Origin of the sequence: Paenibacillus sp. FSL K6-1330 (assembly GCF_037976825.1) — a bacterium.
Lineage (GTDB): Bacteria > Bacillota > Bacilli > Paenibacillales > Paenibacillaceae > Paenibacillus_AQ.
On sequence record NZ_CP150269.1, the window covers coordinates 1,731,887 to 1,962,572 of the forward strand.

Consider the following 230,686-nt stretch of genomic DNA (forward strand, 5'->3'; position numbering starts at 1 on the left):
CGCGAGATGAACACGCTTGATATTTTTAAAGAGCTGGGCCGCTGGGGCGAGCTGGATGATATCGATATGGAAGATCCCGATTTCGAAGATGTGATTCATAAGGTGTACTGAACTAAGTCGCGCAGGCTCCACCGCATATTTAAACGAAACTTAAACTTCAAGTTATCTAAATGCTCTTTTCGTTAAGTATGATGAGCTTGAGGTGATTGATATGAATAATTCAAGAATGAAAAAAGCCGGGTATACGGCTTGCATAGCCGCTGTTCTGTATGGCCTCCCCCATTATTGGTGGGGACTTGGCATCGGGTTTGCATTCCCGGGGGATTTCCAGGAAGCGCCTGATGAATTTTGGACGCACGTGATCGGTTACTGGGGAATGGGTACCCTGGCCTTATTGGCAGCCGTATTCGCGCTTGCTTTCGCCAGACCGTGGGGGTTACGCTTACCGAAATGGTTGCTAATTATACCTGCTGCCATCGGTTCTGTTTTGTTGTCATTATGGGGATTTACTTACTTCGTCATGCAGTATTTGTTAGCGGTCGGCCGAGTTCAGTCGGCCTCCATGTATGCCACTCAAGATGCAAGCCCCATGGCGGTGTGGGGATACTTCTGGTACGCACTCTTTCTGATCTGGGGAATTTCATTGGGTGCAGCAGCATACTATGCTGGAAAAGTCCGTAAGCAGAATAAAGCAAATCATTTCACTAAATAACGCATGTATTCCTTTTGATTGGACATTTTTGGTAACCTCGTACAATATAATAGGATACACACCTAAAGAGGAGCCTGCAGGGTTCCTCTTTAATTTGGGTGCAAATGGACATAGAGGAAGTATAATATAGAGATGAGAGGAAGGAGTCCTCTGCTCTAATTATACGAGCCCAAGAATAACATCTACATACAAAGGATGAGCCACCATGAAGTTGATGAAGCGGATCTGGTTCCGTATCGGTAACCATTACAGGAAGAAGCGGGATTTTGAACAAGCCCTTAAATATATGAGAAAAGGCGAAAGTGCCATTACCAGTTTCAATGATAAGCTGCACTATGCGGAACTGCTGCACAACAGCGGCCATTCGGAAGAGGCCGTAGCTTATTTGGGGCGCGTGATCGATACGAGCGGAAGCCATCGCGCTTATGAGCGGCGAGCTCATATTTTGCGTGAGCTGAGCCGGGAGCGCGAGGCCATTGAGGATCTAAATGAAGCGATTCGATTGAATGCCGACAATTATATGAATTGGTATACCCGGGGGATTGCCCACAAGGATTTGAACCAGTATGATGAGGCGATCCGGGATCTGAAGGAAAGCATCAAGAGAGAGGACGACAGCACGGTTATTTCGACTTACTATGAGCTGGGCATGACCTTTTACGAGAGCGGCAACCCGGCGGAGGCGGCGCACTATTTTCGCTTAAGCATCGAGAAGCCGGAACGCGCCATCCCGATGTATTATTACATGCTGTCCGTATCCCTGGATCTGATGGATCATGTACAGGAAGCCGTGGGTGTGCTGCAGGAGGGGATCCAGCTGGCTGATCGGTATGAGGCGGAAGCAGATGGCGGATATGCGTTGTTCGCAGACAGCACCAATTACAGCTATGGCGCATTTCAGACGTTTCAGCGGCAAGTGCGGGAGGCGTATTCCTTTCGGAAGCCCATGGCAGACCTGTACGTGCAGCTTGGGGACATGGGACAGGCCGAACACTATTTATCGGAGGCCATCGAGCGGTATCCGAATTCATACGAGCTTTACTTAAATAGAGCGGAGGTCTTCAACCGGTCTGATAACAAAAATGCAGCCAAAGCGGATTTGGAGTGGGCCATTGAAGCGGAGCCGGACGATTACCGTGCGTATTTCGACTTGGCTCGGATCTATCGCGAGGATGGCCTGGAAGAGCAAGCCTACGAGCTGATTTCGAAACTGTATGCAAGACAGCCGGACTCCCCGCTGGCCTGTTATTGGATGGCCGATTGTTACTACCGGCTGGGTCGTCAGGAGGAGGCGCTGGCGATCAATGACAAGCTGCTTAAGCTTGAAAATGATGATGCACCCAACTATGTGCAGCGCGCCGATATTTACATGGAGATGAATGATCTGCCATCTGCGGAGCAGGCGCTGAAGGAAGCAGCCGCTCTTCAGGATGGGACTGAAATCCGCAACAAGCTGAGTTATGTGCTCTATCTTCAAGGACGCAACGAGGAAGCGCTGCTTGAGCTGCAGGAAGCGGTTAAGCAGGAGGAGTCCTTCTCCGAGCATCCGACTTATCTGGCGGCCAGTGGTCATATATATAAGGAGATGGGTATGTGGGACCTCGCTATCGACGCATATTCCCAGGCGATTCAGGCGCATCCGTCGAATCCGAGATTTTACGAATTTCGTGCCGTTTGCTTTGTGGAGACCGGACAGCTGGAACGGGGATTAGCGGACTGCGCTCAAGGGCTCAGCTTGAACCCGGGGCAAGGCAGCCTGTACAGCCTGCGAAGTGGAATCTATTATACGATGGCGGATTATGCACAGGCGAAGGAAGATACGCTGCAAGTGCTGGAGCTTTCGCCGGGTCATCCGGGCGCTTATTTCAGACTGGGACAGATCTATTACAAGGATCAGGATGAGGATGCGGCATTGGCTGCTTTTGACGAGGTCCTGAAGCTGGTTCCCGAGCATGCCGACAGTTATCTGTACAAAGCACATATCTATTACGGCCAGTTCGAGCATGAGGATGCCGTACAGGCCATCGTGAACTGGAGCTTGCATCTTCAGAAGGAGATGTCACCAGCGGATAAAATCCAAGCCATCGAAGGCTTGGAGGGCTTTGAGGAGAGTTTGCTGAATAAGGCGGTAGAACGGTTAACGGGCATGTATGGGCATCAGCTTTATTTGTCCTGAGAACTTGCACTTTCTGGCAGCGAATAAGTGGTGTCACATTTTGTCCAAAATTGTGGTATGATTCAATAGTTGTTGCAGCATAACATGCTCGCAGGCTGTATAGCCAAGCGGGCTTTCTTCATGTGCAAGGAGGGGGATTATGATGATCTCACTGCAAGAGGTCAGTAAAAGCTTTGGCAATGGCAGTGACCGTTATCAGGCGATAGACACTGTCTCTCTTCATATTGAGGAGGGAAGCATACACGGCATCATCGGCACGAGCGGAGCCGGGAAATCGACGCTGCTGCGCCTCATGAATGTACTGGAGCGACCGGATTCCGGCCGAGTCGTAGTGAATGGTCAGGAGCTGACTTCGCTTGGCGGCAGGGAGCTTCGGGAGGCAAGAAGATCGATTGGCATGATCTTTCAGCTATTCCAGCTGGTCAGCAACCGGACGGTATGGGGCAATGTGTCGATGCCGCTTGAGCTGGCGAAGGTACCGAAGGCCCAGCGGGCGAAGCGTGTCCAGGAGGTCCTGCGTTTTGTTGGGCTTGAGGACAAAGCGAAGTCGTATCCCGCTCAGCTAAGCGGCGGGCAGAAGCAGCGGGTAGCGATTGCCAGAGCGTTAGCCAATTCGCCGACCGTCCTGTTGTGTGATGAGCCGACCTCATCCCTGGATCCGCAGACAACTGCGGACATTCTGGAGGTGCTCCGGCATATCAACCGAACGCTGGGGGTAACCATCGTGATCGTTTCCCACGAGATGGACGTGGTGAACGGCATTTGCGACCATGTATCCGTAATGGAGAACGGGCGTCTGAGCAGAACGTACCGTAATCAGCTAAGCGATGGAGAGGCTTCTCGGGGTTCAGAATCTTCAACGGACGGTGCAGGGAAAGTGGGGGATTGTTAGTTCCATGAATGACATCATTTCATATTTGAGTGATTATTTTGCCTACGTTCTGCAATATCAGAATGAAATATGGCGGGCGATTGGCGAGACGTTCATCATGGTGGGCATATCGATTGCTGCCGCCATAATACTGGGTCTTCCGGTCGGAACACTTCTATTTTTGTGCCGAAAAGGCCAGCAGTATGAGAATCGCCTGTTATTCTCCATTCTGAATGCCCTGGTTAACGTCATACGCTCCTTCCCGTTCCTGCTTCTGGTTGTCATTATGATTCCGGTCACGAGGTGGATTGTCGGCACTTCCCTCGGGACGCTTGCCGCTGCGGTGCCTTTATCCGTCGTTGCGGTGGCTTACTATTCAAGACTGGTCGAGCAATCCTTGCTGGAGGTGCCGAAGGAAGTGATGGAGGCTGCCGCTTCCATGGGGGCATCCACACTTCAGATGATATACAAATTCCTGTATGTGGAGGCCCGATCGGGCCTTGTACTCGGGCTGACAACATCCACGATCAGCTTTATCTCGTACTCCACGGTGATGGGAATCGTGGGCGGGGGCGGCGTCGGGGATTTCGCGATCCGCTACGGGTACCAGCGATTTGAGGGAGAGCTTATGTCCTTTACGATCATCATTATGATCATTCTGGTACAGTCGATTCAGTTCGGCGGGAACCTGGCATCCAGATTGCTGGATAAGAGAAAAGTTTAATTATGTTTTTGAACGCATGTACACCAATTATTTTTTACCTGGAGGTAACCTACGATGAATAAGAAATTAATGCTGCTGATGCTGACCCTCTTGCTGGTGCTGGCAGGTTGCGGACAGCAATCTGCCAAGGACGAAACCCCGGAGAACGCGGCGCCCGAAGCGAAAGAAGAAGTGACGCTAAAAGTCGCAACGCTCATTCCACCTATGACGGAGGTGCTTGACCTGGTGAAGCCGATGCTGAAGGAAGAAGGCATCAATCTGGATATCCGGATCCTGTCCGATAATGTGCAGCCGAACAATGCGCTGGCTCATAAAGAGGTAGATGCGAACTTCTTCCAGCATGTGCCGTACATGGAAGAATACAATGCGAACAACGGCTCGGAATTGGTTCCGGTCACGCCGATCTATAATGCCGTGTTTGGGGCTTACTCCAAAAAATATAAGACCATCGAAGAGCTTCCGGACGGTGCGACGATCGCGATTGCTAACGACCCTTCCAACATCGGCCGATCTCTGGTGATGTTCGAGAAGAACGGCCTGATTAAACTGAAGGAAGGCGTTGGCATTAAAGCGACGCAGGCGGATATTGTGGAGAATCCGCACCAATACAAGTTCACCGAGGTGGATCTGCTCATGCTGGCCCGTACGCTCGACGACGTCGATATGGTTGCCATGACGCCAGCATACGCGAAACCGCTGGGGCTTACCCCTAAGAAAGATGCTCTCGTAACCGAAGGCAACGACTCCGATTTCACCATTACGCTGGTGGCTCGTAAAGATAATGTGGATTCCGAGCCGATCCAGAAGCTTGCCAAGGCGATGACCAGCCCGGAAGTGAAGAAGTTCTTCGAGGATAACTATTCCGAGAGTGTGTTGCCGGCTTTTGAATAAAGCGCGAATTTTAGGGTTCGCATTAACCGTTCTTCGAGGTTTTGGGGAACGGTTATTTTTTTGCTCGCGGCCAAATATGGTATACTCTTGATGGATTTGAGAGGTGCATCTTACATACCCATACGTATTGGAGTTGAGAATTTATGAAAAAAGAAGTAATCGACAGACTCATTACCTATGCACAAGTGGATACGCAGTCAGACGAGAACAGCAATACCTGCCCTTCGACACCGGGACAACTGACGCTGGGTCAGCTGCTGGTGGACGAGCTGAAGGAAATTGGCATGCAGGACGTAACGATGGATGAGAATGGTTATGTGATGGCTACACTTCCGGCAAACTCGGATAAACCAATCCCGACCATCGGCTTTTTGGCACATATCGATACGGCTACCGATTTTACGGGTGCCGGTGTCAAGCCGCAGATCGTCGAACAATATGACGGACAAGACATCATTCTGAACAGGGCGCAGAATGTGGTGCTCTCCCCGCGGGATTTTCCGGAGCTGAATGGCTACAAGGGGCATACACTCATAACAACGGATGGCACCACCTTGCTTGGAGCTGACGATAAAGCGGGAATTGCCGAGATTATGACGGCGATGGCGTATTTGATTCAACACCCGGAACTGAAGCATGGTAAAATCCGGGTTGCTTTTACGCCGGACGAGGAGATCGGGAGAGGACCGCACAAATTCGACGTGGAGGCCTTTGGGGCCAAGTATGCGTATACGATGGATGGCGGACCGCTCGGGGAGCTTCAATACGAAAGCTTTAATGCGGCAGCGGCGCTTGTCACCTGCAAAGGGAAGAATGTCCATCCCGGAACGGCCAAAGGTAAAATGGTCAACGCGGCGAAAATCGCCATGGAGCTGAACAGCTTGCTCCCTGCGGAAGAAGCGCCTGAGCATACGGAAGGGTATGAAGGCTTCTATCATCTCTCCTCCATTGAGGGCGATGTGGAGCTGACCGAGCTCCGTTATATTATCCGCGATCATGATCGGGAGCTGTTCGAAGGAAGAAAGGCAAAGCTGGCCTCCATCGTAGAAGAGCTTCAAAACAAGTATGGAGCCGAGCGGATCATCCTTCAGATGAAAGATCAATATTACAATATGCGCGAAAAAATCGAGCCGGTCAAAGAAGTGGTTGACATCGCCCAGACAGCCATGGAGAAGCTGGGAATCACGCCGATTATCGAGCCGATTCGTGGGGGCACCGACGGTTCTCAACTGTCGTACATGGGCCTGCCGACACCCAATATTTTCACGGGCGGGGAGAACTACCACGGGCGGTATGAGTATGTATCCGCCGACAATATGGTATTGGCCGTTCAAACAATTATTGAGATCGTGCAGCTATATGAGGCGCGGGCTTAAGTTAAATCGTTTCAAAAAGAGCTGCCGGCAGGAGTGCCGGCGGCTTTTTCGTCTGCTCTTGTTCGACCCACACTACGTCCTTGCCCGTATATAAATCATGCTTTATTAGAGTTTTTCTCCAGACTGTATTTAAACTCGCTTGGGGTCATGCCTGTCCATTTGCGGAACTGCTTGGAGAAATAGAGTGCATCATTGAAACCGACAGAGGAGGCAATCTCATGAATGGAGAAGGAGGATTTCATGAGCGACTTGGCTTTTTCGATACGTACCTTCATGAGATACTGCATGGGTGACAGGCCAGTATGCTGTTTGAACATTTTGGACAGATGTGCCCGGTGATAACCAAGTGTCTTGGCCATCTGATCAATGGACAGCTGTTGGTGATACTGGGTCGAGATCCAGCGCTCGGTCTGCCTTACGCCTCGCTCGATATCCGGCACGTCATTGGAGTTCGACGGAAGATGCTCACGGTTTAACATCGCCAGCTTATGGAGCAGCAATCGGAGCCATCCGGAAGCCTGGAGATCCTCAAGCCAAGGGTGATCCGATCGGTTAAAGCCCAGACGGAGATGACGGTACATCTCGACCAGGGAGCTTAACTCAGCTTCATCCGTACAGTGGATAATTGGTTTAGCCGGCGTAACACCCATGTCGGCCAGCAGCATCTTGGTGCCTTTTTCTTGTAAAGCTACCCAGTTATAGTGCCAGGGATTCCGATCATCAGCTTCATAGCTGAAAAGAACACCGGGAAGGATCACGAAGGTATCACCTGCCTGGCAATGATGTACGATGCCGGCACATTCAAATATGCCTTGGCCTGTCAAGACGGTATGAATGAGGCAGTAATCATGAATGATTGGACCGATTTTGTGGCGCGGTACGGGAGTCCCCTCACCGCTGAACAGGATGTTCAGATCATGACCGCCCGGCGAAGGATTCATACCAATCGTGTACAGTGTATGGTCCGGCAAAATGGACATGCGTTAGCCCTCCTTAAACATGTGCGATATCAATCGATGAAATGGATGCTGTGTTAGGGTTAGCTTACCTAATGATACAACAAATGTCCATATCGCCCTTGTTTTGCTCCATATTAAAAAAAGGCCGATTATCATATAGTTAGTCTTGTGAAAGCGTATTAATTCATGGAGTTTAGGGAGGGAATTTATTGATGTCTAAGATTACATTTATCGGAGCAGGAAGTACCGTATTTGCCAAGAACGTTCTGGGGGATTGCATGCAGACACCGGCTTTGCAGGGATTTGAACTTGCTTTGTATGATATTGACCCGATCCGTTTGAAAGACTCGGAGAACATGCTAAATAATATTAAGAAAACCAGCGGCAGCACCTGTGTCGTCAAATCATACAGTGATCGCAAGGAAGCCCTTCGCGGAGCAAAATATGTTATCAATGCCATCCAGGTCGGAGGATACGATCCGTGTACGATTACGGACTTTGAAATTCCGAAGAAGTATGGACTCAGACAGACGATTGCCGATACCGTGGGGATTGGGGGAATTTTCCGCAATCTCCGTACCATCCCGGCCATGCTGGATTTTGCGGCCGATATGCGGGAAGTTTGCCCACAGGCGCTGTTCTTGAATTATACGAACCCGATGGCGGTGCTGACCAATGCCATGAACACGCTGGGCGGTGTGCAAACAGTAGGTCTGTGCCACAGCGTACAGGCTTGCATTCCGCATCTGTTCGATAATCTGGGGATGGATAAGGAAGGCGTGCAGGCTAAAATCGCTGGCATCAACCATATGGCATGGCTGCTTGAAGTAACGAAGGATGGCGTGGACCTGTATCCGGAAATTAAGAAGCGCGCGGCCGAGAAGCAGAAGGAGAAACATCATGATATGGTTCGTCTCGAGATGATGCTGAACTTCGGTTACTACATCACGGAGTCATCCGAGCATAACGCTGAATACCATCCGTATTTCATTAAGCGCAACTATCCGGAGCTGATCGAGCGCTTTAACATCCCGCTGGATGAATATCCACGTCGCTGTGTGAACCAAATCGAGGGATGGAAAGCGATGCGCGAGGATCTAGTCAACAACCAGGATCTGATACACAACCGTTCCCATGAATATGCCTCCTACATTTTAGAAGCGATTGAGACCAATGTGCCGTTCAAAATCGGGGGCAACGTAATGAATACGGGGCTGATTACGAATCTTCCGAAGGAAGCCTGCGTTGAGGTTCCGTGTCTGGTCGATGCCAGCGGCGTAACCCCGACCTATGTCGGCGATCTGCCTCCGCAATGTGCCGCACTGAACCGCACCAATATCAATACCCAACTGCTGACGCTGGAAGCGGCGGCAACCGGCAAGAAGGAGCATATCTATCATGCAGCGATGCTCGACCCGCATACGGCTGCGGAGTTGTCCATCGATGACATCAAGAGCCTGTGCGACGACCTGATCGAGGCGCATGGAGACTGGCTCCCTAAATACCAATAAGGCTGATACAGCTTAAGCAAAAATAACAGAAGTTTTGCAGCAAAAGAAATTGTATAACTGCAAGCACAATAAAAGAGAGAGACGCTCTGGTAACAACAGAGGCGTCTCTCTTTTTCGTTAACGGACTTCGTGCGTCATCGCCTACGGATTCAGATTCGCACGCGGGAGCGTGATGAGAAACACCGTCCCTGATCGTGGCGAGCTCCGTACCGAGACACTCCCATTCATGGCGCGAATGGCTTGATAGGAGAAGGTGAGCCCAAGTCCGGTGCCGCTCATTTTGGTGGAATAGTAGATCGAACCGAGACGGCTTAACTGCTCGGGGGTCATGCCGACCCCGTTGTCCTTGATTTCCACGGCCACCTGGTCCGTTTCTTCATAGACGGTAATGTTGACCATGCCGTTGTCGACGTCTTTGCACGCCTCGATCGCATTCTTAATAAAGTTAACCAGCAGCTGCTTAAGCTCTGCGGGACTCCCCGAAATGTAGAGGTTAGACTTAAGAGAGTCTGTGCTGAGGGTGACGTTGCTCATATTGGCATATGAAGTCATAAGCTCAACGACTGACTGGATGTGGGCGGTAAGCTCGATTCGCTGCTGAAACGGCAAGTGAGGCTTGCTGATCGAGAGATATTCGGACAATATCTGTTCGGTTCGGCGAATTTCCTCCATGCTGATTTCTAGGAATCGTTCGGTCTTTTCCTGAGGAAACGTACCGCTTTTGATCAATTGCAGGAACCCCAGCACGGTGGTCAGCGGATTGCGGACCTCATGGGCAAGGGATGCGGCGACATGATTCACGGCTTCAGCTTTTTCATTTTGGATATATCGCAGGTAAAGCTCCTTGTCGGATACGGATTTGTTAAACAGGGTAACAAGCAGCCATATGCCAAGCGAGTTAGTAACGGGAATAGCTAATATATTAAAAAGAAAGTAATTCATGATGTAGTCTGGTTTTGTTATATAGAGCACCGTGAGCGGGATGAACGAGAAGCTGATGCCGGCTACGAAAATGATCCAAAGCTTGTGTTTGCTCCGATGGTACAGAAATGACAGCAAAACGAACAACGGGTACGTGAAGATCAAAATAATGACAGCGTCGATCATGCCGACTCCGCCGATGTACAGCCGATAGATTAGAAATTCCACAAGCAGGATTGCCCCCGTCGCGAACCCTCCGAACAGCATGCCGAAGAACATAATGACATACCGCACGTCAAAGATCAGCCCGCTTTGGACGGACGAAGCAAAGGTCATAGACAACAGCATGCACAGCGAACAAATGATAATGATGAAATTGCGGGAATAGTTGACTGTCAGTTTTCTGTAATAGATGTTGTATGCGACAAAAGGCATCAACGCAAACAATAGCTGCAGCAAAACATCTTTAATCACAGGCAGTAGGCCCACCCCTTTGAAGGATATCGAATCGTCCGCTAGATTAACCATGTCCATTCAAGTTCGACGTCCATTTGGAAAAATCCTTGAACGTTGAATAAAAATATCAAAAATTATTCGTACTCAGATTGAAACGAGAAACATATAAATCCATCAGGAAAGCGCTTGCAGGAAATCGAAGCACACATGACCCAGACACTCAGCATTTAAGAAACGAACACATTCCATGAATGGAGGGTTCACAAGTGAAGCTGAAAACCGTTCTGAGGCCCATATTCATTCTTTTGTTGGTGGCGTCTTTTTTTGCTGCCGGATGCCAAAGTGTAACGCCACCGACAGCATCAGATCCACCGCCACCCAAAGATGAGGTAAAGACACCCGGAGGCAGTGATGAGCCGGCACCGCAGGGCGACGCGAAAGCGACGCCGAGAAACGAAACGCTTTATGTGAACGGTTTGCAATGGGGGGCACCTACGAATTTTAATCTGCTCAGCGGCAACCCGGCATTTCCGATTAACTACGGAAACTCTAGAGAACTCGTCTATGAAACCTTGTTTATGGTCAATCAACTGACAGGCGAGTTAGAGCCGCTGCTGGGTACCAAGTATGAATGGACCGACGATCTGACCCTGAAGATTGAACTGAACAAGGATGCTAAATGGAGTGACGGCAAGCCGTTTACTTCCGATGATGTCGTCTATACCTATCAGCTCGGCAAAAAGTATGACATTAATTGGAGCAGCTTCTGGACCTATATTGAGGACGTAACGGCAGACGGCCCGCAAACGGTGAACATTAAGCTGAATAAAGACAATCCGAACAAATTGACGGTGCTCGACAGCATCGAGGTTATGCCGATGCTGCCCAAACATGTATGGGAAGAGGTCGAGAAGAAAGCCAATAACGATCTTGCCACCATTCGTAAAGAAGTCAATGAGGACCCGATCGGAACAGGGCCTTACAAAATGTATTTTTACAATGATCAGAAGATCACAATTGTACGGGACGATAACTATTGGGGTCAGGTACTCTTTGGCAAGCTGCCGGCTCCCAAATATATCACCCATGTTATTTATAAAGACAATGCAGCGGGTGATCTGGCATTTAAGAGCGGTCAGGTAGACGTATCGCAGCAGTTTATTCCGCAGGTATGGAAAATGTGGGAGGGCGGGGCTCCGGTTAAAACCTACATCAAAGACGCTCCGTATTATGTGCCAGGCTCCATGCCATCGATCTTCTTCAATTTGTCGAAGGAAGGACTCAACAATGCAGATGTCCGAAGAGCGATCGCCATGGCGATTGATTACGGCAAAATTTCGGAGCTGGCCATCAGCGGCTACTCGGCTCCAATGGAGCCGTCGCTGACGCTGAATACGGAGGCCGAAGCGAAATATGTAGACCAGGCGGCTATCAAACCGCTCCAATGGACAACAGATGTGGATGCGGCCAATGCACTCCTCGATTCCATCGGCGCCGCGAAGGGGAAAGACGGAATCCGCGTCCTGAACGGAACCCGCCTCGGCCCGTTTGAAATCGAATGTCCATACGGCTGGTCAGATTGGAATGCAGCGCTTGAGATTGTTGCCCAGAACGCGAAGGCAATCGGTATCGAGATTCGAACCAAATTCCCGGAAGCACCGGTATGGACCAATGATTTACAGACCGGCAAGTTCGATATCATCATGAACACGCCTGCCGGCGGGGTCAGCCCGAGCCAGCCGTGGAACCGTGCCATGACAATCATGTACTCCAAGGGTGTTGCGCCAATGGGCGAAATGGCATTCTACAATTGGGGCCGGTATAAGAACGATCAAGCGGATGCCATCATCGAGAAGATTCCAACCATCACGGACGAGACTGAATTGAAAGCACTCTACACCGAATTGACCCAAATCTGGTTGAAGGAGATCCCGTCGATTCCGCTCATGTATCGTCCATGGGTATTCGACACCGTCAATGAATCGGTATGGAAAGGGTTCCCGACCGAAGGGGACGGCAGCAACATTCCGCCTCAAATTTCGATGGATGGAGCCGGCATCAAGTCGCTGTATCAGATTCATAACTGATGGATATAACTCAATGAACCAAGACCTATATTGGCGGATTTGCACCCCTGATATAGGTCTCTTTTCACCAAATTCAGGGTGTGATCCATGGGGGTGAGCTGCTTGAGCGTTTACGGAAAATATATCGTCAAGAAGTTCTTCTGGTACTTTCTGACGCTGGTGATTGCGGTCACGCTGAATTTCCTGTTGCCCCGGATGATTGAGGGAAATCCGGTGAGCATGATTGTGTCGGAGATGACGCAGGGGATGACCGACAGCGATACGATCAAACGGGTCTATGAGACGTTTCTCGTTGAGTTCGGAATCGACAAGCCTTTATGGGAACAGTTCATCATCTATCTGAAAAATTTGGCGACCGGTAACCTGGGCACTTCATTCGGGCTCTATCCGAAACCGGTAACGGAGATTCTGGCCTCAGCAGTTCCCTGGACGATCGGGCTCCAGCTTCCGGCCATCCTGGTTGGCTGGATCATCGGCAATGTGCTGGGCGCCGTGGCGGCCTACCGCAAAGGCGTGTTCGATAAAGTGATATTCCCGGTGGCCTTGTTCGTGAATTCCATTCCGTTCTTTACCCTAGCCATTATTATGCTGTATGTGTTCGCCCTGTCCCTGAACTGGTTTCCGCTGCATGGGGGCTACGATTATCAGATGGTGCCGTCACTCAGCTTTGAATTCTTCGCTTCCGTACTTCGGCATCACACGCTTCCGTTTCTATCGATCGTGCTGGTTACGATTGGCGGCCAAGCCATTGGCATGCGGGAGATGTCCATCTATGAGCTGAATTCTGATTATGTGCTGTACAGCAAGCTTCTCGGAATACGGGATTCCAAAATCGCGAGGTATGTATTCCGGAATGCGATGCTGCCCCAGATCACGGGATTGGCGTTATCCATCGGTACGATGGTGGGCGGTTCGCTGATTTGTGAGATCGTATTCAGTTATCCGGGAATCGGAACCTGGATGTTCACGGCGATTCGTCAGCTGGATTATCCGTTAATTTCGGGCTGTACCCTCTTGATCGCCCTGGCTGTGCTGCTGGCCAACTTTACGATTGACCTAATCTACGGCTGGATTGATCCAAGAATCAAGGCCGCTCAGATGGAGGATCAATGATATGAACAGTTCCTTTCGCATATTGATCAAATCGCCAAAGTTTATGTTCGGAGCCTGCATGCTGTTGGCTATGATCGGCGTGGTGCTGATCTACCCGCTCTTTAACCGCAATGACCCGCTGGAGATGATCGCCCTGGCGTACCAGCCGCCGGATTCGAAGCTGCTGCTGGGGTCGGATAACTTCGGCAGGGATTTATTTCTGGAACTGATCTACGGCATTCGGACCTCTTTGCAGGTGGGCCTCATTGCCGGCGTATTTGCTACTGTGATCGGTCTTGTGATCGGTTTAGCCTCAGGCTACATCGGAGGCATGATCGATAATCTGTTGACCGCGATCACCAATATCTTCATCGTGATTCCTTCCTTTGTCATCCTCATTCTGATCTCGGTAAGCATCGATTCGCGCAGCTCATTTGTCACGGCGGTCATCATCGGCATTACCAGCTGGCCCTGGACGGCCAGGGCCGTGCGTGCGCAGACATCCTCGCTCCGCAACCGGGATCACGTGAATATCGCGAAAATATCCGGGTACAGCACGCCGCGCATTATCATCTCGGAGATTTTGCCGTACATCGCTTCCTATGTTGTCATGGCCTTCGTGCTGCAGACGGCATCGGGCATTCTGTCCGAGGCTTCCATCTCGATGCTGGGGCTGGGACCGTATAACACGATCTCCCTTGGCATCATCATGAACTGGGCGCTCGTATTTGAAGCACCGGTTGCCGGCGCTTGGTGGGCCTTCATTCCGGCGGCGATCTCCATCGCCATCATCACCTTCTCCTTGTACATGATGAACACCGGCATGGATGAAATATTCAATCCGAAGATTAGGAGCTGATGGGGCCTTGAGCACAAATATACTGGAAGTTAACGAATTGAAAACCTATTACCGTACCCGGTTAAAGGAGCATGTCTATGCCGTAGACGGCGTGAGCTTCTCGCTCGAGAAGGGGAAGACGCTTGGTATTGCTGGTGAATCCGGCTGCGGCAAATCGACCCTTGCGCTCAGCCTGATGGGATTTTATTTTCCACCACTGCATTTTGGCAGCGGCTCGATTGTCGTAAGCGGTACGGACATCATGAAGCTTGGCAAGGAACAGCTCCGTTCCCAGGTGTCCGGAAGAGAGATATCATATATTCCGCAAGCAGCCATGAATGCCCTGAATCCTACGCTCAAAATCATTCATTTCGTCGAGGATATTATGAAGGAGCATCGCCCTGAGCTGAACAAGAAGCAGGTGTGGGAGATGGCGGCGGAACGGTTCGAAACCTTGAATTTGTCAACCAAGGTGCTGAACTCTTATCCAAACGAGCTGTCAGGCGGCATGAAGCAGCGGACGGTTATCGCGATCTCAACCATTCTGAATCCCAAAGTGCTGATTGCGGACGAACCGACCTCGGCGCTGGACGTAACCTCGCAGAAAGCGGTGATCAAACTGCTGAAGAGTTTGCTGGATCGGGGCTATATTCAGTCTCTGGTATTCATCACGCACGAGCTGCCGCTGCTTTATCACGTAACGGATGACATCATCGTCATGTATGCAGGGGAGATCGTGGAGCGCGGTACCGCAGAGCAAATGATTTTTGACCCGATACACCCGTATACGAAAAAGCTGATGGGTTCCATCATTGTGCCCGAGGAAGGTATGAAAGGCCATAAGCTGGCCGCCATCCCGGGGACCCCGCCTAATTTGAAGAACGTGCCGGAGGGCTGCCGGTTCGCGGATCGCTGTTCCTATGTGCAAGACGCCTGCCGAAAGGGAAAGATTGTGAGCCAGACCGTGGAGGATCGGATGTATCGCTGCATCGTAGAACCGGGTGTGCTTAAGGAGTGGTATGCGAATGAAGAAGAATGATGTCCTGATTCGGGGAGAGCATCTTACCAAGGTATTCGGTTACGGAAAGCAGAAGACAACCGCCGTGGAGGATGTTAGCTTTACCTTCCATGAAGGCGAAATCATATCGATTGTCGGCGAGAGCGGAAGCGGCAAAACGACACTGGCCAAAATGATCATGGGCCTGCTGAAGGAGAGCAGCGGTACGATTGAGTATATGGGCAAGCCAAGACAACTGAAGCGGCACAGAGACCGCAAGCGCTATTGGAAAAACATCCAGGCGATCTTCCAGGACCCGTTCTCTTCGTTCAATCTGTTCTACAAAGTCGAGAAACTGCTGCTCGACTGCATCAAGCTGCAGGGTGATAAACTGACGAAGGAGGAGCAATTCCGCAAAATGAAGGAAGCGTGCTCCTTCGTCAATCTGAAATTTGAAGAGCTGCACAATAAATACCCGTTCGAACTGTCCGGCGGGCAAATGCAGCGCCTGATGATTGCCCGGATCTTCATGCTTCATCCGAAGCTGCTGATTGCGGATGAACCGACCTCCATGGTTGACGCATGCTCACGATCCACGATACTGGATATGCTCTTGAAGCTGCGGGATGAGAACAACATGACAATTATTTTCATTACCCATGACGTAGGGCTTGCTTATTATGTAAGCGATACGCTGTATATTATGGAGCAGGGGAAAGTTGTGGAGCGGGGACCAGCGGAAGAGGTGATCTTGAATCCGCAGCATCCTTATACCCAGCAGTTAATTTCAGATGTGCCCAAGATCCACTCCGAGTGGGATTTGGCATGAGCGATGTGTACGATGGAAATGTCATAATGGAAATGCCCGAAGCGAAACGCCGCTTTGGGCTTTATTTTGTTTAGAGCCCCTTTTGCTTCGTTTATTTTCGTGGATATGACACTCCGAATCGTTACGCACAATTTCTTTGTACTTGATCTTCGCATTTGTGAAGGATCTGCCGATAAATGATATGGCTGCCATTTGCTTCATCCCGCAGTTCGCATTCGGTATACCGCAAAGCATCTGACGTGACTGCGTGTATGCTTCATAAGGAGACCATCAAACATCATGTGTATTTACTTCTTAGGGGCAACCATCTTGGTATTAGTCGCCCTCACCATCACATTCTGGATTTTCTTGTTCAAAAGCGCATATCAGCGAAAGTTAAGCCATCAGGCCTTGGATATGGCCAAAGGCAGATTCCGACTGCTTGATGATATGCTGCTTACGCTTGATGTTGGCATTTGGTCATACGATTTCGGCACAAGGAGTATCCAAAATACTTCTTTGGCTTTTCATAAAATTACAGGTTATTCACATCGTGATTTCACGGACGGTCTTTCCTGGGAAGAGCTGATCCATCCAGAGGATATGACGTTGTTTCGATCATTGGTCGACAGAACTCGACAAGGTGAGACCGTTCATACTGAATTCCGGATTATTCATGCAGAGGGCGATGTTCGCTGGGTCCAAGTGAAGATGATTCCGATGATGAATGAATCCGGGCAAATGATCCGTACAGATGGTATTGCCGTTGATATTAGCACACGTTTCCGCATGGAGGAGGCGCTGTATGATATTACGGAATGCAAGAAGATGGAGCAAGCGCTCAAGGAAAGCATGAACCGGTATCGCAGGCTGGTAGAGCTATCTCCTATTGCCATTGCCGTTTGTAAGGACCGCAAGCTGATGTATGTAAATCCCGCTGGACTTCGGATCATTGGAGCGGCTGGGCCTGAGAATATCCTGGGTACCGATCCTTGGGACTGGGTGCTGGATCCCTACGAGGAGTGGGAACGCAAACGGCTCATGCAGCTTATTCGATCAGGGCAGGTCGTTCCCGAGGAATTATCCATAAAGCGGGTTGACGGAGAGCGGGTCGATGTCGTGACAACGGCCTTGTATGATGCGGAATCTGACGCGATTGAGATTTTCTTCGAGGATATCACCGCCCGCAAATCCGCGGAACGGGCCCTTATGGAAAGCGACCGAATCAACCGCCATATCCTGGATATCGCTCCTGTTGCGATGTTCCTGCACTCCGATTTTTCTTATGTTTATGCGAATCCGGCGGGCCTTTCCTTATTGGGTATAGCGGATATCGTACAATTAGCGGGAACTTCACTCCAGGACGTAATCCCCTCGGATCAGGTCGAGTTCGTGATTGCGGAGGTTGAGCATGTGTACGAAAGCGGGAATACCTCGGAGCTCACCGGGAACAAACTGGTCCAACTGGATGGAACGATCATCGATATAGAGGCAATTACGACACCTATTCCTTATATAGGTCATAACACGGCGCTTACCATTATTCGCGATGTTACGCAGCAGAAGCAGGCTGAACGGGAGCGCATTGCGGCAGAAAGGCTAGTTCGGGAGAGCGAGGACCGTTATTTTAGGCTGCAAATGAGCCTGGATCAATTCTCTTCCGACCTTTTTGGGATGGTGAAGATCAGTGAATTGAACGCCCGTATCGTGAGGGAAATTAAGAAGGTGCTGGTGACGGATCGGGTGAGCCTCATCCAGATCAACCACCACAGCCTGCATATCAAAATCCAAGGGGGCCATAAAGTTCTGCCGCAAGGTGTGCTTCATGCGATCCATACATGCGGTCCCGAGCATATTCCATTCTGTAAACTGTTTGAGATGTCCGACGGATATTTTGTCAAGATTGGAGAAATGAACGGGGATAGCAGCATTGTCTGCATTGGCGGAGAGGTTCCCTTGCTAATGATTCAGGCCAAAAAAATATGGCTGGAGACCATTACGCGCTATGCAAGTGTCCTGTACGATAACTTCCGCGTCATTGAGGATTTGACGAGGGAGCTGGAGAAGCTGGATTCATCCCAGCAGATCATGCCCTTGTGGCTGCTGCGACTGATGTTGCATTTATCTGAAAATGAGCGGAAGCGATTGTCCCAAGATCTTCACGATGCTGCGCTCCAGGAACAGATTATATGGTACAGGAAATTAAATCAGATTACATCGGATCATGAGCTGCCGGAGCAACTTCGCCCACAGCTGGAGGAAATCGAGCAGGGGCTTCTGGATGTCATATATCAGATTCGAATTACGTGCAACGAGCTTCGCCCCCCGCTGCTCAAGGAGGAGGGTTTGGAACGTTCGCTGGAGGCATTGTTTGAATTTACCCAGCTCCGCACCAATTATTCTATACAGTTCGACTGCTCGAACTTCGATGATGATATAAGTGACGATCACTTGATCGGACTGTACAGAATTGTCCAGGAGCTGCTGGCCAATGCCACGAAGCATTCCAACGCGACCGAGGTAAAGCTCCGTTTGTCCACTCAGTGTGATGAGGTCAATCTTAGCTATGAAGATAACGGGATTGGGATCGATTTGAACCAGAAACCGGATCAATTCAATCATATGGGGATCGGCGGCATGAAGGAAAGGGTGAGAAGCATGAACGGTAAAATCCAGTTCGACTCATCGAAGAGCGGGGGGACGGCTGTCTATATATCCATAACAGCAAAGTAAACATTCCACCGGCAGTGAAGTAATCAAGATACCAGATTGAAGGAGCCATGAGTGAACATGATCGAAATTTTATTAGTGGATGACCATCCCTCGGTGATGGAGGGAACCAAGGTGCTGCTTGAGCAGGAAAAGGATATGTTCGTGAAGCTTGCGAATACGCCGGAGCAGGCGCTGGAGCTGGTGAGAACGTTGCATTTTGACGTAATGCTGATTGATATGCATATGCCGGGCATGAGCGGAATTGATTTGGCCAAGCAGATCCTCCAAATCGTTCCGAACGCGGTGATGCTGGTTTATACGGGTTTTGAAGTCAGCAATCATTTTAATTTGATTATGGAGGCCGGACTGGCTGGTTTTGTCTCGAAAACGTCGGGCAAAGAGCAGTTGGTAACGGCTGTTCGATGTGCGCTGCGAGGGGAAGTAGTTCTGCCGTTAACACTTGTGAAGCAGCTCCGGCGTGTTACCGCAAATGGTCCGGAACGGACAGCAGGGGCGCCGGCAGCCCAGTCTATAACCGATAAAGAATATAGTATTCTCAAGGAAATCGCTCGCGGAAAGAGTAACAAGGAGATTGCGGGAATGGTGATCATGAGCCAGCGTTCACTGGAGTACTGCTTAACCAATCTGTTTCAAAAGTTGAATGTGAAGTCACGCATAGAAGCTGCACTGAAGGCAAAGCAGATGGGAATCCTCTCGGATTCGGATTTTGTTCAGCTGGGCTGACCGGCTAGCTCTCTTTAACGTTTCAGATCATAAAGTATGTTTACCTCGACATGACACGAGAAAGATTCGCCGTTATTCGACAATATCCGCAAGACAATCCGCAAAATTCTTGCGTGAGCACGCAAGAGAATTTCGGTTACGAACGGTAAGTAAGTGTATATGCTTATGTTACTGGATGGATGTAGTCTGTAAGTAGGAAGGGTGGTAACCTGCGGCATGACAAAGGACCTATTTGAATATGGTGTCGATGACCTCTTGTCACCGGAAGAGATTGAGGAAGTTTTGGCGCAGCTTGAAGAAGAGTGGAATGAATTTAACAGCCGGAAGAAGCGAGGGTGACTCATAATGAAACGATTGAAGTCTTTGAAATCTCTGTTTGCAATGAAACTCCAGAGTCGTATGCTGTTTATTATTTTGGGGTCGATTACGATTTTTCTAGCTGGCATGATGACGTATATCAGTATGACTACAACGGAGGAAGCTCTGGATTCGGCCAAGACGCTTGCGGTGACAACGAGTGAGAAGATTGGCACGCTGGTACAAGCAGAGCTTGACGATGTCATGAGCTCCGCACGTACATTAGCTGTAAGCTTTGTTGGAATGAAAGGGACCGATACCACGAATCGCGCAGCCGTTAATGAAATACTGAGAAGAAATCTGGAAGACAATCCGTCCTGGAAAGGGATCTGGACCTTATGGGAGCCGGATGCCTTTGATGGCCGGGACAACGAATACAGAAACAAACAGGGCAGTGATCAAACGGGGCGATTGATGTCCTACTGGGCAAGAACGGAATCCGGCCTGGAACGCTCCGTAATCGAGGATTACGAGCACGAAGGGGAAGGTGACTTCTATCTCCTGGCGAAGAACAGCGGAAAAGAAATCATTATGGATCCGTACGTCTTCAAAGTAGGCAACGAAGATGTCATGATGACATCGCTCGTTGTTCCGATTATCGATAACGGAAAGACTGTCGGCGTGGTTGGCGTCGATATTTCCCTGGCACATTTGCAAAGCGTAATGGAGCAATTCCGATTGTTCGACACGGGGTATGCGCATATTTTTTCGAATACCGGCGTGATCGTAACGTCGCCGGAGGACGGGGTGATGGGGCAGACGTTGGAGGAGGCCTATCCTGGCAAGACGGTTCCCCTTATCCTTGATGCGATTCGGGAAGGAGATGTCTATACTGAGGAAGATTCCGAGCTGTACAAGCTGTATACCCCGATTAAGACCGGATTGACCGAAACGCCATGGTCTGCTGCTATCATTATCCCGATGGATGAGATTACGGCAAATTCGGATGCGTTGATTATCTCCATTATCGTTGCCGGACTGACCACTCTGGTGGCCATGGCGGCTGTCGTGGTCCTGTTAACGAGATCCATCGTGAAACCATTGGGCATTTCCGTTTCCATCGGAGAGTTCATGTCGAAGGGAGACTTCACGCAGGAGGTGCCTGCGGCTTATCTCCGCAGAGCCGATGAAATCGGCACGTTGTCCAGAGTATTCGCGCAGCTGCTGGAGAGCATGCGGGAGATGATCGGCAAAGTGAACCTGAACGCATCATCGGTAGCCGCCGCTTCACAGCAGCTATCGGCTGGTGCCGAGGAACTTGCGGTTGGAAGCAGCAGTCAGGCTGAATCCGTGCAAACGGTCAGTGAATTGTTCCATGAATGGTCAAATGCCATCAATTCTGTTGCGAGCGATGCATCAGCAGCATCCGAGCTTGTAAACCAGACCTCCGGCATTGCAACGGAAGGCAGCGGTATCGTCCAGCAGTCGGTGGAAGGCATGAATCGGGTACGAGAGCAGGTTGCCAAACTCGAAGCTGATTCCCAGCGGATTGGCGAGATTATCGAGGTGATTGACGATATCGCCAAGCAGACCAATCTGCTTGCCCTTAATGCCACGATCGAGGCTGCCCGCGCCGGCGATCAAGGAAGAGGCTTCGCTGTGGTGGCGGATGAAGTGCGCAAGCTAGCCGAACGTAGCGGAGGAGCGACGAAGCAGATCGCCGATATCATCAAGGGCATGCAGAAGAATACGGCTGATAGCGTGGAGGCGGTGAATCTAGGCGTCATCCACACGGAAAAAGCCGGTGAAGCCTTTGCCTACATTACAAGTATGGTGAATGAGTCTGCCGGTAAAGTAATGGATATTGCAGCTGCCAGCGAGGAGCAGGCAGCCCAGGCTGCCGAGGTGGCGACCGCAATTGAAACCATATCTTCGTCGACGGAGGAAACGGCGGCTACAAGCGAGGAATCGGCTGCAACGGCACAATCGCTTGCCGAGCTTGCTGAAGAGTTAAACCATACCGTATCGGCCTTCAAAATCTCGTAGCACCACTGGCATATTGATGATAAGCTTGGCCTAAGGGCCAGGCTTTTTTTATATATAAAGTTACGATTTATGTACGCTGTGAGATTTTAATACACCTATAACTACTCTTAAACGCGGTCTGTCTTCTGTGAAGTACGTCGATAGAAGTTTTTGTCCATAAATCATGCTGCACTGCTCGGACGAAGGGAGGAACACGTGTTGTGAATGGCAGCTTGTTTCAGCAGATGTTAGAAGAGGGGGATTATGTCCCGCGCTTTTACGCCTATTACTATAAGCAGTGGATGGATTATGAAATGCCATACCATCAGCATGACTCAACCGAGATTATGTATATGATCCAAGGGGTGTGCCGGATTGACGTAAAGGTAGGCGATACGGAAAAGAGTGTCACGCTCAAAAAAGGGGAGTTTATGGTGCTGGATGCCGATATTCCGCATCGGTTAATCGTTGAGCAGGCGGTCTCCTGCCGAATGCTGAATGTGGAATTCGGGTTTATGGAAAATGAAGGGAGGACGCTTTCTCTCAGGCAGATTGCAGGTGAGGAGCAAGAGGTGTCTTTTCTCCTGAATCGGCCGTTTCCCTACTTGGTGCTAGCGGATCAGGAGGAGGTATATCCGGTGCTGCGGAGCCTCGTGCTTGAACTCGATCAGAGAGGGACGGAGGGGAGAATGATGACGCATATGCTGTTTATTCAGTTGCTTGTCTGTATCGCCCGTCTGTATGAAGAAAGGGAACGCAGCGAAGTGCAGCAGAGCGAGTTCTATATTAAACGAAGCGTCGATTTCTTGCATCAGAACTATGATCGCCATATTCAGGTAAAGGACGTTGCCGCTGAAGTGAATCTGCATCCCGGCTACTTGCATCGGGTATTCCGCAGAGGGACGGGCAGGACAATAACGGAGTATCTGACCATGATTCGAATGGAAAAGGCCAAAATGCTGCTGGAGCAGACGGATATCCCCATAGATGAAATATCGGACTATGTGGGTGTTGGCAGCAGGCAATATTTTCATATGTTGTTCAAGAAGAATACGGGAACCACGCCAGTGGAATATCGGCTGCGGAAGGATCGGAATGCCTGGAAATACGGTGATCAGGATGCCAGATCAGATAAGAAGTGAGGATTTTTGACTCGGAAGAGTCCAAGAGGTCATGATTTTGATAACGCTTTCTACCACTCGATTGCTACAATAACTACAATCTAATTTGCAGCTGGGGAGTGGATAGAATGTCATTTAAGGTTGCTTTTATCGGCGCGGGCAGCATCGGCTTTACCCGGGGAATTCTGCGTGACTTGTTGACTGTACCGGAATTTAGGGATATCGAGGTCTCTTTCACCGATATCAGTCAGCATAACCTGGATATGGTCACGGAATTGTGTCAGCGGGACATTACCGAGAACGGACTGTCGATTGCGATCCAGTCCACCACGGATCGAAGACAAGCCCTGCAGGGTGCAAAATATGTCATCTGCACCATTCGCGTGGGCGGACTGGAGGCATTCCGTACGGATGTGGACATTCCGCTGAAATATGGCATCGATCAATGCGTGGGCGACACGCTCTGTGCAGGCGGCATTATGTATGGCCAGCGGGGAATCCCTGAGATGCTGAACATTTGCCAGGATATTCGCGAGGTGTGCGCACCAGATGTACTGCTGCTGAACTACTCGAATCCCATGGCTATGCTGACATGGGCATGCAATCAGTATGGCGGCGTGCGGACGATTGGATTATGCCATGGCGTACAGCATGGGCATCACCAAATCGCCGAGGTTTATGGCTTGCAGAAACAGGAAGTCGATATTGTCTGTGCCGGCATTAATCATCAAACCTGGTATATTCAAGCCTCACATAAAGGCAAGGACTTGACGGCTGGACTGCTGGAAGCGTTCGAACGGCATCCGGAGTATAGCAGGACAGAGAAGGTTCGCATCGATATGCTGCGGCGTTTCGGATACTACAGCACCGAATCCAACGGCCATCTAAGCGAATATGTTCCTTGGTACCGTAAACGGGCGGAGGAAATTACGGAGTGGATTGACCTCAGCAGTTGGATAAACGGAGAGACAGGCGGATATTTGCGAGTCTGTACCGAGGGACGCAACTGGTTCGAGACGGATTTCCCGAACTGGATGCAAGATCCGGCTATGGAGTACACGCCGGAGCACCGGGGAGAGGAGCATGGCTCCTACATTATTGAAGGCTTGGAAACCGGCCGGGTATACCGGGGGCATTTTAATGTAATGAATGAGGGCATTATCGCTAATCTGCCGAATGATGCAATCATTGAGGCGCCGGGTTACGTAGACCGCAACGGCATTTCCATGCCGCATGTAGGGAATTTGCCGTTAGGGCCGGCTGCGGTGTGTGGCGTAAGCATATCCGTTCAACGGCTGGCGGTCGAAGCGGCGGTTCATGGAGATGACAAGCTGCTTCGTCAGGCATTTATGATGGATCCGCTGGTTGGAGCGGTATGTAATCCGAAGGAAATCTGGCAGCTGGTCGATGAAATGCTGGTAGCCGGTGAAGCGTGGCTTCCTCAGTATGCGGTTTCGATCACTGAAGCGAAAGCACGTCTAATATCCGACAATCTGATCCCCACCCGTTCGTATGAAGGAGCAGCCAGACTCAAGGTGAAGACGGTGGAGGAGATGCAGCTCGATCGGGAGAAGGCGAACAAAAACGCAGGTGAATCCGACAAAGGGAAGGATCGCGAAAAAGTTTAAGCTGGTTGCACAATAACGAAGGGATATAACAACAGAAGTACTTAGAGTTTTCATGAATGCGCATGATTGAAACACTTTGGCGAGGACGGTATAACGGACAAAAATCCGTTATAATCCCTCTGCCAGAAGTGTTTTTTTCTGCATGCAGTTCATCTTTTATCTGCATATACTACGGATACATAGAGATAAATTCGGATGGACAATCCCTGACCTTAGACAGGTACACAGTTTGGGTAAAAATGGTTACAATTCAATTAGATAGGCAAAATTCACTATTAAGGAGGCATGGGGATGATAATTGGGGTTCCCAAAGAAATCAAAAATAACGAAAGTCGTGTAGGCATGACGCCGGGTACGGTCGTCAGTTTTAGAAATGCCGGACACGAAGTGCTTGTACAATCCGGGGCTGGTCTTGGGATCGGTTTTACGGATGAAGCTTACAGAGCGGCTGGAGCCAAAGTGGTTGCATCGGCTGCAGAAGCGTGGAAAGCCGAGATGGTTGTGAAGGTAAAGGAACCCCTGCAGGAGGAATATGAATACTTTCAAGAGGATATGATCCTATACACTTATCTGCACCTGGCCCCCGAGCCGGAACTGACCAAGGCGCTGGTTGACCGTAAGGTGAGTGCCGTTGCTTATGAAACGATACAATTGACGGATGGCAGCCTGCCGCTGTTGACACCGATGAGTGAAGTGGCAGGAAGAATGTCCATCCAAATCGGAGCGCATTTCCTGGAAAAAGCGCATGGCGGCAAGGGAGTTCTTCTAAGTGGCGTACCCGGGGTCGCACCAGGTAAGGTTGCCGTTATCGGCGGCGGCATCGTTGGCACTAATGCGGCAAGAATCGCGCTGGGTCTCGGTGCGGACGTCAGCATCCTCGATATTAATCCCGGCCGGCTTCGTCAACTGGATGATCTGTTCCAAGGGCGGGTCAAAACGATTATGTCCGATCCGTATCATATTGCGGAAACGGTGAAGGCCGCCGACCTTGTCGTGGGCGCAGTATTGATCCCCGGTGCGCGGGCCCCGCGCCTCGTAACGGAAGAGATGGTAAAAGAGATGAGTCCGGGATCCGTCATCGTGGATGTGGCGATTGATCAAGGGGGCTCCATCGAGACGATTGACCGGATCACCACGCATGACAACCCGACCTACGAAAAGCATGGTGTTATTCATTATGCTGTAGCCAACATGCCGGGCGCCGTAGCCAGAACCTCCACCATGGCATTGACCAATGTAACGGCACCCTATGGACTGAGAATAGCAAGTAAAGGACTTCGGTCTGCCGCACGTCATGATCAAGCACTTGCCAAGGGCATTAATGTCATCGACGGCAAGGTAACCTACGAAGCGGTTGCGGCGGCCCATGGGTATGCTTATACCAGCATTGACGATTATTTGCTGGCATAGAAATAATATGTTTTAAGCATGTAGAGCCATTTTTCAAATTTGACACGATACCGGGGTTTATGAAGTAAACCTTAGGAGTGGCTTTCCTTGGCCGGCGTGGACAAAGTTGAAAAATGGCTTTTGTATGTTGCCTTACTGTTCCTACCACGAGTTCGCCTTCGCCTAGTTCAACATGAACAGGAGGTTATGTAGTTCGGCTTCCTGCAAATGCCTCCATTTCCCCCGTTCCAGTTGATCCAGTGTAATATTCATAATCCGGATACGCTCCAGCTTCAGCACTCTGTACCCCAAGGCTTTACACATTCTGCGGATTTGCAGATTAAGGCCCTGTGTCAAAATAATGCGAAATACATCTTCGCTTTGCCTATAGACCTTGCATGGTTTGGTTATGACGTCCAGGATTTCAACACCTTGAGACATCGCTTGCATAAATTCGTCCGTAACGGGTTTGTCCACAGTCACCACATATTCTTTCTCATGATGATGTTCTGAACGCATCATTTTGTTCACAATATCTCCGTCGTTCGTAAGTAAAATCAAACCTTCAGAGGCCTTATCCAGCCTTCCAATGGCAAAAATGCGCGATGGATAGTTAACAAACTGAATAATGTTTCCCGCGACATGTTCTGCTGCCGTACAGACAATACCGATAGGTTTATTGAGAGCCAGGTAAACCGCTTCCCTATCCTGATGAGGAATTTCCTTCCCATCTATTAACACAATATCGTACAGTTCAACGTCCGCCCCTTTTTCACACACCTTGCCATTGATCGTGATGCGTCCGGCTGCAATCAATCGGTTGGTTTCTCTGCGCGAGAAAACTCCCGTTTCGCTTATATATTTGTTAATTCGCATGCTCCACCGCTTCTCATGTGTAATATTGCCACAGGTTCATTTGTTAGTTGATATTCTCTTTTCCTTGATTTTTGCGGAATGTTGCATAAAATGATTAATTTCGATAATCCATCAGAGAGGCAGACTTATGTCGAAAATATTTCCTTTAAACTGACGTCTCTTTCAGGTTCTTCACATTGCTCCTCTGGCGGTTCTAGCTGGGGAGATTCGCCAGCAGGGAACTCTTCTGGCGGATCGAAGTGGTAACCGGGGAGCAGCAAGCCTAGTAAAAATCCTGCGACATGTTCTCTTCGTCTGCAACAGCCTGTATCTCCTCCGATCCGATGCTGATGAAGCGGTAACCGTCCGCTGTCTGCTTCTTCAGCGCGCGTTCTTTGATGAACTTGGGGCTGGCTTCGCCGCCATCTTCGTCATACACTAGCAGAATGCCATCGGTCTTGCGGAGTAACAGATCGTCTCTGGCCGTAAATTGCCACGGCCCCTGATAGGGGCTCTTGCTGACAGGCGCATAGAAGTCTACCCCCTTCATCAATTCCTGAAAATAAGCTTTTTTATCGTCTTTCCATTGCGCCTCGGGATTCTGATAGGCGGTCAGAATAGAGCATCTCAGGTGAGGGTATCGGGACTTTAGTTCTATAGCTGCTTCAACGGCCCACAGGTCCACGCCATACTGACCGGGCGTGATAACCCACTGAAGACCTTCCTCGAGCAGCGGAATCAAGCGGTTGGCAATCGCTTGACGTATATAAGGAATGCCTTGGTGTTTGTTGTTGTAAATACCGAGTTCATGAGCTCGATATCCGGTAACAAGAATGTTTTCCAATTGTGCACACTCCCTGACAAAGAATAGGTCTAGTGTACCGTTTTCTGAAAAATTGATCAATATTTGTCGCAGATCGTATAGAATGGGATGAGTAATCTTGGAATACATATTTTAGGAGGAAATTCGATTGAAGAAGTGGACAGCAGTATTACTAGGGGCAATTTTGGTAATGAGCATGACAGCATGCGGAAAGGACAACAAAGCAGCAGACGACGCTGCAACACCGCCAGCAGCGGAACAAGGGACGAGCGAGACGCCGCCTGCTAAAGAAGAACCGAAGAAGGATGCTCTTCCAACTGCTGACGAGCTTCTTCAGAAGGCGGCTGAAGCTTCTAAGAATTTGAAGAGTTTTGCGATGAAAGCCGATGTTAAACAGCATATCGTAGTTGAAGGCGAAGAGAAGCAGGAGCAAGATGTTAATATGGCGCTTGATTCGGAACTTACGCTCGAGCCGGTGGAGATGATGCAGAACATCGTGATGGATTCTCCGGAAGGCAAGATCGAGATGAAGCAGTATATAACGGAAGACGGTATCTACATGCTTATGGATGGTCAATGGATGCAGGTTCCGAAGGAATCGGAGCAGGAGATCCGCGACAGCCTGGATCCGAGCAGTGCAAGTCCGGAGCAGCAGTTAGAGCAGTTCAAGACTCTCGCTAAGGACTTCAAAGTAACGGAGGACGGAGACTCATACGTTCTGACGGCGGATGTCTCCGGCGACAATCTGAAGGAGCTTGCCAAGTCCATGATGAGCCAAGCGGGCAACGATCCGCAGATGGAAGCCATGATGGATCAAATGGATATCAAGAGCATCCATATTGTTTATGGCGTACAGAAGGAATCTTACCTGCCTGTAACAACCGATTTGGACATGGTAATGGCAATGGAAGCCGAAGGTCAGAAGGTATCCTTGGATATGAAAATGAAGAGTACTTACTCCAAGCATAACGAAATCAGCAAGATTGAAGTGCCGAAGGAAGCATTGAACGCGGAATAATGCTATTTGACTGATGAAATAAGCGGAATATGAAATTTATGATATTCCACAATGAACAGGCTGCCCCGGTTCTGTAGATGCCTACAGACCGGGGCAGCCTTATTTGATGAACTTCAGTCTCGGATAGAAGTTCTGATAGGTTAGGGTAGTGAAAGCTTAGTCCTGATGTTTATCGACTTCCACAATGACGCTGCCAAACAGCTGACCGTTAATGGAGACCATAATACGCCATAGTCCTGGCGAAGGCAGCGACATGGAGGTTGGTACCGCTGCATCAGCACCGTTTATCGAGGAAGGCCGTAACCCGGCAACCTCAAAGACATCGATGATCTCGGAGGTGTTTCTTTTTACTGCCGTAATGCGCAAGTCACCCGTTAATTCCTCGTCACGGCCCCAGAAATGCCACATGTATTTGTTTGGTTTATCTGCAATCAAAGGAGGATGAATAAAACCTAAACGACCTTCCACACCAGTCATGGCATAATTGCCGGATCTAAAGCTCGGACTTGGCTCCCAGTTGCTGTCCGGCACATCGATCACGATATCGCCGTATTTCTCCTGATCCACCATCACGTCGAAACGCCATAAACCTGCCAGTGGTATGCCAAAGCGGGAAGAGACTCGGGTGAAGTTATCATAAGCCATATCGGAGGTGATCTCCGTCTCGGCAAGCTCCTCAAGCGTAGTTCCCGTATCCCGGTGTACGGCGGTTATGTGGATCGTTTTCCCTTCAAGCTCTTGGACCGGGGTTAGCAGATTCCACCAGGCACCGGCCGGAGAGCCCGCGGCATAATCCCCACCCGGAAATGCCTGAAGTTTATCCACCCCTTCCTCCGTGTATACGCTGCGGGGAGTCCACTTGGCAGCATATCCCAAGCCCTGGATCGGGATCATCCGTTGAAGCGCAGGGGACTCGCGCCATCCCCATACCGCCGCTATTAGAAGAATCATGAATGCACTTGCGGTTATACGCAGACGAGTTGGAGATTTCCGCTTTTTTCGACCCTTCTTTACAGAGCCGTTAGCAGCGCTGTTCATTACACTGGATTTCATCTTCTCGGTGAACATCGGCTCGTTGAATGGAGAAGAAGCGAGTTCCTGTATCCAATCGGGCGGCAGCTCTTGTTCGGTCTTCACTGGACATCCTCTCCTTTCAACAGCTTCTCCATTCGGGCGCGAGCCCGGTGCAGTCTGGATTTGATCGTTCCTTCGGATATGCCGAGCAGCTCCGCCATTTCTTTTCGCGGCAGCTGGTAATGGGATTCAAGGATGAGCACCTCTCGGTATTTGGGTGGCAGCTCCATCACGTATTTCCAAATCTGCGATACGGCAGCAGCATCCATAAACTCTTTTTCCGCAGAGGGTTCAGTCTGCTTGGAGGTTACCCAGCCGGTTAAAGACACCCTCGTCATAAAGGAAGATTTGAGATAGTTCAGGGAAAGGTTGCGGGTGATGGTTAACAGCCATGTTTTTACAGAACTTCGGCCCTGAAACTCATTCCAGTGCTTAAATGCACTCAAGAATACGTCCTGGCTGATATCATCAGCCGCATCTTTGCGTTTTGTTAGGAAGAACGCATAGTTCCACACGTCCTGGCCGAAGGACTCCATTAAATCGCTCAGCACCGTGCTTGCTTCATTTACGGCCACCATTTGTTTCAGGTACTCCAATCACATCACCTCAAATATTAGACAATTGAACATAGGATTGGTTCCCAGATTCCCCCCAAAAAATTGAAACAATTTAACGTGCAAATCGTTGTAATGAGTAACAGGTATGCAAGGAATCGAGGAAGGGGGAAGGCGTATGCATTTATATTTTAAGGATAACTTTTTTAGCTCGGGTATAACAGATATTATGGATAGGGAAGGCAGTGTAATAGGAAGTCTGGATTTGAAGAGTGCTTTCGGTTCCTCGCTGGACGTGTATAACGCTACGGGAGATCCGGTATGCAGCGGCTCGTTTCGTTTCTTCTCCAACAAGTGGCATATCGTGAGCGGCAGCGGGGAAGAGCTGGGCGTGCTGCGTATGCGTATGAGCTTTTTTACGAAAAAATTTGAATACAACGCGGGATCGCGGGGCGTATATGAGATCACTTCGCCTGCTTTTTCCAATGAATATGAAATAATGGATGGTACCGGAAGGGGAATCGCCCATTTTTCCCGTATTAGCGGCTGGCTTCAGGCCGGAGCCTATCTGCTGGAGAATGAGAGCGACGTCCTTGGAGATTGGGAACTCGTGACCGTGGTGATGGGCATTCACCAAATACGCAAACGCAACAACAGCGCTGCCGCATCGAGCTCTCATTAAGTTTTAGGTTAACCCAGAATAAGACGATGATAGGAGGAGTCAGAATGAACGAAGTCAGCGATCATCTCGATTATGGATTGACTGTTGTTTTTATCGGATTTAATCCTAGTTTACGATCGGGGGAGGTCGGACATCATTATGCCAACCCCCGCAACAATTTTTGGAGGATTCTGCATAAATCCGGGTTGACCCCTCGCTTATATGATGCCTCGGAGGATGGGGAATTGCTTAAACTGGGGTATGGGTTTACCAATATTGTGGCCAGGCCTACACGGGGGGCCGAAGACATTACCCGCGAAGAGTACAAACTCGGAAGAGAAACGCTGCGGGAGAAGCTGGCGGAGTACAGACCGGAGGTTGCTTGCTTTGTCGGCAAGGGCGTGTACACCGAATTTAGCGGTAAAGCAAAAGCGGATTGGGGAATTCAGCAGGACTCCGTCGTGGACGGCGTTCATGAGTTTGTTGCTCCTTCTTCCAGTGGACTGGTACGAATGCCCATGGATGAGATTATCGAAATTTATCGACGATTGCATGATTTTATATCGAGGCATGAGTTCTGAACAGAGGAGTTGGACAAGAACGATTCATAAGGATCATGAAAAAGAGGAGCGTCCAGGAGACCCGATTTGTCGGACTCCTGGTGCTCCTCTTTGAACATAGAATACATAAGCTTTCAGCGGAAGCTAAATCTTCTGATTACCGCAAGAAAATTCTATTTGTAGTTTTTCTTCTATTGGAAGTACATCTATTGAGAATATACTTTAGGGTTAGGTCGCCATATTATGGACGCTTCAACAGTGCAGGATCGATCCGCGGCACAAGCCCTTCATCGGCTGCGCGGTTCAGCAGGGCGGAAATTGCTGCATAGCCGTCTTCGCCCAGCTCTGCGGTAAATGGATTGACATACAAGTCGATGTGGGCATCGGCGACATCCGGGTCCATTTCCTGAGCGTGTTGGAGGACATACGCCCGAGAGTCCTCAGGATGTTCCCAGGCATATTCGACAGAAGAGCGGATCCAGTTCGAAATGCTTGCCAGATCCAGCGACCTCCGGGCCACAATCGCCCCCAGAGGAATAGGCAGATTTGTATCGGATTCCCACCAGCTGCCCAGATCCGTCATCAGCTTCAATCCGTAGGATGGGTACGTGAATCGCGCTTCGTGAATGACAAGCCCGGCATCGATCGCTCCATCCCGGACAGCCGGCATAATCTGATCGAACGGCATCACCACGATTTCGCCGAGTCCCCCGGGTACGTTCTGTGCGGCCCACAGACGGAACAACAGATAAGCTGTGGAGCGCTCACTTGGAACGGCTACCCGCCGGCCGGACAAATCTGCAGGGCTGGCTGGTGTTTTTCCGTCCGTGAGCTTGTCCGCCGTCAGAACGAGAGGCCCGCAACCGCGGCCGAGCGCTCCCCCGCAGGGCAGCAGGGCGTATTCATCCAGCACCCAGGGCAGCGCGGCATAGGATATTTTCAAGATGTCATGTTCCCGATCCTCGGCCGCCCAATGATTGGTGATATCGATATCCGCATAGGATACATCAAGCTCGGGAGCACCGGGAATAAGACCATGAACCCAGGCATGAAAGACAAATGTGTCGTTGGGGCAAGGGGAAAAAGCGATTTTCATCGTAACACCTCCGGTAGTAATGAACTTGCTGTCTCAAGCGCCTGCAGCGCCTCCTTGATCTTCCATGCGCCGCGGTCCCGCGGACCGACCTGATTGGATATGGAACGGATTTCAAGCACGGGCACACCGGCTGCATCGGCAGCGGTCGCCACGCCGAATCCCTCCATCGCCTCGGCTGCGGCGTCCGGCACCCGATGGAGGAGGCGTGCGGCCGTAGCTGCTGTTCCTGTCGTGGTGGAGACCGTCAGGACGGGCCCGAGGGTTACGGCTGCGCCAGCAATCTTTAAGGCCTCCGCAAGTTTGCGGGCAGAAGCTGGATCTGCCTGCACCCGATCCATTCCGAAGCCAAGCTCTTGGACGCTGCTGAAGCCGTCTTCGGTTTCAGAACCGAGATCAGCGGCAATGATGGTGTCCGCAATGACGATGGAGCTAACCTCAGCCTGGCCGGCAAATCCTCCGGCGATACCTGCGCTGACAACGAAATCATAGGTGCCTTGAATCAGCTGGCGGGCAGTCGCAGCAGCGGTAGCCGCGGGACCGACTCCACCCGCGATGACATCAAATCCATGTGCGCGCTTAAGCCCGCGTTGCACGGCTTCTTTTTCGGCATCGACTGCCGTAACAATAAGCACGCGCTTGGAAGACGGGGCTGGCAAGTTATGTGACTCGGTCATATCCACCGAGTTGGATTGGGTATGTTTCTGCATGTTATTAATCTCCTTATTGGCTGTAACGATAAACATCGTTATCCTTTTACGTTATAACGTTCTTGATGCGATGTAAAGTCTCGTGCATGTTAAGACTGGACTTTATGTGTAGCAGTAACTTTCCGATATAGAGTATAATGAACGGTAACTTACATACATCATGATTAGATTCGGAGGTTGGATAGCTTTGCGTAAGAAGGGTGCGAACGGACAAGAAAGCCGGGCTAGACTACTGATTGTCGCTGCCAATGAATTTGCAAAGTCAGGATACCATCAGACCAAGATCAGCACCATCGTTTCCCGGGCTGGATTGACGCAGCCGTCATTCTATTTGTATTTTGAAAGCAAAGAAGCCGTTTTCAAGGAGTTGGTGGAGAAATTTCGCTCTGAGCTCAAGATCCTGCTCGAGGGGAGCAGATTGGAAAGCGGAATTGATGAGGAGCATGTAACCGGTCGTTTGCAGAGCGTGCTGACGGGGTTGTTCGCGTTTCTTGGCAAAGATTCGGACCTGACACAAATTGGTTTTTTCATTGGGGATGACGCTGTCATCGTAAAGTCTGAAATGGTAGCCATGATTGAGCAAAATCTGAAAGCTGAGCAGCGGGACGGGTACTTTGACGGAGATTTAGATATGCACATCGTTGCGGAGTGCTTGGTTGGCGTCATTGAAAGACTAACCTCACAGCAGCTTCTGACAGGCAAGCGGACTCCTGAGGATCTTGCGCGTCACGTGGTAAGTTTATTTATGCACGGCATCAGCATTTATCCGGCTAAGCGGGCTACATAAGGCAATGAAATTTAATGTATAAAAATAAAGATAATTAAAATATCAGAAGCAGGCAGTGATATGGTTAGGGTTAACCGTGGACGGCCTGTTTTTTGCTGTTGACCAGAGCCGAATTCCAGCAAGGGTTTGATCTTTTTCAAAGAATTGCAGTATATTCATTATACGTTATGTAACCGATTGCAACTGGGAATGGCGAACGAAGGATCAAGGAATCGGGGGTTTTAATCATGAAGAAGATGATGCTGGTGTACGGTGCGCTTCTATTGGCTTTTCTTACCTATGTGTTCATGTACAGACTGGAGGACAAGCGTTCTTCTGCTTGGGAGGAAGGCGGCCTGCACGGCAGCATTGGGGAGAATTATGTCATGGTGACTTTTCAATCTGGCATGGAATATTGGAAAAATATTTTAAAGGGCTTCGAGGATGGAGGGGATGCTCTGGGCGTAACTGTCGATTACCGAGGCTCTACACAATATGACGTGGAGGAACAGATCACCGTTCTGGAACAAGTGATTGCCAAAAAACCTGCCGGTATCGCCTTGTCGGCCATCGATTCCAAAGCGCTGACGTCGACAATTAATAAAGCCGTGGAAGCTGGAATACCCGTCGTGCTGTTCGATGCGGATGCACCTGACAGTAAGGCCTATTCTTTCCTGGCGACCAATAATTACAACGCTGGCGTTGCGGCCGCGGACAAAATGGCGCAGCTTCTCGGCCGGGAAGGGGAGATCGGGATTGTTACCCAGCCCGGGCAGCAGAATCATGATGACCGTTCCGAAGGCTTCAGGGACACTTTAGCACAGCGATATCCGGGCATGTCCGTGGTGGAGATCAGGGAAGGTAAAGGGGATACCCTCGTTGCCAAAGAGGCTGCTGCAGACATGCTGGACAAGCACCCGGATCTCAAAGGGATCTTCGTAACGGAGGCCAGCGGCGGAATGGGCGTGGCGGATGCTGTTATCGGCGCGAATAAAGCGGATCGGATTACCATCATCGGATTCGATACAAATAAAGGGACGCTGGACCGGATTTCCGATGGAACCATCGCGGCAACGATCGCTCAGGGGACGTGGAACATGGGCTATTGGTCGCTGCAGTATTTATTTCATCTGCATCATGGTCTTACCGTACCGGCCCCGACGCTCGGCAATGACGTGTCTCCACTTCCGACAAGGGTGGACACCGGGATCTCGATTGTGACCCGAGAGAATGTGAATGATTATTATGCAAAATAGAATCAGAGCGGAATCCTGGCGCGAAGGCATCTCGCGGTGGCTGCGGTTTGGGGATATACCGCTGAGATACAAGTTGGTCATCTTGTTCCTTATGGTTGGCATCCTGCCCTCAATCGCGCTGGGCGTCCTCGTCAATTGGACGGTTAACCGCATTGTGGATCAGCAGGTAACCTCGAACACCATTCAATTGATCGGAAAGGTCAATCAGACCTTGGACAATGATATGGAGAATCTCCAGAACATTACGTATTTGATCGGATTTGACCCGCGCACGGAGCGATTTCTGCAAGGGGAAATCCAAGGGGATAAGCCGGCCGCAGGAACCGAAGATACGGGTAATTCCGGCCTGCAGTCGTTCTCGGTGAAGCAGGACAATGAGGAAAATTATGAGATTAAGCGGTATCTTCAAGGCTTCACGACGCTGTACCCGGAAATCGCCTCCATTCTTCTGGTCAATCGCGACGGGGAATACATCAGTAACGAAATGTATGCGCGCGGTCCCGCCAGCTTGACGGAGGAAGCTTGGTACCTTGAGGCTGCTTCAAATGAAGGAATCTTTACAGTGCTCGGGCATCCGGCAGATCGTAACGTCACCACCCATGTTCATTATGGCAACGAGGAGCTGGTGTCGGTCGTTCGCTCGTTTGTGAATCCGGATACGAGGGAAGTAACCGGAGCGGTATTGATCGATTTGAAGCTGCGGGCGGTTGCGAGAGCGGTCCGGGATGTCACGCTTGGAAAAAGCGGATATTTGATGGTGGCCGAACCCGGCGGCTCCAGCATCTATAAGCCGGAGGATTCCATCATTCCGTCCATACCGCCTTCGTGGTTTCCGGAAGAGGACAGCGGTGCTTTCATCCGTGAGTCGAACGGAGAGCGGCTGCAATTGATATACGGCACCTCCTCCTTTACCGGCTGGCGGACGATCGGCGTATTTCCAACCAGCGAATCGGTGTATGAGGTCCGAGAGATTCGATTTTATATGATTTGTTTCTTGTTTGTGGTGTGCTTGTTTGGCATAGCTGCATCCTACACGCTTTCACAGTCGATATCCAGACCGATCTGGCAACTCATGTCCTTCATGCAAAAAGCAGAATCCGGGGATTTGACGACCCGTTACTGGGGAAACCGTCAGGATGAGGTGGGCATGCTTGGACGCAGCTTTAACCGCATGCTTCTGCAGATCCGCAAGTTGATGAAGCTGAGCGAGCTCCGGGAGAAGCAGAAGCGCGAAGCGGAGCTGCGCAGCCTACAGGCCCACATTAAGCCGCATTTTCTGTACAACACACTGGATACGATCCATTGGATGGCCCGTAAGAAAGGGGCGGACGATGTATCGGATCTGGTGGAATCCTTGTCGAGGCTGTTTCGGATCGGACTCAGCAAAGGGGATGATATCATCTCCATGTCCGACGAATGGATGCATATCAGCAGCTACTTGCAGATACAGAAGACGCGCTACCGCGACAGGCTGCAGGTTGAGATGGAGCTTTCGCCTGAGGCTGAGAAATTATACGTGCTGAAGCTCCTTCTGCAGCCGGTGGTGGAAAACGCGATATACCACGGCATTAAGGCCCGGAGAGGATCGGGGCGAATCTGGATCAAAGCTGATGTCGAGGGGAATGTGCTGGTACTTGCCGTACAAGACGACGGGGCAGGTATGTCCAAGGAGCAGCTGGAGACGCTTCGCAATCAGCTTGCCGATCCGGTAACGGCCATGGAGACGACTCCGGGAGAAAGGGTAGGCGAAAGTCGCAGCTATGGCATGCTGAATGTGCAGGCACGCATCAAGCTAACGTTCGGCGATGAGTACGGAATTGCAATTGACAGTATAGAGAACGAGGGAACGACGGTAATGATTACGCATCCGCTGCTGCATACCGCCCCTTCGTCCTCCAATCATGATGGGAGAGACAGGCTATGAACAAAGCGTATCAAGTCCTGATTGCTGACGATGAGCCGATTATCCGTGAAGGAATTCGGGATGCGGTGGATTGGGAGGCTCTTGGCATGGAGGTGGCTGCTGAAGCGGAGGATGGCGAGGAAGCGCTGGAGCTTGCGCTCAGCCGGCCGATCGACATTATGCTGGTCGATATGAATATGCCGTTCCTGGACGGCATCGGGCTTATGAAGCGGATGAAGGAAGAACGTCCCGAATGCCGGTTCGTCATTATTACTGGCCATGACGAATTTGCGTATGCGCAGGAAGCGATCCGGCTCGGGGTTAAGGATTATATATTAAAGCCGGTGAATGCGGATCACCTGATTCGAGTGCTTGGAAGCGTAAGGGATGAACTGAATGACCGGCAAATCCAGGAGAGTTATCTGAAGAAGGCCTCCGAGCAAATCGAGAAGAATATTCCGCTGCTGCGGGAACGATTCTGCTTGGAATGGATGCATGGCCTGCTGGATGAGGAGGAGGCGCTGGAGCAGCTGGAGTTTCTCGGGCTTCCTCCTAGTAATCCTACTCAGGTCGGCATCGCCAGGTGGCCGGAGATGACGGCTCCGCAGCCTTTGATGAAGGAAAGCGACCGGCAGCTGTATCTGTTCGCGATGGAGAATATCATTTCCGAGCTGATCCATCCTGCTCCTTGTGTTTTGTTCCGTGATCATACAGGATGGATTGGCATCTGTTTATGGGGTGAGACGGATGTGGAAATCGCAGCCGATGCCGAGCAATCCATTCAGAAGTACTTGAAGCTGACTGTCAACGTTCATATGGAGTTTGTATCGGAAGGAGCGGGGGCGGTTGCTGCAGCCTATGAGGCCTGCCGGGATGGGGTGTTTAAGGATGCGCAGCTGTCTCCGTTAGTACGGCGGGCCCGGCAGCTCATCCAGGAGCAGTATGCCGTTCGGGAGCTGACGCTGGAATCGTTTGCCCAGGAGCTGCAGGTTTCGCCAGTCTATCTGAGCCGAACGCTAAAGAAAGAACTGGGCACGTCCTTTATTACGCTTATGACCCAGACGCGGATTCAAAAGGCGATTCAGCTGCTTAATTCCACCGATCTGAGTATCCTGGACATCGCGGAGCGGGTGGGATATGACAGCCAGCATTATTTCAGCACGGCTTTTAAAAAAGTAATGGGGGTATCACCGAACCGGTACCGCAAAGGGGCGACGGTTCAGGAAGAGTAGGCGGTGTGCGAGGATCATGAAGGGGACATTCCGAACCTATGCCATTTCCTGCTGAGTCTCATATTTTTGCAAACGCGGGAGCAGATCTTTGCGGAGTGAGTGTATCGCTTTTTTCAGTGGTTTGTCCTTGGGCCGGGATTGCAGTTTCGCCTCCAATTGCTGTACAGGTCTGGACCTTCTCCTGGGCATAACTGAAGCGCGCTCGTGAAGACCTTCTACAGTACGTCTTTTATACGCTCGGAACGAAAGCGATTAGTGGTGCGAAAATCCGGATGCTGTCTCCCGGCAATCCACATGAACATGACATTCTCGCGGACGGCATTGGCGATATCTGACGAGAAGAGTAGATCCGTTGTGTGTAAGCGTAGACGTTGGCTTTGGTGAGCAACTTGGGATGGTAGCTGTCTAGACTGCCGCCGGGGTTGCCCCATGGTATATTGAATGTACAAAAGAAACCGTTCCTTTCGTAAATGGTTTGGGTAGCACCTCCATTTTACCGAAGAACGGTTTCTTTGCGTCTAAAAAAGTAGGCAGTCCGCACGGCGTAACGGAGAGGACGAATCGATTCCGGACAAGCGACAGCGATGGTAGGAACGATTCGTACATGGAGCGTCTTCTAACAGGAAGAAGGGGGGCTCCCGCAAGATCTAAGATCTTTTGGGACTCCCCCTTTTGGATGCCGGCAACCGCTTGGGGCATGGTGTGACTAAGCCGGAAAGTTACGCAGCCAATGTACACTCGCGTAAAACCCAAACAACAAAAGTATGAAAATTATAAAAAAGGTTGTTTTCGTGGAAAGACCCCTACACCCGATGGGATGTATCCTTTTTAGTACAGAGAGGCTTTTCGAACCTTCGGTTGTAAGCGCTCTCGATTCCATTTTTCGGAAAGGGGAACTACCGATGAAGAGAGGATTGCCAGGATTGCTGATCGCGGTGCTGCTCTTGGCCCTGACGGCCTGCAACCTCGCCGAAAGCAAAACCGGCGATGCTGATAAGGGGTATGTCGGCCTTGCGATGCCAACCAAATCATCCGAGCGCTGGGTGGCTGACGGGAAGAACATGGAGCGGCTGTTTCAGGAAAAAGGATATAAAACCGACCTTCAATTTGCTGAGGACGTGATTGAAAACCAGATTTCGCAAATCGAGAACATGATTACGAAAGGGGTCGACGTCATCGTCATCGCTTCAATTGATGGAAATACGCTAACCGACGTGATCAAGAAGGCTCATGATCAGGGAATTAAGGTTATTGCCTACGATCGGTTGATCCGTAATACCGAGCATTTGAGTTATTATGCTACGTTCGACAACTTTCAGGTCGGCGTTCAACAAGCCTCTTATATTGAAGAGAAGCTCGGCTTGAAGGAAGGGAAGGGGCCGTTCAATATCGAGCTGTTCGGTGGATCGCCGGACGATAACAATGCTTACTTTTTCTATGACGGCGCGATGTCCGTTCTGAAGCCTTACATGGATTCGGGCAAGCTTGTGGTTCGGAGCAAGCAGACCACGATGGCCCAGATTGCGACCCTGCGCTGGGACGGGGCCTTGGCCCAGTCGCGGATGGATAACCTGATCAGCGCCAACTATTCCAGCGAAAATCTGGATGCGGTACTGTCTCCCTACGACGGGATCAGTATCGGCATTATCTCCTCACTCAAGGGTGTGGGTTATGGGACGGCAGGTAAGCCCCTGCCGATCATTACTGGTCAGGATGCGGAGCTTGCCTCCATTAAATCAATCGTAGCCGGTGAGCAAACCCAGACGGTGTTCAAGGATACACGCCAGCTCGCCGAACAGGCAGTCAAGATGGCGGAGAGCGTGCTGAAGGGAGAAGAAGCCGAGGTTAACGATACCGAATCGTACGATAACGGCATCAAGGTCGTGCCTGCCTATCTGCTCCCTCCTGTATCCGTAGATGCTTCCAACGTGGAGAAAGAGGTTGTGAAGACGGGCTATTACTCCAAGGAAGAAATCGGATTGAAATAGTCTTAAGGCAGCGAACATGAAACGATAGGAAGGTGAAGCCAGATGTCAGAGTACATTCTCGAAATGCGGAACATTACGAAAGCGTTTCCCGGGGTGAAGGCGCTGGATAACGTGAATTTGAAAGTTCGCGAAGGTGAAATCCATTCCTTGTGCGGGGAGAACGGAGCGGGCAAATCCACGTTGATGAAAGTGCTGAGCGGCGTGTATCCACACGGCTCCTATGAGGGAGATATTTTGTTCAAAGGCAGCGTCTGCGAATTTAAAAATATCAAGCAAAGCGAAGATCTGGGCATCGTCATCATCCATCAGGAGCTTGCGTTGATCCCTTATCTGTCGATTGCCGAGAACATTTACTTGGGGAACGAGCGTGCCGAGAAGGGCATTATGAACTGGAATGAGACGATGATGGGTGCCAAAGCGCTGCTGGATAAGGTGGGACTCAGCGAGAATCCGAACACACAGGTCGTCAGCATCGGCGTCGGCAAGCAGCAGCTGGTCGAAATTGCAAAGGCCTTATCCAAGAAGGTGAAGCTGCTTATTTTGGACGAACCGACGGCGGCGCTCAATGAGGACGATAGCGAGAATTTGCTGGAGCTTATGCTGGAATTCAAGAAACAGGGAATCTCCTGCATCCTAATCTCCCATAAATTGAACGAGGTCTCGAAGGTATCGGATTCCATTACGATTCTTCGTGACGGTCAAACCATCGAAACGCTGGATATGAGAGGCGGCGAGGTGAACGAGGACCGGATCATCCGCGGCATGGTCGGCCGGGATTTGACGAACCGCTATCCGGAGCGGACACCGAAGATCGGGGAAGTCATTCTGGAGATTAAGGATTGGACGGTATATCACGAACTGCAAGCAGGCCGCAAAGTGATTGACAACGTGAGCATGGATATACGCCGGGGGGAAGTCGTGGGCATTGCCGGGCTGATGGGTTCCGGCCGGACTGAGCTTGCGATGAGTATTTTCGGTAAGGCTTACGGCCGGAATATTACCGGAACGCTGCGCAAAGACGGGAAGGAAATCCGGAATCAATCCATTACCGAAGCCATTGATAACGGCTTAGCTTACGTGACCGAGGACCGTAAGGAATACGGGTTGATCCTCATGGACGATATCAAGCGCAACATCTCGCTTACCGGACTGTCCAAGCTTGCGAGGAACATGGTCATTGATGATAAGGAAGAAATACTCGTGGCGGAGGACATGCGGAAGAAGCTCAAGATCAAAACGCCGAACATTCTCCAGAAGGCGGGAAACCTCAGCGGGGGGAATCAGCAGAAGGTCGTCCTAAGTAAATGGATTTATGCCGAGCCGGACATTCTGATCCTGGATGAGCCGACGCGGGGGATTGACGTTGGGGCCAAGTACGAGATATACGCGATCATTAACCAGCTGGCGGATGAGGGGAAGGGCGTGCTTGTCATTTCCTCGGAGCTGCCGGAGATTTTAGGGATCTGCGACCGGATTTATGTCATGAGCGCGGGGCGGATAACCGGTGAGGTTAGCAGAGAGCAGGCTTCGCAGGAAACCCTGATGAGATACATGACCAAGAACGGAGGGGCTTAAGCATGGAAACACTCAAAAAAATGTTCAAAAACAACATCCGCCAATACGGGATGATCATCGCCCTTGTTGTCATTATGATATTTTTCCAGATCATTACGGGCGGGCTGCTGCTGGAGCCGATCAACATCACAAACCTGATTCTCCAGAACAGCTACATCCTCGTACTTGCTATCGGCATGGTGCTTGTCATTATTACGGGCCATATTGATTTGTCGGTCGGTTCGGTAGCTGCTTTCGTCGGTGCAGTGGCCGCGATTATGATGGTGGATATGCAGCTGCATCCGGTCATTGCGGTGATCGTGTCTCTGATCGTCGGGGGCCTGATCGGTGCTTGGCAGGGGTTCTGGGTGGCTTATGTAAGGATACCGGCCTTTATCGTAACGCTTGCGGGAATGCTGTTGTTCCGTGGTCTAACCATGATTGTGCTGGAAGGTCAATCGATTGCGCCTTTTCCTTCAGGCTTCCAGAAACTGAGCTCCGGCTTTATTCCGGATTTCGGTAACACCGGCACCAATCTAATCGCGATTCTGGCTGGGATCGTCTTTACGGTTATTTTCCTGATCAATGAGCTTCGCGAGCGAAAATCGCATAAAAAATACAACTTCGAAGTATTGCCAAACGGCTTGTTCCTTTTGAAGCTTATACTTATCGCGGCGGTGATCAATGCCTTTACGTTCATGCTGGCCAGTTATGCCGGCCTGCCGAACATTCTGATTCTGCTATTGGTGTTGATCATCATCTATTCCTTCGTGATGAACAAAACCGTGATGGGCCGTCATATTTATGCGCTTGGCGGCAACGAGAAAGCGGCGGCTCTGTCCGGCGTGAAAACCAAGAAGGTCACCTTCTGGGTATTCGTCAACATGGGTGTGATGGCAGCGATCTCCGGGTTGATCTTTGCCGCCCGCTTGAACGCGGCGACGCCAAGAGCTGGCACGAACTTTGAGCTGGATGCCATCGCGGCGAGCTTCATTGGCGGCGCTTCGGCTACCGGCGGGATCGGTACGGTCTTTGGTGCCATCATCGGCGGTCTCGTCATGGGCGTGCTCAATAACGGGATGTCGCTTGTAGGTCTTGGCATCGACTGGCAGCAAGGAATCAAAGGTCTGGTTCTGCTCGCAGCGGTAGCCTTCGATATTTACAATAAAAAGAAGAGCAGTGCTGCTTAATTTAAAACGATGTAAATGATAAATGGCTGACTCCGGGGTAGATCTGTTGCTCCCCTTGGATCAGCCATTTATTTTGCGTATATATTACATTTTAATCGTAACTCTTCGGGTTATCAGTCGAATCAGAATAAGTATAATCAGAATGACGGCCACGGACCCTGCAAGAGAAACCGGCAGCGAGACGGAAAAGGCTGTCGTGACTGGCAGCCACTGTTCCCATATGGAAGCCAGCTCAAATTGCCACAATGCATCCATGAAGCCGATTAACACGAGGGCTACGGCGATCCACCCCAAGCCGCGAATCCAGCCAAACCGGTAAAATCCGGATCCGATCATCCACCCCATCAGATAATAGATAAAGATTTGGATGCCGTAGGAGGCAAGCATCAGCAGCCAGCTGTTATCAAACTCCTGCATCAGCGGGGTGCTGCCTGCATCATGGGATGTAACCATCCCGATGATCCAATTGCCTAGACCCACCACGACTGGGAAGGCCAATGACAGATAGACGGCAGCCACAGCGGCTCCATTGAAGAAATCCTTACGGGTTACTCCATGTCTTACATAGTAGCTAAGGAAGCCATAAGCAGAAATAATACCGATTACCAGCATGAAGCCCTTGGTTGAGCGGTAAGTGATAGAGAAGAAGTCCTCCTCTGCGATTCCTTCGCGAACATTGACACCAACGCTGGTACCGATGCCGACTCCAATATAGATCAGCAGCACAATAAATAGAAATCCTAAGGCCCAGCTGCCTTGCTGAATAAACATGTCTGTCGATACTCTGGTTACGGCTGATGACGTTTTTTTCATGCGGAATATTCCTCCCCCGTCAGATGGATAAACAAGTCCTGGAGCGAGATCGGCCCGATCTCAAGTCCTGCCCGATGTGCGGCTAGCTGGGATGCCTCGTTTAATTCCCCATAGACCATGACGGCCTTGGTAGAACCGAGCTGCTGCACGTTGAGCACCTTCAAGCCCTGGATGAATTCATCTACCTTTGCCGCCGGGCCCGTAATGGAAACGCCCCGGGACGTGAGGCTTTCATAATCGTCTTGCAGCACGAACTGGCCTTTGTGAATGATAATGACTTCTTCAAACAGATAATCCATCTCCGAAACCAGGTGGGTGGAGAGAATGAATGTACGGGGATGGCGCTCCTGGTCTTTCAGCAGTTCCCGGTAAAAAATTTCGCGTGACGGTGCATCCATGCCGAGATAAACTTCATCCAGTATGGTAACTGGCGAGCGGCTGGCGAGTCCGATGCATACGTTAAAAGCGGATTGCATCCCTTTGGAAAGCTGCTTCAGCTGTTTATCCAAGGGCAAATTGAATTTGCGTGCGAGCTCAAGGGCGTACATGGTATCAAAATGGGGCCGGTGTCTGGCTATGGAATCAATCGCTACCTTGACCTTGTCCGTCTCGTCTTTGTAGTCTACATCATAGAAGAAGGAGACTTCCCTCATGATCTTCGCATTTTCGAACGGCTGCTCGCCGCCAATCGTAACCGATCCCGATGAGGGTTCGCGAAATGAAGCAAGAACAGACAGTAGTGAGGTTTTGCCTGCTCCGTTGCGCCCCAGGAGACCATAAATTTTGCCTGCTGGGAGATGAAGCGAAACATTTCGGACGGCTTCGAGGTCACCGTATACCACCGATACGCGGTCAAACTGAACATCAAGATTCATGGAGGTCACTTCCTTTTAATTGGGTTATGATTTGAAAAAGTTCATCCATGGACAAGCCGAGTTTGTCTGCTTCCTGTACCATTGGCATCACATAATGTTCCGCAAATGCACTCTTTCGGGTCTGGAGCAGCATTTCCTTGGCCCCTTCTGCAACAAACATGCCGACACCTCGCTTTTTATAGATGAGTCCGGAATCAACCAGAAGGTTGATGCCCTTTAATACCGTGATGTGATTGATTTTGTAAAATTGGGAGAGCTGCGTCGTGGAAGGAACCTGTTCACCTTCAAGCAGTAGATCATTCACGATCTGGTCCTCGATCTTCTCCTTGATCTGGATGAACAGGGGCTTATTATCTGGATGCACGGTACCGCTCAATAAGAATCACCGCCTTACCTTCATGTCCTGTTAAGGTTATATACTCATATATATGACTATATAACCAAAAGGTGAATCGATTGTCAAGCATTTAGTTGGATGTCGCAAATCCATTAACACGCATTTCCAAAAAACAACGTCAAAAAGGCCGACCAGAAGGATCTGGTCGACCTTGATCTAAACGCTGATGCGTAAGTCATTATCTTGCGTATAACTAAAGTATGCGAACCTCGATGCTCAATAAAAGATGATGCGTAATACCAAAATTCCAGTAATTCTTACGGACTCAGAATACGTTATTTCGTTAAAAACAGACTCTCTTCTCACCGTAACAGACAGGGGAGCTCTTATTTACGGTTAAAAGCGGAGGTAAACTATATTTACAAATTGCTATAGCCGTTCACTTTGCTTCCAAAGTCTCGGAAGCGTCCATGGGAGGGAGTTTTCCACGTTTCAAATCACGGATCGTCAGTCCGAAATCGATCTGTAGATGCGGATAATCCGGGAAGTTGGCCCAATCACCGCCCCACTGGAAGCCTAAATCTTTGGCAATTTCCACAACTTCCATCCAGTCGGCCTTGCCGTTTCCGTTCCCGTCATATTCCATATCCCAGATGATGCTTCCATCCTTTAGTCTTAGCGCAAAATCAATCGCAAGTCCATAGTTGTGAAGGGATTCTCCTGCCTTGGCATTCGTCACGATGTCGCCCTCGGTGCTGCGGCCCTGATTGTAGATGCGGGTCTGCTCTTCATGACTGCGGTAACCGTCCGTTATGATGATCGCGATTCCTTTTTTCTTGGTGAGACGGACAAGCTCGTTCTTTTGCTGCAATACATACGGGTGGAGCTGTGAGACTTTAGGGTCTTCTTTACTATTAAAATCAAGATCGTTGATGAATCCCGGTATGGAGGTTTGCAGCTGCATATAAAATATGGCGAGTAATAAGGCAGCAATTAAGAAAAGTGTCGTTTTTTTGCGTTTGATCATGCGAACTCTTTAATCTACCTACTTTCATATAATGGCTTACTCTATTATATCGGCATCCCGCCTCGGATTCCAACAGAGGGGACTTCCTGACCAGATATCGACATGAATAGCAATCCATGGTTTATCGCATCCTATTCATTAAAATGGTCGCTATCCGAAAAAAAGGGGGGATTGCAATGAGCAATATTCAAAATATGTCGATGAGGCTCAACCAGCTATCAAGCGAATTGACTACGGCAGCGCAAAACGGGGGAATGAACGAAGTCGGGATGATCGTGAGCCAGCTCAGCCAGATCCAAGCTGAACTTCAAAGCGCCCAGGCTGCAGTTTCGCCTGAAACTTCTGCTGCTGTCCGTCAGGAACTGGTGAATTGCCGGATGGTTTTGCATGGGATGATGAATACGGTGCAGGATATCCGAACCGCTACGGCGGAGCAGTACCGCCAAGTGCTGGGCGAGAACAAAACGGCATTCGAGCAAATGGACGAGACTGCGCAGCAGAGCGAGTACGCCGAAGCCTATCAACATCGTCAGCTGTTCCAGCAGATGGACCATGTCAGCCAGCAGCTTCATCAGCTGGATGGTTCGATGCTGGATGCAGGTTATCAGATGGAGCGGGGACAGGTGACCGGCGACAGTCTGAATGGAGCGGTAACGATTGAGGGGCTGACTTCAGGTACAGACGAAACCGGAAGCATGATGTAAGACTGCTCGATCGGAGGATCGAAACAGGATAACAGTTAACTACAATAATCGAAGCTGCAGATCCGATTCACAGGATGCTGACAGCTTCTTTTTTTAAGAGATATGAACGTATAAATACTAGTGCTTACCTTCCTTACCTAGCACGAAAACCTTCTGCTAGTATGAAGTCTGTCCTTAGAGAAACTGCGTCAATATCCGTTTTTTTAGTGATTGAAAGAAAACTCCTTTTTAATATATAATTAAGGAGAAAATATTCTTTTTGCGCCTGTTAGAGGAAACGAGGGATGTGGAATGGCAAGAGTTGGCCCAAGACTGAATCAATCCAACACGCTGCTGATGATATCGAGCATTTATTCTTCCCTGACCAAGACGGAGAAAAAAGTGGCTGATTACGTGAAAAGCTACCCTGAGGAAACCGTGCTCGCTACCGTAACGGATTTGTCTGAGAGGGCAGGGGTCGGCGAGACATCCGTCATTCGATTCTGCCGCAAGCTGGGGTTTCGGGGATTTCATGAATTCAAGCTGTCTGTTGCACAGGATTTGGTGGATCGTCCTCCATCCGTAATGGATACCGCTATCGATGAGCAGGATGACATGATGACGGTGGCCCGCAAGCTGACGATGCAGCATGAAATTTTACTTAAGAATACGCTGGATCTGGTTAACGCCGACAATCTAAAGATGGCGGTGGATAAGCTGCTGACCGCAAACAAAGTGTATGTCTATGGCGTGGGTTCTTCAGGCATAACCGCACTGGATTTGCATTATCAGCTGATGAGACTGGGGCTTAATGTGGAAGCGCACCGGGATTCGCATATTATTGCCATGTCCGCTTCCTTGGTCAAGAAGGGCGATCTCGTATTCGCCATTTCCACTTCCGGCAGCACGCGTGACCTGGTGGATCCGGTGAAGGAAGCGAAGCAGAATGGAGCGGACGTCATCTGTTTGACCGGACATCTCCGTTCCCCGATTGTTACATACGCGGATACGGTTCTCCCTGTATCTTCCAGGGAAATGCCGACAGAGGGCGGAGCCCTGGCAACAAAGTTCATGCAGACGTATATGTTGAACATTCTTACAACGCTCTTAACGATGAAAAAAGAGGATGCCTCGAAGTCGTTGGAGAAAACCGCGAGGTCCGTTGTGGATAAGCTGTATTAGTGAATCGATCCTTGGGAATCGATACACTTCTGTTCATCTTCGGGCGGGGGCACGGGATGAATCGATCTTCCATTTTATTGATTACGAAGGGAGTGTTTACATACTATGAGTTACGCGATCGGTGTTGATATTGGGGGGACGAAAGTCCAGTTTGCAGTCATTGATCGAGAAGGAAAGATCATAAACCGGCATCTGATGCCTACCGAGGCGAACAAAGGGCCGGAGCAGCTTATGAACAAAGTCCTGCTTGGCATCGACATGATGATGGAATCCGCCGGTTCAGAGGAAGCGGTGCAAGGTATCGGTATCGGCAGCGCAGGCCAAATTGATTTTCGGGAAGGGACCGTTCTATACGCGGGAGATACGTTGCCAGGTTGGACGGGGATGGAGATTAAACGAAAGGTATCTGAACGTTACGATACCCGGGTGCATGTTGACAATGATGTTAATGTTATAGCCATTGCCGAGAAAATGTACGGCGTTGGCAAGGATTGTGATAACTTTGTGTGCCTTGCTCTTGGTACGGGGATTGGCGGTGCCGTTATCGAATCGGGGCGTCTTCTTCGAGGGGTCTTTGGCGGGGCAGCGGAGCTTGGCCATGTCAGTATTGACATCAACGGTCCTCGCTGCAGCTGCGGAAATAACGGCTGTATTGAGCTGTATGCTTCAGGCAGCGGCATTGCCAGATTAGGGCTTGAGATGCAGAAGAGTGAAAGCGCTTCATATGATTGGGAACCTAATGCTCGGGATATTGTTAAGGCCTGGCACCGGGATGATCCGTCGGCCACGGAGGTGATGCGGGTTGTTATCCGAGCACTGGGAGCGGCTGTTGCCGGTTATATTCATGCATTTAATCCGGAGGTAGTGGTAATTGGCGGGGGAGTGGCGGAATCGGGTCCTCGTTTTTTGCAGGCGCTCGATCAGGAGGTCGATGTCCGGACTTCTTCGTATATGAGAAGCTGCTGCAGGATTATGCCTGCTAACTTTGGCAGTGATGCAGGTGTCATAGGCGCAGCTGCTCAAGTGTGGCATTACGGTAAGATGGATTCTATGTTGTAAGTAATATAGGAGAATTATTCCTTCAAAAATCAGGTAGAGGATTAGTGGTGTCTTGTCAGGCTTATGAGGGTGAACGAGGGTGTCAACTAAGGCAGTTTTGCATCGTCTTAAAAAAGCAATAAAAGGAGCCGCGCGTTTAGCCCGGCTCCTTTTATTAATTGAGTTTGTTACTTATGCTTTCCGCCATTCCTCGATCGCTTTATGTAGGCGAGACAACGCCTCCTGAACGGTGGCGCGTGTGCAGGCCAGGTTCATGCGCATGAAACCTTCGCCTTCCTTGCCGAAGGCTGCTCCGCTGTTTAAACCAAGCTTCGCCTCATGAACCAGGAAGCGGTTTAACTCCTCGTGGGACATGCCCATCCCGCGGAAATCAATCCACAGCAGGTAAGTAGCTTCCGGGATAACCACCTTAAGCTCGGGCAGATGCTCCTGGGCGAAATTCGAAACCAGCTCCATGTTCTCGCGGATATAAACCAGAAGTTCATCCAGCCATGGTCCGCCTTCACGGTAAGCGGCCTCGGTGGCGGCGGCACCCATCGGTGTAATGGAGCCAATGGCGTAACGGTTCAGTATTTTGCGGAACTTGCTGCGCAGCTGCGCATTCGAGATGATGATGTTCGCCGTATTCAGACCGGCGATATTAAACGTCTTGCTTGGTGCGGTGCAGATGATGGAACGCTCGGCAGCATCCTCGGACAGAGCGGCGAATGGCGTATGCGCACCAGATTCAAACACCAGATCTGCATGGATTTCATCGGATACAACAAGCACATCGTATTGCTGACAGAGGGAGGCCAGACGATCCAATTCCGTTCTGGTCCACACCCGGCCTACCGGGTTGTGCGGACTGCACAGAATGATCATTTTGACGTTGCCGGTAGAAAAACTCTTCTCCAAGTCCTCGAAATCCATCGAGTAATCTCCGTCCTCACTTCGAAGCAGCGGATTATGCACGAGCTCACGACCATGGTCCTGAACGACGCTATAGAATGGCGGATAGACCGGCGTCTGGATGACAACTTGATCTCCCGGCTCGGTGAACGCATCCACGATAAGGCTGAGTGCCGGAACGACACCCGGACAGAATTGAATCCACTCCTGCTGAATACTCCAGTTGTGGCGTTTCTTCATCCAGTCGCAAATCGCTTCACGGTAAGAGTCGGACGGGAACGTATATCCGAATACACCATGCTCCACCCGTTGATGGAGCGCCTTTACAACGGCGGGTGGAGCGGCAAAATCCATGTCAGCCACCCACATCGGAAGCGCGTCGGGCACGCCGAAGATGGTGGGAACATTGTCCCACTTCTGACAGTCGGTACAGGTTCGGTCTATCGCAAGATCAAAATTCATATGTAAATTCCTCCTAGTAGAGATGAGTTAGCGCTAAGCTACAAATTTAGCTAATGTGATTAAGCCGGTAATCGTAATTACGTTTAGTATGGTCGATATAAGGACAGTTTGTGCAGCAAAATCCGGCTCATTCTGATATTCTTCCGCCAAGATGGATGAATTTACGCCAACCGGCATGCCTGAAGCAATGATGAGTGCTTGAGCCGGGATGCCCTTTAAGCCGAGCAGCAGCACGATCAGAATGCCGATGGCCGGCGCGACCAGGAGACGCAGCAGCACGCTGAGGTAGACATCGAGCCGGCGCAGGCGGAGCGGATATTTGATGATCTGTGCGCCGAGCGTCAGCAGGGCGATCGCCACCATGGACTGATCCGCATACATCAGCGGCTGTGAGATAAAGACCGGAAGCGGCAACGCCAGGGCATGCAGCACTATGCCGATGACGAGGGCATAGGGAACGGGCATTTTCAGGAATCCGATGATGGCCTGTTTGTATAATCCTTCTGTCTTGGCCCCTTGAATGGAAATAACTCCGTACGTGAACGTAAGGAGGCTCTGAAAAGACATGATGAGCGCTTGCACCGAGCCGGCCATCGGATCACCCTTGAAGGCGAGATCATTGATCGGAAGGCCGTAGTTTCCCGAATTATCGAGCAGAAGGCTGTTGGTAAAAGCTGCTCTCATCCCCCGATTGAACTTGCGCTGCTTGGCAACCAGCATGCTGATCAGGTAGAGGACGCCGATATAGAGCGCATAGAATAAGGCCACCATGCCCAGCAGCTGCGGTGACATTTTGGACTCGTACATACTCATAAATACGGCTGCAGGCGTAATGTAGTAAAAGTTAATTTTAGCGAGTGTGTACAAATCGAGTTTAAAGGCATATTGCATAATAATGCCAAAGCCTATCAGGACAAAGATGGGAAGTACCACTTCAAGTAAAATGTCGGCGATCATGCTGTTGTCATCTTCTTTCCATGAGTGTAGCTTAAGGTAAATATCTGGCTGTCGTATGACGCCATGTCATTATATCATGACAAAGGATAGTTGACACTTGATTCCGTATGGAAAAAAGAACAATTGTCGCTGGTCAAAACCAATCGCTTTACACCTGGGCTGCACGCAAAAAGGGTGTTCCCTTGGCCGACGCCCAGGGAACACCCTTGGATGGTTATAGCAATAGTAGCGTCTGTTGACGCATCATTATTGCGGGTTGGTTGTCCAAATTCCGGCGGTTTTGACAAATACACGCTGCGGCAGCTTCAGTGCAGCGAGCACAAGCTCAGCTACGTCTTCCGGCTGCAGCATCCGGTCCTCGTCCCCGATCTTCAGGCCGGCATTGACGGCAAGATCCGTGTTAACGGTGCTTGGGGTCAGAGCGGTTACGCGAATGTTGTGTTTGCGAACCTCCTGCAGCACGGCTTCGGTCAGTCCCATAACGGCAAATTTTGAAGCGTTATAGGCAGAGCCTGTGGCGAATCCACGCTCTCCGGCCGTAGAAGAGATGTTGATGATATCACCCTTGTTATGCTCGATCATGCCCGGCAGTGCCGCGCGCGTCATGTAGTACGTTCCCATCAGGTTCACGTCGACGATACGTTTCCAGGCTTCAGGTTCCATCTCCAGCAGATTGCCGAATTGGGCAATGCCCGCATTGTTGATTAGAATGTCCACCGAGCCCAGCTCCATGTTTACCGCTGCAAAAGCAGCCTCTGCCTCGCTCTGTACGGAAACGTCGGCAACTGCGGCCACGGCTCTGACGCCATATTGTTCAGCAACCAGGGCGCTCAGCGGTTCCAGATCAGCTGCCGTACGGGCGACAAGCCCGACGTGCACACCTTCCTTGGCAAGCGCGATCGCCAGGGCGCGTCCAATCCCTTTACCTGCACCCGTGATGAGGGCTGTTTTATTTTTCAGGCTCATGTACACTCACTCCTTCACATCAATAAAAAAATATGGTTTCGTTGACCAGTATACCCTGTAGCATCGGCTATTACCAAATGCTTGCGATCCATCGACAGGAATTTGTTATAATCGTAGCAGCGAAAAAACATAACCGTGTTCATTATTATTTCAGGAAGTGGAGGAACAACCTATGCTGCACGCGCTGGACATCATAACCGCTTTTCGGCAGGGGGATGAAGCGGCTGCCAAGAGGCATCCATGGTTAATGAAACTGGTATCGGCCGAAGAACGAATCGTGAATCTGGAACGAATTACGTCCATCGGCCAATTATCCCATGCCAACCCCGTGCTGGATTATGTAGAACGCACCTTGAAGATACTGGATTCGCTCCCTGTCTCCTATTGGATCAAAGAATTGCTGGAAGAAGTACTGGTATGGGCGGAAACGGCCAAGGGCGGAACCATGCGGGAACGCCTCCGCTGGCAGCAGTCGGGTATCAACTTGTTCCTTCATAATATCGGGTCCGCCCAGCTATACGAGAGACATATTCGGGACGGTAATGGGACCCTGCCTCCGCATGAAGAGATGGTACACACACTCATACTTACCCATGGACTGCTTGGGCAACACATTCGGGGGGAAGTCGCTTTCGAGGAAAATTTGCCGCTGCATAAGCTTACGGAGGAAGGACGGCTGACCGCAGATGAGTTGATCCGGCTGCTAATCCCCTTGAATCACTGCATCATCGGTGGTGTATCGGAAGAGCTTTGGCATTCCGTTCAGGAAGAAATAACGCAGCTTATTCGCAATCTTGCCGAAGGGACCGTACCGGATCGATGGACTTATGAGGAGAGGCTGCACCGTCTCCGGTCCGTTTCGATTGCCCGGGGAGAAGACTTCGATAAGCAGCTTCAAGGGATTCGTGAGCAGTGTGATCTGTCAGCTGCCCTGCATGGATTTCAGGATATGACGCTCTGGTATGTGGAGGCTGCCCTGCAGGATTTCTCGTTGGAGGAGTTCATGAAGGTTCTTTTGCTTGCTCTCCATTCGGAGAAGCAGAGCCCGGCTCAGCAAGTTGCGGAGGGACAGCGAGATCAGCTGCTACCGGATTCGGTGAGTCACTTAAGCTTTGAGCCGCTGATGAATGATATGTATTACGATTATAAAGGCGTCAAGAAGCTGAACGTATATAAGAAGAGAATGATTGAGCAATATTTGCGCCAAACGGATTGGACGGCTTGCCTTCACGGGCCGGTGATGGCCAACCCGCATCTGAGCCATCGAATCGAACGGAAGCCGGAGCTTCCGGATACGGTATTCTTTACCTTCGAATTCTCGCAAGCGGCCGAGAAATTAATTGAATTTTGCATCGAAGCGGAGAAGTCGCCGCTCTATGAGAAAGCGGTTCTGCTCCTGTTCGACCTGTTTGGTCTGCGCCGGGACGCCTACGACAGGTTTCATAACGAAGAGAGTTATTTGAGCGATATGAACAGCACGGGAGATTACAAAAAAGTGATTCTGGATTATATTACGGGAACGGCGGTGCTGGATATCGGTCCCGGGGGCGGCGTGCTGCTTGACCTGATCGAGGAACGGCTGCCGCATGTGCGTCCGGTTGGGATTGATATCTCCTCGAACGTGATTGAAGCGCTGGAGAAACGCAAACGTTTGGAGCACAAAGCATGGGAAGTGATGAAGGGGGACGCGCTGAATCTCAGGGACTACGTGGAGCCGGGAAGTATCGATACGGTCATCTTCTCCTCGATCTTGCATGAGTTGTATTCTTATATTGAGATGGACGGAACCCGCTTCAATATGGCCACTGTAGAGGCCGCGCTGACAAGTGCCTACGAAGTACTCGCACCCGGTGGCCGCATCATTATCCGTGACGGGATTATGACCGAGCCCGGGGACATCTGGAGAAGGATTCGCTTCCTGGAAGCGGATGGGCTGGAATGGCTGACCCGGTATGCCTCCGATTTCAAGGGCCGGGTCATAACATATGAGCAGCTGTCCGAGACGGAAGTGCGCATGACTATAAACGATGCAATGGAGTTCCTGTATACCTATACTTGGGGCGCCGAGGCCTATGTGCATGAGGTGCAGGAGCAGTTTGGCTACTTTACGCCTACGCAGTATGCGGAATGTATACGCAGGACGCTAGGTCCCGAGGCGATCATAAGCGTGCAGCAGCATTATTTGCAGGAAGGATATGCCGAGGCATTGTCGGATCGCATCGAATTCATGGATGAAGATGGGAAGCCGGTGACGCTGCCTGACAGCACTTGCTTGTACGTCATCGAGAAGCAGGCCCATAGCTAGAAGAGACAATGACAGGCTGTACTGAAAAAAGAGGACCCGTACGCTCGTTTAGCGTACGGGTCCTTGTTCGTTAGTTGTCGCTTAATCTGCCATGGTCACTGTGTACACAAGTGGTCCGCAATGTGTTCCATTGCTAGAATTCGCGACGTAGTCCTAATCTGAAGAGATGCTATTCCTGCTTCTTGGGGTCCGGATAATCCTTGCCGAGCGTATCAACCGTCACTTTCTTCATGACGGGCACCTCAAGCGGCTTGTCCATCTGATCCCGCTCCAAGCCCACGATCTCCTCAGCCGTTTCCATCCCCTCAATCACCTTACCGAAGGATGCGTACTGTGCATCCAGGGAAGGAGCATCCGCAACCATGATAAAGAATTGCGATCCGGCGGAGTTTGGATCCTGTGCCCGGGCCATCGATAATACGCCAGTCGTATGCTTCAGGTCATTCTGAAAGCCGTTGGACGTAAATTCGCCGGGAATAGCGTAGCCCGGTCCCCCCGTTCCGTTACCGTCAGGGTCGCCTCCCTGAATCATGAAGCCGGGGATAACGCGGTGAAAGCCTGTCCCGTCGTAGAATCCTTGTTCCACCAGGGAGATGAAATTGTTCACCGTATTCGGCGCAACCTCAGGATAAAGCTCAAGCTTTATCGTTTTGCCGTTTTCCATCTCAATCGTGACAATAGGATGGCTGGCGTTCGGGTCCGGCACATTCTGCTTAACCTCGGGCTCCTTCGGGGGTTCCGCTTCGGGTGCTGTTGCCCCGTTTGTCGAACCTGTTCCGCCGCCTGAGCCGCTTTCGGATCCCTTGTCATTCTGACCGCATGCCGTCATCACAAGCAGCAGCCCAAGGATGACGAATAGTGCGGGCATCCAGCGTGTTCTGCGTTTCAACATCATTGATTCCTCCTGTGTTATTCCTTATCAAGCCTTAAGTATTTAATCTGTATCATATTTTATCACAGGTTGGACAAGTACTGAAAATCGAAAAAGATGAGTATACATATCTAAAGCTTCCATCGAAGAAATCTCACAGAAGATAGACCGCGTATAGAGGAAGTTTTCCTTGCGATGATCGAGTCGGTTCAGTTTCTCGTTCTATTTTCAATAAATAAGCCTCCGGACTTGTAGCAAGTCTGGAAGCTTAAGGGAAGGAAAACTTTGAACTGTCTCTACTTCGCCGGAAATATGCCCTCCACTTTGTTTAGAGGGAGCAGAATCCGGGAACGGTTCTTATCCTTGGCAAGCAATTCAATAAAATCGGCTCCGATTCTGACCAGACGGATCCGGTTAAAGGCACCGCGGGTAGGGAAGGTGGTCCGCACACCTACCAGCATCGTTTTGCCCGGCGGCTTGACATCAAATACCCGAACCGAGTTGAGACTGGACGGTATAAAGAGCTCGCCATGTACCTTGATGAAATTTTTCGGAAATACCCGCTGTAAACGTCCGGGTTCTAAACCGGTGTTCGGTGCGTTGACTTCAACCAGATGACCGGTTAAAGAGGCCAGTCGCTGCTGGAGCGTGATTTTATGTCCGCAGGGATGGAGCGGCAATCCTTTCATATTCAGCATCATCCTTCCAGGGTCGTATAGTGTAGTGTATGTTGGAAGGTATGACATGGGTGAACGTAGAGGTTCACATTTCCGGCGTGAAGGATCAGGAAGATGAAGAGTTTCCGCGGTTGCTCGTTTCACTGCCATCCGGCTTCTCGTGTTTAATGCTGCCTTGGTATCGGGATACTGTCCGGATATGAATCCTCGACAAACAGACCAAAATCCTTATCAATATCGCGTTCGGTCACTAAACGTTGATTCTCGTCAGAATGCTTCTTCATCGGCGGTTCCTCCTAGTGAATCTAGTCTTTGAAATGGTTGGCTAGTATAAGAACTGATAGCTCGACCCATACTGTTTTACTATAAAGATGTTGTATGGGAGGCATAGGCATGGAAAGAAAGGGAAACATATTAACAGCACTCATATGGGGTACCTTGATCGGCATCTTGCTGTGGATGTCATTTCTCGGCTGGCTGGATATCATATTCGGAAAATAGACGATCGTACCCATACTAGTATAAGACCCGCCTTCCTATTGGAGAGGCGGGTTTTGCAGGTTTAGTCGTCTCCGCCATGGCTGCCGTTTAGTAGATCGATACCGTGCATCTGCTCCGTCGGCGGGGCAGCGGGGTCCACCGGGCTATTGGCCGCAATAGCGTCCGCATCCGGTACATCCTCCAGCGGCTGGTACTCATCTTCTCCGGACGGGTAATCTTTAAAAATGTCCTGGTTTAAAAACGCAGTCCCGCTGCCGGTTAATGATGCGTCTGCTGCAAGCCGCCGCTCCGTATCGCCGGAGTATTGGCCGATAATTTCGTCTCCGGGACGAGAAGGGGGTTCGCCTTCGACGGCCCGCCATTCCCGATCCGTTACATCATCTGCGACATCGCGAATGTAGGTTTCATCGACTGGTCGATCCCCCTCTATCCGGTCTGCTTCTGCCTGCTCTGAGGGTGAAGAGGAAAAGGTTCTCTCGTCGGCAATGGTCCACTGCTCGGGATCAGCACCGGTAGCTTCCCATGCATCGCTGGCGCTGTAATCCGGGTCCATACGCTCCTCCGGTTTTGCATCCGCAGGTGCCGCTTCATTCAGATCATACGCGATATGGTCCGCATCTTCGCTGCTTAGGCTTTGCTCCGTGTAGGTGTTGACGTCTCTCAGATCATCTTGCGGAATCATCTCCGTATCCTCAACTCTCCGCTTAGCCTCGAATTCCAAATATGTCAAGTCTGCCAGCGTATTCCGATTGTTTTCGTCGCGCATATTGACCATCTCCTTCTATGATTTCAAATACATTTCAAAATATAACAGGTTTCTATACTTCGACTTTACCCGCTGAAGCAAGAATGAATCCCGGGTACGTTCAGGCGATGATGAACCATACAAGTTCTATCTTTCCCTGTCATTTGCAGCATTATGAAAATTTTAAAACAGGAAAAATGGACGAAATTCAAAACAAACGGGAGAAAATGTATGATTTCGTGGAATAGGTCCGCTAAATAGATAATGAAATTTTGAAATGATCCCGTTATAATCGAAAAAGTGACTATCGGACCGGGACAATCCTGAGAGTGGATTGTCAATAAACTACAATAGGACAGGAAGTGATTAGGACTTTGTTTCAATGGATTAAACAAGGCTTCTTTGGCAATTCACGCAGAGATATTTTGTCAGGATTGACGGTAGCGTTCGCTCTCATACCGGAAGCGATCGCATTCTCTATCATGGCGGGTGTCGATCCCATGGTCGGACTCTATGCTTCTTTTGTGATTGCTGTCAGTATTTCATTTTTCGGCGGACGTCCCGGTATGATCTCCGCAGCGACAGGGGCCATGGCATCATTAATGGGACCGCTCGTGGCGATGCACGGGATTGAGTATTTGTATGCGGCAACGATTCTTACAGGAATCTTGCAATTGTTGATGGGGGCGCTCAAATTCGGACGGTTTATTACGTTTGTCCCCCAGCCGGTCATCACCGGATTCGTGAACTCGCTAGCCATCATTATTTTTCTGGCCCAGCTTCCGAATTTCAAGGGTGAATCGTGGCCGATGTACTTGATGGTCATCGGAACGCTGCTCATCATCTATTTGCTGCCGCTGGTTACCAAAGCGATTCCCTCGGCGCTTGTTGCCATCATCGTAATGACGATCATAGCGGTGTGGTTCAAGGCTCCTGTGCAAACAGTGGGGGACACGGGCAACATTACGCAGGCTCTTCCGTTCTTCCACATTCCGAATGTAACGATCAGTTTGGATATGATCATGACGATATTGCCTATTTCTCTAGCTCTTGCTGTCGTGGGGATGACGGAATCGCTGCTGACGGCGTCGCTAGTCGATGAGCTGACGGATACCGGCAGCGACAAGAATCGCGAAATCCGCGGTCAGGGTGTTTCCAACGTGATCACAGGATTCTTCGGCGGCATGGCCGGTTGCGCTATGATCGGACAGACGGTGATTAATGTGAAATCAGGCGGTCGCACCCGGTTATCAACCCTGGTGTCTGGTGTGTTCCTGCTGTTTCTCATCATCGTGCTCGGCGACGTCGTGAAACAAATTCCGATGGCAGCGCTTGTCGGGGTCATGTTTATGGTTTCCATCGGTACGTTTGAATGGGGATACCTTCGCACACTTCACTGTGTTCCGCTGGGTGATGCCATTGTCATGCTGGCAACGGTGATCATCGTGGTGGCAACGCATAATCTGGCCATCGGGGTCATGACCGGTATTATGTTAAGCGCGTTGAATTTCGGCTGGAAAATGGCAAAAATCCAGGCCATACCGCATGTGCAGCCAAACGGTATGAAGGTATATGAAATCCGGGGGCCGTTATTTTTCGGTACAATGATGTATTTTATAAACCTGTTTGACGTGAATGAGGACCCTGAGCATGTCGTGATTGATTTTTCCAAATCCCATGTATGGGATCAGTCAGCCACGAATGCCATTTCCAAGGTATTGAATAAGTACAAGGAAGCGGGTAAAGCCATTACGCTCGTGGGGTTGAACGATGAAAGTCAGCGGATGGTTGATAAAGTCGGCCTTGCTTCAAGCTCCACACACTAGAAACGAAAAGGGATTGCTTTTTAGCCTTAGGGTTAAGAGCGATCCCTTTTTATTTTGCCTTTTATGTAATAAAAATTTTACAAACGGAACAGACGTTTCATGTTATATTGATTGTAAATGAACACGAAGTTTGTCGAATCAGCCGGACGGTGAAGATGCGGACTTTTATTGACTATAGACGGTTAGAGGTGCTGACTAGATGAAGGATATGCCCAAATACATATTCCTGCTTCTGCTGGTAGTGCCGCTGCTGCTGCTTATATCGATCATATCACCGGGAAAATCGGAAGCAAAGAATGCTCAAACCGTGATACCCGATTGGCAGTTTATGTGGGATGACGAACAACAGGATGTTGTTTCGCCAGTCAACCTGCAGGGAAGAAGTTGGTTGGCGGGAATACCAGACAAGACGGGACCCCCAAAGTCAGATGGGGTGTATTCAGCATGGAATCGTTTTACTTTGCCCGCTCTCCCTTGGAAGCATTCGGCCATCATGATTGACCGCATTAAGGGACAGGATGTTTTGGCTTTTTTGGATAATGAACAGGTGTATGAAGCCAAGCGAGACTATATGTATACGAGTCATTCTCTTCTGCTTCCGATCCATCCGGATGATGCTGGCAAGACCGTTTATATATGGACAAACGGCGTCAGGGATATGACGTTAGGCATCGATGGCGATATTATACTTGGCGAATATGAGCATCTGCGTGGAAGCTTTATCAAGAATGACCTGGAAGATTTCATATTGGGCAGCTCGTTTCTGTTTATTGCGGTGGTCATGTTTTTCTGCTGCTTGTTCCTTCCGAAGCATACGGTATCCAGTTGGCTTTCGCTTAGTGTGATTATTCTGGCAAGCGGGGCTATGCTTATTACGTATTCGCCGTTCCTATACACCTTCTATGGAGACCTGGGCAACGTGTGGGTCGCGGTGTTTGATATCTCACTCTTTGCCGTGCTGCCGGCGCTGTATTACTATTTTGAGAAAATATATGGTTCCGGGCCCTATCGAGTCATTCGCTACTGCCGAAGATTTCAAATAGCCTACTCCATAATGTGCCTGATATTTCTAGTTGCCCAGGTGGTCAGCGATCATTCATTTCACGAGATTTACTATCTTGTTTCGGTGAAGATCTTGGGCATTCTGATTATCCTGCAGATGCTGCTGCTTGTCGGTACCACCATTCTGTATGCTTCCAAGCGGAATAAGGACGCTTATATCTTTTCCGTTGGTTTCGGGATGATGGCGTTAGCAGCGCTCGGAGATCTGCTGGCCTTTTATTACCATGACGGACAATATCATTTCTTTCTATGGAAATGGGGCATCATCGGACTGATTGTCTCTCTGATCGTCATGCTGGGGCGTAAATTCGTCCGCAGCCATGAGCAAGTGCTGCAGTATTCCAGGAAGCTAGAGATGTTTAATAATGAACTTCAGCGATCGGAGAAAATGGAGATTATCAGCGAGCTGGCCGCCTCGGTTGCACACGAGGTTCGCAATCCGCTGCAAGTGACGCGCGGCTTCATGCAGCTTCTGGCACAGAACTCCAAGCAGGCGGAGAAGGAGTATTTTGGACTGGCGCTGAAGGAGCTGGACCGGGCTTCGGGGATCATCACGGATTTCCTCACGTTTGCTAAGCCTGAATTGGAGAATGAGGTCAAGCTGAATGTGTATGAGGAGCTGAAGCATGTGAAAGGCATCCTACTGCCGCTGGCCAATCTTAGCGGGGGCACGATCGAGCTGGATGTCGCGAAGGAATTATACATGACCGGTAATTCTTCCAAACTTAAACAAGCAATGATTAATATCGTCAAGAACAGTATAGAGGCACTGGATGGAGAAGGGGTTATTCGCATATGGGCCTATGCCAAGGGTGAAGAAGTGGTCATTCACATCAAAGATGACGGCATCGGAATGGATGCTGCGGATCTTGAGAGACTGGGTGAGGCGTACTTCTCCAATAAGTCCAAAGGGACGGGGCTCGGCTTGATGGTCACCTTTCGAATCATCGAAGCGATGCATGGCACCATTCATTTTGTTAGTGAAAAAGGAAGCGGGACAGAGGCTATTATCCGCTTTCCGGCCGTACCTGCTTTGCAGGAGGGGGAAGTATAAATTTAAGAGGGATGCCGTAACGGTATCTCTCTTTGTTATATCTTTAATAGAAAATTTTATCATTTTTCCGAATATTAGAAGGTGGAAGGTTTTGTTGCATCGAATAACACAGTAAGAGTTTCACTCATTATAATGTTTGAGGTGCGTCAATGAGGTCTGGATGGATAATCGCTGTGTTCCTGATCATCGTTTTTACTTTAAGCCAGGGGTTTCCCAGGCTTGTCTTTGCCACCGAAGAAACGGCAGCTCGTGCAGCGATTAAGGAGTGGAGAATCCTCTGGTCGGAATCCCGAGGGATTCCCGAGAGCGTGCCCGTCCACATCAATGACTGGATGGAAACTTCGGTCGGTGATTCGAAGCCTTTTAAGCCGCATACCAAGGCATCCGCGTGGATTTATATGAGGATTCCCGAGATCGCCTCTACATCCCCTGGCATTTTGATTGATAAGCTCCACGGGCAGAAGGTTGCGGTTTATGCGGACCATGAGAAGATTTACGAATCTACCCGAACGTACAATTATGAGCTTAATTACATTTTGCTTCCTCTGCATCAGGATATGCTCGGCAAGGATCTTCACATCTGGCTGGAGACCGCTAGGGATCATGTGACAATTGAAGGGAAAGTCCTCGTCGGCGATTATCAAGACATGTTTAATCGGTTTGTTAAGTCGAATTTGATGGACATCATTCTCGGGAGCGCCTTCATATTTATCGCATTGGTGATGTTGATCTGCGCTATTTTTCTGAACAGAAAATATTTGATCGCTGTATTATCCTTATCTTTAATTATTTTATCTGTAGGCATCCTGGTGTTTACATACTCCCCGTTTCTTTATACGATTTTTAATCAATATGGCAATATGTACACTCACTTATATGACATCTCATTATTTATCTTACTTCCTTCGTTCAGTCTCTTTTTTGAAAAAATCTTCGGGCCCGGCTGGAAGGGTTCGCTGCGTAAACTCCGCAAGTTCCAGATCGTCTACTCGCTGTTTTGCGGGCTGTTTCTGATTGCTAATCAATGGGGTTCAAATCAATGGTTCGACCTGTATTATTTCTTCTCCGTTCATGTCATGGGTGTTGTGATGATCGTTCAATTTGTATTGCTGGTCGGAAGCTCCATGTATTATGCCGTTAAGGGAAATAAGGACGCTGTTATTTTTAATGCAGGCTTTGCGGTATTCGCTGTTGTGGGCTTAAGTGAGCTGCTGCAATTTTTCCTCACTCGGGGCAGCTATAATCTCTTCCTTTGGAAATGGGGGATTGTCAGCTTTATTATCGCCCTGATTGTCATTCTCGGACGGCATTTTGCCAAAAATCACGAACGGATTCTTCAATACTCCAAGGAGCTTGAGATGTTCAACAATGAACTGCAGCGTTCGGAGAAAATGGAGATTATCAGTGAGCTAGCAGCATCGGTTGCGCACGAGGTTCGTAACCCGCTGCAAGTAACGCGGGGTTTCCTGCAGCTTCTCACCGGAAAAGCCCAAGCTGCTGAACGCGAATATTTAGATTTGGCTCTGGTGGAGCTGGACCGTGCTTCCGGCATTATTACGGATTTCTTAACCTTTGCCAAACCGGAATTCGGCAAAGACACCGTGCTTCGAGTTTCGGAGGAGTTTAAGCATATTGAAGGCATACTAGGCCCGCTTGCACACCTCCAAGGAGGCAAGATTACCGTAGATATTCCGGAGGATATTACGATTCGGGGGAATTCCTCGAAATTCAAGCAGGCCTTTATCAACATTGTTAAGAATAGCATCGAGGCGCTGGGCGAAGAGGGATTGGTCCATATCCGCTGCTATCGCCAGCAAGACCAGGTATATATTCATGTTGTGGATAATGGCGAAGGGATGGGGCCCGATGTGTTGGCACGGCTGGGAGAGCCTTATTTCTCCAACAAAACGAAGGGGACGGGGCTTGGCCTGATGGTGACCTTCCGCATTATCGAGGCGATGGATGGAGACATTTATTTTACGAGTAAAAAAGGAGTGGGGACGGATGCCGTTATTACGCTTCCCGCAGCTGGCGAATAATTCGCTAAGCTGCGGCAGCGATGACGGTTATCGTCCCCACTCGTTGTACCGATTACTTCTATTTATGAAATGTCCACGCTGTTATGTAGTCTTTACCAGATGGCTCTTTCTTTGGCTTCTGACTTGATCACGCCTGATGGATTCGGAGGAATGACCAGATAGAGCTCGTTAGGGTTCTCTTCAAGCGTTCGAATCTCGATGTGGTCGGGAATCCGTACCCCAAGAACTTCCTTGATGGCGGATTTCGGATCGCTGAGCAATTTTGCCTTAAAGCTAGGATCCTCCCAAGCTTTCTGAATCAATTGTGTTTGAAAGATGGCTTCTGTCGTCATAAGAATCACCCTTTCAAATAAATTGGTTATTTTTTACTCTTAAAGAATACCATGGAACAAATATAAAATCTATTATTTTTTGCTTAGAATAGACAAATAATAGTTTAACCCGCCATAAGAAAGCGTTTCTTTGCTGTTTTCGATATGATTCGCTTCGGTTTGAAGCTCATCCACCAACGTTTGATGAAAGGAGATGAGATGGGGGGCATCTATATCTATCGATAAGAGATGAGTATGGGTCGCTGCGGCAATGTCTGCATAGGGCTTCATCATGTTGTTGATATAGATGGCTTCTTGAACTTCGGGCAGCGTCAGAATCTCGCCATGTGGTCGTCCCAATTCCGATTTAATGAGAGACAGCAGGCAGTTGTAGCTGCCATCCGCAAGATCCTGCTTCCAATCGGTCCAATCGTCCATCATCTGCAAGGTCAGCAGAACCTGGTTCATCACATCATTCGTTCGTGGAATGAGGCTTGCTTGATCAGATAACAGCAGTGCGGCAGTGCTTCCCAGCTTTACGGGAGCTGCTTTTTTTGCAATCATGGCCCTGTTGTGCTTAAAGTAATCGTCCCGGGTTTCGTGGAGGACGCCTTCAGACCATTCATGCGTGTAGTTTTTGAAATAAGACCAGAAGTCGGAATTCGCTGGAAAGTAGGGCTGATAGGATGTGAGAAACTCGTAATACAGCAGGTTGGCAAGTGCGAGATGGTGTTTAGGATCTATGGGAGACTGACTGTCATAGGGCGAGTCCATGATGTCGTCTTGAATGAAGTAGTACAACATGCCGATAATGTTGGCCGCTGAGAGGTGACGGTATACATCGGCGGGGAGTGAGGTCAGTTCTTTCATCCAGAAGGGAAGCAGATAACATATGTAATTTTTGGAACTGTCCTGCTCGAACACGTCAAACTTTCTCAAGTATGAAAGACCGATTTCATTCAAGGGAGCAGGGAGCTCGGAAAGCCTTGCTTCGCAGGCTGAGAATGCGGCAGCAAGATCGTCCTCGAATGGCTTGAACCAGTTCATGGAATCACCAACCTATTCTATTTATAAGGAACCAAGTGCTTACTTGCTATATTAACATGGATCATCATAAAGTTAAATATTACCAGCTGCATTGAATGGGGTATTATGGGATTTTTGATGCTGTGGCGGGTACTTTTGCAGGCGGTACATTGGTTTTCTTGTTTGATTATGGCGACTGACGTTTAAGTTAGGGGTGTACAGCGATAAACCGAAAATGACCACGAGGAGGAATTCATATGACTCAGAAAATTGTAGGAGCTTTTCGGACGGAGCAGGAAGCAACCCGGGCCATTGAGGAACTAAAGCAGCAAGGTTTCAGAGCCGATGAAATCTCGGTTATTGCCAAGGATCGCGGTGAATCTTCTCATATTCAGGACGAGACCGGCACCAAGGCACCTGAGGGCTTGGCATCCGGAGCGGCCACAGGCGGTGTGTTAGGCGGTGTAACCGGATTGTTGGCCGGTTTAGGTGCATTGGCCATTCCGGGCATTGGTCCGATCATCGCGGCAGGTCCGATTGCGGCAACACTTACAGGAGCAGCCGTAGGCGCTGGGGCGGGCGGATTGGTAGGTGGTTTGATCGGCCTCGGAATTCCGGAAGAGCAAGCAGAGGAATATGGGGGCTATGTGGATGAAGGCCATATTCTGGTCATGGTGGATGCAGATGAAACGAATGGTGGCCGGGTATATGATATATTCCGCAGCAATAGCGCCATTAATGAACATCATTACCGTGAAGAAGGCACTTATAGCGGTACCGGTGCGCCGATAGACTCACGCTCTGAAGCAGCGGCTGCTACCGAGGATGCAGTTCCAGACCCTAACCTATATCAAGGTTATGGTGATGGTAATGGCGGTGCCATAAGTCCGGATCGGAATGAAATTTCGAAGAGACGATAAAGGTTATTGTTAAAATATGAATTTTCAATAATAAACCGCCCGGGATGAATCCGGGCGGTTTGTTCATGCGCGTTAATGTGTGTTTACCGCTTATTGCGCTGTCTCTGTACTCCCCTCGAACCGGGACCGCCAGGTCCGTGCCCGTGTCCAGGACCACCAGGACCCCCGGGATACCACGAACCCGGACCGTGTCCCGGTCTGCCAGGGTGCCACGGGCCATGCCCGTGTCCAGGAAATCCGTGGCCACCGGGGTATCCCGGATAAAACGGAGGGTACGGATAGAACGGGTAGTAAGGTGGAGGATAGTAAGGATAAGGATAGAATGGGTATCCGGGATAGAGACCCGGAATACCAAGGCCTCTTTTAGGATGTTGTCTCAAGCCATGCACCTCTTTCCATCTGATAGGTTATCTCATCCTATGTAGAAGCGGAGAAGAAGGGCACATATCCTGTCAAAAATAGGCGGACGGCCATAGTTGGTTATGAATAACAGCGCTGTGCAGCCTGGTAGAACGATTCAGATATAAAACCTAGCACATAAAAAGGTGCAAATGACCTCTCCGCTAAGGGGAGGGATCAAATGCACCTTCAGTGTCCACCTAAAGTCAAATATACTGAAGACCTGCTGTGTACGGGAGAGGAATAGGATCAAAGGTTACGCTTCCGTTTGCCCGATAAGATGATTCCGGATCAAACAGGAGCGAGAGCAACCCCTCATCATCCAGTTCCAATACTTCATTGTTCAGGGTTATACGGTAAGGACCATGTTCGCCATCTGCCTGAATCAGCCCCTCAGGCAGCAAAGGAGCCAACTGGCGAAGCAGTTCTGGGCCGCTAACCAAATAAACGGTCCCCTCATTCTGAATATATTCAGGCATGACGCCGGTAGATTGGATTAATGCTGCCAGCTCTTTATCCTGCCAAGGCAGCGGAACCGTTAGCTCTGAAAGGTTGAAGGACGAGATTGCCTCGGCTATGACCAGTGCCGCCGCTTCAGGGCTTCCCCCCCATTCTACAAGGGTAGACTCTCTCGAAGGAGTCATCACAACTCCGGGTACCGCGATGATGGCAAATGCGGTCAGCACGCCGTCTTCTTCGGCGACAAGCACCTGCTGCTCAAGGCGGATCACGTTGGAGTAGGCGCTTGCATCTAGCAGCTTGTTAAGCTCCGAAGCCGTGGTGACATAACCGGCTTCCCGCTGCTCCATTAGCCTTTGAAGGTGGAATAGATCCCGCGGCTGCATCCCCCGAATGCGCACTTGTTTTCCCGTCACCGTCCGCAAGGGCTCGATGGCGCCCTGGTCAAGTTGGAACCGGAATGCACGGCCGAACAAACGGCTGCCTGCCCGGGTGTACAGGGATCTGCCGCCGGAAATGAGGATTAAGGATGCCCCGGAAGCTTCCCCATGACGGATACACTGTTCCAGGAGACTGCCTGCGAGTCGCTGACCCCGGTAATCCGGATCCGTACAGACGGAGCCGATGGAATAGACATTTAACCTTGCACCGCGAGTTTGAATGGTAAATGGTACGAATCCCATGAATGAGACGAGTTTGTCTTGATCCCAGGCGCCGTAGGAATGGCTGATTCCCGGTGAGAATATTGGAGGAAAGGATACCCCCATAGAAGGCTGTTCCGGCTGCTTCAGAAAAATACGGTTGGACAGCTCAACAGCTTGATGCAGTTGATCGCTTTTCATAATAGAAATGTTCACTCGATTTACGCCTCCCCTATGTATGTCGCTTGTTACCAGTATAAAGTCATTGGGTGTGGAATTTCCAGTAAACGTTTGCAACTTCTTTGTTTGTCCGGCTTCGTTGTACTCCGTTCTTGAAGAAGCACTTGTTGTGTGCGAGGAAGGGTTAGTTTTCGGGTAATATAACTTACGAATCTGACACCGGAGGGATGAGCTTGCCAAGTTTTGTTGATTCCATGATTTTATTATGCGGCGCTTTGCTTCTGACAGGCGTACTCACCACCAAGTTTTCTTCTCGCTTCGGCATGCCCGCCCTGGTACTGTTTATCGCCATCGGGATGATTCTCAGCCGCTTCATTTATTACGATAATGCGGAGCTCACCCAGCTGGTCGGGATATTTGCGCTGATTGTTATATTGTTTCAAGGCGGGATGCAGACCGATTTCAAAGAAATCAAGCCGGTTTTGGGGACGGCCATTTCACTTGCCACGATTGGTGTCTTGTTGACAACGGTTGTCGTCGGAATCTGCGCCGCATTCATTCTGGATATTTCGTTACAAGAGGGGCTGTTAATTGGTGCGATTGTTGGTTCGACGGACGCGGCAGCCGTTTTCTCGGTTCTCGGCGGAACGAATCTGAAGAAACGGATTCGAATGACGCTGGAGGCTGAATCCGGAAGCAATGATCCGATGGCTGTGTTTCTAACCGTGTCCTTAATCGAATGGATCGAACACCCGAAATTACATTTGATCGGTCTTATTTTTTCCTTCGTGAAGGAGATGGGATTGGGCCTGGTTGTCGGTGTTCTTATTGGAATGCTGGCTGTATATGTGATCAATCGCATCAATTTCGATTCCTCGGGTTTATATCCCGTGACGGCATTGGGATTCGCCGTACTGACTTATGCCGCTGCCGCATGGCTTGGTGCCAGCGGTTTGCTGGCCGTATACGTTATGGCTTTGCTGCTCGGCAACACCGAGCTGACGTACCGCAAGACAATTCAAGCATTTAACCAAGGTTTTGCATGGATGATGCAGATCGTCATGTTTGTGCTGCTCGGGCTCCTTGTTTTCCCGAACGAGCTGTCGGAGGTCGTATGGCAAGGACTGTTATTGTCTTTGATTCTCATATTAATTGCCAGGCCGATCGGCGTGTTCAGCAGCCTGTTGTTCACCAAATTTGCCATGCGGGAGAAAATATTAATTTCATGGGCGGGCCTTCGCGGGGCCGTTCCGATCGTCCTGGCTACATATCCCGTTCTGGCGGGCATCAGGCATGGAGAATTGTTTTTTAATGTCGTGTTCTTTGTTGTGTTGACCTCAGCGGTGATCCAAGGCACTACGATCTCTCCGCTTACGCAAAAGCTTTCGCTGGTGGAGAAGGATAAAGCCAAAGCACCGACTTTATTAGAGTTAATGGCTCTTGGACAAGCGGATTCCGAGATCAACCATGTTCTGGTGGATGGAGATTTGCCCATTGTCGGCAAAGAGATTCAGCAACTGAATCTGCCAGATGATATCCTCTTTACGGCTATTATTCGGGAGAAGCGTATCATTACGCCTAAGGGGAGTACGGTCATTGAGGCAGGGGACACTTTATATGTGATGAATCCAAAGCAAAAGCGGAAGGAAATGAAAACGATCCTGGGCTTGTCCTAGGGTTCTTCACGGCAGAGAGATATGATGCCTGTCATTGCAGTTGATCTTAAAAATAAACTAGGATAGGTATAAATAGGAGGTAATTTCTTCATCCTATCTTCATCTGATGAGTTTCGATTTCCTTTGCAAAAGAGACAAGAATCTGTTATGATTAATACAAGGATTTAGAATAAGTCTAAATGCAATATTAAAGGAGACGATATAAATGAGTAACTTAACCCAACAAGCACAAGGAACAACAACCAATGAACTTCTACAAATTTTGAACACGCAGGTAGCCAACTGGAGTTTGCTTGGTGTGAAGCTTCACCACTATCACTGGTATGTACAAGGTCATCAGTTCTACGTGCTGCACGAGAAATTCGAGGAACTGTACAATACAGCAGCGAGTTATGTGGATGAACTGGCAGAGCGGATGCTGGCCATTGGCGGTAAACCGGCAGCCAGCATGGCGGAATATTTGAAGCTGTCCACGCTGCAGGAGGTTTCCGATGAGAATACGGCTGAACAGATGGTCGGACAGCTGGTTTCGGATTTCGAGCAGCTTGCCAACGAACTGAAGGCGGGCATCGAAGCCGCGGATCAAGAAGGGGACGACGCTACATCCGATCTGTTGACTGGCATGGTCAGCAATGTACAGAAGCATTCCTGGATGCTGAATGCCTTCTTGGGAAAATAAATCTCACATCTGTATGCTTGCCGTCTCATGACAGATTGTGGAAATAAAAGAGAGAGATCGACCTCATGGGGGTTGATCTCTTTTTTATTAACCTTATGAGTGATGTTATAAGATAAAATTTGAAAATTATTGCGTCTTTCTTCCATGCCCTGCGTATACAGTTTATAGTTATTTTTTAATTGCGGATAGGAGTAATGAGGATGACCGAGATGGAATCACGACAACAACTGGAGTCACAGCTTCAAGAGATTTTGAAATGGGAGAAAGAGCAGAAGGACGTCATGTTCTGGGAGAAGCTCGGAAGAATTCCTTTTATGCTGCTGGATCGCCTCACGCCCAAGGCTGTACAAGAGAAAATCGGAAGTGCCTTGAATGAGGTAGGCGGATTTATTCAGAGCGGCGGGAAACATCTGGTTCGCGAGAAGTCGGTTATGAAGGTTCTGGCGCAAACAGCGGGATTGGACGGTCCAAACCCGGTTTCCGGCCCTTCCGTCAAGTCCGCTCAGGAGGAATACATGGAAGATGAGAATGGAGAGGAGGAGGCTGCTTCCGGGCTTACCTTGGCATTTGCCGCGAAGCTACCGCTCCAAGTCATGGATAGCGCAGCGGATACGCTAACCGTAAAACGCGTCAAATTCGCCGCAGCGCAAGGAGCAGCAACGGGAATCGGGGGCATATTTACGATTGCGGCCGATCTGCCGATGGTGCTCGGTCAATCGCTTAAAGTGCTGCAGGAGATGGCGCTTTGTTACGGGTATGATCCGAACGATCCCCGGGAGCGGGTGTTTATCGTGAAGTGCTTGCAGTTTGCATCCGCCGATATCGTGGGGAAAAAAGCGGTGCTTGAGGAGCTCGCCAGTTTTGATGATGAACAAGTGACGGAGCAGGTATTCTCACAGCTGCAGGGCTGGCGTGAAGTCGTTCAGTCGTATACCGATAACTTCGGGATGAAGAAGTTGTTTCAGCTGATTCCGATTGCTGGGATTGTATTCGGTTCAATCAGCAACAAGGGGACGATTAGCGATGTGGCTGAGGCAGGGAAAATGCTCTACAAGAAGCGTCGTCTGAATTACCGGCTTAGGAATATGGAATACCCTATGTAATCGTTTATTCCTCTTGTTGAAATGATAAAAAGGGTTATCCGCCATGCGGGCAACCCTTTTTATCATCATTACGGTAATTAGAACTGACGTATTTCACGCAAAAGGCTTCCTATCGGTTGTCCACCTTTTCCGGATACAGGTCATGGTTCATCAGACGGTTCGCGGCGATCTCCTCGTATTTGGTTCCAGGACGACCGTAATTGCAGTACGGATCGATGGAAATGCCGCCCCGCGGGGTAAATTTGCCCCATACCTCGATATATCTCGGATCCATCAGTTTGATGAGGTCATTCATGATGATATTGACGCAGTCCTCATGAAAATCCCCATGATTACGGAAGCTGAACAGGTACAGCTTCAAGGATTTGCTCTCCACCATCTTAATATCCGGAATATAGCTGATGTAGATGGTCGCAAAGTCCGGCTGGCCTGTAATCGGACACAAGCTTGTAAATTCGGGACAGTTGAATTTGACGAAGTAATCCCGGTAGGGATGCTTGTTGTCAAAGCTCTCCAGAATGCCGGGATCATATTCAAACGTGTATTTCGTGCCTTGGTTGCCAAGCAGGGTGACGTCTTCCATTTCTTCTTTTTGTCTTCCAGCCATATAGTGTAGCTCCTTTATAAATATATTAATAAATGCTCAATCAGGTGTAGCGTATTTTTAGGACAACCGTCACACTCCGCGTTTATTGCCCCAGACCAGCGTGTGCAATTGCGGCAAGACACGCACATCGTTCAACCGATCGGATCGCATGACGGCATCGACAAGCAACTCGTACCGATCCAGCAAATGGGAGACCAGCGAAGTGGTATCACCCGTACCTACATCGGGATTACCGGTCTGCAAGTAAAACGGCACATTCGGGTATCGTTCATGGACTGTTTCCGCATAGCTCAAGTCCTTATCGTCAAACACGACAACCTTAAGGCTGAAGGATCTGCCGGGTGCCCGAGCGGACAGCCGGGAGACGATATCATCGAGCTTGCCCCAGTCCGTATCCATACCTGAGCTTGGTGGCTTGGGGGAGATGGTGACTTCATCGATATCATTCAGCCAATCCTGCCAGCGTGAACCTTGGGTCTCCACGGCAACGGTAATTCCGTGTCGGTGCAGCTCATCCACCAGCGTGCCGAGCTGGGAGAGAAGAGCGGGATTGCCGCCGGACAGGGTAACATGATCGAAGCGTTCTCCGCCCAGCCGGTACAGTTCTTGCCAAATCTCATCTGCACTCATGCGCGAAATGGTGTCCTTGGCGGACCCGTCCCACGTAAATGCGGAATCGCACCAGGAGCAGCGATAGTCGCAGCCCGCCGTACGAACGAACATCGTCTTGCGGCCAACGACCATGCCTTCACCTTGAACGGTAGGACCAAAAATCTCCATCACGGGAATCGGACGGTCCACCGCGATGACAGGGGAGGAGGCACTTGAATCGTTCTCATGCTTTACATGCACATTATTCATCGATCATCCACTCCCGTCTGACCTCAGCGTAGCTGGTCGGCGTCTCGAACAGGCGAACGAATTCGGTTCGTGTGCCTTGTCGCTCGTGCGACTCTTTGCTGCGGAGGGCTTCCTCCATTTTTTCAAACAGCCAGACCACCATGTTTTCCGCTGTTGTGTTCATTGGCGGCAGGGTCTCGTTTAAGTAACGGTGATCCAGATAAGGTTCGATTTCCGTTTTCCAGCAATCTTTAATGTCGCCAAAATCCACGGTAATGCCGATTTCATTGGGAATACCGCTGATACCAAAGACCACTTTGTACGTGTGGCCGTGGAGGTTCTTGCATTTTCCCTCATAGCAATGCAGATGATGGGCAGCATCAAAGGTAAACTCTTTGGAGACAAGTACCCGTTTCCGGTGGTAACGCAGGCTTCCGGCATCGATGTCTTCGCCAAGCTTCTGCAGTTGCTCTACAATGCGGAAAGCACCGGGCTCGCGGCTCATACCAGGCGCCCCCCTTCGGCTACACGGTTACGTCGCTGCATATAGTTGTCGAGCCCCGCTTTTCTCAGCTTGCATGCAGGACATTCCCCGCAGCCGTCTCCCTTGATGCCGTTGTAGCAGGTTAACGTATGGTCGCGAACGTATTCGAGTGCATTCATCTGGTCGGCGAGCTCCCAGGTTTCCGACTTGTCGAGCCACATGAGCGGTGTGTGAATGACAAACGGGTAATCCATGGCCAGATTCAGCGTAACGTTGAGCGATTTGATGAAGCTGTCCCGGCAATCGGGATAACCGCTGAAATCCGTTTCGCATACGCCCGTGATCAGATGTTTTGCGCCGATGCCCTTGGCCAGTACAGCAGCAAAGCTGAGGAACAGCAGGTTTCGTCCCTCCACAAACGTAGTAGGCAAACCGTCGCCTTCGGCAATTTCGATATCGCTGCGCGTTAACGCATTCGGTGCCAGCTGATTAAGCAGGCTCATATCAAGCACTGTTTGCTTCACGCCTTGTTCCTTGGCGATTTGTGCCGCGCATTCTATTTCAAGCTTATGGCGTTGGCCATAATCGAAGGTGACGGTTTCGACTTCGGCGAAGCGTTCCTTCGCCCAGAACAGGCAGGTGGTACTGTCTTGACCACCGCTGAAAACAACGACCGCTTTTTCATTTTTAAGCATAAAAAAACCTCTCATCCTTCATAATTTAAGAACAGCCGGAAGGGCTGAACCTCTAGAAGAAAGAGAAGTTCATTGAACTGAATCCGTAAAAAAACAAGCCTTATTCTTAGGGTGTAACACCGAATAAGACACGATAGTTTTTTATAGAGGGAGTTCACGAACCTCTCCCACACACCGCGACAGGCGTATGGATTGTCTTCTGTTTGTCCTTGTGACCGCAGTGGGTGTTATATCCAGCATACAGTCTGATTACGCCCTCCATTATAACACGGCCCGATTATTTGATAAACACTCCGCCAAAGGGAATTGCTTCCCGCAGAAAACGCTTGATGATGCCCTCGTCATTTAATTCGTCCACGAGCCGCTGATTCTGGCGTCCTGCTTGAAACAACACATAACCGTCACCGGTCAGCTTCCAGTGATAGTTCATATGCTGGCTGGCGAGATGATTGCCATATACGGTCAGGTCCAGCTTGGCCGCTTCGGGATAGGCGATGATGCTCCCGGCGTCCACATACAATGGCTCGGTAGGATGCAGCTTGACTTTGCATACCGGACCCTGGGTCAAAATGCCGATACTGCCGTTTCCCGAAAACTTCATCTTAATGGCGTCTCGCGTGACCAGCATGTTTTTGATCTTAAGGATTCGTGTCTGCATCGTAACATGTTTAGTATAAAAGAAAACATGCCGAAAATCATAGAGCATGTCCTGTTCGCCTTCCAACTGAATTTCATGCATATTGAAGCCTGGGGGGAGCGCAGCCGTAAATTGACTAGGCCCTGTAATATCGGCACGAATCAGTTTTTTCTTGCGGTATATGCCTTTTACGTTCATGAGACGGTCGCTGCGTCCGGAGGAGGGACCCCGATAGGCAACGATTTGCTCAGGATGAAGGACGTGGGCTGTGTCGTCCTCAGTCAGGGAGAACGTGACCGCTTGTCCTGCTCCGCTGCCGGCTGCATCTTCCATTCGAATAATCATGGCCGCGCCTCCTTTTGCCTGGGTTGAATGGTGGGGATTTGGATCAGAGCTTGTCCTATTTAGATCGGTTCGTTCGGCGCATGCCGAATCGCAGGAAGCGAATGATCACAAAATAACCGGCAGCCAATGCCACGGCGGTGATCGCCACGGTCTTTAAACGTTCCGCCCCGCGATTTCGTGCGGCTTCAGCCTCCTGAAGCTGGCTTACCATTTGGGTTAATTGCTGGTTCTGCTCCGCAAGATTGGAGTTCTGTTCCGCCAGGGTTAGATTTTGCTGCTGCAGCCGTTCGGAAGCGATCATGGCTTTATCAAGTTCCTGTAGGGCTTGGTTATAGTTGTTCTTGAGCTGGTTTATTTCATCGGGCAGTCCGGAGAACTGCTGGATATCATCATACATATTGTTAAAGTAATTGGCGTTGGCGGTCCGTCCACCGGCCGGCAGCGCCATCCCCGCCACCAGCAAGATGAGAGAAAGTTGAATTAGCTTGGATTTTGTCGGCTTATGCAAGAGGATCACCACCATTCGATTATTTATAGTAAATACGAATTAGATTCCGACAGGTTTCTATTAATATATATTACCCACATTTGCGGTGGAAGTGAATCTATTAGCAGGCCAAGTTGTTTAACTTGCTCATGTAAAGGGTAATGTATGTAAGTAAGCGCCTATCAAGCCATCCCCTACGAATTATCATAAATGAACAGTAGATAAAAGGAGATTTTGATCATGATGAAAGATAACAACGTGAAGAAAATTATGATTACAGTGAATGGAAAACCCGTGGGCAACGGATTATTAATTGATAAAGTAACGTACGCTCCCATTCAAGGCATACCAAGACATATGGGGAATACTAAGCCCGTTTCGGCAGCAGAAATAGGTTAATAGACTTTTATATGAAAACACAGCCACTAAAATCCGGAGAACGCCTCCGGTTTTTTTTGTGTTAAAAAACAGAGAATTCGTCTGAATAAATATGACGATTCATGGAAGATTTCATTACAAATTCATACAATTTTCCTTTATACTAGGTTGTAACATGAACCAATATACATAAACCATAATATGTGAGAAGGGGTTTTGAAGAAATGGCATTTTGTACACATTGCGGCAAGAAATTAACGGAAAACGTCGCACATCAATGCGTTGACGACATCGCAGCGAATTCTATGAAATACACGGCGTCAGCGGCAGAGCCGGGACCAGAGCGTACAGCGTCCTCATCATTTGGAGCTTTAGATGCCAAGACTGCCTCAACCATTCAAGTCGATGGGCAGGTCCTGAAGAACTTATTGAAAAATCCGATGAGTGCTTTGAACATGCGGGGAGATCAGACTGGTTTAATCTACGGTCTCATCGGGATGGCTTCCAGTATCATCGGCTTTTGGTTGTTCGGCCTTGGCTTTAAGCAGCTTATCTATTCCGGCTTGGGCATGATGTCGGCCGTGTTAAGTAATTTCGGCATGGGGAGCAGGGCGCTTTTAATGGGGTTGTTCTCAACCGTTATTTTATTGGGTTCCTTCTGGTTTACGGGCAATATGGTTACGAAGCAGAAGCTTGACATAAAGGAATTCATTGCGAAGATCGGCTCTTTTCAGCTGCCATTCGGAGCGGCGCTTATCGTAAGTGGATTGATCAGTTTCATGTCGTTAAAGCTGGCATCCCTCATCCTTGTATTTGCTTTAATGACGGGATTGGCAGCGAACTGCGCAGCTGTTATCGAATTGTACCGCATTGGATCAAGCCAATGGATTAAATTTATAGGGATTGCTTTAGGCATTTATGTTTTAATCCTTGCGATTGTACAGACCGTTTTATTGTAGGAATAAGTCAATTTCAAGGTAGTAAAAGGCTTCCTTAGCCGACATCTGACAAAAATCTGCATATCTAAAAGACCGCAGCTGCTAGGGCTGTGGTCTTTTTTTGTCGAATTCATAATAGGAACATACGTTCCATGACAGTAAGATGTCCATCTGTATTGGTACATTAATAGAAGAAGAGGAAAGAGGTGGATGTATTGCAGTCTGGCTTGTTTTCGGATTTTACATGGAGCCACAGCCATGTATTCGCTGGGGGCACTAGTCAGGTCTTTCTGCTGATCGAGTGGAGGGCTGGTGTGTTAAAGCAAAAAACGCAGTTCCATGGCTTTAATCAGTGCATGGCTGAAGATGTCCAGCTACACCTACAATTAGGGGAACGCGTTCAAGTGGAGCGTATGTATGGATGCCAAGGTGAGATATTGAATGATCGTAACATTTCGTTGTCTTTAGGCTCTTTGTCGGAAGGGAGATCCAAACAGTTGGTTCTTGAGCTAAGTGTCGGAGCTAGGCAATCGGGGGTGTATCCCATTATTACCGCTCTATGGACATATATGGATGTACAGAAGCGGAAGGTGGTTTTGCAGCCGTCCCGAACGATTCCACTTCAATTCAGCAACCATACGGCATTGAAATACCGAAGGGCAGATTATCGTGTGGAGAAGGTGCTCAAATTATACCAGAATGCTTCCATTCTGGAGCAGGCTATAGGAAAGCTGGAACGGGGAAAGCTGGCTCAAGGGGAAGAAATGATTCGTAGACAGGCAGATGAGATGCTTTTATACGCAATTCGATTTCGAGACGCGGATTATTTGAAGGAGGCAGAGACCCTTTATCAACTAATTGGTTTGTATCTGGATACATATCGGCAATTATCTTCTGAAAATGCGAATAGGAAGAGGGACTTTAGACTTAAAAATTAACTAGGAATGAAGAATCTGTATATAAAAAAGGAAAAATGATTTCAGGGTCGAATGTACTATTTAGCAGTCAAACAAAATATGTCTAATTTACTAGAAAGATAGGGAGAATGCCATATGACAGACCGACTGATCCGACTAATGAGAATCATTACCCTTGTACAAGCAAGACCAGGTATACTGGCTCGCGAGCTTGCCGAACGTTGTGGAACCAGCGAAAGAACCATTTATCGGGATATGGATGCCCTCAGCGCCATGCATATTCCCATCACACACCAAGGCCGAGGCCGAGGCTACACATTTATCGGGCATTTTGCAATGTACCCGCTTGGTTTAACGGAAGAGGAGGTACAGGCGCTATTTAAACTGTTGACCATATTGGAACAAATCAAGCCGATGCTGCCCGATGAATTTGAAAGCGCTTATGAGAAGGTATTGGCTGCTGTATATAAGCAAAGCGCGGAAAAAGCTGAAATTCAGGCCGGGGACCGGGATGAATCCTCCACCGGTTTATAACGGTTCCACTACATGTAACAATTAAACCTCGAACGAAAGGACACATGTTCATGTGACTATCGTCGAGGTTTTTATCAGTTTATGAGGAATTAACCACGGTCATGTGGAGATGCGAATGTAGTAGTGAATTAGAATCAGGATAGGAATATTATACCAAAATAGATGATTATATGATAATATAACTATAATTTCTCTCATCCATCCAAAAATGTAATTGATGTGTAATTATGAGAGACGGCGGTAGATGTCCCTAAGCAAGGGCGTAGGAAGGAGATATGGAGCAATGGCATAGGTTTTATTCCACAACTTGTATAGGAGGATATTCATGAAGAAGATCTCGATCAGTGTATTTACGGCATTGTCCCTGTTTGTCGGAAGCTTCTATCTGAACACGGTGGAGGCAGCGCAAGAGAGCAACGCAGACAAAATGGCGGAGTCTCGTGAGACGAAGACGAGCCATTTTACGGATATTCAAGGCCACTGGGCCCAGACGGCTATTCAAGATGCAATACAACGAGGTTATGTCGATGGTTATCCGGATAAAAGATTCCTGCCTAACAAACAGGTAACTCGAGCGGAATTTATGAAAATGGCGGTTTCAGCTTTGGATATTGAGGTGGCTTCCTTAAGTTCAGGTTCCTGGTATGCTCCTTACGTGGCTGCCGCAGAATCGGCAGGAATTTATAAGGCCGGCGATTTCGGAAACAGTAACTTGACGGAACGACTGACGCGTGAAGAGATGGCTAAGCTAGCGGTAAAAGCGCTGGGATATAAGAATGTGGAAGACAAGCAGTGGATGTATCTTGCATCCAACGATGGCATCATATCGGGGACCGCGCCTGGCGTAATATCTCCTACGGGCACTACGACAAGGGCTCAAGCCATTGCGGTTATAGAGCGTTTGCTTCAGGTAAAAAGCGGCAAGGAACTCCCCGTTGATAAATATGCGGTAGCTGCGGCTGAAGTGTATTGGCATAAGACAAATATTTTCTCGGTGGCACCAGAGATTTTTAATGGGCCGGATAATCATAATAAAAATTTCGGGATTGATTCATGGAAAATGTCTAAGTTACGATTTGGAGCACAGGATGGGTCCGTTGTAGCGCAAGTAGATGAACTAATAGCTATTGATTGGAACGACCCAAAAGATCCAAATCGTAAACTTCTTCCGAGTAAAGAGAAGCTGGTTTGGAAGTTTGGTTCGAAAGAAAATGTATTCAGCAATGATCTCCAAGCCTATGTTATTGTATTGAAGTCACATTTGCCGGTAAATAAAAAACCTAAGTCCTACCCAATTAATCAATTAAATCTAGCGATCTTGGGATATAACGGTCAACCAACTGGAGAGCTATTGAATATGGCTTCTCTTGTTGAATCCAAAGATCCAAAAAGATATGTTAATGGCCTAGTCATCCCGAAAACTGGATTTAGCACAGATGGAAACATAAGAGTCTTGGTAGAAACAATCTCGGCGGGAGCTCCAATCTATCAGAGTACTCTATCTAAGTCAAAGCTTATTCGATAGGTAATTCAACATGATTAAGAATAACTCTATCAATAAAATAACGGTTTTTTTTCTTTTGTTGTCTATTGTGTCTATCCACATTCCTCCAATTGAATCTGTGGATGCTGCTGAAACTACTCAGAATATCACGTATGATTTTGTAACAAATTCTGACGATTATGAATATAGCGGACTTTTATTTTCATCAAAGAAGGAGTTAGAGACAACAAGAATTAGTGTAAACGCACCTGCAGGAAAAATAATAAAAAAACTAGAGTGGATAAATAAAAGTACAAATAACCCGATCAGATCAGTCAAGGGATTCACAGCTGGTTCTACGACATGGGCTGGGAAGGATTCTCTTAGTGGAACAAGATTAAAGGTTTCATCCTTAGATAATACCAATTATGGTGGCGTATATTACTGGGATAGATGGTCAGTAACAGATGCAGGTCATGATTTTGGTCAGTTATGGAAGGCATCAAGTACCAATGGTACTATCATGGATAATAAAAACTGTAATGGATTTGTAGAAAAAGAAACAATTCAAGGGCATCAACTTCCCAAATACCCTGGCTGTACCGATAATAAATTATCTTTACCTATCAATCGCACCACTGCTTTTTTGATCAGTGAAACCGGGCATACTCTGGAAGGAACGTGGATAAAACATAACGCTATTTCTACAAATGATATCAGTTCCTCAAATACTAAAATTGACAACACATCACGTGTCCCTGACGTTCATGGATCTACCGGGACAACTGATCCAAGCACCTTAGTAGGTCAAATAGCAGATGTTACTTCAATTGATAGTATAAGGATGTATTATACTCAAACCTTTAACAATGACACTTATAATAAATACTGGGCAAATCCGGGAGCTAAGCAAGTATGGTACTTTGCTAAGTTTTGGGTGTCATTTGATTCTTACACTTATATGTACAAAGACAAACTCCTTCGAGCCACCTTTGCAGATGGAACATCAGGCTTAGAAATCACAGGCGCGACGTGCGTGCCACCGTCCGGTACCATTCAGCTCACAGCGAAATTAACGAAGGTAGACGGAAGTACATACAATCTGCAAAGACACGACAAGTTGACCTGGCGGAGCTCGGATAGCAGTGTCATGACTATCAATGCTTCAGGTGTAGTGACAGCCGTAGCAACGACAGGGCAAGCGACGATTACGGCTCATTTTAAGGATACGGCCCAGGCACTGGATGAAACCGACGATACCTCGATTCAGGTTGGGACAGGCTCGTCTTGCGGGAATACCGGTGGAGGAGATCCGGGTGGCTTACCCAATACATGCGGAATCCAAATTGGTGCTGCGAGAAAGGGAACTGTTTCATCACATACGGTTATGGACCCCGTGGCAACGGGCGTAATTAAGGCGGACGATCGAGACTCTGAAAAGTTTGATGTTCTGGACGGGATACCGACTTCGGAATCCCTGTACGTCAATGTGTTTGGACTCAATTATCTGTACAAGAACCAATGGGCGAACATGTTGGGGGACATCACCTACACCGTCCCCGTCAAAAAGACGTACATTCTCACCTGGACGATACCGGGTGAACCAAGCTCGGGTCCGGATGATCCCGGCACGCCAGATGAACCTATGGAAGAAGAGGTTCAGGTAGAAGAACAAGTTACGATAACGAGGCCGTATTCCTACTGGCAAATCGATAACCTGGAGGTTTATAAGTTAGCCAAAACAACCGTTAGCAATTATGCATTACCTGGCGGTTCGGTGAGCCTTACTCCAACCGGTTACACCCCTCCTGTCCTTACATCCGATCATAGCGCGAATGTTGACGATCATGTGGAGCCTGCATCATGCGAAGAAGTGGATTTAGGGACGGAAACCGTTTCAGGCGGTTCGAGCAGGCCAGCAGTACCGACAACGGATTTTACATCCGTAGCGGAGTCGGCTGTAGGTCAAAACCAAGTGAAAAACGATAGAGTCCTGTTTAACGGATCTACCGTAATGAGTGACAGCTGGGCGCAAGGGACGGCACCAACACCAGGGATCATTCCTCCGGCTGCGACGATTCAAAGAGACGTCCTATACGGCAGAAACTATCTCATTAGCAATACGTTATTGAATAAAGCGAATACGACGAGCACAGGAACGATTGAATATGATCTCATACCCGGCAACATTAATGGCGGGTCTAATCAATCATTTCCGGTCAATGCCATTAACACCGTCACCGTCCATACGCCGGTAGTCAATTATTCCTCGGTGACGGATGATCAGGCCCACAACCAGAAGACGACCCCGAACCCAAACCGGTCTGCATTCATCTTGGATCGGCCGTTTACGGTGCGTATTCCTACCTCGGGTCAGCATCGGAATATCCAGGGATACGGAGATCGAGACTATGCGAAATATGTAAGATCGAAGCAGGTCTATTTTCCGTTCGATGTCTACAGCAGCGACAGGAGCACCTTTTATCCCAAAGACACCTGGATCACAATCCCGACGGCTCAGCTGGACACGGAGTTTTTCCTGCCGGTATGGGTGGATGAGGGCGATTATCAGGTATACTTCCGTACGATTGCGGAGAACGCTCCTTCCGACTTTACGACACAGCCCAGCGCGAATCAGGATTTGGCTCACCATGTGGCTACGGATATAGAACCGGTTGAAGTGATCGGGCGCGTATATGATTTCCATATCACGGATATTGCCGATTATAACTGGGAGACGGTCTTCCGCAAACAAAAAGGGAATGCAACACCAAGTGGTGCGTCCTATTGGACAGGACTTCGGGATATTGACGGTGGAGCACGCGGGAACTCGCTTCCGTACACACTTCCCATCGCACCGGGCAAACATCCGGCACAGGGGTATAAGAATGCGGCCGTAAAGACAGGCTACCACTTCAAATTCGATTTAAAGACGAAGGGCAATATGTTTGGTGTACAAGACGGCATTTCAATTACACCGAGTTTTTATTTCGTTAATCCAGACGGCAGCGGACGGCAGCCCGTTGATCTGTATTACCACAGCGGAAACCGGAAGTTCATTCGGATCGGTTCCCCGCAGGACACGGAGAAGCGTTATGTCATTCTGAATGACAGGCTGCGCAATGTTCCGCAAGGCGAGCTGCAGGATACCGCATCGTATTTGTATAAACGCGGCGGAGCCCCGGCGGGAATGTCCGCGGCAGCCTACATGAAGCAGTACTTGGAGAAGATCAGCAAGGGCAAGACCTGGGTAGGGCGGCTCGACTGGATGCTGCTACCATTCGAAATACGCACACTGATCGGCCCGAAGTCAGGATTGCCTGCCTCCGTTGATACGGAGCGGGCCAACGCGGCTGTACAGCGCTGGTATGGTGAATACAGTCTTCCTGCCGATGTGTACGTGGTGAAGAAAGGAACCGACCTGGCCGCTTATGGACGGACGAACCGACTGGACGAGAAATCCCCGATTTTTCTCAAAAAAGGGTATATCGTGGTCAATTTCAACATCGAGACGATCCGAGAGGGCAATACGGCCAAACCCCATCTGCAATACATTCATGCCCCACTCATGAATCAATGGCAGCTTGAAGGGTACAGCCGCACGTATAACGATCCGTATGGTAAGCGGTTTTCTCTGCTGGACGGGGATATCGTATTTTATCATGCTGATAAATCCAGTAAAGGAGATTTTAAATCCCAGGTGCCTCATTAAAATCGTGAAAAACCAGCTTCTCCCTGATCTTTAGGGAGAAGCTGGTTTTTGTCATTCAATAATGAGGCCAGACACCGTTATCATACAGATAACGGGCAAAGGCCATTGGATTGTGGTATGAGCATTTCCATGCATCAGCCATACCAGCCTCCAAAAAACCATAACGTTGATCGCAGCCATTGCATTCAATGAAATAGAGCTTTCCATCCTCTGTAATGCCAATATCCATTCCAAAATCAGCGGCAAACGGAATAAACAAGGACAGCGTCTTGGCGATGTGGAGGGAAAACTCAGCGATTCGTTCTATGGTTGGCCCGACAGCTACACCAGGCATACAGCGGGATAGTATGTCCGGTACCCGATAGGCTGAGCCGCCTTGAGCAATGTTGGAGACAAACGTTCGTGGGGCCGATGTTTTTGCAAACATGCCGGCGACCTCCCAGCGCCCGCTTCCCCCGCGCTGAACGGTAACTCTGATATCAAAGGGGCGGTCATCATATTCGGCAAGCGGAATGCGCTGCTGTACAAGGAATGGAGCTTTCCTGATCCGCTGATAGATCAGGGGATGGAGCTTTCCGGGCGGCAGGGTAACCGTTCTCCACCCCTTGGCCGATGGTAATGAGCGGGAGTAAGTGAATTGACTGCGTAGGGAGTTACCTTTCAATCGCATAATACCAACCCCGATGCTTCCATTGCATGGCTTTAAAACGAGATCCCCGTGCTGACTAAGCATGGAGTGAATCGAGGCGGGGGTAGCTTTAACCGTATGAGGCAGGGATGGTGATATCCCCTGGTCCTGCTCCAACATATGATGTATGACGTTTTTACCGTAGCGTGTACGCCCGTTATAAATAAATATCCCGCGATTGATTAGTTGATCAATCAGCGCCAGCTCCTGTTTTTTATGATAAATAGCTCGCATATGAACAACGCGCGGGAGGGGGATATGCACTCGTGAATATCCAACTGGAGCCGGAATATAACCAGTCACCTTTCCAGTCTCTAGTGAAATATGATGAATGGTAAAAAAACAAGGAATCAACCCGTTCACGGCAGCAGCTTCTTCATAATTGGTTAGTGATTCAGTGCCGGTTTCCCCGCTGGAAATTCTGCGATACGTATTGTTGTTGAGTAGAATGCCGACATATTCCAGATGCATGGTCATCCTCCTTGTTACCACAGATCATGTAGTCTTTGTACCACATCGTATGCATGCAGGAGATTGTCCCGGATGGACGGGTGTCGCCCGTGGTTGGCCTATTCTTTACTGGATAATAGTCACCAATAGACCCTGATCCGGTATATGTTAAGGTATGAGACCATACAAATGACAGGTATGCGTTTATTTTGAATAAGGCAACGAAACGCTACTGGTACAAGGGGATTGATACCTTTGATATATCAGCAGGTGTTTTTCATATAGATATGATGTGAGAAGGATGTGGAGTTATGGGTTTGCGGAAGGTGGCGGTTGTGACGCCGGGATCGTTTGTTATTCCATCGGGGAGGAGCAGCTCCGTCGAGCGGGTAGTCGAGCAGACCATTCCATTGGCACAGGATACCATGGATGTGCGCATATTCGGAGTGCTGGGAAAAGGGCTCCCTTCAAAAGACGCGATTAACGGCGTTCCGTGCTACCGCCTGCCATCTGGTACGAATTATTATCCTTCCTTGCTGCGGAGACTCCAGAAATGGAGACCGGATATTATTGAAGTTCACAATCGGCCGCTGCTGGCCCAGCGCCTCAAAATGCATCTGCCGCATGTGAAAGTCGTACTTAATCTTCATTCCAATACATTTATTATGCCACCATATATGAGCGAGCAGCGCTTTGGGAACATTGCCCGCTGGATGGACGGCATTGTAGTAAACAGCCGTTTTCTGCTGGAGGATATTACTTCAAGACATGCTTGGCTTTTGGAGAAGATCACGATTAATCATCTTGGTGTTAGTCTTGATCATTTTACTCCGGCATTCAGCCCTGCTGCCAAGGCCCTAAAAGAGGCAAAGCTTGCTCAATACGGATGGAGTGGACGTCGTATCATCCTGTTTGCGGGACGGCTTATCCCTGACAAAGGGGTTCACCATCTGATTGACGTAATGCCACATATTATTGACAAGCACCCAGAGGTTTTATTGCTTATTATCGGAAGTGCAGCTTACGGATCCGATCGGGAAACCGCCTATGTCCGGGAACTGAAAAAAGCTGCCGGACCTTATTTGCATTGGGTATACTTTCGACCCTTTGTCCCTTATCCAGCGATTGCAGACTGGTACTCGCTTGCTGATATTGTGGCTGTCCCCTCAGCGCCGAGGGAGGCCTTTGGACTCGTAAATGTTGAAGCAATGGCAGCTGGGGTTCCTGTCATCGCTGCGAACGCAGGCGGTATCCCGGAGATCGTGGAGAACGGTGTGACGGGTTATCTGGTTCAAAGAGATGATTTTCCTGGCGGACTCGCTGAACGGATTAACGGATTGCTTCAAGACGAGAATCTGCGTACACAAATCGGAATGGCCGGTCGTGAAACGGTACGTCAACGTTTCAGGTGGGATCATACAGCAGAACGATGGGCTAACCTGATGCAAACCATCTAACCGGCAGTGGCAGTAGCCCTATCTCTTGAATAGGATGAATGTAACGATTAGAAGCAGAGGAGAGAGCCGACAGTGAACAAAGCCAGAAGGATCACCAGGATAAGAAGGGGAAGGCCCTTTCGGCGGTACGATGGCTATTATAAGAAGATGGCCATCAGAGGAACTTCCGCCAACTGGTCAGATTTAGAGAAGGGTATGATGGATCACGCGTTGACCGATGATGTAATCGGTGCTTCCCATCTGCAGCATCGTAGTGTAAGAAGTGAGGCGATTGAGGATTATGCCATACACAGTATTCATTTGTCATCCGAATCCATCATATCTTCCAAACTAGCACTTGAGTCGGTTCAACCGAGTCATCTTTCATTTAATCCGGTTCATGGGATACCTGACATCCCTTTACTTCAGCAGTTTGGATCCATCCCCTTTACCTTTACTGATGAACATGAAACGATCGAGATTACAGTACCGCTTCAGACCTCTTATCAAGATGAACATTACGTAGTGGTGGCATCGTGCAGTGATCCGGTGTTTCAAGCTGGCATTCGAAAACGGCAGCATGAGGAGGTGGCCATCGGAATTACACGACCAGCAGGTACATTGATCTCAGAAGGCTGGTTGTACTGGATTTCAATAGGCCGGATGGAAACATAAGGGAGTAGAAGGATGGGGGAAGCGAGATTCCACCCATCCTTTTTAGTAAGCAGGAAGGATCAAAATCGTAAACATGCTGAAGATGCCATCCCGGAGATTCAAGTGCCAATCATCCGCGGAAGTGATTTTTAAGGAGTTCCCCGTATTACTCTCAGTATTCGCGTAATGCTGCTCCAATCAAGTTGTATACATAATTACAGATTATGATGTGTCTAGAGGATAGAATGGTCCCTGCGGATGCCGTCACGGAGCGAGAAAGTCAACATACAATAGAAATGAATTGCCAAAAGATTATTCGGTCCTCATGCAGTGATGAGAAACGGGAGGCGGAATTTATATGAAGGACTTTTTACGATGAGGAGACGAGGCGCTCGCTTACGGACATCTTTATCGGCGACTCTTCCCAAAGCTGATCCGGTTGAAGGACGGAAGGATGGATTTATCGTTGGCTATTCTTATGGCGTTCAACACGGACAAAATAACGGAGATTGCTCATTTGACGGCATCAGCATCATTATCCCCATTCATGATTCAAATGAAGATGCCATTGGCAAGATCAGAAGAATCGAAGCCTTAACGCCGCATCCATATGAGCTGCTCATCGCTGATGCCGGATCCTCGGAAGGAACAAGGCAATATGTACGCGGCCGTATCGGAGCGGTACGACACATTGTCGGGAGAAGTGATCAAGGCATAGGGGTTGTTCTTAATAAGGCACTTCGTGCTGCACACGGGAAGAAGTTAGTTATTCTATATGGCTGTACACCTGTTATGGATAACTGGATTGGCGGTCTGACGGATGAGCTGGAACATGCCCCCGCTATCAAAACGGTTTGTGTGAGTTTTGCACAGTCAGGAACCCCCATACTGCCTAGGGATGAAGTGGATACTCATAATCGGTTAAATGCGTGCTGTGCTCTGTTCCGCCCGGAGCTGTTATCGGATGTTGGAGGACTAGATGAAGGGAGTCCATCATTACAGGAAAGCATAAGCGAATGGTTAGGACGTGTTCCACAGCAATATAGAACGATGCTGCAGGCTAAGGATCTATTCACCTGATTCGAAAGACGGCATTATTCATGGCACCAGAAAGCTTGTCGAAGCATATGTTGAAAAATATGATGAGCGAAGGAGAGTTATGTCGTGGAGAAAAAAATTGATGATATGGTCGAACACCTTTCGCACTCCCAGCGGCAGTTAGCGCGCATTCTAGAAGCTCAGCGTCATGCAGCAGTCCGCATGGCTCAAATTATACATTCATTACCCAATCATGAAATCCAAACCTCCGAAGAACCAAATTCACGAGAAGGACCATCGTTAGGGGGACAATTATTAGGAAGCCGATCGTCAGGATCCCAGGTGGAACAAGTCAATAGCAGCATTACTGCTTATTTGAACGCCATGGCCGACCTACAACAAACATCGGCAGACAGTTTGGAAATCGTAATGAAAGAGCTTAAAGCGACCGAGCAAGGTGAAGAATAATGGGATCCGACTTCGTTGGTTAAGGGGGAATGTATGTGAGTAAAGAGGAATCGTTCATGCGGATTCTCGATGCATCCGTTACTATTCAATATAATACCTATCTCATTCTTCAAGGGAAAGCGGTAGAAGCCGAAAAGGTTTGTCAATGGGTCCTGACTCAATATCCTCGTTCCAAGGGAGAGTTGAAGGATTCGTTATCCATTCACGAGCAAATTGTTGAGCAAATCGAGGGCTTGACGAAAATAGGCTCCGGTCTGTGCCGGAATCTGCGAATTATCCTCGGAACGGAAGCTGAACAAGATGACGCCATGGGATTTGATGCATTCGATTTCGGAGACACGGACTCATGATCGCGCGCATACAGCGGGAACATGAAGCCAAGATTGCTATGGTATCATCCATTGCTAGAAGTCAGCAAGCGCTGGCAAGTATTTTGGAAAGTATCGCAGAGGTTACGGCACATTCTGAAACAACCGCGCGCACTCTCGCGGAGAATATTCGGCTGCTTGTCGGCTATCAATCCGTGATGGCTGAAATGTTGACAGGCATTCCGTTAAATCGGTACAAATTAGGCAGTCCGGCATCGCCCTGGATAACATCCGAGTGCCAGCTATCTTACAACGAGGCCGGGTTAGAAGCTACGAACTGAACCTTGCAGGAGGATTCGGCATGAACATGGCATTATCCGTTAGGAATCATCGAAAGACTTCAGAAATGGCTCGGAAGAAATCATTCGCAAAGGGGCTGCGTGGCCTGAAGTCATCAGGCAGTAAACGCCGTCATGGCAAGAAAGGCAAGCGCCATCGAGCCGGTGGCCGTTACAGCTCCAGGCCTGGGGTCGGCAGATCCCGGCCTTTATCTCAAGTCCATGACCATGGGTATGATCATTCCTACATGGAAGACTTTAAAGCTGGATTTGCGAAAGGTTATGAGGATGGCAGACAGGCGGATGCCTCTCCATAACGACTCTGGTGGCATTTTATGTAACTTGAGCTGAAGAACGCTCCATCTTATATAGAATCAAAATTATTAAAGAATCTACCGTGGCCAATTGGAGAACGAGCACAGCACACCTCCGTTTGTTAGGCAAATGAATGGATGCGCATCTCTATGTTCGACATACAATGGTTTAAAAGCGAAAAATGGAGTGAGGACTAATGAGTCCAACCAGCAGAATAGACAAGCGATTCATTCGAAAAACATGGCGTAAGATGGAGTTTTCCAAATCATTCAAGTTCTTTAGCACCGAAGTGAGATTAGATGATCAAACAATGGAATGTTTAAAAGACTCATACAAAAGCAGTATATGGAAACTTGAAATCAAACATGAACAAAAGCGCATTCCCATCATTCTTAAAATTTCGAAACCGCTCGAAAAAGACCGACCGGAAAGCACGGTTGAGAAAAATATATACCGTAAAGGAAGAAAAGTACTTCAGCCGTTCATGCCACTAGTTTATAAAACCAAAAGAAATGTAAACGGACGCGATTTGTGGGTGTTCATGGAATACATCGAACCTCTTAAAGGGCGGGTGCAGTATAATCCGGATCACTTTGACAAAATCATTCCTACGTTAGCGAAGCTCCACTCCTCTACGATGAATGAACGCTTTAAACAACATGAGCGACTATTCGGTGATTGGCTGCCTCAATTTAGCTCTAATGTTATGAGAAAAGAAAGAAAAAGCATAAATAAGTTAACCTTGTATTATTTAGATGAAGCGATGAAAAACAACCATTTAAAAGAAATGATAAATCCATATTACTCGCTCGTGAAGGGTCTGCTGCAGAGAGGGCCAGATTATTTCCCGGAGGTCGTTCATGAAGGCTGCAGCATTATCCACGGAGATCTTCACACTGCAAACATAGCGGCCTACAATGTTAAGGAGAAATCGTGGAAAATCAAGTTTATTGATTGGGAAGGCGCAAAATATGCCCCGTGCTGGTTTGATCTCGTCAATTTGATCGGGGTTTTCTTGGCATACCGCCGAGAGTGGGAAGATCAGGAGGAGCTTATAACCCGCCGTTGTGTTCAGTTATATTCGAATGAGATGAGAAGGCATGGAGTTATCTTTAAAACCGATCCATTCAAACTGTATCAGATGGCATTCCTAAAACGAATACTTGAGAAGGGGCTGTATCTGCAGCTGAATTGGGCTGTTACCGGTAAAAAAGAGGCGAAGCTACTGCCGGTGTATTTAGAAAAAATCAAAGTTTTAGGAAAAAAATTGGAACTTTATTAGTACTTATTCGATCCAATGGATATTAAGTTGAGTACTACTCGGATAACCCGCGTGTTCAGCGGGTTGTTTTGCGTTGTTTTTGATGAATCTATCTCACAATCGCAGCAGAAATTCTTGGCTAATCGTTATCCAATTATTCGAGGAATGTTAAATCATGTGTGTGGAATGTTAAATCGCATTTTTTTAATGTCATGTCGGAGGTCCTCCACATAGGATATAAAAGGAATACGGAGTGGAGGAACGCGGATATGACAAAAATGGGTAGTTCGGAAGGATTCGAGCAAGGTCGTACGGATGGATTTAGAAAGGGAAAAGAAGATGGATATAATAAAGGGCTTGAGGATGCACAAGCCTTATTGGTGAACCCGCCTCTTAACGATATCAGTCTGAAATGGCGAGAGCTTCGATGTGCTGACCAGATGGCAAGCCATTTCGGATCTTCTGTTGTTTTAAACGACAGAAATATGGAATGTTTGAAAGAAACATTCAAGAGTGCAATCTGGAAACTCGAAATTACGGCAAACGGACAAAATTATCCGATGATTTTAAAGATATTCAAAGCACCTGTGAACGAACAGAAATTAATCGAGTTAAACATGTACCGGAAAGCAACCAGTATTCTACCGGATTTGATACCTACCATATATTTGATCGTGGAAGGTATGAATGGTGAGGATGTATGGGTATTCATGGAGTTCGTCCCTCAAGTAAAGGGTCAGGTTATCTTTACACCCGATTATTTCGACCGGATTATCCCTTCGTTGGCGAAGCTTCATGCACTAACCTATAACGACAATTTTTATAATCATTGGGAAACATTCGAGGAATGGCTTCCGCTTTACGACTCCGAAACCACAACGCAAGAACGCCGGAAGAACCATCAAAAAACGATGGAATATCTGGATAAGGCAATGGAACGTCCTGAATTAAAGCAGAGACTGGAGTCTAGCTACGCTAATGTCCGTACCATGTTACAAAAGGGACCTATTTATTTTCCCGAACTTCTTCAGGCTGGTAAAAGTATCATTCACAATGATCTTCAAACTCCGAATATCGGCTGCCACAATGTAGCTGAAGAGACCTGGAATATTAAATTTATCGATTGGGAAGGAGCACGTTTCTCACCATGCTGGTTCGATATGTTTAATTTAATGGGTGTGTTTTTTGCATACCGAAAGGACTGGAGAGGTGACGAAAATGCCGTGATTGAGCGCTGTGCGCCTTTGTATGCCGCAGAAATGCTCAAATATGGAATCCGGTTCGATACGGACCCGGTTACGTTATACAAAATGGCTTATTTGCAGCGCGTTTTGGAACGCAGCTTGCTCCAGCAGCTTATTTGGGGAGTGGAAGATCTGAAGTCGGTTTATTTATTGGATCATTATTTAGATAGAATCAATGTGTGGGGCAAGGAGCTCGGGTTATATTAATGCCAATGACTTTAGCGGGATAGGATCTAGGAGTATCAGAATCATTGGAAGAATGGGCAGGTCAATGCTCTAACAACAGGAGGGAGGTATAGGAATGAATCATGTGTTAACCTATCTAGATTTAGCGGATTCTCTGCTGTGCTCCCTTCCCTCCAGGGCTCGGATTGCAGGAAGCCCTAAGCTCCCATGCAATCGAACCTTCCGAATACGAGTCGACAGAACGATGCCCTTTGAGTTTGTTGCCAATTTGATGCCTCCGTTTTGCGGATTATGGGAGGCTGATGTCTGTTTTGATTACTCTGATTATGATAGCGCTCTGTCCGATATTGGAGGGGAAACTCAGGCGGATGTATATATCATCTGGTTAGATTGGCGGATCTACGCCAGCTCAATGAGCGCACAGGAAGCTGCACATTGGCTGAATGAACGGATCGTTAAACTGCGTATGGTAACGGATAAACCAATCTGGATAAATAACTGGCCGGAGTCCTTGGAAGATGCCGATAGGGTGCTCAGCTTCCGTGCCAGTGACCGTGGATGGTTCCGGAAGTTAAATTCGTATTTGTTGGAGTCCGTTGAGAACAACACAGGATGTGTTCTGATCGATTTAGCTGAATTGGCCCATGAAGGTACCGAGTCCTTCTATGATTATCGGAACGAGGAAATCAGCAGCTATCCATTTTCCAATCAGGCAACGATAATTATCTCCCGTCACCTTGGTGTACATCTCTTACCCGCTTCCTGTGTTCCGAGACTTAAAGCGATTGCTCTTGATCTTGATGATACGCTTTATCACGGGGTATTGGGAGAGGAAGGGGCTGAAGGGGTAGCTTTAACGGAAGGTCATCATCGGTTGCAAAGGCTGCTGCTCAAACTTAAACAATCGGGAGTGCTGCTCACGTTATGCAGCCGTAATGAAGAAGAAGATGTTAAGGCTCTGTTTGACACTCGGAGCGATTTCCCGCTGAGATGGGACGATTTTGCCGCTGTCTGCGCGAATTGGCAGACAAAAGCAGAAAATCTGAATCGCTTGGCGCGAATACTGAATATTGACCCGTCTGCTTTCGTGTTTGTGGATGACAATCCGGCAGAGTTGGTGAAGATGGCCGCTGTACTGCCAGAGGTTCGTCTTTTACGAGCAAAGCAAAACGGTGAAGAAACGATGTTTGGATTATGTCATTTTCCCGGATTATATCAACTTCACCAGGATAACATGGCCGTATCCAGAACAACCGATATTCAGGCCAATCAGACAAGGGAGAAGATTAGACAATCAGCATCGGATTATCGTTCCTATTTAGACAGCTTGAACATGGTTGTAACCATCTATGAGAATGAAGCTTCCCATGTCACGCGGCTGCATGAATTAAGTCATAAAACGAATCAGTTTAACCTGGCATTAAGGCGGATGACAGAAGTGGAGGCGAATGACGTTATGAATGCCTCGAAATATGCTACGATTACGATTCGCCTCTCCGATATACTGTCAGACAGTGGAATTATCGGCGCTTTTATATGCCGGTTGGATGGTGAGCAAGCGCATTTAATCGAAACGCTTTTTAGCTGCAGGGCGCTTGGCCGTGAGATTGAAACGGTAGCCTTTGCCTGGATCTTGGAGAAATTAATGGATCGAGGGGTGCAGCGTATCAATATCGAAATGGCTCAGGGGCCGCGAAATGCTCCTGCCTTGGACTGGATAAAGCGTTTTGTTACAGGCTCGCCTGAACAACTGGCGCTTAAAGATCTCTATGCACGTGTAAAAGCAGCTTGCGGAAGTCATCCTGCTAGAGTGGAGGTAAATCGATGACTACAGAATTACGCAAACAAATCGGGTCGATCTTATCCGAGGTATTAAACACTGCATTACCGCCTCATGATAATCCAAAGCGGGAAGAGCTGGCGAATTGGGATTCTTTAAAACATATGGAACTCATTCTTCGTCTTGAAGAACAATTTGATGTTCGCTTCTCCATTAGGGAAGTAGCGGGAATTCAAAGCTTGGATGACATCGCCAAGATCATTGAGGTGAAGTCGTGAAGCACAACATCAAAGTTGAACGCTTTGGGATTCGATTAAGACCCATTACGATGGACGACGCTGATTTTATTTTCAAACTAAGAAGATCCCCTGATTTATCCAGGTATATTGGAGAAATCGATTCTCGTTATTCTACTCATGAATCATGGTTGAAACAATATTTTCACAGAGAAGGCGACTATTACTTCTGCATTGAGCTTCTCTCGGGCGTACCTATCGGAACCATAGCGATCTATGATATTGATGGTCAAGCCGGGAATTGGGGAAGATGGATTATTTCCGATTCGATCCCTGCCGCTCCTGCCAGCGTATGGCTTATTTTTCACGTTGCGTTTGATATTCTGGGTTTGTCCAGTGTGTTCTCCAACACGGTTATTGATAATGCGAGTGTCGTTTCTTTTCATGATAACTGCGGTTTGCCCCGGACCGGAATTGAACGTAATGGCCTTACCATTAGAGGCGTATCCTATGACATGGTTATTCATACGGCTACGAAGGAGAACTGGCCTATGATTCAACAAAGATTAGAGAAGCCTGCAATATTGGCGGAGCGTCTGCTGAGGGAGAATCCGGAAGAATAATTAACATACTTTACGGAATGTAAGAAAATATGACTTGTTTACTGACGACAGCGAAACCGTTCGCTGTCTTTTCTGTATGTACCGGACGAAAAGGAATGACATGGGTAATATGTCTGGTGAATTCGCCGTTGCTTCTCTCAGGTGTATTTCATATTTTATCAGGAGAAGGAAATTCATGATCGCCCGGTAATTTCATCATGGGTGTTTTTTGAACAAGGACTTACTCTTCAAGAAAGGATGGACAACCAGGATGAGCGAAATCTTGCATAAAATAGAAACCAAGACGGCAACGGTGGCCGTGATCGGTCTTGGTTACGTCGGACTATCTGTGGCAGTGGAGGCGGCAAGAGCCAATTACAGGGTGTACGGAATTGACATCGATAAGAATAAAACGGAACAGTTACAACGCGGAAAATCGTATGTTACGGATATAAAGGATGAAGATATCGATTCTTTGATCCATCAGCGCCTGTATGCCGTTCATGAGTTTTCAGTGCTGGCTGAAGCAGATATCATCGTTATTTGCTTGCCCACTCCGCTTAACATCAACAGAGATCCTGACGTTTCCATGATTCGGTCAGCGGTTGATTCCATCATCCGGTATGCTTCGAGAGATACGCTCATTATTTTGGAAAGCACCACCTATCCCGGAACGACCGAAGAATTAATTAAGAATGTGATTGAAGCCAATACGCAATGGGAAGCGGGTAAGGATGTTTTTGTATGTTATTCTCCGGAAAGAGTGGACCCTGGAAACCGTAAATTCAATGTAAAAAACACACCTAAAATCTTAGGTGGAATCACGGAGGAATGTACCCATCTTGGCCTTCAATTTTACCGTTCTTTTTTGGATAACGTGATACCAGTAAGCTCAACGGCCGCGGCCGAAATGGTTAAGTTGCTCGAGAACACGTTTCGAAGTGTTAACATAGCGCTTGTGAACGAGCTGACGCTCATGTGTGATCGAATGGGGATTAACATCTGGGAAGTGATCGACGCTGCTTCGACCAAGCCGTTTGGTTACATCCCCTTTTTCCCAGGGCCGGGGATCGGTGGCCACTGCATCCCGATCGATCCGACCTATCTGTCATGGAGAGCTAAAAAGTTCGGCTTCTATAACAAATTTATTGAATTGACCAGCGATATCAACAGCAATATGCCCCGATATGTCATATCGCAGATTACCGACATACTCAATGACAATGAAAAGCCGCTAAAAAACTCAAATATTATATGCATTGGAATGGCTTATAAAAAGGATGTCAACGATATGCGAGAATCGCCTGCACTCGAAGTGTTCAGGCTTCTACAGCAGAAGGGGGCTGCTGTAACCTATTATGACCCGCTCATTCCATGGTTTATAGACAATGGCCACAGGATATCCTCCATAGAACTTTTGCCGGATCTGATTGCCTCCGCCGACCTGGTCGTTATTACTACCGATCATAGTACGATCGATTACCAGTTTATTGCTGAGCATGCCGCTTTGCTGTATGACACGAAAAATGTGACTCGGTCGATTAAAGGAAACATTGTATTGCTCGGCGGACATAAGCGATTGGAGAAAAGTTTATCCCCGGTTGTGTCGATCAAAGATAGCGGGGAAGGGAGGGAAGGGATTGATTGATGTTGTCATTTGTGTGCATAACGGTTTGAATGCGGTAAAACAATGTTTGAACTCCATTCAAAATAATACGACACAAAAAATTAATGTAATTATCATAGATGATGGAAGCGATCAAACCACAAAGCGATATCTGGAACAGTACACACGACAATTTCACTATACATTAATTCGACACGATAAACCGCAAGGCTATACGGCTTCTGCGAATCAAGGATTAAAACAGTCAACATCGCGATACTGCGTCCTTCTCAACAGCGACACGATCGTAACCAGTCAGTGGTTGGAAAGGCTGACGGAAACCATGGAATCCGATCGCAGGATCGGTATCGTCGGTCCGCTGTCTAATGCAGCCAGCTGGCAATCCATTCCCCATCGGGACTGGAACCGTAATGGATTGGAGCCCAACTTGACGATCGAACAAATGGCCGAGCTTGTCTATCAATCCTCCGATAAGAATTTTCCGAGAGTCATGTTTTTGAACGGCTTCTGTTTAATGATCAAGAAGGAAGTCATAGACAAAATCGGGTATTTCGATGAAAAGAACTTTCCGATAGGTTACGGGGAAGAAGATGATTATTGTCTTCGTGCCCGCGCTGCCAACTTTAAATTAAAGGTTGCCACTCATTGTTATATTTATCATCAAAAGTCGGCAAGCTTTGGAAAGGATAGAAGGAAGCGATTAGCACAGAATGGGAAAGCTGCCCTCATTCGCAAACACGGCGTGGAAAGGATTAAGCAATCGATACAAAAAATGGTCGATCATCGATTGCTCAAAGAAACAAGGGCAAAATTAAAATGGCTATTAGCTTGCAGACGACAAATCATCACAAGTAATCAACGAAAAAACGTAATATACACAGCGATAACCGGTAATTACGATAAGCTACAGGATCCTTTACAAATGAGCAAGCATTGTGATTACTATTGTTTCACGGATAATCCGAAATTAAAGTCCGGAACCTGGAAAATGATTAAGTTAGATAAAATATTCGCTGATACGGCCCGTCAAGCTAGATGGGTAAAAGTTATGCCACACTTATTATTCCCGACCTACAAACACAGTGTTTGGGTTGACGGGAATATCCGAATTGTCGGAGATATCGATCGGTTTATTGAAAAATATAGCGCCTCACCGCTCGTGTTCTACAAACATTCACATCGGAATTGTATTTATAAAGAAGCTGAAGCTTGTATTGCCTTGGGGAAGGATAAGAAAGAAGTCATATTAAAACAAGTAGCCTTGTATAAGAATGCGGGATATCCGAGGGATAACGGACTAATTGAGTCCGGCGTGATCCTAAGACGCCATAATGATCCTATCGTTACGGGGGCAATGACCACATGGTGGAGACAAATCATAAGTTATAGTAAAAGAGACCAAATCAGCTTTAATTACGTTGCCTGGAAGAATAACGTTCCATTTACCGCGATCAATGGCAATATCCGTAATAATGAATTTTTTAATTGGAGCAAGCATCACAATAAGCCAGTTATGAAAAGATTGAAACGCTAATATGTATCTTAGGGGCTGTTGTCGTACAACGGCCCCTTCGTTATGCCTTTATGAAATGGCGGTTGTTAGTGTGGTGGAAGGAAAAATGTTTTATTTAACGCCACCCAAATGCCTGCTTACGATATCATCCTTCTTCAGTTCGTCTAATACAACCTCCTGTACCCGGGAACTCTTCAGGGGCAGTTTCCTTTGCCTGATCGATCCGCCGAGGTAGTAGTAGAGGCTGTAAGGAAAAATCGCGTCTATATAGTAGAGTTCTTCAAAAGACTTCCCCTCAGGGAATTTCGCAAAATACTCTTTATAATATGAAGACAACACAATCCTCGGTAATAAATAACGGATATCCTTGATGGGAGAGTCAATTCTTGAATGCTCCAGGTCAATAATCCATATATCTCCTGATGTTGTTTTTATTGCGTTTAAATGGGTTAGATCCCCATGTACGACCCATCTTCTTTTGCTCACGGATTTGAGATGGTCAGCGAGGAGGGGCGCTCTCCGGGAAGAAACTCTTATACATTTCTCAGCTAATTGTATACATGGTTGAATATACTTCAAGGAGTACTGGTCTTTCCATTTCATCAATTCTTTTAATTTGAATTGATACTCAGATATCCACCTGTTTATTCCGACCTTCAAGTCGTCCGGATTATGTTTGGGTGTGAGTGAACTTGGGTACCTGGCGTGTTGATGAAAATCTCCGATTACCCTTACGCGGTCAATTATCGATGCAGGACCGCCAGAGATATATCTAGACAAATAATAACGATGCTTTCCTTGTTTCGTACATAGTTTCCGTTGATTCGTGGCGATAACATCAGGCACCTTTAACCCTTGTTGGGATAGCGCGTATTGTAGAGTGATTGAAGGGGTGAACGTTTTACTTGATCTATAGTCCGATTTAAGGATATAGGTTTCGTTGTTATTGATTACCTTCCACACCGCTTTATCCGGCTCGTTCTGAATCCATTCGATTTTCGGCTTTTTGATATCATAATACTGGTTAAGAACCAACGTTGCATCTTGAATTGTAGGCATGCCATCACCTCTCCATCGAGATCATAGGACAAGATCATCATCTAATCTATTACAGGTTCTATGGTACGTCGAGCAGGCCTTGAAACAGAGCCCTCCAATTTTCTGCACACTGCTTGACCGTAAAGTTCTTGGCCACGGCCTTTGCGGCCTTTTGTGAAATTTTTTTCCGAAGTTTGGGATTTTCGATCAATTCTTTAATCCCGGCGTACCAACCTTGCTCTGTTTGAGGAACAAAATAACCCGTTTTTTTGTGGAATACCCAATCACGGTATATGGGGGATAATGAATAAATGCCGGGAATGCGGCAGGATGCGTAGTCGCGGAATTTCACATTACTTTTGCAGTGGTAGAACAGATCATCATCCATGGGTGCAAGACCGATATCCCAATTGGCCCGATACAACCGCTGCATGAACTGGCTGTAATTTTCATTATGTTTACAATGCGAGACATTAGGATGACCCTTCAATTCTTCAGGACAGTACCCATAGAACTCCAGTCTGACAAAATCTCCGTATTCCTTAAGTATACGCTTCAATGCGGGAATAACGGGTCGGAAAGAACTCTCTTTTTTTGCACCTTCGTATCCGATCACGAGTCGATCTTCCTTTTTCGGACCTCTGGACAATTTTGTAAATGAAAGATCGATACTCCCTGGAAAATAGATCACTTTAGGAGTGAATTGCTTCTTAATCACTTCGCGAAAGACGGGTGATTCTACTTTGACCATGTGTACATTTCTTAGAAAGTAAGTATAGGTTTTTTTATAAGCGGGTTTTGCGTATATCTGGCCAAGACGAGTGGTTTGAGGGATCGCGAGAAAATGGTCGTCAATGACGTATACGGTCTTCTTTCCCTCACGGTGTGCCCATTCTAAACATTGGAGCGCTGCTGGCTCAATGCTTCTTAGAAACAAAATAATATCGTATGAAGAAATGATAGATCGGGTTACCTGTTTATGAGGAAGGATCTTAAAACTGCAGTATCCTTGTCCTTCCAGATAACGGAGAGGTGGGAGAAGAATGATTTGGTACGATGCGGTTCCCTCTGAGCCGACCACAAGAATTCTTCTCATTTAGTGACCCCCAATCAACAATGATTACTGGATGCCCTTGCGGGTAACGCAGTTGAAAAATAGTGCTTGCCCTCACGAGGAGAGCAAGCGTAAAAGCCATACGTGAAACAAGGAATTTAGAACAAGTTATTATCTGTACCTGTTACGGAGATTTGAGTTGGAGTGTTACCGGTGAACCGATTTCCGAATGCGGTGTTTTCATCGCCAGAAATGAGGAGTCCAAAATTCTTATTGAGCTCCATCTCGTTGAATTCCACACTGTTAAAATCCGTGGCAATTGCGATACCGGTTTGAGTGTTACCATCGGAATCGTTGGCTCCAAGATATCCGTTATCCCCGGTTGTGATCGAAACGCCGATCCCTGTATTATTTTCCACGTTGTTGCGTATCAGTACGTTGTTTGCTGCTGCAACGGTGATTCCGCTTGTTCCGTTTTGCGAGACCGTGTTGCCGAATAACAGATTGTTCGCTGCGGTGCTCGAGATGCCGATCGTGCCGTTTTGAGAGACAGTATTACCGATAGCCGCATTATTGGCGCCGGCCAACAAAATACCCACACTTGTATTGCTGAAGGATACATTCTGTACGATCCAGCTGTCGGTGCTTACTACGTTGATTCCAGCAGCGCCGCCTGCGTCTTGAACACTGTTTCTCCACGCTACATGACCGGTACCGGCAGCTAAATCAATGCCAATACCAAGCGTGTTGTTAATGGTATTGCCAATAATGCGGTGATTGGTACCAGCGGTAACATCAATCGCATCGGCCGTGTAGTTTTGAATCTTAAATCCGTTAATTTCAACCCCCGTAGCTGCCGTGACAATGAACGCACTTGCCGCAGCGTTGAGTCCTTGGCGTATCGCCGAACCTTCATTTTTAGCTATAACTTTTACGTTGGAAGTCGCTACAGTCACCGCCGGCTCTGGATACGTTCCATCATTAACCAATACGACATCACCAGCGACAGCTGAAGCTACCGCAGTTGCAATTGGCGTCCCTGTAGGTGAAGGGAAGACCGAAATAATGGCCATCACGTCTACCTCCTTATATAGAATTGATTAAGGTTTTGTATTCTTAATCTAGTAACAGTTAATGCAATGGAAGAAAGTTATGTTAAGGCAGATGAATGAGATAAAATGCACATTTTTGAGAGGTTGAAAGAACAGATAGGGTTAAAGCCTACGTTCCTACTGCCAAGACGTGGATCGTTCTCGAACGAATTGCTGATATCCATGCGAATTTATCATGGGGAACCAATGGGGCTCTAACTTTAGGCTAAAGAGTCAAAGTTGTTCCATATGATGATGTGCTTCTATCGCCGGATCTGGCCGCGAATTTCCCCATCCCGATTTTGGATGGTATGCACGTTGGCATAGGCATTACCGCGTTCGAATTCACGGATCAGGTCGCGAATCGTTCTGCCTTGCAGAGGACCGATCAAATCTTGGTTTGTCAGGACACCCCGAATAACTCCACGTCTTACGGATATGCCGAACTTTGAAGGGCCAAACAAGAAGGCGACAATGGGACCGTTTTGTCCGACTCTTCCGAGATGAATATGAGCTTGGGTAACACGGTTAATATTATTGACCACAAGTCTGAATCGCAGTTGGGTACCCGTTCTGTTTACCCGAAAAACCGCATTTCCAAAGGCTATCGTTCTTACAGGTGGTACCTCGTTTCGGCCTAGTAATAATGCTCTGAAAGTTCTGATAAGTCTTCACTTCCTTTCTTTTTAATGCTCTAGTTTATTCAATGTAGATAGAGTTGGTATGTTTATTGGTCCATACGCTCAACCCAATTTATTTCACCTCAGGTACGAATGCCGTTACAGTAAAAAAACCTATACATAAAATGAGGGGGAAGTCTTCTTAATCCAAACTTGGCAGGTGAGAAACATGAAGAAACGAAGTCCTTCGAGTCCCGTTAACAGAACAAAGAGGAGAAGATCCCTGTCCTCAATCAAAAATGCGGAGCTTCCGAAGGTATCCGTCATCATTCCTGCTATGAACGAATCGAAGACCATCGCGGCAGTCATTCGGCAAGCCTATCAAGTGCACCCCGACACGGAGGTTATCGTTGTTGCCAATGGTTCAACGGACGGTACAGCCGAAATTGCTCAAAGCATCGGAGCGAGGGTGATTCACATGCCCTTTCCGCTCGGTCATGATGTGGGACGAAGTATCGGCGCTGCAGCGGCTAGAGGAGACATCTTGCTGTTTACCGATGCAGACATTGTTATTCAAGCAAGTGATTTGACGCCTTTGACGAAAGCTGTGGAAGAAGGTGTGGATGTAGCTTTGAACAAGTATTTGGGTCCAACCGACAAGCATCACGTTCACAGCGTGATCCTCGCCAAGCATACGTTAAACATTTTGGTTTCCAATCCCGAATTGAAAGGAGCTTCGTTAACAACGATTCCACATGCAATGAGCCGTAAAGCCATAAATCTGATTGGCATCGACAATTTGGCTGTCCCCCCGAAAGCTCAAGCAATGGCCATTTATAATGGTTTGAAGGTACGAGGGGTCCATTACGTGGATGTGGGAAGAAGAAACCCCAGAAGGGGTAGAACCAGAGGAAATGATCCCCTTGAAACCTTGATCGTTGGGGATCATTTGGAGGCGATAGATTGGTTAATCTCTAAATCCGGCATGCGGGGAAATCGGTCGGATCTCACACGAAAAAGAGAAAGCGTGTGGTGATGGGATGGTGCGAAGAAAGCAGAGACGAGTTATGATGCCAGCCTCATATTCTTTTAGAAGAGCAATGAAGCCAATAAGTAAAAGAAAAAGTGCCAAGAACAAACGCAGCCGCCATAAATTAGGGGCTCGGATGTTCAAGAATCGTCTGAGTTCAAACGGAGTTATCGACTATTGGAAAGAGAAAGCATACACTGTCGGTTATCAACAAGCAGTCCATGAAGATATTGAGCGTGAAGATACTGACCCCCATATCAAATTGAATGAGAGTTGGAACCGCTGGTACCATTCAGTTAGGCCGCTACCATGGGAGATTTACCATGCGGCGGCGTCTAAATTTGTGGAAGGACACCGTAAGCATTCTGGAATCTATCTAGGAAATGCAGTACTCCTGCCAACGGACAAAAGAGTAGCGGCAATTGTCTTGGTGATGAACGAGAAAGATACGATTTTACAATTGCTGGAACAGCTTCATCGGCTGCCACTACATGAGATCATTTTTGTGGTGAACGGATCAACCGATGAAAGCTTTGAAATGATCCGTAACCAATCGAAAGCGATTATTGTGCACTATAAACAAGCTTTGGGACACGATGTTGGCAGAGCAGTTGGGGCGAAGTTGGCCGATTCTGAAATTCTGCTGTTCCTTGATGGAGATGTTCCGATATTAGCCGAGCATCTCGTACCGTTCATCGATGCCATTGAACAAGGTAGCGATATTGCCTTAAATGATATTTCTCCATGGATCGGGATGTTTTCCAAAAGAGACTACGTAACCATAGTTAAGGAGTTTATTAACCGATCCATGGGCAGGGCGGACCTCGAAGCGAATTCGCTTACGGCGGTGCCTCACGCGATCAAGAAAGAAGCAGCGCAGATCATTGGGTACGCCAATTTATCCGTCCCACCGAAAGCGCAAGTCATCGCCCTTGAAAAGGGTTTAAAAATAAATGCACCGGCCAGTGTAGACGTTATTTCAAAAAATCGACTCCGGGCTCGAAATGTCGGACTACAGAATGCTGTTTCCGATTTGATCATTGGAGATCATATCGAAGCTCTAAAAACAGCATTCGATTTAAAGGGATCACGGCTATCTTTTTCGGATCAGATTAGACAAAGGCAGCTAACCAAGGTTTAGAAGGTGGAAGCTATGCAAAAAACAAGTATCATTATTCCAACTTTCAATGGAAAGGATCTGCTAAAGGATTGTATTTATTCCATTAAACTTCATACGAAAGAGCCCTATGAGATCATTGTTGTCGATAATGGTTCCTCCGACGGTACCGTTGATATTTGCCGTCAGGAGGGGATTACCTTCATTTCATTGGCAAGTAACGTTGGCTTTCCGGCAGCATGCAACAAGGGATTAAAAATCGCAACCGGCGATACGATACTTCTGCTGAATAATGATGTCATTGTCACCCGCAACTGGTTACAGAATATGTTGAATTGTTTGAACAGCGAAACGAATATCGGTATCGTCGGACCACTTACCAACTATGCGAGCGGCAAGCAACAGATCGATATGCCTTATACCAGTTTGGAAGAGATGTCGAGCCAGCTGAATGAGCCGGATGCGAAAAAGTGGCTACAGGTGGAACGAATCGTCGGAATGTGCTTCCTGTTTAAACGGGAGTTAATGGACCGCATCGGACTGCTGGACGAACGTTATTCCCCGGGTCATTATGAGGACGATGATTATTGTCACCGGGCCAGGAATGCGGGATATACGTTCAGGATAGCTGGGGATGTCTTTGTTTTTCATCATGGGAGTGCCAGCTTTGCCAAGCAGGACATGAGTAAAGTGAAGCATCTTGTTGATATAAACAGACAGAAGTTTATTGATAAATGGGGCGTCGATCCAACGATCTATGTATAATTATATAGTTTGCGAAAGGAAGGGTTATATGAAAGGCGTCATTCTGGCAGGAGGTACGGGCACCCGTCTTTATCCATTGACCAAAGTCATAAATAAACATCTGCTGCCTGTCGGGAAAGTTCCGATGATATGTCACGGAATAGAGAAATTCAAAAAAGCGGGTATTGAAGATATTCTCATTGTGATCGGCAAGCAATCTGCGGGTTTATATATAGACCTGATCGGCAGTGGAAAAGAGTGGGGAGTAAATGCCACGTTTAAAATCCAGGAAGAAGCCGGGGGGATTGCCCAAGCTTTATACCTTGCCGAACCGTTCGTAACACCAGGCGAAAAGTTCGTGGTACTTCTTGGGGATAATCTGTTTGAAGATCATCTAACCACTTATGTTCAAGATTTTGAAAAACAAGCCGATGGGGCGCGTGTACTTCTGAAGAAAGTTCATGATCCAAAGCGATACGGAGTTCCAGTCTTGGAGAAAGACAACATCGTAATGATTGAAGAAAAACCGGAGGAACCCCAATCTGATTATTGTGTAACCGGTATTTATATGTATGATTCGACTGTGTTTGAAACGATCCGAGCCATTAAACCATCGGCACGAGGTGAATTGGAAATAACAGACGTTAACAATGTGTACGCGTCGAAGGGGAAACTTGCCTATGACATTTTAGAGGGATGGTGGACGGATGCAGGAACCTTCCAGTCCTTATACCAAGCCAGTGGCCGATTGTAGAGAACTCAATATTTGGAATGAATAAGTCCGGAGGCATGACTGCATGAGAATAATGAATGATCATTTGTTGCTTCAGGGAGAGGAACAATCGGCTCACATGGAAGGATACAGAAACGGTTTTACAGAGGGGCGGAGAGAGGGGTACCGGATTGGTTTTTCCGATGCAGTTATACGATCTTTACCCAAGGAAGAGGAGCCGATCCGGGATCTCCGAATTCTCTATGTCACCACAGGCATTGGCGTTCCGTATCCTGCGCTTGATCAAGCGGTGACTGAAGCTTTAAAGGTACTGGTTCGAAGTCTTTCGGTTGCAAATCCTTCAGATGATATCGTTCTTTTGGCTAAGAAATTTCAGCCGGATCTAGTACTAGCGTTAAACGGAGTTGTTTTGGAAGCTGATACGCTCAAGGAGCTGCGGGATAGCGGATTTAAAACGGCCATTTGGTTTACTGACGACCCGTACTATACGGACTGGACGGTATCGATCGCTCCCCGTTACGATTACATTTTTACGCTTGAATCAAACTGCGTATCTTTTTATCGAGATTTAGGTTGTGAACACGTCTATCATTTGCCTTTTGCAGTCAATCCTAATGTATTTTACCCGAAGCATGTACCCACCTCATATCAAACCGATATCTGTTTTATTGGAACAGCGTATTGGAACAGAGTGGAGTTAATGGATCATCTAGCCCCGATTCTGAAAAATAAAAAAGTGGTTATCTCTGGATGGTGGTGGGACCGGATGCAGCATTACGCCCAGCTGTCTGACAAGATCAAACTCGGAGATTGGATGACGCCAGAGGATACGGCCACCTATTATAATGGTGCCAAAATTGTGATCAACCAGCACCGTTCATCAGATGATGATACGATCAATGCCAACAGTAGAAAAGTACAGGCGCTTTCCGTTAATCCCCGCACATTTGAAATATCCGGCTGTGGCACACTTCAGTTATCGGATATCCGCCATGATATGAGCCAGTTATATTCCCCAGGATCGGAGATAGAGACCTATGGTTCTTATGGTGAATTGATGGATAAAATCGACTATTATTTGCGTCATGAGGAAGAGAGACAGCGAATTGCGTTGAACGGCTTTATGAGAACAAGAAAGGATCATACCTATCATAAACGTTTAGGTTTGATGCTTCGTACTATTTTCCCCTAGTTGTCGGGTCAAAATGGATTGTTATACCCGTTTCCTAATGAATTCTAAAGAATATATTGTGCGTAAGACGGGGTGATCATCATACGGCAGCACTTGGAAAAAAAAAGAAAAAGGTTGGTAAAGAGGCGACCTAAGCGGAAGTTAACTCTTCAAAGAACAAGATCCCATGCACCAAACGAGTGCACCCAGAAATTGTTGGAGCAAGCTGCAGCTTCTTTTAATGAAGGTTTTGATACCGGCTATGACGAGGCCATGATGAGGTCGCAGCAGCATTCCGTACCCGAAACGAAGGTCAAACCAAGCTCGGGAGAGGGGTACGCGAAGGGATACTATGATGGAGGAGAAGGTATTGTGGACTCGATTCTACCGGAGCTCGAGGTTCTCCCTGAAATTTCAATTCGCCATATTATTGAAGAAGGTATGAAGCAACTGAGTTCTCAGTATTATCGTCTTATGAGCGCGGCGGAAGTTGCGGGAAGGATTAAAGAAGCTTTAGACTCAAGTTCCCCGTTGTCTGTTATCCGTTTAGGGGATGGAGAATTGCTTACGCTTGCGCAGGAAATGGTTTTGAACGAGGATGAGGTGCGGAAAGAAGGACATTTTTTAAGCTACGCCGGTGTTAGTTTACCCGATCTAATAGCAAGGGATCTGCTGGCAGCCTCTGTGAGAAATGCAGATATCGTTGGAATTCCCAAATTAAGATTGCCAAACTTCCAACCTCTGTGCTTTTCCGTGTTTAAAGCTCACGGCATTGATTATCGAAAGTTACAGCTAACCTTATCGACAGTCAACTATGCATTACATTTGGAAGGTTTGTTGCCTGGGATCCTTGCAGGACGTCGAGTTCTCGTTGTGGGCAATTCTGCTCCTGGTCTTTCACGGGTGTTGTCAGATCGCGGAATCAAGGTGACCGGCACGGTTGCTCCCGTGGAAGGAATGTACGATATTCCAAGAACAATGAATGAAATTCGAGGTCATCCATTCGACATCGCACTTGTGGGTGCCGGCATTCCGGCTGTTATCATTACAGAGCGCATAGCCTCAGAGCTCGGGAAAGTCGCCATTGATTTCGGGCATTTGGCTGATTCATTAACCAATGGAGAGTCAACCTTATGAATCAGATGAGCAATCATAAAAGAAATGGTTACAACGACGGATTTAACAAAGGATTCAATTCCGGCTACAAGGATGGATATTCCCGTGGGCGGCATGTGGGAATAACCCAATTCACAAATGTCTTCCAAGGTACAAGTATCATTGTGCCGACCTATAATCAGCTTGACTATTTAAAAGAATGCATTGAAAGTATCCTCCACTATACTGATGCGCCGTATGAACTCATTATTATTGATAATGCATCTGATGACGGTACAGCAGAATTTCTCAAATCCTCCCAAGGACTCCGCTTTCAAATTAATGAAGAAAATTTAGGCTTTGCAGGTGCTGTCAATCAGGGACTTATGATGGCAAAAGGAACAACGTTGATGATCTTAAATAATGATTCCGTAGTAACGACCAACTGGCTCTCGAATTTGCTCAACTGTTTGCAAAGCGACTCACGGTTCGGAATTGTCGGACCGGTGACAAATTATATCAGCGGAGATCAACTGATCCATGTTAGCTACCAAGATATAGCTGAGATGCAGCAATTCTCCAAATCATACAATCAATCTAATGCGAACAGCTGGATCGCGACAGAACGATTGACGGGTTTTTGCATGTTGATTCGGCGAGATGACTTTAACCGATTGGGTTTTTTTGACGAAGGTTTTGAGATTGGAAACTGTGAAGACGACGATTATGGGCTGCGTGCCCGGCTTCTTGGCATGCAGCTAGTTATAGCAAAGGATACGTTTATTCATCATTACGGCAGCGTCAGTATGAAGACGTTAAATTCCAAATTCGAACAAGTGTATGCAAATAATCTTACGTTCTACTCCAGTAAATGGGGAGATCCCCATGATATGTTGTCCCTGAAGTGGCAGCAAAACATGAACAGCACGATAAAGCTGCGTACCATTGATTTGTATCCGACATGTATCTTCGTGAGAGGCGCCAGTTCGAAAACGTATTGGATAGAGAACGGGATCAGGTATCCGGTTCATGGTGCCAGCGGAATTCAGCCAGTCCGAGTTTCACAGGTTGATCTGCGTTGCTGGCCGCTTGGGGATGGTATTTCTGCGGAGGACGCCATTGGGCGTGTGAAGACTGTATATTTCTCATCGGATTCATGGGAGCAAGAAGGCAGGCTGATCAAACTTAAGAATGACAGTGTATATCAGTACAAGGGGAAGAGACTGCACCGATTCATGAATCGGCTCGCAGTGGCTGCTTGGCACCTTGATTCTTACGAGCCATTGCTAGTGAACGAGCAAGAGGTTCAGAAATATGAGGAGGAAGCTCCGATCATTTCTCCTCCGGTAATTAAGGCAGATAACATTTAATAAAGAGCAGAGGGTGAGATGGATGAAAGCACGGAGAAAAAATGGCGGTGTATCGCTCAGATTGAAAAGAAAAGGTATCCGTGGAAGAGGTTTAAGAGGTAAGGGGATAAATAGAGCTTCTGGAGGAAAGAGAAGGAGGGGGCCGGGAAGAATAGCTCCGGTTCAAAATGCAGTCGACTATAACCAATCCTATGATGCGGGGTTTGACAAAGCGTATAACGAAGGATTTAACGTTGGTTATGCGGAGGGTATGGAGGCCGGTCATCAAGAAGCTTATAAAGGAGAAGGATAAGATGGCTTTAAGAAAAAAAACAAGGCCTCGAAAGCGAGTTGGAAAAGGAAAACGCCGACCTGTTCGTCTTAGCGCATATCAAATAGGGAGTATGGATGGTTTTCAGCGAGGAAAAGAGGAAGGTTTTGCACAAGGGCGTGCGGAAGCCCAGAAAAGGTCTCATAACGCTGTGGCCGTTATCGAGTCGGAGCTGCCAAAGATGGATGTTCTCGTTATCGCGGCAGGCATGATACCTTCGCTTGAAATCGGCGTTATTCAGCCCCTTAGTGCACTGAAAAAACAAGAGAATCTGCAATTCGACGTGAAATTGGAAACCGATGTGACCCATGAAATGGTTGCTGCCGCAAACACGATCGTATTTGTTCGTAATGTTGAGCCAGCTGCTTATGCATTACTGGAGATGGCCCATCAGCTGAAAAAAAGGACGGTATATGTTATTGATGATAATTTCTTGGAGATTCAGCCGACGACTTCAGTCGGGGAATATTATAACGATCCGATCCGAAGAGAGACGTTTATTAAGTTTTTGAAAAACACGCAAATCATTAAAGTAGATGCGCCTGATCTCGGCACCTATATTCATGAGCGATACAATAGACATGTCATTTATTTTCCTGCCAGCATTGATTTTGAGTGGCTGGATCAGAACGACAGGGGAGATAAGAGTCAGGAGCAAGTTGTCATCGGTTATGCAGGAGGGGACAAAGAGGAAGATTTCGTTCCCGTCATTTCCGCTCTGAACAAAATTCTGGATTACTACGGGGGATTTGTGAGACTGGAATTTTTTGGCTACCTTCCGCCTTCATTGGCGGAACATCCAAGCGTTAAGTATGAAGGCGGGGGGATGGAATACAAGGAATTCATGAAGAAATTAAATCAAAGCAACTGGAACATCGGAATTGCGCCCCTCGCTAACAATTCATTTAACAAAGGCAAAACGAATACGAAATTCCGTGAATACGGCGCCTGCGGTATTCCGGGTATATACTCGAAGTCTCCTGTTTATATGCATTGGGTCGAGCAAGGGGAAACAGGCTACCTAGTTGAGCATAACGAGGAGCATTGGTATGAGGGAATCAAGGCCATGATCGAAGATCCAGAGATGCGGCAGCGAATCAAGGAGAATGCGCAAAGGGCAGCTCGGCAGCATTTTGCACTTCAGACATGCATCGATAACTGGAAGAAATTCATATTCAAAACGTAAAATCGGGGGAGAGAGCGGGAACATGGGGAAAAGAGGGGATATAAACGTTCTCATCATCGGATCGGATAAAATCGCTTCCTATAAAATCGGCATTGAGCAGCCGCTTCGCCATCTGCAGAAGATGGGAGTCTGCGAATTTGACGTCAGATCCGATAATGAGATGGACAGATCAAGGCTAGCTGATGCGGATATCGTGCTCTTCTTCCGAACGGTTCAGCCTGAAGCATATAAGTTTCTGGAAATGGCCCGGGAGATGGGAAAAAAAACGGTGTACGTGATCGACGACCATTTTATTGCGATGTCTCCGGGGTCGGATATGGGAAGATATTATCATGATTCCTCACGAAGAAAGACGTATGTTAAATTTCTGAAAAACGCCCAAATCGTAAAGGTTGCTTCCGGTTTTTTTGCCAAACATCTTGATACGCATTTTAGTCCCCAGAAAATCGTCTATTTTCCGGGAAGCGTTGATTTCGCTGCTATCTCCGGGTTAAGAAAGAACCGCAAGGAAGAAGGTAAAGTTGTGATCGGGTATGAAGGCGGAAAAAAACAGGCGGCTTTTGAACCGGTTACCAGTGCATTGATTAAAATCATCGGGAAATATGGGGATAAAATCAGAATGGAGTTCTGCGGGTATGTTCCTGATGAACTCAGAGAGAAGCCACAGGTCTATACGGAATCTTATGACGAGAACTATAAAAAATTTCTGAAACGCCTCTATCAGTCAAACTGGGATATCGGGTTGGCTCCGTTGGAACGAACGCTGCTGCATGATTGCAAAAGCAACAATAAATTCCGAGAATATTCCGCCTGTAGGATTCCGGGAATTTATACTTCCTCTCCAGCTTACGAAGAATGGGTAACCGGAAAGGAAAACGGTCTGATTGTTTCCAGTACTGGTGATGATTGGTATGAAGCTATGGTCCAACTGATAGAGCAACCGGAACTGCGCCAGAGCATTGCAGAACATGCCGAACAAGTAGCATGGGCGAATTTTTCAGTGGAAGCTTGCGCCGAACGATGGCGTTCACAAATTCTAATGTCGGAATGACGAGGGATTATGAAAGGAGAGGTTCACTTGGACCATAAGCTGATACCCGTTCTTCAACCGAGTATAGGTCAAGAGGAGATCGACGCTGTGGCAGATGTTTTACGGTCAGGATGGCTTGGACTTGGCCCCAAAACGGAACAGTTCGAGCAGGAATTTGCCAAGTATGTCGGCAGCCGTTTCGCGGTTGCGCTAAATTCTGGTACGGCCGCGCTCCATCTGGCCATGGACATTTTGGGTATTGGGCCGGGTGACGAGGTCATCGTGCCTTCCATCACGTTCATATCCACTGTCCATGCGGTTAGTTATGTGGGAGCAACGCCGGTTTTTGCGGATATTGAACCCGATACGATGAACATATCACCGGAAGATATCAAACGGAAGATAACAGATAAAACCAAGGCAATTATCGTCGTTCACATGGGCGGGCATCCCTGCGATATGGATACTATCCATGAGTTGGCGCATGCCAATGGAATCAAGGTAGTAGAAGATGCTGCGCATGCATGCGGTGCCGAATATAAAGGCAAAAAGATCGGCTCGATCAGCGATATTACCTGCTTCAGTTTTCACGCAGTCAAAAATTTGACGAGTGGTGAAGGCGGGGCGATCACCTGCAATACAGAGTGGATGAATCGTAAGCTGCGTGAGAAGCGGTGGGTTGGTATCTCCCGGGATACGTGGATACGATCGTCGCATGAAAAGGTGTATGCATGGCAGTATTTCGTTGATGACGTAGGGTATAAATATCATATGAATGATATGCAGGCTGCCATCGGGCTCGTTCAGTTAAAAAAGCTGCACCAACTGAACGGAAGACGAAAGGAAATAGCGGCTCACTACCAATCCGAATTAAATGACTTGGAATGGCTGGAACTTCCTCAGGAACAAATGTATGCTCATAGCTCCTGGCATTTGTTCCAAGTTAAATTCAGCAAAGAAAACTCGAGAGATCGCATGATTGGCCACTTGCAGGAACACAATATCGCGACGGGTGTTCATTACTATCCATGTCACCTGCATCCTAGCTACCTGCATTTAAAAGCCATCGTGCCGCTATCCTCAGAGATCTGGAAAAGAATTCTAACTCTTCCCATTCATCCGAATATCACAGAAGAGGATATGGATCGGATCATAACCCGTATAAGGGAGTTTAAGCCATGAGAAAACTGTTGGTTCTAGGTGCAGGAATCTCTCAGCTTCCATTAATCGAAACTGCGAAAAGAATGGGGTTGTACGTCATTGTTGTGAGCCGCTATGGAAACTACCCGGGATTTGCCCAGGCTGACAAGTTTTATTATGAGGATACAACCGATATGGATAAGGTAGTTGAAATCGCCCGTCTTGAAGGAATTCATGGAATCTGTACAACGGGGACGGATGTGGCCGTCAAGTCGATTGGCAAAGTAGTGGATGAATTGGGAGTAAGCGGATTGAGTTATGAATCCGCTCTACTCTCCTCAAATAAATGGAAGATGAAACAGGCTTTTATGAAACATGGCGTACGAACGGCCCGATTTCTGAAAGTCCAAACCTTGCAGGAAGCTTACAGCGCTTTCGAAGTATTGTCGCCGCCGCTTATCTTTAAGGCAGTGGACGGGGGAGCAAGCAAGGGAATTGTGAAGGTTGCGGATATCGCCCATGTGGAATACGCATTTGAAACCGTGCGCAAGGATACGAAACTGGATTTTTTCATCGTTGAAGAGTTTATTGAAGGAACCGAGTTCGGCGCACAGGCATTCGTTTACGATAACCAAATTCAATTCATCATGCCGCACGGGGATTTCGTCTTTTATGGGGATACCGGTGTTCCCATCGGTCATTATGTCCCATATGAATTGCCCGAAGAAGTGCAGCAGGATCTGTTTTCCCAGTTGAAACAAAGTATCGAAGCGCTGAAATTAAATCATTGCGCAATCAATGCGGATTTTATTTTGAAAGACGGGCATGTGTATGTTCTTGAAATCGGAGGCAGAGCAGGAGCTACATGCTTACCCGAACTGGTGTCCACTTTCTATGGATTCGATTACTATGAGCAGATCATCAAGGCTGCTCTTCGTATGAATCCGTCATTTCCCTCTCATACTTCACAGCCTTGTGCGTGTGAACTACTGATCTCCGATAAAGATGGGGATATTACTGGACTTGAGAACGGAAATGATCAGCATGAGAATATTATTCAAATATCATTTGATTATCATATAGGCGAGAAGGTAAATAAATTCAGGGTTGGCACAGACCGAATCGGCCAGATCATCGTGAAAGGGGACCGTTTGGAAGAAGTGCTAAGCCTGCTGGAAGAAGTTAAAGAGAAGATAAGAATCGACTTAGGATAGATCTCATATATATCATATCGAAATCTCGATCTGCAGCAGCGATCGGGATTTTTACATGGGGGAGAGCATTGCCTATATCCTAATTTGGGATTAGACATATAAATAATTGAGAGAGCGGCAACCGACGTTTTCGGTAAAGCTCTCTCTAATCCATGTACCGGAGGCAGCAGATGAAAATCACGGATACAAAGCTCCAAGGCGTGAAACGGATTGAACCGGCCGTTCACCAAGACCATCGGGGATTTTTTATGGAAAGTTTCAATGATCGAGTTCTTAAAGGATGCGGCATTAACGACCATTTTATTCAGGACAATCACTCGATGTCACGTGAGGCGGGTGTTATTAGAGGACTGCATTACCAACTGTCTCCCGAGGGACAGACGAAATTAATCCGCGTTGTAAGCGGGGCGATCTATGATGTGGTCGTTGATATTCGGTCGGGCTCTCCTACCTATGGACAATGGCAAGGTTTTATCTTATCTGCAGCCAATTACCTTCAACTTCTCGTTCCCAAAGGATTTGCCCATGGTTTTTGTACCCTTGTTCACGATACGGAGGTCATATACAAGGTCGATGCCTACTATTCGCCAGAGCATGATCGAGGTATAGCCTGGAACGATCCGGATCTTAATATCGATTGGCCTGTGAACAAACCTGTTCTCTCAGACAAAGATTCAAAGCATCCTCGATTGGCTTTGGCAGAAAATAACTATATATACGAGGGGTGAGGTGGCATGAAGATCGTTGTCACAGGCGGTGCGGGATTTATAGGCAGTAACTTTATACGATATATGCTGTCTCAACATCCGCATGACGAATTTATTAATGTGGATTTATTAACTTATGCCGGCCATTCAGGCAATCTTATGGATGTACAGACGAATCCCCAATATCGCTTTGTGAAAGCGGACATAAGAGACCGGGCGGCAGTTGAACCGCTCTTCAAAAAGGGGGTTGATGCGGTAGTAAATTTTGCAGCTGAGTCTCATGTCGATCGAAGCATAGTGCAGCCTGAATTATTTGTCATGACGAATGTGATTGGAACTCAGACGCTCCTCGATTTGTCCAGGCAATATGGTGTCTGCAAGTTTGTTCAGGTTTCTACGGATGAAGTTTACGGAACGCTTGGAGCCAATGGATTATTTACCGAAGAATCACCGCTTCAACCCAACAGTCCTTATTCTGCAAGCAAAGCAGGCGCCGATTTGCTTGTTCGAGCTTATTATGAGACGTTTGGATTACCGATCAATATCACGCGCTGTTCAAATAATTACGGCCCATATCAGTATCCTGAAAAGCTAATACCGCTTATCATTTACAATGCTTTGCATAACAAGCCCCTTCCGGTGTATGGCGACGGTTTGAACGTTCGCGATTGGCTGTACGTAGAAGATCATTGCCGGGCAATCGATCTGGTTTTGCGCCGCGGCGTTGATGGAGAAATATATAATATTGGAGGACACAATGAAAGGAATAATTTGCAGGTCATCCGTACGATCCTGACTGAACTGAACAAACCTGAATCATTGATTCAGCACATTGAAGATCGCCTAGGACATGATCGTCGTTATGCGATTAATGCTGATAAGATAAGGAAGGAGCTTGGTTGGACTCCCCAATATAATTATGAAAGCGGCATTCGTGCGACGATCCGATGGTATCAGGACAACATAGCTTGGCTTGAACAAGTTCTAACACCGCTAGGAGAGCAAGGGGATTAAAGGGCTTGCCCTAATTTGTTTTCGTTTAGCTGAATAAGACCAAGAATTTATAATGGAATGAAACGCCGATGCTGAATGCTTTAATCGGCGTTTTTTGGTGCATTAAAGGTCTAGTTAGCATTTATCTTCCATGTTAAAACCTTTCAGCATACCACTTCTGCCGCAAGGTCATCCTATACGATGTTACTACACTCATTATAGAGATGGAGGATGAATCATGATTAAATCCAAGGCCCTCAACCTGACCGTCTCCACGGCATTGCTGCTCAGTATGGCTGCAGTAGCAGGATGCGGTAACGCCAATGACGGCAACACAACACGTACGAAAAATGTGGACGGTGGCCGTATCGGTGTGAATTCCGTACGGAACAATCAGAATGTCCGCAGCACGCAGCAGCATGACCTGACCAACCTGAAATACAGCAAGACGCTGTCGAAAAAAGTTTCGGATATCAGTGGTTTAGGTACAGCCCACGTATTCGTGACGAACCGCAATGCGTATGTCTCGCTGTCCAGGGAGGGCATGAACACCAACAACACTAATAACACGAACAACATTAATGGTCATGTGACGGGTATGAGCACGGGTGCAAATCGTGCCACTGACCGTACGATGACGGGCACAAACACAACGAATGTTAGAAATCGTACCTTCGGCACTTCAAGTACAGGCAGCGTAGGTCTTCTGCGAGGCATGGCAAATGATACAAGACGCGCAGTGGACAATACAACAGGTCTTGGCCGAACAGCCGATAACCGTGGATTTGGCGTAAATGGAACAACGACCCGTGGCGGATTTGGCGGCAGCAATTATAATACGTTAAACGGAACACGCTCAAATGGACTTATGGGTACTAACGGCACACGCACTGATGGAATTATGGGAACACGCACTGACGGACTTATGGGTACACGCACGGATGGACTTACGGGAACACGTACTGATGGACTTATGGGTACTGACGGTATACGAACCAACAGCCTTACAGGAACTAGGGGAACGACTAATAACACTTATATGGGAACAGGCATTAATGGCGTTCCTTATGGCACTTACAACAATAATAACATGGGTATGATGAGCACTCGTGAAGAGGTTCCTCAGCATGTTCGTCATGAAATTACGAGCAAGATTCGCAAAACCGCTCCACATATCAGTCAAGTATATGTTTCCACAGATGAAGGATTTTATCAGCATGCTAATCGTTTTGGAACGGACGGTCGTGCAGCGAACACGGTTGGAACGCTTTCCCGCGATTTCGGCACGTGGATTAACCGTGTATTTCCACTGAACCTTGGCGGTCGTGACGGCATGAACGATACCCGCGGCAACCTGATGAAGAATGATACGGATGACGGTTGGTTTGGCGGTAATCGTAACAGCCGGTAAAACCTCTATACCAAAAGGAGCTGCCCTTTAGGAATGAAATTATCCCTAAAAAGGCAGCTCCTTTGCTTTGTTTGCTATATGCAATCATCAATCAGATTAATGTTTGCGTTGTCCTTGAATCCAAACGCCTTGAAGCTCTAGATCACTTGTAAGCATTAGCACGTCGGCAAGCTTGCCGGCTTCAAGAGAGCCTGTAAGATCAGCGATACCGATTTTTGTGGCGGGATTAAGACTTCCGACGCGGGAAGCCTGTTCAATGCTCAATCCAACCTCTCGGACCAACAGCTGAAAGCCTTTGATCATCGTCAGCGTACTGCCAGCCAGACTGTCTCTGTTGCTCTTGAGCGTGGCGATGCCGTTCTCCACAACAACTGGCAGGTCACCCAGCGTATATTCGCCGTCAGCCATACCAGTCGCGGACATCGCATCGGTAATCAGAATCAGATTTCCGTCTTGCTTCATACGGGCCAGAATCCGAATGGCTGCGGGGTGGACATGGATACCGTCAGCGATAATCTCGCAGCTTAAGCGATCATCACTCAGCATTGCGCCCACCACGCCAGGCTTGCGGTGATGCAGTCCTGTCATTGCATTAAACGTATGCACACCATGGCTAAGACCTGCTTCCACGGCGGCCTCGACTTCCTCATAGGTGGCATCCGTATGCCCCAAGGCGGCCACGATCCCGTGGTTGTTCAGCCAAGAGACAGCCTCTAGTGCTCCCTCACGCTCCGGTGCCAGCGTCACCTGGCGAACCAGGTCAGGGTATTTAGACACCCACTCTTCCAGCCAGTCGATATTAGCATGGACGATATGCTCCGGATTTTGTGCGCCAGGCCATTTTGGACTGATAAAAGGGCCTTCCAGATGTACGCCTACCAGTCTTGTGTAAGGCATATCTTGGCTCTGGTAGTCGTTAACTTCTTGCAATACATGGTCGATGGCTGCCTTAGGGGCCGTCATCGTGGTAGCAAGCATGGCCGTAGTGCCCTGAGAGCTGTGGAACGACGTGATTTTATCCAGGACATCCTTGGTGGCATCCATGAAATCTTCACCGTTACCCCCGTGTACGTGGATATCAATAAAACCGGGAATAATGTAGCCATCCGGTTGATTGATCACTTCCGCTGCTGCCTGCTTCAGATCAGCAGGGAGCCCGGAAGTATCACCGGCGTATGAAATGCTCTCTCCTTGAATGGCCAGCACGCCGTCTTTGCAGATGCCGTTTGGCGTCAGGACTTGACCATACAGCAGTTGGACAGATTCTTTTCGTTCGCCACTCATACCAGCAGTCTCCCTGCGCCTTGATCCAGAAGGACAACCACGTTCGGATGACATTGAAGCAGCGATGCCGGACACTCTGTGGTAATCGGTCCTTTCAATGCGCGTTGAACAATTTCTGCTTTATCCTCACCGCGGACGAGAAGAAGGATTTGACGGGCTTTCATGATCGTAGCAACACCCATCGTAATCGCATGGGTTGGCACATCATCCAGGGTAGGGAAGAACCTTGCGTTGGCGTGACGTGTTTTCTCCTGCAGCTCAACCACATGCGTACCGCCGCTTAAGGATTCGCCAGGTTCGTTGAAACCGATATGTCCGTTATGTCCAAGGCCTAGAAGCTGGAGATCAACCGGGCCGAATTCTTCCAGCATTTTATCGTAATTCAAGCATTCTTCTTCCGGATTGGTGGCGTTGCCGTTTGGTACATGGGTCCGTTCGATCTGGATGTCCACATGATTAAAGAACTTCTCATTCATGAAGGTGCGGTAGCTCTCCGGATGATTCTCGGGAAGGCCTACATATTCATCCAAATTATATGTTGTGGTTTGGGCGAAGCTGACCAGGCCTTGACGATTCATTTCAATCAGCTTGTTATAGAGCCCGACCGGCGTGCTTCCTGTAGCCAGTCCCAGTGTGGCGCGCGGATTGGTGTGGAGCAGGCTGGAGATCTGGTTAGCGGCTGTTTGTACAAATTGTTCTTCATCGCTGAATGTGTAAATATTCATTGGTTATTGTCCTCCTCGGCTTTTGCGATAGTTTTGAACATTAAGATATGATTGCTCCAGACGGGGAACATACGTAGAGAAGTCCCGACTGGCCATACCCATGAACAGGATGTCAATAATGTGAAGCTGGGCGATACGCGAAGCCATGTCTCCCCGGCGCATTCCTTCCTCTAATGAAGATGAATACAGTGTGATGTCTGCCAGAGCGGAGATGGCACTGCTTCGGTACGACGTGATGCTGACCGTGAAGGCGCCGGCGTCTTTGGCACAATTCAACGCATCGATGGTCTCCGGCGTTTCGCCGGAGTATGAAACAGCCACGGCAACATCGCTTGAAGTCAGTGTGGAGGCTGATGTGATCTGCATATGCGAATCTGCAAAAGCCGTGCAGTTTTTGCCGATCCGGATCAGCTTCTGGTAGAAGTCCTGTGCCACAATGGAAGAGGTAGCCACTCCGTACAGATCAATGCGCTTCGCGCGGCATAGGGCATCCACGGCACGCTCCAGCTGACCCAAATCGAGCAGCTCTGTCGTATCCCGGATCGAAGTCAGATGATTGGATTCAATCGCCTCGACGATGCCGGCAAGCGGGTTGCCAGCAACGATATCCTGGTAGCGCGTATTTCCCGTGCGCGAAGCCATCTCGGCATGAGCGATCTCGGCGGCAAGCTTGAGCTTAAAATCAGGATACCCCTTACACTGAAAGTTCTTACAAAAACGGGTTACAGTGGCAGCGCTGACCTCACACTGCTCTGCAAGATCTTTAATGCCCATGTGCACAATCTCGGATGGAGCTGTCAAAATAAACTCTGCGAGTCGTCGTTCCTGACGGGGCAGACCTTCCTTTTCGACAGAAATAATATGCAAGATTGGTGTCATCAAAAGCCTCCTTCAAGGTTCCCGGTGAGCTTATTGCCTGGGCATAACGAATGGGATTTTCATTTTGAAAATAATTTTTAAAAACATGAAAAAATAAAGAAAATAATTTTTACACCCTCATCATAGACCAACCTACGAGAGGAAGCAAGGACAAAAATCGCCAATACGGGTCAATCGCCCAAATTGTTGGCCTCTTTCGCACCTTCCCCCCTGATCTGACATAAGATGAGTTGACTGTATCCCTTACCCTTGTTAGACCACACATACCCGGGCAAGGAGGGGTGACACCATTGAAGGGTTATGTACCGTTTTGAGAAATGGCTTGATATCAAGGGTTTTAACACTATTCGTTATTGCAATAATGATAAATTGGTGTTAATTTGGTGTTACACACTAAATTTGAGATCGAGGTGCATATTATGCCCACTTATAAGGATGAGAACGCGAAGAAAAATCCCTGGTATTTTGTTTTCTACACTGGAGAGATTAAGAATGGTAAGCGTGAAAGGATTAAGCGCCGCGGATTCAAGACAAAGAAAGCAGCAGAAGCAGCAGAGGCAGAAATCAGAACCAGTATCAACAAGGGTGATTATTACGAACCTACAAAAATTATGTTCAAGGACTTCATGAAGGAATGGCTTAAAAGCCGGCACGACCTGTCACCTGAAACTGTAGATCTGTACGAGACGAATCTTCGGCTGTACATAAATCCCGTTTTGGGAGAAGTCCCGCTCTCAAAAATAAATTCATTGCATATAGAACAATTCATCAACTCAATGCACGAAAAGGAGCTTGGGGACTGGTCCATAAAACGAGCGTTCTCTATAGTCAATGCTGCTTTAAATGCTGCTGTAAGGAAAGATCTGATCAATAAGAACCCGAGCAACAAAGTTTCCAAGCCAAAAGTAAGACGTAAAGTCATGGCAGTATGGGAACCGGAATTTGCATTCGATTTTCTGGAGCAGACCAAGGGTAAGAGTCGCTACTGGATCGCTGCCTATCTTGCGATCATGACGGGTATGCGACAAGGGGAGATTCTTGGATTAAGATGGACGGATATCGATTTCGATAACAAGACTCTTCATATCCAGCAGACTGTTACTAAAAATAGACGCATTAAAGAGGGTGCGAAGACTCAAAGCAGTGTTCGATCGGTCGCCCTTTCTACAGATACGATAAAAACCCTTAAGGAGCATCGGGCCATTATACTGCAGGAACGGCTCCAATATGGCGAGGAGTATCATAATCATGATCTGGTTGTCTGCACCAATTTCGGGGGCCCGGCTACAACCAGGAGCGTGTATAAGGCTTGGGAGAGGTTTATCGAAAAATGCAAGGCACCGAAAATCACCTTCCATGATTTGCGCCATACCCATGTTAGCATGCTGATCAAACAAGGAGTTCATATGAAGGTTATTTCAGAACGATTGGGTCACTCCTCAATATCTGTAACAATGGACATCTACGGCCACTTGCTTCCAAACATGCAGGAACAGGCTGCTGAGCTGATAGACCAACTAAATACAAAACTATCGGGAACTAAAGAATAGTCGGGAAGGGGAAATACAAAATGGCATTCGAAGGTTTTAGGGGAGACCGCCGTGGAAATTGGTTTGGTGGAGGGGTTCAAACCAATATTCTTTATGTGCATAATAATGAGGCATATGATTTTTTTCTCATTAATGAGCAAGAAGAGCATGTTATACGCATCAGAGATGAGCAGCAAATAGAGTTAATGTACTGTATGCATGGGACTGAATTGGATCGCGAACAAATTGATTGGATGATTAATAAATCAGGTTTTAGATATTATGATAGTGTTGATGATTATCGGGCCTATTATAAAGCAATGCTGGAAGATCTAAAAAAATAATAGAGTTATAAATACCGCGCTGTTCGTTGACAGGCGGTTTTTCTTTGTGCTACGTACCTGGAATGAAGAGTGTCCCCAAACAAAAAGCTCTCGTCTAAAGGAATAATAAAGAATAATAGAAGGAAAAAGAAAGGATTATGAATGAGCATTAGGTTTTAACCGTGATATATTTGTATCATAGGAAATCGAGAAGAGGACACCATAGGGGCATGAATGCCCTGGTGATCGGGGTCGGCCAATGTGCTGGCTTTTTTAATGGGAGTGGCGCAAAGATCGCAACTCGTTTTTCTACTATGAAAATAATCTTTGACTCGTTTGGATTATAATGGTATATAGATTGGTGGCTATGAAACGCGGAATGTTGGCCTAGAAGCAGCCATCATCTAAGGATAGCGTGGAAGCACACCTCGTTAGCTCGGTAACGCCGAACAATTCAAATGAGGTGTTTTATAATGGAAAACAAAACTAAGGTCGTAGTATGGTTGATTTTGGCTGTTGGGATCATTGTTCTAGGTATTCATCATGAAATTATTGTTATGACAAAGGAACAAATCTGGACGGCGCTTGAATGGCTAGTAGGAGCTGTTGGAACTTTCTTAATCGGTGATATGATTAATGGGTTCAGCAAACGGCCCAAACCCTAGTGGTTTGGGGCCTGCCCCTCTTCTCCGAAAGCCAAATCTTCAAGTTATCAGCTTTTTATATATGGTTCAAATCTTTTGTAAGGTTGGTGAAAACGACAGGACCGACTGTTTTGGTACAAATTATAAAACACCCGGCGTTGAGTGTGGGATTATAGAGTAGGTTGGGCAGCCACCTATTTCCGCACGATACCGCAAAGCCGCTGATTCGAATCAGCGGCTTTTTAACAATACTTACCGCCTCTCATGGAACATACCAATAGGTATAATCAGATGAGAGGTGTTTTTATGTTTATAAGTCCGATGTTATTAGAAACAGCAAGTGGCCCATTCAGCCATGACAATTATATATTTGAACCAAAGATAGACGGGCACCGGCTGTTGTTCTCACAGGAGGACGGCCGCATCCGGTTATATACCCGGCACGAGACTGAGTGCACAAAACAATATCCTGAGCTGCTGGCACCATTTGATGACGACATTCTCCTGGATGGTGAGGTCGCTTGTACCGATCCGGAGACGGGGCTGGTTGACTTCGAAAACGTCATGACCCGTTTCCAGGCAAAGAAGGAGCAGCGTATCCGGCAGCTCATGGGTATATCGCCCGTTACCTATGTCGTGTTCGACATCCTGCGATACAAGGGGCAGGACCTTCGTAAATTGCCCCTGATGCGTCGGAAAGAGATCCTGAACAGTATTACCATGCCGAACCCGCATTTCGGCGTTTTGCCGTTTGTGGAGGGTGCAGGCGAGGCGTTGTTTGAACAGATGGAGGCCAGAAAGCTCGAAGGAATGGTCGGCAAACGAAAAAACAGTCTTTATATGAGCCGAAGATCGAAATCTTGGCAGAAGGTTATTAATTGGACATATGCCGAGGTGATAATTACCGGGTATCGAAAGGACGAGTTTGGATGGCTTACCGCAGTCCCAAATGAGTCAGGCGTGCTTCGTCCTGCTGGGATCGTTGAGTATGCGACACAGACAGCCAGGAAAGAGTTTTTTGCAAAGTCCCGTACCCTTGTGATTGGTGAGGATAAGAACTTCGTTTATGTTGAGCCAGTGATCAAAGTGAAGGTTAAGATCCGGAACTGGTACAAGTCGGGTATGCTGCGGTCGCCGGCGTTCGTTGAGTTTGTTGTTTGATTGGGAAATGTATGTAACTAATAATAAGGATGTGTGAGGATGTCCGACAAATTAAATAATGAACTGCAATTAACAATCTGAAAAAGCTATTTATTTCTATAACTCCGGTGGTATAATTCCATTGTTGAATATATTGGAATTTGATAAGGAGTTGCTATGTATAAATCAGAGAAAGCCTATGATTCCATTAACTTATCTAAAGATGATATTTTAGAATTAGAAAGTATTTTAGAAGATAAGTATGTACCAGGAAACACCATAAAAACTTTCACTGTAAATACTCCTAATAGGGTGTTTACTCCAATATCAATGTATGGATTTTTAAATGAAAAGGTTCCCCTGATAGTTGACTCTATTTCAATGGGTATCCGAGAGAGAGCTATTGATTATTCTCTGGTAAAGTACCTTAGTATTAATATTAGTAAGGTGCATGTTTATGTATCGATTGAAGGAACAGATGAGGTATGGGTAACTGGGATGGCCGAGCTTCTTAATACCTTTTTTAAAAAAAGAAAATCTACAATTTTACAGTTGTCAAACCTAATTCCTTTTTTTGCTGGAGGTCTAACTGTAGGTAGTATATTCATGTTTGCCAAATCTGTACAACAAGTACAGATACTTTCTGCTATATTATCATTCGTATTACTTTTAATTTCTATTATATTAGCCAATCCATCTATTATGAGAAAGATTTTCCCAGGTGTTAAATTCAGCCTTCATTCTAAACCCAAAAGGGATTGGCAGTTCATTTGGACTGTCACAGGTTCAGTAGGAACAATTTTGGGATTAAGTGTTGCAATTATAGCCCTGTTGAAATAACCCGCAAAAATAATAATAAACGCAAAGTCAAAAGTCGCTCAAAATGAGCGGCTTTTTCTTTTACATAAAATTCTGAGGGGGGGAGGTGATTCGAGTGATCAGAAATCAACCAAATACATCGGCCCTACTATTTAACGGGCTCATTCAAAACCACCTGACACCGATCAACGAGCCACTGGAACTATTTATTATCCGTATAAATGGCAAAGAGCCCCTACGAACGTAGGAGCGCCAACATGTCGATGACTAGGCTGATGAAGGCCAGTACATCACCGACAGTGATGGTGAAATCGAAGCGAAGTCGATCTCTCATTGCCTCACTCCTCCAGAGTGGTTTGCTTCAGGCTAGCAACCATCTCCCCATCCCGGGCAAGCCCTGAGACAAGGAACTACTGGTGGAGTTTGGATTATTATATCACAACTCTTATTATTTTGGAGGAGAGTGGTGTGCCAACTCACAGAATCAACAAATCAGGCAAGAGGGCCCCGCCATTCACCCGGATCGACAACAGCATGCTGCAGGATGCGCGATTAAGCTTCAAGGCCCGCGGCCTACTATCCTACATGCTATCCAAACCGGACGGATTCAAGTTCTACCTGGACGAGATGACCAAGCACACGACCGAGGGTAAGGACTCCATCCGGGCCGGTCTGAAGGAACTCGAAAAGCTCGGGTATGTTCGTCGATATGCGGTCAAAGATCAGCGAGGGAAAATCCAATCGTGGGAGCTCGATATTTACGAAAGCCTGTCATTACGTCCAGAATCGGGTTTTCCAGATGTGGAAAATCCAACGCTATTAACTAATGATTTAAAAACGAATGATAAAAGATTAAATAAATACATCGCTTTTACAAGCAATGATAATTCATTCGTTGAAGCCTATCTGAAACATTTCAGGATAAAGAAGAACAAACAACATATGAGGGTAACTGAAGAACAGTATCAAATGATTCATGACCAGATCGAGGAGATACAGTCCTATGGCATTACTTATGACGAATGGGAAGCCGAGGTCAAAGATCATTTCGAGAAGCTGCCGAAGAGCAACAATGGGAATATCATTGCATTCCTGCATGCTGCTCCGAGGAGGTTTGATGTATGATGCTATAGAGAGGAGGCAGTGTCCATGGAACTGAGGTTAAATGCTGAACATCTGCAGGAGCTGAATGACGAGCAATTAGATCATTTGAAGCAATGGTGGGTTACCGAGTCGTACGAAGGAGATCCGTTACTTACAACAACACAGATGATTGAGTTACTTGGATCGTTGGGGGTAGGAATATCGATCTTTGTGCCGATGGAGGAAAGTTCATCCTTCAAAGGCAAGGAAAGTGTTCCTGACGATGATGAAGAGCTGTTCAATAACATGTGGGGAGTTGTGAAGGAACACCTTTGATAAACATAATTTCGTCCATACGTCATCAAAACGATTTTAAGTGGTCATACAGGCCTTCTATCTTAGCATCCTCCGGATATTCACAAAATGGTGTGGAAGAGCTGAAAGGGGCGAAATTTTCGGTCATGGGTCCTTCTGGGGTCTCGGGATGAGTGCGGGTGCGGACGACCCCGAAATCTCGCTAGATTTTAATTTTTGGAATCACTTTCCCTTTATATGTGTCTACCGTCTAATAGGGGCCCCAAAGAGGGCTCTTTTTGCTTCCCGAGTGTAAATAATCGCTTCTAATAATGCGGCTCTAAAAACGGCCTTAAAATCGCTCTCAGAACGTCATGAAAATATAGATTCGAAAAGGAAAGTGGGGGATTGAAATTGAGGAAAGGAGATAAGAAGCCGGAAGGCATCGTAGGAACAAGCGAACTCGCTGCAATTGTTGGCAAAACCAAACAATGGATCAGCCAATTGACGCGTGACGGTGTGCTCACTCAGGTTTCGCGTGGGAAATACAATCTCGCCGAATCTGTTCAGGCTTACATCAAGCACATTACAGGCGTAGCCGAGGAAGGAAAGGTCAGTTATAACGACGAGAAGGCGCAGCACGAACAGATTAAAAAGGAAATCGCTCAGCTAGAACTTGAGGAAAAGCGAAGAAATCTCCACACCACCAAAGACGTGCAGGAGGCGTGGGGGGAACTGCTGGTAAATTTCCGGGGGATGTTGATGGTTCTCCCTCCGAAACTCGCCGGAGAACTGACGTACTTGACCGATGCGAAGGAGATTCGAACGCTGCTGGAATCGAGGCTGACTGATGCACTCATTGAGTTATCCAAATACGACCCGCTCGAAGAGGGGGAAAAACCTTTTAGTGGTGAGGCCATGTGAATAACTCAAAGAAAAGAACGCTGCTGCTTCTAAAGGATACGTTGCGACTTGTGGCTCCGCCCGATCCGATCACGGTAACGCAATGGGCTGATGAACACCGTGTTTTATCTCCAGAGGACTCCGCAGAACCAGGGCCGTGGAGAACGAGCCGTTCTCCCTTCCAAAAAAAGATTATGGATGCCGTCACAGACCCTCAAGTTGAAGCTGTAGTCATGATGATGGGGTCCCAACTTGGTAAAACAGCTGTTCAATTGAATGTCATCGGCTATTATACCGGGCATGACCCGTCACCAATTATGATGGTTCAGCCGGATTTAGGAGTCGGAAAGGATTTTTCTAATGACCGATTGATGCCGATGTACCGGGATTCTCCGCAGCTTTCCAAGCTGTTTGGAAAGGGGAAGAGCCGAGACAGCCGGAACACCATCTATTACAAAAGTTTTAAAGGCGGCAGGATTAACATTGCCGGCTCGAATGCGCCTGCTTCCTTGGCCTCCAAGCCGATCCGAATCCTATTGGCGGACGAAATCGACCGCTTCGCCAAGTCGGCTGGAACAGAGGGTTCACCTTTGGACTTGGCGATTAAGCGTACAACGACGTTTCATAATCGGAAAATGATTTTCGTATCTACGCCGACGATTAAAGGGCACTCCGAAATCGAAAAGCTCTACGAGGATAGTACACAGGAACGGCTGCACTTCATGTGCCCGAGTTGTGACGAGCTTCAAACACTGCAATGGGCTCAAATCAAATACGAGTACGACGAAGAGACAAGCCAGTGTACAGAGGTCTATCACGTTTGCAAAAAATGTGGTGCGATGCATGAGGAGCACGAGTGGAAGCGGGATTACGCGAACAGAACGAAGTGGATCGCGGGCAAAAAGCACGCCACAACGCGTGGTTTCCACCTGTCCGCTCTCGCCGCGACCATCAACTACACATGGAAAATGGCCGTTAAGGAGTGGGTTACGGCCAATAAAAAGGGCAAGCAGGCTTTGAAGGTATTCGTAAATACCGTACTGGCTGAGACGTGGGAGGAAGAGGGGCAGAAGCTTGAGCATGAAATACTTCTGAATCGCCGCGAAATGTATCAAGCCAGAGTACCTGATGGTGTCAGATATATCACTGCTGCAGTTGATACGCAGGACACTCGCTTCGAAATTGATGTAGTTGGATGGGGAAAAGGGTATTCGAGTTGGAGAATACAGCGTCACGTAATCGTTGGCGACCTCAACCAGCCGCAGCCATGGCAGGAGCTAGACGAATTCCTGTCGAGGACTTGGAGGGACGAATATGGCCGCGCGTTTCGCCCGGTCAGGACCCTGATTGACTCCGGCGGACACTTCACGCTGAAAGTGTACAAGTTTTGCAAGCCCCGACAGGCTCGGAACATCTACGCCCTCAAGGGGGAAGAGAAGGGAGATGGTCAGGAGACTCCTCTCCTTAACGGAATAAGCACGAACAACGTCCCAAAAGCGACTGTCGTTCGTGTCGGTGTTTCTGAGGGGAAGTCCATTGTGTTTGCTTCGCTTAGCCTGGAGCCGGGCAAGCCGGGTTCATGTCGCTTCCCACTGCCGCACCCGGATAATCCAGACCCATTCGTGTACGACGAAGAATATTTCCAGCAACTCACAGCGGAGCAGCTTGTTACTCGGTATAAAGAGGGTAAGCCATACACGGCTTGGGTACAGACAAGAGCCCGAAACGAGGCTCTTGACTTGGCAGTCTACAACCGGGCCGCTATTGAGATGATAAACCCCAACTTCGACCTGCCTTTACCTGAACCGGGAAGTGTGGGTACCGGGGCTAATCGCCCCAAAAGGCCGAAGAAAAAGAACGTTGCAAGCAGCATTTAGACCACTGGAAGGAGGTGAGTAAGGGAAAATGCCGAGAATATCCTATGAAGAAGCCAAAGCCAAATACAAATTGTGGAACGATGCCGAGGATGCCATAGCAACAAGTAAGGCTTATAGCATTGCGGGTAGGTCTTTGACTCGTGCCGACATGGATACGGTCCTGATGATGAAAAGAAAATACGGTCGTATCGTCGATGCTTATGAGAACGGCGGAAAACGTCGCTCCAGAACGTCGGGATTTTACCCTGTTGACCGATGAACATCATTGATAAGGCACTCAACGTATTCGCTCCTGGGATTGCTGCCAAGCGCGAGCAGGCCAGGACGGAAGTTGTGAGGCAACAAGCGGTGCGCAAGGTAACGAACAGCTTTATCGGGAGCGTTGGGAGCAACGGGCGAGGGTATGGCAAGCATGGAGCCAGCACAACCAAGTCGTCTATGCTGTTCTGGCAGACACCCGTCGGGGATGCTGATACAGACATTCACCAGAACGTTCCAAAGCTTCGAGAGAGGGCGCGGGACCTGCACATGGGTTCGGATATCGTCGCTGCAGCTCACAAGGGTCTACGGACCAACATTGTGGGTACCGGGTTACGACTGAACCCAGCATTTGATGCCAGCTACTTGGGGCTAACAAAGGAACAAGCGGAAAAGCTTCGCAGCTCTATTCAGAGAGAATGGGCTTTATGGGCAGATACAACCAAGTGTGACGCTGCCGGCCTTAACGATTTCTATGAGCTGCAAGGACTGGCTTTCATTTCAACGCTCATGAGTGGCGATGTATTCGCTCTGATGCCGAAAAAAGAACGCCCATGGTCAGTGTATGACCTTAAGGTGAATCTGATCGAGGCGGACAGGTGCGCAACCCCTCCGAATAAGGTTAACATCGATAGGGAACGCATCCAATCGGGTGTTGAGGTTGACGCAGATGGAATGGTTGTGGCTTATCACTTCAGCAACCGGCACCCAGGAGCAGGCGGGTACAGTCTGAGCGGGGCGAACGAATGGGTTCGCGTTGAAAAATACGGCAAACGTACTGGTAGGGTGAACGTGCTTCACTTGTTTGAGGCAGAAAGGCCCGGACAACGCCGAGGAATTCCCATCATCGCTCCAATCATTGAATCGCTGAAGCAGCTCAGCCAGTACACGAATGCCGAGCTTGCCGCTGCTGTAATTACGTCTATGTACACGGTCTTTATTACAACCCCGGCAGATGACGAGGGAGGTACCCCGTTTGACGGCGTAGGGATGGACGATGAAGACCTTGACGGAGTTGAAGATGCGCCTGGTGCTACCGGGGATGAGATAAAACTCGGCCAAGGCGCCATCATGCGGACGGATCCGGGGGAAGATGTTAAATTCGCCGATCCGACGAGGCCGAACCCAAACTATGAAGCTTTCGTCCGTGCCATGCTTAAACAGATGGCAGCAGCTCTAGAGCTTCCATACGAAATCTTGACCAAGCAGTTCACGAGTTCCTATTCGGCATCCCGTGGCGCCCTGCTAGAAGCTTGGAAAATGTATCGCATGCGCCGCGCATGGCTATCAAAAACGTTCTGTCAGCCCATCTATGAAGAATGGTTTGTGGAGGCAGTATCCAAAGGAAGAATTGACGCACCCGGCATCTTTGATGATCCGGCTATTTTTGCTGCCTACACAAAGGCCGAATGGCACGGACCTTCTCAGGGATTGCTTGACCCAACCAAAGAGGTACAAGCAGCCGTCATGCGGATGGACAATAATCTTTCCACCGGAACGCGTGAAACAGCTGAGATCAACGGTGGATCATGGGAGGACAATGTTCAGCAGCGTGCTTATGAGCAAACCCGCCTGAAAAAACTGGGACTTGTGCAAGCTGCTTCAACGCCTGCCACACCGTCTGAATCCTCAAATGAAGGCGATGAAGACAATGACGACGAGGAAGGGGGTGAACAAAACTAATGCCTAAACGGATTAATTTCTACGGAATAGTCGTGTCAAACGACGATGCTTGGTTGTATGAGTGGTTCGAAATGGATCATGTGAGTCCTCGCTTGATAAACGAGCAGCTGAACGAAGCCAATGGCGAGGATGTGGAAATGTATATTAATTCTGGCGGCGGCGATGTATGGGCAGGATCGGAGATTTACACGGCTTTGCGTGAATATCCCGGCAACATAACAGCCAAGGTTGTGGGCGTTGCTGCAAGTGCTGCATCCGTTGCGATGTGCGGAGCTAAAACGGTCATGATGTCACCGACAGCCCAGATAATGGTCCATCGCTCTGCGACAGTGGCTGCTGGGAATAAAAACGCGCTTGATCAGGCTTCACAAATGCTCAACAGCGTAGATGAAGGCATGCTCAACGCTTATGAACACAAGACGGGTAAGGAACGTACCGAACTGCTCGCCTTAATGGACGGAGAAACATTCTTCAACGCCCAGGAAGCCATCGCTCATGGATTCGCTGATGAAATCATGTTTGCTCAAACAGAGAAGGTGGCCGCTTCGCTATCTACCCCGTTATTCTCAAGCGAGGTTATGAACAAGATCAAGTCGAAACTGATCCGTGAAAACATGTTGCCAGGTGCTGCCCCTGCTGCATCAATCAAGACTGGCCCTGCTTCTAAGGTGGGAATAGAAAATAAGGAGGAACCAAAGATCATGGATATGAACGAATTGAAAGAAAATCACCCCGATCTGTACGCGCAGATCACTAACGAGACACAAGCCGCCGAACGCGAACGCGTCGCTGCACTTACAAGTCTTGCAGAAAAATCACCTGGATCTACTGAACTTGTCAAAGCTGCAATTGCCAATGGTGACACGCCTGGCGACCTAGCAATCAAAATTGTTGAAGCTTCACAAGCTCGCATAACTCAAGAAGCTAAAAACCGCAAATTGGATGCGGAGGAAAGCAATGTTGACAAAGTAGAGGCAATCGAAGCCAAGACACCTGAGTCACTTAAAGAAGAGAAAAAGGCCGGTGCAGTAGCCAATATGGTTGCTATGGCCCAAAACATGAAAATGAATGGAGGCCGTAAATAATGGCAGAGTATACAAGCCCATCGTTTGACGAGTTGTTTGCTGGTGGAGTGCAGCCTGAGAGGATGACGGCGATTATCATCAAGTCCGGGGCCGGGGTAGTAACGCGCGGTACTGTATTGGGTCGCGTGAGTCAGCTGCCTGAAAGTGACCTGTACGCGGGAACGCCGATCGTCGTTCCGGTTGATTCCACGAAAACAGACGGTTCCCAAGATCCGTACTGCATTCTGGCGGACACGGTTGTTGATGCTTCCACGGGCGACGCCCGCGCTGCGGCATACCTTGACGGTGAATTTAACCGTGATGCCCTCAAGTTTGGCGGCACGGATAAAGTGGCCCAGCATGAGGTTGCAATGCGTAACATCGGCCTGATCACTAAACGAGTAGTTAAATAAGGAGGATAAACAAATATGGCATCTTATCACGATATTTTAGAAATTCCAACACTGGTACAGGTTGTTGAAGCATTTCCAAAGGATTCGTATTACTTGACGAATACATTCGCAAGTGAAGGCGATACTTTCACCACTGACGAAATCGAAATCCAAACCAAAAAGGGCCACCGCCCGCTGGCGCCTTACGTGAACGAATTGCTTCCAGGTAAGGTTGTTTTGCGCACCGGATTCACTTCCAAAACGTATCGACCTGCTCTGCTGAAACCAATGCGCGTTATCACTCGCCACGATCTGAAAGTAAAGCAGGCTGGCGAGACGCTGCTGAACCCTAAAACTCCGGAACAACGTTATCAGGAACTGATCGTCAAGGACCTGGCTGAGCTGACGGACACTATCGATCGTCGTAAAGTTCAACAACTCTCCGAAATCATGTTTACGGGTAAAACCGAGCAGATCGGTGAGGGTGTAAGTCAAATTCTTGACTGGGGTTTCACTAACATTGAAGTTTTGTCGGGTACTGACTTCTCAGATGATTCCTTTGATGTTGTTGGTTACCTCACCGAAAAGGTTCAGGAAGTCATGGACAAAAGTGGTCGCACTGTACGCCGCGTGCTGACAACAGCTCAGGTCGGGAGACGAATCGTCAATCACCCAACTGTGCTGAACCTGATCAAAAACGGTAAAGAGAATCTGGACGTGGGCGATCTGAATCAGCGCATCTTGCCTGAAGGCGTAATCTATCATGGTTACCTGCGACAAGCAAACTTAGAGATTTGGTCGTACACCAACTCCTACACCGATGAGGCTGGAAAAGAAGTGAGTTACATCCCAGCAGGAACTCTCGCTCTGTTGCCTGAAGGACAACCATTCGAATTCTTGTACGGAGCGAACTTAGTCGCTGACGAAAACGGTAATTTTATGTTTGCTGAAGCTAAAATCTACCCGCAAGTATTGAGTGAAATTGAGCCGCCGAGCCGTAAACTGCAATTGTTGTCTCGTCCAATCTGCGTTCCTGGTAACGTTGATGGCTGGTACGTCTCTAAAGTTCTTTAATCCAAAGGAGGATAAATAATCATGGCATATATCGCAGAATGGAACATCCGTCATAACGGAAAGAAAATCGCTATCGGGGAGGAAATCCCTAAGGACATGAAAAAAGAGGAGATTGATCGTCTGCTTAAAATTAAGGCGATCAAGGACCCTGAAGCCGAAGCGAAGGCAATCAAAGAAGCTGCTGCAAAGAAAGCGAAAGAAGAAGCAGTCGAATAAGGAGCTGGACCGCTATGAACCTCAAAGAGCAAATGGCTAGAGACGTGCAGCAGACGTTTATGAATCCGGATGAATTCGCAGAGATCCACTCTATATACGGGGTGGATCTTCTTTGTATCATAAACAATGATTCGCTAAGACAAGCATCTCAGGCAATGGCTTTGGATGCATACAGTTCTTATTTGTTGCTTCATATCAGTCGGACAGAGCTTGAGAAAATCGGTCGTATGCCGAAGGAAGGAAACGAGTTTAACCTTGACGGGAAACGCTACCGTGTCACGAACGTGGCCGAAGAAATGGGCATGATGGAAATTGCTTTGGAGAGGGCTGAATCGCTATGAGTCTCCAAATCCATCTGAACGCCGAAGCCATAAAGAAAGCTGAGGAAGTGCTCGCTGATTTTGGCGACAAAGTGAAGGTGCGCGCCATCAACAATGCTATGCAGCGGACCGGGCAGAAGACAAAGACCGAGGTGTCGCGAAAGGTGCGTGAAATCTACACCGTGCCGGCCGGAGAGATCAGCAAGGCAGTGAAGGTCATCCGCACAGGAAACGGTATCGTCACGATCGTCGTCAACGGAGAAGCCCGGAAGCTGGTTAAATTCAAAGTCAGCCCAAGTCGTGTCCTTAAACGCCGGCCTAAGGTGCAGAAAGCCATGGTCAAAAAGGGCGGTCTGAAATCCGTAATCGGGGCATTTGTGGCGCAGACTGGCGGGCACACAGGAGTCTTTATGAGGGTGCCAAACGCTCGACACCAGAAGATATCCAAGAATGACCGTGCTATCTGGTCACAGTTGCCGATTACAGAGCTTTACGGCCCCAGCGTCCCGTCCATGTTTAACAACGAGGAAGCACGGAAGGAAGTGGAACAAGTGGCGTCTGAAACATTTATGCAGCGTATTGAACACGAGGCAAACCGGGAATGGGAGCGATTGAGAAAATGACGCTTATAGGCCTGCTTATTGCTTTAAAGAAATTTTTTATCGCCGGTTGTGCTGATCTGATCCTATCCGCCAGAGATGGGCAGGAAAAGGCACCCGATGTCGCCATAGGTTGGCCGAAAGCCAAGGAGGCAGGCGATTCTAGCCCATCGTACCCTTATATCATTATTCGACCGACAGAGTATACGGATGAGACAGGCAGCGATGCTGAATCCAAAATGAAGGTGCAAATCATTCTTGGTGCATATGGTGAGGGAGAGGATGGCTTGATTGAGCTACTGAATCTCTCTGAACGGGTGCGCCAATTGCTTCAGATTAACGGCCCAATAGAGAATAAATATCGAATGGACCCCACATACAAGTGGGGTCTTATTATTGATGAGCAGACAGCAGGGTTTGGGCCTATCTGGAATGCAGTTGTGACCACGGAATGGGACATGCAAACGGTATTTGAACAAAGTAAATACACGCTGAAAGCGAGATGATAAGTACATGTTTAAGCACGGAGTATATGTTAACGAAAAGGGGCAGGCGCCTGTATCGAGAAATCAGGAGTCGACTATACCGGTGGTGTTCGTCACGGCTCCCAAAGGAGCAATTAATACCCCGGTGATGGCGAAGTCATTCACCCAAGCCGCTCAGGAGTTCGGGTATTCTGAGGACTTCAGCAGCTTTACGGTGTTTGAATTTATCGATGCTTATTTTAATCTATATGGTCAATCTCAGGCCATCATTGTCAATGTTCTGGACCCGGCGACAGCTAAGAAGAACAATACAACAACTGTTGATCTGTCCCAAGATACAACGGTGACCGACATCCAGTATCCGGTTCTGGATAGCGTGAAGATTAAGAAAGGGACCGCTGACCTGGTAAAAGGAACGGATTACACCGCTGAGTTGGACGATGACGGTTACCTGGTCATTTCCATTCCGTCTGGCAGCTCGGTGACCTTACCTGCTGCTGGCCTGACGCTAACCTATGACGCAGTTGATCCTTCCAAAATCAAAAATGCTGATTTAATCGGTAAGGTCGACGCGGCGATGGGTAAAAGAACGGGATTTGAACTGCTGGATTCCATTATCCCTATGTTCGGTCTGGTCCCTGGGCTGGTATTGGCGCCGAAGTACAGCACTGATACTGCGGTAGCTGCAGCGATGACATCAAAGGCACAAAGGATTAATTCGATGTTTAAAGCATTTGCCCTGACTGACCTTGATACTAGCACATTCAAGACAAAGAAGGCAGCGATCGATGCCAAGAAGGCAGGGGCTCCGGGACAAGACATCTGCTGGCCGAAGGTTACCTATAAGAATAAACAGTACCACATGAGCACTCACAAGGCAGGATTGATTGTGCAGATGGATGCAGCTAATAATGGTATCCCGTCTATTTCTCCGTCGAACCGGTCGTTGATTGCTGACGGCTGCGTGCTGGCAGATGGCACTCCAGTGTTTATCGGTATGGATGAAGCTAACGAACTTAATGGTGCCGGCATTTCGACCATGCTGGCATTTATCGGTGGGCCTCGGGCTTGGGGGAACCGAACTGCTGCCTATCCGGATGGAGCAACCGAAATGAAGGATGTATTTATTTCGGCCAAGCGCATGATGTTCTGGATTAACAACCGTATAGTCATTGATACATGGGAAGACGTAGATAGCAACATCACCAAACGATTTGTGGAGTCGGTTACGGATAAGCATAACCTCAAGTTGAATGGGCTTGTGTCTATGGGTGCGCTTCTCGGCGGCCGTTGTACTTTTAACCCGGCCGATAATCCGGATGCTCAACTCATTGACGGAAAGATTAAATTTGCTGTTGCTGTTGGTCTCGCTCCTGTTGCTGAAACAATGGAGTTTACGGTTGAAGTTGACACATCATACCTGTCCACGATCACGGCAGGGTAACGAAAGGGGAATTTATATATGGGACGTAATCAGATTGATGAAAAGCTGATTGATTACACGGTGTTTTTAAATGCCAATACGTATCTAGGCGTATCGGGCGTGCAGCTGCCGTCACTTGAAATGATGTCGGATACCTTGAAGGGGGCCGGGATCGCCGGCGAGATCGACTCCATCACACCGGGACACTTCGGACCGATGCCGATCACGCTTAACTGGCGTACATCGCCGACTAAAGAAGCAATTGAGCTCATGAAGCCAAAAGCGCATTTGATTGACTTCCGTGGGGCTATTCAAGTCTTTGACAAGACGACATCAGAATACAAAACCGTCGGCAAGAAAATCACCGTTAAGGCAATGCCTAAAAAGCTGGATCTCGGCAAGGCGGAAGCGGCAACGACCATGGACGGAAGCACGGAAATGGAATGTATTTATCTGAAAATTGTTGAAGATGGGAAGAAGCTGATCGAGATCGATAAGCTGAATAACATTTACGTGGTTGATGGATTTGATTATCGCGCAGAGCTTCGCTCTATTCTTGGACTGTAGGAGGCGGGAGTAACAATGGAAGAATACAAATTGTCAAAGCCGATTGAATTCGACGGCAAAAAAATTGAATCGCTGAGCCTTAACCTGGAAGGGTTGTCGGGCACAGATATTATGCTTTGCGAGCAGGAATTTAGAGATAGATGCAGACCGGGTGAGATTGTCGAGTTGATTGAAGTAAACAAGCTCTTCCTCTCGATATTGGCGGCTCGTGCAGCAAAGGTTCCGTTTGATGTTCTCGGAGCACTCAGTGCGAAAGATTTCTGTCGGATCACCGTCGAGGTACAAGCTTTTTTAGCGCCGTAGGGTTGTCGCGCTCAGATCGCTCAAAGGCGCTCCGAAAGGCGGCAATTGAGTTATCTGTGGCAACCCATACGGCGGTGACACATTGGATGGAAATACCCATGCAGGAACTTTACCGCTGGATGGTAGACGCAAGGGGTGAATGATTTTGGCTAAAAAGAAATATGAAGTATCATTCGAGCTCGGGGGAGAGATGCAAGGCTCCTTTTCCCGGGCTTTTTCGTCTGCTCAGCAAAAGTTTAAGGATACTGATAAGTCAGCCAAGGGGCTGAATGAAAGTGTTGGAAATTCCACGCGGAAGCTCGGAAGTTTAACGAACACATTCCGCAAGACATCAAGCGGAGCATCGGCCATGACATCATCGCTCAAAGCAGCTGCTGGGGCTATCGCTGGCTTGTATGTTGTCAAAAAGGGCATTGACGTAGGTAAGACGCTTATTGACCAGTACCAGACCTCTTTCCGAATTATCAAGACAGGCACGGGAGCCGTAGGCAAGGATTTGGACGGGCTGATGCAGAGTTATCATAATCTTGGTTCTGTCGTCCCGGACAATCTTAAAGATGTTGCGACGGCTATGGCTGATTTTAATACCCGCACGGGAGCAACAGGGAAGGTTCTCGAAGATTTATCTGGTAAAACCTTGTCCTTGACCGCGATTGCAAATGCCGACCTCGGGGGAACCATCAAGCAGAGCACGCGAATGTTCGGTGACTGGTCCGTCCCTATTGAAAAAGGCGGGGAGACACTAGATAAGCTATATATTGCGTCACAAAGCACGGGGATTGGAGTCGAAGCCCTTGCCGAGAAAATGACTAATTTCGGCGGTCCGCTCCGCCAAATGGGATTTGATTTTGAAACGTCAATGGCCCTTATGGGCAAATGGGAGAAGGAAGGCGTTAACGCTGAGCTTGTTCTTGGATCGCTCCGGATCGCTCTTGGTAAGATGGCGAAGGTTGGCGTAAAAGACACGAATAAAGCCCTGAATATCGTCATCGACAAAGTGAAGAAAGCAAAGACAACGGGTGAAGCCACAGCACTAGCCATGGAGGCATTCGGTTCCAAGGCTGGTCCTGATATGGCGGCAGCAATCCGCGAAGGCCGTTTTGAACTCGGGGAACTAGCAACAGCACTGAAAACAGCCAAGGGTGCGATTGACAAAGACTTTGCTGATACTGAGACGTTGGATGACAAGATTCAGACGATCAAAAATAAATTCCTTGTTGCGGCTGAACCGTTGGGTAAGGCTGCTGCGGATGCGATCGGTGGAGTGCTTGCCTCAGCCGGTACCGAGCTCACAAGCACTGGAAATAAGCTTAATGCTCTTATCAATACAAAAGGATGGAAGAATGCTGATTTGTCTGGTAAGTTCCATCTCGCATGGGACAGCGTCATATCCAAGCCGCTAAATTCATGGTGGCACGATTCAGGGCAGAAGATGGTTTATAGCTTTGGTCAAAAGACCGGGGCCATGCTCGGAAAAGGGATGTGGACTGGATTCAAGGCACTACTAAGCGAATCCGGAAATGTTTTCTCAGGTGGTGGAGCTACAAGCTGGCTTTCCCTTGCTATTTTGGGTAAAACGGCATCGAAAGCAACAAAGACTATATCGCCTCTTGTTTCAGTTGTCGGTAAATTTGTAAAGCCTGCAACGGCAGCGGCCACGGCAGCAGGAGCTGCGGCCAAAGGTACTGGCTTAATGGCTGGTGCGGCAGCTGCACTGACTAATCCGATTGGATGGGCAGCATTGGGCGTTGGCGCCTTAGCAGGCGGGTGGTATTTATACAAACGCCATCAGGAAAATGCACGGCAGTCTCTCATCCATATGGGTGACGCCTTGAAAACATCCCTCGACGACTATACTGCAGTCAAAACACAAACACAGAAAACTCAGGATTTAATTAAAGAGTATGACCGATTGAAAACCAAAATTGCCGACTCAAAAACGCCAGCAGAGGAGCTCACCGAAGCCAAGCGTAAGCTTTCAATTGTTGAGCAAACATTAATAGATATGTATCCTGACATGCTTTCGCAGCAAGATATTGAGAATGGTAAGTTACGAGAAACAGCTGGACTTATCGACCGAATAAATATAGGGAAAGAAGAAAGTAAGAAACTGAAATTGGAACAAGATATAGCCGAAGGATTAAGTAATAAAGGGAAGCTTGAAAAGGAGATAGGTACTCTCCAAGGTAAGAAGGGAACACAAGAAGCAGACAAAGGAAAGTACCTGAACGCTGTTGCAAGTTTCAAGGAATTTGAAAACGAGTTTCAAAGGATCATGAATACCCCGTTTTCAGAAGAACGAACCATGCAGTTGGAAGACTTAAGAGAGCGTGTAAATAAAGCGGGTGCGGCTGTCGGAAAAAACTTCTCTCATCTTGGGGATTTGCTTGGGACGTCTGATGAGTTGTTTGACAAGTACAAGAATACTCTCGATTCTCTCGTGAAGACCTCAGAAGACCTTGAAGCAGCCGAATCGAGTTATCAAAAATTATATGACGCCCAAAAAGAAATGATAGAGTTAGACCTTGGCGGCACACTGGATGAGCAGGCAAAGAAATACAAAAACATGACCGATGCGCAAAAGCAACAGTTTGATGAAGCTCTGCAAAAGATAAGGGAACTTAACCGAGAAATGGGGATGATACCATCAGAGAAAAAGGTAAACCTGAGTGTGCTCTATACTGAGTCGGGCAGACCTCAATTAAAGTCATTTGCCCCATCAACGAGAAAGGATACCATCCAGCCTTATGCAGACGGAGGTTTAATATCACGCCCTCACTTGGGCCTTGTTGGCGAAGCTGGTCCGGAAGCAATCATTCCTTTGTCGAGCAATCGCAGAAGTAGAGCATTGAGTTTGTATGAAGATGTTGGGCGGTCATTGGGTGCGCGTGCATATGCCAATGGTGGGATCATCAACTCAGCTAAAACTGCGTTGGGTGAGCGTAAACGTGCTGAGTCGGTCTGGAATGATTCCGGCAAATCCTCGGCAAATACACCGATTGAAATTGATTACCATCCAAGTGTCGTCATCCAAGGCAATGCTGATCCTGACACGGCTAATTTGATAGAACAGGCTTTACGCCGAAGCAAGGAAGAGTTCGGCCGCATGCTGGAAGCACACAATCGGCAGAAAGGGAGGGTGAGTATGAGTGGGCCAATATAGGACTAAGCAGGGTGATACATGGGATATGATTGCGTATAAGGTGTACGGTAATGAGAAGTTATTTCCGTTGCTCATGACGGCCAATCATCAGCATATCGCGGTGGTTGTCTTTGATGCTGGCACTCTTCTCCAGATTCCGGATCCTCCAGTGGAAACTCCGGACGACCTCCCTCCCTGGAAGAGAGTTGACGGCACATGAGACAGGCGAAAGTCCTGATTAACTACAACGGAAAGAACATCACGGAAACCTTATCCGATTACAATTTGGATTTTAGTTATACTGACGCAACCAGCGGCGAATTGGATGATCTGCAAATAAGGGTTGCAGACCGTGATCGCAAGTGGCAAAAGACCTGGGCTCCCGAGGAAGGCGATAAGATACAAGTGACGATTGAGGTCGTCAACTGGTACCAAGAGGTCCATCGGAAGAAGTATAATTGCGGCACCTTTCACGTCGACGGGCTGACATTTTCGGGTGCTCCGGATGAAGTGACTATTAAAGCAGCATCTTTTCCCATCTCGTCGGCGGTGAGACAGGAAAAACGTACGAAGGTATGGGAAAAGGTGAAATTGTCTACGATTGCCCGAGACGTTGCGAGTCGTGCCAAATTGAAGCTCGTTATCGAAGTCAAAAACGATCCTACCTACGATCGTATTGAGCAGGAGGAAAAAACAGATTTTGCATTCTTGCTTGAGTTGACTTCCAAAGAGGGGATCGCGGTAAAAGTAACGGATAATAAACTCGTACTTTTTGACGAGGTGAAGTTTGAGAAAGGGAAATCTGTAGCCACGTTCGAGCGTGGTAAGGATAATATCCTGAGCTACTTTTTCGAGTGGTCCGCTGACAACTGCGCCTATCGAGCATGTGAATTGACGTATGATGTAACCATCAAGCCAAAAACTCCTAAAAAGGATAATGGAGGCAAAGACGACGGCGGCGGAATATTTGATCCGGAACCCAAACTGATGAAGGCAGCAAAGAAAGACGACGGGAGTATATTCGAGCCCGGTGATGGCGGTGGAGGAAGTGGAACAAAGCCTAAACCTGCTAAAAAGAAAAAAAAGGGTAAGGCCAAAGCAATTAAACAAACACATAAGGTAACGTATATTCCACCCGGCGCTCCGTCATCCGGGCCTATTTTGCGTGTAAAAGAAAACGTCGATTCGAAGGCCGATGCTCTTCGAGTTGCCAAAAATCGCTTGCGTGAACGGAATAAGCTTGCGAATAAAGCTTCTTTGACGGTTGTTGGTGATATCCAGATCGCTGCGGGCGTTGTGATCACCATCGTCGGTTTTGGAAGGTTTGACGGCAAGTACATCGTTGACAGCGTCGTGCATCAAATTGGCGGAGGCGGGTATGAAACTCGGATGGATATCAGAAAGATATTGGGGTGGTAACGATGCAATGGGTGATGATCGGGACGGTTTCAAGTCTGAATTCTGAGGATATGACGGTTCGTGTTGAATGTGATGGGCTGGATACATCTTTATCAGATGAGTTGTCCATTGTCATTCCGCCGTCGCGAGCGCAGGAGTACCATATGCCCGATGTAGGGGATACAGTGCTGTGCATATACACTGAGTCGCAAGGGTTTTGTATCGGAATGATACAAGATGCGACGCCGGAAATGTCGGCGGATGAGTGGGGTATTTTGTTTGATGAAGAGAATCAGGTTGTTTTTAAGGATGGGAAAATGATGGTGAAGGCCAAGGAAGTCACCATCGAAGGAACCAAGGTATCCATTATAGCTCCTGAAGTTACAATTGGTGGTAATCTTACCGTAACCGGCACGATCAACGGCTTAACTCCGGGAAGTGGGAGCTTATGATCGGTGCATTGGGCAATGTGAATTTTTTAGTTACTGATAAAAAAATTCGTACATTTGATGATTTCCGTCGATCCTCTGCAGGTAGATGGGAAGACCATGAGGTATTGGGAAAAAAGCCGTTATCACAATGGATCGGCCCAGGACTGGATAGCATATCCTTTAAGATGCGTTTTGACGTCGCCTATGGACTTAACCCACGGGTGGAGATGGACCGCCTGGTAAAGATGGAGCGCTCTGGTAAGCCATACACTCTGACCATCGGAGACAAGGCCTTCGGAGTCTATAAATGGACCATTCGGCAGCTGGATGAGGATTTTATCACGGTTGATAACAAAGGAAGGTTGCTTGTTTCCGAAGTTACTATTGAGCTGAAGGAGTATGTAAAATGATTGTCGACTTTGCCCCAAAAACTCTGGCTGATGAGCTTAATCAAAATATTACCTGCATCATTGAGACGGTTGTAGGATCAGTGCCATTATTTCGTGATTTCGGCATTGATCAGATCGACGTTGACGCCCCAGCCAATATGGTTCAATCGCAGTTGACCAATAAGATCATCTCAGCGATCCAAGAATATGAGCCCCGTGTCGTTGTTGATTCGGTAACGTATGACATCAACGAGAACGGGGAGGTTAAACCAAACGTTATATACAGCATCGCAGAGGAGGCGATGACTTGAGTAGCATCTTTGAATCCTTGAAGGACATTGATTTTGTGGATGTGGATGCATCAGGCATTCAGAACAGCATCATAACCATTTTCGAAGGGCTTATCGGTCAAAAGCTGTTCCCAGCTGATCCGAGACGCCTTTTTTTAATGGGGCTTGCCCAGATCATTATTCAGCAACAAGCCTTGATCAATCACAATAAAAAGGTGGACTTGCTTAAGTATGCTAGTGGCGATGTATTGGAGCATATCGGAGTCATGTATGATGTGTCCAGGCTGCCGGCAGCTTCCGCGATTACAACAATACAATTTACATTATCCGTGCCACTTACATCAGCGATTATTATTCCAGCTGGCACGAGGGTAGGACCTCAAGGCGGTGGTGGTGCGATTTATTTCATGACAACGAATGTATTAGAGATACCTGCGGGCGAGGTATCAGGCGAAGTGACAGCCTCATGCTCGCTTCCTGGATCATTAGGGAATGGATTCCTCCCTGAACAGATAAACACGCCAATAGACCCCATTCCATTTGTTCAGAGCGTTGTTAATATTACTGAGAGTGCTGGAGGGGCTGAAAGGGAGTCGGACGATGCATTCCGAGAGAGGATCCGGACGGCGCCGGAAAGCTTCTCGGTCGCGGGGCCGGAGGGGGCGTATCGTTTTTGGGCAATGACCGCAAGCTCATCGATTGTTGATGTGGCGGTTACATCCCCGGCAGAATGTGAGGCTGTGGTGGTGCCATTGCTTGCAGGGGGTAAGATACCGACACAGGACATATTGGATGCTGTAGACACAGCCTTAAATGATCGCACCGTCCGACCTCTTACAGATCATGTAACCGTCCAATCTCCGACACCTATAAAATATGACATCACACTTACGTATTATGTGTCACGGGCTCGGGCAGCTGAATCAACATCTATACAAGCTGCCGTTAATGCCGCAGTAGATGCATATCGATTATGGCAAAAGTCCAAGCTCGGGAGGGATATCAATCCATCGGAGCTTATTTGGCGTGCCATGGGTGCCGGGGCGCTGCGCGTTAGTGTTGCAGCACCTGTTTTTACGGAGGTGACAAAATTGGAGATCGCTCAGGATGCCCAGGTAAATGTCACTTACGGAGGTTTGGCCGATGATTGATTTAAAAAGCATCAGTATGCTCAATATGCTTCCGGATAATCTCAAACGAGATCCTAACATTAAAGCTGCAGCGCAGGCACTGGATGATAAGCTTCGTGATTTGACAGATCAGATCGTGAAGCTACCCCGTTTATCCAGACTAGACGAGCTCAACGATGACGAGGCTGACGAATTGGCATGGCAGTTTCATGTGGACTTCTACGATCCTACCCTACCGATTGAGCAAAAACGTGAACTGGTGAAGAATGCATTTAAGTTCCACCGGCGGAAAGGTACGCCTGCGGCCATCGAGGAGCTGATCACAATTCTTTTTGGTGAGGGTAAGGTTGAGGAATGGTTCGAGTACGGCGGGCAACCGGGGCGATTCCAAGTTATAACGAACAATCCAGCGGTGACGCAGGAGCGCGCCGAAGAATTTTACCGTGCGGTGGAGTCGGTCAAGCGCCTGACAGCAAAGCTGGAACGGGTTATTTTAGCTCAATCGGAGCCTATGGGCTTATACTTTGCCGGCATACTTCGGATGGGCGAGAAAATGACAGTGAGGATGGTGTGAAATGGGCGCGTTTGGCGGACTTATTCAAACGAACAAAGGTAGGAACTTACAAGCGAAAGCAGAAGCAGGCGCATTGCTTAAATTTACGCGGATGGGGATCGGTGACGGGCAGCTCGGCGGGCAATCTATCCCCACCTTGAACAAGTTGATCAGCGAGAAGAAATCCCTTCCGATAACCCGTCTGAAGCCACAGCTTCCAGCACAGGCCATAGTCGGGGCGGTGCTGTCGAACCAAGATGTAACAACGGGTTTTTATTTCCGGGAGATCGGGATTTTTGCCCAAGATCCGGATGAAGGTGAAATCCTTTATGCTTACGGAAACGCCGGGAGTGGCGCGGAATATATTCCACCAGCTGGAACAGAGGATATCATCGAAAAGACAATCGACATGATCGTCACGTTTGGTCAGGCGCAGAATGTATCGGCTGTGATAAACAGTTCGCTGATCTTTGCCACTCCAGAAGATGTGGCCGAGGCCCTGACAGAGTCGAAAAAATATACGGATCAAAAGATTGTAGCAGCCGAAACACCATCAGGCCCGGCAACCGGAACAGTGGTCAATGGAAACACCGTATACACAGCCGCGTTATCACCAGCGCTTTCAACGTTGAAAGCTTTCCAAAGGGTTGTTATAAAGGTGAATGTTGCAAGCACTGGAGCGCCTACACTCAATCCTAATGGCTTAGGTGCAAAGTCTGTTTTGAAAGCCAGCGGAAGTGCTGCCAGCTTTAAAGCAAACGGCGTATACACGTTGGTCTATGACGGAACGGCTTTTATCTTACAGGGTGAAGGGGGGGAGGTAGGAACAGCGACAGCACCGGATGTATTGCAAGGTAAAACATTTCCGGGCGAAGATGGTCTGGTGACAGGAACAATGCCGAATTATTCGCGAGCGGTCCTCGGCCAAGATTACAGCCAAGCAGTTAGCGCTAAAGGTGACGGTGGCGGGAACATCGTATTGGAGCCTAAAACTGGTTATTACGAGCAAGGAAAGAATACAGCGGGATTCGGATCAGTCTTGGCGCTGGACCCGAATTACAAGTCTGAAAATATTAAAGCAGGAACATCGATTTTCGGCGTGTCTGGCAAGTCTACCGTTGTTGATACAGCGGATGCAGTGTTAGACCCTCAGTATCTGCTTGTTGGACAATCGGGTTATGATGACGGAGTTAAAAAAGCTGGTCAGATGCCGAACCGAAGCGCCGAGAATAACCACATGCCCGGACTTGAATCGACTGTATGGGCCGGGGATCGGTTCTTCATCCGACCGCCCCACGGTTATTTTAACGGGTCTACTTGGGTAACGGCAGCGGTGCCTGGACTAACGGCAAATAACCTGCGAGCGGGGGTTAATATTGCGGGATTGCTTGGTACGCTTGACCCTAATATGAAGATGGCCCAAGCCGGATTGGGAAACAGCTCTTACGGGTCTATAACTAACCTCCCTTTCAAGCCGATACTGCTATTGATCTCGGGGTATTACGATAATGGGTATGTTACACTTTCTGGAACCGTCGGTTCTTACTTCGATGGCTCAACAGTGCACCATATCATTAGTGCAGATGCTTGGCCGAAAGAAGGCTCGGGCACTTACTTAAGCATGAGCGAGGCCACATTTGGCAGTAACTTTGTTAACTTTGCATTATCGCAATATTCTGCCCAAGCCCGCGGGTATAAAGTATTTGGAGTATAGGAGGGGTACAATATATGAAAAAAATTGAGCCATTGGGCCGCAGATTTTTTTGGGTTAAATCTACAGGTAATATAGTTGCACAGCGATATGAAATGTCAGCGGGGATTGAATCTACGAAAGAGGAAGATTTCGAGGTTTATGTGGAGCTAAAATCATACGATCCGGAAGCTGTTGAAATGACGACATTTCAGCCAGGGCAGTATGCAGAGGACTTTGCAAAGGCGAAAAGTTGGCTGTTTGATCCAGATACAGGTCAGATTCGTTTTATCTATCCTGATCCGACCGATCCAGAGACGCCACAAGAGCCGCAGCAACCACTTACCGAACAACTAAATTCCTTAAAAACTGAAAACGAAACATTGAAGAGTAGGGTTTCGGACGTCGAGATGACGATTACCGAAATCCTATTTTCATGAGGGGAGGTGATTTGTGATGCTTAAAGATTTTCAGGTGCGTGTCGTGGCTAACGCCTGCATTACTCGCGTAAACGAGGCCGAGGGTACTATTGATCAAGTCGTATCGACTTACCCAATGCAAGCAGATGATCGTGAAAAGGTCCTGGCGTATGCATATGTTATCCGCCCGGATCTAGTACCGGCAAAATAAATATCGATGTTTCATGCCCACGGGTGGTCCGGGGGCTTTTCTTTATTCAAAGATAGATAGGGGGAAGAAGGGTGGACTGGACCGTGCTCACTGCAATCATTTCTGTCACAGCCGCCATCAGCGGTATTGTGCTTGGCTGGGTTGGCAAGACAAAGGCCTATAAGGCTGAGGTGGTACAAGAAGCCACAGCGGAAGCATCGCTTCACACTGATGTGTCTTACATCAAGCGTGGTATCGATGACATTAAGGTAGACGTCCGTATCCAAGGGCAGCGTATGGATGGGTTGACTGAACGCTTGATACGAGTCGAAGAGTCGACGAAACAAGCACACAAACGTATAGACGAACTAAAAGAATAGGAGATGAATGAATATGGATTGGAACATGATTTTTGAATTGATCGATCCGCGGCTGTTGATAGTTCTTGCTGCCTGCTGGGTAATTGGTGCGGTGTTAAAGGTTACACCAAATGTACCTGATTGGATCATTGTATATGCTGTTATCGTAGTAGGGGTGTTTCTTACGATCGGAATCCTGGGATGGAGTGTTGAGTCATTGATCCAAGGTATTCTAACCGGCGCCTTCTCAGTATTTGGGCACCAAGCCCTGAAGCAGACAGCTAAGGCTGTAGGTGGCAGCAATGAGTAATAAGCTGGCATTTGTTCAGAAAATCGCCCTCTTTGCAGTGGCTGACATGAAGAATACCTTTATTCCGGCATCGTTGATCATAGCCCAGGCCGCGCTCGAAAGCGCCTGGGGAACATCCGGATTAACGCAGAAGGGCAATAACCTCTTTGGCATCAAGGGGAAGGGTCCTGCCGGCAGCTGCACAATGCAAACAACCGAATACGTCAAAGGCAAACCGATAAAAGTAGATGCTGCATTCCGTGCCTATAACAATTGGGGGGAGTCCATCGCGGACCACACCAAGTTGATTCTGAACGGGGTCAGTTGGAATAAGAACCTGTATAAGAAGGTTATCGGAGTAGATGGTAAAACAGCGGCAAGTGAGATCCAGAAGGCGGGATACGCGACGGATCCGAAGTACGCTGATAAACTTATTTCTCTTATGGATGAATTCAATTTGTATCAATACGATACAGTAAAAGGGAATGCAGGGAAGGTGATGGATAAAAAAGAACGTGATATCAATGTGGTTAGTCCATGGGCGGCGGGAACTTGGGAAGAGATGACCAAGAACGGTTATTTTGACGGCACGATGCCGGGGGCGCCAATCACAAGAGAACAAGCGGCTGTATCTATGAATCGATTGCGTAAGAACTTTCTTAAGCTTATCGGAGGTAATACAGCACGAATCGTGGAGTTAGAAAAACAACTTCAAGCCATTGAAGCCGAGAAATAAGTGAAGACCCTACCAGCTAAGTGTTGGTAGGGTCTGTTTGTTTTAATCCTCGAAAAGCTCATTCATAAGCCCCTCGATTTCTTTTCTCCGTTTTACAGTTTCCTCTTTATCGATAGTAAAATGATTACCATCTATTTTAATCACATCCCCAACCGCAGCATTACTCGGCAGAAGATGCTTTGGATAATCCAGAGTATGACCATCCTCGACTTCAATAATTGCTAAATCGCTCTCAAATCGGTCAATGATTCCTCTTATCAACCTTATCACCTCGTTGTTTCAAATGTTATTTTTGAACCATCGCTTACAGCGGTGATCGTACCTTGAGTATCAGTCCTGTACACAGTTGCCTTAGATTTTTTCAATCGATTAATAATAGCAGGCTTTGGATGACCATATTTATTATCTTTACCTGCGCTGATAACCGCATACGTTGGCTTTACAGCATTAAGAAATTCCTGTGAAGTCGATGTGTCCGATCCGTGATGTCCTACCTTCAGTACATCGACTTTCAAAATTTCGGGGCTCTTCAACATGTCGGCCTCGCTGCGGGCTTCGGCATCCCCTGTAAATAGGAATGAAGTATTGCCGTATTGTATCCGTAGCACAGCACTCCAAGCGTTCAAGTCTTTGCTGTACTCCGCAACGGGGGCGACGAACTCCGCTGTGACCCCATCAAGCGGGAGCGCCAGCCCAGCCTTAGCAGATCTTATCTTTAACCCGCGGTTTTTTACTGCAAGCAAGAAATCTTTGTATGTATTTGTTGTGTGGCTCACTTTGGGTGCATAAACGCTCTTGGTTGGTATTGCATTGATCACCGTGTCCAGGCCCCCGATGTGGTCGGCGTCCGGGTGAGTGGCAATGATTGCATCAAGACTCTTTACACCGAGCTGCTTAAGATAATCAACCACATCTTCGCCCTTGTGATTGTCTCCACCGTCGATCAAGAGATGTTGCCCTTTAGGTGTACGTATTAGTGTGGAATCACCCTGTCCAACGTCTAGGAAAAAGACCTGCAACGAGCCTGATGCATCTTCCTCAAGGAACGGTTGGCTTGCTGCTGTTGTTGATGTTGGAAAACTTGGGGAGCAGGCAACCAGTAAAGATAAAATAAGTCCTAGTGTTATGTATAGTTTTCTCATGAGACCCTCCTTATGTATAGATTTTAACACATTAAAATCTAAACGAAGGCCCTACCAATTTAATGCCGGCAGGGTCTATTTCTCAATTGATTTTTGATACCAACACACATTGTTATTTTACAGGAAGACCAATTATTCTCATCACGTGATTTATATCATTTATCGGTACTGAGATGACCTCAGTTTGTGTATATATTTTCACTCTCTCTGGATCTATAGATTGCGTAGGCAGTCCCACTGTTATATTCCCATCTTTAGTACGAATACTTACCTGTTGTTGTTTATCTATAGCGATTTTTAGTTCTATTAGCATGTATTTCTCCTCCTTTTGAGTTGTATTTATTCAGATAGAAATAAAATAAATATATAATATATAACAACTATGTCTATTTGTGTAACTTTATGTTTAGACAATTAATTATCCCTGCGTTACTTTAAAAAGTAAATAAAGAACGCGAAGGGGATCTATTAAATGAATAAAAAAGTGCTTTCTTATCTTCTAGTGCTGTGTCTTACCCTATCTCTGTTTAGTCAGACTGTAGCTGCTTCGAGTACCGGAAAAACGGTAGATGGGATGATGGGCTTTGCTGCTCCCCAAGGCACGATTGCTACCGCTGATAGCTTTTCTGGTAATTATCGCGCTAAAAATGCAATCGACGGTGATATTACGACTAGATGGAATGCGGCACAGCCAATTGCGAAACTAGAGTTAGCGTTTCCTGAACCACTCGATATAAATTTTGTTCAATTTGCTACAAATGCAACCCCAGCAGTAGCTGTAGAATATACTATTTTTGGTAAGGCGAATGACGAATGGGTTAAAGTAGGCGGCCCTACAACGCTTAATCTTTCGGGCACTAATTCAATTAATCCACCTATCTCTATTATTAGAGGCTCTTACTCGGGACTAAAAATTGATGTTAATGGAAAGTCATCATGGGCAGCAATTAATGAACTAACTTTCGGTATTGCAGAATCCATTGATCTAACTGCTAAAGCTGGAGATGCACAAGTAGCTTTAAATTGGACTCCTACGACTTATACGGATCAATATATTATTAAATATGGTACAGAGTCGGGAAAATACACTGAGTCAATTACTGTTTCAAACATAGATAATACATACACAGTTCCTAATTTAATTAATGGAACAACGTATTACTTTCAAGTTATTTCAATTGTAAAAGGTAGAGAATTTGTTGTCTCAAATGAAGCTTCTGCAACACCAAACAAAGAAACTACTGACCCAACGGACCCGACGAACCCAACGGACCCAACAGACCCGACAGAGCCAAAAGGTGAAAGAGCTATCTTGGTAGTAACCATGGTAAATGGCTTAGAAAAGGAATATGATCTACCCATGAGCGACATTAATTCATTTATAAAGTGGTACGATAACAAAGACGCTGGTGCAGGTCCTTCGAAATTTGGAATTAATAAGTATGGCAATAATAAAGGGCCTTTTAAGTCTCGGGTTGACTATGTAATTTTTAAAAACATTCTCACTTTTCAGGTAGATGCATATTAGAAGTAATTAAAAAAAACCATCAAAATAAAGAACCTAAAATGTTTATTATGTAGGTCTGAGCTGTTTCTACACGAATATTTACAACATATCCCATATGCTTTATAATCGTCTTAATATCGACGGTAGCACCGTGATGCAATCCGATGGAATCGGTGGAGGACCTCGCTGGCTCAGGCCGGCGGGGTCCTTTTTTCATTTTTAAGGGGGAGATGGCTTGAGGTTTTCACAAAGAATAGGTGTAACTCCTGTCAAAGTAAATTTACAGATTGATTCAATGGACAGTGATCTCAGAACTGGGCTTTGGAATGTTTTCAAAATACTGTACATAGATAGTAGTTCTCCAAGTTATAACGATCAGCTTAATTTTAGTGATTTACATCGACTTTTTAGTCTACTCTGGTTAGAACATTTTAAACTACCACTTGATAGCTTACCTGTTTGGTATCATGAGGCAAGTAAACATGTAAGGGAAGGATTTTTAAAAAATTGGGCATGGTATGAGGTTTATGATTTTTTGGAGTTTGTTGTTAAAAAAGACACAACTCAATCTCGTAGGGAGTCATTAACCAACTCCTGTAATAGGATACTGGAACAAGAACTATCAGCTTATCGTTTTGTTAACCAGGAACTTGTGCAAATAACTGACAAAGTGGAGATTAAAGAAGTTGAAGAAGCAATTAACAACGCACATCCAAGGGGACTTCAGGGAGTTAATGTTCATCTTTCAACAGCTCTTCAAATGCTCGCTGATAAAAAAAATCCAGATTACAGAAATTCGATAAAAGAGTCTATTTCTGCTGTTGAGTCAATAGCGCAAGTTATATCTGGTGATCCTAAAGCCACGCTTGGAAGTGCGCTAAAATTAATCGATGAGAAGATAGGAATACATAAGGCCTTAAAGAGTGGACTCTCTTCTATATATGGATACACAAGTGACGAAGCGGGAATCCGGCATGCTATGCTTGAGGAAAGGGAGATTCATTTCGAAGATGCCAAATTTATGCTGGTTTCATGCTCGACATTTATTAATTTCCTCATCATGAAGTCAGACCGTGTGGGAATTACGCTCAAATGAGGGATGTAGGGATAATGGGACGATTTATGAAGCCGCTGGCTGCGGACATACATTTTCATACCGCCATGCTCGATCAAACACCTGTAGCCGTATTTATAGCGGACGAGCTGATCGGTTGCGGTCGGATATACGAAATTACAGATGACAGTGTCAAGGGTGGGTGATTCGCGTTATCTTCGCGCGAGTTGCACATTTAAGTATGCTGGCTAGGTGGGAATTTTTCGGTTCTTCAATGAAAGGTTTGCATTCATGAATTATAGTCGTTATATTGGAGATACAAAGAAGAGGCATAAAGGAGGGATCCTGATGTCTAAAGGCATTCAGTATCTTGATTACGCCGTACAGGGTAATGTCATTGTACCGTTGGTGTATCTGGATTCAGAGCAATTCGATACATTAATCAATGATTATGACTCGTTTAAGATGTACTTAAAGCAAGTACGGCGTAAGAAAAGAGGGGCCTAACTTCGGCCCCTCTCTCCTATTATCTATTTGCTACGTTTCTGTTGTGCCATTCGGAGGTACTGGTCATAAGCCCGTTGCTCCGAGTCCGTGAGGGCATACCGTCCAAGTATCTGTTCCTCACGACTTTTGAACTCCTCCTTGGTGATCCGTCCCAGTCCCATCTGGTCTCGGGTCACTCTTAGGAGGTGTTCTCGTTTTTGGAGCTTTTCAAAAGCATCCATTAGCATCTTGTCCATTCTTGTCTCACCTCCTTTCTAATTTAATTATACAACGAATATCGTTGAATGTCAACGAAAAACGTTGAACTTTATCCCTTAAAGTGGTATATTGATTTTGAGGTGATGTTGACCATGCTTAGACTTAAGATTAAGGAATTGCGAAATGAAATCAGTGTTCGTCAGCTTAGCGAAGAAACGGGTATCCGTTGGAACACCTTGAATGATATGGAGAAAGGGACAGCAAAACACTGGCCCCCTGAACACCTGAATACCCTAATGCGGTATTTTGGGTTAAAGAATGTATCCGAATTAATTGAATATGTAGACGAAGAAGCCACCGAGGCATAACGCTTGGTGGCTTTTTTTTGCATTGATAAAATATCGTTTGTTAAAATATAATAGAAACAAACGTTCTTGTTTTTGTTAGGAGGTAATCAACATGCTGCCGGATCCTGAGCGTAAACTGCTTCGAATTTTGATCAATTACCCGAGCCCATTACATAAAAGCCGTATGCCCTATTTTAAACGGTTAGAGATGATGACTGGACGGGGGCGTCATGATTTAATTAGAGGACTCCAGTACTTGGAGGACCAAGGATTTATAGCGTGGCCGGATAAAACGACGACAGCCGGAATTATCGTGTTGAACTATGATAACGATCCAGCTCCGGTTAAAAAGAGAAGTAGTGTTGACTACTGGACGTATTGACGATGTTATTTAAACAACTTCTTGATCAATTTGAAGATGTCGAATGTGGTTTTATTATACACTTTAGTATAAGCATACTTCTTAGGGTTTTTAAGCCATCCATATCCCCGAGGGATCTTTATTCCGGCTCTATGTACAATCTGTCTTTTGATGCTGGTACGGGCTACTATTCGTTTCTTGATACTGGGTTTACGCATTCCGATTTTCATCGTTAGCATCTCCTTATTAATTCAATTAACATAACTATACCAATCACAAAGAATATATTTCCAATTCATAATTTTGTGGTAATATTTTGGTTAAGTCTTAGAGGATAACAGGGGGATGATCAGAGTGAGATTTAAGGGTCTGTTTATTGTGGTATTGCTTTTACTAATGGCTGGGTGCAGTGGTAGTAACGGGGGATTAAAAACGAATACTCTGTCTAAGGATGATTTATGTATTGTAAAAGATGATGATAGTAAATCTAAAGTGTGCTTTGGTATGAGTCAGACTGATGCTGAGAAGATTTTAGGGACTGGGGCAAAAGACATAATGTACAAATATGATTACGGTGTATCGGTGGTGTACCGAAACGACAAAACTGTTTCTATGATAGTATTGGATACAGAGTCCAAGAACGTTTATAGTACTGTCCGTGGGATGAAAAATGGTGACTTAAAAGAAAATGTTCTAAAGTTGTATGGAGATACATACCCTATTGTTCGTGAAACTGAACCGCACTCAATTGATTATGTCTACGATATAAAGAACAAAAAATTTATTGGAGAAGTATCGTTTGGAAATATCGATTCAAAATCAAATAAAGATCATTTATTCTTGTCTGCTGTATATGACGAAAATGGTATTGTAGATCGTATTTACTTGTCTGATGTCGAAGCAATTAGAACATTTAATTAATAAACAACTTCAGACTGGGCATACACCGGGGGCCGGTGGTGAATAATACAGGACGAGAAATTAGGGATTGATTCCTGAATATGGAATGTGCTATTATGTTTGACATACCATACATTATTAATTTTATCTATCCCCTAGCCTGGGCTGAAGGGGAATTCTAAGTTGATTTACTTTTCACCGCTGAACTATGTTCGAGCTGGTGAGCGGGTAATAAACAATCCGATTGATTATAGCTTATGACGTAATAGCCGCTATGATCTGAGTATTTAGATTGATTAGGTATTTAAAAAAAACTTCATTCTTGTCTTACAACGTGTCTTACAGGTTGTATTACAGAAGTTTTTGACCTAATTGATTTACTGACAACTCAGTTCATGGCGGCTTTTTTGCGTTCTGAAAATTTGAGAGGAGGTGTTGCCTGGATTATTTGAGGATGTAAAGATCAGTGATGCGACTTACATACTGGCGTGAAAACACCGGATTGCGTCAATACATTTTCGTTTACTAACTAGGAGGAATGGCTTATTCGAAAACTAAAGAACGATGCTGAAACTACAAAAGAAATTGAATTTTTGATATTAAGACAGCTATTGGTACAAGAACTCACTGATTTTTTGAATTCAGCTGTCGATCCACTCGAAGATATGCAATTACCTTCGTTTTTTCCTCGTCAGTTATCTCCTGACCATCAAGAGTAAGTGTAAGGGTATGAAAGTACTTTTCCTCAGTAAGCTCAACCTTTATTCGAGGCTCTGGATCATTCTTTGGTTCAGAGCTTTTTTTAAGTTTATTGTCCCCATATTTATTCATAAGAAGTGCTGCAAATTGCAAGTATGCTCGGGTGTCGTCATATGTAAAATCGTTAAATTCATCGTCTTCAACTACCATTTCGGGGACGTTGGATTTGACAAAAGCCTCGTTAAAGATCGGCACAATCGTCTTAAGTATCCCTTGTACGTCGTCGTTATCCTTCAACAAGGGTCTGAATTTTGGAGGCAACTCGTTCAGAAACTCGTCTAAGTAACCTGCCAGCATTAATCCCTCCGCATCCCCTCCGGTAATTTCGGCTAACGCCCTTGATATTTCATCGGAAGGTGCTTTAACGTCATTGTTTTTTAATTTCGATATGTATGATCTATCGATACTAATCCCTGCTTTTTTAGCCCGCCTAGATATCTCCCCCAAACTTAATCCGCTTTTTTCTATGTATTGACTCAACAAATTGGCATATTTCACAGCCTTAGTCACTCCTCATATCGATTCTGTTCTCAATATTAACATAATGGTGAATTATTATTCAACACTTTTTAGGGTAGTGAATGATTTATTCATTGACACTGGCTTGTCCATGTTGATAATATTTAGACACAAACAGTCGTGAATAAACTATTCACTATTGAATGTTATGTTCACTATATGGAATGAGGTGATAAAAATGAAGTACTCGGATTACTTGAAGAAGGGTATCGAAGAAGCAGACCTGTCACTCGCTCAGATATGTAGAAGGGTTCTAGCTAAAGGGGGAGGTGTTAATAAAAGCTATTTAAGTAAGCTACAAAGAGGGGCCACCCCTCCGGCCAGAGATAAACTAAACGAAGTCTTAGCCGAGGTTCTTGGATTAGATCCTTTAGAGCTTAAAACAGCAGCTTATATCGAGAAATTACCGCCCGAGGTTGTAGAAAGAATTAAACGGATGGCTTGAGCAAAGGAGGATAAATTCATGGAAAATGCAGATTTGAAGGAACAGTTACAAGACCATATGGAGCAAGTTATTAGATCGATGTTCAAACGACCTCAAATCCATCAGACAACTGGGAATGGACCTGCCTCTGCAATCACAGCAATAAAGAACTATATAAGTTCACATAAAATCATTTCAAATACGGAGGATGGTGAGCATGAACGAACTTGCATTGTCATCGGACCTACAAGTTATCACAGCCGAGATCAACAGCTACAAACAGATAGCCGGACAGTCGGTGTTTGAGATCGGGAAGCGGCTCAAGCACGTGAAAGAAAACGATATGGCACATGGGCAATTCGGAGAATGGCTGGAGAGCATTGAATTTAATCACAGCACTGCAAACAAGATGATGAAGGCTTATGAAGAGTTTGGAAACTCGGAATCGATTCCGAATTTAGGAACCGCCAAAATATTCGAACTCTTATCACTACCTGAATCTATCGATCGTTTAAATTTTCTTGAGCAGGAACATGTTATCCCGTCAACTGGTGAATCAAAAACAGCGAATGAAATGACTTCACGAGAGTTCAAAGAAGTGACCAAGGCCCTTAAAACCGCCGAGAAGTCAGCAGCAGAAGCCGAACAGCGTGCCCAACAAGCGGAGGCAGAACGCGCTCTCGCTATCCAGCAACACACGGAACAGCAGGAGAAACTGCTTGCACAGATCGCTGATCTTAAGAAAAAGAAAGGGCGATCCCAGGAAGACGAAGCCATGCTTCAGCAGTTAAGCCAGAGCAACGTCGAGTTGACTCGGACAATCCACAGTCTTCAGGATGAACTGCTCGAACGAAATACGGCTATGGAGAAGCGAAGTCACGATCTCAGAAAGATGAAGGAAAGCTTGAGTAAAACATCGGCTTACGTAGTGGTAGACCTTTCAACGGCCCTCATGCACTTCCGCTCCATACACGACCAAAGAGAAGCTATTGAGGTTGCAGAACGGTTCTGGGCTGAGTTAGATGAAACCATTGCAAAGAAGCGGTCAGAGTGGCAGGAGTTGATGGAAAACAATATAAGCGAAAGTGAGGCGAACCGTAATGAGCGTAAAACAATTGGAACTGTTCTCGGACGACAAGCAGTCGTTATTGATGCGGATACGACACCTCGAAGCGACGATTGATAATTACCGGAACCGCATGCCGATCAGCAATCAGGAGCGTAAGGTAGTACGGAAACAAGGCAAGACGAAGGTAATCTCACTACTTGGAGAACCCCATACAGAGTCATACAAAGAAAGATACAGATTGGTGTTTTCAAATCTATACAGCGATGTAAAGGAACAATTCCATGTAAATACATTGGATGAAATTCTCGAAATCCACTTCACCAAAGCGATCCACTTTATAAATGATTGGCAGCCGAAAGAGCCTCTGAAGCTTCCACAGGCCTGCTTCCTCTGTGAAGAACGACCCGGCACACTGGACACGGGCGAAGGCTTCATATGCCAGGATTGTGCACAGATCATGGGCGAATTCGCTCATTAGAATTGATCAGCTCTTTGAAAACTGAATCAATACTAAAAAGAAAGGAATGAACTCAATGGCATTCATTATTCACCCTGTGCACCGCAGAATGACAGAGTTATCAATTATCCTTAACAATCGCAAGCTTACATCTTCTGAACAACTTGAACTCGTTCATTGCTTGAAGGTAAACGCCGATCTGGTGCAACAGACTGAAGGATACAAGGAAGCAGCCTATGCCGCTCATACCGCGGGGAACATGGACCTGGTGCAACACTTTAGTGAGAAGTTGGACGAAATGGAGGCGAAGTATTCATGACGCAGCTCAACGGAATCCCGGTGGAGGTCATTAACCACTATAACAATCTTCACAAGTTTCATGAGAGTGGCCTTGTGAATCCTGCCAAGATAGATTCTGTCCGGAGTGAAATTGCAATGATCGAGCGCGACATCCCTGGCATCAATGAATCCCAATGATCACGTTGTTAAGCTTTATCGGCTTGATCCTGATTAACGCTTTGATCGTCTGCAAGCTTTGGTTGGCAGCTGAAATGAGAGAAAGGAGAAAATCCGATGAACATCCGCACTGAGAATTGGCTTGGTCACGAAATAAGGTTTGTTGAAAAGGTGCCTGGTGAATGGTGGGCAGTTGCCAAGGATGTCGCCGTAGCTCTTGGATATAGAGATGCTTTTAATATGACACGTAATCTTGATGCAGAGGAACAAGGTACTCATAAAGTGAGTATGGATACAACTTCCAGAAAAATGACGGTCATTTCTGAAATGGGTATCTATGAAGCGATCTTCAACAGTGAACGTCCAGAGGCTAAGGATTTCAAGAAATGGGTCAAGCAAGTCATGAAGGAGATACGCAAATCAACCGGCCTCGAAGGATTTCAGATCTTCCGCATGTTGGACAAGGAGCATCAGAAAGAAGCCATGCAGCAACTGAAAGCATCGTTACGTCATCCGGTCCGTGTGGATTTCATCAAGGCAAACACCATTGCAAACAAAGCAGTTTCGAACCGGTTCGGACACCCCAAGATGCTCAAAAAGGAACAAATGACTCCTAATATGCTGGTGTTCCGTCAGGACGTACTGGAGGACACGGTGAACCTGATGGGCGTGAAAGAGAAGTTCGATCTAGATATTCCGGTTTCCACCACGATCTATAGCAAGTATCTGAATTGATCTTGAAGGGAGGTGAGCTAAGACGTGGGTGAAGTAACTGAGATGATTCTGGAAGGGCTACTGTGCCAAGTATGCGGTTCCTATATGGATGACATGGAAGAGCCGGGTTATCCGCGCACTTGCGAGGACTGCAAAAACGACTGATTTTCTCTAAGCCTATTATTTTTTTGCCAAAATAGGGGTTTTGAGCCTAAAAATCAAGCGAAAGTGAGGAAAACCATGAGTCAATTCAAGCTAATTGAGGGCAAGTGTCATAACTTTAATGCCCACCGTGATCTAAGCGTTAAGTTTGGCGACCTGACCAAGATCACGGGGGACAACGAGGAAGGAAAGTCCAGTGTTCTGGAAATTCCCACATGGACATTGTACGGCACGGACACCTTCGGGAGCAAGATGGACCCGACCCCTACGAATTACAAATACGATCATGTCATGGCTGAAACGTTGCTAGAAGTGGACGGCAAGCTGCTCAAATTCGGTCGCGGGATCGAGAAGGGGAAGGCCACCTATTACATCAACGATGTGCCAAGCAAAGCGAGCGACTTCGAGGAGATCGTTAAATCTCTGATCGATAAGGACCTGTTTCTGGCGTTGTTTAATCCCCTGTATTTCTTCTCGCTTCATTGGGAGAGACAGCGTGAATTAATGCTCCGCTACTCGACGCCGCCGACGCTTAAGGAAGTATTCGCTGAAATGAGCCGGACATCGCCGGATCAGAAGTTGAAGGACATCAAACTCAACCCTCAAGCTGAAAAGCTGGCCGAGCTGGTAAAGAAGCACACGCTGCCACAGCTTGAGGAAATCCATAAGAAGAATAAGAACGATAAGGACACCGCACATAAAAAGGCACAGGGCCGAACGGAGACGCTCGAAGAGCAGTTCCGGCAGCTACCGGATGTACCGGAAGACATTGAGGCGATCAAGGTGGAAGACGCTGAACTGGTCAAGCAGGTCAAAGCTATCCATGCCAAGATCGAGCTGGCTGACGAGCCTAAACGGAAGCAGGCAGTGCTTGAGGGGACGCTCGAAAATGTCCGGCAACAGGTTGCTGCTGCCAAGGCCCGATACATGAAGGTTCATGGTGAAGAGATCGCGGAGGAATGTTCCACTTGTAAGCGGCCATTTGACGAGACAGCCAAGCAAGCTGCTGAAGCCAATAAAGAAGAGCGGAAGAAGCCGCTGCGGGAAGAGCATGACAAACTGGTAGCCCGTCGCAAGGAGCTCGAGGAGGAACTGGCGGCTGTGGAGTTGGTGGATGTATCCGAGCTTTGGGAGCAGATGCGGGCCTTGGAGCAGCGCCGGGACGCAACAGCAGAGGTGATTGGCTGGTATAACCGTCGCCAGAGCCTGCAAGCCGATCTAGCAAAGGCTCTGGCAGACGAGGCAGCTACACTGGCGAGCCGAAACGAGTCCATCTTTATCTTGGACGCTATCAAGGCATATGAAGCTAAAGCAGCTGAGTTGCAGGCAGCCAAGGTTCAAGGTCTTTTCCAAACAATCACAATCCGATTGTTCAAACAACAAAAGAACGGCGACATCAAACCGGATTTTGTGATCGAACGATACGGTAAGGCACCGACGCAGTTCTCCCTATCAGAGGGAATTCGGGCTGGATTGGAAGCCCGGGACGTTATCAGCGAGCAGAGTGGATGGATCTCCCCTTGCTTTATTGACAACAAGGAGAGCATCACGCACTACAAGGCTCCACGAGGGCAACTGATCTTGTGCCAAGTCATTGAAGGAAAACCACTAACAATCGAATCGGAGGAATTATCCCATGAAAATCACCAATAAAAAATATGCACTTACTGCAGCACTTCAAGCGGGAGCAGCACATGAATTTGCACTGATCAAGTCCCACAGACAATTCAAGCGTGAGGCGGTGGAGAAAAAACCGTACAAGCCTGGCAGCATCGGTCCATCAGTTGTTGCAACAGCTATTAGCGAGGCGTTCCACGGGTTGATCTTAAACCGGAGTGAGCGGAAGCGACTCGCTAAGATTAACGGCACACCATTTCAAAAAATCTACGCTCAGGGGTGATCGGCATGAAAAACGGTAAGAACCCCACCCGTCGTCAAAAAGATGGCTATCAAGGACGCAGGGAAGAATCCTGACGATTGGCTTGTATTCAAAGCAGAGGCAACCGTCCTGCACATCGTACATCGAAATACCGGCTCCACCAAAACCATTCACATTTAGGAGGCACTTATCATATGGCAAATTCTAATACGCAGGTCATGACCCTTACTCCAGAAATCAAGGACGCATTTCCCCTTGAAGTCCTTGAGGTAATCCGCACTTCCCTTTGTCCGACAGCAACGGATCCTGAATTCCTGCTCTTCGCGCATAAGGCAGCGTCATACCGACTTGATCCTTTCAAAAACGAAATCTTTTTCATCAAATACGGGAATCAAGCCCGCATTCAATTTGCGGCTGAGGCGTATCTAGCGAAGGCAAGAGAAAAAGAAGGATTTCAACCACCGGACACACAGACAGTTTGTACCAACGATAATTTCAAGGCGCGAAAGTACAAAAACGAGAAGGGCGAAGACGAATGGGAAGTCATCGAACATGAAGTCACTTTCCCTCGTGGAGCAATCGTTGGAGCGTATTCCATTGCTTATAGAGATGGATACCGCCCTGTGACCATCTTTGTTGATAAAGAACATATCAGTCATGTGTATACCGGTCAAAACAAGGACAATTGGAACAAATGGGAGCCGGATATGATCGGAAAACACGCCGAACAAAGAGCGCTGAAAAAACAGTATGGACTCGAGTTTGGAGAAGAGAACATTGAGCAGCCACCGCTTCAAAATGTCGATCCATACGATCGTAAGGACGTAACTCCAGAAGCTGAAAAGCACGAAACAACAACTCCTCCTAAGCAAACCGGGCAGGGTGATGACGAAGCTGCCTCGCGTATGAAAGCACTCAAGGCACAGGTCAAGGCTAACTACAAGAAACTGGGGCTTACGGATAAGGAAGCTATGGGCACGCACATGCAGCAGTTCTGCAAGGTTAACGGTACTGAGCCTACGGAGGCCGAGCTAAAGGCATACCTTAAGATCATGGACATGCAAATCCAAGAAAAACAGGCAGCTGAGCAGGCAGAAGACACGCTCCCAGAATAAGCCATGGAGGCTCTAATAGAAGTATTCAAATTGGAACCGGATTGTCAGGTGTGCGGAACGGAAATCCGCCCTGGTACCCATGAGAAATACAAACAACTGCGGGTGTGCAGACCCTGCAAAAAGGAACTGGAGGAGAGTCTGAGTGAAAAACGGAAACGCACCAGAGCAGTTGGATCTGTTCGGAGGAGCTGAACTGAACGGCTCGCCTCCGGTCCTGAACGGCGTTTACTACGAGAAGGCGACAGGGTTATTCGTCTCCTTCTCCCGTGGACGGCGGTATAAAGAATGGCCTGCCAAGACATGCACCTTTGATAAGGAGTGGCGGGAACGAATAAAGAGGGAGCGTGCTATCTAAATGGAAACTGAAGAACTACGGATTCCATGTATTGTTTGCTCAATGACTCAGGTACTAACAGTCAGTGAAGATGACCTTCAAAAATATAAAGACGGTGCCCATGCGCAGCATGCATTCCCATATTTATCTGCAGGTGATAGAGAACTCATTATATCTGGGGTTTGTGGAAGCTGCTTCGACGAAATGTTCGAGGATGATGACGATGAAGGTTGATATCCTCGCCTCCGGCAGTGCTGGGAACTGCGTAGCGATTACAACTCGCGGACAAACAATCCTGATCGATGCTGGAGTGCCAAAAACTAAAATCGAAAAGCGTTTGCTGGAAGTCGGCATCCGGCCCGATCACATCACTGCAATTTTCATTACCCACGCTCACGGAGACCACACCAAAGGGCTGCCGCTTGCGAATAAATTCCGGATCCCGGTATGGGCCACGGAAGGAGAATGGAAAGGGATATCCGGCGTGGATGAAGACCTTCGGCGGACCGCAGAAACCCGGTTCGGCAAATACGAGATGATTGAGTTTGGCGGCGTGCATGTGTATCCCTTCGAAACATACCATGACGCCTATGAGCCAGTCGGGTATGCGATAGAGGACGATGATCGAAACCGTTGCTGCGTTGTCTTTGACACCGGGAAATGGACGGAGGAAATGCTGGAGTACATGGAGGGCAGCCATTACGTATTGATCGAGGCCAACCACGATCCCGATCTGGTCGAGATGTGCAACCGGCCCGACAGCATCAAAGCCCGCATCCTCTCCGATCTCGGCCATCTGAGCAACGAGCAGACGGCTACGGTCTTGAAACGGTTAATCCGGGGCCGCGGCGAGCGGATATACCTGACGCACTTATCGGGAGATAACAATACCCCGCAGCTGGCGGAGATGACCGTGAAGATGGCGCTCCGGCAGCGTGGATTCGAAGCAGGAAAACATTATCACTTGGAGGTGGTTTAGATGGAATCTTACAAAAATGTATACACAGTCGCGGAGTATAAACAGCTGCGAGAATTGAACGAGGCGGCATTGGAGCAAAACAAAATCCTAAAAAGGCAGCTAGACGATGCATGTGCGGACCTCGCCAAGCATGCACATACCATTCTTGACCTTCAGAATGAAAAGCTGAGGCTGCAGCAAGAGGTCGATCATGCGATGGACCGACAGCAGACAGTGGAGTTACCGCGGAAGGTGGCCATTTCCGTTGAGCATTGCCGTGAGGCAGGAATGAGCAATTTGCGAATCATTGCTTCACTTCGTGTCATCCCCCAGTTATTTCGGGATTACGATTCATCTGTACTGGACTCATTAAACGTTATTCATGATTACTCGAAGAAGCTGGGTTCTGATGAGCGATTGCTAGAAGCCCTGATCAACGGCTACACCATCAAACAGACGCCAGAAGAACGCCTTCGCGAAAAGTTGAGAGATTCCTATAACGTTTGGGCTGCCTCTCCTTCGAATGGTCCTGATGAATTTGAACAAGATCAAAACGAATTGTTTGATCTGATAACTGACGCTGTGAAACAGATCTATCAAACAGAAACTATGACCTGAACGTTGGTGAGGAGGTATGAGCGGGTTTATCCCGATTGGAAGAGAACTTCAGAATCACTGGCTCAGGCGTGATAAAGATTACTGGATGGTCTTCTGTGAAATGTTCTTTCTAGCCCGTTATTCAGACAAGCCTGAGACTCGGAATATAGACGGGCTGGAAGTCACAATCCATCAAAAAGAGTTCATATTTGGTCGCCCTGGTTGGAGTCGGAGGCTTGATATATCCGAGCAGCGGCTGAAGACCCTAATCAAAAAACTCATTGATGAAGGGTTCATAAAACAGACTCAAAGACACAGCAAATTCACTGTTTATTCCTTCGAATATGAGCCCGAAATCATCCAAATGAGCAACCAGCAGAACAACCAGCACAGCAACCAGCAGAAATTTTCAGAGCAACCAGCAGAAACTCAGTTAGGACAAGGGCTCTCGGGCACAAGCAACCAGCAGAAATTTTCAGAGCAACCAGCACAGCAACCAGCAGAGCAACCAATGAAAGAAGAAGGTATTAAAGAAGAAGGTTACAAAGGAGAAGGTTTTAATAATATGGCGAAAAATCAATTCGACCAGTTCTATGAAATCTACCCGAGAAAAGTAGCAAAAGCCTATGCCGAGAAAGTCTGGGAAAAACTCAGCAAGGACAAAGAGTTTAGTCCTGAGGTCGTCATACAAAATACAGCGAATTTCGCTGAGACACATAAGCTGCTCCAGACAGACAAAAAGCATATCCCACATCCATCCACCTATTTAAACCAAAAACGATATGAGGATTATGAGGTGGTAGATCCGGAAAGGTTGCTTCAGATAACAAAACCAAACTCCAAGGGGGGCGGCGGCAACCCACTGGACCGATTACTTCGAAAGGAGTTAGAGGCGGATGGATCGCACAGGCGTGATATTACTGATGAAGTACATCGCGGGGGCTTACCGGAGCTTCCGGACGGCCGATGATGATCAAGCCGAGCAAGAGGTAGCGGTTTGGCATGATATCCTTCAGGACATCCCGAACCAGTTGGCGATGGAAAAGACAAGGGAACTTTGCCGGGTAAATACCCAGTTTCCTCCCACTCCAGCTGCAATATATCAAGCATGCCAGGTGCAGCCCCGATCGTTCTATGAGCTCCAGCGCGCCGAAGAAGAAGCTGATCGGCTGGCCTTGGCTGAATACAATGAGAAAGCAGTGCCGATGCCGGATCGAATACGGGTCCAACTTGAGCAAATGCTGGAGAGGAAGAAGGTGGGGCGGCAATGAGTTTTGAGGCAGAACAGGCCGTGCTTGGCTCAATCCTTAAGAATCCTGAACTACTTGATGACTGCTATCTCCGGCCGGATGACTTCGATCCAGAAGGAAATAACGGGCTGGTTTTTGAGGCTCTGAGTTGGGCACAGGAAGCATTCTCGAACAAACCAGGGGTAAAGTACCCATTCGATCCTGTGCTGCTTGCGGAACATTGGGGGGCGCAACTCTCTAAAATCGGGGGCAACACATATCTGATGCATCTTCGGAATGCAGTCCCATCGACTTCAAATTTTGATCATTATCAAAAGATCGTTCGGGAAGCAAGTATTGAGAATCGAGCCGCCCGTGTAATGCGTGAAGTTTTAAACGGGGGCAAACTGAATCTCAGTTCCGTGCGGGAGAGTCTTGAGCATTTGGAAGAACTCCAAGGCCAGACGTTAGTGGATGGGATGAAGAAGGTCTCTGAAGTCCTAGATGGTCATCACAAGGTGGTCATGGCACGCGGCAGCCGTGCCGGACTGACCGGAGCGAGATCGGCCAGTAATGACTTCAACGAGATGTCTGGCGGTCATCAGAAACAGGATGTAACCATCGTAGCTGCCCGCCCAAGTATCGGGAAGACCGCGTATATCGTCAACGATTCCCGATCGTCTGCTGAGAGTGGATATACAGTAGGTATATTCTCCGCAGAGATGCCGCGCGTGGATGTGGCTGAACGGCATGTGTGCACGATCGGCGGGATTGATGGTAAGAAAGTCCGTTCTGGTCGCTTAACTGAGAATGACTGGGATAGCTACAGCAAAGCACTTTCAATCCTTGATAACTTGCCGATCTACATCGACGATACACCAGGAATGACCATCGAATATATCCGTCGGCAGGTTAAGGCGATGAAGAAAAAGCACAAGAACCTGATCATTTACATCGACTACTTGCAGTTGATCGAGAGTGAAAAGAAATTTAGCCAGAACGCAGACCGCGTGAATTACGTCTCCAAGCAGCTCAAGCAGATTGCCCGAACATTTGATGTGCCGGTAATCGCCATCAGTTCCGTTGGCCGGAAGTGCGAGGACCGCCAGGATAAGCGTCCTATGATGAGTGATCTTCGTGAATCTGGAAACATCGAGTTCGACGCCGATGTCATCATGTTCCTATACCGGGATGACTACTATTACCCAGACACCATCCGAAAAGGAATCATCGAATTGATTATAGCTAAGGGGCGGAAGATCGGGACGGCAACGCTGGAGATGGTCTTCGATCGAAAGACCGGGCGCTTTATCAATCTGAGTAAGGAAGACAAGGAGAAGCTGGCGGAAAGGGTGAGGGAGCATGAGCAAGCTCATTCAAAGCGAAGAGCAGTATAACAAGGCACTAAGCGGGCTTGTCACGATGGCAGCACAGCTGGAAGATCCGCTGAGTTCTATGACACCGGAAGAGCGTTCCAAGAAGCAAGCCGTGTACGACCGGACTGCTGAGCTCGTGCAGTATTATCGCCGCGGGGAGCTGGTTCAAATGTTCCCTGGCCTACGTGAACAATATCGGATTCTCGGTTTAGAATGGCAGGAACTCGGAGAGTCGAAAGAGGAAGCTCCAGCAACTGAGGAATCCATACAGGACCACATAGACCCGGTACCCGAAAAGGAGCAGGAAACCGAACCACAGGAGCCGGAGCGGCCAGTAAAAGAACAACCTACGAATAAGCTGCTGGACTGGCTTGATGATTAAAGGGGAGAGGATACAAGTGGATATGCGGAAGGCAAGCAAGAATGAGCTGCTACAGGTAGCACTGCACGAGGATTGCAGCATCGACTTGAAATATGCTGCGGCCCGGGAGTTACAACGTGTGAGTAAGGCAGGGAACGCCATATGAAATTCGTGGGTGTCGATCCAGCTACTAAGACAGGGATTGTAATCCTAGATGAGCAAGGGAAAGTGGTTTACGAAAATGAGCTCAAAGGTGAAGGTGCCAAAATTAAGGGCGGAATCACTACCGAACAGCTCGTCTCTCTTGAAAACCAGTTCTACAAGATCATAAAGCCGGAGGATGAGATTTGCATCGAGCAACCTGCAATGGGCACACAAATGGGTGTTACAACCGGTATGATACACGGGGGGCTGCGGACAATGATATTCCGGAAGGGCCTTGTATATTGGGATGTTAATCCGGCGTGGACAAAGAAGTACGTCAAGGTAACAGGTTTCGTTTTGGAAAATGGGAAGAAACGAAGATTCAAGGATAACGAGAAAAAGAAAGCGATGAAGGACGCTGTGCTTGAACACTTCGGATACACCCACAAGAGTGACAACGTCGTAGATGCTTACATTATCGCCAGGATTGCTTTGAATCTTTACTTAATGCGTGAGTACAAACCACTGCTCGACACAAACACCTACCAGGTGGAAGTGTTGGAATCCATTTTAAATAAAGTTGAATGACCCGGGGCCGGTCGGTCCTGCGGCGGATAGTCACACCCTAATGACGGAACAACAGTTCTTATTTTGAGAGGAGGAAGTTGAAAATGCCTGATCTGGATCCAGAAATCAACGAACGGATTGAACATCTTCTTAATCAGGAATACATCACAGAAGACCAATCCAAAGTCCTGAAAGCTTATTTCATGTGCGGTCGTTCCTCCAAAGCAGCTTCATCCAAACTCAACATGCACCCAACTACATTTGCCCAGGTAACCAGCACTTTAGTGCAAAGAAACATACTTGAAAAGCTCGGAAGAGGCAAATTCATTTTAGCTGATGACGAATCGGCCATCGTAATGCCTTACCAAGAGCCTGAGATACCTCCCGATCCGCCTTTGAATATGACCGAGCAAGAAAGAGAATGGATGCTTGAAAACTACAGTAAATACAAGAACAAGCGTTCAGAAGCTGCTCGAATATTAAAGCGAAGTAAGTTTGATATCTGCCGTATGGCTATAGAGTTGAAATTAGATTCAAAGGGGTGAGTGGGCACTATGGGAACGTCCATACCGAAGCGATCGAATGAAATGAAAGGCACTCCCCCGAGCCCTATTACGAAATACACTCTCTCACCGGAGGAGCTAGCGAAGATTCAAGGCAAACCAATTCCGAAGTCACATAAAAAGCCAATAGGATTCCAAACAAAAACAAATGTTCCAAAAATCAAGGAGGCTGTGAAGGACATGCCAAAGGTCAATAAAGAGGAGTATTTCTCACTACGAGCTCAGGGAGTATCTCGGAAAGAGGCTGCCAAGAAGCTCGGTACATCGATAGCAAGCCTGGATACGTATTGGTTTGGGAAGTGGGGCATCAAAAACAATGCCGGCGAAGAGGTGGAGATCGCCAGGTTCAAGGAGTCGCATAGGGAGAGTAAACAGGAGGCGCCGGCTGCGCCGCTAGCTCCCCCAGTGGAAGAGGTGAAGGTCGAAACGATCCAAGCCTCGGATCCAGTTCAGGAAAAGACGACTTTTCCGGAACCACAGATAGAACCAATCCCCACTCTGCCGGTTCAACTGACTCAGGAGCAGGCGGACGCCTTGACACTAATCCTTAAACATAAACCTGCAGATGAAATTGTCCTTCTTCATTCCTCAACGTTCATCGTCTCCCGGGAGAGATGGAGGGATAAACTGGATCCGCTGAATGACCTTTCCATGGACGACATGATCCGGGCGATATACTTCGGCTACGAGATCTTGAGAACTCCAGAGGAGCAGCTGCTGCAAGAATTCGAGCAAGCTGAGGCGCGTTACGGGGCCGATTCCACGGCTTTCAAAACTGGCCTGCAGATAGCTGCTGGGATCTTGGGGCACAAGGTTGAGGGAGTGAATGCATGATGGGACTTACGGCGGTGGGGAACGAGCAGGTTTCATGCTCTATCCCCATCCATTGATTCGCATCAGATGAAAGAGTCTTTCTCCCAGGAGGAACGCTTCTTTAGGCGAACCAGATTTCTCTGCAGAGAGCCACGACTTGTACAAGTCCTCGTATTGAGAGAGTTCAGATACGAATCTTGCAAAGTGCTTACTGTGAACTTGCGGGTTATATTCGGACATTTGTTAGTCCTCCTTTCGAATTGTGTCTACCGTTCCTAGTTCTATATACGAGTTAGGTAAACGAGAATTAAGGGGCTCTATAAATAAATCCTGGAGTAATAATCGCGGTACCCGTCCGAAAAGTTGCTATCTAAAAATAGATTTTTTTAAAACGAGGTGAGAAACCCTGATCATTCAAGGTAACTGCATCGAAGTCATGCCGCAGCTCGAGGCAGAATCATTTAACACATGTGTGACATCTCCCCCATATTGGGGGCTGCGGGATTACGGTCTTACTCCGACATACTGGCCGGAAGTGACATATACGCCTATGCCGGGACTTCCGCCCGTGACCGTTCCGGAGTGGACCGGATGCCTTGGTCTAGAGCCGACGCCAGAAATTTTTGTCGCTCATATGGTCTTGGTCTTCCGGGAGGTCTGGCGGCTGCTAAGGAAGGACGGGACACTTTGGATGAACTTCGGGGACGCATACGCCACCACGGGTTATAAGACACATGACTCTTCGAATTACGATGTTGGAGGATGGGACTCAGACCGAAGGGGACAGAACGTTTCCAGAACTGCGGTATCCGGTATAAAGGTCAAGGATTTAATAGGGATTCCGTGGAGAGTAGTCTTTGCTCTCCAGGCCGAAGGATGGTATGTCCGAAGTGACATCATTTGGTCAAAGCCAAACCCGATGCCGGAGAGCATCAAGGACCGACCCACCAAGGCGCATGAATATATCTTCTTACTGTCGAAATCGGATAAGTACTATTACGATCATGAGGCAATCAAGGAGCCCGGCGTACAGAATGAATGGGCGAATGGTTTCCGAGGGGGGGCATATGTACACGAAAGCACCTTTGATAATCAGGAAGGCGGCAAGCGAAAGGCAAAAGGGAATATTCGTGTCGGTACCGGAGTCGGTTTTGGACATGGCACAGATGCCAAGGCAAGGGGACGCGAAAGGATTAAATCCCATTCCTTTGCGAGATCAGTCAAAGACTCCCCTCCCCCAGGGCAGCCATCGCAGCACAGACCAGATAGAGAGGATATAGAGTATAACGGCATGCGTAACAAACGAACGGTTTGGACAGTGGCCACTCAGCCATTCCCGGAAGCACACTTCGCCACCTTCCCTGAAAAGCTCATTGAGCCATGCATATTGGCAGGCGCTCCGGTCGGAGGCAGGGTCCTCGATCCCTTCGGCGGATCCGGAACGACTCTGAAAGTTTCACTGGAGAATAACCGGGAATGCACCATCATCGAGATGGGGCCGCAGTATGTAGAGATTGCAGAGCGGCGGACGGCGGTTGTGCAGCCCGTTTTAGAAATCTGAACGCAAAAAAAGAGAGGGCTGCAGCGCCTCTCCTTGTCAGATCTCTTATGAATTGTTTTGTCCGCCATCTAGGAAGTACTCTGACGACCACAGGCTTCATATCAATACGGTTTGAGTCGACGGACTTTATTATAAGGTGCGAATCACTGATTAGGTAGTAGTAATTCATGGAAGTTAACGAGGTGAAGAGCTTGAAAGACGGCGTAGTTCTCTTCTACTGCAACGATGGAGTTTTATACCCTGTAGCACTCACGGATGAGCAGAACAGCATACTTCAGTTTACTGCCAAACTGTTCGAGCCGCTGCAGGTGGTCAATATACCGCAAAGACCGGCAATTAATTTAACTGATAAACGAGAGGGGAAATAACCATGTCAGTACAAGTAAAAGCGCATTTCAATAAGCAAACCAAGGACTCGAAAAAGGAACTTGTTCAATTCTACGTGAAAGGCGATGACGAGCATAAGCCGGAGCTGAACGGCCTGACCCGTGAGGTTGTCATTCTGTCGATTGAGGGCCTGGATGATGTCGAGCTAACCGCCGAGTTTAAGAAATCGGCAAAGGACTCCAAGAAGACGGTTCTAGAGTTCGAGGTCAAAGGAGATTCTTCAGCACAGCAAACTTTCGAATTCTACAAGAAAGCTGGCTCTGATGTGATCCTGAATATCACGGAATCGCAGATGACTATCGATGAATTCCATGAAGAGCAAGAGGAGTATCGGGAAGGCGTCCGTGGCAAGATCAATCCGGACGGAACGGTTGAGGTTGAGGACAAGAACCAGGTGACCATCGATGAGGTAGCTGCGGCAGCCGAGGGAGGCGAAGACGAAGGACCGCCGATGCCGAATGATGATGGTCTGCCGTTTTAAACATGAAATAAAACACCCCCGGTTCCAGCCGGGGTACCTCTTCACAAGTGAGGTGAAAGAATGAAGCAGATGGCATTCGAATTGCCTGAACTGGATCGGAAGAAAACGAGGGAAGCTGTAGAGGCTGCATTGGAGAAGTACCGGCTATTCAAGTCAATAGCATTTGAAGAACGAGAAGCGCAAGTAACCGCTGCGTGGTCTGATATGCCCAAGGGTTTTACAGGCACCACGAGTGACCAAACAGCGAGTATCGCAACTCACAATGTAGATGTTCCAGCTGCCCGCCGCGCATACTGCGAGAGGATCGAAAGGGCAGTCGGTAGATTACCCAGAAGAGAGCGACAACTGATTTCAGAGCGCTATTTGAACATAGATTGTGATTATGATTATGTCGTATACAACCAAGTGATTGATCCACCGATCAGCGAGACGACTTATTACCAACGAAAGTGGAAGGCTTTTTATAAGCTGGCACTAAGTCTTAACATACAGGTTGTCAAAGAAGATAAAAAGGGAATGGAAAGTGAAAATGGGGGCGTCAAGTAATAAGACAATCCATTTCATGAGTATTAATAAAACGAGGTGATGACATGGGCTCGTTAGAGGAACTTCCACCAGTGCTTGAGGTATCGCATATTCAAAAATTCCTGAAGATAGGAAAGAACCAAGCTTATGATTTGTGTAACTCGGGACAGTTTCATGTGGTTAAGGTTGGACGATCGATAAAAATATCGAGAGAAGTCTTTGTTAACTGGTTAAACGGGAACAATGAAGAAAAGCTAGGGAATTAACCCTGCTTTTCTTTTTTTATTCTACGAAAATTGCATTGGTAGCACTTCATTTTTTTCAATAGTTTCTCGAGCACTTTGATAAAAAAGCTTGAATGCTGTAGAGGTTACCATAAAAGAAGAGAGGAAATATAGGTCTATATCATAAGGGTTGTCAGTCAGTGGTTTGAATTTTGCAACACCGACTTCACTAAAGTCACAAGAAATTTGCAATCCAAATGAATTAGGATGACAGTACTCCGAGAGTTTGTCATATGAGGCTCTAAACCTGGTTTCCTTGACCCCGTTTAACTTACCAAATAGCTTATCAGCTGCATCAATCATGCTCATTACATTTATTGGTTCGGGGGCGCCAAATGTTTTGCGTTCCTGTCCTTTGATGCCCAAACTTAATCTCACTATAACATCATGGAGCTCACTATATGTTATAGAGTTTGAGTAATAACTCATCATCTTTCTTATTAAATGTGCAATGGCACCAGTCATTTCAAAATGAGCCCTAACATTAATAGCACCTGTCAATTGATTGTTATTGTTGACAGAATCGATAAATCCACATGAGAGTAAATATGACCTATACAATGCCATTTGCAGATACTGGAGAACGTTCTGACCTAACAGTCTTTCAGGGTTTCCGGATATAGGTATATATCCAGATATGTGACTGTTTTTATGAAAGGCATCAATTTGAAAAATATCATCTATATAAGTTTCCATCTCCAAATTAGTTAAATGCTTTATAGCATCTTCTGATAATTTCATGTTTAACATGTCCCCTTTTTTTCCTGCGTTCGTTTATAAGTATAATACCTTATTTCAGATGAAGTCTGGTGTTAATTTTGGTGTTAAACTGGGGAATAAACATGAATACAGTTAGTGATGGTAAGGGAAAACGCATCTTGTAGCCCCTGAAAACAATTCGTTAATTCAAGCCGCTTGAAGATGTTCGGGGATGTAAAGGGAAACTCGAAGATACGGCACATTTACCATTGAAGGGGACCGACCATAACAGCAAGTTCTTGTTAACCCACCGTGAACGCGAAGTATTTGAATTGCTAGTACAGGATAAAACGACTCGCGATATCGCCGGGCAGTTGTTTATTAGCGAAAAGACGGTGCGTAACCACATCTCCAATGTCATGCAGAAGTTAAACGTCAAGGGCCGTTCGCAAGCTGTCGTTGAGTTGATAAAACTCGGTGAGTTGAAGATCTGACACCATGCCGGTTGCATGAACGAAAGCACAGCGAAAGCCTTCCTTCCCGTAGCAACGGGAGTGAGAAGGCTTTTTTGTGTTTTCATTCCGGGAAAATATATTCTGTGATTGGAAATGGTAGGAACCGCCATGACAAATAGAGATATGTTAAAATGTTCGCAGTTGGTATTAGATGTAGTATTCGTCGTTTATACGTGATCATGGGGTGCGAATCTGCTAATCGTTTGGTAGCTATTTTGTACAAATAGCCTGTACAAGTCGGAGGTGAAATAAACATGGGATGGATGATCGGGATGATGGCCGGAGTGGTTCTTGTTCTTCTTGTATTTGTAGGGTTCAGGCGCAAGAAAAGCAGCGGAAGTGAGCGTAATGTCATTCATTTGAAAAGAAAAACGCGAACCCGCAGCGGACAGGATGGACAAGCGTGCAGTAAATGCCGCCGCAAGCGCCAATTAATCTTTTACTCGGATGACTCCGGCGCTGTAAGAGGGCTGTGCACCGATTGCAAAAGAGAGCTTGAACGGCATCAGGAATTATATCCCCTATAGTGAATAACAGTTCCCAATCGAAAGGGAGTGCAGAACTTGAACAGGTTTGGCAGGCTGAATACACTGCGGAATCAAATTTTCCTTGGATTTATGCTGGTGATGGTTATCGTATTGGCATTGATCGGGGTGTTTGTATATGATCAGGTTTCGGCCTTGCTGCGCAATAGTGCGGAGAAGCATATTCAGCAGACGGCCGTGCAGGCCACGGGTAAGCTGGATGCGCTGCTCAAGCAGGTGGATACATTGACGGCTCAAGTCTCGACGAACGCAACGGTTCAGCGTTTTCTGGCGCAGGAGACTGCGGGTAAGTCGATTACATTCGGAGAACGGCAATCCCTTCAACAGGAGGTTCGTAAATATGAAGCCTATGCTACGGGCATCCGGTCGCTGGAATTATATACGAAGGACTATCGGCGGCTGTTTCCGCTGGATGAAGGCCGTCTGACCAGCCGGGTTAGGGGCGATTGGATTGCTGCGGCAGACCAGGGCATGGGGAAGCTGGTATGGTTCGGTCAGGATCCCCGGGATCCGGATGTGGTGGTAGCGGTACGGAGAATCCGTCTGATTGACCATTCCTTTGCCCACGGCGGGTACTTGCTCGTGAAGCTGGAGAAGGACTATTTTGCGCTGGCGGATTCGGCTGGCGGTACGGGCAGCGATTCGCGTGAAATGATGGGATTGTTTGATCAGGCTGGGAATGAAATCTCGTCGGATTTTGTTACCCCGGTGGATGCGAAGGAGGTTTTGCAACGCGAAGGGGAGACGGTTACGCTCGGTCATGAAAATTACATTGCCGTACAGAAACAGTCTGAGGCCACGGGTTGGAACTTGGTCATCTTGACACCTGTCGATTATACGACTGAGGGGATATCGGTGCTGCGAACCGCGATTATCGTATCCGGGGGCGTTGGTGCGCTGCTGTTTCTGATTTTAAGCTTTATTCTGACCACGATGATCATCCGGCCGATTTTGAATCTGATCAAAGCCATGCGCGGCGTGAGGCTGGGGACGCTGAGGCCCATTGCCGTCACCTCGAAGACGATGGAGATCAACGAGCTTAACAATTCATACAACCAGATGGTAGATTCGCTGAACGAATTAATCGAGGTCGTGTATCAGAAGGAAATCATTCAGAGCCGGACAGAACTTAAAGCGCTGCAGGCACAGATCAATCCGCACTTTCTCTTTAACACATTGGAAGCGTTTTATTGGGCGCTGGATGATCAAGGCGAAGAAGAGCTGGCCCAAATCGTGGTTGCGATGTCCGGCTTATTCCGTTACGTCATTAACCGCAAAGACGAGGATGAGTGGGTAACAATCAGGGACGAGCTGGATCATGCTGAACGTTATTTGATGATTATGAAAATGCGGATGCTGGACCGGTTATCCTGGAAAATTGAGGCCGATGAAGCTAGCAAAAGCGTGCCGATTCCGAAGCTGTTGATTCAGCCGATCGTGGAAAATGCGATCCTGCACGGGGTTGAACAGCGATTGGGGCCAGGCGCCGTCATTCTGCGGGCGAATGCCTCCGATCACCCTGGATATACGGTCATTTCGGTTACCGACGACGGCCCCGGAATGGACGAGGAGACGGTGGCCTCTCTTTATTCCTCCATGGAAAAAGGATACACGGAATCTTCTAAAAAAAGCGGTGTCGGCATTGCCAATGTAGAGCAACGAATCCGGTTGTATTACGCTTCCGGACAAGCCGGCCTGCGTATTCACAGCGTGGTGGGTCAGGGAACGACGGTCTCATTTCAAATTCCGAATGATGTTCAGGCTAACGATGCCAAGGGGGAGAAGCATGAAAACGATACTGATCGTGGATGATGAACCGAGAACGAGGGAAGGGGTAAGAAAGACCCTGGAGGCCTGGTCGTCTGGCCGCTGCAGAATCGTGACGGCATCAAGCGGCGTAGAGGCGCTGGAGTGGCTGCAGGGACAGGTGGCTCATCTGGTGGTGACGGACATCCGCATGCCGGAAATCGGGGGACTCGAGCTCATAGAGAGATTGCATGAATTAGAGCATCCGCCGGTCATTATTGTCATATCCGGTTATTCAGTATTCGATTATGCCCGGAAAGCGCTGCAATATGGCGTCGTGGATTACCTCCTGAAGCCGCTGGATAAGCGGAAGCTGGTGGCTGCGGTCGAATCAGCTCTGGAACGTCGGGAAAAAATAGATCGGATCGAGCGGATGGAGAAGCTGGTGGATCCCAAACTGCTGGAGACGTCGCAGCAGGATAAGCGCTACAGCATCCAGGTACAGGAAGCGCTGAAGCACGTGGATCAGCATCTTCAGGAGTCGGTATCGCTTAAGGAAGTTGCAGATGTGCTTCATCTGAATTCCAGTTATTTCAGCGTGTTATTCAAAGAGCAGACGGGGCTCACCTTCAGCGAATATCTGACGCGCCGCAGGGTGCAGCGGGCCAAGGAGCTGCTGGCGGGCACCTCGCTGCCTGTCGCGGAAATTGCAGAGAAGGTAGGATACCAAACGGCAAAATATTTTGTGAAGGTGTTCCGTGACCTTGAGGAAGTAAGCCCGAGTCAATACCGCCATAGCGTATCTGATAGCGGGGCGGAAATCTAATAAAAGTGGAATTAGTCCCAATCATTATGACCTTATACAATCATCCCCTCACTGATAAAATTTGTTTAAAGCGGTTTCAATACGCGAACAGCATACTAGAAAAGGGGTTGTAAACGTGTTCAACAAAAAATGGACGGTTCTGCTTTTAACATGGTGTCTCGCTCTGGTTGCGGCTGGTTGTGGATCGAGCAACAGCAGCACGGGGGATTCAGGCAGCAGCGGCAGCGAAGGCGAGAAAGTTACGGTGAACTTCATGCACTTATGGCCGGCAGGCGTTTCTGCAGGACAGAACAAAATCGTGAATCAGATCATCGAAGAATATCAAAAAGAGAATCCGAACGTGACGATCAAACAGGAAGTTCTGGATAATGAGCAATACAAAAATAAATTGAAGGTGCTTTCCGCGTCGAACGAGCTTCCGGACGTAGGGGTGACCTGGGCAGCCGGATTTCTGAAGCCTTATGTAGAAGGCAGCTTGTTTGCGCCGGTAGATGATTTGCTGGGGGGTCAGCTTAACGGTAAATTCGTAGCTGGCACGACCGAGGCTTATGCGATTGACGGCAAAACGTATGCGCTTCCACTCGAGTTCAATATCGCGCCGGTATATTACAACAAAGCGATATTCGAACAGCTTAACTTGGAAGTGCCGCAAACCTACGAAGAATTCAAGAATGTTGTGAAGGCGCTGTCCGATAACGGGATTGCTCCTATCGCACTAGGCAACAAGGACCGCTGGACCGGTTCGCTCTGGTACATGTACCTGGCAGATCGAATCGGCGGACAAGAAACGCTTGCCAGTGCAATCAGCGGTTCGGGTTCCTTCAAGGATGAATCGCTTGTAAAGGCAGCCGCAGAGGTTCAATCGCTGGTGGATGGCAATGCGTTTGTCAAAGGGTTCAACGGCTTATCCAACGAGGAAGCGAAATCCGAATTCCTGAACGGCAAAGCGGCCATGTACATGATGGGCACCTGGGAACTGCCTAACTTTACGACCAATGAAGAGATCCCGCAAGAGTTCCGCGACAGCGTCGGTTTCTTCAAATTCCCGACGGTTGAAGGCGGCAAAGGCGATATTAACAGTTGGGTAGGCGGACCGGGTGTTGGCTTGTTTATTGGCGAGAATTCGAAGGTGAAAGAGGAATCCAAGAAGTTCGTTGAGTATTTCGTAACCAAGTGGGGCGAGCAGTCCGTTACAGGTGCTGGTGTCATCCCGGCAACGAAGGTGGATACCTCAACGCTTGAGCTTCCACAGCTGTACATCGATCTGTTTGATGAAATGAATCAAGCAAGCAGTATCACCTTGTTCGCGGATGTACAGATGGAGGCGAATGCCGCCGAGACGCATCTGAACATGATTCAGGCGCTCTTCGGCAAAGCCGTAACGCCGGACAAATTCTCCGAAGAGCATGATGCAGCGATCTCCAAAGGGAACTAAGACTCTTTAGGACAACAAAGAAACGGGACCCTGGTTTATCCGGCAGTGATGCCGGATAAATCTTTCCTCTAGACCATATGGAGAAAGGAGTCGGACACTTTGGATAAAGTGATGTCCAACAAAAAAATCATCGCGCTGTACGTGCTGCCTGCACTGCTTGTGATTATGGCCGTCGTTTATATTCCAATTCTATTGACCGCCTATTACGGACTGAACGAATGGAACGGCATTGGTGCAATAACCTTTATCGGACTCGATAATTACCAGGCGCTACTCTCGGACGGCAAGTTCTGGGATAGTGCATGGCACTCCCTGCTGTTAGCCGTATTCTCGGCTGCAAGCCTTATGATCTATCTGGCCGTGGCGATGGTGCTGGCCTCCAAGATCAAAGGCGCCAACCTGTTCCGTAAAATCTATCTCATACCCATGCTGCTGTCCTCCGTTGCGATCGCGCAGCTGTGGCTCCGCATTTACCACCCGACGAACGGGATTGTGAACAGCTTCCTGGAGTCCATCGGGATCACGAACCCGCCGGCATGGCTTGCTGAGTCGTCGCTTGTCTTGTTTGCTTTGTTTATTCCGATTCTGTGGCAGTATGCCGGTTTTTATATTTTGATCTATTATGCAGCTCTGAAGAACATCCCGGCATCGCTGGTTGAAGCTGCCAAGATCGACGGGGCAACCTCCATGCAAATTGCGTTCCGGATCAAGCTTCCACTCATCATGGAAGTGATTAAGGTTACGATCGTGCTGGCGGTGGTAGGTTCCTTGAAATATTTTGACCTCATCTTTGTCATGACGGACGGGGGGCCTAACGGCGCGAGCGAAGTGATGGCTTCCTATATGTATCATACGGCTTTCCGCGCTTATGATTTCGGTTACGGCAGCGCGATCGGGTTCTTCCTGCTGGTGATCTGTCTGATCGTAACGTGGGTCATCCGGAAATTAACGGCATCAAAAGAAACGATCCAATATTCATAAGGAGGGAAACTTCATGATATCTGGAGCCGCAGGACAACTCCAAGACGGGTGCGCTCGGTCTGGAAACGGAGTGGGAGGTAAGCTGGGTTACACGCTGCTGTATATCGTGCTGATCGGAGTAGCCGTATTTCAGCTGTTTCCGCTCGTATGGCTGCTGCTGTTCTCATTAAAAAACAATCAGGAAGTATTCGATCTTCCTCCGCTGTCCCTTCCGATGAATCCGCGCTGGGAGAATTACGAGAAGGTATGGAGTGCCGGCAACATCAGCGTTTATTTTCTGAATAGCGTCTGGATTACCGTCGTAGCAACAGCACTAACGGTCATATTAGGGAGTCTTGTCACCTTCGCGATTACCAGAATGAAGTGGAAGGGCAGTTCCTTTGTCCTCGGTTTGTTCATGGTTGCCATGATGATACCGGTTCATTCCACCTTGATCCCGCTGTTCAGCATGTTCAACAAGGTTGGCTTGACCGATCATCCGGTTTCTTTGATATTGTCGTACGTGGCTTTCAATATGCCGATTACGATTATGATTCTGCTCGGGTTTTATTACACGCTGCCAAAGGAAGTGGAAGAAGCAGCGGTCATGGACGGCTGCTCGGTTCACCGGGTCTTCTTCCGGATTGTGCTTCCGATGACGGGCTCGGTGCTGGCGACAACAGCCATTATTAACATGATCTACAACTGGAACGAGTTTATTTTCGTGAACACGTTTATCAGCTCAGATATGTTCAAGACGCTTACCGTTGGCGTGCAAAACTTTATCGGACAATATACAACCGATTGGGGTGCTATTGGCGCAACCTTGATGATCAGCATTTTGCCAATATTGCTGATGTTCCTTTTCCTCAGTGATCGTATCGTGGAAGGCATCGCTGCTGGTTCAGTGAAAGGTTAAGTTTCATAGAACTCATCCATTTCCGGATAAAAAAATATCGAGCCGCTTCAAGAGACTTCTTGGGGTGGCTCGTTTGCTTTATATATGTTCTATTTGCAGCATGGCTATCAGAAGAAGAGGCATCCCAAGGTTGGATCAACCTTTTGGGATGCCTCATAGAATGTACAATTTTGCTTTGTTTGATGCAGATTCCATCCCTATCGTTACGTTAAACCCATCCCAATGCCCGGGCCACCTGAGTAACAAGGAAGGTAACGCCGATTGCGATAGCCGTCGGGATGGCAAAGGACAGGAACGTCCACTTCGCGCTTTTGGTTTCCTTCCAGATGTTGACGAGCGTGGTTCCGCAAGGATAGTGGAGCAGTGAGAACAGCATCATGTTTAGCGCGGTCAGCCAGGTCCAGCCTTGATCCAGGAAGATTTGCTTAAGGGCAAACATATCGGTAACCTCGGTCAGGGAGCCCGTAGCCAAATATCCCATCAGCAGGATTGGCAGCACGATTTCATTTGCGGGCAGTCCGATGATGAAGGCCATCAGAATGAAGCCGTCGAGTCCGAGCGCGCGCGCAAACGGATCAAGGAATTCAACGAAATGAACCAGAATGCTGGAATCGCCAATATAGATGTTGGCAAGTACCCAGGTCAGCACGCCTGCAGGCGCCGCTACGATAATGGCTCTGCGCAGGACATAGATGGTTTTATCCAGGGTTGACCGGAGAATCGTATTCAGAATCTTCGGTTTACGGTATGGCGGCAGCTCCAGGGTGTAGTGGGAAGGAATGCCTTTCAAGGCGGTTTTAGATAATCCCCATGATACCGCGAGCGTGACAACGACACCGATCAGCACCATGCCCATAACAACGGAAGCCGTCACGAGCGTCTGGGCTCCTCCCGAAAAACCTGCAGCCATGAACAAGGAGGCCAGCAGGATCAGGGTTGGCCAGCGGCCGTTGCAGGGCACGAAGTTGTTGGTCAGAATGGCGAGCATTCGCTCCCGCGGCGACTCGATAATCCGGGTCGACATAATGGCCGCCGCATTGCAGCCGAATCCCATCGCCATGGTAAGGGACTGCTTGCCGTGCGCCCCCGTTTTTTTGAACAGGCGGTCCAGGTTAAAGGCTACCCGAGGCAAATAGCCATAGTTCTCAAGCAGCGCAAAGGCCGGAAAGAAGATGGCCATTGGAGGCAGCATGACACTGACGACCCAGGATGTACCCCGGAACAATCCGAGTATCAGCACACCATAGAGCCAATCGGGAGCATGGAGAGCCTGAAAGGCCATCGTCAGGTATCCTTCGATCCAGCCAAAGAAACTTGCCAGCATGGAGGAAGGAACGTTAGCGCCTGCGATCGTTAAGTAAAAAATAACGCCGAGCATGGCCAGCATGATCGGAAATCCCCACAGCTTGGAGGTGAAGATGCGGTCCAGACGCTCGGAACGGTACAGAAGCTCCCGGTTGGTCACGGTGACGGATTCACTGCACAGCTCGCGGGATTTTTTGAATAACTCGCCCACGATGTCTTCCCGAACATCCTCTACCTGCTCAGCAGGAATGATGGCTGTTAGAGCTTCCAAGCGCTTTAGCTGTTCCAAGTGAAATCCCCCCTTTATCCGAAGCTTTTAATCGGTCTTTCAGCGTCGCGATCAGCCTCCGGTCTCCATCGAGAAAACGGATGGCCAGCCATCTGGCTGGATATTCGTCGCCGAAAATGTCTCGTAATTCGGACTCCAGGCCGGAAATTTGCGCTTCCAGCTGTTCGTTATATTTCATCCGGTACGGCGTAGTCGGAGTCTGCCCTGTGCACATTAGAAGCAGCTGCTCGGACAGGGTATCCAGCCCTTCGTTATTTCTGGCCGATATCGGAATGACGGGAACGCCGAGCTGATCCGTAAGCTTGCGTGCGTTAATCTTGATTCCTTTTTTCTTCGCTTCATCCATCAGATTCAGGCAGACGATGACCCGGTCGGTCATTTCCAACACTTGAAGCGCAAGGTTAAGACTTCTTTCCAGCGCCGTAGAATCCAGAACCAGCAGGGTAACGTCCGGTTTCTCAAAAATAATATAATCGCGCGCCACTTCTTCATCGGCCGAGTTGGAGAACAAGGAGTACGTTCCGGGCAGATCGATAAATTGGAAGCTGGTGTCTTTGTAATCGTAATTGCCGCTTGCGAGACTGACCGTTTTACCGGACCAGTTGCCGGTGTGCTGCTTTAGGCCGGTGAGGGCATTAAAAAGCGTGCTTTTGCCCGTGTTTGGGTTGCCAGCCAGTGCGACAGTAAAAGTTCTCATGATGACATCACCTTACCCCAGATTAACTGACTTTCTTCTTTTCTTAATGCAATGACGGTACCTGCTACTCTATAAGAGGTGGGGTCACCGAGCGGGCTGGCTTTCAGCACTTCGATAACGGAACCCGGAACGAATCCGAGGTCCAGAAGCCGCCGTTTATGCTCCCCGCGGATATCCACCTGTTCAATCAGAAACCGCTCGCCGAGCGCTGCCTGATGCAAATGCTGCCTATTCTTTGTCTCATCCATAAAGTTTAACCTCTCCCTACTAAATTGGGCCGAGCATATAATGTTTCCTCGAAGCAACTTTATGCCTATAGTATGACTGAATGCGTGTGTTGTCAACTGAATTCATCAGATATTTATTCGAGTTTCATGCGGCGTTTGACGATGCAAGCACCATTTTATGCTTGAAGGGAGAACAAGATCCATGTAATATCTATATATGAGCAGTTATTCATATAATTGGAATGATACCTATATGATGTGGGATGTAATCGTTATCGGCGCGGGGCAGGCAGGATTGGCAACCGGCTATTGGTTGCGGCAGGCAGGGATGAAGTTTCTGTTGTTGGATCGGGGATCGGAGGCAGGCGATGCATGGAAGACGAGATATGATTCGCTGAAGTTGTTTACACCGAGAACTCACAGTGCATTGCATGGAATGAGGATAGGTGGGGATCCGGACGGGTTCCCGGACAAAGATGAAATGGCTTCCTATCTGAAATCCTATGCAGAACGGTTTAAGCTGCCCATCCAATTTGAGACGGATGTGAAGTGTGTCCATAAGGAAGAAGAAAGGTTTATAATCGAAACCCATGAGAGAGAATATCATGCGAAGTCGCTAATTATCGCTACCGGGCCGTTCCGGCAGCCTCGCATTCCGGCGTTTGCAGCATCGGTTCCAGCGGATATTGTCCAGTTGCACTCCTCCGATTACAGACGACCTTCCCAGCTTCAAGAGGGCGGCGTTCTTGTAGTTGGCGGCGGGAACAGCGGGGCGCAGATAGCGGTCGAACTGTCTGGAGGTCGGGAAACGTATTTGGCTCTTGGACAGCAGCCGCGGTATTTACCCATGACCGTTGGGGGCAAGGGGATGTTCTGGTGGTTGGACAAACTCGGCATTTTATCAGCCAGCGGTTCCTCCTGGGTGGGACGTAAGCTGAAGCGTCGGGGAGACCCGATTTTTGGATATGAATTGAAACAAGCGGTCAAGTGCGGTAAAGTGGTGTTGAAAAAGAGAGCCGTTGATGCCGGCGCTTCCGGCATGCGATTCGAGGATGGAACGGAGCTTAAGGTTCGGAATATCATCTGGGCAACCGGCTTTGTTTCCAGCTATGATTGGCTTCATGTGGATCAAGCGCTGAATCATAAGAAGGCTGTTATTCATACACGCGGCATCAGTCCGGTGAAGGGGCTCTATTATGTAGGTTTGCCTTGGCAGACGCACCGGGGCTCCGCACTCTTGGCAGGAGTTTCACGGGATGCCCGCGAAATCGTTCAAGCCATTATGGAGAAGAGGGGATTAGTTTATGGAAAAAGAGCACCATGAGCTGCTGCACGAAGACCAGGCCATGGAAGCGTCACGACTGCTGAAGGCCATTTCGGATCCGACGCGGATTCGCATTCTTCATTTGCTCTCGCAAGAAGAATGCCCGGTCGGCCATATTGCCGAGGTGCTTGGCATGAGTCAGTCGGCGGTATCCCACCAGCTTGGCTATCTGCGCAGTTTAAGACTGGTCAAATTCCGCAGGGACGGGAATACATATTTTTATACGTATGAAGATGAGCATGTCATCGGGATCTTGCGGCAAGTGCTGGATCATATCGCTCATTAAGTATGCCTGTCCTTTTCATGCTTGACATTCTGAACGTCCGGCTGTAATGTATTGGAAAATGAATTTCCCGTGAATAACGATCATCAAGGACATGAGGATGCATGATTCGGCGAGACAGAAAAGAAGCCCCCGGCTGAAAGGCTTCCACCGCTTGGCTGCGTCCTTCCTACCTTGTAGTTGCCCGCTGTCAACAAGCGGAGCCGGTTCGGCCCGTTACCGCCTTATGAAGCATCTTGCAAGGAGCGCCTTTTGCGTCCCGCAAGATGGAATCAGGGTGGTACCACGAGCACATTCGTCCCTAGGAGCGAATGTGCTCTTTTTTGCGCTCAGGCAGGTTCATTCATGGAGATAAGAAGGAGTATGAGGAAGATGCGGCAAAGCCAATTATTGATGACAACGATGCGTGATGTGCCTTCCGAGGCGGAGGCACTGAGCCATCAATGGATGCTCCGTGGCGGCTATATCCGTCAAGCGGCGGCAGGAATCTATTCGTATCTGCCGCTGGGCTGGCGGGTCTTGCGGAAGATCGAAGCGATTATTCGGAAGGAAATGGATGCCTCTGGCGGGCAGGAGATGCTCATGCCCGCTGTCCAGCCCGCCGAGCTGTGGAAGGAATCGGGCAGGTACGATATTTACGGATCGGAACTCATCAGGCTGCATGACCGCCATGACCGGGAGTTCGTGCTTGGGCCAACCCATGAAGAAGTGATTACGTCTATCGTTCGCCAAGAGATTTCTTCCTACCGGAAGCTGCCGGTCAACCTGTACCAAATTCAGAGCAAATACCGGGATGAGCGGCGTCCGCGTTTCGGCCTGCTGCGGGGTCGCGAATTCCTGATGAAGGATGCGTATTCTTTCGACCGGGACTGGGAGGGCCTGGATGTGTCCTACCGGAACATGTATGAAACGTATGAGCGAATCTTTAGGCGCTGCGGTCTGACGTTCCGGGCGGTGGAAGCTGATGCAGGTGCCATTGGTGGGCAAGGGGAAACCCATGAGTTTATGGCGTTGGCGGATATAGGCGAGGATACCGTTGTTTCGTGTTGCGATTGCAGTTATGCAGCAAATCTGGAGCGTGCGGAGTCTATGGTTCCGGCTGAGCAGGCTGATAGGAAGTCCGCGGCCGCTGACGGTCATTCTGCCATAGAGCAGATATTGACGCCAAATGTGAAGAGTATTCAGGAATTGACTAACTTCCTCCAAATCGGCTCGGAGCAATTGATCAAGACACTGATTTACCAAGTGGACGGAGAACGAGTCGCGGTCCTTGTCCGGGGAGACCGTGAAGCAAACGAGGCAAAAGTGAAGTCTTACCTAGAAGCAGAACTCGCGGAATTAGCGAGTGCCGAAGAGGTGATGCAGGCGACGGGAGCCCCAGTCGGGTTTGCGGGACCGGTAGGCCTTTCCCTAAAAGTATTGGTCGATTACGAAGTAGCAGCGATGGCAGAGGGGATTACCGGTGGCAACCAAGGGGATCTCCATTTAAAGGGGGTCCGCCCAGGACGTGATTTTTCGCTGGAGTATACCGGCGACTTTCGGAATGTAATCGAAGGAGAACCTTGCCCGCGCTGCGGAGCGCCGCTCGAATTTCAACGCGGGATTGAGCTTGGACATGTGTTCAAGCTGGGTACGAAATACAGTGACGCCATGAACGGTATGTATCTGGATTCCGACGGGCGGGAGAAACCGCTGATCATGGGCTGCTACGGTATTGGCGTCTCCCGCGTCATGGCCGCCATCGCCGAGCAGCGTATCTCGGATGAGCGATTGGTCTGGCCGATGTCCGTCGCTCCGTTCAAGGTGCACATTATCCCGATTGCGGTTAAGGATGAGGCCCAAATGAAACTGGCTGAACATATCTACAGCGAGCTGAACAAGGCTGGTCTGGAGCCGCTGTTGGATGACCGGGACGAACGGGCCGGCGTCAAGTTCAAGGATGCCGACCTTGCCGGCGCTCCGCTGCGTCTGATCGTTGGCCGCGGTGCAGCTAACGGAGAGGTCGAATGGATGGGCGAGGACGGAATCAAGATCCACCTGCCTGTCGAGGAAGCCATCCAGCGCTCACGCGAGGAGGTAGCCCGCCAGCTGAAGTGAATACTATGGAGCCTCTCAATATGAGTTGGGTATTCATTAAGCTGGAGATGAGTAGAAGGAATGAAATTGGAGGATCATGAAGTTGCAGAACGTGCAATTCACCGAGAGGGACTTTATGGATCGAAAAGAGAGCGCAAACGTCTTGCAAGTTCCTAAGAAAGACATACAGGATTGAAAAATGAAGCGTACGCAGCTAGCTTGTAAGTCCCCAAGAGGACTTTGACCTACCATTTCGTCAATGGAGAAGGCATCCCCAAGGCTGTATGACTTTTGGGGGATGCTTTTTTGTTTATGAAGATTGGTCATTTGCTAATAAGCCATGAGGAGCTTATTTAATGGTTAGCTTGATTATGAACGAGCACGAAGCAGCGGAGCGGACGAATCGATTCCGGAAAAGCGGCAGCGGTCGCCTTTGCCCTCGGATTTTTACAATAGATTAAAACAGTAAGAAAAATCCGAGAGCAACAGCGATTGGAGGAACGATACGTACGTGAAGCGTCCTTTATTGGAACATACTAGCTGCTCACTTCAATCTTTAAATCCTTGCACTAACATTGCACTACTGTGATGAAACCGACACTTCGGCAAATCCAGGAAACAAACCATCCCAGCCTGCTATACTTATCCTGGTTACAAGCTTATGATGAAAGAGTCGAATTTGAAGTCATAATGCGGATGGAGGTTGCATCTACAATGAATCAGGAAGAGAAGGGATCAAGCCCGGACATTCATTATATAGAAGAACATCAGCTCAATCAGGTGAAGATTACATTGTCCAATCCCTTAAGATGGGTGAACAGCTATGTGCTGCGCGGAGATGACGGTATGACCGTCATCGATCCGGGGCCGCGTACGGCTGCTTCGGAGCAGGAATGGCTTGCGGCGATGGAGCAGCTCGGGTTCGGATTTAGCGACATCAACTCGATCGTGCTGACCCATCATCACCCGGACCACTACGGGCTTGCTGGGTGGTTTCAGGAGCGGTCGGGCGCGAAGGTGTGGATGTCAGAGCGGGCGCATCGGGAAGCGATGCTCATGTGGGGAACAGATTCCACGATGGATCACGAGCTCCCGGCGTTCTTCCGGCAGCATGGCATGCCGGAAACCAAGCTTTCCCTGCTGCCGGAGCATCTGAACGGCTTCTTCCCCCAAGTCACGCCGCAGCCTGACATATCGTTTATCGGCGAGGACCTGCCGTTTCGGATGGGCAACCGGATATGGGTACCGGTGCAAACGGCCGGCCATGCTCCGGGGCATCTGTCGTTCTTCCATGCGGAGAGCGGCGTTCTGTTATGCGGCGATGCCGTGCTGCCGCAAATCTCGCCCAACGTGAGCCTGCTGCCCGGCAGCGACGCCGAGCCGCTGGCGCTTTTCCTTGCAGGGCTCCGCCGCCTGCACGAACTGCATGTCCGGACGGCGTACCCCGGACACCGCCACCCGTTCACGCATTTCCGTGAACGGATCGATGCGCTCCTCCTCCATCACGAGGAGCGCCTGGTTACCATCGCCGGCATGCTGAGCGCTGCCGGACGGCTAACGGCCTTCGAGGTCTGCACCGCCCTCTTCGGCGAGAAGCTCGGCATCCACCAGCTGCGCTTCGCCATGTGCGAAGCGCTGGCCCATCTCGCCGAGCTGACCCGCCGCGGGGAAGCCGAGATGATCGAAACCGGGGACGGAATGCGCTATTATTCTGTACGGAAATAGCCGCATTTCTGATATAATCAAGACATGAATAAAACCGTCTGCTTGTACGTTGACTTCCATCATGCGTAGAAAGGGCGGTTTTTTGTTTAATAGATTTAGAAGGTTACAATGTGGAGCATCCGTTGTCTGATACTGACCAGATCGTTACCCGCATAAATGCCGCAATCAGGATGCTTGGAAAGCGGCACCACGGCACTTTTTCTCTAGAGAAGAGAAGGCGCGTTCATTCCTAAGAAGGGGCTTTCTCCTGATTAGAGTCAGAGTTTCTCTCTACCCCGCATATAGTTGATATACCTTGCTGTTTAAGCAAGGCATCCCCTTAAGCGTTTTTTTCTTAATTACTCATCACCATGATCCACTCCACCATATTCGTATCGAAGCGTTCCCTTGGTTTAATCCGCAATTTTCATGTTCTAGGATTCGTATCTTATAAAGCCCCTTAAAGGAGAATCTGCCATGAAGAAAAAAGATGTGGTCGCCATGCTGCTCGCAGGAGGTCAAGGCAAACGACTGAAAGGTCTGACGAAGACGCTGGCCAAGCCGGCTGTTTATTTTGGGGGTACATACCGGATCATTGATTTTCCGCTGAGCAACTGCTCCCATTCGGGAATCGACACGGTCGGGGTGTTAACCCAGTATGAACCACTGGTTCTGCATTCTTACATTGGCGTAGGAAGCGATTGGGATATGGACCGGTTGAATGGGGGCGTATTCGTGCTCCCGCCTCATGAACGCGAGGACGGGACGACCTGGTACCGCGGGACAGCGGATGCGATTTATCGGAACCTCAAGTTTATTGACCAGTACGATCCCGAGCACGTCTTGATTTTGTCGGGAGATCACATCTATAAGATGGATTACGACCGGATGCTGGCTTATCACAAGGAGAAGGATGCGGATTGCACCATCTCAGTCATTGAGGTGAGCCTGGATGAAGCGAAGCGGTTCGGCATGGTGAATACGGATGAGAACTACCGGATTTTCGAGTTCGAGGAGAAGCCTGCCCACCCGAGGAGTACAACGGCATCCATGGGCGTTTATCTGTTCCGCTGGAAGCTGCTGCGATCTTATTTAATGCGGAATGCAGAGCTTCCGGATACAAACCATGATTTTGGCAAAGACATTCTGCCGAGCATGCTAGAGGACGGCAAAACACTGTACGCTTATCCGTTCGAAGGGTACTGGAAGGACGTCGGCACCATCGAGAGCTTATGGGAAGCTAACATGGATCTGCTCTGCAAGCACCCCAAGCTGGACTTGAACGATCCGATGTGGCGCATTTACACCCGGAACCCGAATCAGCCCGCAGAGTATATTTCTCCAACCGGCGTCGTCCGGAACAGCATGATTAACGAGGGCTGCACCGTATGCGGCGAGGTAGAGCATTCGATCCTCTTTTATGGGGTGGAGGTAGGGGAAGGCAGCGTCATTACCGATTCCGTCATCATGCCCAAGGTGCGTATCGGCAGCCATGTACGCATACACCGGGCTATTATCACCGAGGACATGGTTATTCAAGATCATGCCGTCATCGGTCCGCCTGAGGAAGATCCATCCCGAATTGTGCTTGTAAGCGATCAAGATGAAGACGTCCTGAAGCTGCTTCAATCGTCGTCTTCGTCCCATAATAATCAAGGTTAGGACGGGATACGCAGATGAGAGAACTCATGGGTATCATTAATTTGGAGCATGAACGGGATGTGCTGAGTGAATTGACGTATTACCGGTGCGGGGCTGCTGTGCCATTCGCGGGAAGGTATCGCCTGATCGACTTTGTGATGTCGAATATGATGCATGCGGGCATTGAGGATATTGCGCTGTTCGTTCGCAGGAAATACCGCTCCCTGATGGATCATCTGGGTGAAGGCCGGCCGTGGGATATGCACCGCAAGCGTGGCGGCCTATTCATACTTCCACCGGATTGGAATGATGAAGCCGATGTGTCCGCTGGCGAGCTGCGGCATATTTATAACAATCTCGATTTTTTTGAGCGTGGAGCTGCAAAGCATATCGTGCACTCCGGCAGCCAGCATATCAGCACGGTCGATTTGAACGAGGTGTACGAATACCATCTGGAGCAGGGTGCTGACGTGACGCTTGTTTATACAAGGGTAAATGCGGCGAGGGAAGAGCATCGTTCCTGCACCCGGCTCGATGTCGATGAGGACGGCATGGTAACGGATATTCATTACGATCATAAGCATGATGCGGTATACATGGAGATGTTCGTGATGGAGAAATCGCGGTTTCTTGAGATGGCCGATCATTGCATCGCCCATGGGGGCAATCACTTTTTCCGGGACGCGATTATGCATAACCGGAACAAGCTGAACATTGCGGGATATGAATACCGCGGGTATCACGCGGTGATCAATTCGCTCGAAAGCTATTACCGTACCAGCATGAACCTTCTGAACCCGAAGGCGTACAACAGCTTATTCCGCAAGCAGGCGGTCCACACCAAGATCAAGTATGAGGTTCCCGCCAAATATTTGAATTCAGCCGATGTGAGCAATGCGCTGGTCGCCAACGGTTGCCAGATCGACGGGGAAGTAAAGAACAGTATTCTGTTTCGCGGAGTACAGGTAAAGCGAGGCGCAAGCATCCATAACTCCATCATCATGCAAAAATGCATCATAGGCGAGAACGTGAGGCTGGAGAACGTCATACTCGATAAAGATGTGATGATCTCGCGAGATCATAAGCTTCAAGGCGATTTTCGCAAACCTTTTGTCATTGCCAAGGACATCTCGATTTAATCGCAAAATAATACGAATCCGTCAGGAGGAACTTTCTTTTGTTTAACAACAAGGAAACATTCAAGCAGGTCTTTACGGAGCAGTTGGTGAGTCGGTTGGGGAAGGGACTTGAGGAAGCGACGGCTGAGGATGTATACAAAATCCTCGGCGGCATGATTCGGGAGTATGTCGGACGGGAATGGGCGGCTGCCAATCGGATATACCGGGATACCGGGCAGAAGCAGGTGTATTATTTCTCGCTTGAATTTTTGATCGGACGGCTGCTGGGAAACAATCTGCTGAACCTGGGGGTACTGGATATGGTCCGCAGCGGCCTTTTGGACCTGGGATGGAATTTGGAAGAGATTGAGGAGCAGGAACCGGACGCGGGGCTCGGCAACGGGGGGCTCGGACGTCTTGCGGCATGTTTTCTCGATTCGTTGGCGTCGCTAAGCTATGCAGGCCATGGGTGCGGCATCCGGTATAAGTACGGATTGTTTGAACAGAAGATAATTGACGGCCATCAAGTCGAGCTGCCGGACAACTGGCTCCAGCGGGGCAACGTCTGGGAAGAGCGGCGGGCTGACAAGGCGGTGGAAGTCCAATTCTGGGGTTGCGTGGAAGTGGATGTGCAGGAGGGGCGAACCGTATTTCACACGGTGGATTATGAGCGTGTTCAGGCTGTGCCCTACGACGTTCCGGTGATCGGTTATGGCGAGGGGCAGGTAAATACACTGCGGCTGTGGAGCGCCGAGTCCGCTTCGGATATATCCAGAATCCGTTCGGCCCATCATCATAACAGCTATTATAAATTTTTGGAATATAACCGTTCGGTCGAATCGATATCGGAGTTTTTGTACCCGGATGATTCGGCATACGAAGGCAAGCTCCTTCGGCTGAAACAGCAGTACTTCCTCTGTTCCGCAGGCGTTCAGAGCATTCTTAGAACGTTCGACAAGCTGGGACGGACCTATCATGAACTTCCCGAGCATGTTGCCATTCATATCAATGATACCCACCCGACGCTGGTGATTCCGGAGCTGATGCGGATTCTGATCGATGACAAGGGCTTCGGTTGGGATGAGGCATGGGACATCGCGAGCCGGACCGTATCCTACACGAACCACACCTTGCTTAGCGAAGCGTTGGAAAAATGGCCTGCCGGCATGGTTCGTGAGCTGCTGCCGCGCATTTACATGATGATTGAAGAGATCAATAAACGCTTCTGCGGCATGCTGCTGGAACGCTATCCAGGGGACCATGAGCGCATATCGCAGCTCGCCATCATCGAAAGCGACCAGATCCGCATGGCCAATCTGGCGATTGTGGGTAGCTATCATGTGAACGGCGTAGCTGCGCTGCACACGGAACTGCTGAAGACCCAGGTCATGAAGCCGCATTATGAGCTGTATCCGGAGCGATTCAGTAATAAAACCAACGGGATTACCCACCGGCGCTGGCTGATGCACAGCAACCCCGGCCTGAGTCAATTGATCTGCGACGGTATCGGCACTTCATGGATCACGGATCCTCATCAATTGATCCAGCTCAAGTCACTCAAGACCGACACCGCCTTTCAGCAGGGGATTCAGCGGACCAAACGGAGCAATAAAGAACGGCTTGCCGAATACATCGCCAATAAGCAAGGGGTCGTGATCAATCCCGATTCCATATTCGATGTCCATGTGAAGCGGCTGCACGGTTACAAGCGGCAATTGTTGAATATTTTACGAGTGATGCACGTGTATAACGAGATTAAGGATCAGCCAAGCGCGGATCGCGTTCCCCGTACCGTCATTTTTGGGGCGAAGGCAGCGCCGGGTTACTATCTGGCCAAAAGCATCATCAAACTCATTAATGTCGTTGCCGAAGTCGTGAATAAGGATCCGCAGGTCAATGACAAACTCCAGGTGCTGTTCCTGGAAAATTATTCGGTGTCTCTGGCGGAGAAGATTATTCCCGCAGCCGATGTGAGCGAGCAGATTTCCACGGCTGGCAAGGAGGCATCCGGCACGGGAAACATGAAGTTCATGATGAACGGTGCGTTGACCATCGGCACGCTGGATGGGGCTAACGTGGAAATGTTCGAGCTGCTCGGCAATGAGAATATGTTCCTGTTCGGTTTGAAGCTGGAGGAAGTGCTCGAGTATTACAGGACGGGAGCTTATGTATCCAGGGAACGGTATGAGCAGGATCCGAGAATCGCCCGCGTGCTGAATCAGTTGATATCCTCAGGACCGTTCTGCTGTCACGAGTTGGAGTTTGGTCAGATTCTTCAGTCCCTGCTGGATCATAACGATGAGTTTTTTGTATTAGCGGACTTTTCCAGTTATGTGGCAACCCAGTCGGATATCGATGATGCTTATTTGAATAGTGGATCCTGGACCGAGAAGTCAATTGTAAATATCGCACACTCGGGACATTTCTCCAGTGATAACACGATTCACCGTTATGCATCCGACATCTGGAATGTTTCTCCTGTTAAAGTCGGTGTGAATAGATAATCTATCTCTATTACAAAATCTAAAAAAAGAACCCCGCCATAGGCTTGGCGGGGTTTCCATAGGTGCTCTATTGGAATGTTCTTCATCATAGCATATGATGGATGCTTGGAAAATGACTAGATAGATTTACCGATTTACGTGATTGGACAGCCCGTTTTTTCATAGGTGAGAAGAGCCTTCTTATTGGTTAGCGGAGGCCTGCTTATTATAGAAGAAACTCATCGTTCCGGCCCGAAATGCTAAAATGCTTTCTACTGCAATCGTCTATCATTCTTTGAAATCACCCAGTTCACGATTGGAATAGGATAGGTTCGGTGAGTTCCTTCCTTCTGATAGGCAGGGAAAAAGGAGATTCGCATTCTGTGCGAATCTCCTTTTTTGGGAGAGTGGTTTATTCTTTTGGAAGCTCTTCGGTCGTTCCGAACAGTTCGATCTCCCGCTCCGCTTGCTTACGATGGGCGATCCGGCTGCTGGCGGCCGCGGCAACCGCGCCGACGATATCGTCGAGGAAGGTATGTACACGGCCGCTTGATTTATCATTCAATTGCTCGAGAATGCCGGGCTTGAGCTTGTCAATATACCCGTAGTTCGTGAAGCCGATGCTTCCATATACGTTAACGATGGAAAATGCCAGGATTTCATCCACGCCGTATAAGCCTTCGTCATTGGCCAGCATTTCTTGAAGCGGGGATATGAGATTGCCTTCCTCCGCCAAAATATCTAATTGAATTCCGGTTAACACCGCGTTTTGGACTTCGCGTTTGCTAAGTACGGCATCCACATTCTCCATGCATTCTTCCATAGTCAAATTCGGGTAGTATTTTTTCTGAAGGATCATCACTAGTTCAGCGATTTCCTCCAACTTGATTCCGCGCTTATGCAGCAGGCTCCGTGTCGCTTCCGCTACCTTCTTGCTGTTCAGACTGTATGGAATGTTTGAATCGTTTTCTGCCATGATGGAACTCACCTCATTTTCGTGGTTGATGAAGATGCTTACGACGATTGTACTTTTTCCACCCCCCTTTGTCCAGAAAGGACAAAACTGCGAGTTATTTTTTTGGAAAGGGCTCGTATACATAGGAGTACAACCTGTACAAAAAAATGTTAGGGAGGAACAATACATGAAACGTAGTAATCGTAATCTTCGCAGGCTTTCCGCCGCCGGGCTGCTTGCTGTTCCGATCGTGTTGTCCGGCTGCGGCGTGTTTTCCGGGAAGCAATCGGAGGCGATTGACCCGCCGCCTGCGCAAGTGGAGAAGCAGATGCTGAACACGACCGGATCCACAGCGGCACAAGGAGACATTGGCACGCAGACAACGGTTTATCTTTCGGATGCGCGGGGAATGCTGGCACCTGTAACCTTGGGTATTCCGAAGGTAGAAGGTGCAAGCGCAGTGAAAGAATCTCTTGAAGTGCTTGTGAACGGAGGCCGCTATGCTGGCTATGTTCCACAGGGCTTCCAGGCGGTATTGCCTGCCGGTACGCAGATCCATAATGTGACGGTTGATCCGGAGAGTAAATTGGCCGTTGTTGAATTCAATAAATCGTTTACGGAGTATCAAGCGGCAGATGAACGAAGAATCTTGGAGGCGTTGACGTGGACGCTGACGGGACACGAAGGCATCGAGTCGATGCAGGTATGGGTGGACGGAGTCAAACTGACGGAAATGCCAGTCAACCACACGCCGCTGGACCGTCCGCTTTCACGTGCGATGGGTATCAACCTTCAAAAGGCGGATGACGCATTGTATACTTCCTCTTCGCCGGTTACCGTTTATTTCTCTTCCGTGACGCCTGACGGCATTCAGTATTATGTACCTGTTACAAGACTTGTTCCAACCGGACAGGACGCGGTTAAGGCTGCCTTGAATGAACTGATCCGGGGACCGCATTACGGTGATGGGCTTGTCGAGGTCATCCCGGACGATACCACCGTTGCATCGGTCGAAAAAGGTGAGGACGGTGCTGTTACCGTATCGCTTCAGGACAGCATGTTTGAGCAGGGAGAGCAGGTTCCAACCGAATTGCTGCAGGCCGTCGTGCTAACCGTAGCCGAGAATTCGGATGATGCGAAGGTGAAAATTCGGATGAATGATCTCTCTGAGGTGGTTGGAACGGATAGCCGCAATTATAGCGAGCCTGTCGGCCGTCCGGAGTTCATTAACGAAATTTCGATTTGACGCTTCACCGCTATCTTTGAAATATGCGCCGGAAAAGGTGCTTTTGTGCCTGCACTTTGGTAGAATAGGGAATGCTAATCAGGATTGCGATAAGAAGTAGGAGGCAGAAAACATGAGATCTAACGGACGTAAGAGCGATGAGCTTCGACCGATGAATTTATCGACCCATGTGAATAAATATGCGGAAGGCTCCGTGTACATCGAGATGGGAGACACCAAGGTGCTGATTACGGCGACCGTGGATGAGAAGGTTCCCCCGTTTCTGAAAGGACAAGGAAAGGGCTGGGTGACGGCTGAATACTCAATGCTGCCGCGCGCAACACAATCCCGCAACCAACGGGAAGCCAATCGCGGTAAACTCAGTGGCCGGACGATGGAAATTCAGCGGCTGATCGGCAGAGCGCTTAGGTCTGTTGTGAATCTGCATGCTCTTGGCGAGCGGACAATTACGCTGGACTGCGATGTAATCCAGGCGGATGGCGGAACGCGGACCACCTCCATTACAGGAGCATTTGTAGCTTTAGCCATAGCGGTAAATAAAATTGCAGAACAACATAAACTAGCGGTATTTCCGATAACGGACTACCTGGCCTCCATTAGCGTGGGCATTGCTGGCGGACAGGCGCTGCTGGATCTGAACTATGAAGAGGATTCCAAAGCGAAGGTAGATATGAATCTGGTCATGACCGGAAGCGGCAAATTCGTTGAGGTTCAGGGGACTGGCGAAGAGAGCCCGTTTTCTCGTGAGGAGCTGGATCAGATCCTGGAGCTTGGGGAACAGGGAATCCGCGAGCTCATCGAGCGTCAGCAGGAGGCACTTGGCCCCATCGCAGCTAAAATCGGTTCCGTGAATGCGGGTACTGGAGTATAATCCCATGACATTGACACTTGGAGACACGCTAATTGTAGCTACCCGCAATCAAGGGAAAGTCAAGGAATTTGCGCATGCTTTTGCTGCTTTCGGTACGGAGGTCAAGAGCATGTACGATTACCCTGATCTGCCGGATGTCGTTGAGGATGGAGCAACGTTCGCAGCTAATGCATTTAAAAAAGCCAAGGCGGTTGGCGACGCACTGGGATTGCCTGTTCTGGCTGATGATTCCGGATTATGCGTGGATGCGCTGAATGGTGCGCCCGGCGTTTATTCCGCACGTTATGCCGGCGAGCACGGCGCGGACGAGGACAATAACGAGAAGCTGCTCAGTGAACTGGAACAATTAAGGCTTGGTGAAGATACGGAGCAGCCCTTGCTAAGTCCGGCCCGATTTGTCTGTGTGCTGGTGCTGTATGATCCGGTCTCGGGAGAAAAGCTCGAGGCTGAGGGGAGCGTTGAAGGCTGGATCACGTCGGATCCGTCCGGAAAGGGCGGATTTGGATATGACCCGCTGTTCTACCTGCCAAGCCATGAGAAGACGATGGCCGAGCTTTCCCTGGAAGAGAAACAGGAGATCAGCCATCGGGGAAAAGCACTGCGCAAGCTTGTAGCGGACCTGCAGGCGCGATAACCGAATAAGGTGCTATAAAAAGAAACCATACCGGCCTACTGCTGGTATGGTTTCTTTGATTTTTTAGAACAATAAGGACTTAACGTATGGATACGTTATACTCTTTGAGCCAGTAATGCACCTGGGCCAGGTAGGCGAACAGCTGCGGACCGGACATCAATTGACCGAACCAAGGGAGATTGGAGGACGCATCCGGCGAAGAAGCCAGCTCCCGGATTCGTGCCGTATCGACGAGCGGAAGCAGCGGCGAAGAAGGATCGTCCAGAATGGACAGCACCTGCGCTTTGACGGCTGCCAGATAGTTCGGATTGTGAGTTTTGGGATATGGGCTTTTTTTGCGGTACAGGACATCTTCCGGAAGCACACCTTCAAGGGCTTTGCGCAGAATGCCTTTTTCACGATCGCCTGTCGTTTTGATGCTCCAAGGAATGTTCCACACATAGTCGATCAGTCGATGATCTGTGTAAGGTACGCGGACCTCCAGTCCAACGCCCATGCTCATCCGGTCTTTACGATCGAGGAGCGTTGGCATGAAACGGGTGATATTGAGATAGGACATGACCCGCATTTTGGCCTGCTGCCCGGTCTCCCCGGCCAGCTTCGGCACTTCGGCTACCGCATCGGTATAGCGGTCTCCGAGGTAATCCAGCGGCTTGATCCAGTCCCGGATCTCGGCAGACAACAGCCCGGCTCTCATATCTGGGGCAACAGACCATGGGAAAGTACCGGAATTCAGCATTTCTTCCCGGTGAAACCAAGGGTAACCGCCGAATATTTCATCAGCGGCTTCACCGGATATGGCGACGGTTGCGCCTTTTTTAATCTCACGGCAGAAGAGGAGCAAGGAGGCGTCCACGTCAGCCATTCCCGGGAGGTCCCGCTTCTGCGTAGTGACATCTAGCGCTTCGACCAGTTCGGGGGTGTCGAATTCGATCCAATGGTGGTTTGTGCTGAGCTCCTCGTGCATCCGTTTAATCCATGGCGCATCCGCACCCGGCTGGAAGGAATGGGATTTAAAATGTTTGTTGTTGTCCACATAATCGACGGAGTAGGTGTGCACTTGTCCTTGGCCCGTCCGCTTGTAGTAATCGACGGCCAGCGACGAAAGCGCGCTGGAATCGAGCCCGCCGGATAACAGCGAGCAGACTGGTACATCGGATACCAGCTGACGTTCAACGGTGTCGCGCAGCAGATCGCGCAAGAAGCTTGCCGTCTGATTCACATCATCTTCATGGGGCTTGCTTTCCAGTTTCCAGTAAGTATATTTGCGCAATCCTTCCCGGTTAAAGATCATGGCCATACCAGGACGAAGCTCTGCAATATCCTTGTAGACACCGTGTCCCGGGGTTCGGGCCGGACCGATAATAAATACTTCAGCAAGCCCCTCTGCCCCGACCACAGGCTCCACCTTCGGATGCTGAAGCAATGCTTTTGGTTCCGATCCGAATACAAGCGTTCCGTCAATGTAGCTGTAGAACAGGGGTTTTACCCCCACCCGGTCCCGAGCCAAAAATACCTGTTCCCGCACGCTGTCCCAAATCGCGAATGCAAATATTCCATTGAGGCGTTCCAGACAATCGGGGCCCCATTCGATATAGGATACTAACAAAACTTCCGTGTCGCATTTGGTATTGAAACGATGACCACGTCGTACCAATTCGTTTTTAAGCTCCGCAGCGTTATATAATTCCCCGTTATATACAATGGCATAGACTTCCTCTTCCTGATGAATGATCATCGGCTGAGCGCCATTTTCGGGGTCGATCACGCTGAGTCTTCGGTGACCGAATGCGCACGGGTTGGAAATCCAAGTGCCGGATCCGTCAGGTCCGCGGTGAGCCAAACTTTCTGTCATTTTTACCAGCAGCTGCGAATCCTGCGTCAAATCGCCGCTCCATTGTATAAAACCGGTTATTCCGCACATGACGGTTCATCCTCTCTTTGTCTTTGTCATACGCTGTCCCATCTTTTTAATCCTACGTCGCCAAAGTGATACAGATATATGCCGAAGGAAGGCATAAAATGTCTGTCCTTTTACGAAAACTAAGAAAGAGGACGAATATCAAAGAGAAGGAGAGATGCGTCCATGAATAAGTCGACCTACTACGTTTCCGTCCAGAGCCGCTCTGTGTTGACCGAACAGGGAGCGAGCGCTTATGAATGGGAGATCGAAGCAACGCCGGAAGAGGCGGATCAAGTTCGGATTGAGCTGGACATGATGCAGGAGAAGGACGAAGAAATGACAGGGTACTTGTTTCCTTGGCCGGACACACCGCAACAAAACTCCAATGCCTTGTTTCAATCCTCCCTGGACAAGGTGTACCGGACCATCTACGAATTAGGAACACCGGCCACACGCCAGCAAATGGAAGAGCTCCGATTGCTCTCCGATTTGACATGAAAACAATAAGGATCGTGCAGTCCCTGCACATCTTGATGAAGGAGAATGTATGATGTATGCAATCAGAGATGCAAAAATTCGCCGGATTACGGAAGTAAATGGCGCCCCTTGCGCTGAGGTTGAGGTCTATCCAGCAGCGGAAGGAGAAAGTGCATTGCTGGCTTATCTGACGCCATCTTCCCCGCTGGGAGGCTATGAGCTGGTGAAAATCGTGCGCAGCAACGCCAGCATGGAGGTGGATTGGTTCGACAACAGCATGCATGATGCATTTGTTGATGCCACGGACGAAGCGTTCGAGAACACGGTTCAATCCACCGCGGAGGAAGACCGGGATGCATTCAAGCAGCAGCTGCTTTCTACAGGCCAGCTATATGAGCAGCTGAATCATAGGCTCAGTGAAGGACCCCAATATTTCTAGTGCCTTGAAGAATGAAGAGATCTGTCCGGCACTATGGGCAGATCTCTTTTTGTATGGATTCGGCACCACGGATGGTGAAAGGCACCACAATGGTGCCGCTACCGTTTTTGTGGCATCCACGCTGGGCTGTGAAGTGAAGACGGCAATGAGAAAATGGACTGATTACAACAAAATAACACAAGAAAGACCATACGGTTAACCGCATGGTCCTTTTAGGATAAGATGCTCAATAAGCATACTCCCTCAGCACTTGAATGCCCATGATCACGTTATAAACAAAAGCCCCGAAGTAGAGGATGCCGAAGAGGATAAGGTATCCAATGATGGAACCGAAGGACCCTGAGGTAACGGCCATGTAAATCAGCGGTATCGCTGCTATGACGGGAAATACGTGCGAGAACAGGGCGCGACGGGCGTGCTTGGAAACATAGGCGTCCGGGGAGAAAATCCATACGAGGAGAGGAAGGAGGAAGGGGGCAAAGAAGATGCTGAAATACGATAAAGAGGATAAAAGCTGTCTCATGATATCACGCTCCTGAAGTCATTTTCATGATATACATATTACCCAGTAAGCCCGCTCCTGATTCGGTTCTGAACCATTCCGAAAAAAAGTTCTTTGAAAAATACAAAAGATGCGATATAATATACTTCGTTACTGTTTAAAAGATTTTCATACATATATGTCCCAGTAGCTCAGCTGGATAGAGCAACGGCCTTCTAAGCCGTCGGTCAGGGGTTCGAATCCCTTCTGGGACGTAAAAGAAAGAAGCTGCCATGATTGGCAGCTTCTTTACGTATTCCAGAGGGGTGATGAACTCCACAAATGGGGTTCGTCGGAGGTTAAGCTTCGTAAGGATTACATCGCAGTCGGCCGAAGGCCGTATCCCGACTGGGACAAGAACGTCCATGAGGATGAGAACCCCTGGTAGTGGTTCGCCTGCGCATAAGCTTCAGGAGGGCACTTCGCAGTCGGCCTGACTCGCGCTTGGAAACAGGCGAGCCGCAGAAGGAAGCCGTTCATTTTTATAAGAAGCTGGGGTATGCCCAGATTGAACCAATTGGTGAATACATCGGGAGCGAATATAGCGTATGTTTTGAGAAGTGTCTGACATCCTAGCGGTTTCGCCTTATAATAGAAGAAAAAGTATTTTACGAACCATATTGAGGAGGCATCGAGCATGCAGCTTACTAAAATATCACAAAATACCGCCATTTTATTGGAGCATGCCAGAAAATCGGGGCTGACTTCCTCCCAACTGCTGGAGGCTGTGCGCTCTGGCAAGGTAGAAAGATTCCAAGTCGCGAACAATGGTCATTTTCACTACGAGGAACTGTTCTCTTATGCCGGAGAGCATGGGGAAGATTTGGAGAAGGCCGTTAGCGAGGGATACAAAATTACGTTTAACACCCGCAACGGGTTGAAAATCTGGCTGGAGGAAGCCTTTTGCATCAGCTCGGAATCCGATTTTAGTGTAGGTGAAGGCATTATTGAAGGGCTGAAGTTCCAGGAGGAGCAAGTCGCACGCTTGAAGGAAGCGCTGGCTGTCAACTGGACCCTGCAGGAAGAGCCAACTGCAGATGGTGTCCAGGTCAGACTGACCGTCAGAGGATTGCAATAATATATAAGATAGCCACCGTACTTGTTCAACAAGACTAGTACGGTGGCTTTTTTTAAATACAGCATGATTCGTTAATTTCTTCAGAGGGAGATTTACATCCGGCTTGGCGTGGGCAGTCCCAGCACTTCCAGCGCTTCGCCAAGGATGTTCTTGAATAAGGAAGTGAGCCATACACGGAATTGGAGCACTTCATCCGCCGATTTTAGAATAGGGCATGCCGAATAAAAATTGTTGAACAAAGAGCACAGCTCATAAGTAAAGTTGCAGATGGCGCTTGGGGATAGATCCCGCCCGGCGGCGTATAGGGTATCATGCCAGGTACTGATATGGCGAAGCAGAGCATGCTCCGCTTTTTCCATAGCAGGGAACCGAGCAGGCACAGACGGCGCAACACCGGCTTCTTGAGCTTTATTGAGCACGCTGAGTGCACGCGCGTAGGAATAGAGCAGGTATACCCCCGTATTTCCTGATATTTCAGTGGCCTGCTTCAGATCGAACACCACCTCGGTTTGCAGTGCAAAGCGAAGCAGGTAGTAACGGATGGAGGCGGCTGCGATCGTATGACTGGACAAACCGTTTTTATCGGAACGGGTATCTTCGATGACCTTGGCTACTTGGTGGATAAGCTCGGTGATTTTAATTCCGATTCCCTGACGTCCGGACATCGCATAGGACGCTTTCCCATCGGTAGTATCGATTCCGAGGTCCGCAGCCGCAGAAGGGCTTAACGAAACAACACCGTAGCTGACATGACGGAGCTTGTCGGCCTCTTTATGGAATCCCAAGCTTTCCAGTGCCTGCTTCACCATCGCCTGCGGGTACTGCTGTCTGTAATCGATGACGTTGATGACCATGTCTGCTTTGCCGAAAGAGAGCTGCTCGCCATGGGTACTCGTCGTCCACACCTCATCCGTGAATTTTTTGTATACAAAATCATTGGAGAGCACACCGTATTTCCACAAGTGGTAGGCGATGTCTTTGGCCGTGTAAGTCAGAATGCCATTGGAGCGGACGAGCACTTTATCCATACTGTGGTCTGACTCCGGATCGTCCACGGCTTCCGTTCCTGTTTGCTTGAGCACCCAGCAGCCTGCAAGTTTACCCTCGGTTTCCTGATGGAAGAGCGGCGTATTCTTCAACAGTTCGAAAGCGGACGACCAAAATCCCTCTCTGACAATGCTGCTCTCCCACACAAGCAGATCATAGTCAATGCCGAACTGCTTCATTTCTTCAAGATGCTCTTTGACGATTCTCTCGGCAACGAGCAGTCCGATCCAGGATAAATTCTGGTTGCCCTCTTCCAGTGCGTGCAGAACCTCAGTCCGATGCTGAACCAGCCCAGGCTCCCTTTCATAGGCTTTATTGGTACTTGAGTACACGTCCCAGCAGTAATCGCCGAACCGGGCATGTTCCTTCGATAGCGGCGTGTGGAGCATCCCAACCACCGTATCTGCCAGTTGATTGCCAAGGTCGTCGATATAATTATGAACCTCTACCTCGTAACCAAGCTTCCTCATCAACCTGACCAGCGTATCTCCGATACAGGAGTTTCTTAGATGGCCGATATGGGCGGATTTGTTCGGATTAATGGAAGTGTGCTCAATGACAATCTTCTCGTTAGCTGCCGGAGGCAGTTCAAAGTGGTGCCCGGCCCAATATTCCCAATCGATACGCAGATTCATAAAGCCTGGGGCTACAATCTCCGTGGAATAGACCAGTTGTTTGTACGACGCGTCCTGCTCAAGCTCGGCTTGAATCAGCTCGGCAATGTGCAGCGGAGCCTTACGAAGCAGCTTCGCAAGCTGCATCGCAATATTGGTGGCATAGTCCCCATGCTCCATGCTGGCAGGCTGCTCAATGCGGATTGGAGTGGAATCCGGCAGTTTGGAGCCCAAAGCTTCACACACCTGGTTTACAGCTTGTTGAAGGCTTGAAGTAATCAAATGACTTAACAAATTAAATCCCCCTTTTTGAAAAAACACGTCAGAAAAATCAAAAAAGCCCTCATCTCTTAAAGAGACGAGGACTTGTGCTCGCGGTACCACTCTTGTTGTTAAACCGAAGGGTTTAACCACCTTTATACGATAACGGTGTAAGCCGGGGCTTCCTACAGTATTTCACTTCGGAAGACCATCTCCTGGGTCCGCTTCACGGCCGACTTTGTACCGGTTTCCACCCTCCCGGCTCGCTTGGACTAAAGTCAAGTGCAGTTACTCTCCCAATCAACGAAAATCACATGTTCAAGTTTTTCATATTATTAACCATTCTATTTAGAAAATCAACCCTAAAATGACTAAACCTTCTCTGCAAAGACACGCAGGCGCCTGTAATCTCCATAAAACGCATCCTCATGCCAGAGTGTCGCTTGGGCAGCTTGGCTGATGCGGGCAATGGCTTCGTCCTTCTCATCAGCCGAGAATCCAGTGAAGAAACGATCGCCAAAATGCAGCAGCCAATACTTCACGCCATCCTTGCCCTCAGGCAGCTTCGTAGGACGGTCAAAGTGATGGGCGATATGCACGCGGAACCCTTGGGATTCAAGCAAGGTCGCATACTGGCCCAAGCTGGGAAAATACCACGGATTCCGGCTGTCGGCATCAATTCCATAATGATCGGCGAACACTGTTTTCAAGGCTTGGTAAATTCCGTCGATATTCCCCTTGCCTCCAAACTCTGCAACGAATCGACCACCGGGCTTGAGTGCGCCATAGACGGAGCGTACCACACCAGCAGCATCCTTCATCCAGTGTAGGGCGGCATTCGAGAAGACAGCATCATACGGCGTTTCGGTTTCGAAGTTCTGTCCGTCTCCGGTCATAAACGTCAATTCAGGATATTTGCTTTTGGCGCGCTCCATCATCTCGGCCGAATCATCCATGCCGGTTACATGAGCACCCGAAGCGGAGATTTCATAAGCCAAATCACCGGTTCCGCAGCCGAGATCAAGAATCCTTTCTCCGGGTTGAGGCGCAAGAAGTTCTGCCACTCCTTTTCCATAAGCCGAGACAAACGATAACTGCCGATCATAATCGTAAGCTTTCCATACTTGCTTTGACATAACAACACTCCTTCACCCATGAATTATCCTCATTGTGACATGTTCACCTTATAATTAGAAATATATAAATGTGATAATGTTGATAGGTTTTATCAATAAAGGAGCGGACAAAAAGCCGCTGAGCAGCGGTTTTATGTAGAACATTATTTGACGGCAACAAGAAGAGCGCCAACAGCAATGAGTGCAACGCCGGCTGCGTTAATCCAGGATATCTTTTCTCCAAGAAAGACAAAGGCCAGAATGACCGCGATGACAACGCTCAATTTATCGATAGGTCCGACCTGCGATACTTTGCCGTATTTGAGTGCGAGAAAATAAAACAGCCAGGACAATGCCCCCGCAATGCCGCTGAGCACAATGAAGCTTAATGCTTTCTTCTGAACCAGAATGTCACCGAGTTCCGAGAATTTGCCCTGAACCCCCACGACCCCGAGCAGAAACAGTGCCATGATGACAGAGCGAATGGCCGTTGCTGAATTGGCATCGATGTTTTGCAGGCCTATTTTTCCGAAAATAGCGACAAGTGCCGCCGTGGCCGCCGACAGCAATGCGTATACAAGCCATAATGGCAATGCTGATCTCTCCTTCCTGACAAAGATAAAGTCTCTGATTAATGTACCGGATTCCTTTATAATAGTATAGAGCAATTTTACCGATATCATGAATTTCTATGAGATCTGAACAATTTGGAAGGGAGTGGATGAAAAATGACGTTTCATATAGCACCTTATGCAGAAGAGTATCATGATCAGTTGGTGGAGCTGTGGCATCGTGCCGTATCTCAAACCCACGATTTCCTGACGGAGGAAGACATCCGGTTTTATTATGACATGATGCAAAACGGAGCTCTGAGAGCCGTGGAGATCTGGGTGTGCTTAAATACGGAACAGGAGCCGGTTGGATTTATAGGGCTGGATGGCTCCAAAATCGAAATGCTCTTCGTGGATCCCCTCCATCACGGCCAAGGTACGGGAACGAATCTGATCCGGCATGCCGAACAGCTGAAGGGGCGGAGGCTGCAAGTCGATGTGAATGAACAGAACCCCAAGGCCCATGCCTTTTACAAAAAATACGGATTCGTGCAAATCGGCCGCTCCGAGCTGGACGGCTCCGGGAAGCCATTCCCGCTTATTCACATGGAGCTGCAGTAAGGTCATGGATCAGCGCAGCTGAGCCCATCGATAATCGTAAGCATAACATCCTCAGCCAAAAACTCCGCGAGATAACTCGCAGAGTTTTTTTCGTGGGAAGCGGGGCGCCAACCCGGCGCCGGCCGCGGTAGCGGCAGACGGCCACTATCTTCTTTGAAAGAACTTCGATAGTCGTTATACCTTAACTAATCTGATGAAAAAGTGGGGGAGCAGCCAACTGGAGGAATCTAAGCTGAGGAGTCAATGATGTTTTTCCGAATAACTTGTCGTTTCGCTATCCTTGTCGTTCCTATCAGAAGAGGGTATCGGCCGGGTTGGAGCATCACCTGAAGAATCGCTGCAGCAGGTGCTGGATCTGATCGAGGACCCGTATATCTACTTTATAGGAATAGCGAATCTCACCGCTGGTTTGTGACCAAACGGGATTGCCATGCCGTGCCGGAGTATAGCGGACGCAGTAAAGAGCATGAAGAGCGCCTTACCCGACTGTGGTCCAAGCAGGACGGCCCGGACGAATTGGTTTACCTATACCCGATGGAAGGCAAGTATTTCTGAACGTCGTACACTGGGCAACCTCTCCGAGCGAGAGCGTTGTCTTCTATTTTCGTGAAGAAGTCGGAGCGGGGGGAGTGCTTGGCGGTAGTATAGGATTGTCTGCAGCAGGTGTAGAGGTGTAGAGAGTTGTGCGGTCGTGTTGCGTTGCCTTAACGGACTCAGGAGCCGTTAATTGAGGAAAAAACTCCCGTACAGGTATGGTAACGGACCTGAAGTCCGTTATTTATGACAAAAGAGGGTAATTTGCCTGTGAATTTGCTAAATAACGGCTGTGGTGTCCGCTAAATTCCAAATTAGGCCGTTTTTTCTGAAATAACGTACCTACGGTCCGATAGAGTTTGTGTTCTGTGCGCGATGTTGGGAAGCTGCTATGGAGGTCATGCGCCACATTGTACCTCAGAAGAGATGCGGCCTTTAGAGGCCGACTGCGAAGTGGTCTCCCGAAGCGTATGGGGATGAGAACCCCTCACAGGGGTTCTCATCCCCATGGACGCAAAAACACCACCCCGAAGGGCGGTGCATTTTTTACGTCCCCGAAGGGAGGCGACCTTTGCAGGCCGACTGCGCAGCAATCCTTCCGAAGCATAGGCTCCGGCGCCCCCCTACCAGGGGTTCTCATCCCCGTGGACGCAAAAACACCGCCCCTAAGAGGCGGTGCATTTTTTACGTCCCAGAAGGGATGCGGCCTTTACAGGCCGACTGCGAAGTGGTCCTCCCGAAGCATAGGCTCCGACGAACCCAATACTGGGTTCATCATCCTTCTGGAATACGCAAAGAAGCCGCCAACTATAACTAGTGGCGGCTTCCTCTTTTACGTCCCAGAAGGGATTCGAACCCCTGACCGACGGCTTAGAAGGCCGTTGCTCTATCCAGCTGAGCTACTGGGACATAGGAATTTTTCAAGCAAAAAATATATTATCACATACGCTGGAGAAATTCAATCATTATTTTAAGATGCAAAGTTTTTTGGTTCTGCAAGATTATGAGAGCAGCATATCGGGTTATATTGATAAAATATACGCTGGACTATATAAAGATAGTCGTCCACCCGTTGTCGGATGTGGCCAAGTACGAGCGATGTCAGCCCTTTTTTAAACTTGGCAGTACATATGCTATAATCAACGAATACGAAAAACAGGACTAGAAAGGAGGTGTCCTTATCAAGGACTCTTACTCCCAAGAACAAGAGGACAAGAACATCATCCTGTTTCCGAAGACGCTGGATTATTACCAGATTCAGCTTACGGTTATGCTCGAGAATGAACGTTACGGTGAAGCGATGGAGGTTCTGCGCTTTCTGCTGAAATGCGGAGGACAGAATGAACGGCATTATGAAGAGTGGAATTCGCTCCTCGACTGGCTTGAAGCCGCATTTCCGGAACAGGCTGTCCCCCGTTCGGTTGATTCCCAAGCAGAGCCAGAGGAGGATGATCCGGACGAAGCGGAAATGGCAAGGCAGATGGTTAGGGACAAAGTCGCTCAGGATGCCGGATATGCCGACAAGCTGCTGGCTTCGGTCATGAACGGGCCGCTGACAGAGCAGACCATTTTGGCGCTGGAACAGCTCGCTTATTTGGACCGTCCGGAGATCGACGCTATTTTGGTCGAGTGGCTGCATGATACGCCGCTTCATCCGCTGCTGCAATTTCGGGTGCTGCAAACGCTCCGGAGAAGAGGAATGGAAGGGAATGTGAGCCTTCATCGCGGGCAGGAAGCCGTCGAGATTGAGATCGATTCGGTTCCCTTGGACCCAGGAAGTTTCCCGGACGCCATTTCGAAAATTTTGGAGCGTGTGGCCGATCAGACTGAGATTCATGAACCGACACTATTTTATTTTGCACAGGAATTATGGTCTCAGTTCATCATGGCGATTTACGGCACCGAAGATTACCATTCCATGCTGGATGAAGAAGAATCCACGCTTGACATATGGGCGGCTGCTCTGCATGACATTGTGTCGGAGAGTCTGAAAGGGTTTCGTAATGAGGAGGAAATCCGCCCGCTCTACGGCATAACGGACACCATGCGGTTCCGCTATGAGGGAGCCTACCGATCTCTTAAACAATTTGTTGCTGCGGGCGTGGAAGATTAGCGAGAGTTGGAAAACGTTTACGGTATCGTAGCATAAGGGTTCGCCCTTGAAAAAGAATTTAATGTTGTTTATACTATAGTGGTTATTCGGTACGTGATACATTATTGCGTCGACCACGTGAATTATTTTGGAGGGGAAAGCATAAATGAAAGCAACTTGGGAAAAAATAGAGAAGAACCTTGGGGTTCTTGACGTTGAGGTTGATGCGGAGCGCGTTGCATCCGCCCTCGACAAAGCTTTTAATAAAGTAGCCAAAAAAGCAAATGTACCTGGATTCCGTAAAGGTAAAGTACCTCGCTCGATCTTCGAAGCTCGTTTTGGCGTTGAGAGCTTGTACCAGGATGCAATCGACATCCTTCTTCCAGAAGTATACAGCGAAGCTGTAGAACAAGCGGATATCTTCCCTGTGGATCGTCCAGAAGTGGACATCGAGCAATTCGCTAAAGGCGAAACTTTTAAGTTCAAAGCAAGAGTAACGGTAAAACCAGAAGTTAAACTTGGCGAATACAAAGGTGTTGAAGTTGCTGCAGTAGCTGCTGAGGTTTCTGACGAGGAACTGAGCGAAGAGCTTGAGCGTCTGCAACAACGTCATGCTGAGCTTACAGTAATCGACGAAGGTGCTTCCCAGTCTGGCGATATCGTTGTGATTGATTTTGATGGTTCCGTTGACGGCGTTCCTTTCGAAGGTGGACAAGCTGAGCGTTATTCCCTTGAGCTTGGAAGCAACACGTTCATTCCAGGTTTTGAAGATCAAGTCATCGGAATGGCTACTGGAGACTTCAAAAACGTGGAAGTGACATTCCCTGAAACTTACCATGCTGAAGATTTGGCTAACAAACAAGCTATCTTCAAAGTGAAAGTTCACGAAATCAAACGCAAGCAGCTTCCTGAGCTGGATGATGAATTCGCTAAAGACGTAAGTGAATTCGATACGCTTGATGAGTACAAGGAAGATCTGAAGAAACAACTGCTGACTCGCAAAGAGCAAGAAGCACAAGGCGTTCGTGAGAACGAAGCCGTTGAAAAAGCAGCAGCTAACGCTGAAGTTGAAATTCCTGACGCTATGATTCAATCCGAAGTTCAAAACATGATGCGCGATTTCGACAACCGTCTTCGCCAGCAAGGCATGAACCTGGAAATGTTCCTTAGCTTCTCCGGCCAAACGAATGCCGATCTGGAAGGTCAAATGAAGGACGATGCTGCAAAACGCGTTCGCAACAACCTCGTGCTCGAGCAAATCGCGAAAGAAGAAAAACTCGAAGTATCTGAAGAGGAAATCAACAAAGAGCTGGAAAACATGGCTGACACATACAAACGTCCTGCTGATGAAATCCGCAGCATCTTGGGTGCTAACGGTTCCCTTGACAGCCTTCGTGAAGAACTGCTTCTTCGCAAAACCATCGACTTCTTGTTGGAAAACAGCGTAGAAGGCGCTCCTGTTGAGAAGAAAGAAGCAACTGAAGAATAATAAATAGGCGGCTGCGAAAAGCTGCCCTCACATTAGATAAGGCACGTACATTTCATGCGTGCCTTATTTTTAACTAAGAATAGCCAATTTACTACTAAATGTGACATGAATTGGTTATTAATTTCGACATACATAATGAGACAAGTTGGCAGGATATAATTCTTGGCAAGTTCATAGGATGTAAGCAGGGTTAAAAAATGACATCGTGCTGTGAACATGTTAGAATAACTTTTGTAACGTTGTAGTATATTTTTCAAGGAAAAGAGGTTGGTCGCATGAGTCTTGTACCTATGGTTGTGGAACAAACCAGTCGAGGCGAAAGATCTTACGATATCTACTCAAGATTACTGAAGGATCGCATAATATTCCTCAGCAGTGCGATCGATGACGATGTTGCCAATCTTGTCATCGCCCAGCTTCTGTTTCTAGCTGCGGAAGATCCGGAAAAAGACATCTCTTTGTACATCAATTCCCCTGGCGGTTCGGTTACAGCCGGGATGGGTATATATGATACGATGCAGTTGATCAAGCCTGATGTGTCCACGATTTGCGTTGGCATGGCTGCCAGCATGGGGTCACTGTTGCTTACTGCAGGAGCGCCAGGCAAACGCTATGCTCTTGAGAACAGTGAAGTGATGATTCATCAGCCGCTCGGAGGCATTCAAGGTCAGGCATCCGATATCCAAATCCATGCAGATTGGATCATCAAGACCAGACATAAGCTGAATCAAATCTATGTGGAGCGCACGGGTCAGCCCCTTGAAAAAATCGAACGCGATACGGACCGCGACTTTTTCATGAGCGCGGAGGAAGCGAAGGCGTACGGGATTATTGATGATGTTCTGTCTTCACCGACCAAATCTTAAGGGGTGGTAATAGCATGTTTAAATTTAACGATGACAAAGGGCAGCTGAAGTGCTCCTTCTGCGGTAAATCGCAGGAGCAGGTCCGCAAGCTGGTTGCGGGGCCCGGTGTTTATATATGTGACGAGTGTATTGACTTGTGTTCAGAGATCGTTGAGGAAGAACTCGGCCATGAGGAAGAAGTGGATCTGAAGGATATTCCGAAACCTCGTGATATTCGTGACATTCTGGATCAATACGTAATCGGTCAGGATCAAGCGAAGAAGTCCCTTTCCGTTGCCGTTTACAATCACTATAAGCGCATCAATACCCAGAACAAAATTGAGGACGTTGAATTGCAAAAGAGTAATATTTTGCTGCTCGGACCAACAGGTTCCGGTAAAACATTGCTCGCGCAAACCATGGCCAAAATTCTCAACGTGCCGTTCGCTATTGCAGATGCAACTTCACTGACCGAAGCTGGTTATGTAGGTGAGGATGTTGAGAACATTCTGCTGAAGCTGATTCAAGCAGCGGATTATGATGTGGAAAAAGCGGAACGCGGCATTATCTATATTGATGAGATCGATAAAGTGGCTCGTAAATCGGAGAACCCGTCCATTACCCGTGACGTTTCCGGTGAAGGGGTTCAGCAGGCCCTGCTGAAAATTCTTGAAGGTACCGTTGCTTCCGTGCCTCCGCAAGGTGGACGCAAGCATCCGCATCAGGAATTCATCCAGATCGATACGACGAACATCCTGTTCATTTGCGGCGGTGCATTTGACGGATTGGAACAGTACATTAAACGCCGGATCGGTAAAAAGGTCATCGGCTTTAATGCAGCCGGAGAAAACCAGAAGGATCTTAAGCCAGGTGAATACCTGACGATGGTTCTGCCGGAAGATCTGCTGAAATTCGGCTTGATTCCGGAGTTCGTTGGTCGTCTGCCAGTTGTTTCTACGCTGGAACCGTTGGATGAGGCAACATTGGTACGGATTCTGTCCGAGCCGAAAAATGCGCTGACAAAACAGTACCAAAAGCTGCTTGAATTTGACAACGTAAACCTCAAATTTGAGCCAGGCGCGCTAGAAGCGATTGCCCGCGAAGCCATTAAGCGCAATACCGGCGCACGCGGACTGCGTTCCATCATTGAAAGCATCATGCTGGATGTGATGTACGAAGCGCCGTCCAGAGATGATATTAAGGATTGCGTCATTACGGAGCAAGTCGTTCGTGATAAAGTGATTCCTGAACTGCAAGCCAAAAGTAACGAAGACGATAAGAAACAAGAAGAAAGCGCCTAATGTGCTCTAGCGCATTAGACGTGGAATAAATCTACGCTGATTCTCCACTTCCAGTTATACCCAATCGGGTTGATTGGAGTGGAGCTTTGGCGTTATATGGGAGAGATCGTACCATGTTTTTGAGACAAGACACACGGCCCGTCAAGGTGGGGAATCTCACTATTGGGGGAAAGAACGAAGTCATTATTCAAAGCATGTGCACCACCAAAACAGCAGATGTGGAGGCGACCGTTGCCGAGATACTCCGTCTGGAAGAAGCGGGATGTCAGATCGTTCGCGTTACGGTGAACAATGAGGAAGCAGCTGCAGCCATTAAGGAAATCAAGAAACGCATTCATATTCCGCTTGTGGCGGATATTCATTTTAACTACAAGCTTGCCCTGATGGCGATCGAGAACGGTATCGATAAAGTCCGGATCAATCCGGGAAACATCGGTAAGCGTGAAAAGGTCGAAGCTGTCGTGAAAGCATGCAAAGAGAAGGGGATTCCGATTCGAATCGGAGTTAACGCCGGTTCCTTGGAGAATCATCTCATTGAAAAATACGGGTATCCGACACCGGAAGCCATGGTGGAAAGCGCCTTGTATCATATCGGCATCCTGGAAGAACTGGATTTCCATGATATCATCGTTTCTCTTAAAGCCTCTGATGTACCGATGGCAATTGCGGCTTACACCAAGGCGGCGGAAGTTATACCATACCCGCTTCACCTGGGCATAACCGAAGCAGGCACTCTGTTCTCGGGTACCGTCAAGAGTGCTGCCGGACTTGGCGCGCTGTTGTCTCTTGGAATCGGCAGCACGATGCGTATTTCCTTGAGTGCCGATCCTGTGGAAGAGATCAAGGTAGGCCGGGAGCTGCTCAAATCCTTCGGTCTGATCTCGGATGCGGCAACCTTGGTATCTTGCCCGACCTGCGGTCGTCTGGATATCGATTTGTTCTCCATTGCCAATGAGGTAGAGGAGTACATCTCGAAGATTAAAGTTCCGATCAAGGTTTCCGTTCTGGGCTGTGCCGTAAACGGCCCCGGCGAGGCAAGAGAAGCCGACATTGGTATTGCCGGCGCTCGAGGTGAAGGTTTGCTCTTCCGTTACGGAGAGATGATCCGTAAGGTACCGGAAGAGACCATGGTTGAAGAGCTTAAGAAAGAAATCGATCATATCGTGAAGGTGTACGAGGAAACCGGCGAAATCCCGGGCCGCAAGCACAAATCCACGGTCTGAGCTAGATAACTTGGTTTTTGAAATGTATCCCCACTTAAATAAAAACGGCAGTCTCTGGATTCAAAGAGACTGCCGTTTTGTTGTTTTGAAAGAGTTTAAGGGGGAGGCAGGGTATATCCTTGAAATTTCTTTAAACGGTCAAAAGTGTAGCAATGACCGAATAGGACAAGTAATATAACTTGTTTATCTGACGTGCGGTAATAGGAGGAGCTCGTTTCAATGGTATGTTTTACAGTAACTATTCTTTACTGAGCTTCTGATAACTGAAGCTCAGTTCTCCACTCTCCCCACCCCCCACGATGAAGAAGGATGCCATGCGCCGCACCAGCGGAGCGGACGAATCGATTCCGGAGAAGCGGATGCGTTCGGCTGAAAGTTTTCCTCCGGAAAACTCGCATCGAAAGCATAAGCTGTTTCCGAATTTCTACATTGGTACTCGTCATTCATGAAATTCGGAAACAACAGCGATCGGAGGAACGATACGTACGCGGAGCGTCTCACATCACAACGTCTCACAACGTCTCCCATCCACTTTTTGATACTTTATGACTTCGTTAATGCATCCTGATTAAATCACCTTCTTTTACAATTTGTTCCCCCTCCCGCGTTTTACCATCCGAGGAATCGGCAATACTACCATGTATTAACGTTTGGATGAAGACATAATGGAGTACAGGAGGAATGACTTGTGAATTTAAGTATCGTAATTATGCTGGTGCAACTGTTTTTTGCGGTCATCATCGGCATTTATTTTTGGAATTTATTGCGCGGACAGAAGACAAGCAAAACAGCGGTGGATCGGGAATCGCGCAAGGAGCTCGATAAACTCCGCAAACTCCGGTCGATATCGCTAACGAAACCGCTCGCTGAGAAAACAAGGCCGCAAACGATGGATGACATCGTGGGGCAAAAGGACGGCTTGCGCGCCTTAAAAGCAGCGCTATGCAGCGCGAACCCTCAACATGTCATCGTTTACGGACCCCCGGGGGTCGGTAAGACTGCTGCTGCCCGCGTCGTGATGGAGGAAGCCAAGAAGAATCCGCAATCGCCGTTTAAATATGACGCAAAATTCACGGAAATCGACGCAACGACGGCTCGTTTCGATGAACGGGGAATTGCCGACCCGCTCATCGGGTCTGTTCATGATCCGATTTATCAAGGTGCCGGTGCCATGGGGGTTGCAGGCATTCCTCAGCCGAAGCCGGGTGCGGTGACCAAGGCCCATGGGGGGATCCTGTTTATTGATGAAATCGGGGAATTGCATCCCATCCAGATGAATAAGCTTTTAAAAGTGCTGGAGGACCGCAAGGTACTGCTCGAAAGTGCATATTATAATTCGGAGGATGCCAATACACCTGCCTATATACACGATATTTTTCAAAATGGCCTTCCGGCAGACTTCCGTCTGGTGGGTGCTACGACACGTTCGCCCGAAGAGATTGCTCCTGCACTTCGCTCGCGCTGCATGGAGATTTTTTTCCGTCCGCTTTTGCCTGAAGAAATTGGGAGAATTGCAGAGGATGCCATTCAGAAAATTGGTTTGAATGCAGCGCCTGAAGCGGTGGAAGTTGTGAAGCAGTACTGCTCCAATGGACGGGAAGCGGTCAATATGATTCAATTGGCTGCCGGTCTTGCTTTGACGGAGAAGCGAGATTCGCTGCGAGCGGCGGATGTAGAATGGGTAGCCAGCAGCAGCCAGCTTCAGCCAAGGCCCGACCGGAAAATACCGGAGAAGCCTCAGATTGGCGTAGTAAACGGATTGGCCGTATATGGCCCGAATATGGGGGCACTGCTTGAAATTGAAGTATCTGCGGTTCCTGTCGAAGAGGGCCGGGGTACCTACAATATCACCGGGGTTGTGGATGAAGAGGAATTTGGCGGAGGCTCGCGCAAGCTGCGTCGCAAGAGCATGGCCAAAGGCTCGATCGAGAATGTACTAACCGTGCTGGGTTCGATGGGCTTTACACCTAAAAACTATGACCTGCACATCAATTTTCCCGGAGGAACACCGATTGACGGTCCTTCCGCCGGTATTGCGATGGCAACAGCAATTGTATCAGCCATCAAAGGGATTGAAGTCGATAACAAGGTCGCCATGACTGGCGAGATGAGTATTCATGGAAAAGTGAAACCGATAGGCGGGGTCATCGCTAAAGTGGAGGCGGCATTCCAGGCAGGTGCTACCCGCGTCATCATCCCTAAAGACAACTGGCAGACGCTGTTTCAGGATTTGAGCGGCGGTTTGCGGGTAATTCCGGTAGAGTCGCTGGATGAAGTATTCAGCCATATTTTTGGTGGAACGTTCGCTCCGGAGGTGGTACAGCTCCCTGCAAACGAGGTATTTCCATCCGCTTCCGCTTCATTGCTGCAGGCGACGCCTCCGCGAAACGGCAAAATAACGGACGCCGGAGGATGTTAAGCTTCGTTTGGTTGGTTTTTTATACGCAGATTTGATAAAATAGGAATAGTGTCAACATTGAGAGCCATTGGAGGTGCGAAAGCGATGGGACCCAGTAAATCCAAAGGTCGTCGTTTTCCTTTACTGCCTTTGAGAGGTCTGTTGGTCTATCCAAGTATGGTGCTTCACTTGGATGTAGGCCGGGAGAAATCGGTAAAGGCTTTAGAAAAGGCGATGGTTGAAGACAATTTGATTCTCCTATGTTCTCAATCGGAAGTGAACATTGAAGAACCGACGCAGGATGATATTTTTCGGATTGGCACAGTTGCGAATGTACGCCAGATGCTTAAGCTTCCTAATGGTACCATACGTGTGCTAGTGGAGGGTATGGAACGGGCGGAAGTTATTGAATATACGGATCAAGAGGAATACTATGAGGTCATCGCTCGGGAGCTTCCCGAAGAAGAGAATCATGACCCTGAAGTTTCCGCATTAATGCGAACCGTACTGTCTCAGTTTGAGAATTATATCAATCTGTCGAAGAAGGTGACACCAGAGACACTGGCGGCCGTTTCCGATATTGATGAGCCGGGCCGACTGGCTGACGTCATTACGAGTCATTTGTCACTGAAGATCAAGGATAAGCAAGAAATTCTCGAAACAATTGATGTTCGCAAACGCCTCGAGAAACTTCTAGATATACTGAATAACGAGCGTGAAGTGCTGGAACTGGAGCGCAAGATCAACCAGCGGGTCAAGAAGCAAATGGAGAAGACCCAGAAGGAATACTATTTGCGCGAACAGATGAAGGCCATCCAGAAAGAGCTGGGCGACAAGGAAGGCCGTGCAGGGGAAGTAGAGGAACTTCGAAGTCAGCTTCAGGAGCTTGAGTTGCCAGAGCGCGTACATGAGAAGGTAGAGAAGGAAATCGACCGACTCGAGAAAATGCCGGCGAGCTCTGCAGAGGGCGGCGTGATTCGGAACTATGTCGATTGGCTATTGGCGCTGCCATGGACGAACAAGACCGAGGATGATCTGGACATCGTCAAAGCGGAGCAAGTGCTGGATGAGGATCATTACGGTCTCGAGAAGCCGAAGGAACGCGTGCTGGAATATCTGGCGGTCCAAAAGCTGGTGAAGAAGATGAAGGGGCCTATTCTATGTCTTGTTGGTCCTCCAGGGGTCGGTAAAACATCGCTGGCCCGTTCTATTGCCCGATCTTTGGAACGCAAGTTCGTTCGTGTTTCATTAGGCGGAGTACGAGACGAGGCGGAAATCCGCGGTCACCGGCGCACTTATGTTGGGGCTATGCCGGGACGTATCATTCAAGGCATGAAAACAGCGGGTTCGATGAATCCTGTGTTCCTGCTGGATGAAATCGATAAGATGGCCTCCGACTTCCGCGGCGACCCGTCTTCCGCACTGCTTGAGGTACTTGACCCTGAGCAAAACAATACGTTCAGCGATCATTTCGTGGAAATTCCTTTTGATTTGTCTAACGTCATGTTTGTCACAACGGCGAATGTGCTTCACAACATTCCAAGACCGCTCCTGGACCGGATGGAAGTGCTGTACATTCCAGGCTATACGGAGCTGGAGAAATTGCAGATTGCCAATCGTTATTTGCTGCCCAAGCAGAAGAGTGAGCATGGTCTTGCGCCAGAGCAGTTAATTCTGGACGAGGAAGCACTCATGAAGGTGATCCGGGAATATACCCGTGAATCTGGGGTGCGGAATCTGGAGCAGCAAGTGGCTGCCCTATGCCGCAAAGCAGCCAAACAGATCGTGACTAATCAATCGGAATCCATTGAGATTAAGGCTGACGATATTAAGGAATATCTCGGTATTCCGAAGTTTCGCTATGGTATGGCCGAGCTTGAAGATCAAGTAGGCACGGTAACAGGGCTTGCGTGGACTGAAGTGGGCGGCGAGACGCTGACCATTGAGGTTACCGTGGTGCCTGGTACCGGCAAGCTGATCTTGACGGGGAAACTGGGTGATGTGATGAAGGAATCGGCCCAAGCCGCCTTCAGTTTTACCCGCTCGAAGGCGGTAGAACTGGGCATTGATCCGGATTTCCACGAGAAGCTGGATGTCCATATCCATATCCCGGAGGGAGCCATTCCGAAGGACGGCCCTTCAGCCGGCATTACGATTGCGACGGCTCTTATCTCATCTTTAACCAAACGGCATGTAGCCCGTGATGTGGCCATGACGGGGGAGATTACACTTCGGGGACGTGTTCTTCCGATTGGTGGCTTGAAAGAGAAATCCCTGGCAGCCCACCGTGCCGGCTACAAAAAAATATTACTCCCTAAGGATAACGAACGTGACTTGCGTGATATACCTGACAGCGTGAAGAACGACGTTGAGTTCGTTCCGGTATCCCATATGGATCAGGTTCTGGAGCATGCGCTCGTTGAACAAGCGGGAGTGCACTAGAGAGGAAAGTCTAATTATGAAAGTTACGAAAGCCGAGTTTGTCATCAGTGCTGTCGTACCTGCTCAATATCCTGAAGACGCCTTGCCGGAAATTGCTCTGGCAGGGCGTTCCAATGTGGGCAAGTCATCACTGATTAATCGTATGATATCCCGTAAGAACCTGGCCCGAACCAGTGCAACACCAGGGAAAACCCAGCAGCTCAACTATTATCGGGTGAACGACGACCTGTATCTGGTCGATTTTCCCGGCTATGGTTATGCGAAGGTATCCAAGACCCAGCGTGCGGCATTTGGCGAAATGATTGAGAGATATTTGCTCAGTCGGGAAGAACTGAAGCTTGTATTACTGATTGTGGACATGCGTCACCCGCCCTCAAAAGATGACATCAGCATGTATGAATGGCTGCAGCATTATAACCGGCCGGTATGCGTGGTTGCGACCAAGGCGGACAAAATTCCGAAAACGCGCCGTGAGAAGCATGTAAAGATCGTGAAGGAAACACTAGGCTTCAAACCCTATCACTCTTTTGTCATGTTTTCATCCGAGCTCGGTCTGGGTAAAGATGAGTTATGGGCCATCATGGAGTCCCATATGGGGACTATGAATGAAGAGGAAGAGCCATATCTGGATTCGGAAACGGAAGGCAATGAGCAAGCCTGATCCGATTAATTTCGTGATATTTTTTTCAAGGCTAATATAGGGAATCGGTGAATTCTTTACAGGAAAGTGAGCATCTTGCGGGAAATATCGCTCTGATTCCGGCTAATTCCGTTTTTTTATGAAATATGATGGATATTCTCATTCGAACGGCAGGAAAGACCGCTTGGATTTGCTGTATAATGGTAGTAAGTTAAAAGAATTGAGGGAGATTTTTATGGCTCAGCGGTTAGCCACAGAATATGTTAATGCCACAATGCAAATGACGGATATTCAAATGGATCAATTTCTGCAGTATACCCAAGCTTTCCGGGTTACTAACCGGGTAAAAGTCATGGATAGCGGAGAGCAGGTGTTCGTGCTCGAAGATGAAAGCGGGGAAGAAGTTCATTTGCCCTTTGAACGCAAGAATGGCTTGTACGTCTGTGAGCTGTCGTGCCGATTGGTTACTCCCCATCTGACAAATGCCGTACGCAAACTGTTTGCGGCTTTTAAGGGATCAGGTAAAGTGAATCGGATTTATCGCGGCTTTACGATGAGCTACGACTACCACGCGGGAACGGTGCACAGAATTACGCAAGTCACCGGGAACGACAGCATTGTCATTTATGAGTACAAGAATACGGCAGGAGAGCTGCAGCGACTCTTCAACAGCAATGAAGCAGAGAAAGAGATCGAATCCATCCAGCATCATATTAACGTGCTTCTGGACCAACGGATTGCAGCAGGGAATGATAATCTTATTACGAAGACCATAGATGAGCGGCTGCGACGGTTTAATCAACGCCTATTCGTGCTAGAGGCCTAAGGAGGCTGCCCTGTAACAGGGCGCCTTTTTTATTCACGGATCCATGACACCAAGTGGTTCATTCGCACATATATTGAGCTGTAAAATATTTATGGGTTATTTTCGAAAAAGGTGTTGCATTTAAGCGTCATAGATGTTATTTTTAATCTCGTTGAAAAGAATATAGGAACCAGGATTCACTCAGGACATGTAATGTTGCGAGAGATTATTCCCTCGGGAAGTGAATGACGTAGGTCCTAGCGGATGAAATTTTCAAACATTTTATTCCTAGGAAGGGGGAAACCGGAAGATGGAATACTCAACTTTCGGAAGACACGTTGCTGTTGATACTTGGGGAGTCGATTTTGAACTATTGAACAGTGCAGAATTTTTGCAAGCTCAGATGGTGGAAGCCGCTGAAGCATGTGGAGCAACGGTAATGTCCGTCCAATCCAAGCAATTTGAACCACAAGGTGCAACTGTGCTGGTGTTGCTGTCGGAAAGCCATCTCTCGATTCACACATACCCTGAGAGAGGTTTTGCTGCGATTGACTGTTATACCTGCGGGGAGACAGTAGATCCGCAACTGGCTATTGACTATCTGGTATCCGCTTTGAAACCTGAAAAATGCTATGCTAAGAAACTCGTGCGAGGACTCGGCGAAATGACCGTGGAAACGCCTGAGATGAACCAGGCTGAACTCGTTTAATCCAGCCTTCTAAAAAAATGCCTATACTGATAACCATGGAGGTTTCCATGGTTATTTATTTTGGGGATTGAGAAGTACGGTCGATTTCCAGTCCGTCGTTCTCTGAAAAGAGATTTCGTAGAAAATAACACGTATATCTAAGGTGTTCTATATCCACAATAGTAAGGTACGATCTACAGTAGAAATCTTCATGAATGGGATGAAGAAGTATGGGGATTTCATAAACATTTCATAAAATAGACAAGGGTGCTCAATATACTGTGATATAATGAACAGGGTCAAGACAGTCCGTTGTGAACGGCAAAACTACTCGGAGAAATAGGCAGGTGAACATGCAATGCACATCGTCGTTGTTGGGTTGAACTATCGCACGGCGCCCGTGGAAGTCAGAGAACGTTTTACATTCTCGGAAGAAGACATGCCGAAGGCGTTAGAGCAGCTAAATTCGACCAAGAGCGTATTGGAAGGCGTCATTGTCGCTACCTGCAACCGCACTGAGATTTATGTTGTGGTAGACCGCCTTCATATGTGCGGCTACTTTATCCGCAGTTTTATGGAACAGTGGTTCGGCATTAATCGTGAAGAATTTACACAACACCTCTATATATATGAAGACGAACAAGCGATTTCCCATCTGTTTAAGGTTACTTGCGGCTTGGATTCCATGGTCATTGGAGAGACGCAGATCCTGGGACAGGTGCGCAATGCTTTTTTGACGTCGCAGCAGCAGAATGCCACCGGTACTTGGTTTAATATGTTGTTTAAGCAAGCTGTTACGCTCGGCAAGCGGGCTCATTCCGAGACATCGATCGGAGAGAGTGCTGTTTCTGTCAGCTATGCTGCGGTGGAACTGGGTAAACGGATTTTCGGTACGTTTAACGACAAAAAAGTAATGATTCTCGGCGCAGGCAAGATGAGCGAACTTACCGTGAAGCATCTTTATGCCAACGGTGCTGCGGAAGTAATTGTAGCCAACCGTACGCTTGGCCGTGCGGAGGAACTTGCACGCAAGATCCAAGGGACGCCGTGCACCATAGCCGAAGCCAAGAATTTGCTGCATGAAGTCGATATTATTATTAGCTCTACGGGCTCGAATGAATATGTTCTGAATGCGGAGCGGGTTAAAGAGAGCATGAAGAAACGTCAGGCCCGCCCGTTGTTCATGATTGATATTGCTGTGCCACGGGATATCGATCCGGTGATTGGGGAACTTTCCAATGTGTTCTTGTACGATATTGATGATCTGGAAGGCATTGTAGAGACCAATATGGAAATGCGCCGGGTGGAAGCAGCGAAGATTGAAGTAATGATTCAAGAAGAGATGGATGCATTCCACACATGGCTGAAGACGCTCGGTGTCAGACCGGCGATTCGGGCCTTGCAGGAGAAGTCGAATACCATTCATGAAGAAACGATGGAAAGCTTGTTCAACAAGCTTCCAGAACTGGATGAACGCCAGCGAAAAGTCATCCGTCGTTTGACCAAGAGCATCGTTAACCAGATGATGCATGATCCCATTAACCGGATTAAGGAAATGACGGGCGGCAAGCAGGGCGGTGAAGCACTGGATTATTTTTCACAAATCTTTGCGCTGGAAAGCCTGATCCATGAGAATGAGCAGGAAGCCCGCAGCCGCAACAAGAAAGCAACTGCACCCGTTAAAGCTGAACGGACGAAGAATGCTGTAGATCAGCAGGCAGAAGAGAAACCGCTTAAGGTGTCTCTAGCCCCAGCCACCCTTTGAGGAGGGTGAGTACAAACCCATGCTGTTAAACTTAATTTATATCACCGGCATTTGTATCTATGCCCTGAGCCTTCTGTTTTATATCTCGGATTGCGTTTCACGCAATTCGGTGGCGAAGCGGATAGGCACAGGGCTTCTTGTTATTACTGCACTGTTACAATTCACCGGAATCAGCATCAGAGCGATGGAAGGCGGACACTTCCACTTCCCGGTGTTTACGCTGTTTGATTTCCTGTTCCTGCTGGCGTTCTGCATATCGATTACTTCGATTGCCCTGGCGTATTTGAAGCGGTCGGAATTTGCCGTCCTGTTAATGAACCTCGTCGGGTTTAGCGTCATGCTGGTCAATCGTTTATGGGTCACGGCGGGAGACAATGCATTGTACAGCTGGGAGACGGAACATCGTCTCTTGCTTATTCATATTGCCCTGGCGAGTGTCAGCTTCGCCGCTTTGACCGTCGGGGCTGTGTTTGCGGCGATTTATATGTTCCTTCACCGGAAACTGAAGCACAAGCAATGGAATGATACGATCCGCAGGCTGCCAAGTCTGGAGAAGCTTGATGTTTATTCTTATAAAGCGCTGATGGCTGGAACGATTATTCTGGTCATGTCGCTCATTTTGGCCGTCATGTCGGTGGCCATGGCTGGGCGATGGACCTTGTTCTTGGATATCAAAGTCCTGTCTACATTGACGGCTCTTGCGATGTATTTGGTTTATTTCATCAAACGTCGCCTGTGGAGAAGGTCAGGCAGGGAAGCAGCCATATGGGCCTTAATCGGGTATGGATTCATTATTTTGAATTTCTTTCTCAATACGTGGTCCGCTTTCCATAGTTGGTCAGGAGTGTGATGGCAGATGGCATATGATGATCATTATGTGCCCGTCCTGCTGAACTGCAGGGGACGTCTATGCTTGATTGTCGGCGGCGGCAAGGTGGCGGAACGTAAAGCCGACACCCTGCTGAATGCCGGAGCAAGCGTACATATTGTAAGTCCCATACTACGAAGCGAGAAACTTCAACGTTTGGCCAATGAGAAGGCTCTTCGATGGACGAAGCGGAAGTATCAATCAGACGATCTGACAGGCGCGTTCATGGTTCATGCGGCAACGGACGACAGCATGCTGAACCTGAAGATAGCGGAGGACGCCGATCGTCTTGGCGTGTTGGTTAACGTAGCCAGCAACGGCGAGGCCGGGACGTTTATCAACCCGACGGTGCTGCGACGAGGGAGGCTTACACTGGCTGTATCAACATCAGGAGCTGGGCCGATGGCCGCACGCGGTATACGCGACGATCTCGAAGAACAGTTCGGGCCTGAGTATGAGGATTATTTGGATTTTTTATATAGGATGCGTTCGATAATCAGGGAAGAGGTGGAGTCTGCTGATGCACGCAGGCGGCTGCTGCACAAGGCATACCGCATGGATATGCTCGGAGAGATCCGCCGCGAAGGTTATGCGCCCTGGAGTGAGGATAAAATCAAGCAGTGGATTGCGAATAATCAGGAGGAATGAAAGATGCGCACAATCGTAGTTGGCAGTAGACAAAGTGCTCTGGCACTGACACAGACAGGACAGGTTATCGATGATTTAAAGCGTTTAGCCAAGGAGCATGGTCTGGACTATGACTTCACCGTCAAGAAAATCGTCACCAAGGGGGACCGCATACTGGATGTTACGCTTTCCAAGGTAGGCGGCAAAGGATTGTTTGTCAAAGAAATCGAGCAGGCAATGATCGACGGTGAGATTGATATGGCGGTTCATAGCATGAAGGACATGCCCTCTGTTCTGCCCGAAGGTTTGGTGTCCGGCGCGGTGCCGGCAAGAAAGGATCCTCGTGATTGCCTGATCTCCAAAGAAGGGGCAACGCTGGATGACCTTCCTACAGGTGCCAAAGTGGGGACAAGCAGTCTGCGCCGGTCCAGCCAGCTCAAGGCCTATCGGCCGGATCTGCAGATCGAATGGATTCGAGGGAATATCGATTCTCGCATTCGCAAAATGGAGGATGGTGAATTTCAGGCCATCATTCTGGCGACCGCAGGTCTTCAGCGCATGGGCTGGGAGGACCGGATCACATCGTACTTGCCGGTTGAAATTAGCCTGCCTGCCGTTGGCCAGGGCGCACTCGGGATTGAATGCCGCGAGAACGATGCTGAGCTGCTGCATTTGCTCTCACTTTATAATGATGATGTCACCGCACGAACCGTTGCGGCTGAACGCAAGTTTCTGAGCGAGCTGAACGGAGGATGCCAGGTGCCTATCGGGGCTTACGCTGTCCTGAAGAATGTGGATGCCGAAGATTCCCGCGGAGCACAAAACGTTATACAATTAACAGGAATGGTTGGCTCTCCTGACGGCGAAATCGTATTGAAGGAAAGCGCCGAAGGAACCGATCCTGAATCGCTCGGAGTGGAAGTGGCTGCAAAGCTGAAAGCTAAAGGAGCGGAGAAGATACTGGCACAAGTTAGGGGTTGAGGGGATGGCAGGCAAGGTTTATCTCGTGGGAGCAGGACCGGGCGATGCACGCCTGATCACGATTAAAGGCAAGGAATGCATTGAGAAGGCAGATGTCGTGGTGTACGACCGATTAGCCAGCCCTCGGCTGCTGCGGTGGATGAAGCCCGGAGCGGAGAAGGTCTATGTAGGCAAGCTCCCCGATCGGCATACGATGAAGCAGGAGCAGATCAATCAGCTGCTGGTTGATTATGCTTTGGAAGAAAAGACGGTCGTCCGTTTAAAGGGCGGCGATCCAACCATCTTCGGTAGAGTAGGCGAAGAAGCGGAGCTGTTATACCGTCATGGCATCTTGTACGAGATTGTACCGGGGATCACCTCAGCGATCAGCGTTCCGGCTTATGCCGGGATTCCGGTGACGCATCGTGACCATGCTTCATCTTTATCCATCATTACCGGGCATGAAAGTCCCGAAAAGCTGGACCGGATGATTCAATGGGATAAGGTGACCAATGCAACGGGGACTTTGATTTTTATGATGGGTGTGGCCAAGATCGGATATATCAGTCGTCAACTGATCAAACATGGCAGGCCGCCAGAAACCCCGGTGGCTCTTATTAGATGGGGAACCCGAGCGGAGCAAGATACGCTGACGGGGACGCTGGCGGACATCGAGGACAGAGTCAAGGCAGCGGATTTTCAGCCGCCTGCCGTCATCGTTGTTGGACAGGTGGTGCTTCAGCGGGAGCACCTGAAGTGGGCAGAACGGCTGCCTCTGTTCGGTAAACGAATTCTGGTCACGAGGGCCCGAAGCCAGGCCAGTGCATTGGTATCCCAAATCGAAGAGCTCGGCGGAGAGCCTTATGAATTTCCCGTCATCGACATCGTCATGCCTTCGAAGGACGAAGTGCTTGCTGGCGTTCAACAAGCACTGGACAAGCTGAGTACGTATGACTGGGTATTCTTCACCAGCGTGAACGGAGTCGAATTCTTTTTCCGCCACTTGAAGGAGAATGGGCGCGATATTCGTTCCCTAGCCTCTGCCCGCATCGTCGCGGTTGGTCCAGCAACAGCCCATGCTCTTGGTAATTACGGCATAGCCGCTGAAGTCATTAAGGAGCGGTACCAGGCGGAAGGCATTATCGATGCTTACGGTTCAGAGCTCAAGCCTGGTCAGCGTGTGCTGCTGCCTCGGGGCGATCTGGCACGCAAGTGGCTGCCAGAGAAGCTGACGGAAATGGGTCTGCTCGTGACGGAAGCCGTGATCTATGAGAACGTGCTATGTGGTGAGGACGATGATGAGCTGTTGAAGCTGCTTCAAGATGGCGGCATTCACGCCGTTACTTTTACCAGTTCCTCTACCGTTACCAATCTGCTGAAGGCGCTGAAGGGGATGGGCGTAGCAGATCCTGCCGAACTGTTAAAAGGATCGACGATTGCTTGCATCGGACCTTTGACCGCCCAGACGGCAGAGGAAGCCGGTCTGCACGTATCCCTCCTCGCCGAGGAAGCGACGATCGACAGTCTGGTGAAGGCCTTGTGCATTTGGAATGAGAACGATCCACGCCGCGTTGCGCCATAATATCCTTATCTTTTAAATACATGATCAAAAATTACATCATCAGGAGGTATACGTCATGAGTTTTCCAATCGTACGCCATCGTCGGCTGCGTCAAAATGCCGGCATTCGCAGCATGGTCCGTGAGACCGTGCTTCATACGGAGGATCTGGTTCAGCCAATCTTCGTTACCTATGGCAGTGGTGTGAAATCCGAAATTTCCTCGATGCCGGGGGTCTATCATTTTTCGCTCGATACCTTGAAAGAGGAAGTAGACGAAATCGTAAGTCTAGGCATTCCTGCTGTGCTCCTGTTCGGAATTCCTGAGACCAAAGACAGCGTAGGCACATCCGGTTTTGCGGATGACGGGATTGTCCAAGAGGCTACCCGTCTCATCAAGTCGTGGTATCCCGATCTTCTGGTGATTGCTGATACGTGCCTGTGCGAATTTACCGACCACGGCCACTGCGGTATGGTGCATACCTTTGAGCGTGACGGTCACACCTGCGGCGATGTATTAAACGACGAGTCACTGGAGCTGCTCGTTCGTACAGCGGTTTCCCAAGTGAAGGCGGGAGCCGATATTATTGCACCTTCCAATATGATGGACGGTTTTGTTCAAGCCATTCGTTCCGGACTTGATGAAGCCGGATTTTATAACGTGCCGATCATGTCTTACTCGGTTAAGTACGCTTCGGCCTTTTACGGACCTTTCCGTGAAGCTGCCGATTCTGCTCCACAGTTCGGCGACCGTAAAACCTATCAGATGGATCCGGCCAATGTGAGAGAGGCGCTTCGCGAGGCGGAGACGGACGTGCTGGAAGGCGCCGATATGCTGATGGTGAAACCAGCTATGGCCTACCTTGACGTTGTCAGATTGCTGAGAGACCAGTTTGATCTGCCGATTGTCGCTTATAACGTAAGTGGGGAATATTCCATGATTAAGGCGGCTGCTCAGCAGGGATGGATCAGTGAGCAAGCGATTGTGATGGAGCTGCTGACGGGGATGAAGCGTGCCGGTGCGGACATTATCATCACGTATTTCTCGAAGGATGCAGCACGCTGGATGCGCAGCAAGTAAGCAATAACGACTAAAGAGTTAGGAGTGCATAGTATGAGCCAAGATATGCGGAAAGAAGAATTATCGCGTTCTGCTTTTGAAGAAGCGAAGTTATACATTCCCGGCGGTGTCAACAGTCCGGTACGTGCGTTTAAATCTGTGGGACTAACGCCGATTTATATCGATCGCGGAGAAGGCAGCCGCGTATATGATATCGATGGCAACAGCTTTATCGATTATGTAGGTTCTTGGGGACCGCTGATTATGGGCCACGCGCACCCTGAGGTCGTTGAAGCGCTTCAGGAGACCGCTGGGAAGGGGACCAGCTTTGGTGCGCCAACCCTGTTGGAAACGAAGATGGCGAAGCTCGTCTGCGAGCGCGTGCCGTCGATGGAGGTTGTGCGAATGGTGAATTCCGGTACGGAAGCTACCATGAGCGCCATCCGGCTGGCGCGCGGTTATACCGGGCGCAGCAAAATCATCAAATTCGAAGGCTCTTATCACGGTCACGCCGATAGCCTTCTGATCAAGGCCGGATCAGGCATCGCAACGCTGGGTCTTCCCGATAGTCCCGGTGTCCCTGAGAGCGTGGCTTCCAACACCATTGCCGTTCCTTATAATGACTTGGAGTCGGTAGAGCTTGCCTTCAAGCGGTTCGGCGAAGAGATCGCCGCAGTCATTGTTGAGCCGGTGGCCGGCAACATGGGCGTGGTACCTCCACAGCCAGGGTTCCTGGAAGGACTCCGTAAGGTCACTTCCGATTATGGTACAGTGCTTATTTTCGACGAGGTCATGACCGGATTCCGCGTGGATCTAAACTGTGCGCAAGGACGTTATGGCGTTACGCCGGATTTGACATGTCTGGGCAAGGTGATCGGCGGCGGTCTGCCAGTCGGTGCTTATGGAGGCAAGCGTGAGCTGATGGATCAGATTGCTCCGGCAGGGCCGATCTATCAAGCAGGAACGTTAAGCGGAAATCCGCTCGCCATGGCGGCCGGCTACACGACTCTAAAACTGTTGACGCCTGCTATCTATGAACAGCTGGAGGAACGGGGAGCCCGCCTTCAGGCCGGATTTGAGCGAAACGCTAAGGAATTCGGGATCCCGCTTACGATCAACCGGATCGGGTCCATGGTATGTCCTTTCTTCACGAATACGCCGGTTGTCAATTTTGATACGGCCAAGACAAGCGATCTGGATCGTTTCCGTCAATATTTTGCAGCGATGGTAGAAGAGGGAGTCAGCGTACCTCCTTCCCAGTTCGAGGGCATGTTCATCTCGGGAGCGCATACGGTGGAAGATATCGATGCCACCATCGAAGCCAACTACAATGCCTTCAAGAGCCTATGAGTTACGGGGGCGGTTGGAGCAAACGCGCCGAATGGCTGGAGATGACGCCGGGCAAGGCGCTGCTTAGTCAGCCGGATCGGAACGAGGCTGCTGCCAAGTGGCTTATGGAAACGGTCGGTATGCCCGAGAAGCTGTATCGCAAGCTTCATCATGAGCAAGGGATACAATGGAGAGGGGACCGGCTTCGGCTGGTCCTTTTTCCTTATCGGGATTACGGCATCGAACCGAGATGGCAGAAGCTAGATGTATTGTACGAGGACGATTTCTGCCTGGTCGTGAACAAACCGGCCGGCATGGCGGTCCATCCGGACAACGAGAGCACGGAGACAACGCTGAATCATGTGGTAGCTGCATATTACGAAGCCGAAGGCATTCATACGGCAGTCCGGCATATTCATCGGCTGGATAAGGACACAACAGGTCCCATACTGTACGCCAAGAATGAATATGCGCAGCTAAAGCTTGACGAGGCCATGCGGGAGAAGAAGATCGTCCGGATTTATGCGGCTATTGTTCAGGGGAGGGTCTCGCAGGATCTGAAGAGAATCGATTTGCCGATAGGCAAAGACCGCTATCACGCAAGCCGCCGGCGGGTTTCATTAACCGGGCAGGCTGCGATCACGCATATTCTCTCATCTGAAGTGTATCCAAAAGCCAGCCTGCTGCAAATTCGTCTGGAAACCGGCCGTACGCATCAGATCCGGGTGCATCTAAGTCATATGGGACATCCGCTTCTGGGAGATTCCTTATACGGAGGACCCGAGACGTTCCCGCGCCAGGCGCTGCATGGCAAACGTCTGTTGTTTACTCATCCTCTCTCGGGCGAGAGTATCGAGGTGGAAGCGCCCTGGCCTCAGGATATGTTGGAGTTAAGAGAGCAAATCATAGAGTCAGCAGGCCGTTAAGAAAATTTGCAAAATCCTGAATGAACCGGTAACTTTCACGCACAATTCGCAAAAAAGTCATGCTCTCCTATTTTCGGCATATAGATAAATTGAGTGGCAAAACTTAGGCTCATGCCGTGATAACAGATCACGGATAGTATATGCCAAAAAGGAGGACATTCCCGTGTTTGACCAGTCCTACGGATTGCGGTTCGATATTTACGAGCGTATTAATTTAACGGAAGATTTGCCGGGAATCGATGAATTGGAAGAGGCGGAGTTGATCCCGCACATTCAGGTGATCAGTCAGCAGGACCAGGCCACGCTTCGGGGTCATCTGCTTCTTGCAGGCCTGTATAAAGGTGACACCGAAGCCGGAGAGACGGAGCCGCTCGAACACTGGATTCCGGTCGAAATCACGGTCCCGCTGAACCGGGTATCATCATTAGATGACATCGCGGTCGAGATCGAGAATTTTGACGTGGATTTGTTATCTAAGCGCAGCTTGAACATTACAGGGGTTCTGTCGCTCAAAGGAATTCAGGCGGCGGCTCCGGGAGCCCGTGACCAAGTATGGGCCAATGAGGAATTCACAGTGGTACATGCTCCTGAAGCGACAGATTATTCGAACGGGGAGCAGCAGTTCGCAGCCAACCCGTATGACCAGTTTCAAGGCGGAGCTAACACTGACGCGAATTCGGCTTCACCTTCTTACTTCAACGAGGCTCAGCCCAAAGCCCAAGAGTCCGGGACGGATGCACGCACACAGCAGTACCTGGCATCCTGGGCGCAGTACGAGAACCAAACTCGGGATTCACAGGCCTCGGACAGCACCCTAAGCATTTCCGGTGCGACTGAAGCCCGGGATACAGTCGAATATGCCTTACATAGCGAGACGGAAGCTCAGGCAGCTGAGCCGTCGATTCCAAGTGTATGGCAATTCGAACGGGCAGCCTCCCAGCCGGAGCCGGTGCAGGAAGATTCAGCAGCCGGTTTCCCTGGTGTCACTGAGCGTAAGGGCGAAGAAGTTGAAGCCGTACCGGTGCTGGAATCACCGGAAACGGAGGAAACCCAGCCTGTTTTTGCTGAGGAAGCAGTACCTTTGGAGGATATGGATGATATAACGGAGGAGGTTACCGTTAAAGTTGAAGAGGTTCCGACCAAACCGGAGTTAAAGGTGGCCTTCAACTCGAAGAACAGCAGCACAAACAGCACATCGGGTGTAGGCTTATCTTCATTGCTTCAATCGAGCAGAACGGTTCAGGATCAAGCCGCTCGGGACGAGGAAGAAGAGGCGGAGGAATTGGTTGATTCGGCTTCGGCCGAGGATGTGGAGTGGAAGAGTCTGTTCCTGGGTAACCGCCGCGAGGAAACGCCGTTCCGCAAGGTCCGGATGTGCATTGTACAGCGTGAGGAGACACTCGACGTGATTGCCGAGCGTTATCAACTGACGCCGCGGGAGCTTTTGTTATATAACCGCATGTCCGAGCAGAATGTGGAAGAAGGACAGGTATTATACATTCCCCAGTAATCGGTGGGGGGAGCAATTGCGTAAGAAAAAGCAGGTCAAGGTAGGACATCCTTGGCCTGCTTTTTGTTTGGCGGGGGTTTGGTTAGGAGAAGAGTGGGATGGGACGAGCTGGGGCTTCCTTTTACAACGTATAAGATTTATTTGGATCGACAGGTATGATGTCTAAATCGTTCGGAAACACTCGAAATATTGACTATATGCAACAACCACGGTATATTTGAATAGAATATGTACATGTATTTCATAAGCTAGAACAACGTTGAACGGGAAGAGTAGGAAGGTATGGCCTTCAGAGAGCGGAATTGCTATTTAAGCGCTGTGAGATTCCGCAGGAACCAGCTTGCCGAAGTCGCCCCGGAGTTGCGGACTTGAGATAGAGTAGGGATCGATTCTACCCTGATTAGAGTTCGCCGGCCGCAGCCGTTACCTGCGTAAAGTGTCGTGCTGATCGTAAGCCTTTCATGTTCTTCATGGGAGGACACGATGGATGAATCATGTAAGCACGAAACAAAGGTGGTACCGCGAGAGAACAGTCTTTCGTCCTTTGAGGACGAAGGGCTTTTTTTGTTTCATGCCAAACATGGATATCCATGGCCACCCCGTAGGCTAAAACAATTCGGGTTGGCAAAACTGATTAATAGTATCGGAGGTACGAAAATATGGATCAAAAACAAAACCAATCCCAGTTAGAAATGCCGACGACGTATGATCCGAAGGCAGCCGAACAAAAATGGTATCCGTACTGGAAGGAAGGCGGCTTTTTTGAAGCTGGCAAACGACCGGACGCGGAGCCGTACACGATTGTTATTCCTCCACCAAACGTTACGGGAATGCTTCATATCGGCCATGCCCTTGACTTTACGCTGCAGGATATCCTGATCCGCGTAAAGCGGATGCAGGGCTATGATGCGCTGTGGCTGCCAGGCTCTGACCATGCGGGCATCGCTACGCAAACGAAGGTTGAACAGAAGCTTCGCGAAGAAGGCGTTACCCGATACGACCTGGGACGTGAAAAATTCCTGGAGAAAGTGTGGGAATGGAAGGATCTATATGCGAATACGATTCGTGACCAATGGTCCAAGATCGGCCTGTCCCTCGATTACTCCAGAGAACGTTTCACGCTCGACGAGGGGTTGTCGGAAGCGGTTCGGGAAGTATTCGTCAAGCTCTACGATAAAGGGCTCATATATCGCGGAAAACGCATCATCAACTGGGACCCGGCTGCTCGTACGGCGTTGTCCGATATTGAAGTGGAGTACAAAGAGGTCAACGGCCATT

The 230,686-nt window shown here is 48.4% G+C and carries 238 protein-coding genes, 2 tRNA genes, 1 riboswitch and 2 other annotated features (2 of these 243 cut by a window edge); of the genes, 186 read left to right on the forward strand and 54 right to left on the reverse strand.

Translation table 11 applies throughout. From position 1 onward, the window contains the following. From NYE54_RS07470 to pepT, 7 genes are all read left to right on the forward strand, one after another. On the forward strand, positions 1-111 hold the 3' portion of the coding sequence (locus NYE54_RS07470) for an ATP-binding cassette domain-containing protein (RefSeq protein ID WP_339271216.1). The gene continues 876 nt to the left of window position 1, outside the view; only the last 111 of its 987 coding nucleotides appear in the window; the start codon falls outside the window, past its left edge; the stop codon is at positions 109-111. A gap of 100 nt (positions 112-211) precedes the next feature. Beyond that, positions 212-712 (forward strand): DUF3995 domain-containing protein, encoded by a 501-nt coding sequence (locus NYE54_RS07475; protein WP_339271218.1) that lies wholly within the window; start codon positions 212-214, stop codon positions 710-712. 205 nt (positions 713-917) lie between these two features. Continuing rightward, positions 918-2,888: a tetratricopeptide repeat protein gene (locus NYE54_RS07480; RefSeq protein ID WP_339271220.1), complete on the forward strand. Its 1,971-nt coding sequence runs from the start codon at positions 918-920 to the stop codon at positions 2,886-2,888. 142 nt (positions 2,889-3,030) lie between these two features. Further along, positions 3,031-3,780 (forward strand): methionine ABC transporter ATP-binding protein, encoded by a 750-nt coding sequence (locus NYE54_RS07485; RefSeq protein ID WP_339273420.1) that lies wholly within the window; start codon positions 3,031-3,033, stop codon positions 3,778-3,780. Between the two features lie 4 nt (positions 3,781-3,784). Further along, the gene (locus tag NYE54_RS07490) at positions 3,785-4,483 is read left to right on the forward strand and encodes a methionine ABC transporter permease (RefSeq protein ID WP_076322978.1); all 699 of its coding nucleotides are present in this window, start codon (positions 3,785-3,787) and stop codon (positions 4,481-4,483) included. A 54-nt stretch (positions 4,484-4,537) separates the two neighbouring features. Then, positions 4,538-5,374, forward strand: a complete 837-nt coding sequence (locus NYE54_RS07495) for a MetQ/NlpA family ABC transporter substrate-binding protein (protein WP_339271223.1) — start codon at positions 4,538-4,540, stop codon at positions 5,372-5,374. A gap of 143 nt (positions 5,375-5,517) precedes the next feature. Continuing rightward, a complete protein-coding gene (pepT, locus tag NYE54_RS07500) occupies positions 5,518-6,750 on the forward strand; it encodes a peptidase T (RefSeq protein ID WP_076322980.1) in 1,233 nt (410 codons plus the stop codon). 95 nt (positions 6,751-6,845) lie between these two features. Here the strand turns inward: pepT and NYE54_RS07505 are convergent, their stop codons facing one another. Continuing rightward, a complete protein-coding gene (locus NYE54_RS07505; RefSeq protein WP_339271225.1) occupies positions 6,846-7,730 on the reverse strand; it encodes an AraC family transcriptional regulator in 885 nt (294 codons plus the stop codon). Positions 7,731-7,921: 191 nt separating this feature from the next. On the opposite strand from NYE54_RS07505, the gene NYE54_RS07510 reads away from it, so the two are divergent. Further along, positions 7,922-9,220 (forward strand): alpha-glucosidase/alpha-galactosidase, encoded by a 1,299-nt coding sequence (locus NYE54_RS07510; RefSeq protein ID WP_339271227.1) that lies wholly within the window; start codon positions 7,922-7,924, stop codon positions 9,218-9,220. Positions 9,221-9,361: 141 nt separating this feature from the next. Here NYE54_RS07510 and NYE54_RS07515 read toward each other — a convergent pair whose 3' ends face one another. Beyond that, positions 9,362-10,669 (reverse strand): HAMP domain-containing sensor histidine kinase, encoded by a 1,308-nt coding sequence (locus NYE54_RS07515; protein WP_339273422.1) that lies wholly within the window; start codon positions 10,667-10,669, stop codon positions 9,362-9,364. A gap of 194 nt (positions 10,670-10,863) precedes the next feature. Between NYE54_RS07515 and NYE54_RS07520 the strand changes: the two genes are divergently transcribed. The 12 genes from NYE54_RS07520 (at position 10,864) to ald (ending at position 26,356) form a co-directional block, all read left to right on the forward strand. After that, positions 10,864-12,684, forward strand: a complete 1,821-nt coding sequence (locus NYE54_RS07520) for an ABC transporter substrate-binding protein (protein ID WP_339271229.1) — start codon at positions 10,864-10,866, stop codon at positions 12,682-12,684. A gap of 102 nt (positions 12,685-12,786) precedes the next feature. Beyond that, complete coding sequence (locus NYE54_RS07525; protein ID WP_076322984.1) at positions 12,787-13,797, forward strand: ABC transporter permease; 1,011 nt, start codon at positions 12,787-12,789, stop codon at positions 13,795-13,797. Position 13,798: 1 nt separating this feature from the next. Continuing rightward, positions 13,799-14,635 (forward strand): ABC transporter permease, encoded by an 837-nt coding sequence (locus NYE54_RS07530; RefSeq protein WP_076322985.1) that lies wholly within the window; start codon positions 13,799-13,801, stop codon positions 14,633-14,635. A 7-nt stretch (positions 14,636-14,642) separates the two neighbouring features. Then, on the forward strand, positions 14,643-15,653 hold the full coding sequence (locus NYE54_RS07535; RefSeq protein WP_339271232.1) for an ABC transporter ATP-binding protein: 1,011 nt from the start codon (positions 14,643-14,645) through the stop codon (positions 15,651-15,653). Continuing rightward, positions 15,640-16,440, forward strand: coding sequence for an ABC transporter ATP-binding protein (locus NYE54_RS07540; protein WP_215159737.1), 801 nt, complete (start codon positions 15,640-15,642; stop codon positions 16,438-16,440). The genes NYE54_RS07535 and NYE54_RS07540 overlap by 14 nt, the downstream gene beginning before the upstream one ends. Before the next feature lie 309 nt (positions 16,441-16,749). Next, positions 16,750-19,152, forward strand: coding sequence for a PAS domain S-box protein (locus NYE54_RS07545; protein WP_339271235.1), 2,403 nt, complete (start codon positions 16,750-16,752; stop codon positions 19,150-19,152). 57 nt (positions 19,153-19,209) lie between these two features. Beyond that, positions 19,210-19,875, forward strand: coding sequence for a response regulator transcription factor (locus NYE54_RS07550; RefSeq protein WP_339271237.1), 666 nt, complete (start codon positions 19,210-19,212; stop codon positions 19,873-19,875). Between the two features lie 216 nt (positions 19,876-20,091). Beyond that, positions 20,092-20,214 (forward strand): hypothetical protein, encoded by a 123-nt coding sequence (locus NYE54_RS07555; protein WP_256720554.1) that lies wholly within the window; start codon positions 20,092-20,094, stop codon positions 20,212-20,214. Positions 20,215-20,220: 6 nt separating this feature from the next. Beyond that, on the forward strand, positions 20,221-22,218 hold the full coding sequence (locus NYE54_RS07560) for a methyl-accepting chemotaxis protein (protein WP_179090638.1): 1,998 nt from the start codon (positions 20,221-20,223) through the stop codon (positions 22,216-22,218). Positions 22,219-22,418: 200 nt separating this feature from the next. After that, positions 22,419-23,339, forward strand: coding sequence for an AraC family transcriptional regulator (locus NYE54_RS07565; RefSeq protein ID WP_339271239.1), 921 nt, complete (start codon positions 22,419-22,421; stop codon positions 23,337-23,339). A gap of 107 nt (positions 23,340-23,446) precedes the next feature. Further along, a complete protein-coding gene (locus tag NYE54_RS07570) occupies positions 23,447-24,946 on the forward strand; it encodes an alpha-glucosidase/alpha-galactosidase (RefSeq protein WP_339271241.1) in 1,500 nt (499 codons plus the stop codon). Between the two features lie 291 nt (positions 24,947-25,237). Then, positions 25,238-26,356: an alanine dehydrogenase gene (ald, locus tag NYE54_RS07575; RefSeq protein WP_339271243.1), complete on the forward strand. Its 1,119-nt coding sequence runs from the start codon at positions 25,238-25,240 to the stop codon at positions 26,354-26,356. 162 nt (positions 26,357-26,518) lie between these two features. On the opposite strand, the gene NYE54_RS07580 is transcribed toward ald, so the two are convergent. Both NYE54_RS07580 and NYE54_RS07585 read right to left on the reverse strand, forming a co-directional pair. Continuing rightward, entirely contained in the window at positions 26,519-27,211 is a 693-nt protein-coding gene (locus NYE54_RS07580; RefSeq protein WP_339271245.1) for a pseudouridine synthase, read from the reverse strand. Between the two features lie 262 nt (positions 27,212-27,473). Next, positions 27,474-28,034 (reverse strand): DUF1273 domain-containing protein, encoded by a 561-nt coding sequence (locus tag NYE54_RS07585; RefSeq protein ID WP_339271247.1) that lies wholly within the window; start codon positions 28,032-28,034, stop codon positions 27,474-27,476. 127 nt (positions 28,035-28,161) lie between these two features. Here NYE54_RS07585 and NYE54_RS07590 point away from each other — a divergent pair, with 127 nt between their 5' ends. Further along, positions 28,162-29,031 carry a DUF6612 family protein gene (locus NYE54_RS07590; protein WP_339271249.1) on the forward strand — a complete coding sequence of 290 codons (870 nt, stop codon included), beginning with the start codon at positions 28,162-28,164 and terminating at the stop codon, positions 29,029-29,031. Between the two features lie 156 nt (positions 29,032-29,187). On the opposite strand, the gene NYE54_RS07595 is transcribed toward NYE54_RS07590, so the two are convergent. Both NYE54_RS07595 and NYE54_RS07600 read right to left on the reverse strand, forming a co-directional pair. Beyond that, the gene (locus tag NYE54_RS07595) at positions 29,188-30,168 is read right to left on the reverse strand and encodes a DUF4871 domain-containing protein (RefSeq protein ID WP_339271251.1); all 981 of its coding nucleotides are present in this window, start codon (positions 30,166-30,168) and stop codon (positions 29,188-29,190) included. Next, entirely contained in the window at positions 30,165-30,683 is a 519-nt protein-coding gene (locus tag NYE54_RS07600; RefSeq protein ID WP_076322996.1) for a sigma-70 family RNA polymerase sigma factor, read from the reverse strand. The genes NYE54_RS07595 and NYE54_RS07600 overlap by 4 nt, the downstream gene beginning before the upstream one ends. Positions 30,684-30,837: 154 nt before the next feature. On the opposite strand from NYE54_RS07600, the gene NYE54_RS07605 reads away from it, so the two are divergent. Together NYE54_RS07605 and NYE54_RS07610 are read left to right on the forward strand one after the other, a co-directional pair. Continuing rightward, on the forward strand, positions 30,838-31,341 hold the full coding sequence (locus NYE54_RS07605) for a hypothetical protein (RefSeq protein ID WP_076322997.1): 504 nt from the start codon (positions 30,838-30,840) through the stop codon (positions 31,339-31,341). A gap of 44 nt (positions 31,342-31,385) precedes the next feature. Next, complete coding sequence (locus tag NYE54_RS07610; protein WP_076322998.1) at positions 31,386-31,901, forward strand: mismatch-specific DNA-glycosylase; 516 nt, start codon at positions 31,386-31,388, stop codon at positions 31,899-31,901. Between the two features lie 220 nt (positions 31,902-32,121). On the opposite strand, the gene NYE54_RS07615 is transcribed toward NYE54_RS07610, so the two are convergent. Both NYE54_RS07615 and NYE54_RS07620 read right to left on the reverse strand, forming a co-directional pair. Further along, positions 32,122-32,976: a 1,4-dihydroxy-6-naphthoate synthase gene (locus tag NYE54_RS07615; protein WP_339271253.1), complete on the reverse strand. Its 855-nt coding sequence runs from the start codon at positions 32,974-32,976 to the stop codon at positions 32,122-32,124. Continuing rightward, positions 32,973-33,683 (reverse strand): futalosine hydrolase, encoded by a 711-nt coding sequence (locus NYE54_RS07620; protein WP_076323175.1) that lies wholly within the window; start codon positions 33,681-33,683, stop codon positions 32,973-32,975. Before NYE54_RS07620 ends, NYE54_RS07615 begins: the two co-directional genes overlap by 4 nt. A gap of 187 nt (positions 33,684-33,870) precedes the next feature. Here NYE54_RS07620 and NYE54_RS07625 point away from each other — a divergent pair, with 187 nt between their 5' ends. The 4 genes from NYE54_RS07625 to NYE54_RS07640 all read left to right on the forward strand — a co-directional run bounded on the left by NYE54_RS07625 (position 33,871) and on the right by NYE54_RS07640 (position 38,840). Beyond that, entirely contained in the window at positions 33,871-34,470 is a 600-nt protein-coding gene (locus NYE54_RS07625; RefSeq protein WP_339271256.1) for a TetR/AcrR family transcriptional regulator, read from the forward strand. Positions 34,471-34,697: 227 nt separating this feature from the next. After that, positions 34,698-35,705, forward strand: a complete 1,008-nt coding sequence (locus tag NYE54_RS07630; RefSeq protein ID WP_339271258.1) for a substrate-binding domain-containing protein — start codon at positions 34,698-34,700, stop codon at positions 35,703-35,705. Further along, positions 35,695-37,629 carry a sensor histidine kinase gene (locus NYE54_RS07635; RefSeq protein WP_339273425.1) on the forward strand — a complete coding sequence of 645 codons (1,935 nt, stop codon included), beginning with the start codon at positions 35,695-35,697 and terminating at the stop codon, positions 37,627-37,629. The genes NYE54_RS07630 and NYE54_RS07635 overlap by 11 nt, the downstream gene beginning before the upstream one ends. Continuing rightward, on the forward strand, positions 37,626-38,840 hold the full coding sequence (locus tag NYE54_RS07640; protein WP_339271260.1) for a response regulator: 1,215 nt from the start codon (positions 37,626-37,628) through the stop codon (positions 38,838-38,840). Before NYE54_RS07635 ends, NYE54_RS07640 begins: the two co-directional genes overlap by 4 nt. Before the next feature lie 215 nt (positions 38,841-39,055). Here the strand turns inward: NYE54_RS07640 and NYE54_RS07645 are convergent, their stop codons facing one another. Beyond that, on the reverse strand, positions 39,056-39,271 hold the full coding sequence (locus NYE54_RS07645; RefSeq protein WP_339273427.1) for a transposase: 216 nt from the start codon (positions 39,269-39,271) through the stop codon (positions 39,056-39,058). A 471-nt stretch (positions 39,272-39,742) separates the two neighbouring features. Between NYE54_RS07645 and chvE the strand changes: the two genes are divergently transcribed. From chvE to mmsB, 3 genes are read left to right on the forward strand one after another with little or no spacing between them, the layout of a single operon-like run. Beyond that, positions 39,743-40,828, forward strand: a complete 1,086-nt coding sequence (chvE, locus tag NYE54_RS07650; protein ID WP_339271262.1) for a multiple monosaccharide ABC transporter substrate-binding protein — start codon at positions 39,743-39,745, stop codon at positions 40,826-40,828. Positions 40,829-40,870: 42 nt separating this feature from the next. After that, entirely contained in the window at positions 40,871-42,403 is a 1,533-nt protein-coding gene (mmsA, locus tag NYE54_RS07655; protein WP_339271264.1) for a multiple monosaccharide ABC transporter ATP-binding protein, read from the forward strand. A 2-nt stretch (positions 42,404-42,405) separates the two neighbouring features. Continuing rightward, positions 42,406-43,572, forward strand: coding sequence for a multiple monosaccharide ABC transporter permease (mmsB, locus tag NYE54_RS07660; protein ID WP_076323005.1), 1,167 nt, complete (start codon positions 42,406-42,408; stop codon positions 43,570-43,572). A gap of 84 nt (positions 43,573-43,656) precedes the next feature. Here mmsB and NYE54_RS07665 read toward each other — a convergent pair whose 3' ends face one another. The 4 genes from NYE54_RS07665 to NYE54_RS07680 all read right to left on the reverse strand — a co-directional run bounded on the left by NYE54_RS07665 (position 43,657) and on the right by NYE54_RS07680 (position 46,624). Continuing rightward, entirely contained in the window at positions 43,657-44,385 is a 729-nt protein-coding gene (locus NYE54_RS07665) for a Tat pathway signal protein (RefSeq protein WP_339271266.1), read from the reverse strand. Beyond that, positions 44,382-45,260 carry an ABC transporter ATP-binding protein gene (locus NYE54_RS07670; protein ID WP_339271268.1) on the reverse strand — a complete coding sequence of 293 codons (879 nt, stop codon included), beginning with the start codon at positions 45,258-45,260 and terminating at the stop codon, positions 44,382-44,384. The genes NYE54_RS07665 and NYE54_RS07670 overlap by 4 nt, the downstream gene beginning before the upstream one ends. Beyond that, entirely contained in the window at positions 45,250-45,636 is a 387-nt protein-coding gene (locus NYE54_RS07675) for a GntR family transcriptional regulator (protein WP_339271270.1), read from the reverse strand. The genes NYE54_RS07670 and NYE54_RS07675 overlap by 11 nt, the downstream gene beginning before the upstream one ends. 400 nt (positions 45,637-46,036) lie before the next feature. After that, complete coding sequence (locus NYE54_RS07680) at positions 46,037-46,624, reverse strand: M15 family metallopeptidase (RefSeq protein WP_339271272.1); 588 nt, start codon at positions 46,622-46,624, stop codon at positions 46,037-46,039. 176 nt (positions 46,625-46,800) lie between these two features. Between NYE54_RS07680 and NYE54_RS07685 the strand changes: the two genes are divergently transcribed. The 3 genes from NYE54_RS07685 (at position 46,801) to NYE54_RS07695 (ending at position 49,548) form a co-directional block, all read left to right on the forward strand. Next, complete coding sequence (locus tag NYE54_RS07685; protein WP_339271274.1) at positions 46,801-47,328, forward strand: hypothetical protein; 528 nt, start codon at positions 46,801-46,803, stop codon at positions 47,326-47,328. A 291-nt stretch (positions 47,329-47,619) separates the two neighbouring features. Next, the gene (locus tag NYE54_RS07690; RefSeq protein ID WP_339271276.1) at positions 47,620-48,489 is read left to right on the forward strand and encodes a MurR/RpiR family transcriptional regulator; all 870 of its coding nucleotides are present in this window, start codon (positions 47,620-47,622) and stop codon (positions 48,487-48,489) included. A 105-nt stretch (positions 48,490-48,594) separates the two neighbouring features. Beyond that, a complete protein-coding gene (locus NYE54_RS07695) occupies positions 48,595-49,548 on the forward strand; it encodes an ROK family protein (protein WP_339271278.1) in 954 nt (317 codons plus the stop codon). 171 nt (positions 49,549-49,719) lie between these two features. Here NYE54_RS07695 and NYE54_RS07700 read toward each other — a convergent pair whose 3' ends face one another. From NYE54_RS07700 to NYE54_RS07710, 3 genes are all read right to left on the reverse strand, one after another. Then, positions 49,720-50,901, reverse strand: a complete 1,182-nt coding sequence (locus tag NYE54_RS07700) for a PatB family C-S lyase (RefSeq protein WP_339271280.1) — start codon at positions 50,899-50,901, stop codon at positions 49,720-49,722. A gap of 33 nt (positions 50,902-50,934) precedes the next feature. Further along, positions 50,935-51,858, reverse strand: coding sequence for an AEC family transporter (locus NYE54_RS07705; protein ID WP_076323014.1), 924 nt, complete (start codon positions 51,856-51,858; stop codon positions 50,935-50,937). A gap of 246 nt (positions 51,859-52,104) precedes the next feature. After that, positions 52,105-52,824, reverse strand: a complete 720-nt coding sequence (locus NYE54_RS07710; RefSeq protein WP_098742445.1) for a 3-ketoacyl-ACP reductase — start codon at positions 52,822-52,824, stop codon at positions 52,105-52,107. Between the two features lie 172 nt (positions 52,825-52,996). Here NYE54_RS07710 and NYE54_RS07715 point away from each other — a divergent pair, with 172 nt between their 5' ends. Then, positions 52,997-55,129, forward strand: a complete 2,133-nt coding sequence (locus tag NYE54_RS07715; RefSeq protein ID WP_339271284.1) for a class I SAM-dependent methyltransferase — start codon at positions 52,997-52,999, stop codon at positions 55,127-55,129. A gap of 169 nt (positions 55,130-55,298) precedes the next feature. Here NYE54_RS07715 and NYE54_RS07720 read toward each other — a convergent pair whose 3' ends face one another. The 3 genes from NYE54_RS07720 to NYE54_RS07730 form a co-directional block, all read right to left on the reverse strand. Further along, positions 55,299-56,021: a peptidylprolyl isomerase gene (locus tag NYE54_RS07720; protein ID WP_339271285.1), complete on the reverse strand. Its 723-nt coding sequence runs from the start codon at positions 56,019-56,021 to the stop codon at positions 55,299-55,301. Positions 56,022-56,296: 275 nt separating this feature from the next. Beyond that, positions 56,297-56,689: a hypothetical protein gene (locus tag NYE54_RS07725; protein ID WP_339271287.1), complete on the reverse strand. Its 393-nt coding sequence runs from the start codon at positions 56,687-56,689 to the stop codon at positions 56,297-56,299. A gap of 550 nt (positions 56,690-57,239) precedes the next feature. Continuing rightward, entirely contained in the window at positions 57,240-57,944 is a 705-nt protein-coding gene (locus tag NYE54_RS07730) for a hypothetical protein (RefSeq protein ID WP_339271289.1), read from the reverse strand. Positions 57,945-58,297: 353 nt separating this feature from the next. Here NYE54_RS07730 and NYE54_RS07735 point away from each other — a divergent pair, with 353 nt between their 5' ends. The 3 genes from NYE54_RS07735 (at position 58,298) to NYE54_RS07745 (ending at position 63,904) form a co-directional block, all read left to right on the forward strand. Next, the gene (locus tag NYE54_RS07735) at positions 58,298-59,749 is read left to right on the forward strand and encodes a SulP family inorganic anion transporter (RefSeq protein ID WP_339271291.1); all 1,452 of its coding nucleotides are present in this window, start codon (positions 58,298-58,300) and stop codon (positions 59,747-59,749) included. A 199-nt stretch (positions 59,750-59,948) separates the two neighbouring features. Then, entirely contained in the window at positions 59,949-61,865 is a 1,917-nt protein-coding gene (locus NYE54_RS07740) for a HAMP domain-containing sensor histidine kinase (RefSeq protein ID WP_339271293.1), read from the forward strand. A gap of 149 nt (positions 61,866-62,014) precedes the next feature. Beyond that, positions 62,015-63,904, forward strand: coding sequence for an ATP-binding protein (locus tag NYE54_RS07745; RefSeq protein ID WP_339271295.1), 1,890 nt, complete (start codon positions 62,015-62,017; stop codon positions 63,902-63,904). 92 nt (positions 63,905-63,996) lie between these two features. Here the strand turns inward: NYE54_RS07745 and NYE54_RS07750 are convergent, their stop codons facing one another. Then, on the reverse strand, positions 63,997-64,236 hold the full coding sequence (locus NYE54_RS07750; protein ID WP_098742453.1) for an NHLP leader peptide family RiPP precursor: 240 nt from the start codon (positions 64,234-64,236) through the stop codon (positions 63,997-63,999). Between the two features lie 72 nt (positions 64,237-64,308). Further along, positions 64,309-65,262, reverse strand: coding sequence for a hypothetical protein (locus tag NYE54_RS07755; protein ID WP_339271298.1), 954 nt, complete (start codon positions 65,260-65,262; stop codon positions 64,309-64,311). 236 nt (positions 65,263-65,498) lie between these two features. On the opposite strand from NYE54_RS07755, the gene NYE54_RS07760 reads away from it, so the two are divergent. Next, positions 65,499-66,161, forward strand: coding sequence for a general stress protein (locus tag NYE54_RS07760; protein ID WP_215159665.1), 663 nt, complete (start codon positions 65,499-65,501; stop codon positions 66,159-66,161). 605 nt (positions 66,162-66,766) lie between these two features. Here the strand turns inward: NYE54_RS07760 and NYE54_RS07765 are convergent. Further along, positions 66,767-67,876, reverse strand: a complete 1,110-nt coding sequence (locus NYE54_RS07765; protein WP_339271300.1) for a GNAT family N-acetyltransferase — start codon at positions 67,874-67,876, stop codon at positions 66,767-66,769. 191 nt (positions 67,877-68,067) lie between these two features. Between NYE54_RS07765 and NYE54_RS07770 the strand changes: the two genes are divergently transcribed. The 3 genes from NYE54_RS07770 (at position 68,068) to NYE54_RS07780 (ending at position 71,298) form a co-directional block, all read left to right on the forward strand. Then, on the forward strand, positions 68,068-69,516 hold the full coding sequence (locus tag NYE54_RS07770) for a potassium/proton antiporter (RefSeq protein ID WP_339271302.1): 1,449 nt from the start codon (positions 68,068-68,070) through the stop codon (positions 69,514-69,516). 205 nt (positions 69,517-69,721) lie between these two features. Further along, positions 69,722-70,195 (forward strand): DNA starvation/stationary phase protection protein, encoded by a 474-nt coding sequence (locus tag NYE54_RS07775; protein ID WP_339271303.1) that lies wholly within the window; start codon positions 69,722-69,724, stop codon positions 70,193-70,195. 200 nt (positions 70,196-70,395) lie between these two features. Further along, positions 70,396-71,298: an EcsC family protein gene (locus NYE54_RS07780; protein WP_339271305.1), complete on the forward strand. Its 903-nt coding sequence runs from the start codon at positions 70,396-70,398 to the stop codon at positions 71,296-71,298. Positions 71,299-71,407: 109 nt separating this feature from the next. On the opposite strand, the gene queF is transcribed toward NYE54_RS07780, so the two are convergent. The 6 genes from queF to NYE54_RS07810 all read right to left on the reverse strand — a co-directional run bounded on the left by queF (position 71,408) and on the right by NYE54_RS07810 (position 75,414). Further along, on the reverse strand, positions 71,408-71,905 hold the full coding sequence (queF, locus tag NYE54_RS07785; RefSeq protein WP_009591586.1) for a preQ(1) synthase: 498 nt from the start codon (positions 71,903-71,905) through the stop codon (positions 71,408-71,410). A gap of 69 nt (positions 71,906-71,974) precedes the next feature. Next, positions 71,975-72,685, reverse strand: coding sequence for a 7-carboxy-7-deazaguanine synthase QueE (gene queE, locus NYE54_RS07790; protein ID WP_256720566.1), 711 nt, complete (start codon positions 72,683-72,685; stop codon positions 71,975-71,977). Between the two features lie 73 nt (positions 72,686-72,758). Then, the gene (gene queD, locus NYE54_RS07795) at positions 72,759-73,250 is read right to left on the reverse strand and encodes a 6-carboxytetrahydropterin synthase QueD (RefSeq protein WP_339271307.1); all 492 of its coding nucleotides are present in this window, start codon (positions 73,248-73,250) and stop codon (positions 72,759-72,761) included. Next, a complete protein-coding gene (queC, locus tag NYE54_RS07800; protein WP_339271309.1) occupies positions 73,247-73,924 on the reverse strand; it encodes a 7-cyano-7-deazaguanine synthase QueC in 678 nt (225 codons plus the stop codon). Before queC ends, queD begins: the two co-directional genes overlap by 4 nt. 134 nt (positions 73,925-74,058) lie before the next feature. Further along, positions 74,059-74,090, reverse strand: a riboswitch (PreQ1 riboswitch). A 111-nt stretch (positions 74,091-74,201) separates the two neighbouring features. Then, positions 74,202-74,906: an AIM24 family protein gene (locus NYE54_RS07805; RefSeq protein WP_339271311.1), complete on the reverse strand. Its 705-nt coding sequence runs from the start codon at positions 74,904-74,906 to the stop codon at positions 74,202-74,204. 55 nt (positions 74,907-74,961) lie between these two features. Continuing rightward, positions 74,962-75,414, reverse strand: a complete 453-nt coding sequence (locus NYE54_RS07810; protein WP_339271313.1) for a hypothetical protein — start codon at positions 75,412-75,414, stop codon at positions 74,962-74,964. Between the two features lie 219 nt (positions 75,415-75,633). On the opposite strand from NYE54_RS07810, the gene NYE54_RS07815 reads away from it, so the two are divergent. From NYE54_RS07815 to NYE54_RS07840, 6 genes are all read left to right on the forward strand, one after another. Next, positions 75,634-75,792 carry a hypothetical protein gene (locus NYE54_RS07815; RefSeq protein WP_339271315.1) on the forward strand — a complete coding sequence of 53 codons (159 nt, stop codon included), beginning with the start codon at positions 75,634-75,636 and terminating at the stop codon, positions 75,790-75,792. A gap of 203 nt (positions 75,793-75,995) precedes the next feature. Next, a complete protein-coding gene (locus tag NYE54_RS07820; protein ID WP_339271317.1) occupies positions 75,996-76,730 on the forward strand; it encodes a hypothetical protein in 735 nt (244 codons plus the stop codon). 185 nt (positions 76,731-76,915) lie between these two features. Further along, a complete protein-coding gene (locus tag NYE54_RS07825) occupies positions 76,916-77,647 on the forward strand; it encodes a hypothetical protein (RefSeq protein ID WP_339271319.1) in 732 nt (243 codons plus the stop codon). A gap of 114 nt (positions 77,648-77,761) precedes the next feature. Continuing rightward, entirely contained in the window at positions 77,762-78,160 is a 399-nt protein-coding gene (locus NYE54_RS07830; RefSeq protein WP_076323038.1) for an HTH domain-containing protein, read from the forward strand. A gap of 325 nt (positions 78,161-78,485) precedes the next feature. Next, positions 78,486-79,685 (forward strand): S-layer homology domain-containing protein, encoded by a 1,200-nt coding sequence (locus NYE54_RS07835; RefSeq protein WP_339271322.1) that lies wholly within the window; start codon positions 78,486-78,488, stop codon positions 79,683-79,685. Between the two features lie 994 nt (positions 79,686-80,679). After that, positions 80,680-83,355: a DUF5704 domain-containing protein gene (locus tag NYE54_RS07840; protein WP_339271323.1), complete on the forward strand. Its 2,676-nt coding sequence runs from the start codon at positions 80,680-80,682 to the stop codon at positions 83,353-83,355. Positions 83,356-83,410: 55 nt separating this feature from the next. Here NYE54_RS07840 and NYE54_RS07845 read toward each other — a convergent pair whose 3' ends face one another. Beyond that, positions 83,411-84,514 carry a YheC/YheD family protein gene (locus NYE54_RS07845; protein ID WP_339271325.1) on the reverse strand — a complete coding sequence of 368 codons (1,104 nt, stop codon included), beginning with the start codon at positions 84,512-84,514 and terminating at the stop codon, positions 83,411-83,413. 290 nt (positions 84,515-84,804) lie between these two features. On the opposite strand from NYE54_RS07845, the gene NYE54_RS07850 reads away from it, so the two are divergent. The 14 genes from NYE54_RS07850 (at position 84,805) to NYE54_RS07915 (ending at position 97,520) form a co-directional block, all read left to right on the forward strand. Further along, positions 84,805-85,950: a glycosyltransferase family 4 protein gene (locus tag NYE54_RS07850; protein ID WP_339271327.1), complete on the forward strand. Its 1,146-nt coding sequence runs from the start codon at positions 84,805-84,807 to the stop codon at positions 85,948-85,950. 72 nt (positions 85,951-86,022) lie between these two features. Next, positions 86,023-86,604, forward strand: a complete 582-nt coding sequence (locus NYE54_RS07855) for a WIAG-tail domain (protein ID WP_339271329.1) — start codon at positions 86,023-86,025, stop codon at positions 86,602-86,604. A gap of 354 nt (positions 86,605-86,958) precedes the next feature. After that, a complete protein-coding gene (locus NYE54_RS07860; protein WP_339271331.1) occupies positions 86,959-87,663 on the forward strand; it encodes a glycosyltransferase family A protein in 705 nt (234 codons plus the stop codon). An 84-nt stretch (positions 87,664-87,747) separates the two neighbouring features. Beyond that, entirely contained in the window at positions 87,748-88,089 is a 342-nt protein-coding gene (locus tag NYE54_RS07865) for a nucleoside-diphosphate sugar epimerase (RefSeq protein ID WP_083659676.1), read from the forward strand. Between the two features lie 29 nt (positions 88,090-88,118). Then, positions 88,119-88,439, forward strand: coding sequence for a hypothetical protein (locus NYE54_RS07870; protein ID WP_244878965.1), 321 nt, complete (start codon positions 88,119-88,121; stop codon positions 88,437-88,439). Further along, positions 88,436-88,738, forward strand: coding sequence for a hypothetical protein (locus NYE54_RS07875; protein WP_326095284.1), 303 nt, complete (start codon positions 88,436-88,438; stop codon positions 88,736-88,738). Before NYE54_RS07870 ends, NYE54_RS07875 begins: the two co-directional genes overlap by 4 nt. A 20-nt stretch (positions 88,739-88,758) precedes the next feature. Beyond that, a complete protein-coding gene (locus tag NYE54_RS07880; protein WP_339271337.1) occupies positions 88,759-89,052 on the forward strand; it encodes a hypothetical protein in 294 nt (97 codons plus the stop codon). Positions 89,053-89,246: 194 nt separating this feature from the next. Continuing rightward, positions 89,247-90,332, forward strand: coding sequence for a phosphotransferase (locus tag NYE54_RS07885; RefSeq protein WP_339271339.1), 1,086 nt, complete (start codon positions 89,247-89,249; stop codon positions 90,330-90,332). A gap of 248 nt (positions 90,333-90,580) precedes the next feature. Further along, entirely contained in the window at positions 90,581-91,762 is a 1,182-nt protein-coding gene (locus NYE54_RS07890; RefSeq protein ID WP_339271341.1) for a phosphotransferase, read from the forward strand. A 94-nt stretch (positions 91,763-91,856) separates the two neighbouring features. Next, on the forward strand, positions 91,857-93,569 hold the full coding sequence (locus NYE54_RS07895; protein ID WP_339271343.1) for an HAD-IIIC family phosphatase: 1,713 nt from the start codon (positions 91,857-91,859) through the stop codon (positions 93,567-93,569). After that, a complete protein-coding gene (locus tag NYE54_RS07900; RefSeq protein ID WP_076323051.1) occupies positions 93,566-93,799 on the forward strand; it encodes an acyl carrier protein in 234 nt (77 codons plus the stop codon). Before NYE54_RS07895 ends, NYE54_RS07900 begins: the two co-directional genes overlap by 4 nt. Further along, positions 93,796-94,380: a GNAT family protein gene (locus NYE54_RS07905; protein WP_076323052.1), complete on the forward strand. Its 585-nt coding sequence runs from the start codon at positions 93,796-93,798 to the stop codon at positions 94,378-94,380. Before NYE54_RS07900 ends, NYE54_RS07905 begins: the two co-directional genes overlap by 4 nt. Positions 94,381-94,630: 250 nt before the next feature. Continuing rightward, positions 94,631-96,007 (forward strand): nucleotide sugar dehydrogenase, encoded by a 1,377-nt coding sequence (locus tag NYE54_RS07910; protein WP_339271345.1) that lies wholly within the window; start codon positions 94,631-94,633, stop codon positions 96,005-96,007. After that, a complete protein-coding gene (locus NYE54_RS07915; protein WP_339271346.1) occupies positions 96,000-97,520 on the forward strand; it encodes a glycosyltransferase in 1,521 nt (506 codons plus the stop codon). The genes NYE54_RS07910 and NYE54_RS07915 overlap by 8 nt, the downstream gene beginning before the upstream one ends. Positions 97,521-97,610: 90 nt before the next feature. Here the strand turns inward: NYE54_RS07915 and NYE54_RS07920 are convergent, their stop codons facing one another. The 4 genes from NYE54_RS07920 to NYE54_RS07935 form a co-directional block, all read right to left on the reverse strand. Continuing rightward, complete coding sequence (locus NYE54_RS07920; RefSeq protein ID WP_339271348.1) at positions 97,611-98,558, reverse strand: phosphotransferase; 948 nt, start codon at positions 98,556-98,558, stop codon at positions 97,611-97,613. A 58-nt stretch (positions 98,559-98,616) separates the two neighbouring features. Next, positions 98,617-99,633, reverse strand: a complete 1,017-nt coding sequence (locus tag NYE54_RS07925) for a glycosyltransferase (protein WP_339271350.1) — start codon at positions 99,631-99,633, stop codon at positions 98,617-98,619. A gap of 116 nt (positions 99,634-99,749) precedes the next feature. Then, positions 99,750-100,664: a right-handed parallel beta-helix repeat-containing protein gene (locus tag NYE54_RS07930; RefSeq protein WP_339271352.1), complete on the reverse strand. Its 915-nt coding sequence runs from the start codon at positions 100,662-100,664 to the stop codon at positions 99,750-99,752. Positions 100,665-100,945: 281 nt separating this feature from the next. After that, positions 100,946-101,347 carry a CHRD domain-containing protein gene (locus tag NYE54_RS07935; protein ID WP_339273430.1) on the reverse strand — a complete coding sequence of 134 codons (402 nt, stop codon included), beginning with the start codon at positions 101,345-101,347 and terminating at the stop codon, positions 100,946-100,948. Positions 101,348-101,531: 184 nt separating this feature from the next. On the opposite strand from NYE54_RS07935, the gene NYE54_RS07940 reads away from it, so the two are divergent. The 15 genes from NYE54_RS07940 (at position 101,532) to NYE54_RS08010 (ending at position 116,553) form a co-directional block, all read left to right on the forward strand. Then, a complete protein-coding gene (locus NYE54_RS07940) occupies positions 101,532-102,338 on the forward strand; it encodes a glycosyltransferase (RefSeq protein ID WP_076323057.1) in 807 nt (268 codons plus the stop codon). A gap of 31 nt (positions 102,339-102,369) precedes the next feature. Continuing rightward, positions 102,370-103,473 (forward strand): glycosyltransferase family A protein, encoded by a 1,104-nt coding sequence (locus NYE54_RS07945; protein WP_339271355.1) that lies wholly within the window; start codon positions 102,370-102,372, stop codon positions 103,471-103,473. Positions 103,474-103,485: 12 nt separating this feature from the next. Then, the gene (locus tag NYE54_RS07950) at positions 103,486-104,214 is read left to right on the forward strand and encodes a glycosyltransferase family 2 protein (protein ID WP_339271357.1); all 729 of its coding nucleotides are present in this window, start codon (positions 103,486-103,488) and stop codon (positions 104,212-104,214) included. A gap of 28 nt (positions 104,215-104,242) precedes the next feature. Beyond that, entirely contained in the window at positions 104,243-104,947 is a 705-nt protein-coding gene (locus tag NYE54_RS07955; RefSeq protein WP_339271359.1) for a sugar phosphate nucleotidyltransferase, read from the forward strand. Between the two features lie 43 nt (positions 104,948-104,990). Further along, positions 104,991-106,118, forward strand: a complete 1,128-nt coding sequence (locus tag NYE54_RS07960) for a DUF3880 domain-containing protein (RefSeq protein ID WP_339271361.1) — start codon at positions 104,991-104,993, stop codon at positions 106,116-106,118. A gap of 192 nt (positions 106,119-106,310) precedes the next feature. Further along, complete coding sequence (locus NYE54_RS07965) at positions 106,311-107,234, forward strand: GT-D fold domain-containing glycosyltransferase (RefSeq protein WP_339271363.1); 924 nt, start codon at positions 106,311-106,313, stop codon at positions 107,232-107,234. After that, positions 107,231-108,562, forward strand: coding sequence for a glycosyltransferase family 2 protein (locus tag NYE54_RS07970; RefSeq protein ID WP_339271365.1), 1,332 nt, complete (start codon positions 107,231-107,233; stop codon positions 108,560-108,562). Before NYE54_RS07965 ends, NYE54_RS07970 begins: the two co-directional genes overlap by 4 nt. A 22-nt stretch (positions 108,563-108,584) precedes the next feature. Next, positions 108,585-108,854 carry a hypothetical protein gene (locus tag NYE54_RS07975; RefSeq protein WP_339271367.1) on the forward strand — a complete coding sequence of 90 codons (270 nt, stop codon included), beginning with the start codon at positions 108,585-108,587 and terminating at the stop codon, positions 108,852-108,854. Between the two features lies 1 nt (position 108,855). Then, positions 108,856-110,058, forward strand: coding sequence for a glycosyltransferase (locus NYE54_RS07980; protein ID WP_339271368.1), 1,203 nt, complete (start codon positions 108,856-108,858; stop codon positions 110,056-110,058). Positions 110,059-110,080: 22 nt separating this feature from the next. Next, on the forward strand, positions 110,081-111,109 hold the full coding sequence (locus NYE54_RS07985; protein WP_339271369.1) for a glycosyltransferase: 1,029 nt from the start codon (positions 110,081-110,083) through the stop codon (positions 111,107-111,109). A gap of 27 nt (positions 111,110-111,136) precedes the next feature. After that, complete coding sequence (locus NYE54_RS07990; protein ID WP_339271370.1) at positions 111,137-112,270, forward strand: DegT/DnrJ/EryC1/StrS aminotransferase family protein; 1,134 nt, start codon at positions 111,137-111,139, stop codon at positions 112,268-112,270. Beyond that, positions 112,267-113,442: an ATP-grasp domain-containing protein gene (locus NYE54_RS07995; protein WP_339271372.1), complete on the forward strand. Its 1,176-nt coding sequence runs from the start codon at positions 112,267-112,269 to the stop codon at positions 113,440-113,442. The genes NYE54_RS07990 and NYE54_RS07995 overlap by 4 nt, the downstream gene beginning before the upstream one ends. A gap of 170 nt (positions 113,443-113,612) precedes the next feature. Further along, positions 113,613-114,170 carry a dTDP-4-dehydrorhamnose 3,5-epimerase gene (gene rfbC / locus NYE54_RS08000; protein WP_339271374.1) on the forward strand — a complete coding sequence of 186 codons (558 nt, stop codon included), beginning with the start codon at positions 113,613-113,615 and terminating at the stop codon, positions 114,168-114,170. 6 nt (positions 114,171-114,176) lie between these two features. Continuing rightward, positions 114,177-115,163: a dTDP-glucose 4,6-dehydratase gene (gene rfbB / locus NYE54_RS08005; RefSeq protein WP_339271375.1), complete on the forward strand. Its 987-nt coding sequence runs from the start codon at positions 114,177-114,179 to the stop codon at positions 115,161-115,163. Between the two features lie 217 nt (positions 115,164-115,380). Beyond that, the gene (locus tag NYE54_RS08010) at positions 115,381-116,553 is read left to right on the forward strand and encodes a YhcN/YlaJ family sporulation lipoprotein (protein ID WP_339271377.1); all 1,173 of its coding nucleotides are present in this window, start codon (positions 115,381-115,383) and stop codon (positions 116,551-116,553) included. Between the two features lie 96 nt (positions 116,554-116,649). Here the strand turns inward: NYE54_RS08010 and nagA are convergent, their stop codons facing one another. The 3 genes from nagA to NYE54_RS08025 are packed head-to-tail and all read right to left on the reverse strand — an operon-like array spanning position 116,650 to position 119,441. Continuing rightward, positions 116,650-117,837 (reverse strand): N-acetylglucosamine-6-phosphate deacetylase, encoded by a 1,188-nt coding sequence (gene nagA / locus NYE54_RS08015; RefSeq protein WP_339271379.1) that lies wholly within the window; start codon positions 117,835-117,837, stop codon positions 116,650-116,652. Continuing rightward, positions 117,834-118,562 (reverse strand): glucosamine-6-phosphate deaminase, encoded by a 729-nt coding sequence (gene nagB, locus NYE54_RS08020; protein ID WP_339271381.1) that lies wholly within the window; start codon positions 118,560-118,562, stop codon positions 117,834-117,836. Before nagB ends, nagA begins: the two co-directional genes overlap by 4 nt. A 3-nt stretch (positions 118,563-118,565) precedes the next feature. Further along, positions 118,566-119,441, reverse strand: a complete 876-nt coding sequence (locus tag NYE54_RS08025; RefSeq protein ID WP_098742499.1) for a MurR/RpiR family transcriptional regulator — start codon at positions 119,439-119,441, stop codon at positions 118,566-118,568. A gap of 419 nt (positions 119,442-119,860) precedes the next feature. Here NYE54_RS08025 and NYE54_RS08030 point away from each other — a divergent pair, with 419 nt between their 5' ends. The 35 genes from NYE54_RS08030 to NYE54_RS08200 all read left to right on the forward strand — a co-directional run bounded on the left by NYE54_RS08030 (position 119,861) and on the right by NYE54_RS08200 (position 147,453). Next, positions 119,861-120,991, forward strand: coding sequence for a tyrosine-type recombinase/integrase (locus NYE54_RS08030; protein WP_339271383.1), 1,131 nt, complete (start codon positions 119,861-119,863; stop codon positions 120,989-120,991). 20 nt (positions 120,992-121,011) lie between these two features. Beyond that, entirely contained in the window at positions 121,012-121,314 is a 303-nt protein-coding gene (locus NYE54_RS08035) for a hypothetical protein (protein WP_339271385.1), read from the forward strand. Between the two features lie 452 nt (positions 121,315-121,766). Next, complete coding sequence (locus NYE54_RS08040; RefSeq protein WP_339271387.1) at positions 121,767-121,958, forward strand: hypothetical protein; 192 nt, start codon at positions 121,767-121,769, stop codon at positions 121,956-121,958. 285 nt (positions 121,959-122,243) lie between these two features. Continuing rightward, on the forward strand, positions 122,244-123,098 hold the full coding sequence (locus NYE54_RS08045) for an ATP-dependent DNA ligase (RefSeq protein ID WP_339271389.1): 855 nt from the start codon (positions 122,244-122,246) through the stop codon (positions 123,096-123,098). Between the two features lie 156 nt (positions 123,099-123,254). Continuing rightward, positions 123,255-123,917 carry a hypothetical protein gene (locus NYE54_RS08050; RefSeq protein ID WP_339271391.1) on the forward strand — a complete coding sequence of 221 codons (663 nt, stop codon included), beginning with the start codon at positions 123,255-123,257 and terminating at the stop codon, positions 123,915-123,917. 447 nt (positions 123,918-124,364) lie between these two features. Beyond that, entirely contained in the window at positions 124,365-125,021 is a 657-nt protein-coding gene (locus NYE54_RS08055; RefSeq protein WP_339271393.1) for a hypothetical protein, read from the forward strand. Between the two features lie 24 nt (positions 125,022-125,045). Next, complete coding sequence (locus NYE54_RS08060; protein WP_339271395.1) at positions 125,046-125,315, forward strand: hypothetical protein; 270 nt, start codon at positions 125,046-125,048, stop codon at positions 125,313-125,315. A 366-nt stretch (positions 125,316-125,681) separates the two neighbouring features. Beyond that, entirely contained in the window at positions 125,682-126,197 is a 516-nt protein-coding gene (locus NYE54_RS08065; protein WP_339271397.1) for a hypothetical protein, read from the forward strand. Beyond that, positions 126,194-128,053, forward strand: coding sequence for a phage terminase large subunit family protein (locus NYE54_RS08070; protein ID WP_339271399.1), 1,860 nt, complete (start codon positions 126,194-126,196; stop codon positions 128,051-128,053). Before NYE54_RS08065 ends, NYE54_RS08070 begins: the two co-directional genes overlap by 4 nt. A 28-nt stretch (positions 128,054-128,081) precedes the next feature. Beyond that, positions 128,082-128,312 (forward strand): DUF6148 family protein, encoded by a 231-nt coding sequence (locus NYE54_RS08075; protein WP_339271401.1) that lies wholly within the window; start codon positions 128,082-128,084, stop codon positions 128,310-128,312. Beyond that, entirely contained in the window at positions 128,309-129,994 is a 1,686-nt protein-coding gene (locus tag NYE54_RS08080) for a phage portal protein (protein WP_339271402.1), read from the forward strand. The genes NYE54_RS08075 and NYE54_RS08080 overlap by 4 nt, the downstream gene beginning before the upstream one ends. Next, the gene (locus NYE54_RS08085) at positions 129,994-131,079 is read left to right on the forward strand and encodes a head maturation protease, ClpP-related (protein WP_339271404.1); all 1,086 of its coding nucleotides are present in this window, start codon (positions 129,994-129,996) and stop codon (positions 131,077-131,079) included. Before NYE54_RS08080 ends, NYE54_RS08085 begins: the two co-directional genes overlap by 1 nt. Then, on the forward strand, positions 131,079-131,471 hold the full coding sequence (locus NYE54_RS08090) for a head decoration protein (RefSeq protein WP_339271406.1): 393 nt from the start codon (positions 131,079-131,081) through the stop codon (positions 131,469-131,471). Before NYE54_RS08085 ends, NYE54_RS08090 begins: the two co-directional genes overlap by 1 nt. A 15-nt stretch (positions 131,472-131,486) precedes the next feature. After that, a complete protein-coding gene (locus NYE54_RS08095) occupies positions 131,487-132,524 on the forward strand; it encodes a major capsid protein (RefSeq protein ID WP_339271408.1) in 1,038 nt (345 codons plus the stop codon). A gap of 21 nt (positions 132,525-132,545) precedes the next feature. Further along, positions 132,546-132,740 carry a hypothetical protein gene (locus tag NYE54_RS08100; protein ID WP_339271409.1) on the forward strand — a complete coding sequence of 65 codons (195 nt, stop codon included), beginning with the start codon at positions 132,546-132,548 and terminating at the stop codon, positions 132,738-132,740. A 14-nt stretch (positions 132,741-132,754) separates the two neighbouring features. Beyond that, positions 132,755-133,081: a hypothetical protein gene (locus tag NYE54_RS08105; RefSeq protein WP_339271411.1), complete on the forward strand. Its 327-nt coding sequence runs from the start codon at positions 132,755-132,757 to the stop codon at positions 133,079-133,081. After that, positions 133,078-133,683 carry a hypothetical protein gene (locus NYE54_RS08110; RefSeq protein ID WP_339271413.1) on the forward strand — a complete coding sequence of 202 codons (606 nt, stop codon included), beginning with the start codon at positions 133,078-133,080 and terminating at the stop codon, positions 133,681-133,683. Before NYE54_RS08105 ends, NYE54_RS08110 begins: the two co-directional genes overlap by 4 nt. After that, a complete protein-coding gene (locus NYE54_RS08115) occupies positions 133,662-134,165 on the forward strand; it encodes a hypothetical protein (protein ID WP_339271415.1) in 504 nt (167 codons plus the stop codon). Before NYE54_RS08110 ends, NYE54_RS08115 begins: the two co-directional genes overlap by 22 nt. A 7-nt stretch (positions 134,166-134,172) precedes the next feature. Further along, entirely contained in the window at positions 134,173-135,588 is a 1,416-nt protein-coding gene (locus tag NYE54_RS08120; RefSeq protein WP_339271417.1) for a phage tail protein, read from the forward strand. A gap of 18 nt (positions 135,589-135,606) precedes the next feature. After that, positions 135,607-136,134 carry a phage major tail tube protein gene (locus NYE54_RS08125; RefSeq protein WP_339271419.1) on the forward strand — a complete coding sequence of 176 codons (528 nt, stop codon included), beginning with the start codon at positions 135,607-135,609 and terminating at the stop codon, positions 136,132-136,134. 15 nt (positions 136,135-136,149) lie between these two features. Continuing rightward, positions 136,150-136,437, forward strand: a complete 288-nt coding sequence (locus tag NYE54_RS08130; protein WP_339271421.1) for a phage tail assembly protein — start codon at positions 136,150-136,152, stop codon at positions 136,435-136,437. Positions 136,438-136,582: 145 nt separating this feature from the next. Continuing rightward, positions 136,583-139,600 carry a hypothetical protein gene (locus NYE54_RS08135; RefSeq protein ID WP_339271423.1) on the forward strand — a complete coding sequence of 1,006 codons (3,018 nt, stop codon included), beginning with the start codon at positions 136,583-136,585 and terminating at the stop codon, positions 139,598-139,600. Further along, a complete protein-coding gene (locus NYE54_RS08140; protein ID WP_339271424.1) occupies positions 139,587-139,799 on the forward strand; it encodes a tail protein X in 213 nt (70 codons plus the stop codon). Before NYE54_RS08135 ends, NYE54_RS08140 begins: the two co-directional genes overlap by 14 nt. Beyond that, complete coding sequence (locus NYE54_RS08145) at positions 139,796-140,998, forward strand: contractile injection system protein, VgrG/Pvc8 family (RefSeq protein ID WP_339271426.1); 1,203 nt, start codon at positions 139,796-139,798, stop codon at positions 140,996-140,998. The genes NYE54_RS08140 and NYE54_RS08145 overlap by 4 nt, the downstream gene beginning before the upstream one ends. A gap of 2 nt (positions 140,999-141,000) precedes the next feature. Continuing rightward, positions 141,001-141,429 carry a hypothetical protein gene (locus tag NYE54_RS08150; protein ID WP_339271428.1) on the forward strand — a complete coding sequence of 143 codons (429 nt, stop codon included), beginning with the start codon at positions 141,001-141,003 and terminating at the stop codon, positions 141,427-141,429. Next, positions 141,426-141,818 carry a phage tail protein gene (locus NYE54_RS08155; protein WP_339271429.1) on the forward strand — a complete coding sequence of 131 codons (393 nt, stop codon included), beginning with the start codon at positions 141,426-141,428 and terminating at the stop codon, positions 141,816-141,818. The genes NYE54_RS08150 and NYE54_RS08155 overlap by 4 nt, the downstream gene beginning before the upstream one ends. After that, on the forward strand, positions 141,815-142,108 hold the full coding sequence (locus NYE54_RS08160) for a GPW/gp25 family protein (RefSeq protein ID WP_339271430.1): 294 nt from the start codon (positions 141,815-141,817) through the stop codon (positions 142,106-142,108). Before NYE54_RS08155 ends, NYE54_RS08160 begins: the two co-directional genes overlap by 4 nt. Further along, the gene (locus tag NYE54_RS08165) at positions 142,105-143,238 is read left to right on the forward strand and encodes a baseplate J/gp47 family protein (protein WP_339271431.1); all 1,134 of its coding nucleotides are present in this window, start codon (positions 142,105-142,107) and stop codon (positions 143,236-143,238) included. The genes NYE54_RS08160 and NYE54_RS08165 overlap by 4 nt, the downstream gene beginning before the upstream one ends. Continuing rightward, entirely contained in the window at positions 143,207-143,791 is a 585-nt protein-coding gene (locus NYE54_RS08170; RefSeq protein ID WP_339271433.1) for a phage tail protein I, read from the forward strand. The genes NYE54_RS08165 and NYE54_RS08170 overlap by 32 nt, the downstream gene beginning before the upstream one ends. Position 143,792: 1 nt before the next feature. Beyond that, positions 143,793-145,484 carry a phage tail protein gene (locus NYE54_RS08175; RefSeq protein WP_339271435.1) on the forward strand — a complete coding sequence of 564 codons (1,692 nt, stop codon included), beginning with the start codon at positions 143,793-143,795 and terminating at the stop codon, positions 145,482-145,484. A gap of 14 nt (positions 145,485-145,498) precedes the next feature. After that, positions 145,499-145,900, forward strand: coding sequence for a hypothetical protein (locus tag NYE54_RS08180; RefSeq protein WP_339271437.1), 402 nt, complete (start codon positions 145,499-145,501; stop codon positions 145,898-145,900). A gap of 16 nt (positions 145,901-145,916) precedes the next feature. Next, the gene (locus tag NYE54_RS08185) at positions 145,917-146,090 is read left to right on the forward strand and encodes a hypothetical protein (RefSeq protein WP_339271438.1); all 174 of its coding nucleotides are present in this window, start codon (positions 145,917-145,919) and stop codon (positions 146,088-146,090) included. 71 nt (positions 146,091-146,161) lie between these two features. Continuing rightward, positions 146,162-146,449, forward strand: coding sequence for a hypothetical protein (locus tag NYE54_RS08190; protein WP_339271440.1), 288 nt, complete (start codon positions 146,162-146,164; stop codon positions 146,447-146,449). A 13-nt stretch (positions 146,450-146,462) separates the two neighbouring features. Then, entirely contained in the window at positions 146,463-146,738 is a 276-nt protein-coding gene (locus tag NYE54_RS08195) for a phage holin family protein (RefSeq protein WP_339271442.1), read from the forward strand. Continuing rightward, positions 146,731-147,453 (forward strand): glycoside hydrolase family 73 protein, encoded by a 723-nt coding sequence (locus NYE54_RS08200; protein WP_339271444.1) that lies wholly within the window; start codon positions 146,731-146,733, stop codon positions 147,451-147,453. Before NYE54_RS08195 ends, NYE54_RS08200 begins: the two co-directional genes overlap by 8 nt. A gap of 42 nt (positions 147,454-147,495) precedes the next feature. On the opposite strand, the gene NYE54_RS08205 is transcribed toward NYE54_RS08200, so the two are convergent. The 3 genes from NYE54_RS08205 to NYE54_RS08215 form a co-directional block, all read right to left on the reverse strand. Continuing rightward, positions 147,496-147,714: a DUF3006 domain-containing protein gene (locus tag NYE54_RS08205; RefSeq protein ID WP_339271446.1), complete on the reverse strand. Its 219-nt coding sequence runs from the start codon at positions 147,712-147,714 to the stop codon at positions 147,496-147,498. A gap of 5 nt (positions 147,715-147,719) precedes the next feature. Next, a complete protein-coding gene (locus NYE54_RS08210; RefSeq protein ID WP_339271448.1) occupies positions 147,720-148,595 on the reverse strand; it encodes a ComEC/Rec2 family competence protein in 876 nt (291 codons plus the stop codon). A gap of 112 nt (positions 148,596-148,707) precedes the next feature. Further along, a complete protein-coding gene (locus tag NYE54_RS08215; protein WP_339271449.1) occupies positions 148,708-148,908 on the reverse strand; it encodes a hypothetical protein in 201 nt (66 codons plus the stop codon). 159 nt (positions 148,909-149,067) lie between these two features. Between NYE54_RS08215 and NYE54_RS08220 the strand changes: the two genes are divergently transcribed. From NYE54_RS08220 to NYE54_RS08235, 4 genes are all read left to right on the forward strand, one after another. Further along, the gene (locus NYE54_RS08220) at positions 149,068-150,123 is read left to right on the forward strand and encodes a fibronectin type III domain-containing protein (RefSeq protein ID WP_339271451.1); all 1,056 of its coding nucleotides are present in this window, start codon (positions 149,068-149,070) and stop codon (positions 150,121-150,123) included. A 214-nt stretch (positions 150,124-150,337) separates the two neighbouring features. Further along, entirely contained in the window at positions 150,338-151,198 is an 861-nt protein-coding gene (locus tag NYE54_RS08225) for a hypothetical protein (RefSeq protein ID WP_339271452.1), read from the forward strand. A 14-nt stretch (positions 151,199-151,212) separates the two neighbouring features. Then, the gene (locus tag NYE54_RS08230) at positions 151,213-151,362 is read left to right on the forward strand and encodes a hypothetical protein (protein WP_339271454.1); all 150 of its coding nucleotides are present in this window, start codon (positions 151,213-151,215) and stop codon (positions 151,360-151,362) included. A 142-nt stretch (positions 151,363-151,504) separates the two neighbouring features. Continuing rightward, positions 151,505-151,663, forward strand: coding sequence for a hypothetical protein (locus tag NYE54_RS08235; RefSeq protein ID WP_339271456.1), 159 nt, complete (start codon positions 151,505-151,507; stop codon positions 151,661-151,663). A gap of 23 nt (positions 151,664-151,686) precedes the next feature. On the opposite strand, the gene NYE54_RS08240 is transcribed toward NYE54_RS08235, so the two are convergent. Next, on the reverse strand, positions 151,687-151,899 hold the full coding sequence (locus tag NYE54_RS08240) for a hypothetical protein (RefSeq protein ID WP_339271457.1): 213 nt from the start codon (positions 151,897-151,899) through the stop codon (positions 151,687-151,689). Positions 151,900-152,013: 114 nt separating this feature from the next. Here NYE54_RS08240 and NYE54_RS08245 point away from each other — a divergent pair, with 114 nt between their 5' ends. Then, positions 152,014-152,229 (forward strand): helix-turn-helix transcriptional regulator, encoded by a 216-nt coding sequence (locus NYE54_RS08245; protein WP_339271459.1) that lies wholly within the window; start codon positions 152,014-152,016, stop codon positions 152,227-152,229. A 91-nt stretch (positions 152,230-152,320) separates the two neighbouring features. After that, positions 152,321-152,590: a hypothetical protein gene (locus NYE54_RS08250; RefSeq protein ID WP_339271461.1), complete on the forward strand. Its 270-nt coding sequence runs from the start codon at positions 152,321-152,323 to the stop codon at positions 152,588-152,590. Positions 152,591-152,595: 5 nt separating this feature from the next. On the opposite strand, the gene NYE54_RS08255 is transcribed toward NYE54_RS08250, so the two are convergent. Further along, positions 152,596-152,799 (reverse strand): hypothetical protein, encoded by a 204-nt coding sequence (locus tag NYE54_RS08255; RefSeq protein ID WP_339271463.1) that lies wholly within the window; start codon positions 152,797-152,799, stop codon positions 152,596-152,598. A 124-nt stretch (positions 152,800-152,923) separates the two neighbouring features. On the opposite strand from NYE54_RS08255, the gene NYE54_RS08260 reads away from it, so the two are divergent. Beyond that, entirely contained in the window at positions 152,924-153,490 is a 567-nt protein-coding gene (locus tag NYE54_RS08260) for a hypothetical protein (RefSeq protein WP_339271465.1), read from the forward strand. Positions 153,491-154,093: 603 nt separating this feature from the next. On the opposite strand, the gene NYE54_RS08265 is transcribed toward NYE54_RS08260, so the two are convergent. Further along, on the reverse strand, positions 154,094-154,726 hold the full coding sequence (locus NYE54_RS08265; RefSeq protein ID WP_339271467.1) for a helix-turn-helix transcriptional regulator: 633 nt from the start codon (positions 154,724-154,726) through the stop codon (positions 154,094-154,096). Positions 154,727-154,925: 199 nt separating this feature from the next. On the opposite strand from NYE54_RS08265, the gene NYE54_RS08270 reads away from it, so the two are divergent. The 26 genes from NYE54_RS08270 (at position 154,926) to NYE54_RS08395 (ending at position 171,185) form a co-directional block, all read left to right on the forward strand. Next, positions 154,926-155,192 (forward strand): helix-turn-helix transcriptional regulator, encoded by a 267-nt coding sequence (locus NYE54_RS08270; RefSeq protein WP_339271468.1) that lies wholly within the window; start codon positions 154,926-154,928, stop codon positions 155,190-155,192. A gap of 196 nt (positions 155,193-155,388) precedes the next feature. Beyond that, positions 155,389-156,354 carry a DUF3102 domain-containing protein gene (locus NYE54_RS08275; protein WP_339271470.1) on the forward strand — a complete coding sequence of 322 codons (966 nt, stop codon included), beginning with the start codon at positions 155,389-155,391 and terminating at the stop codon, positions 156,352-156,354. Beyond that, positions 156,323-156,718, forward strand: coding sequence for an ORF6C domain-containing protein (locus tag NYE54_RS08280; protein ID WP_339271472.1), 396 nt, complete (start codon positions 156,323-156,325; stop codon positions 156,716-156,718). The genes NYE54_RS08275 and NYE54_RS08280 overlap by 32 nt, the downstream gene beginning before the upstream one ends. Before the next feature lie 55 nt (positions 156,719-156,773). Continuing rightward, positions 156,774-157,016, forward strand: coding sequence for a hypothetical protein (locus NYE54_RS08285; RefSeq protein ID WP_339271473.1), 243 nt, complete (start codon positions 156,774-156,776; stop codon positions 157,014-157,016). Next, positions 157,013-157,174: a hypothetical protein gene (locus tag NYE54_RS08290; protein WP_339271475.1), complete on the forward strand. Its 162-nt coding sequence runs from the start codon at positions 157,013-157,015 to the stop codon at positions 157,172-157,174. Before NYE54_RS08285 ends, NYE54_RS08290 begins: the two co-directional genes overlap by 4 nt. A gap of 96 nt (positions 157,175-157,270) precedes the next feature. Next, positions 157,271-157,888, forward strand: a complete 618-nt coding sequence (locus NYE54_RS08295) for a BRO family protein (protein ID WP_339271477.1) — start codon at positions 157,271-157,273, stop codon at positions 157,886-157,888. Between the two features lie 219 nt (positions 157,889-158,107). Continuing rightward, entirely contained in the window at positions 158,108-159,682 is a 1,575-nt protein-coding gene (locus NYE54_RS08300) for an AAA family ATPase (protein ID WP_339271479.1), read from the forward strand. Then, complete coding sequence (locus NYE54_RS08305) at positions 159,666-159,929, forward strand: hypothetical protein (RefSeq protein ID WP_339271480.1); 264 nt, start codon at positions 159,666-159,668, stop codon at positions 159,927-159,929. The genes NYE54_RS08300 and NYE54_RS08305 overlap by 17 nt, the downstream gene beginning before the upstream one ends. A 77-nt stretch (positions 159,930-160,006) precedes the next feature. Continuing rightward, positions 160,007-161,023 (forward strand): RecT family recombinase, encoded by a 1,017-nt coding sequence (locus NYE54_RS08310; RefSeq protein ID WP_339271482.1) that lies wholly within the window; start codon positions 160,007-160,009, stop codon positions 161,021-161,023. A gap of 142 nt (positions 161,024-161,165) precedes the next feature. Further along, positions 161,166-161,378 (forward strand): hypothetical protein, encoded by a 213-nt coding sequence (locus NYE54_RS08315; protein ID WP_339271484.1) that lies wholly within the window; start codon positions 161,166-161,168, stop codon positions 161,376-161,378. Further along, positions 161,379-161,591 (forward strand): hypothetical protein, encoded by a 213-nt coding sequence (locus tag NYE54_RS08320; protein ID WP_339271486.1) that lies wholly within the window; start codon positions 161,379-161,381, stop codon positions 161,589-161,591. Further along, positions 161,581-162,336 (forward strand): MBL fold metallo-hydrolase, encoded by a 756-nt coding sequence (locus NYE54_RS08325; protein ID WP_339271488.1) that lies wholly within the window; start codon positions 161,581-161,583, stop codon positions 162,334-162,336. The genes NYE54_RS08320 and NYE54_RS08325 overlap by 11 nt, the downstream gene beginning before the upstream one ends. Next, positions 162,337-162,933: a hypothetical protein gene (locus NYE54_RS08330; RefSeq protein WP_339271489.1), complete on the forward strand. Its 597-nt coding sequence runs from the start codon at positions 162,337-162,339 to the stop codon at positions 162,931-162,933. Positions 162,934-162,949: 16 nt separating this feature from the next. Next, positions 162,950-163,882, forward strand: a complete 933-nt coding sequence (locus tag NYE54_RS08335) for a hypothetical protein (protein WP_339271491.1) — start codon at positions 162,950-162,952, stop codon at positions 163,880-163,882. Further along, positions 163,836-164,183, forward strand: coding sequence for a replicative helicase loader/inhibitor (locus NYE54_RS08340; RefSeq protein ID WP_339271493.1), 348 nt, complete (start codon positions 163,836-163,838; stop codon positions 164,181-164,183). Before NYE54_RS08335 ends, NYE54_RS08340 begins: the two co-directional genes overlap by 47 nt. Then, entirely contained in the window at positions 164,180-165,538 is a 1,359-nt protein-coding gene (locus tag NYE54_RS08345; RefSeq protein ID WP_339271495.1) for a replicative DNA helicase, read from the forward strand. Before NYE54_RS08340 ends, NYE54_RS08345 begins: the two co-directional genes overlap by 4 nt. After that, the gene (locus NYE54_RS08350) at positions 165,504-165,899 is read left to right on the forward strand and encodes a hypothetical protein (RefSeq protein ID WP_339271497.1); all 396 of its coding nucleotides are present in this window, start codon (positions 165,504-165,506) and stop codon (positions 165,897-165,899) included. The genes NYE54_RS08345 and NYE54_RS08350 overlap by 35 nt, the downstream gene beginning before the upstream one ends. 16 nt (positions 165,900-165,915) lie before the next feature. Next, entirely contained in the window at positions 165,916-166,044 is a 129-nt protein-coding gene (locus tag NYE54_RS08355) for a hypothetical protein (RefSeq protein WP_339271499.1), read from the forward strand. Beyond that, positions 166,041-166,610: a hypothetical protein gene (locus tag NYE54_RS08360; RefSeq protein ID WP_339271501.1), complete on the forward strand. Its 570-nt coding sequence runs from the start codon at positions 166,041-166,043 to the stop codon at positions 166,608-166,610. Before NYE54_RS08355 ends, NYE54_RS08360 begins: the two co-directional genes overlap by 4 nt. A gap of 83 nt (positions 166,611-166,693) precedes the next feature. After that, positions 166,694-167,134, forward strand: a complete 441-nt coding sequence (locus NYE54_RS08365) for a hypothetical protein (RefSeq protein WP_339271502.1) — start codon at positions 166,694-166,696, stop codon at positions 167,132-167,134. Between the two features lie 198 nt (positions 167,135-167,332). Next, complete coding sequence (locus NYE54_RS08370; RefSeq protein WP_339271503.1) at positions 167,333-167,986, forward strand: hypothetical protein; 654 nt, start codon at positions 167,333-167,335, stop codon at positions 167,984-167,986. A gap of 415 nt (positions 167,987-168,401) precedes the next feature. Continuing rightward, the gene (locus tag NYE54_RS08375; RefSeq protein WP_339271504.1) at positions 168,402-169,526 is read left to right on the forward strand and encodes a site-specific DNA-methyltransferase; all 1,125 of its coding nucleotides are present in this window, start codon (positions 168,402-168,404) and stop codon (positions 169,524-169,526) included. 167 nt (positions 169,527-169,693) lie between these two features. Beyond that, the gene (locus NYE54_RS08380; protein ID WP_339271506.1) at positions 169,694-169,894 is read left to right on the forward strand and encodes a hypothetical protein; all 201 of its coding nucleotides are present in this window, start codon (positions 169,694-169,696) and stop codon (positions 169,892-169,894) included. A gap of 2 nt (positions 169,895-169,896) precedes the next feature. After that, complete coding sequence (locus tag NYE54_RS08385; protein WP_339271507.1) at positions 169,897-170,394, forward strand: hypothetical protein; 498 nt, start codon at positions 169,897-169,899, stop codon at positions 170,392-170,394. Between the two features lie 60 nt (positions 170,395-170,454). Further along, on the forward strand, positions 170,455-170,940 hold the full coding sequence (locus NYE54_RS08390; protein ID WP_339271509.1) for an ArpU family phage packaging/lysis transcriptional regulator: 486 nt from the start codon (positions 170,455-170,457) through the stop codon (positions 170,938-170,940). Between the two features lie 44 nt (positions 170,941-170,984). Beyond that, complete coding sequence (locus NYE54_RS08395) at positions 170,985-171,185, forward strand: helix-turn-helix domain-containing protein (RefSeq protein WP_339271511.1); 201 nt, start codon at positions 170,985-170,987, stop codon at positions 171,183-171,185. A 21-nt stretch (positions 171,186-171,206) separates the two neighbouring features. On the opposite strand, the gene NYE54_RS08400 is transcribed toward NYE54_RS08395, so the two are convergent. Next, positions 171,207-171,944 carry a hypothetical protein gene (locus NYE54_RS08400; RefSeq protein ID WP_339271513.1) on the reverse strand — a complete coding sequence of 246 codons (738 nt, stop codon included), beginning with the start codon at positions 171,942-171,944 and terminating at the stop codon, positions 171,207-171,209. Between the two features lie 227 nt (positions 171,945-172,171). Between NYE54_RS08400 and NYE54_RS08405 the strand changes: the two genes are divergently transcribed. The 7 genes from NYE54_RS08405 (at position 172,172) to NYE54_RS08435 (ending at position 178,848) form a co-directional block, all read left to right on the forward strand. Continuing rightward, the gene (locus NYE54_RS08405; RefSeq protein ID WP_006208732.1) at positions 172,172-172,396 is read left to right on the forward strand and encodes a LuxR C-terminal-related transcriptional regulator; all 225 of its coding nucleotides are present in this window, start codon (positions 172,172-172,174) and stop codon (positions 172,394-172,396) included. A 275-nt stretch (positions 172,397-172,671) separates the two neighbouring features. Further along, positions 172,672-172,944 carry a hypothetical protein gene (locus NYE54_RS08410; RefSeq protein ID WP_339271514.1) on the forward strand — a complete coding sequence of 91 codons (273 nt, stop codon included), beginning with the start codon at positions 172,672-172,674 and terminating at the stop codon, positions 172,942-172,944. Positions 172,945-172,980: 36 nt separating this feature from the next. Then, positions 172,981-174,774, forward strand: a complete 1,794-nt coding sequence (locus NYE54_RS08415; protein WP_339271516.1) for a sensor histidine kinase — start codon at positions 172,981-172,983, stop codon at positions 174,772-174,774. Continuing rightward, complete coding sequence (locus NYE54_RS08420) at positions 174,749-175,534, forward strand: response regulator (protein WP_076323076.1); 786 nt, start codon at positions 174,749-174,751, stop codon at positions 175,532-175,534. The genes NYE54_RS08415 and NYE54_RS08420 overlap by 26 nt, the downstream gene beginning before the upstream one ends. Positions 175,535-175,649: 115 nt before the next feature. Next, positions 175,650-176,969, forward strand: coding sequence for an extracellular solute-binding protein (locus NYE54_RS08425; RefSeq protein ID WP_339271518.1), 1,320 nt, complete (start codon positions 175,650-175,652; stop codon positions 176,967-176,969). A gap of 99 nt (positions 176,970-177,068) precedes the next feature. After that, positions 177,069-177,950: a sugar ABC transporter permease gene (locus NYE54_RS08430; RefSeq protein WP_339271519.1), complete on the forward strand. Its 882-nt coding sequence runs from the start codon at positions 177,069-177,071 to the stop codon at positions 177,948-177,950. Between the two features lie 13 nt (positions 177,951-177,963). After that, entirely contained in the window at positions 177,964-178,848 is an 885-nt protein-coding gene (locus NYE54_RS08435; protein WP_339271521.1) for a carbohydrate ABC transporter permease, read from the forward strand. A 208-nt stretch (positions 178,849-179,056) separates the two neighbouring features. Here the strand turns inward: NYE54_RS08435 and NYE54_RS08440 are convergent, their stop codons facing one another. Genes NYE54_RS08440 through NYE54_RS08450 form a run of 3 tightly spaced genes read right to left on the reverse strand, consistent with a single transcriptional unit; the run spans position 179,057 to position 181,387 of the window. Further along, on the reverse strand, positions 179,057-180,442 hold the full coding sequence (locus NYE54_RS08440) for a nucleoside recognition domain-containing protein (RefSeq protein WP_339271523.1): 1,386 nt from the start codon (positions 180,440-180,442) through the stop codon (positions 179,057-179,059). Continuing rightward, positions 180,393-181,139 carry a FeoB small GTPase domain-containing protein gene (locus tag NYE54_RS08445; protein ID WP_339271525.1) on the reverse strand — a complete coding sequence of 249 codons (747 nt, stop codon included), beginning with the start codon at positions 181,137-181,139 and terminating at the stop codon, positions 180,393-180,395. Before NYE54_RS08445 ends, NYE54_RS08440 begins: the two co-directional genes overlap by 50 nt. Continuing rightward, positions 181,136-181,387 (reverse strand): FeoA family protein, encoded by a 252-nt coding sequence (locus tag NYE54_RS08450; RefSeq protein WP_098742506.1) that lies wholly within the window; start codon positions 181,385-181,387, stop codon positions 181,136-181,138. Before NYE54_RS08450 ends, NYE54_RS08445 begins: the two co-directional genes overlap by 4 nt. Before the next feature lie 235 nt (positions 181,388-181,622). Between NYE54_RS08450 and NYE54_RS08455 the strand changes: the two genes are divergently transcribed. From NYE54_RS08455 to NYE54_RS08485, 7 genes are all read left to right on the forward strand, one after another. Further along, on the forward strand, positions 181,623-182,690 hold the full coding sequence (locus tag NYE54_RS08455; protein ID WP_339273432.1) for an NAD(P)-binding domain-containing protein: 1,068 nt from the start codon (positions 181,623-181,625) through the stop codon (positions 182,688-182,690). After that, positions 182,671-182,976: a metalloregulator ArsR/SmtB family transcription factor gene (locus NYE54_RS08460; RefSeq protein WP_215159549.1), complete on the forward strand. Its 306-nt coding sequence runs from the start codon at positions 182,671-182,673 to the stop codon at positions 182,974-182,976. The genes NYE54_RS08455 and NYE54_RS08460 overlap by 20 nt, the downstream gene beginning before the upstream one ends. A gap of 369 nt (positions 182,977-183,345) precedes the next feature. Beyond that, a complete protein-coding gene (locus NYE54_RS08465) occupies positions 183,346-185,070 on the forward strand; it encodes a proline--tRNA ligase (protein ID WP_339271528.1) in 1,725 nt (574 codons plus the stop codon). A 693-nt stretch (positions 185,071-185,763) separates the two neighbouring features. After that, the gene (locus NYE54_RS08470) at positions 185,764-186,774 is read left to right on the forward strand and encodes an MBL fold metallo-hydrolase (RefSeq protein WP_339273433.1); all 1,011 of its coding nucleotides are present in this window, start codon (positions 185,764-185,766) and stop codon (positions 186,772-186,774) included. Positions 186,775-187,230: 456 nt separating this feature from the next. After that, positions 187,231-188,415 carry a glucose-1-phosphate adenylyltransferase gene (locus NYE54_RS08475; RefSeq protein ID WP_339271530.1) on the forward strand — a complete coding sequence of 395 codons (1,185 nt, stop codon included), beginning with the start codon at positions 187,231-187,233 and terminating at the stop codon, positions 188,413-188,415. Positions 188,416-188,429: 14 nt separating this feature from the next. After that, entirely contained in the window at positions 188,430-189,533 is a 1,104-nt protein-coding gene (gene glgD / locus NYE54_RS08480) for a glucose-1-phosphate adenylyltransferase subunit GlgD (protein ID WP_339271532.1), read from the forward strand. 38 nt (positions 189,534-189,571) lie between these two features. Further along, positions 189,572-192,016 (forward strand): glycogen/starch/alpha-glucan phosphorylase, encoded by a 2,445-nt coding sequence (locus NYE54_RS08485; protein ID WP_339271534.1) that lies wholly within the window; start codon positions 189,572-189,574, stop codon positions 192,014-192,016. A 391-nt stretch (positions 192,017-192,407) separates the two neighbouring features. Here the strand turns inward: NYE54_RS08485 and NYE54_RS08490 are convergent, their stop codons facing one another. Continuing rightward, positions 192,408-192,971 carry a phosphatidylglycerophosphatase A gene (locus NYE54_RS08490; protein ID WP_076323093.1) on the reverse strand — a complete coding sequence of 188 codons (564 nt, stop codon included), beginning with the start codon at positions 192,969-192,971 and terminating at the stop codon, positions 192,408-192,410. A gap of 166 nt (positions 192,972-193,137) precedes the next feature. Here NYE54_RS08490 and NYE54_RS08495 point away from each other — a divergent pair, with 166 nt between their 5' ends. From NYE54_RS08495 to NYE54_RS08505, 3 genes are all read left to right on the forward strand, one after another. Continuing rightward, positions 193,138-194,196, forward strand: a complete 1,059-nt coding sequence (locus tag NYE54_RS08495) for a GerMN domain-containing protein (RefSeq protein ID WP_339271536.1) — start codon at positions 193,138-193,140, stop codon at positions 194,194-194,196. A gap of 112 nt (positions 194,197-194,308) precedes the next feature. After that, complete coding sequence (rph, locus tag NYE54_RS08500) at positions 194,309-195,067, forward strand: ribonuclease PH (RefSeq protein WP_076323095.1); 759 nt, start codon at positions 194,309-194,311, stop codon at positions 195,065-195,067. Between the two features lie 4 nt (positions 195,068-195,071). After that, positions 195,072-195,701 carry an XTP/dITP diphosphatase gene (locus tag NYE54_RS08505; protein ID WP_339222475.1) on the forward strand — a complete coding sequence of 210 codons (630 nt, stop codon included), beginning with the start codon at positions 195,072-195,074 and terminating at the stop codon, positions 195,699-195,701. A gap of 79 nt (positions 195,702-195,780) precedes the next feature. Here NYE54_RS08505 and asnB read toward each other — a convergent pair whose 3' ends face one another. After that, positions 195,781-197,625, reverse strand: a complete 1,845-nt coding sequence (asnB, locus tag NYE54_RS08510; RefSeq protein WP_339271539.1) for an asparagine synthase (glutamine-hydrolyzing) — start codon at positions 197,623-197,625, stop codon at positions 195,781-195,783. A gap of 162 nt (positions 197,626-197,787) precedes the next feature. Between asnB and NYE54_RS08515 the strand changes: the two genes are divergently transcribed. Both NYE54_RS08515 and NYE54_RS08520 read left to right on the forward strand, forming a co-directional pair. Beyond that, on the forward strand, positions 197,788-198,102 hold the full coding sequence (locus NYE54_RS08515; RefSeq protein WP_100540785.1) for a hypothetical protein: 315 nt from the start codon (positions 197,788-197,790) through the stop codon (positions 198,100-198,102). Between the two features lie 52 nt (positions 198,103-198,154). After that, positions 198,155-198,520, forward strand: a complete 366-nt coding sequence (locus tag NYE54_RS08520; RefSeq protein ID WP_339271541.1) for a hypothetical protein — start codon at positions 198,155-198,157, stop codon at positions 198,518-198,520. 226 nt (positions 198,521-198,746) lie between these two features. Here the strand turns inward: NYE54_RS08520 and NYE54_RS08525 are convergent, their stop codons facing one another. After that, a complete protein-coding gene (locus tag NYE54_RS08525) occupies positions 198,747-199,043 on the reverse strand; it encodes a DUF4870 domain-containing protein (protein ID WP_339271543.1) in 297 nt (98 codons plus the stop codon). Positions 199,044-199,202: 159 nt separating this feature from the next. Here NYE54_RS08525 and NYE54_RS08530 point away from each other — a divergent pair. Beyond that, a tRNA-Arg gene (locus NYE54_RS08530) sits at positions 199,203-199,276 on the forward strand. Between the two features lie 422 nt (positions 199,277-199,698). Further along, positions 199,699-200,139 (forward strand): hypothetical protein, encoded by a 441-nt coding sequence (locus tag NYE54_RS08535; RefSeq protein ID WP_339271544.1) that lies wholly within the window; start codon positions 199,699-199,701, stop codon positions 200,137-200,139. Between the two features lie 92 nt (positions 200,140-200,231). On the opposite strand, the gene argS is transcribed toward NYE54_RS08535, so the two are convergent. The 3 genes from argS to NYE54_RS08550 all read right to left on the reverse strand — a co-directional run bounded on the left by argS (position 200,232) and on the right by NYE54_RS08550 (position 203,769). Next, positions 200,232-202,094: an arginine--tRNA ligase gene (argS, locus tag NYE54_RS08540; RefSeq protein ID WP_339271546.1), complete on the reverse strand. Its 1,863-nt coding sequence runs from the start codon at positions 202,092-202,094 to the stop codon at positions 200,232-200,234. Positions 202,095-202,151: 57 nt separating this feature from the next. Continuing rightward, positions 202,152-202,374, reverse strand: a binding site (T-box leader). A 58-nt stretch (positions 202,375-202,432) separates the two neighbouring features. Continuing rightward, complete coding sequence (locus NYE54_RS08545; RefSeq protein ID WP_076323102.1) at positions 202,433-203,197, reverse strand: class I SAM-dependent methyltransferase; 765 nt, start codon at positions 203,195-203,197, stop codon at positions 202,433-202,435. 143 nt (positions 203,198-203,340) lie between these two features. Continuing rightward, positions 203,341-203,769 (reverse strand): EamA family transporter, encoded by a 429-nt coding sequence (locus NYE54_RS08550; RefSeq protein ID WP_076323103.1) that lies wholly within the window; start codon positions 203,767-203,769, stop codon positions 203,341-203,343. A 135-nt stretch (positions 203,770-203,904) separates the two neighbouring features. Between NYE54_RS08550 and NYE54_RS08555 the strand changes: the two genes are divergently transcribed. Continuing rightward, on the forward strand, positions 203,905-204,348 hold the full coding sequence (locus NYE54_RS08555; protein WP_339271549.1) for an acetyltransferase: 444 nt from the start codon (positions 203,905-203,907) through the stop codon (positions 204,346-204,348). Positions 204,349-205,717: 1,369 nt separating this feature from the next. Here the strand turns inward: NYE54_RS08555 and NYE54_RS08560 are convergent. Further along, positions 205,718-205,791, reverse strand: a tRNA-Arg gene (locus tag NYE54_RS08560). A 361-nt stretch (positions 205,792-206,152) separates the two neighbouring features. On the opposite strand from NYE54_RS08560, the gene NYE54_RS08565 reads away from it, so the two are divergent. From NYE54_RS08565 to ispG, 5 genes are all read left to right on the forward strand, one after another. After that, positions 206,153-206,995, forward strand: a complete 843-nt coding sequence (locus tag NYE54_RS08565) for a hypothetical protein (protein ID WP_339271551.1) — start codon at positions 206,153-206,155, stop codon at positions 206,993-206,995. Positions 206,996-207,140: 145 nt separating this feature from the next. Continuing rightward, positions 207,141-208,463 carry a trigger factor gene (tig, locus tag NYE54_RS08570; protein ID WP_339271553.1) on the forward strand — a complete coding sequence of 441 codons (1,323 nt, stop codon included), beginning with the start codon at positions 207,141-207,143 and terminating at the stop codon, positions 208,461-208,463. 275 nt (positions 208,464-208,738) lie between these two features. Next, positions 208,739-209,329 (forward strand): ATP-dependent Clp endopeptidase proteolytic subunit ClpP, encoded by a 591-nt coding sequence (gene clpP, locus NYE54_RS08575; protein WP_006208779.1) that lies wholly within the window; start codon positions 208,739-208,741, stop codon positions 209,327-209,329. A gap of 14 nt (positions 209,330-209,343) precedes the next feature. Continuing rightward, entirely contained in the window at positions 209,344-210,609 is a 1,266-nt protein-coding gene (gene clpX / locus NYE54_RS08580) for an ATP-dependent protease ATP-binding subunit ClpX (protein WP_076323107.1), read from the forward strand. A 113-nt stretch (positions 210,610-210,722) separates the two neighbouring features. Further along, positions 210,723-211,832 (forward strand): flavodoxin-dependent (E)-4-hydroxy-3-methylbut-2-enyl-diphosphate synthase, encoded by a 1,110-nt coding sequence (gene ispG / locus NYE54_RS08585; protein ID WP_076323108.1) that lies wholly within the window; start codon positions 210,723-210,725, stop codon positions 211,830-211,832. A 270-nt stretch (positions 211,833-212,102) separates the two neighbouring features. Here the strand turns inward: ispG and NYE54_RS08590 are convergent, their stop codons facing one another. Beyond that, on the reverse strand, positions 212,103-212,333 hold the full coding sequence (locus NYE54_RS08590) for a hypothetical protein (RefSeq protein WP_339271555.1): 231 nt from the start codon (positions 212,331-212,333) through the stop codon (positions 212,103-212,105). Positions 212,334-212,520: 187 nt separating this feature from the next. Between NYE54_RS08590 and lonB the strand changes: the two genes are divergently transcribed. The 15 genes from lonB to NYE54_RS08665 all read left to right on the forward strand — a co-directional run. After that, positions 212,521-214,251 (forward strand): ATP-dependent protease LonB, encoded by a 1,731-nt coding sequence (lonB, locus tag NYE54_RS08595; RefSeq protein WP_339271557.1) that lies wholly within the window; start codon positions 212,521-212,523, stop codon positions 214,249-214,251. Positions 214,252-214,335: 84 nt separating this feature from the next. Further along, complete coding sequence (lon, locus tag NYE54_RS08600) at positions 214,336-216,672, forward strand: endopeptidase La (protein WP_076323111.1); 2,337 nt, start codon at positions 214,336-214,338, stop codon at positions 216,670-216,672. 16 nt (positions 216,673-216,688) lie between these two features. After that, positions 216,689-217,333 carry a ribosome biogenesis GTP-binding protein YihA/YsxC gene (yihA, locus tag NYE54_RS08605; RefSeq protein WP_339271559.1) on the forward strand — a complete coding sequence of 215 codons (645 nt, stop codon included), beginning with the start codon at positions 216,689-216,691 and terminating at the stop codon, positions 217,331-217,333. Positions 217,334-217,547: 214 nt separating this feature from the next. Continuing rightward, positions 217,548-218,138, forward strand: coding sequence for a non-ribosomal peptide synthetase module (locus NYE54_RS08610; RefSeq protein WP_339271561.1), 591 nt, complete (start codon positions 217,548-217,550; stop codon positions 218,136-218,138). A 289-nt stretch (positions 218,139-218,427) separates the two neighbouring features. Beyond that, positions 218,428-218,826: an adenosylmethionine decarboxylase gene (gene speD, locus NYE54_RS08615; RefSeq protein ID WP_076323114.1), complete on the forward strand. Its 399-nt coding sequence runs from the start codon at positions 218,428-218,430 to the stop codon at positions 218,824-218,826. A 337-nt stretch (positions 218,827-219,163) separates the two neighbouring features. Further along, positions 219,164-220,570: a glutamyl-tRNA reductase gene (hemA, locus tag NYE54_RS08620; RefSeq protein WP_339271563.1), complete on the forward strand. Its 1,407-nt coding sequence runs from the start codon at positions 219,164-219,166 to the stop codon at positions 220,568-220,570. A 19-nt stretch (positions 220,571-220,589) separates the two neighbouring features. Next, on the forward strand, positions 220,590-221,420 hold the full coding sequence (gene ccsA / locus NYE54_RS08625) for a cytochrome c biogenesis protein CcsA (RefSeq protein WP_339271564.1): 831 nt from the start codon (positions 220,590-220,592) through the stop codon (positions 221,418-221,420). A 6-nt stretch (positions 221,421-221,426) separates the two neighbouring features. Further along, positions 221,427-222,086: an NAD(P)-dependent oxidoreductase gene (locus tag NYE54_RS08630; protein WP_339271566.1), complete on the forward strand. Its 660-nt coding sequence runs from the start codon at positions 221,427-221,429 to the stop codon at positions 222,084-222,086. A 3-nt stretch (positions 222,087-222,089) separates the two neighbouring features. Then, positions 222,090-223,046: a hydroxymethylbilane synthase gene (gene hemC, locus NYE54_RS08635; RefSeq protein WP_076323118.1), complete on the forward strand. Its 957-nt coding sequence runs from the start codon at positions 222,090-222,092 to the stop codon at positions 223,044-223,046. Between the two features lie 4 nt (positions 223,047-223,050). Then, positions 223,051-224,607 (forward strand): uroporphyrinogen-III C-methyltransferase, encoded by a 1,557-nt coding sequence (gene cobA, locus NYE54_RS08640; protein WP_339271568.1) that lies wholly within the window; start codon positions 223,051-223,053, stop codon positions 224,605-224,607. A gap of 55 nt (positions 224,608-224,662) precedes the next feature. Next, positions 224,663-225,664, forward strand: coding sequence for a porphobilinogen synthase (gene hemB, locus NYE54_RS08645; RefSeq protein ID WP_076323120.1), 1,002 nt, complete (start codon positions 224,663-224,665; stop codon positions 225,662-225,664). 33 nt (positions 225,665-225,697) lie between these two features. Further along, on the forward strand, positions 225,698-226,993 hold the full coding sequence (hemL, locus tag NYE54_RS08650) for a glutamate-1-semialdehyde 2,1-aminomutase (protein ID WP_339271571.1): 1,296 nt from the start codon (positions 225,698-225,700) through the stop codon (positions 226,991-226,993). After that, complete coding sequence (locus NYE54_RS08655) at positions 226,990-227,898, forward strand: RluA family pseudouridine synthase (protein WP_339271573.1); 909 nt, start codon at positions 226,990-226,992, stop codon at positions 227,896-227,898. The genes hemL and NYE54_RS08655 overlap by 4 nt, the downstream gene beginning before the upstream one ends. Positions 227,899-228,061: 163 nt before the next feature. Further along, positions 228,062-229,408, forward strand: coding sequence for a LysM peptidoglycan-binding domain-containing protein (locus tag NYE54_RS08660; protein WP_339271574.1), 1,347 nt, complete (start codon positions 228,062-228,064; stop codon positions 229,406-229,408). A 250-nt stretch (positions 229,409-229,658) separates the two neighbouring features. Next, positions 229,659-229,956: a binding site (T-box leader), on the forward strand. A gap of 111 nt (positions 229,957-230,067) precedes the next feature. Beyond that, a protein-coding gene (locus NYE54_RS08665) for a valine--tRNA ligase (protein ID WP_339271576.1) crosses the window boundary here: on the forward strand, positions 230,068-230,686 show its beginning. Its footprint extends 2,051 nt past the window's final position; only the first 619 of its 2,670 coding nucleotides appear in the window; it begins with the start codon at positions 230,068-230,070; the stop codon falls past the right edge of the window.

Bases quoted from the DNA above. Each gene is read 5' to 3' on its own strand.
- NYE54_RS07475 (WP_339271218.1), top strand. From the start codon at position 212: ATGAATAATTCAAGAATGAAAAAAGCCGGGTATACGGCTTGCATAGCC.
- NYE54_RS07480 (WP_339271220.1), top strand. From the start codon at position 918: ATGAAGTTGATGAAGCGGATCTGGTTCCGTATCGGTAACCATTACAGG.
- NYE54_RS07485 (WP_339273420.1), top strand. From the start codon at position 3,031: ATGATCTCACTGCAAGAGGTCAGTAAAAGCTTTGGCAATGGCAGTGAC.
- NYE54_RS07490 (WP_076322978.1), top strand. From the start codon at position 3,785: ATGAATGACATCATTTCATATTTGAGTGATTATTTTGCCTACGTTCTG.
- NYE54_RS07495 (WP_339271223.1), top strand. From the start codon at position 4,538: ATGAATAAGAAATTAATGCTGCTGATGCTGACCCTCTTGCTGGTGCTG.
- pepT (WP_076322980.1), top strand. From the start codon at position 5,518: ATGAAAAAAGAAGTAATCGACAGACTCATTACCTATGCACAAGTGGAT.
- NYE54_RS07505 (WP_339271225.1), bottom strand. From the start codon at position 7,730: ATGTCCATTTTGCCGGACCATACACTGTACACGATTGGTATGAATCCT.
- NYE54_RS07510 (WP_339271227.1), top strand. From the start codon at position 7,922: ATGTCTAAGATTACATTTATCGGAGCAGGAAGTACCGTATTTGCCAAG.
- NYE54_RS07515 (WP_339273422.1), bottom strand. From the start codon at position 10,669: ATGGTTAATCTAGCGGACGATTCGATATCCTTCAAAGGGGTGGGCCTA.
- NYE54_RS07530 (WP_076322985.1), top strand. From the start codon at position 13,799: ATGAACAGTTCCTTTCGCATATTGATCAAATCGCCAAAGTTTATGTTC.
- NYE54_RS07540 (WP_215159737.1), top strand. From the start codon at position 15,640: ATGAAGAAGAATGATGTCCTGATTCGGGGAGAGCATCTTACCAAGGTA.
- NYE54_RS07550 (WP_339271237.1), top strand. From the start codon at position 19,210: ATGATCGAAATTTTATTAGTGGATGACCATCCCTCGGTGATGGAGGGA.
- NYE54_RS07555 (WP_256720554.1), top strand. From the start codon at position 20,092: ATGACAAAGGACCTATTTGAATATGGTGTCGATGACCTCTTGTCACCG.
- NYE54_RS07560 (WP_179090638.1), top strand. From the start codon at position 20,221: ATGAAACGATTGAAGTCTTTGAAATCTCTGTTTGCAATGAAACTCCAG.
- NYE54_RS07570 (WP_339271241.1), top strand. From the start codon at position 23,447: ATGTCATTTAAGGTTGCTTTTATCGGCGCGGGCAGCATCGGCTTTACC.
- ald (WP_339271243.1), top strand. From the start codon at position 25,238: ATGATAATTGGGGTTCCCAAAGAAATCAAAAATAACGAAAGTCGTGTA.
- NYE54_RS07580 (WP_339271245.1), bottom strand. From the start codon at position 27,211: ATGCGAATTAACAAATATATAAGCGAAACGGGAGTTTTCTCGCGCAGA.
- NYE54_RS07600 (WP_076322996.1), bottom strand. From the start codon at position 30,683: ATGGTGGCCGTAAATGAAGCAAGCACGGTGCTGAGCGATTTAATGGAG.
- NYE54_RS07605 (WP_076322997.1), top strand. From the start codon at position 30,838: ATGCATTTATATTTTAAGGATAACTTTTTTAGCTCGGGTATAACAGAT.
- NYE54_RS07610 (WP_076322998.1), top strand. From the start codon at position 31,386: ATGAACGAAGTCAGCGATCATCTCGATTATGGATTGACTGTTGTTTTT.
- NYE54_RS07615 (WP_339271253.1), bottom strand. From the start codon at position 32,976: ATGAAAATCGCTTTTTCCCCTTGCCCCAACGACACATTTGTCTTTCAT.
- NYE54_RS07620 (WP_076323175.1), bottom strand. From the start codon at position 33,683: ATGCAGAAACATACCCAATCCAACTCGGTGGATATGACCGAGTCACAT.
- NYE54_RS07630 (WP_339271258.1), top strand. From the start codon at position 34,698: ATGAAGAAGATGATGCTGGTGTACGGTGCGCTTCTATTGGCTTTTCTT.
- NYE54_RS07635 (WP_339273425.1), top strand. From the start codon at position 35,695: ATGCAAAATAGAATCAGAGCGGAATCCTGGCGCGAAGGCATCTCGCGG.
- NYE54_RS07640 (WP_339271260.1), top strand. From the start codon at position 37,626: ATGAACAAAGCGTATCAAGTCCTGATTGCTGACGATGAGCCGATTATC.
- NYE54_RS07645 (WP_339273427.1), bottom strand. From the start codon at position 39,271: ATGGGGCAACCCCGGCGGCAGTCTAGACAGCTACCATCCCAAGTTGCT.
- chvE (WP_339271262.1), top strand. From the start codon at position 39,743: ATGAAGAGAGGATTGCCAGGATTGCTGATCGCGGTGCTGCTCTTGGCC.
- mmsA (WP_339271264.1), top strand. From the start codon at position 40,871: ATGTCAGAGTACATTCTCGAAATGCGGAACATTACGAAAGCGTTTCCC.
- mmsB (WP_076323005.1), top strand. From the start codon at position 42,406: ATGGAAACACTCAAAAAAATGTTCAAAAACAACATCCGCCAATACGGG.
- NYE54_RS07665 (WP_339271266.1), bottom strand. From the start codon at position 44,385: ATGAAAAAAACGTCATCAGCCGTAACCAGAGTATCGACAGACATGTTT.
- NYE54_RS07670 (WP_339271268.1), bottom strand. From the start codon at position 45,260: ATGAATCTTGATGTTCAGTTTGACCGCGTATCGGTGGTATACGGTGAC.
- NYE54_RS07680 (WP_339271272.1), bottom strand. From the start codon at position 46,624: ATGATCAAACGCAAAAAAACGACACTTTTCTTAATTGCTGCCTTATTA.
- NYE54_RS07685 (WP_339271274.1), top strand. From the start codon at position 46,801: ATGAGCAATATTCAAAATATGTCGATGAGGCTCAACCAGCTATCAAGC.
- NYE54_RS07690 (WP_339271276.1), top strand. From the start codon at position 47,620: ATGGCAAGAGTTGGCCCAAGACTGAATCAATCCAACACGCTGCTGATG.
- NYE54_RS07695 (WP_339271278.1), top strand. From the start codon at position 48,595: ATGAGTTACGCGATCGGTGTTGATATTGGGGGGACGAAAGTCCAGTTT.
- NYE54_RS07700 (WP_339271280.1), bottom strand. From the start codon at position 50,901: ATGAATTTTGATCTTGCGATAGACCGAACCTGTACCGACTGTCAGAAG.
- NYE54_RS07705 (WP_076323014.1), bottom strand. From the start codon at position 51,858: ATGATCGCCGACATTTTACTTGAAGTGGTACTTCCCATCTTTGTCCTG.
- NYE54_RS07710 (WP_098742445.1), bottom strand. From the start codon at position 52,824: ATGAGCCTGAAAAATAAAACAGCCCTCATCACGGGTGCAGGTAAAGGG.
- NYE54_RS07715 (WP_339271284.1), top strand. From the start codon at position 52,997: ATGCTGCACGCGCTGGACATCATAACCGCTTTTCGGCAGGGGGATGAA.
- NYE54_RS07720 (WP_339271285.1), bottom strand. From the start codon at position 56,021: ATGTTGAAACGCAGAACACGCTGGATGCCCGCACTATTCGTCATCCTT.
- NYE54_RS07725 (WP_339271287.1), bottom strand. From the start codon at position 56,689: ATGAAAGGATTGCCGCTCCATCCCTGCGGACATAAAATCACGCTCCAG.
- NYE54_RS07730 (WP_339271289.1), bottom strand. From the start codon at position 57,944: ATGCGCGACGAAAACAATCGGAATACGCTGGCAGACTTGACATATTTG.
- NYE54_RS07740 (WP_339271293.1), top strand. From the start codon at position 59,949: ATGAAGGATATGCCCAAATACATATTCCTGCTTCTGCTGGTAGTGCCG.
- NYE54_RS07745 (WP_339271295.1), top strand. From the start codon at position 62,015: ATGAGGTCTGGATGGATAATCGCTGTGTTCCTGATCATCGTTTTTACT.
- NYE54_RS07750 (WP_098742453.1), bottom strand. From the start codon at position 64,236: ATGACGACAGAAGCCATCTTTCAAACACAATTGATTCAGAAAGCTTGG.
- NYE54_RS07755 (WP_339271298.1), bottom strand. From the start codon at position 65,262: ATGAACTGGTTCAAGCCATTCGAGGACGATCTTGCTGCCGCATTCTCA.
- NYE54_RS07760 (WP_215159665.1), top strand. From the start codon at position 65,499: ATGACTCAGAAAATTGTAGGAGCTTTTCGGACGGAGCAGGAAGCAACC.
- NYE54_RS07770 (WP_339271302.1), top strand. From the start codon at position 68,068: ATGAGCTTGCCAAGTTTTGTTGATTCCATGATTTTATTATGCGGCGCT.
- NYE54_RS07775 (WP_339271303.1), top strand. From the start codon at position 69,722: ATGAGTAACTTAACCCAACAAGCACAAGGAACAACAACCAATGAACTT.
- NYE54_RS07780 (WP_339271305.1), top strand. From the start codon at position 70,396: ATGACCGAGATGGAATCACGACAACAACTGGAGTCACAGCTTCAAGAG.
- queF (WP_009591586.1), bottom strand. From the start codon at position 71,905: ATGGCTGGAAGACAAAAAGAAGAAATGGAAGACGTCACCCTGCTTGGC.
- queE (WP_256720566.1), bottom strand. From the start codon at position 72,685: ATGGAGATTTTTGGTCCTACCGTTCAAGGTGAAGGCATGGTCGTTGGC.
- queD (WP_339271307.1), bottom strand. From the start codon at position 73,250: ATGAGCCGCGAGCCCGGTGCTTTCCGCATTGTAGAGCAACTGCAGAAG.
- queC (WP_339271309.1), bottom strand. From the start codon at position 73,924: ATGCTTAAAAATGAAAAAGCGGTCGTTGTTTTCAGCGGTGGTCAAGAC.
- NYE54_RS07805 (WP_339271311.1), bottom strand. From the start codon at position 74,906: ATGATTATTCGAATGGAAGATGCAGCCGGCAGCGGAGCAGGACAAGCG.
- NYE54_RS07815 (WP_339271315.1), top strand. From the start codon at position 75,634: ATGATGAAAGATAACAACGTGAAGAAAATTATGATTACAGTGAATGGA.
- NYE54_RS07820 (WP_339271317.1), top strand. From the start codon at position 75,996: ATGGCATTTTGTACACATTGCGGCAAGAAATTAACGGAAAACGTCGCA.
- NYE54_RS07830 (WP_076323038.1), top strand. From the start codon at position 77,762: ATGACAGACCGACTGATCCGACTAATGAGAATCATTACCCTTGTACAA.
- NYE54_RS07835 (WP_339271322.1), top strand. From the start codon at position 78,486: ATGAAGAAGATCTCGATCAGTGTATTTACGGCATTGTCCCTGTTTGTC.
- NYE54_RS07845 (WP_339271325.1), bottom strand. From the start codon at position 84,514: ATGCATCTGGAATATGTCGGCATTCTACTCAACAACAATACGTATCGC.
- NYE54_RS07850 (WP_339271327.1), top strand. From the start codon at position 84,805: ATGGGTTTGCGGAAGGTGGCGGTTGTGACGCCGGGATCGTTTGTTATT.
- NYE54_RS07860 (WP_339271331.1), top strand. From the start codon at position 86,959: ATGAGGAGACGAGGCGCTCGCTTACGGACATCTTTATCGGCGACTCTT.
- NYE54_RS07870 (WP_244878965.1), top strand. From the start codon at position 88,119: ATGTATGTGAGTAAAGAGGAATCGTTCATGCGGATTCTCGATGCATCC.
- NYE54_RS07875 (WP_326095284.1), top strand. From the start codon at position 88,436: ATGATCGCGCGCATACAGCGGGAACATGAAGCCAAGATTGCTATGGTA.
- NYE54_RS07880 (WP_339271337.1), top strand. From the start codon at position 88,759: ATGAACATGGCATTATCCGTTAGGAATCATCGAAAGACTTCAGAAATG.
- NYE54_RS07885 (WP_339271339.1), top strand. From the start codon at position 89,247: ATGAGTCCAACCAGCAGAATAGACAAGCGATTCATTCGAAAAACATGG.
- NYE54_RS07890 (WP_339271341.1), top strand. From the start codon at position 90,581: ATGACAAAAATGGGTAGTTCGGAAGGATTCGAGCAAGGTCGTACGGAT.
- NYE54_RS07895 (WP_339271343.1), top strand. From the start codon at position 91,857: ATGAATCATGTGTTAACCTATCTAGATTTAGCGGATTCTCTGCTGTGC.
- NYE54_RS07900 (WP_076323051.1), top strand. From the start codon at position 93,566: ATGACTACAGAATTACGCAAACAAATCGGGTCGATCTTATCCGAGGTA.
- NYE54_RS07910 (WP_339271345.1), top strand. From the start codon at position 94,631: ATGAGCGAAATCTTGCATAAAATAGAAACCAAGACGGCAACGGTGGCC.
- NYE54_RS07920 (WP_339271348.1), bottom strand. From the start codon at position 98,558: ATGCCTACAATTCAAGATGCAACGTTGGTTCTTAACCAGTATTATGAT.
- NYE54_RS07925 (WP_339271350.1), bottom strand. From the start codon at position 99,633: ATGAGAAGAATTCTTGTGGTCGGCTCAGAGGGAACCGCATCGTACCAA.
- NYE54_RS07930 (WP_339271352.1), bottom strand. From the start codon at position 100,664: ATGGCCATTATTTCGGTCTTCCCTTCACCTACAGGGACGCCAATTGCA.
- NYE54_RS07940 (WP_076323057.1), top strand. From the start codon at position 101,532: ATGAAGAAACGAAGTCCTTCGAGTCCCGTTAACAGAACAAAGAGGAGA.
- NYE54_RS07945 (WP_339271355.1), top strand. From the start codon at position 102,370: ATGATGCCAGCCTCATATTCTTTTAGAAGAGCAATGAAGCCAATAAGT.
- NYE54_RS07950 (WP_339271357.1), top strand. From the start codon at position 103,486: ATGCAAAAAACAAGTATCATTATTCCAACTTTCAATGGAAAGGATCTG.
- NYE54_RS07955 (WP_339271359.1), top strand. From the start codon at position 104,243: ATGAAAGGCGTCATTCTGGCAGGAGGTACGGGCACCCGTCTTTATCCA.
- NYE54_RS07960 (WP_339271361.1), top strand. From the start codon at position 104,991: ATGAGAATAATGAATGATCATTTGTTGCTTCAGGGAGAGGAACAATCG.
- NYE54_RS07970 (WP_339271365.1), top strand. From the start codon at position 107,231: ATGAATCAGATGAGCAATCATAAAAGAAATGGTTACAACGACGGATTT.
- NYE54_RS07975 (WP_339271367.1), top strand. From the start codon at position 108,585: ATGAAAGCACGGAGAAAAAATGGCGGTGTATCGCTCAGATTGAAAAGA.
- NYE54_RS07980 (WP_339271368.1), top strand. From the start codon at position 108,856: ATGGCTTTAAGAAAAAAAACAAGGCCTCGAAAGCGAGTTGGAAAAGGA.
- NYE54_RS07985 (WP_339271369.1), top strand. From the start codon at position 110,081: ATGGGGAAAAGAGGGGATATAAACGTTCTCATCATCGGATCGGATAAA.
- NYE54_RS07995 (WP_339271372.1), top strand. From the start codon at position 112,267: ATGAGAAAACTGTTGGTTCTAGGTGCAGGAATCTCTCAGCTTCCATTA.
- rfbC (WP_339271374.1), top strand. From the start codon at position 113,613: ATGAAAATCACGGATACAAAGCTCCAAGGCGTGAAACGGATTGAACCG.
- rfbB (WP_339271375.1), top strand. From the start codon at position 114,177: ATGAAGATCGTTGTCACAGGCGGTGCGGGATTTATAGGCAGTAACTTT.
- NYE54_RS08010 (WP_339271377.1), top strand. From the start codon at position 115,381: ATGATTAAATCCAAGGCCCTCAACCTGACCGTCTCCACGGCATTGCTG.
- nagA (WP_339271379.1), bottom strand. From the start codon at position 117,837: ATGAGTGGCGAACGAAAAGAATCTGTCCAACTGCTGTATGGTCAAGTC.
- nagB (WP_339271381.1), bottom strand. From the start codon at position 118,562: ATGAATATTTACACATTCAGCGATGAAGAACAATTTGTACAAACAGCC.
- NYE54_RS08025 (WP_098742499.1), bottom strand. From the start codon at position 119,441: ATGACACCAATCTTGCATATTATTTCTGTCGAAAAGGAAGGTCTGCCC.
- NYE54_RS08030 (WP_339271383.1), top strand. From the start codon at position 119,861: ATGCCCACTTATAAGGATGAGAACGCGAAGAAAAATCCCTGGTATTTT.
- NYE54_RS08035 (WP_339271385.1), top strand. From the start codon at position 121,012: ATGGCATTCGAAGGTTTTAGGGGAGACCGCCGTGGAAATTGGTTTGGT.
- NYE54_RS08040 (WP_339271387.1), top strand. From the start codon at position 121,767: ATGGAAAACAAAACTAAGGTCGTAGTATGGTTGATTTTGGCTGTTGGG.
- NYE54_RS08045 (WP_339271389.1), top strand. From the start codon at position 122,244: ATGTTTATAAGTCCGATGTTATTAGAAACAGCAAGTGGCCCATTCAGC.
- NYE54_RS08050 (WP_339271391.1), top strand. From the start codon at position 123,255: ATGTATAAATCAGAGAAAGCCTATGATTCCATTAACTTATCTAAAGAT.
- NYE54_RS08060 (WP_339271395.1), top strand. From the start codon at position 125,046: ATGGAACTGAGGTTAAATGCTGAACATCTGCAGGAGCTGAATGACGAG.
- NYE54_RS08075 (WP_339271401.1), top strand. From the start codon at position 128,082: ATGCCGAGAATATCCTATGAAGAAGCCAAAGCCAAATACAAATTGTGG.
- NYE54_RS08080 (WP_339271402.1), top strand. From the start codon at position 128,309: ATGAACATCATTGATAAGGCACTCAACGTATTCGCTCCTGGGATTGCT.
- NYE54_RS08085 (WP_339271404.1), top strand. From the start codon at position 129,994: ATGCCTAAACGGATTAATTTCTACGGAATAGTCGTGTCAAACGACGAT.
- NYE54_RS08090 (WP_339271406.1), top strand. From the start codon at position 131,079: ATGGCAGAGTATACAAGCCCATCGTTTGACGAGTTGTTTGCTGGTGGA.
- NYE54_RS08095 (WP_339271408.1), top strand. From the start codon at position 131,487: ATGGCATCTTATCACGATATTTTAGAAATTCCAACACTGGTACAGGTT.
- NYE54_RS08100 (WP_339271409.1), top strand. From the start codon at position 132,546: ATGGCATATATCGCAGAATGGAACATCCGTCATAACGGAAAGAAAATC.
- NYE54_RS08105 (WP_339271411.1), top strand. From the start codon at position 132,755: ATGAACCTCAAAGAGCAAATGGCTAGAGACGTGCAGCAGACGTTTATG.
- NYE54_RS08110 (WP_339271413.1), top strand. From the start codon at position 133,078: ATGAGTCTCCAAATCCATCTGAACGCCGAAGCCATAAAGAAAGCTGAG.
- NYE54_RS08115 (WP_339271415.1), top strand. From the start codon at position 133,662: ATGGGAGCGATTGAGAAAATGACGCTTATAGGCCTGCTTATTGCTTTA.
- NYE54_RS08120 (WP_339271417.1), top strand. From the start codon at position 134,173: ATGTTTAAGCACGGAGTATATGTTAACGAAAAGGGGCAGGCGCCTGTA.
- NYE54_RS08125 (WP_339271419.1), top strand. From the start codon at position 135,607: ATGGGACGTAATCAGATTGATGAAAAGCTGATTGATTACACGGTGTTT.
- NYE54_RS08130 (WP_339271421.1), top strand. From the start codon at position 136,150: ATGGAAGAATACAAATTGTCAAAGCCGATTGAATTCGACGGCAAAAAA.
- NYE54_RS08145 (WP_339271426.1), top strand. From the start codon at position 139,796: ATGAGACAGGCGAAAGTCCTGATTAACTACAACGGAAAGAACATCACG.
- NYE54_RS08150 (WP_339271428.1), top strand. From the start codon at position 141,001: ATGCAATGGGTGATGATCGGGACGGTTTCAAGTCTGAATTCTGAGGAT.
- NYE54_RS08155 (WP_339271429.1), top strand. From the start codon at position 141,426: ATGATCGGTGCATTGGGCAATGTGAATTTTTTAGTTACTGATAAAAAA.
- NYE54_RS08160 (WP_339271430.1), top strand. From the start codon at position 141,815: ATGATTGTCGACTTTGCCCCAAAAACTCTGGCTGATGAGCTTAATCAA.
- NYE54_RS08170 (WP_339271433.1), top strand. From the start codon at position 143,207: ATGTCACTTACGGAGGTTTGGCCGATGATTGATTTAAAAAGCATCAGT.
- NYE54_RS08175 (WP_339271435.1), top strand. From the start codon at position 143,793: ATGGGCGCGTTTGGCGGACTTATTCAAACGAACAAAGGTAGGAACTTA.
- NYE54_RS08180 (WP_339271437.1), top strand. From the start codon at position 145,499: ATGAAAAAAATTGAGCCATTGGGCCGCAGATTTTTTTGGGTTAAATCT.
- NYE54_RS08185 (WP_339271438.1), top strand. From the start codon at position 145,917: ATGCTTAAAGATTTTCAGGTGCGTGTCGTGGCTAACGCCTGCATTACT.
- NYE54_RS08195 (WP_339271442.1), top strand. From the start codon at position 146,463: ATGGATTGGAACATGATTTTTGAATTGATCGATCCGCGGCTGTTGATA.
- NYE54_RS08200 (WP_339271444.1), top strand. From the start codon at position 146,731: ATGAGTAATAAGCTGGCATTTGTTCAGAAAATCGCCCTCTTTGCAGTG.
- NYE54_RS08210 (WP_339271448.1), bottom strand. From the start codon at position 148,595: ATGAGAAAACTATACATAACACTAGGACTTATTTTATCTTTACTGGTT.
- NYE54_RS08215 (WP_339271449.1), bottom strand. From the start codon at position 148,908: ATGCTAATAGAACTAAAAATCGCTATAGATAAACAACAACAGGTAAGT.
- NYE54_RS08220 (WP_339271451.1), top strand. From the start codon at position 149,068: ATGAATAAAAAAGTGCTTTCTTATCTTCTAGTGCTGTGTCTTACCCTA.
- NYE54_RS08230 (WP_339271454.1), top strand. From the start codon at position 151,213: ATGGGACGATTTATGAAGCCGCTGGCTGCGGACATACATTTTCATACC.
- NYE54_RS08235 (WP_339271456.1), top strand. From the start codon at position 151,505: ATGTCTAAAGGCATTCAGTATCTTGATTACGCCGTACAGGGTAATGTC.
- NYE54_RS08240 (WP_339271457.1), bottom strand. From the start codon at position 151,899: ATGGACAAGATGCTAATGGATGCTTTTGAAAAGCTCCAAAAACGAGAA.
- NYE54_RS08245 (WP_339271459.1), top strand. From the start codon at position 152,014: ATGCTTAGACTTAAGATTAAGGAATTGCGAAATGAAATCAGTGTTCGT.
- NYE54_RS08250 (WP_339271461.1), top strand. From the start codon at position 152,321: ATGCTGCCGGATCCTGAGCGTAAACTGCTTCGAATTTTGATCAATTAC.
- NYE54_RS08255 (WP_339271463.1), bottom strand. From the start codon at position 152,799: ATGAAAATCGGAATGCGTAAACCCAGTATCAAGAAACGAATAGTAGCC.
- NYE54_RS08270 (WP_339271468.1), top strand. From the start codon at position 154,926: ATGAAGTACTCGGATTACTTGAAGAAGGGTATCGAAGAAGCAGACCTG.
- NYE54_RS08275 (WP_339271470.1), top strand. From the start codon at position 155,389: ATGAACGAACTTGCATTGTCATCGGACCTACAAGTTATCACAGCCGAG.
- NYE54_RS08280 (WP_339271472.1), top strand. From the start codon at position 156,323: ATGCGGATACGACACCTCGAAGCGACGATTGATAATTACCGGAACCGC.
- NYE54_RS08285 (WP_339271473.1), top strand. From the start codon at position 156,774: ATGGCATTCATTATTCACCCTGTGCACCGCAGAATGACAGAGTTATCA.
- NYE54_RS08290 (WP_339271475.1), top strand. From the start codon at position 157,013: ATGACGCAGCTCAACGGAATCCCGGTGGAGGTCATTAACCACTATAAC.
- NYE54_RS08295 (WP_339271477.1), top strand. From the start codon at position 157,271: ATGAACATCCGCACTGAGAATTGGCTTGGTCACGAAATAAGGTTTGTT.
- NYE54_RS08300 (WP_339271479.1), top strand. From the start codon at position 158,108: ATGAGTCAATTCAAGCTAATTGAGGGCAAGTGTCATAACTTTAATGCC.
- NYE54_RS08305 (WP_339271480.1), top strand. From the start codon at position 159,666: ATGAAAATCACCAATAAAAAATATGCACTTACTGCAGCACTTCAAGCG.
- NYE54_RS08320 (WP_339271486.1), top strand. From the start codon at position 161,379: ATGGAAACTGAAGAACTACGGATTCCATGTATTGTTTGCTCAATGACT.
- NYE54_RS08325 (WP_339271488.1), top strand. From the start codon at position 161,581: ATGAAGGTTGATATCCTCGCCTCCGGCAGTGCTGGGAACTGCGTAGCG.
- NYE54_RS08330 (WP_339271489.1), top strand. From the start codon at position 162,337: ATGGAATCTTACAAAAATGTATACACAGTCGCGGAGTATAAACAGCTG.
- NYE54_RS08335 (WP_339271491.1), top strand. From the start codon at position 162,950: ATGAGCGGGTTTATCCCGATTGGAAGAGAACTTCAGAATCACTGGCTC.
- NYE54_RS08340 (WP_339271493.1), top strand. From the start codon at position 163,836: ATGAAGTACATCGCGGGGGCTTACCGGAGCTTCCGGACGGCCGATGAT.
- NYE54_RS08345 (WP_339271495.1), top strand. From the start codon at position 164,180: ATGAGTTTTGAGGCAGAACAGGCCGTGCTTGGCTCAATCCTTAAGAAT.
- NYE54_RS08350 (WP_339271497.1), top strand. From the start codon at position 165,504: ATGAGCAAGCTCATTCAAAGCGAAGAGCAGTATAACAAGGCACTAAGC.
- NYE54_RS08360 (WP_339271501.1), top strand. From the start codon at position 166,041: ATGAAATTCGTGGGTGTCGATCCAGCTACTAAGACAGGGATTGTAATC.
- NYE54_RS08365 (WP_339271502.1), top strand. From the start codon at position 166,694: ATGCCTGATCTGGATCCAGAAATCAACGAACGGATTGAACATCTTCTT.
- NYE54_RS08370 (WP_339271503.1), top strand. From the start codon at position 167,333: ATGCCAAAGGTCAATAAAGAGGAGTATTTCTCACTACGAGCTCAGGGA.
- NYE54_RS08375 (WP_339271504.1), top strand. From the start codon at position 168,402: ATGCCGCAGCTCGAGGCAGAATCATTTAACACATGTGTGACATCTCCC.
- NYE54_RS08380 (WP_339271506.1), top strand. From the start codon at position 169,694: ATGGAAGTTAACGAGGTGAAGAGCTTGAAAGACGGCGTAGTTCTCTTC.
- NYE54_RS08385 (WP_339271507.1), top strand. From the start codon at position 169,897: ATGTCAGTACAAGTAAAAGCGCATTTCAATAAGCAAACCAAGGACTCG.
- NYE54_RS08390 (WP_339271509.1), top strand. From the start codon at position 170,455: ATGAAGCAGATGGCATTCGAATTGCCTGAACTGGATCGGAAGAAAACG.
- NYE54_RS08395 (WP_339271511.1), top strand. From the start codon at position 170,985: ATGGGCTCGTTAGAGGAACTTCCACCAGTGCTTGAGGTATCGCATATT.
- NYE54_RS08400 (WP_339271513.1), bottom strand. From the start codon at position 171,944: ATGAAATTATCAGAAGATGCTATAAAGCATTTAACTAATTTGGAGATG.
- NYE54_RS08410 (WP_339271514.1), top strand. From the start codon at position 172,672: ATGGGATGGATGATCGGGATGATGGCCGGAGTGGTTCTTGTTCTTCTT.
- NYE54_RS08420 (WP_076323076.1), top strand. From the start codon at position 174,749: ATGAAAACGATACTGATCGTGGATGATGAACCGAGAACGAGGGAAGGG.
- NYE54_RS08435 (WP_339271521.1), top strand. From the start codon at position 177,964: ATGATATCTGGAGCCGCAGGACAACTCCAAGACGGGTGCGCTCGGTCT.
- NYE54_RS08445 (WP_339271525.1), bottom strand. From the start codon at position 181,139: ATGAGAACTTTTACTGTCGCACTGGCTGGCAACCCAAACACGGGCAAA.
- NYE54_RS08450 (WP_098742506.1), bottom strand. From the start codon at position 181,387: ATGGATGAGACAAAGAATAGGCAGCATTTGCATCAGGCAGCGCTCGGC.
- NYE54_RS08455 (WP_339273432.1), top strand. From the start codon at position 181,623: ATGTGGGATGTAATCGTTATCGGCGCGGGGCAGGCAGGATTGGCAACC.
- NYE54_RS08460 (WP_215159549.1), top strand. From the start codon at position 182,671: ATGGAAAAAGAGCACCATGAGCTGCTGCACGAAGACCAGGCCATGGAA.
- NYE54_RS08465 (WP_339271528.1), top strand. From the start codon at position 183,346: ATGCGGCAAAGCCAATTATTGATGACAACGATGCGTGATGTGCCTTCC.
- NYE54_RS08470 (WP_339273433.1), top strand. From the start codon at position 185,764: ATGAATCAGGAAGAGAAGGGATCAAGCCCGGACATTCATTATATAGAA.
- NYE54_RS08475 (WP_339271530.1), top strand. From the start codon at position 187,231: ATGAAGAAAAAAGATGTGGTCGCCATGCTGCTCGCAGGAGGTCAAGGC.
- glgD (WP_339271532.1), top strand. From the start codon at position 188,430: ATGAGAGAACTCATGGGTATCATTAATTTGGAGCATGAACGGGATGTG.
- NYE54_RS08490 (WP_076323093.1), bottom strand. From the start codon at position 192,971: ATGGCAGAAAACGATTCAAACATTCCATACAGTCTGAACAGCAAGAAG.
- NYE54_RS08495 (WP_339271536.1), top strand. From the start codon at position 193,138: ATGAAACGTAGTAATCGTAATCTTCGCAGGCTTTCCGCCGCCGGGCTG.
- rph (WP_076323095.1), top strand. From the start codon at position 194,309: ATGAGATCTAACGGACGTAAGAGCGATGAGCTTCGACCGATGAATTTA.
- NYE54_RS08505 (WP_339222475.1), top strand. From the start codon at position 195,072: ATGACATTGACACTTGGAGACACGCTAATTGTAGCTACCCGCAATCAA.
- asnB (WP_339271539.1), bottom strand. From the start codon at position 197,625: ATGTGCGGAATAACCGGTTTTATACAATGGAGCGGCGATTTGACGCAG.
- NYE54_RS08515 (WP_100540785.1), top strand. From the start codon at position 197,788: ATGAATAAGTCGACCTACTACGTTTCCGTCCAGAGCCGCTCTGTGTTG.
- NYE54_RS08520 (WP_339271541.1), top strand. From the start codon at position 198,155: ATGTATGCAATCAGAGATGCAAAAATTCGCCGGATTACGGAAGTAAAT.
- NYE54_RS08525 (WP_339271543.1), bottom strand. From the start codon at position 199,043: ATGAGACAGCTTTTATCCTCTTTATCGTATTTCAGCATCTTCTTTGCC.
- NYE54_RS08535 (WP_339271544.1), top strand. From the start codon at position 199,699: ATGCAGCTTACTAAAATATCACAAAATACCGCCATTTTATTGGAGCAT.
- NYE54_RS08545 (WP_076323102.1), bottom strand. From the start codon at position 203,197: ATGTCAAAGCAAGTATGGAAAGCTTACGATTATGATCGGCAGTTATCG.
- NYE54_RS08555 (WP_339271549.1), top strand. From the start codon at position 203,905: ATGACGTTTCATATAGCACCTTATGCAGAAGAGTATCATGATCAGTTG.
- NYE54_RS08565 (WP_339271551.1), top strand. From the start codon at position 206,153: ATGCTCGAGAATGAACGTTACGGTGAAGCGATGGAGGTTCTGCGCTTT.
- tig (WP_339271553.1), top strand. From the start codon at position 207,141: ATGAAAGCAACTTGGGAAAAAATAGAGAAGAACCTTGGGGTTCTTGAC.
- clpP (WP_006208779.1), top strand. From the start codon at position 208,739: ATGAGTCTTGTACCTATGGTTGTGGAACAAACCAGTCGAGGCGAAAGA.
- clpX (WP_076323107.1), top strand. From the start codon at position 209,344: ATGTTTAAATTTAACGATGACAAAGGGCAGCTGAAGTGCTCCTTCTGC.
- ispG (WP_076323108.1), top strand. From the start codon at position 210,723: ATGTTTTTGAGACAAGACACACGGCCCGTCAAGGTGGGGAATCTCACT.
- lon (WP_076323111.1), top strand. From the start codon at position 214,336: ATGGGACCCAGTAAATCCAAAGGTCGTCGTTTTCCTTTACTGCCTTTG.
- yihA (WP_339271559.1), top strand. From the start codon at position 216,689: ATGAAAGTTACGAAAGCCGAGTTTGTCATCAGTGCTGTCGTACCTGCT.
- NYE54_RS08610 (WP_339271561.1), top strand. From the start codon at position 217,548: ATGGCTCAGCGGTTAGCCACAGAATATGTTAATGCCACAATGCAAATG.
- speD (WP_076323114.1), top strand. From the start codon at position 218,428: ATGGAATACTCAACTTTCGGAAGACACGTTGCTGTTGATACTTGGGGA.
- hemA (WP_339271563.1), top strand. From the start codon at position 219,164: ATGCACATCGTCGTTGTTGGGTTGAACTATCGCACGGCGCCCGTGGAA.
- ccsA (WP_339271564.1), top strand. From the start codon at position 220,590: ATGCTGTTAAACTTAATTTATATCACCGGCATTTGTATCTATGCCCTG.
- NYE54_RS08630 (WP_339271566.1), top strand. From the start codon at position 221,427: ATGGCATATGATGATCATTATGTGCCCGTCCTGCTGAACTGCAGGGGA.
- hemC (WP_076323118.1), top strand. From the start codon at position 222,090: ATGCGCACAATCGTAGTTGGCAGTAGACAAAGTGCTCTGGCACTGACA.
- cobA (WP_339271568.1), top strand. From the start codon at position 223,051: ATGGCAGGCAAGGTTTATCTCGTGGGAGCAGGACCGGGCGATGCACGC.
- hemB (WP_076323120.1), top strand. From the start codon at position 224,663: ATGAGTTTTCCAATCGTACGCCATCGTCGGCTGCGTCAAAATGCCGGC.
- hemL (WP_339271571.1), top strand. From the start codon at position 225,698: ATGAGCCAAGATATGCGGAAAGAAGAATTATCGCGTTCTGCTTTTGAA.
- NYE54_RS08655 (WP_339271573.1), top strand. From the start codon at position 226,990: ATGAGTTACGGGGGCGGTTGGAGCAAACGCGCCGAATGGCTGGAGATG.